Source organism: Rhizobium sp. 05N49 (assembly GCF_056396805.1).
Map to the genome: position 1 here is coordinate 1 of NZ_JBFTME010000011.1, position 222,981 is coordinate 222,981.

223 protein-coding genes, 1 tRNA gene and 4 pseudogenes are annotated in these 222,981 nt (G+C 59.8%); 104 read left to right on the plus strand and 124 right to left on the minus strand.

Features of this window, described 5'->3' with window-relative positions; all coding sequences use genetic code 11:
• Positions 1–80 precede the first annotated feature (80 nt).
• The 5 genes from tnpC to AC1DF8_RS21525 form a co-directional block, all read right to left on the minus strand.
• Positions 81–1,667 (minus strand): IS66 family transposase, encoded by a 1,587-nt coding sequence (gene tnpC / locus AC1DF8_RS21505; protein ID WP_478154886.1) that lies wholly within the window; start codon positions 1,665–1,667, stop codon positions 81–83.
• Positions 1,668–1,718: 51 nt separating this feature from the next.
• Positions 1,719–2,072: an IS66 family insertion sequence element accessory protein TnpB gene (tnpB, locus tag AC1DF8_RS21510; protein ID WP_076846215.1), complete on the minus strand. Its 354-nt coding sequence runs from the start codon at positions 2,070–2,072 to the stop codon at positions 1,719–1,721.
• Positions 2,053–2,466 (minus strand): IS66-like element accessory protein TnpA, encoded by a 414-nt coding sequence (gene tnpA, locus AC1DF8_RS21515; protein WP_478154888.1) that lies wholly within the window; start codon positions 2,464–2,466, stop codon positions 2,053–2,055. The genes tnpB and tnpA overlap by 20 nt, the downstream gene beginning before the upstream one ends.
• A 215-nt stretch (positions 2,467–2,681) precedes the next feature.
• Positions 2,682–3,287, minus strand: a complete 606-nt coding sequence (locus AC1DF8_RS21520) for a L,D-transpeptidase (protein WP_113207939.1) — start codon at positions 3,285–3,287, stop codon at positions 2,682–2,684.
• 235 nt (positions 3,288–3,522) lie between these two features.
• Positions 3,523–4,266, minus strand: coding sequence for a glycerophosphodiester phosphodiesterase family protein (locus AC1DF8_RS21525; RefSeq protein WP_113207940.1), 744 nt, complete (start codon positions 4,264–4,266; stop codon positions 3,523–3,525).
• A gap of 620 nt (positions 4,267–4,886) precedes the next feature.
• Here AC1DF8_RS21525 and AC1DF8_RS21530 point away from each other — a divergent pair.
• Together AC1DF8_RS21530 and AC1DF8_RS21535 are read left to right on the plus strand one after the other, a co-directional pair.
• Positions 4,887–5,462, plus strand: a complete 576-nt coding sequence (locus AC1DF8_RS21530; protein ID WP_162735844.1) for a hypothetical protein — start codon at positions 4,887–4,889, stop codon at positions 5,460–5,462.
• A gap of 263 nt (positions 5,463–5,725) precedes the next feature.
• Positions 5,726–6,040 carry a DUF982 domain-containing protein gene (locus tag AC1DF8_RS21535; RefSeq protein ID WP_113207942.1) on the plus strand — a complete coding sequence of 105 codons (315 nt, stop codon included), beginning with the start codon at positions 5,726–5,728 and terminating at the stop codon, positions 6,038–6,040.
• Between the two features lie 71 nt (positions 6,041–6,111).
• On the opposite strand, the gene AC1DF8_RS21540 is transcribed toward AC1DF8_RS21535, so the two are convergent.
• A complete protein-coding gene (locus AC1DF8_RS21540) occupies positions 6,112–6,264 on the minus strand; it encodes a hypothetical protein (RefSeq protein ID WP_162735845.1) in 153 nt (50 codons plus the stop codon).
• Between the two features lie 187 nt (positions 6,265–6,451).
• Here AC1DF8_RS21540 and AC1DF8_RS21545 point away from each other — a divergent pair, with 187 nt between their 5' ends.
• A complete protein-coding gene (locus tag AC1DF8_RS21545) occupies positions 6,452–6,775 on the plus strand; it encodes a hypothetical protein (protein ID WP_113207944.1) in 324 nt (107 codons plus the stop codon).
• Positions 6,776–7,005: 230 nt separating this feature from the next.
• On the opposite strand, the gene AC1DF8_RS21550 is transcribed toward AC1DF8_RS21545, so the two are convergent.
• Entirely contained in the window at positions 7,006–7,242 is a 237-nt protein-coding gene (locus AC1DF8_RS21550; protein WP_478154892.1) for a hypothetical protein, read from the minus strand.
• Between the two features lie 631 nt (positions 7,243–7,873).
• Here AC1DF8_RS21550 and AC1DF8_RS21555 point away from each other — a divergent pair.
• Both AC1DF8_RS21555 and AC1DF8_RS21560 read left to right on the plus strand, forming a co-directional pair.
• Positions 7,874–8,347: an Hsp20 family protein gene (locus tag AC1DF8_RS21555; protein ID WP_113207947.1), complete on the plus strand. Its 474-nt coding sequence runs from the start codon at positions 7,874–7,876 to the stop codon at positions 8,345–8,347.
• A 263-nt stretch (positions 8,348–8,610) separates the two neighbouring features.
• Entirely contained in the window at positions 8,611–8,844 is a 234-nt protein-coding gene (locus AC1DF8_RS21560) for a hypothetical protein (RefSeq protein WP_162735846.1), read from the plus strand.
• An 814-nt stretch (positions 8,845–9,658) separates the two neighbouring features.
• Here AC1DF8_RS21560 and AC1DF8_RS21565 read toward each other — a convergent pair.
• Complete coding sequence (locus tag AC1DF8_RS21565) at positions 9,659–10,045, minus strand: YidH family protein (RefSeq protein ID WP_478154894.1); 387 nt, start codon at positions 10,043–10,045, stop codon at positions 9,659–9,661.
• A gap of 16 nt (positions 10,046–10,061) precedes the next feature.
• On the minus strand, positions 10,062–10,256 hold the full coding sequence (locus AC1DF8_RS21570; protein ID WP_113116091.1) for a hypothetical protein: 195 nt from the start codon (positions 10,254–10,256) through the stop codon (positions 10,062–10,064).
• A 166-nt stretch (positions 10,257–10,422) separates the two neighbouring features.
• Here AC1DF8_RS21570 and AC1DF8_RS21575 point away from each other — a divergent pair, with 166 nt between their 5' ends.
• Positions 10,423–12,708 carry a cation:proton antiporter domain-containing protein gene (locus AC1DF8_RS21575; RefSeq protein ID WP_113207950.1) on the plus strand — a complete coding sequence of 762 codons (2,286 nt, stop codon included), beginning with the start codon at positions 10,423–10,425 and terminating at the stop codon, positions 12,706–12,708.
• Positions 12,709–13,226: 518 nt separating this feature from the next.
• On the opposite strand, the gene AC1DF8_RS21580 is transcribed toward AC1DF8_RS21575, so the two are convergent.
• Positions 13,227–13,508: a hypothetical protein gene (locus AC1DF8_RS21580; protein WP_478154897.1), complete on the minus strand. Its 282-nt coding sequence runs from the start codon at positions 13,506–13,508 to the stop codon at positions 13,227–13,229.
• Between the two features lie 413 nt (positions 13,509–13,921).
• Here AC1DF8_RS21580 and AC1DF8_RS21585 point away from each other — a divergent pair, with 413 nt between their 5' ends.
• The gene (locus AC1DF8_RS21585; protein WP_113207951.1) at positions 13,922–14,362 is read left to right on the plus strand and encodes a hypothetical protein; all 441 of its coding nucleotides are present in this window, start codon (positions 13,922–13,924) and stop codon (positions 14,360–14,362) included.
• Between the two features lie 671 nt (positions 14,363–15,033).
• Here the strand turns inward: AC1DF8_RS21585 and AC1DF8_RS21590 are convergent.
• Positions 15,034–15,447, minus strand: a complete 414-nt coding sequence (locus tag AC1DF8_RS21590; protein WP_478154899.1) for a DUF983 domain-containing protein — start codon at positions 15,445–15,447, stop codon at positions 15,034–15,036.
• Between the two features lie 392 nt (positions 15,448–15,839).
• On the opposite strand from AC1DF8_RS21590, the gene AC1DF8_RS21595 reads away from it, so the two are divergent.
• Positions 15,840–16,736, plus strand: a complete 897-nt coding sequence (locus AC1DF8_RS21595; RefSeq protein ID WP_478154901.1) for an SDR family oxidoreductase — start codon at positions 15,840–15,842, stop codon at positions 16,734–16,736.
• The gene (locus AC1DF8_RS21600) at positions 16,643–18,520 is read left to right on the plus strand and encodes a glycoside hydrolase family 15 protein (protein ID WP_478154903.1); all 1,878 of its coding nucleotides are present in this window, start codon (positions 16,643–16,645) and stop codon (positions 18,518–18,520) included. The genes AC1DF8_RS21595 and AC1DF8_RS21600 overlap by 94 nt, the downstream gene beginning before the upstream one ends.
• A gap of 747 nt (positions 18,521–19,267) precedes the next feature.
• Here AC1DF8_RS21600 and AC1DF8_RS21605 read toward each other — a convergent pair.
• Genes AC1DF8_RS21605 through AC1DF8_RS21615 form a run of 3 tightly spaced genes read right to left on the minus strand, consistent with a single transcriptional unit; the run spans position 19,268 to position 20,678 of the window.
• The gene (locus tag AC1DF8_RS21605; protein WP_112543238.1) at positions 19,268–19,711 is read right to left on the minus strand and encodes a hypothetical protein; all 444 of its coding nucleotides are present in this window, start codon (positions 19,709–19,711) and stop codon (positions 19,268–19,270) included.
• 9 nt (positions 19,712–19,720) lie between these two features.
• Positions 19,721–20,068: a hypothetical protein gene (locus tag AC1DF8_RS21610; protein ID WP_112543361.1), complete on the minus strand. Its 348-nt coding sequence runs from the start codon at positions 20,066–20,068 to the stop codon at positions 19,721–19,723.
• Positions 20,069–20,123: 55 nt separating this feature from the next.
• A complete protein-coding gene (locus tag AC1DF8_RS21615) occupies positions 20,124–20,678 on the minus strand; it encodes a hypothetical protein (protein WP_112543239.1) in 555 nt (184 codons plus the stop codon).
• 1,100 nt (positions 20,679–21,778) lie between these two features.
• Between AC1DF8_RS21615 and AC1DF8_RS21620 the strand changes: the two are divergent.
• Positions 21,779–22,344 (plus strand): annotated as a pseudogene (locus tag AC1DF8_RS21620) (acyloxyacyl hydrolase).
• 58 nt (positions 22,345–22,402) lie between these two features.
• On the opposite strand, the gene AC1DF8_RS21625 reads toward AC1DF8_RS21620, so the two are convergent.
• Together AC1DF8_RS21625 and AC1DF8_RS21630 are read right to left on the minus strand one after the other, a co-directional pair.
• Positions 22,403–22,750, minus strand: coding sequence for an RT0821/Lpp0805 family surface protein (locus AC1DF8_RS21625; protein WP_112543243.1), 348 nt, complete (start codon positions 22,748–22,750; stop codon positions 22,403–22,405).
• A gap of 250 nt (positions 22,751–23,000) precedes the next feature.
• Entirely contained in the window at positions 23,001–23,630 is a 630-nt protein-coding gene (locus AC1DF8_RS21630) for a CGNR zinc finger domain-containing protein (protein ID WP_478154906.1), read from the minus strand.
• 81 nt (positions 23,631–23,711) lie between these two features.
• On the opposite strand from AC1DF8_RS21630, the gene AC1DF8_RS21635 reads away from it, so the two are divergent.
• A complete protein-coding gene (locus AC1DF8_RS21635) occupies positions 23,712–24,662 on the plus strand; it encodes a DMT family transporter (RefSeq protein ID WP_183849393.1) in 951 nt (316 codons plus the stop codon).
• Positions 24,663–25,352: 690 nt separating this feature from the next.
• Here the strand turns inward: AC1DF8_RS21635 and AC1DF8_RS21640 are convergent.
• Positions 25,353–26,147, minus strand: coding sequence for a DUF1206 domain-containing protein (locus AC1DF8_RS21640; protein ID WP_018114265.1), 795 nt, complete (start codon positions 26,145–26,147; stop codon positions 25,353–25,355).
• Positions 26,148–27,002: 855 nt separating this feature from the next.
• Here AC1DF8_RS21640 and AC1DF8_RS21645 point away from each other — a divergent pair.
• Together AC1DF8_RS21645 and htpG are read left to right on the plus strand one after the other, a co-directional pair.
• Positions 27,003–28,148: an MFS transporter gene (locus tag AC1DF8_RS21645; protein WP_112543363.1), complete on the plus strand. Its 1,146-nt coding sequence runs from the start codon at positions 27,003–27,005 to the stop codon at positions 28,146–28,148.
• Positions 28,149–28,257: 109 nt separating this feature from the next.
• Positions 28,258–30,147: a molecular chaperone HtpG gene (gene htpG, locus AC1DF8_RS21650; RefSeq protein ID WP_478155086.1), complete on the plus strand. Its 1,890-nt coding sequence runs from the start codon at positions 28,258–28,260 to the stop codon at positions 30,145–30,147.
• Between the two features lie 144 nt (positions 30,148–30,291).
• Here htpG and AC1DF8_RS21655 read toward each other — a convergent pair whose 3' ends face one another.
• The 3 genes from AC1DF8_RS21655 to AC1DF8_RS21665 all read right to left on the minus strand — a co-directional run bounded on the left by AC1DF8_RS21655 (position 30,292) and on the right by AC1DF8_RS21665 (position 31,411).
• Positions 30,292–30,516 (minus strand): hypothetical protein, encoded by a 225-nt coding sequence (locus AC1DF8_RS21655; protein ID WP_478154909.1) that lies wholly within the window; start codon positions 30,514–30,516, stop codon positions 30,292–30,294.
• Between the two features lie 46 nt (positions 30,517–30,562).
• Complete coding sequence (locus tag AC1DF8_RS21660) at positions 30,563–30,805, minus strand: hypothetical protein (RefSeq protein ID WP_478154911.1); 243 nt, start codon at positions 30,803–30,805, stop codon at positions 30,563–30,565.
• Positions 30,806–31,051: 246 nt separating this feature from the next.
• Positions 31,052–31,411, minus strand: coding sequence for a hypothetical protein (locus AC1DF8_RS21665; protein ID WP_478154913.1), 360 nt, complete (start codon positions 31,409–31,411; stop codon positions 31,052–31,054).
• Between the two features lie 153 nt (positions 31,412–31,564).
• Here AC1DF8_RS21665 and AC1DF8_RS21670 point away from each other — a divergent pair, with 153 nt between their 5' ends.
• Together AC1DF8_RS21670 and AC1DF8_RS21675 are read left to right on the plus strand one after the other, a co-directional pair.
• Positions 31,565–31,750, plus strand: a complete 186-nt coding sequence (locus AC1DF8_RS21670) for a hypothetical protein (RefSeq protein ID WP_183848977.1) — start codon at positions 31,565–31,567, stop codon at positions 31,748–31,750.
• 570 nt (positions 31,751–32,320) lie between these two features.
• Positions 32,321–33,457, plus strand: coding sequence for a DNA topoisomerase IB (locus tag AC1DF8_RS21675; RefSeq protein WP_478154915.1), 1,137 nt, complete (start codon positions 32,321–32,323; stop codon positions 33,455–33,457).
• A gap of 791 nt (positions 33,458–34,248) precedes the next feature.
• On the opposite strand, the gene AC1DF8_RS21680 is transcribed toward AC1DF8_RS21675, so the two are convergent.
• A complete protein-coding gene (locus AC1DF8_RS21680; RefSeq protein ID WP_478154917.1) occupies positions 34,249–35,073 on the minus strand; it encodes a manganese catalase family protein in 825 nt (274 codons plus the stop codon).
• Positions 35,074–35,545: 472 nt separating this feature from the next.
• Here AC1DF8_RS21680 and AC1DF8_RS21685 point away from each other — a divergent pair, with 472 nt between their 5' ends.
• Positions 35,546–36,163 carry an alpha/beta hydrolase gene (locus AC1DF8_RS21685; protein WP_478154918.1) on the plus strand — a complete coding sequence of 206 codons (618 nt, stop codon included), beginning with the start codon at positions 35,546–35,548 and terminating at the stop codon, positions 36,161–36,163.
• 139 nt (positions 36,164–36,302) lie between these two features.
• Here AC1DF8_RS21685 and AC1DF8_RS21690 read toward each other — a convergent pair whose 3' ends face one another.
• Positions 36,303–36,491, minus strand: a complete 189-nt coding sequence (locus AC1DF8_RS21690) for a hypothetical protein (protein WP_112543252.1) — start codon at positions 36,489–36,491, stop codon at positions 36,303–36,305.
• Between the two features lie 557 nt (positions 36,492–37,048).
• The gene (locus tag AC1DF8_RS21695; protein ID WP_478154919.1) at positions 37,049–37,321 is read right to left on the minus strand and encodes a hypothetical protein; all 273 of its coding nucleotides are present in this window, start codon (positions 37,319–37,321) and stop codon (positions 37,049–37,051) included.
• A gap of 460 nt (positions 37,322–37,781) precedes the next feature.
• Between AC1DF8_RS21695 and malQ the strand changes: the two genes are divergently transcribed.
• Positions 37,782–39,611, plus strand: a complete 1,830-nt coding sequence (gene malQ, locus AC1DF8_RS21700; RefSeq protein WP_478154921.1) for a 4-alpha-glucanotransferase — start codon at positions 37,782–37,784, stop codon at positions 39,609–39,611.
• Between the two features lie 338 nt (positions 39,612–39,949).
• Here malQ and AC1DF8_RS21705 read toward each other — a convergent pair whose 3' ends face one another.
• The 6 genes from AC1DF8_RS21705 to treY form a co-directional block, all read right to left on the minus strand.
• Positions 39,950–40,966, minus strand: coding sequence for an alpha/beta hydrolase (locus AC1DF8_RS21705; RefSeq protein WP_478154922.1), 1,017 nt, complete (start codon positions 40,964–40,966; stop codon positions 39,950–39,952).
• A complete protein-coding gene (locus AC1DF8_RS21710) occupies positions 40,939–42,114 on the minus strand; it encodes a zinc-dependent alcohol dehydrogenase (RefSeq protein ID WP_478154924.1) in 1,176 nt (391 codons plus the stop codon). Before AC1DF8_RS21710 ends, AC1DF8_RS21705 begins: the two co-directional genes overlap by 28 nt.
• 32 nt (positions 42,115–42,146) lie before the next feature.
• Positions 42,147–42,503, minus strand: a complete 357-nt coding sequence (locus AC1DF8_RS21715; RefSeq protein ID WP_478154926.1) for an SPW repeat domain-containing protein — start codon at positions 42,501–42,503, stop codon at positions 42,147–42,149.
• 276 nt (positions 42,504–42,779) lie between these two features.
• A complete protein-coding gene (locus AC1DF8_RS21720) occupies positions 42,780–42,995 on the minus strand; it encodes a succinate dehydrogenase, hydrophobic membrane anchor protein (RefSeq protein WP_246715729.1) in 216 nt (71 codons plus the stop codon).
• A gap of 473 nt (positions 42,996–43,468) precedes the next feature.
• On the minus strand, positions 43,469–44,278 hold the full coding sequence (locus tag AC1DF8_RS21725; protein WP_478155088.1) for a mechanosensitive ion channel family protein: 810 nt from the start codon (positions 44,276–44,278) through the stop codon (positions 43,469–43,471).
• 264 nt (positions 44,279–44,542) lie between these two features.
• A complete protein-coding gene (gene treY, locus AC1DF8_RS21730) occupies positions 44,543–47,080 on the minus strand; it encodes a malto-oligosyltrehalose synthase (RefSeq protein WP_478154928.1) in 2,538 nt (845 codons plus the stop codon).
• Between the two features lie 334 nt (positions 47,081–47,414).
• Between treY and AC1DF8_RS21735 the strand changes: the two genes are divergently transcribed.
• From AC1DF8_RS21735 to AC1DF8_RS21745, 3 genes are read left to right on the plus strand one after another with little or no spacing between them, the layout of a single operon-like run.
• Positions 47,415–47,618: a hypothetical protein gene (locus AC1DF8_RS21735; protein ID WP_183890757.1), complete on the plus strand. Its 204-nt coding sequence runs from the start codon at positions 47,415–47,417 to the stop codon at positions 47,616–47,618.
• A complete protein-coding gene (locus AC1DF8_RS21740) occupies positions 47,615–48,097 on the plus strand; it encodes a DUF2243 domain-containing protein (protein ID WP_478154930.1) in 483 nt (160 codons plus the stop codon). Before AC1DF8_RS21735 ends, AC1DF8_RS21740 begins: the two co-directional genes overlap by 4 nt.
• A complete protein-coding gene (locus AC1DF8_RS21745) occupies positions 48,090–48,257 on the plus strand; it encodes a hypothetical protein (RefSeq protein ID WP_018114041.1) in 168 nt (55 codons plus the stop codon). Before AC1DF8_RS21740 ends, AC1DF8_RS21745 begins: the two co-directional genes overlap by 8 nt.
• A gap of 90 nt (positions 48,258–48,347) precedes the next feature.
• Here the strand turns inward: AC1DF8_RS21745 and AC1DF8_RS21750 are convergent, their stop codons facing one another.
• The gene (locus AC1DF8_RS21750; RefSeq protein WP_112543261.1) at positions 48,348–48,911 is read right to left on the minus strand and encodes a NuoB/complex I 20 kDa subunit family protein; all 564 of its coding nucleotides are present in this window, start codon (positions 48,909–48,911) and stop codon (positions 48,348–48,350) included.
• 134 nt (positions 48,912–49,045) lie between these two features.
• On the opposite strand from AC1DF8_RS21750, the gene AC1DF8_RS21755 reads away from it, so the two are divergent.
• Entirely contained in the window at positions 49,046–49,441 is a 396-nt protein-coding gene (locus AC1DF8_RS21755; RefSeq protein WP_478154933.1) for a hypothetical protein, read from the plus strand.
• A 16-nt stretch (positions 49,442–49,457) separates the two neighbouring features.
• Here AC1DF8_RS21755 and AC1DF8_RS21760 read toward each other — a convergent pair whose 3' ends face one another.
• From AC1DF8_RS21760 to AC1DF8_RS21775, 4 genes are read right to left on the minus strand one after another with little or no spacing between them, the layout of a single operon-like run.
• Positions 49,458–49,751 (minus strand): hypothetical protein, encoded by a 294-nt coding sequence (locus tag AC1DF8_RS21760; protein ID WP_478155101.1) that lies wholly within the window; start codon positions 49,749–49,751, stop codon positions 49,458–49,460.
• Entirely contained in the window at positions 49,672–49,860 is a 189-nt protein-coding gene (locus AC1DF8_RS21765; RefSeq protein ID WP_183890749.1) for a hypothetical protein, read from the minus strand. Before AC1DF8_RS21765 ends, AC1DF8_RS21760 begins: the two co-directional genes overlap by 80 nt.
• Positions 49,861–49,871: 11 nt before the next feature.
• A complete protein-coding gene (locus AC1DF8_RS21770) occupies positions 49,872–50,051 on the minus strand; it encodes a hypothetical protein (protein WP_478154935.1) in 180 nt (59 codons plus the stop codon).
• A 9-nt stretch (positions 50,052–50,060) separates the two neighbouring features.
• Positions 50,061–50,276, minus strand: coding sequence for a hypothetical protein (locus AC1DF8_RS21775; RefSeq protein WP_478154937.1), 216 nt, complete (start codon positions 50,274–50,276; stop codon positions 50,061–50,063).
• A 294-nt stretch (positions 50,277–50,570) separates the two neighbouring features.
• On the opposite strand from AC1DF8_RS21775, the gene AC1DF8_RS21780 reads away from it, so the two are divergent.
• From AC1DF8_RS21780 to AC1DF8_RS21790, 3 genes are all read left to right on the plus strand, one after another.
• Complete coding sequence (locus AC1DF8_RS21780) at positions 50,571–50,771, plus strand: hypothetical protein (RefSeq protein ID WP_112543264.1); 201 nt, start codon at positions 50,571–50,573, stop codon at positions 50,769–50,771.
• A 1-nt stretch (position 50,772) separates the two neighbouring features.
• Complete coding sequence (locus AC1DF8_RS21785; RefSeq protein WP_478154939.1) at positions 50,773–51,012, plus strand: hypothetical protein; 240 nt, start codon at positions 50,773–50,775, stop codon at positions 51,010–51,012.
• Positions 51,013–51,129: 117 nt separating this feature from the next.
• Entirely contained in the window at positions 51,130–51,279 is a 150-nt protein-coding gene (locus tag AC1DF8_RS21790) for a hypothetical protein (protein WP_478154941.1), read from the plus strand.
• 224 nt (positions 51,280–51,503) lie between these two features.
• Here the strand turns inward: AC1DF8_RS21790 and AC1DF8_RS21795 are convergent, their stop codons facing one another.
• The 8 genes from AC1DF8_RS21795 to cyoA form a co-directional block, all read right to left on the minus strand.
• Positions 51,504–52,016, minus strand: coding sequence for a ferritin-like domain-containing protein (locus AC1DF8_RS21795; protein WP_112543265.1), 513 nt, complete (start codon positions 52,014–52,016; stop codon positions 51,504–51,506).
• A gap of 358 nt (positions 52,017–52,374) precedes the next feature.
• Positions 52,375–52,770 carry an oxidoreductase gene (locus tag AC1DF8_RS21800; protein WP_478154943.1) on the minus strand — a complete coding sequence of 132 codons (396 nt, stop codon included), beginning with the start codon at positions 52,768–52,770 and terminating at the stop codon, positions 52,375–52,377.
• A gap of 259 nt (positions 52,771–53,029) precedes the next feature.
• The gene (locus AC1DF8_RS21805; protein WP_113207994.1) at positions 53,030–53,305 is read right to left on the minus strand and encodes a hypothetical protein; all 276 of its coding nucleotides are present in this window, start codon (positions 53,303–53,305) and stop codon (positions 53,030–53,032) included.
• Positions 53,306–53,553: 248 nt separating this feature from the next.
• Complete coding sequence (locus AC1DF8_RS21810; RefSeq protein WP_162710045.1) at positions 53,554–54,420, minus strand: SDR family oxidoreductase; 867 nt, start codon at positions 54,418–54,420, stop codon at positions 53,554–53,556.
• A 376-nt stretch (positions 54,421–54,796) separates the two neighbouring features.
• Positions 54,797–55,210, minus strand: coding sequence for a cytochrome o ubiquinol oxidase subunit IV (gene cyoD / locus AC1DF8_RS21815; protein WP_478154946.1), 414 nt, complete (start codon positions 55,208–55,210; stop codon positions 54,797–54,799).
• Complete coding sequence (locus tag AC1DF8_RS21820; protein WP_478154948.1) at positions 55,207–55,902, minus strand: cytochrome c oxidase subunit 3; 696 nt, start codon at positions 55,900–55,902, stop codon at positions 55,207–55,209. The genes cyoD and AC1DF8_RS21820 overlap by 4 nt, the downstream gene beginning before the upstream one ends.
• On the minus strand, positions 55,899–57,911 hold the full coding sequence (locus AC1DF8_RS21825; protein ID WP_113207997.1) for a cbb3-type cytochrome c oxidase subunit I: 2,013 nt from the start codon (positions 57,909–57,911) through the stop codon (positions 55,899–55,901). The genes AC1DF8_RS21820 and AC1DF8_RS21825 overlap by 4 nt, the downstream gene beginning before the upstream one ends.
• A 1-nt stretch (position 57,912) precedes the next feature.
• Positions 57,913–58,842 (minus strand): ubiquinol oxidase subunit II, encoded by a 930-nt coding sequence (gene cyoA / locus AC1DF8_RS21830; protein WP_113207998.1) that lies wholly within the window; start codon positions 58,840–58,842, stop codon positions 57,913–57,915.
• A gap of 397 nt (positions 58,843–59,239) precedes the next feature.
• Here cyoA and AC1DF8_RS21835 point away from each other — a divergent pair, with 397 nt between their 5' ends.
• Positions 59,240–60,130, plus strand: coding sequence for a c-type cytochrome (locus AC1DF8_RS21835; RefSeq protein WP_478155090.1), 891 nt, complete (start codon positions 59,240–59,242; stop codon positions 60,128–60,130).
• 10 nt (positions 60,131–60,140) lie between these two features.
• On the opposite strand, the gene AC1DF8_RS21840 is transcribed toward AC1DF8_RS21835, so the two are convergent.
• The 9 genes from AC1DF8_RS21840 to AC1DF8_RS21880 all read right to left on the minus strand — a co-directional run bounded on the left by AC1DF8_RS21840 (position 60,141) and on the right by AC1DF8_RS21880 (position 70,714).
• Positions 60,141–60,482: a c-type cytochrome gene (locus AC1DF8_RS21840; RefSeq protein ID WP_113208057.1), complete on the minus strand. Its 342-nt coding sequence runs from the start codon at positions 60,480–60,482 to the stop codon at positions 60,141–60,143.
• Positions 60,483–60,537: 55 nt separating this feature from the next.
• Positions 60,538–61,428, minus strand: coding sequence for a cytochrome c oxidase assembly protein (locus AC1DF8_RS21845; RefSeq protein WP_113208058.1), 891 nt, complete (start codon positions 61,426–61,428; stop codon positions 60,538–60,540).
• 14 nt (positions 61,429–61,442) lie between these two features.
• Positions 61,443–62,045 carry a cytochrome c oxidase subunit 3 gene (locus AC1DF8_RS21850; protein ID WP_113208001.1) on the minus strand — a complete coding sequence of 201 codons (603 nt, stop codon included), beginning with the start codon at positions 62,043–62,045 and terminating at the stop codon, positions 61,443–61,445.
• Positions 62,042–63,952 carry a cytochrome c oxidase subunit I gene (ctaD, locus tag AC1DF8_RS21855; protein WP_113208002.1) on the minus strand — a complete coding sequence of 637 codons (1,911 nt, stop codon included), beginning with the start codon at positions 63,950–63,952 and terminating at the stop codon, positions 62,042–62,044. The genes AC1DF8_RS21850 and ctaD overlap by 4 nt, the downstream gene beginning before the upstream one ends.
• A complete protein-coding gene (coxB, locus tag AC1DF8_RS21860) occupies positions 63,949–64,944 on the minus strand; it encodes a cytochrome c oxidase subunit II (RefSeq protein WP_113208003.1) in 996 nt (331 codons plus the stop codon). The genes ctaD and coxB overlap by 4 nt, the downstream gene beginning before the upstream one ends.
• Positions 64,941–65,525 (minus strand): c-type cytochrome, encoded by a 585-nt coding sequence (locus AC1DF8_RS21865; RefSeq protein WP_478155093.1) that lies wholly within the window; start codon positions 65,523–65,525, stop codon positions 64,941–64,943. The genes coxB and AC1DF8_RS21865 overlap by 4 nt, the downstream gene beginning before the upstream one ends.
• A 150-nt stretch (positions 65,526–65,675) precedes the next feature.
• Positions 65,676–68,081 carry an FdhF/YdeP family oxidoreductase gene (locus AC1DF8_RS21870; protein ID WP_113208004.1) on the minus strand — a complete coding sequence of 802 codons (2,406 nt, stop codon included), beginning with the start codon at positions 68,079–68,081 and terminating at the stop codon, positions 65,676–65,678.
• A 621-nt stretch (positions 68,082–68,702) separates the two neighbouring features.
• On the minus strand, positions 68,703–69,731 hold the full coding sequence (locus AC1DF8_RS21875) for a Gfo/Idh/MocA family protein (protein ID WP_113208006.1): 1,029 nt from the start codon (positions 69,729–69,731) through the stop codon (positions 68,703–68,705).
• A complete protein-coding gene (locus AC1DF8_RS21880) occupies positions 69,728–70,714 on the minus strand; it encodes an MDR/zinc-dependent alcohol dehydrogenase-like family protein (RefSeq protein ID WP_478154953.1) in 987 nt (328 codons plus the stop codon). The genes AC1DF8_RS21875 and AC1DF8_RS21880 overlap by 4 nt, the downstream gene beginning before the upstream one ends.
• 452 nt (positions 70,715–71,166) lie before the next feature.
• Between AC1DF8_RS21880 and AC1DF8_RS21885 the strand changes: the two genes are divergently transcribed.
• From AC1DF8_RS21885 to AC1DF8_RS21925, 9 genes and pseudogenes are all read left to right on the plus strand, one after another.
• Complete coding sequence (locus AC1DF8_RS21885; protein ID WP_113208008.1) at positions 71,167–72,273, plus strand: NAD-dependent epimerase/dehydratase family protein; 1,107 nt, start codon at positions 71,167–71,169, stop codon at positions 72,271–72,273.
• Positions 72,270–74,306: an NAD-dependent epimerase/dehydratase family protein gene (locus AC1DF8_RS21890; protein ID WP_113208009.1), complete on the plus strand. Its 2,037-nt coding sequence runs from the start codon at positions 72,270–72,272 to the stop codon at positions 74,304–74,306. Before AC1DF8_RS21885 ends, AC1DF8_RS21890 begins: the two co-directional genes overlap by 4 nt.
• Positions 74,307–74,320: 14 nt before the next feature.
• Positions 74,321–75,418, plus strand: coding sequence for a glycosyltransferase family 4 protein (locus AC1DF8_RS21895; protein WP_478154955.1), 1,098 nt, complete (start codon positions 74,321–74,323; stop codon positions 75,416–75,418).
• 3 nt (positions 75,419–75,421) lie between these two features.
• A complete protein-coding gene (locus AC1DF8_RS21900; RefSeq protein WP_478154957.1) occupies positions 75,422–76,552 on the plus strand; it encodes a CgeB family protein in 1,131 nt (376 codons plus the stop codon).
• The gene (locus tag AC1DF8_RS21905; RefSeq protein ID WP_113208012.1) at positions 76,549–77,640 is read left to right on the plus strand and encodes a CgeB family protein; all 1,092 of its coding nucleotides are present in this window, start codon (positions 76,549–76,551) and stop codon (positions 77,638–77,640) included. Before AC1DF8_RS21900 ends, AC1DF8_RS21905 begins: the two co-directional genes overlap by 4 nt.
• Positions 77,637–78,764: a glycosyltransferase family protein gene (locus tag AC1DF8_RS21910; RefSeq protein WP_113208013.1), complete on the plus strand. Its 1,128-nt coding sequence runs from the start codon at positions 77,637–77,639 to the stop codon at positions 78,762–78,764. Before AC1DF8_RS21905 ends, AC1DF8_RS21910 begins: the two co-directional genes overlap by 4 nt.
• Positions 78,764–79,807, plus strand: coding sequence for a UDP-glucuronic acid decarboxylase family protein (locus AC1DF8_RS21915; RefSeq protein WP_113208014.1), 1,044 nt, complete (start codon positions 78,764–78,766; stop codon positions 79,805–79,807). Before AC1DF8_RS21910 ends, AC1DF8_RS21915 begins: the two co-directional genes overlap by 1 nt.
• Before the next feature lie 3 nt (positions 79,808–79,810).
• Positions 79,811–80,554 (plus strand): annotated as a pseudogene (locus AC1DF8_RS21920) (TIGR04290 family methyltransferase); the annotation flags it as partial.
• Positions 80,555–80,694: 140 nt separating this feature from the next.
• Entirely contained in the window at positions 80,695–80,868 is a 174-nt protein-coding gene (locus AC1DF8_RS21925) for a hypothetical protein (RefSeq protein WP_183849029.1), read from the plus strand.
• 258 nt (positions 80,869–81,126) lie between these two features.
• Here AC1DF8_RS21925 and AC1DF8_RS21930 read toward each other — a convergent pair whose 3' ends face one another.
• The 3 genes from AC1DF8_RS21930 to AC1DF8_RS21940 are packed head-to-tail and all read right to left on the minus strand — an operon-like array spanning position 81,127 to position 83,895.
• Positions 81,127–82,011, minus strand: a complete 885-nt coding sequence (locus AC1DF8_RS21930; RefSeq protein ID WP_478154960.1) for an MBL fold metallo-hydrolase — start codon at positions 82,009–82,011, stop codon at positions 81,127–81,129.
• A 56-nt stretch (positions 82,012–82,067) separates the two neighbouring features.
• The gene (locus tag AC1DF8_RS21935) at positions 82,068–83,258 is read right to left on the minus strand and encodes an NADH-quinone oxidoreductase subunit D (RefSeq protein WP_113208016.1); all 1,191 of its coding nucleotides are present in this window, start codon (positions 83,256–83,258) and stop codon (positions 82,068–82,070) included.
• Between the two features lie 22 nt (positions 83,259–83,280).
• Positions 83,281–83,895 (minus strand): NADH-quinone oxidoreductase subunit C, encoded by a 615-nt coding sequence (locus tag AC1DF8_RS21940; RefSeq protein WP_478154962.1) that lies wholly within the window; start codon positions 83,893–83,895, stop codon positions 83,281–83,283.
• Positions 83,896–84,552: 657 nt separating this feature from the next.
• Here AC1DF8_RS21940 and AC1DF8_RS21945 point away from each other — a divergent pair.
• From AC1DF8_RS21945 to AC1DF8_RS21955, 3 genes are read left to right on the plus strand one after another with little or no spacing between them, the layout of a single operon-like run.
• Entirely contained in the window at positions 84,553–85,212 is a 660-nt protein-coding gene (locus AC1DF8_RS21945; RefSeq protein WP_112543280.1) for an ABC transporter ATP-binding protein, read from the plus strand.
• Positions 85,209–87,611: an ABC transporter permease gene (locus tag AC1DF8_RS21950; RefSeq protein ID WP_478154964.1), complete on the plus strand. Its 2,403-nt coding sequence runs from the start codon at positions 85,209–85,211 to the stop codon at positions 87,609–87,611. Before AC1DF8_RS21945 ends, AC1DF8_RS21950 begins: the two co-directional genes overlap by 4 nt.
• Positions 87,601–88,674: a lipocalin-like domain-containing protein gene (locus tag AC1DF8_RS21955; protein ID WP_478154966.1), complete on the plus strand. Its 1,074-nt coding sequence runs from the start codon at positions 87,601–87,603 to the stop codon at positions 88,672–88,674. Before AC1DF8_RS21950 ends, AC1DF8_RS21955 begins: the two co-directional genes overlap by 11 nt.
• A 163-nt stretch (positions 88,675–88,837) precedes the next feature.
• On the opposite strand, the gene AC1DF8_RS21960 is transcribed toward AC1DF8_RS21955, so the two are convergent.
• Positions 88,838–89,197, minus strand: a complete 360-nt coding sequence (locus tag AC1DF8_RS21960) for a response regulator (RefSeq protein WP_183890716.1) — start codon at positions 89,195–89,197, stop codon at positions 88,838–88,840.
• Positions 89,198–89,445: 248 nt separating this feature from the next.
• Here AC1DF8_RS21960 and AC1DF8_RS21965 point away from each other — a divergent pair, with 248 nt between their 5' ends.
• A complete protein-coding gene (locus AC1DF8_RS21965; protein ID WP_113116131.1) occupies positions 89,446–89,637 on the plus strand; it encodes a CsbD family protein in 192 nt (63 codons plus the stop codon).
• Positions 89,638–89,731: 94 nt separating this feature from the next.
• Positions 89,732–89,974 (plus strand): hypothetical protein, encoded by a 243-nt coding sequence (locus AC1DF8_RS21970; RefSeq protein WP_478154968.1) that lies wholly within the window; start codon positions 89,732–89,734, stop codon positions 89,972–89,974.
• 308 nt (positions 89,975–90,282) lie between these two features.
• Here the strand turns inward: AC1DF8_RS21970 and AC1DF8_RS21975 are convergent, their stop codons facing one another.
• Complete coding sequence (locus AC1DF8_RS21975) at positions 90,283–90,555, minus strand: hypothetical protein (protein ID WP_478154970.1); 273 nt, start codon at positions 90,553–90,555, stop codon at positions 90,283–90,285.
• Between the two features lie 199 nt (positions 90,556–90,754).
• Complete coding sequence (locus AC1DF8_RS21980) at positions 90,755–90,985, minus strand: hypothetical protein (protein ID WP_183890710.1); 231 nt, start codon at positions 90,983–90,985, stop codon at positions 90,755–90,757.
• A gap of 184 nt (positions 90,986–91,169) precedes the next feature.
• Here AC1DF8_RS21980 and lov point away from each other — a divergent pair, with 184 nt between their 5' ends.
• Positions 91,170–92,219 carry a blue-light-activated histidine kinase gene (gene lov, locus AC1DF8_RS21985; RefSeq protein WP_478154972.1) on the plus strand — a complete coding sequence of 350 codons (1,050 nt, stop codon included), beginning with the start codon at positions 91,170–91,172 and terminating at the stop codon, positions 92,217–92,219.
• Positions 92,220–93,809: 1,590 nt separating this feature from the next.
• Here lov and AC1DF8_RS21990 read toward each other — a convergent pair.
• The 3 genes from AC1DF8_RS21990 to AC1DF8_RS22000 form a co-directional block, all read right to left on the minus strand.
• Positions 93,810–94,058, minus strand: a complete 249-nt coding sequence (locus AC1DF8_RS21990; RefSeq protein WP_478154974.1) for a hypothetical protein — start codon at positions 94,056–94,058, stop codon at positions 93,810–93,812.
• A 242-nt stretch (positions 94,059–94,300) separates the two neighbouring features.
• Complete coding sequence (locus AC1DF8_RS21995) at positions 94,301–94,501, minus strand: hypothetical protein (protein WP_162710046.1); 201 nt, start codon at positions 94,499–94,501, stop codon at positions 94,301–94,303.
• A 1,538-nt stretch (positions 94,502–96,039) separates the two neighbouring features.
• Positions 96,040–96,198 (minus strand): hypothetical protein, encoded by a 159-nt coding sequence (locus AC1DF8_RS22000; protein ID WP_162738481.1) that lies wholly within the window; start codon positions 96,196–96,198, stop codon positions 96,040–96,042.
• Between the two features lie 276 nt (positions 96,199–96,474).
• Here AC1DF8_RS22000 and AC1DF8_RS22005 point away from each other — a divergent pair, with 276 nt between their 5' ends.
• Positions 96,475–96,747 (plus strand): hypothetical protein, encoded by a 273-nt coding sequence (locus AC1DF8_RS22005; protein ID WP_478154976.1) that lies wholly within the window; start codon positions 96,475–96,477, stop codon positions 96,745–96,747.
• 207 nt (positions 96,748–96,954) lie between these two features.
• Here AC1DF8_RS22005 and AC1DF8_RS22010 read toward each other — a convergent pair whose 3' ends face one another.
• The 3 genes from AC1DF8_RS22010 to AC1DF8_RS22020 form a co-directional block, all read right to left on the minus strand.
• Complete coding sequence (locus AC1DF8_RS22010; protein WP_478154978.1) at positions 96,955–97,164, minus strand: hypothetical protein; 210 nt, start codon at positions 97,162–97,164, stop codon at positions 96,955–96,957.
• Positions 97,165–98,221: 1,057 nt separating this feature from the next.
• Positions 98,222–98,290, minus strand: a tRNA-Gly gene (locus AC1DF8_RS22015).
• 132 nt (positions 98,291–98,422) lie between these two features.
• Positions 98,423–98,920: a DUF4142 domain-containing protein gene (locus AC1DF8_RS22020; protein WP_478154980.1), complete on the minus strand. Its 498-nt coding sequence runs from the start codon at positions 98,918–98,920 to the stop codon at positions 98,423–98,425.
• Positions 98,921–99,065: 145 nt separating this feature from the next.
• Here AC1DF8_RS22020 and AC1DF8_RS22025 point away from each other — a divergent pair, with 145 nt between their 5' ends.
• On the plus strand, positions 99,066–99,428 hold the full coding sequence (locus tag AC1DF8_RS22025; protein WP_478154982.1) for a hypothetical protein: 363 nt from the start codon (positions 99,066–99,068) through the stop codon (positions 99,426–99,428).
• Between the two features lie 405 nt (positions 99,429–99,833).
• Here the strand turns inward: AC1DF8_RS22025 and AC1DF8_RS22030 are convergent, their stop codons facing one another.
• On the minus strand, positions 99,834–100,043 hold the full coding sequence (locus AC1DF8_RS22030; RefSeq protein WP_478154983.1) for a hypothetical protein: 210 nt from the start codon (positions 100,041–100,043) through the stop codon (positions 99,834–99,836).
• Between the two features lie 368 nt (positions 100,044–100,411).
• Between AC1DF8_RS22030 and AC1DF8_RS22035 the strand changes: the two genes are divergently transcribed.
• Genes AC1DF8_RS22035 through AC1DF8_RS22045 form a run of 3 tightly spaced genes read left to right on the plus strand, consistent with a single transcriptional unit; the run spans position 100,412 to position 102,346 of the window.
• A complete protein-coding gene (locus AC1DF8_RS22035) occupies positions 100,412–100,945 on the plus strand; it encodes a nutrient deprivation-induced protein (protein ID WP_478154984.1) in 534 nt (177 codons plus the stop codon).
• On the plus strand, positions 100,938–101,354 hold the full coding sequence (locus AC1DF8_RS22040; RefSeq protein ID WP_478154986.1) for a phage holin family protein: 417 nt from the start codon (positions 100,938–100,940) through the stop codon (positions 101,352–101,354). The genes AC1DF8_RS22035 and AC1DF8_RS22040 overlap by 8 nt, the downstream gene beginning before the upstream one ends.
• Positions 101,354–102,346 carry a DUF3618 domain-containing protein gene (locus AC1DF8_RS22045; protein WP_478154988.1) on the plus strand — a complete coding sequence of 331 codons (993 nt, stop codon included), beginning with the start codon at positions 101,354–101,356 and terminating at the stop codon, positions 102,344–102,346. The genes AC1DF8_RS22040 and AC1DF8_RS22045 overlap by 1 nt, the downstream gene beginning before the upstream one ends.
• Positions 102,347–102,611: 265 nt before the next feature.
• On the opposite strand, the gene AC1DF8_RS22050 is transcribed toward AC1DF8_RS22045, so the two are convergent.
• A complete protein-coding gene (locus AC1DF8_RS22050; RefSeq protein ID WP_478154990.1) occupies positions 102,612–103,772 on the minus strand; it encodes a helix-turn-helix domain-containing protein in 1,161 nt (386 codons plus the stop codon).
• Between the two features lie 774 nt (positions 103,773–104,546).
• Between AC1DF8_RS22050 and AC1DF8_RS22055 the strand changes: the two genes are divergently transcribed.
• Complete coding sequence (locus AC1DF8_RS22055; RefSeq protein WP_478154992.1) at positions 104,547–104,882, plus strand: hypothetical protein; 336 nt, start codon at positions 104,547–104,549, stop codon at positions 104,880–104,882.
• A gap of 220 nt (positions 104,883–105,102) precedes the next feature.
• Here the strand turns inward: AC1DF8_RS22055 and AC1DF8_RS22060 are convergent, their stop codons facing one another.
• On the minus strand, positions 105,103–105,336 hold the full coding sequence (locus AC1DF8_RS22060) for a DUF6894 family protein (RefSeq protein WP_112543299.1): 234 nt from the start codon (positions 105,334–105,336) through the stop codon (positions 105,103–105,105).
• A gap of 491 nt (positions 105,337–105,827) precedes the next feature.
• Here AC1DF8_RS22060 and AC1DF8_RS22065 point away from each other — a divergent pair, with 491 nt between their 5' ends.
• The 4 genes from AC1DF8_RS22065 to AC1DF8_RS22080 all read left to right on the plus strand — a co-directional run bounded on the left by AC1DF8_RS22065 (position 105,828) and on the right by AC1DF8_RS22080 (position 111,443).
• Positions 105,828–106,196, plus strand: coding sequence for a response regulator (locus tag AC1DF8_RS22065; RefSeq protein WP_478154994.1), 369 nt, complete (start codon positions 105,828–105,830; stop codon positions 106,194–106,196).
• 122 nt (positions 106,197–106,318) lie between these two features.
• Positions 106,319–107,368: a FecR family protein gene (locus AC1DF8_RS22070; protein ID WP_478154996.1), complete on the plus strand. Its 1,050-nt coding sequence runs from the start codon at positions 106,319–106,321 to the stop codon at positions 107,366–107,368.
• Between the two features lie 32 nt (positions 107,369–107,400).
• Entirely contained in the window at positions 107,401–110,115 is a 2,715-nt protein-coding gene (locus AC1DF8_RS22075) for an EAL domain-containing protein (RefSeq protein ID WP_478154997.1), read from the plus strand.
• An 860-nt stretch (positions 110,116–110,975) separates the two neighbouring features.
• A complete protein-coding gene (locus tag AC1DF8_RS22080; RefSeq protein WP_113210932.1) occupies positions 110,976–111,443 on the plus strand; it encodes a ProQ/FINO family protein in 468 nt (155 codons plus the stop codon).
• Between the two features lie 186 nt (positions 111,444–111,629).
• Here the strand turns inward: AC1DF8_RS22080 and AC1DF8_RS22085 are convergent, their stop codons facing one another.
• The 3 genes from AC1DF8_RS22085 to AC1DF8_RS22095 form a co-directional block, all read right to left on the minus strand.
• Entirely contained in the window at positions 111,630–111,857 is a 228-nt protein-coding gene (locus AC1DF8_RS22085; RefSeq protein WP_112543303.1) for a hypothetical protein, read from the minus strand.
• Between the two features lie 362 nt (positions 111,858–112,219).
• A complete protein-coding gene (locus AC1DF8_RS22090; RefSeq protein WP_112543304.1) occupies positions 112,220–112,432 on the minus strand; it encodes a hypothetical protein in 213 nt (70 codons plus the stop codon).
• Positions 112,433–112,715: 283 nt separating this feature from the next.
• Entirely contained in the window at positions 112,716–113,009 is a 294-nt protein-coding gene (locus tag AC1DF8_RS22095) for a hypothetical protein (RefSeq protein WP_183882323.1), read from the minus strand.
• 231 nt (positions 113,010–113,240) lie between these two features.
• On the opposite strand from AC1DF8_RS22095, the gene AC1DF8_RS22100 reads away from it, so the two are divergent.
• The 4 genes from AC1DF8_RS22100 (at position 113,241) to AC1DF8_RS22115 (ending at position 116,460) form a co-directional block, all read left to right on the plus strand.
• Positions 113,241–113,486, plus strand: a complete 246-nt coding sequence (locus AC1DF8_RS22100; RefSeq protein ID WP_478154999.1) for a hypothetical protein — start codon at positions 113,241–113,243, stop codon at positions 113,484–113,486.
• A 374-nt stretch (positions 113,487–113,860) separates the two neighbouring features.
• A complete protein-coding gene (locus AC1DF8_RS22105) occupies positions 113,861–114,529 on the plus strand; it encodes a sigma-70 family RNA polymerase sigma factor (RefSeq protein WP_478155001.1) in 669 nt (222 codons plus the stop codon).
• A complete protein-coding gene (locus tag AC1DF8_RS22110) occupies positions 114,526–115,179 on the plus strand; it encodes a ChrR family anti-sigma-E factor (protein ID WP_112543307.1) in 654 nt (217 codons plus the stop codon). The genes AC1DF8_RS22105 and AC1DF8_RS22110 overlap by 4 nt, the downstream gene beginning before the upstream one ends.
• Before the next feature lie 1,026 nt (positions 115,180–116,205).
• The gene (locus tag AC1DF8_RS22115) at positions 116,206–116,460 is read left to right on the plus strand and encodes a hypothetical protein (RefSeq protein WP_478155003.1); all 255 of its coding nucleotides are present in this window, start codon (positions 116,206–116,208) and stop codon (positions 116,458–116,460) included.
• A 927-nt stretch (positions 116,461–117,387) separates the two neighbouring features.
• Here the strand turns inward: AC1DF8_RS22115 and AC1DF8_RS22120 are convergent.
• Complete coding sequence (locus AC1DF8_RS22120) at positions 117,388–117,651, minus strand: WGR domain-containing protein (RefSeq protein ID WP_478155005.1); 264 nt, start codon at positions 117,649–117,651, stop codon at positions 117,388–117,390.
• 172 nt (positions 117,652–117,823) lie between these two features.
• Between AC1DF8_RS22120 and AC1DF8_RS22125 the strand changes: the two genes are divergently transcribed.
• The 7 genes from AC1DF8_RS22125 to AC1DF8_RS22155 all read left to right on the plus strand — a co-directional run bounded on the left by AC1DF8_RS22125 (position 117,824) and on the right by AC1DF8_RS22155 (position 122,085).
• Positions 117,824–118,276, plus strand: a complete 453-nt coding sequence (locus AC1DF8_RS22125) for a MarR family winged helix-turn-helix transcriptional regulator (RefSeq protein ID WP_478155006.1) — start codon at positions 117,824–117,826, stop codon at positions 118,274–118,276.
• A 41-nt stretch (positions 118,277–118,317) separates the two neighbouring features.
• A complete protein-coding gene (locus tag AC1DF8_RS22130) occupies positions 118,318–118,719 on the plus strand; it encodes a DUF1398 domain-containing protein (RefSeq protein ID WP_478155007.1) in 402 nt (133 codons plus the stop codon).
• Positions 118,720–119,067: 348 nt separating this feature from the next.
• Entirely contained in the window at positions 119,068–119,319 is a 252-nt protein-coding gene (locus AC1DF8_RS22135) for an AbrB/MazE/SpoVT family DNA-binding domain-containing protein (protein WP_478155008.1), read from the plus strand.
• On the plus strand, positions 119,316–119,714 hold the full coding sequence (locus tag AC1DF8_RS22140; RefSeq protein ID WP_183881744.1) for a type II toxin-antitoxin system VapC family toxin: 399 nt from the start codon (positions 119,316–119,318) through the stop codon (positions 119,712–119,714). Before AC1DF8_RS22135 ends, AC1DF8_RS22140 begins: the two co-directional genes overlap by 4 nt.
• Before the next feature lie 773 nt (positions 119,715–120,487).
• Positions 120,488–120,799, plus strand: coding sequence for a DUF982 domain-containing protein (locus tag AC1DF8_RS22145; RefSeq protein ID WP_112971320.1), 312 nt, complete (start codon positions 120,488–120,490; stop codon positions 120,797–120,799).
• A 164-nt stretch (positions 120,800–120,963) separates the two neighbouring features.
• Positions 120,964–121,410 carry a transposase gene (locus tag AC1DF8_RS22150; RefSeq protein ID WP_478155010.1) on the plus strand — a complete coding sequence of 149 codons (447 nt, stop codon included), beginning with the start codon at positions 120,964–120,966 and terminating at the stop codon, positions 121,408–121,410.
• 81 nt (positions 121,411–121,491) lie between these two features.
• Positions 121,492–122,085 carry a hypothetical protein gene (locus tag AC1DF8_RS22155; RefSeq protein ID WP_478155012.1) on the plus strand — a complete coding sequence of 198 codons (594 nt, stop codon included), beginning with the start codon at positions 121,492–121,494 and terminating at the stop codon, positions 122,083–122,085.
• A 537-nt stretch (positions 122,086–122,622) separates the two neighbouring features.
• On the opposite strand, the gene AC1DF8_RS22160 is transcribed toward AC1DF8_RS22155, so the two are convergent.
• The 3 genes from AC1DF8_RS22160 to AC1DF8_RS22170 form a co-directional block, all read right to left on the minus strand.
• Complete coding sequence (locus AC1DF8_RS22160; RefSeq protein WP_478155014.1) at positions 122,623–122,994, minus strand: DUF2147 domain-containing protein; 372 nt, start codon at positions 122,992–122,994, stop codon at positions 122,623–122,625.
• Positions 122,995–123,018: 24 nt separating this feature from the next.
• The gene (locus tag AC1DF8_RS22165; RefSeq protein ID WP_478155016.1) at positions 123,019–124,248 is read right to left on the minus strand and encodes a class I SAM-dependent methyltransferase; all 1,230 of its coding nucleotides are present in this window, start codon (positions 124,246–124,248) and stop codon (positions 123,019–123,021) included.
• 237 nt (positions 124,249–124,485) lie between these two features.
• Positions 124,486–125,871 carry an NAD(P)/FAD-dependent oxidoreductase gene (locus AC1DF8_RS22170; protein ID WP_478155018.1) on the minus strand — a complete coding sequence of 462 codons (1,386 nt, stop codon included), beginning with the start codon at positions 125,869–125,871 and terminating at the stop codon, positions 124,486–124,488.
• 172 nt (positions 125,872–126,043) lie between these two features.
• On the opposite strand from AC1DF8_RS22170, the gene AC1DF8_RS22175 reads away from it, so the two are divergent.
• The 5 genes from AC1DF8_RS22175 (at position 126,044) to AC1DF8_RS22195 (ending at position 129,980) form a co-directional block, all read left to right on the plus strand.
• A complete protein-coding gene (locus AC1DF8_RS22175) occupies positions 126,044–126,829 on the plus strand; it encodes a DUF1295 domain-containing protein (RefSeq protein WP_478155020.1) in 786 nt (261 codons plus the stop codon).
• A complete protein-coding gene (locus AC1DF8_RS22180) occupies positions 126,826–127,869 on the plus strand; it encodes an SAM-dependent methyltransferase (protein ID WP_478155022.1) in 1,044 nt (347 codons plus the stop codon). The genes AC1DF8_RS22175 and AC1DF8_RS22180 overlap by 4 nt, the downstream gene beginning before the upstream one ends.
• Positions 127,866–128,408 (plus strand): hypothetical protein, encoded by a 543-nt coding sequence (locus tag AC1DF8_RS22185; RefSeq protein ID WP_478155024.1) that lies wholly within the window; start codon positions 127,866–127,868, stop codon positions 128,406–128,408. Before AC1DF8_RS22180 ends, AC1DF8_RS22185 begins: the two co-directional genes overlap by 4 nt.
• A 29-nt stretch (positions 128,409–128,437) precedes the next feature.
• Positions 128,438–128,968, plus strand: a complete 531-nt coding sequence (locus AC1DF8_RS22190) for a lipocalin family protein (RefSeq protein ID WP_478155026.1) — start codon at positions 128,438–128,440, stop codon at positions 128,966–128,968.
• A gap of 403 nt (positions 128,969–129,371) precedes the next feature.
• Positions 129,372–129,980 carry a J domain-containing protein gene (locus AC1DF8_RS22195; protein ID WP_478155028.1) on the plus strand — a complete coding sequence of 203 codons (609 nt, stop codon included), beginning with the start codon at positions 129,372–129,374 and terminating at the stop codon, positions 129,978–129,980.
• Positions 129,981–130,015: 35 nt separating this feature from the next.
• Here the strand turns inward: AC1DF8_RS22195 and AC1DF8_RS22200 are convergent, their stop codons facing one another.
• Positions 130,016–130,462, minus strand: coding sequence for a hypothetical protein (locus AC1DF8_RS22200; RefSeq protein ID WP_112971330.1), 447 nt, complete (start codon positions 130,460–130,462; stop codon positions 130,016–130,018).
• Positions 130,463–130,999: 537 nt separating this feature from the next.
• Here AC1DF8_RS22200 and repA (AC1DF8_RS22205) point away from each other — a divergent pair.
• From repA (AC1DF8_RS22205) to repC, 3 genes are all read left to right on the plus strand, one after another.
• Entirely contained in the window at positions 131,000–132,235 is a 1,236-nt protein-coding gene (repA, locus tag AC1DF8_RS22205; RefSeq protein WP_113212611.1) for a plasmid partitioning protein RepA, read from the plus strand.
• Positions 132,232–133,209, plus strand: coding sequence for a plasmid partitioning protein RepB (gene repB / locus AC1DF8_RS22210; protein WP_113212610.1), 978 nt, complete (start codon positions 132,232–132,234; stop codon positions 133,207–133,209). Before repA (AC1DF8_RS22205) ends, repB (AC1DF8_RS22210) begins: the two co-directional genes overlap by 4 nt.
• 155 nt (positions 133,210–133,364) lie before the next feature.
• Positions 133,365–134,582 carry a plasmid replication protein RepC gene (gene repC / locus AC1DF8_RS22215; RefSeq protein WP_478155030.1) on the plus strand — a complete coding sequence of 406 codons (1,218 nt, stop codon included), beginning with the start codon at positions 133,365–133,367 and terminating at the stop codon, positions 134,580–134,582.
• A 657-nt stretch (positions 134,583–135,239) separates the two neighbouring features.
• Here the strand turns inward: repC and AC1DF8_RS22220 are convergent.
• The 3 genes from AC1DF8_RS22220 to AC1DF8_RS22230 all read right to left on the minus strand — a co-directional run bounded on the left by AC1DF8_RS22220 (position 135,240) and on the right by AC1DF8_RS22230 (position 138,224).
• The gene (locus AC1DF8_RS22220) at positions 135,240–135,653 is read right to left on the minus strand and encodes a BLUF domain-containing protein (protein WP_113212608.1); all 414 of its coding nucleotides are present in this window, start codon (positions 135,651–135,653) and stop codon (positions 135,240–135,242) included.
• Positions 135,654–135,656: 3 nt separating this feature from the next.
• Entirely contained in the window at positions 135,657–137,285 is a 1,629-nt protein-coding gene (locus AC1DF8_RS22225; RefSeq protein ID WP_478155032.1) for a putative bifunctional diguanylate cyclase/phosphodiesterase, read from the minus strand.
• A gap of 414 nt (positions 137,286–137,699) precedes the next feature.
• On the minus strand, positions 137,700–138,224 hold the full coding sequence (locus AC1DF8_RS22230; protein WP_162710063.1) for an RNA polymerase sigma factor: 525 nt from the start codon (positions 138,222–138,224) through the stop codon (positions 137,700–137,702).
• Between the two features lie 962 nt (positions 138,225–139,186).
• Between AC1DF8_RS22230 and AC1DF8_RS22235 the strand changes: the two genes are divergently transcribed.
• Positions 139,187–140,845: a glycoside hydrolase family 13 protein gene (locus tag AC1DF8_RS22235; RefSeq protein WP_113212605.1), complete on the plus strand. Its 1,659-nt coding sequence runs from the start codon at positions 139,187–139,189 to the stop codon at positions 140,843–140,845.
• 54 nt (positions 140,846–140,899) lie between these two features.
• The gene (treZ, locus tag AC1DF8_RS22240) at positions 140,900–142,870 is read left to right on the plus strand and encodes a malto-oligosyltrehalose trehalohydrolase (RefSeq protein ID WP_478155034.1); all 1,971 of its coding nucleotides are present in this window, start codon (positions 140,900–140,902) and stop codon (positions 142,868–142,870) included.
• A gap of 695 nt (positions 142,871–143,565) precedes the next feature.
• Here the strand turns inward: treZ (AC1DF8_RS22240) and AC1DF8_RS22245 are convergent.
• Entirely contained in the window at positions 143,566–144,459 is an 894-nt protein-coding gene (locus AC1DF8_RS22245) for a LysR family transcriptional regulator (RefSeq protein ID WP_478155036.1), read from the minus strand.
• 105 nt (positions 144,460–144,564) lie between these two features.
• On the opposite strand from AC1DF8_RS22245, the gene AC1DF8_RS22250 reads away from it, so the two are divergent.
• Both AC1DF8_RS22250 and AC1DF8_RS22255 read left to right on the plus strand, forming a co-directional pair.
• On the plus strand, positions 144,565–145,434 hold the full coding sequence (locus tag AC1DF8_RS22250) for an NmrA family NAD(P)-binding protein (RefSeq protein WP_112543771.1): 870 nt from the start codon (positions 144,565–144,567) through the stop codon (positions 145,432–145,434).
• 434 nt (positions 145,435–145,868) lie between these two features.
• Positions 145,869–146,174, plus strand: coding sequence for a hypothetical protein (locus tag AC1DF8_RS22255; protein ID WP_478155038.1), 306 nt, complete (start codon positions 145,869–145,871; stop codon positions 146,172–146,174).
• A gap of 179 nt (positions 146,175–146,353) precedes the next feature.
• Here the strand turns inward: AC1DF8_RS22255 and AC1DF8_RS22260 are convergent, their stop codons facing one another.
• Positions 146,354–146,479 carry a hypothetical protein gene (locus AC1DF8_RS22260; protein WP_478155040.1) on the minus strand — a complete coding sequence of 42 codons (126 nt, stop codon included), beginning with the start codon at positions 146,477–146,479 and terminating at the stop codon, positions 146,354–146,356.
• 72 nt (positions 146,480–146,551) lie between these two features.
• On the opposite strand from AC1DF8_RS22260, the gene AC1DF8_RS22265 reads away from it, so the two are divergent.
• Complete coding sequence (locus AC1DF8_RS22265) at positions 146,552–147,046, plus strand: Crp/Fnr family transcriptional regulator (RefSeq protein WP_478155042.1); 495 nt, start codon at positions 146,552–146,554, stop codon at positions 147,044–147,046.
• Between the two features lie 60 nt (positions 147,047–147,106).
• Here AC1DF8_RS22265 and AC1DF8_RS22270 read toward each other — a convergent pair.
• A pseudogene (locus AC1DF8_RS22270) lies at positions 147,107–147,822 on the minus strand (Crp/Fnr family transcriptional regulator).
• A gap of 37 nt (positions 147,823–147,859) precedes the next feature.
• The gene (locus AC1DF8_RS22275; RefSeq protein WP_162738569.1) at positions 147,860–148,033 is read right to left on the minus strand and encodes a hypothetical protein; all 174 of its coding nucleotides are present in this window, start codon (positions 148,031–148,033) and stop codon (positions 147,860–147,862) included.
• A gap of 153 nt (positions 148,034–148,186) precedes the next feature.
• Between AC1DF8_RS22275 and glgX the strand changes: the two genes are divergently transcribed.
• On the plus strand, positions 148,187–150,280 hold the full coding sequence (gene glgX / locus AC1DF8_RS22280) for a glycogen debranching protein GlgX (protein WP_113212599.1): 2,094 nt from the start codon (positions 148,187–148,189) through the stop codon (positions 150,278–150,280).
• Complete coding sequence (gene treZ, locus AC1DF8_RS22285) at positions 150,273–152,075, plus strand: malto-oligosyltrehalose trehalohydrolase (protein ID WP_478155044.1); 1,803 nt, start codon at positions 150,273–150,275, stop codon at positions 152,073–152,075. Before glgX ends, treZ (AC1DF8_RS22285) begins: the two co-directional genes overlap by 8 nt.
• A 78-nt stretch (positions 152,076–152,153) precedes the next feature.
• Here the strand turns inward: treZ (AC1DF8_RS22285) and AC1DF8_RS22290 are convergent, their stop codons facing one another.
• Positions 152,154–154,340, minus strand: coding sequence for a putative bifunctional diguanylate cyclase/phosphodiesterase (locus AC1DF8_RS22290; protein ID WP_478155046.1), 2,187 nt, complete (start codon positions 154,338–154,340; stop codon positions 152,154–152,156).
• A gap of 211 nt (positions 154,341–154,551) precedes the next feature.
• On the opposite strand from AC1DF8_RS22290, the gene AC1DF8_RS22295 reads away from it, so the two are divergent.
• The 3 genes from AC1DF8_RS22295 (at position 154,552) to AC1DF8_RS22305 (ending at position 156,039) form a co-directional block, all read left to right on the plus strand.
• Positions 154,552–154,707, plus strand: a complete 156-nt coding sequence (locus AC1DF8_RS22295) for a hypothetical protein (protein WP_183881721.1) — start codon at positions 154,552–154,554, stop codon at positions 154,705–154,707.
• Between the two features lie 382 nt (positions 154,708–155,089).
• Positions 155,090–155,401 carry a PepSY domain-containing protein gene (locus AC1DF8_RS22300; RefSeq protein ID WP_112543763.1) on the plus strand — a complete coding sequence of 104 codons (312 nt, stop codon included), beginning with the start codon at positions 155,090–155,092 and terminating at the stop codon, positions 155,399–155,401.
• Positions 155,402–155,430: 29 nt separating this feature from the next.
• Positions 155,431–156,039 carry a general stress protein gene (locus AC1DF8_RS22305; protein WP_112543833.1) on the plus strand — a complete coding sequence of 203 codons (609 nt, stop codon included), beginning with the start codon at positions 155,431–155,433 and terminating at the stop codon, positions 156,037–156,039.
• 529 nt (positions 156,040–156,568) lie between these two features.
• Here the strand turns inward: AC1DF8_RS22305 and AC1DF8_RS22310 are convergent.
• A complete protein-coding gene (locus AC1DF8_RS22310; protein WP_112543762.1) occupies positions 156,569–156,928 on the minus strand; it encodes a response regulator in 360 nt (119 codons plus the stop codon).
• A 486-nt stretch (positions 156,929–157,414) separates the two neighbouring features.
• Here AC1DF8_RS22310 and AC1DF8_RS22315 point away from each other — a divergent pair, with 486 nt between their 5' ends.
• Entirely contained in the window at positions 157,415–157,798 is a 384-nt protein-coding gene (locus tag AC1DF8_RS22315; protein WP_112543761.1) for a response regulator, read from the plus strand.
• A 925-nt stretch (positions 157,799–158,723) separates the two neighbouring features.
• Here AC1DF8_RS22315 and AC1DF8_RS22320 read toward each other — a convergent pair.
• Together AC1DF8_RS22320 and AC1DF8_RS22325 are read right to left on the minus strand one after the other, a co-directional pair.
• Positions 158,724–159,044 (minus strand): hypothetical protein, encoded by a 321-nt coding sequence (locus tag AC1DF8_RS22320; RefSeq protein WP_112543760.1) that lies wholly within the window; start codon positions 159,042–159,044, stop codon positions 158,724–158,726.
• Between the two features lie 444 nt (positions 159,045–159,488).
• On the minus strand, positions 159,489–160,022 hold the full coding sequence (locus AC1DF8_RS22325; RefSeq protein ID WP_112543832.1) for a response regulator: 534 nt from the start codon (positions 160,020–160,022) through the stop codon (positions 159,489–159,491).
• Between the two features lie 282 nt (positions 160,023–160,304).
• Here AC1DF8_RS22325 and AC1DF8_RS22330 point away from each other — a divergent pair, with 282 nt between their 5' ends.
• Complete coding sequence (locus AC1DF8_RS22330) at positions 160,305–160,520, plus strand: hypothetical protein (RefSeq protein WP_113207880.1); 216 nt, start codon at positions 160,305–160,307, stop codon at positions 160,518–160,520.
• Positions 160,521–160,541: 21 nt separating this feature from the next.
• Here AC1DF8_RS22330 and AC1DF8_RS22335 read toward each other — a convergent pair whose 3' ends face one another.
• The 8 genes from AC1DF8_RS22335 to AC1DF8_RS22370 all read right to left on the minus strand — a co-directional run bounded on the left by AC1DF8_RS22335 (position 160,542) and on the right by AC1DF8_RS22370 (position 167,812).
• A complete protein-coding gene (locus AC1DF8_RS22335; protein ID WP_113207879.1) occupies positions 160,542–161,624 on the minus strand; it encodes a sialidase family protein in 1,083 nt (360 codons plus the stop codon).
• Positions 161,625–161,640: 16 nt separating this feature from the next.
• Positions 161,641–161,910: a SemiSWEET transporter gene (locus AC1DF8_RS22340; RefSeq protein ID WP_113207878.1), complete on the minus strand. Its 270-nt coding sequence runs from the start codon at positions 161,908–161,910 to the stop codon at positions 161,641–161,643.
• Positions 161,911–161,914: 4 nt separating this feature from the next.
• Positions 161,915–165,250 carry a TRCF domain-containing protein gene (locus AC1DF8_RS22345; RefSeq protein WP_478155051.1) on the minus strand — a complete coding sequence of 1,112 codons (3,336 nt, stop codon included), beginning with the start codon at positions 165,248–165,250 and terminating at the stop codon, positions 161,915–161,917.
• Positions 165,251–165,479: 229 nt separating this feature from the next.
• Positions 165,480–165,668: a hypothetical protein gene (locus AC1DF8_RS22350; RefSeq protein WP_113207877.1), complete on the minus strand. Its 189-nt coding sequence runs from the start codon at positions 165,666–165,668 to the stop codon at positions 165,480–165,482.
• A gap of 306 nt (positions 165,669–165,974) precedes the next feature.
• Positions 165,975–166,346, minus strand: a complete 372-nt coding sequence (locus tag AC1DF8_RS22355) for a hypothetical protein (protein ID WP_162735840.1) — start codon at positions 166,344–166,346, stop codon at positions 165,975–165,977.
• A 63-nt stretch (positions 166,347–166,409) separates the two neighbouring features.
• Positions 166,410–167,237, minus strand: coding sequence for an ammonia-dependent NAD(+) synthetase (gene nadE, locus AC1DF8_RS22360; protein ID WP_478155095.1), 828 nt, complete (start codon positions 167,235–167,237; stop codon positions 166,410–166,412).
• 27 nt (positions 167,238–167,264) lie between these two features.
• Complete coding sequence (locus AC1DF8_RS22365) at positions 167,265–167,528, minus strand: hypothetical protein (RefSeq protein WP_112543754.1); 264 nt, start codon at positions 167,526–167,528, stop codon at positions 167,265–167,267.
• Between the two features lie 38 nt (positions 167,529–167,566).
• Positions 167,567–167,812, minus strand: coding sequence for a hypothetical protein (locus AC1DF8_RS22370; protein WP_112543753.1), 246 nt, complete (start codon positions 167,810–167,812; stop codon positions 167,567–167,569).
• A gap of 113 nt (positions 167,813–167,925) precedes the next feature.
• Between AC1DF8_RS22370 and AC1DF8_RS22375 the strand changes: the two genes are divergently transcribed.
• Positions 167,926–168,456, plus strand: coding sequence for a DUF4142 domain-containing protein (locus AC1DF8_RS22375; RefSeq protein WP_112543752.1), 531 nt, complete (start codon positions 167,926–167,928; stop codon positions 168,454–168,456).
• Positions 168,457–168,519: 63 nt separating this feature from the next.
• Here the strand turns inward: AC1DF8_RS22375 and AC1DF8_RS22380 are convergent, their stop codons facing one another.
• The gene (locus tag AC1DF8_RS22380; RefSeq protein ID WP_478155056.1) at positions 168,520–169,113 is read right to left on the minus strand and encodes a cysteine hydrolase family protein; all 594 of its coding nucleotides are present in this window, start codon (positions 169,111–169,113) and stop codon (positions 168,520–168,522) included.
• 214 nt (positions 169,114–169,327) lie between these two features.
• On the opposite strand from AC1DF8_RS22380, the gene AC1DF8_RS22385 reads away from it, so the two are divergent.
• The 4 genes from AC1DF8_RS22385 to AC1DF8_RS22400 all read left to right on the plus strand — a co-directional run bounded on the left by AC1DF8_RS22385 (position 169,328) and on the right by AC1DF8_RS22400 (position 171,960).
• Positions 169,328–169,723, plus strand: a complete 396-nt coding sequence (locus AC1DF8_RS22385) for a CBS domain-containing protein (RefSeq protein WP_478155057.1) — start codon at positions 169,328–169,330, stop codon at positions 169,721–169,723.
• 764 nt (positions 169,724–170,487) lie between these two features.
• Complete coding sequence (locus AC1DF8_RS22390) at positions 170,488–170,823, plus strand: hypothetical protein (protein WP_113207873.1); 336 nt, start codon at positions 170,488–170,490, stop codon at positions 170,821–170,823.
• A 154-nt stretch (positions 170,824–170,977) separates the two neighbouring features.
• Positions 170,978–171,250, plus strand: coding sequence for a hypothetical protein (locus tag AC1DF8_RS22395; RefSeq protein ID WP_113207872.1), 273 nt, complete (start codon positions 170,978–170,980; stop codon positions 171,248–171,250).
• Between the two features lie 209 nt (positions 171,251–171,459).
• The gene (locus tag AC1DF8_RS22400; protein WP_112543747.1) at positions 171,460–171,960 is read left to right on the plus strand and encodes a YciE/YciF ferroxidase family protein; all 501 of its coding nucleotides are present in this window, start codon (positions 171,460–171,462) and stop codon (positions 171,958–171,960) included.
• Between the two features lie 358 nt (positions 171,961–172,318).
• Here AC1DF8_RS22400 and AC1DF8_RS22405 read toward each other — a convergent pair.
• Positions 172,319–172,800, minus strand: a pseudogene (locus AC1DF8_RS22405) (pyridoxamine 5'-phosphate oxidase family protein).
• 185 nt (positions 172,801–172,985) lie between these two features.
• Between AC1DF8_RS22405 and AC1DF8_RS22410 the strand changes: the two are divergent.
• The 5 genes from AC1DF8_RS22410 to AC1DF8_RS22430 all read left to right on the plus strand — a co-directional run bounded on the left by AC1DF8_RS22410 (position 172,986) and on the right by AC1DF8_RS22430 (position 178,293).
• Positions 172,986–173,438, plus strand: coding sequence for a hypothetical protein (locus AC1DF8_RS22410; protein WP_113207870.1), 453 nt, complete (start codon positions 172,986–172,988; stop codon positions 173,436–173,438).
• Positions 173,439–173,470: 32 nt separating this feature from the next.
• Positions 173,471–173,737: a hypothetical protein gene (locus tag AC1DF8_RS22415; RefSeq protein ID WP_113207869.1), complete on the plus strand. Its 267-nt coding sequence runs from the start codon at positions 173,471–173,473 to the stop codon at positions 173,735–173,737.
• 41 nt (positions 173,738–173,778) lie between these two features.
• Complete coding sequence (locus tag AC1DF8_RS22420) at positions 173,779–174,045, plus strand: hypothetical protein (protein ID WP_478155059.1); 267 nt, start codon at positions 173,779–173,781, stop codon at positions 174,043–174,045.
• Between the two features lie 86 nt (positions 174,046–174,131).
• Positions 174,132–175,916 (plus strand): thiamine pyrophosphate-requiring protein, encoded by a 1,785-nt coding sequence (locus AC1DF8_RS22425; RefSeq protein ID WP_113207867.1) that lies wholly within the window; start codon positions 174,132–174,134, stop codon positions 175,914–175,916.
• A 940-nt stretch (positions 175,917–176,856) separates the two neighbouring features.
• The gene (locus AC1DF8_RS22430) at positions 176,857–178,293 is read left to right on the plus strand and encodes a phospholipase D-like domain-containing protein (protein WP_112543741.1); all 1,437 of its coding nucleotides are present in this window, start codon (positions 176,857–176,859) and stop codon (positions 178,291–178,293) included.
• Here the strand turns inward: AC1DF8_RS22430 and AC1DF8_RS22435 are convergent, their stop codons facing one another.
• Positions 178,294–179,256 (minus strand): lysylphosphatidylglycerol synthase domain-containing protein, encoded by a 963-nt coding sequence (locus AC1DF8_RS22435; protein WP_113207865.1) that lies wholly within the window; start codon positions 179,254–179,256, stop codon positions 178,294–178,296.
• Between the two features lie 84 nt (positions 179,257–179,340).
• Here AC1DF8_RS22435 and AC1DF8_RS22440 point away from each other — a divergent pair, with 84 nt between their 5' ends.
• On the plus strand, positions 179,341–180,066 hold the full coding sequence (locus tag AC1DF8_RS22440; protein WP_478155097.1) for an endonuclease/exonuclease/phosphatase family protein: 726 nt from the start codon (positions 179,341–179,343) through the stop codon (positions 180,064–180,066).
• 34 nt (positions 180,067–180,100) lie between these two features.
• On the opposite strand, the gene AC1DF8_RS22445 is transcribed toward AC1DF8_RS22440, so the two are convergent.
• The 5 genes from AC1DF8_RS22445 to AC1DF8_RS22465 form a co-directional block, all read right to left on the minus strand.
• Positions 180,101–180,901 carry an SDR family NAD(P)-dependent oxidoreductase gene (locus tag AC1DF8_RS22445; RefSeq protein WP_113207863.1) on the minus strand — a complete coding sequence of 267 codons (801 nt, stop codon included), beginning with the start codon at positions 180,899–180,901 and terminating at the stop codon, positions 180,101–180,103.
• A gap of 338 nt (positions 180,902–181,239) precedes the next feature.
• Positions 181,240–182,721 (minus strand): HWE histidine kinase domain-containing protein, encoded by a 1,482-nt coding sequence (locus AC1DF8_RS22450; protein ID WP_113207862.1) that lies wholly within the window; start codon positions 182,719–182,721, stop codon positions 181,240–181,242.
• A complete protein-coding gene (locus AC1DF8_RS22455) occupies positions 182,718–183,014 on the minus strand; it encodes a circadian clock KaiB family protein (protein WP_113207929.1) in 297 nt (98 codons plus the stop codon). Before AC1DF8_RS22455 ends, AC1DF8_RS22450 begins: the two co-directional genes overlap by 4 nt.
• Positions 183,015–183,025: 11 nt before the next feature.
• Positions 183,026–184,711, minus strand: coding sequence for a circadian clock protein KaiC (kaiC, locus tag AC1DF8_RS22460; protein WP_113207861.1), 1,686 nt, complete (start codon positions 184,709–184,711; stop codon positions 183,026–183,028).
• A 124-nt stretch (positions 184,712–184,835) separates the two neighbouring features.
• Positions 184,836–185,903, minus strand: coding sequence for a YihY/virulence factor BrkB family protein (locus tag AC1DF8_RS22465; RefSeq protein WP_478155099.1), 1,068 nt, complete (start codon positions 185,901–185,903; stop codon positions 184,836–184,838).
• A gap of 243 nt (positions 185,904–186,146) precedes the next feature.
• Between AC1DF8_RS22465 and AC1DF8_RS22470 the strand changes: the two genes are divergently transcribed.
• From AC1DF8_RS22470 to AC1DF8_RS22480, 3 genes are read left to right on the plus strand one after another with little or no spacing between them, the layout of a single operon-like run.
• Complete coding sequence (locus AC1DF8_RS22470; protein ID WP_478155064.1) at positions 186,147–188,351, plus strand: ATP-binding protein; 2,205 nt, start codon at positions 186,147–186,149, stop codon at positions 188,349–188,351.
• Complete coding sequence (locus AC1DF8_RS22475; RefSeq protein WP_112543826.1) at positions 188,344–188,802, plus strand: response regulator; 459 nt, start codon at positions 188,344–188,346, stop codon at positions 188,800–188,802. Before AC1DF8_RS22470 ends, AC1DF8_RS22475 begins: the two co-directional genes overlap by 8 nt.
• The gene (locus AC1DF8_RS22480) at positions 188,789–189,796 is read left to right on the plus strand and encodes an HWE histidine kinase domain-containing protein (RefSeq protein ID WP_113207859.1); all 1,008 of its coding nucleotides are present in this window, start codon (positions 188,789–188,791) and stop codon (positions 189,794–189,796) included. The genes AC1DF8_RS22475 and AC1DF8_RS22480 overlap by 14 nt, the downstream gene beginning before the upstream one ends.
• On the opposite strand, the gene AC1DF8_RS22485 is transcribed toward AC1DF8_RS22480, so the two are convergent.
• Both AC1DF8_RS22485 and AC1DF8_RS22490 read right to left on the minus strand, forming a co-directional pair.
• Positions 189,793–190,182: a response regulator gene (locus AC1DF8_RS22485; protein ID WP_113207858.1), complete on the minus strand. Its 390-nt coding sequence runs from the start codon at positions 190,180–190,182 to the stop codon at positions 189,793–189,795. The genes AC1DF8_RS22480 and AC1DF8_RS22485 overlap by 4 nt on opposite strands.
• 125 nt (positions 190,183–190,307) lie before the next feature.
• Complete coding sequence (locus AC1DF8_RS22490) at positions 190,308–191,969, minus strand: alpha-amylase family protein (protein ID WP_113207857.1); 1,662 nt, start codon at positions 191,967–191,969, stop codon at positions 190,308–190,310.
• A 227-nt stretch (positions 191,970–192,196) separates the two neighbouring features.
• Between AC1DF8_RS22490 and AC1DF8_RS22495 the strand changes: the two genes are divergently transcribed.
• Positions 192,197–193,738: a histidine kinase dimerization/phosphoacceptor domain -containing protein gene (locus AC1DF8_RS22495; protein WP_113207856.1), complete on the plus strand. Its 1,542-nt coding sequence runs from the start codon at positions 192,197–192,199 to the stop codon at positions 193,736–193,738.
• A gap of 85 nt (positions 193,739–193,823) precedes the next feature.
• On the opposite strand, the gene AC1DF8_RS22500 is transcribed toward AC1DF8_RS22495, so the two are convergent.
• The 9 genes from AC1DF8_RS22500 to AC1DF8_RS22540 form a co-directional block, all read right to left on the minus strand.
• The gene (locus tag AC1DF8_RS22500) at positions 193,824–194,219 is read right to left on the minus strand and encodes a hypothetical protein (protein WP_113207855.1); all 396 of its coding nucleotides are present in this window, start codon (positions 194,217–194,219) and stop codon (positions 193,824–193,826) included.
• Between the two features lie 8 nt (positions 194,220–194,227).
• A complete protein-coding gene (locus AC1DF8_RS22505) occupies positions 194,228–195,097 on the minus strand; it encodes a TIGR02587 family membrane protein (RefSeq protein WP_113207927.1) in 870 nt (289 codons plus the stop codon).
• Positions 195,098–195,208: 111 nt separating this feature from the next.
• Entirely contained in the window at positions 195,209–195,439 is a 231-nt protein-coding gene (locus AC1DF8_RS22510) for a DUF6894 family protein (protein WP_113207854.1), read from the minus strand.
• 53 nt (positions 195,440–195,492) lie between these two features.
• Positions 195,493–196,203, minus strand: coding sequence for a Crp/Fnr family transcriptional regulator (locus tag AC1DF8_RS22515; RefSeq protein WP_113207853.1), 711 nt, complete (start codon positions 196,201–196,203; stop codon positions 195,493–195,495).
• Between the two features lie 184 nt (positions 196,204–196,387).
• Entirely contained in the window at positions 196,388–198,622 is a 2,235-nt protein-coding gene (gene glgB, locus AC1DF8_RS22520) for a 1,4-alpha-glucan branching protein GlgB (protein ID WP_113207852.1), read from the minus strand.
• The gene (treS, locus tag AC1DF8_RS22525) at positions 198,619–201,912 is read right to left on the minus strand and encodes a maltose alpha-D-glucosyltransferase (RefSeq protein WP_478155067.1); all 3,294 of its coding nucleotides are present in this window, start codon (positions 201,910–201,912) and stop codon (positions 198,619–198,621) included. The genes glgB and treS overlap by 4 nt, the downstream gene beginning before the upstream one ends.
• 1 nt (position 201,913) lies before the next feature.
• The gene (locus AC1DF8_RS22530) at positions 201,914–205,120 is read right to left on the minus strand and encodes a maltotransferase domain-containing protein (protein WP_113207850.1); all 3,207 of its coding nucleotides are present in this window, start codon (positions 205,118–205,120) and stop codon (positions 201,914–201,916) included.
• Positions 205,121–205,281: 161 nt separating this feature from the next.
• Positions 205,282–205,689: a response regulator gene (locus tag AC1DF8_RS22535; protein ID WP_113207849.1), complete on the minus strand. Its 408-nt coding sequence runs from the start codon at positions 205,687–205,689 to the stop codon at positions 205,282–205,284.
• A gap of 122 nt (positions 205,690–205,811) precedes the next feature.
• Positions 205,812–206,306: a hypothetical protein gene (locus AC1DF8_RS22540; protein ID WP_113207848.1), complete on the minus strand. Its 495-nt coding sequence runs from the start codon at positions 206,304–206,306 to the stop codon at positions 205,812–205,814.
• Here AC1DF8_RS22540 and AC1DF8_RS22545 point away from each other — a divergent pair.
• On the plus strand, positions 206,305–206,586 hold the full coding sequence (locus tag AC1DF8_RS22545; protein WP_478155070.1) for a hypothetical protein: 282 nt from the start codon (positions 206,305–206,307) through the stop codon (positions 206,584–206,586). The genes AC1DF8_RS22540 and AC1DF8_RS22545 overlap by 2 nt on opposite strands.
• A gap of 17 nt (positions 206,587–206,603) precedes the next feature.
• Here AC1DF8_RS22545 and AC1DF8_RS22550 read toward each other — a convergent pair whose 3' ends face one another.
• The gene (locus tag AC1DF8_RS22550; protein ID WP_113207846.1) at positions 206,604–206,981 is read right to left on the minus strand and encodes a response regulator; all 378 of its coding nucleotides are present in this window, start codon (positions 206,979–206,981) and stop codon (positions 206,604–206,606) included.
• Positions 206,982–207,167: 186 nt separating this feature from the next.
• Here AC1DF8_RS22550 and AC1DF8_RS22555 point away from each other — a divergent pair, with 186 nt between their 5' ends.
• Entirely contained in the window at positions 207,168–207,356 is a 189-nt protein-coding gene (locus tag AC1DF8_RS22555; RefSeq protein ID WP_113207845.1) for a hypothetical protein, read from the plus strand.
• 31 nt (positions 207,357–207,387) lie between these two features.
• On the opposite strand, the gene AC1DF8_RS22560 is transcribed toward AC1DF8_RS22555, so the two are convergent.
• The 7 genes from AC1DF8_RS22560 to AC1DF8_RS22590 form a co-directional block, all read right to left on the minus strand.
• Complete coding sequence (locus AC1DF8_RS22560) at positions 207,388–208,248, minus strand: alpha/beta fold hydrolase (RefSeq protein ID WP_113207844.1); 861 nt, start codon at positions 208,246–208,248, stop codon at positions 207,388–207,390.
• Complete coding sequence (locus AC1DF8_RS22565) at positions 208,248–208,529, minus strand: hypothetical protein (RefSeq protein WP_113207843.1); 282 nt, start codon at positions 208,527–208,529, stop codon at positions 208,248–208,250. The genes AC1DF8_RS22560 and AC1DF8_RS22565 overlap by 1 nt, the downstream gene beginning before the upstream one ends.
• Before the next feature lie 75 nt (positions 208,530–208,604).
• Complete coding sequence (locus tag AC1DF8_RS22570; RefSeq protein WP_112543823.1) at positions 208,605–208,868, minus strand: DUF6894 family protein; 264 nt, start codon at positions 208,866–208,868, stop codon at positions 208,605–208,607.
• A 105-nt stretch (positions 208,869–208,973) separates the two neighbouring features.
• Complete coding sequence (locus AC1DF8_RS22575; protein WP_112543719.1) at positions 208,974–209,339, minus strand: VOC family protein; 366 nt, start codon at positions 209,337–209,339, stop codon at positions 208,974–208,976.
• A gap of 116 nt (positions 209,340–209,455) precedes the next feature.
• On the minus strand, positions 209,456–212,722 hold the full coding sequence (locus AC1DF8_RS22580) for an error-prone DNA polymerase (RefSeq protein WP_478155073.1): 3,267 nt from the start codon (positions 212,720–212,722) through the stop codon (positions 209,456–209,458).
• Positions 212,719–214,233 carry a DUF6504 family protein gene (locus AC1DF8_RS22585; protein WP_478155075.1) on the minus strand — a complete coding sequence of 505 codons (1,515 nt, stop codon included), beginning with the start codon at positions 214,231–214,233 and terminating at the stop codon, positions 212,719–212,721. The genes AC1DF8_RS22580 and AC1DF8_RS22585 overlap by 4 nt, the downstream gene beginning before the upstream one ends.
• Positions 214,154–214,909: an ImuA family protein gene (locus AC1DF8_RS22590; RefSeq protein ID WP_478155077.1), complete on the minus strand. Its 756-nt coding sequence runs from the start codon at positions 214,907–214,909 to the stop codon at positions 214,154–214,156. The genes AC1DF8_RS22585 and AC1DF8_RS22590 overlap by 80 nt, the downstream gene beginning before the upstream one ends.
• 173 nt (positions 214,910–215,082) lie before the next feature.
• Between AC1DF8_RS22590 and AC1DF8_RS22595 the strand changes: the two genes are divergently transcribed.
• The 3 genes from AC1DF8_RS22595 to repB (AC1DF8_RS22605) all read left to right on the plus strand — a co-directional run bounded on the left by AC1DF8_RS22595 (position 215,083) and on the right by repB (AC1DF8_RS22605) (position 217,949).
• Complete coding sequence (locus AC1DF8_RS22595) at positions 215,083–215,358, plus strand: hypothetical protein (protein WP_113207839.1); 276 nt, start codon at positions 215,083–215,085, stop codon at positions 215,356–215,358.
• A gap of 385 nt (positions 215,359–215,743) precedes the next feature.
• Positions 215,744–216,937: a plasmid partitioning protein RepA gene (gene repA, locus AC1DF8_RS22600; protein ID WP_112543714.1), complete on the plus strand. Its 1,194-nt coding sequence runs from the start codon at positions 215,744–215,746 to the stop codon at positions 216,935–216,937.
• A 4-nt stretch (positions 216,938–216,941) separates the two neighbouring features.
• The gene (repB, locus tag AC1DF8_RS22605; protein WP_113207838.1) at positions 216,942–217,949 is read left to right on the plus strand and encodes a plasmid partitioning protein RepB; all 1,008 of its coding nucleotides are present in this window, start codon (positions 216,942–216,944) and stop codon (positions 217,947–217,949) included.
• A 309-nt stretch (positions 217,950–218,258) separates the two neighbouring features.
• Here repB (AC1DF8_RS22605) and AC1DF8_RS22610 read toward each other — a convergent pair whose 3' ends face one another.
• A complete protein-coding gene (locus AC1DF8_RS22610) occupies positions 218,259–218,390 on the minus strand; it encodes a hypothetical protein (protein WP_478155080.1) in 132 nt (43 codons plus the stop codon).
• Between the two features lie 237 nt (positions 218,391–218,627).
• On the opposite strand from AC1DF8_RS22610, the gene AC1DF8_RS22615 reads away from it, so the two are divergent.
• Positions 218,628–218,921: a DUF2934 domain-containing protein gene (locus AC1DF8_RS22615; protein WP_113207836.1), complete on the plus strand. Its 294-nt coding sequence runs from the start codon at positions 218,628–218,630 to the stop codon at positions 218,919–218,921.
• 94 nt (positions 218,922–219,015) lie between these two features.
• On the opposite strand, the gene AC1DF8_RS22620 is transcribed toward AC1DF8_RS22615, so the two are convergent.
• Positions 219,016–219,219 (minus strand): cold-shock protein, encoded by a 204-nt coding sequence (locus AC1DF8_RS22620; protein ID WP_112543710.1) that lies wholly within the window; start codon positions 219,217–219,219, stop codon positions 219,016–219,018.
• A 478-nt stretch (positions 219,220–219,697) separates the two neighbouring features.
• On the opposite strand from AC1DF8_RS22620, the gene AC1DF8_RS22625 reads away from it, so the two are divergent.
• Positions 219,698–220,096, plus strand: coding sequence for a DUF1236 domain-containing protein (locus AC1DF8_RS22625; protein WP_112543709.1), 399 nt, complete (start codon positions 219,698–219,700; stop codon positions 220,094–220,096).
• Between the two features lie 63 nt (positions 220,097–220,159).
• Positions 220,160–220,786 carry a BA14K family protein gene (locus AC1DF8_RS22630; protein WP_113207835.1) on the plus strand — a complete coding sequence of 209 codons (627 nt, stop codon included), beginning with the start codon at positions 220,160–220,162 and terminating at the stop codon, positions 220,784–220,786.
• A gap of 207 nt (positions 220,787–220,993) precedes the next feature.
• On the opposite strand, the gene AC1DF8_RS22635 is transcribed toward AC1DF8_RS22630, so the two are convergent.
• Positions 220,994–221,395: a four-helix bundle copper-binding protein gene (locus tag AC1DF8_RS22635; RefSeq protein ID WP_478155083.1), complete on the minus strand. Its 402-nt coding sequence runs from the start codon at positions 221,393–221,395 to the stop codon at positions 220,994–220,996.
• Between the two features lie 145 nt (positions 221,396–221,540).
• Entirely contained in the window at positions 221,541–222,455 is a 915-nt protein-coding gene (locus AC1DF8_RS22640; protein WP_478155084.1) for a recombinase family protein, read from the minus strand.
• Between the last annotated feature and the right edge of the window lie 526 nt (positions 222,456–222,981).

Below are 222,981 nucleotides of genomic sequence, written 5' to 3' on the forward strand. Positions count from 1 at the left end.
GTAAGCGTAAGCGCGATTTTCGATGCGCCTTGACGGCTTCTTCAGGGGTAATCGCGCACGGATGCTAGCGGTACCCAGCTTTATTGGGCATTTGTCTTGGAGTAGTTGAACGGCAAAAGGTCGCCGATTTCGGCCGCTTCTTTGCGCTGCGGCAACTCAGTGAGCACGTGGCGTAGCCAGGCGAGCGGGTCGACGCCACAGGCACGGCAAGTCAGCATGAGACTGTAGATCACGGCGCTGGCCTTGGCTCCGTCGACGGTATCGCTGAACAGCCACGATTTCCTGCCGGTGGCAAAAACTCTGATCTCGCGTTCCAGAATGTTGTTATCGATCGGCATCCTGCCGTCGTTGGTGTAACGCGTCAGGTAATCCCATTGGTTCAGGGTGTAGGACACGGCATCGCCGAGCTTGGTATCCGGCACGATCTTCGGCGCGATGTTGTCGAGCCACGCCTTTAGGGCATTCAGGACAGGCAAGCTATGCTGTTGGCGGAAACGGCGAATGCAGTCGACCTTCGTTTCCCCAGCATCTGGGGTTTTGTCTCTTGCCTGCTTTTCGATCCGGTAGAGCTGCTCGAAGAACCGGAGTGCCTGTTCCGGCGGGCCGCCTCCATTCTTCCTGGTTTTGAGGGCTTCGACGAAGCGCCGCCTGGAATGGGCCATGCATCCCACATGGGTTGCACCATTCAAGGTGCGCCAGGCGGTGTAGCCATCGCTCATCAAGATGCCGCGGTAGTCGCCAAGGAAGGCCTGCGGGTGGATCTGGCCGCGGCCGGGCTGATAATCGAGAAGCACGATCGGCTGGTCACTGTCCTCGCCGCTCCGATAAGCCCACATGTACGATGTGCTGGTCGCTTCCTTGTCCTTTTCCTTCAGGACCTGAACCGTGGTCTCATCACCATGAATGAGAGGCTGCGACTGAAGCTGCAGTTTCAGCGCATCATAGATGCGGTGCAGATGCTTCTCGCTTGAGCCGATCACCCAGTGAGCGAGAGCGCCGCGGCTGATCGGAACACCAGCACGCTCGAATGTCTGAGCCACGCGGTAGAGCGGTGTGCCGTCGACGTATTTGTGGACGAGCGCGAAGGCTAACGTCGAGGCGGTAGCGATGCTGCCCGGCAGGGGCTGCGTCGGCATCGGTGCGATCACCACGGGCGTGTTGATCCCGGTGCGGTCGCAATGGCGGCAAGCGTACTTGAACCGCACATTCTGCAGGACCTTTGCCTTTACCTCGATATGGAGCTGTTCGGTAACAGCCTCGCCCATGCGATGCATCTCACCCTGGCAGCAGGGACAAGACTTCTGATCGTCGGGGAGGTCATATTCGACGCGCTCGCGTGGCAGGTCTTCCGGCAGAGGTCTGCGTCCACGCTTCTTTCCCGTTTGACCTTCTACCGCTGGAAGGCCGGTATCCGGAAGCTCGACAACATCGCCTTCCTCGCTGTCATCCTCGACCGCAGCCTCTTCGGCCTCGTTGAAGAGACGATCAATGTGCTTTTCACTGCGGGGGGCAAAGCGATGGAGCTTTGCCAGTGCCAGCTCTTCTTCCAGCTTGACGACCCGCTGCGAGAGCGCTTCCTTCTCGGCTTTGAGCGCAGCGATTTCGGCAGCATTGGCCGCCAACTGCGCCATCAGTTCTGCAATGCTCGGTTCGCCGGTGCGAGTCATCAGATTCTTGAATCTGAACCGCCCCTGCGCGTCAATCGCAATTCGCCATCCTCAGCCAGCAATCTGATACTGCCGCACGGGATGGCGGATCATCGCGTCAATATCGATGCCGTCGAGGATCCAGTGCAGTTGCTCTGTCGTCAGCGTCACCACCGCAGTCTCTCGGCGGGGCCACCTGAACCTATCTTCCGTCAATTTCTTCAGAACCATCACAAACCCGGACCGATCAAAGAACAAAAGCTTCACCCGGTCACGCCGGCGATTGCAGAAGGCAAACACCGATGGAGCAAACGGGTCCAGCTCCATCACCTCTTGAACCAAGACGGCGAGGCTGTTGATGCCCGCACGGAAGTCGATGGGCTCCCGATGGAGGTAGACCTTGAGATCAGCGCCCAGTCTGAACATGACCCAACGCTCCTATGATTGCGATCAGTCCATTCTCATCGCACTCAACGGTCAGGYTGATCCCATTCGGCAGGAGTGCACTCACCTTGGACGTATGACAAGGCTTGCCCAATGGCACGCTCTTCCTCAGTAAATCGCCGCCAGCAGAGTTCATTTCCGGAGCAATCTGAACCGGAACGAACGCCGAAGCCAAAGGCAAAGGACGCTCCTCTTTGGCCTTCTTTATCCACTTGCGAACAAGATTGGCATTCACGTCGTGTTCCCGCGCAAGTCGAGAGACCGAAACGCCGGGCTCTAAACACGCCGCGACGAGCTGATCTCGCGAAGCAGGGTCATATCGACGGCGGCCGTCGCGGCCAACAAGCCGCACCTGCAGTTTAGGAGTATCGTCCATGATTTGGTGTCCACCTATTTTTGGTGGACACTTCATGCATCAGAGCACTGCGCTTCAGAAGGCGCACAGAAATTCGCGCTTACGCGCCTGCTTGCGAGCTTCGGCGAATTGGGCGGCTTGACGCAGGATTGACCGAATGCGCCCAACGATCACCGCAGCATTGTCGCGCGACGGCTGACACAAAGAGTTTTGGCAACGGTGTGCGTTGGGTAAGGTCAACGATGAACGATAACCTGTGTCCCCGGCTGCACCATGTCGTAGAGTTCCTCTACGTCCTGGCGATACATTCGAAAGCAACCGCTCGACGCGTTGGTCCCAATGGACGAGGGGTCGTTGGTCCCGTGGATGCGTAGCAGCCCGTCGGCAAGATATATTGCCCGCGTGCCAAGAGGATTGTTCGGGCCAGGTTTGACGACGGCAGGCAGCTTTGGATTCTTCTGACGCATGCTCGCAGTCGGTCGCCACTCCGGATGTTCCTTCTTTGAGACGACCCGGGTCGTTCCGTACCATTGTTTGCCTTCACGACCGACGGCGATCGGATAGACGTACTGCTCTCCCCACGGCGTGGTGTAGTAGAGAGCGTGTTCGCCTGTAACGATCACGATCGATCCTGCCGATCTGGTAATGGGCGCCCGGTTTGGCGGCGGGTTTCGGTAGCCGGGACGTGGCTCGTATATCGGCGGCGGTGGGTACGGGCTGTACGGCTCGTCATAACTGTAGCCGCCATAGTCATCATATCCGTCGTAAGGCGCATACACCTGAGCGTCAGACTGAACGGCGCTCAGCAAGAGAGTGGCGACCAGAATAGCAAGGAGCCTCATAATCCTCATCCGCTTGTTAAACAAGCGTTATTAGGACGAGCTCTGTGGCGGGACTATGTCAACGCCTTGCCGCCTCCTGCGCTGTTGCCGGGCGAAAGGATTGACTTGAATCGGTCAGCACGCGAGCATGCCTATGGCGGTCTCAGCGAAAACGGCTGGATGTTTGACCGACGCTTTGTCAACGCTCACCGCCCTGGTCGGCCAGAGTGGCGCTGACGTTCACGGATGTCTGTGCTCATGGTCGGGTGAGGAGATGAGGGTCGTCGAGCATGATCGCGTCCGGGTCTGCGATGGCGATTTGTTTCAGTCCCTCCGCATCGACCAGGCCGGCTGGGTAGCGCGGATATTCCGGCAAGGGCAGATCACGCGGCTGCCCCACCATGACCGCAAGCCGCATGCCAACGCCTCTGATCGAAGCCGCACGTCCCCGAGACAGCTCGCCCTGCCACAGACGAAACCAATTGGCGCCCGCCTGCGCGGCGCTTTGGTGCAGTTCCGGATCGCTTGCAAGCGCGAGTATCGCAATGTCGGCTGCGATGTCTCGGGCTGCTTTGACAAGAGCGATGTCACGAAGTCCAAGGAGAGTGCGCCCAGTCGCTTCGGCGCGAGCGATTTCCGCGAGGATTGAAGGCAGATACGTCCTGTCCATCAGCTTCACATCCAGCAGCAATCCAAGTGGCGCGGAAGAAGCTATCGCCTCCGCCAATGTCATAATCGCCGGAACGAGGGATTTTAGCGTGCGGAAATCGAGCTCGGCCACGCTTCGTCGATCGCCACAGAGCCGTTGCAGGTCAGCGTCGTGAAAGTTCACGAGGATTCCGTCTCGGGTGATGCGGACATCGGTTTCGATCGCATCGGCTTTTGCCTTCTCGGCGGCGCGAAAAGCTGCCCTGCTGTTTTCCTGCGCCAGCAGGGCGCCGCCCCGATGCGCAATCACAAGCGGCTTCTTGGAGACGCCGAGCCAACGATTGACTGCCATTGCAAAACTACCCTTGTCAAAATCTCGTGGCCTCTGTCACGTCGCGCGAACCACGCGTGGCAGTTATTGCCGATAAAGATAGCGGTGTTAAGACAATGGGGTGCGTCTGTTGACATGCCCCAACACGCCCGCCGTGAACTCGATATTCGGCGCAGATGTTTTCTTCAATCTCGTGAATGGTCGGCCGCGCAGATGAGGGAAAGGGAAAGCCGGGTATCTACGATGCGTAAGCACGCCGGCGTCGGCAGGTTAGTCTTTCAGACAGCTGGTCTGGAGAGGAGTTGCCTTTTATTTCACGGCCTCGAGGTCATTCGTCCGCTTTCGTACTGCCCGGATCCCAAGGCTTGTGGTATGAGATCAGACCTTCCATCTAGGGCTTGCCACCCCACATCACGCAAACCTCCGCAGCGGCATCCGCCGGCCTCTGCGTTGACGGTCTGCGCGGGGTGAGAGGGCCGCTCCCTTCCTCGAGGTCGAGCGCCCTCGGAAAATTTCGAGACGCTCGAGGTCCGGCAACGATGGTGGTGTCTTTTAGTGAAGCCATCCTATGCCGCGCAGGTGCGAGGAGGTGAACTCCTTTCTTCCCTTTCCTTCGGGATATCGCTCTAGAGGCGGTCTATATGCGTCGCTCTGAGGACGATCTCCTGTTGGCGAAAGCGAAGTTCCAGATCCTTGCGGTAAGAATGCCAAAAAGCGTGATCGATGTCGCTGGTCATGACCTCAACGACAACGATATGGTCGCGTTCAAGGTAGCCATCATTCTCCCAGATGCCTTCAGCCGGGGCGTTAACATGGAGCGTCGCTCCACCAAACCTCTCGGTAAGTTCGTCGCGCACCGTCTGAAGATTTGTGCGGCTTCGACGCGAGCGTATGATGGGCAGCAGGATCTCGATCAAATAAGGCATTATTCCCCAACCACGACGCAAGCCCGTGGTTCCCGGCCGCTGGCACCTGAAACCTCAAGGACGAAGCCAACGCTGGCGCGGGCAAATGTCGTCTGGGCAGGCGAGGGAAAGAGGGTTTCGTTTTTTGGTCTTGGCGCTGAACGCTTGAGCAGGCGGTGGGCAACTGACAGTTATCCCGTCGGCAACATGTCCCCGATGGACTTGATGTTACGGCGAGGATCAACGGATTTGCTGAAGAACCGGCTTTCCGCGGTGATCTCGCCCAGCCCTACGCCTCGATCAGGAGACTAGGTAATGCTCAGCGGTGGCCAACTGCAACGACGGGGCCCCGTCTCCTCTTGGCTTCGGATCAGGGGCCGACGCAGATCAGGTTCGGAACAGCCGCGACGTCGGTTGACCGGCATCGGGACATCCAGAACTTGATCGCAAGGTGGCGTCAGACGCTCCAACGGGTTTCCTGTATCTCTCTCGGCAAATTAACGTTGTTTTAACTATGTGACATACGCGGCTCGTATCCTCGTGTATAAAGTTACTTTCAATACATGGGTGAAGGCATGGCAGCGAATAAATATTCGGCCTTTGCGCCGGTCGGACTGAAGTTCCGCGACGAGCGACCCTTCGTTGTCCTTCGCACACTGGCCGATGTGGCGCGTATTCTCATGCAGGACTGGCCCTTGGACGACGGCGAGGACTATGTTGTCGCCATCAAAGCCTGCGCCGACGCTCTTATCGGCGCAACGAGCCCGGAGGAACTGAGACAGGCGCTGCTTCTAGCGGCCAAGGAAGCCGATATCTCCGCGTTCGCTCTGGTCCACGACAGAAATCTGGAAGAAGCCTTTTCGGGCGACCGTCTAAGCCTGCAAGGCTGATAGCCCTTTCGGCTATCGCCCCTTTATAGAGTTGTTGACACTTGCCTGGACGTAGAACAAATAGGAAACATTCAAGATAACAGAAGGAGGGCGCGATCCTCGACAAGATCCAACAGCGGGCCAAAAGAAAGACGGCGTTCGACGCATGGTGGGAGCTTCAACCGCTCAAGCTTCGCCAGAATAATCATGTCGATTTCGCGCGGCGCTGCTTTCGCGCCGGACATCAGGTTGGCACCCGCCCGCCAAAAACGAAATACACGTTCAAGACCGGCAAATTTCTGGTGTCAGTCTGGGCGCCGACCATGAGGGAAGCGCGCAAGGCTGCTCAGATCGAACTGAATTTTCGGGTCGCCGCGGGCGGAGGAATACCGCCAAGGGCTGGCTGGAAGCTCACCGCGGTGAAGGCCGGCGATGCCTGAGATTCATCCGCTCAAAAGGCTACGGTCTTGGACGGTAAGAGCTGCGGCCGCCCAGGGACAAGTCATTGTCGTCACCTGCGACTTCTGCCGGGTCACTCACAATTACCTACCAGGTGATCTTGAGACGCTGTGTGGAAACCTGTCCCTCGACCGGCTGCTCGGCAGGTTCAAATGCGAAGGCTGCGGCAAGAAGATCTATCTGCGAATGACCCTTCACATCCCGCATGGCAGCGAATTCGGCTCCATGAAGATCCGGCGCCTGACGCGCGTGCGCACGCTCATTGTCCCGGTATGGTCGGAAGACGTCCTGCGTTAGCGCCTGCCTTTGGAATTCAAGTCGGCGCAAGCTGCTAGATCCGGTCAGTTTGGCGCGATCGCGCTCAAACGGTCGTCGCCTGCCGCGCTCCCCGAGCCGAGAAATGTCCGAGTTTCCGCACCGGATCGAACCCACTAATCCACGACTCGCGAAGAGCTTGGGAGGCCAGGAACATTGACTGCCATCACACACGCAAACTGTCTGCCAGCAGCCGCGTCGCCTCAGCACTCTCAGTGAAAAAGACCTTGGCGAGCAGACTTCTCCACCAGCGCCTCGGCGGTCCCGATCAAACGACCAGCCCTCCCTAAATCAAGCGCGCCCTGATCGCCGATCGCGATATCTTGCGATATCGCTTCGATGGTGCGCGCCACCTCGCCAAGCTTCTCCGCCAGCTCTGGCAGCTCGGCGCGTTGAGCCTGGCGTGCGAGGCGGTGAAGACATTCGGAATATCTGGAGGCCACCATCATACGTGCGCCTATCTGGCAGGCGCCTTCGGGACTGGCTGTGAGCCTACCTTTCTGCCGTAGGATCATTACGGCCTCCATCGATGTTTGCGGCTGGCATCCGCGCCGTCCTGGCCGTACATACGGTCGTCTAAAACCATCAGCGCGTCGAGGATATCCTGGCAGCGGATAGGCTCTCTGACGCCCGGGGGCAGCCGAAGGTCGGGCCGCGAATTCACCGCGAAGAGATCTGACGCCCAGGACGCCAGAATGGCTCGCTTCTCGTTCTTATCAAGAGCTGTGGCGAGCACGTCACGCGGGTGGTCGTAGCGCTGCTGCGTGTTGAGACAGCATGCAGATACCGCGTCGCATGTTGATGCTTTTCGAGATCTGTTCCTTTCGATTGGCATATTTTTGCCTCCTAAAAACCTTCAGCAAGGGAGTGAAAATCTCCAGGTGCAAATGAGATTGTTGCACCAATTTCTCCGTTCAAGAGGGTCACGCCAGCTAGCAGAAATTTTTTCGGCCAGGCGTCTTGAATCAAAAAATCGGGCAAACCAGATCAATTTGCGTCGGCCGCCTGATGAGGGGTCGACAGAGCGGAGCCGACGGAATCGGCTCCTTTGTTCCAACTCGCTTTACGGAGGTTTTGGTCATGAGAAACGAATTCGACTTCGCACCCTTGTTCCGGTCCAGCATCGGCTTCGACCGGGTCTTCAATCTTTTGGCAAACTCCCAGCGTTTGCAGTCCATCGAAACCTGGCCGCCTTACGATATCGTCAAGAGCGGTGAGGACAGCTATCGCATTCAGATGGCGGTCGCGGGCTTCGGAACGGAAGATCTTGATATCATGCAGGAGCGTAATGTCTTGGTCGTGAAAGCCCAGAAGGCGGAGGAAGCAAGTCAAGGCGAATATCTTCACCGCGGCATCGCAGGACGTGCCTTCGATCGTCGCTTCGAGCTTGCCGATCATGTGCGCGTGGAAAGCGCTGGCCTCAAGAACGGCCTGCTTACCATCGAGCTGAAGCGGGAGGTTCCAGAAGCTATGAAGCCGCGAAAGATCGCGATCGGAGGCGGCGAAAATACGCAGGCGCCCCTCCAGATCGAGGGTGAAAAGAATGCCGCATGATATGGGAAGGGGCGCCAAGGCGCCCCTTCTTCCTAAGGCTACTTAACGTGTGCGCGTAAAGCGTAGTTCCCATGCGTTGCAGTTTGCGGTGAACGGGCGGGATTTCGGCCCTGACGCGCGGGGCTAAAGCGAAATGGTGCGATGGATGGATCGACATCTTCAACCTTGGGCTCGGCTGGATCATGCTCGTGAAGGATGTTGACATTCCCCGGGGGAGGGAGGTCCCTTGCGTCAACGTTCCCGCATTTTATGAAGTGCCCGCCATGGACGACAGCGGCAACGTGTTGGCGCCGTCGGGCACAGGGGCGGAGATCGTCCGAGGTGCGGCGCATTTTGGCATGAACCCCACCCGCGATCGGGGGATTTCGATCAAGGCGGAGCCGAGAAGAGAAGCGTCACCGTTGATTTTCTGGCGACAGGCGATCAAGACTGCGCATACTCCTAAACTCAGATCGAAAAAAAGGCCTGCCGGGGTGGTGGCAGGCCAGGTTCTCTGATTGTGGGAACGGATCCCGCAGGTGTTTGATCATGATTCTAGGCAGGCGTTGCGCTTCGTCCGCTATCGTACCGGCCTAGAGGGGCTCGGAATGGTCGTTTGAAGTGCTGGGGGCACGCCCCACATAGCGAGCTTGGTCGCTGCATGACAGGTGGAACGTAGTGACCTTGGAAATCCGCCGGTCACCCGCACGATCGGAATTCGTGCCGTAAACCGGCGTATCGGGCCGCATCACGACGGCGTTACTCCTGGTCCCGTCGTCTCAGCTCGTCCATCTGGAGGTTCCCAATCTCCGGGTTCATGGGAACCGGGTACTCCGCAGTGTTCTGTTCTGTCGTCGAGATTCTTACTGCGGCGCGTCGTCCTCTTGATCCGACTCATTAGTGTCGGCTTGGTTTACCTCAGATAGCAGGTGCTGGCGCCGCCGGGCGCACACTACTCAAGAAGATCGTGCAAGCCGTTCGACCCGTTTTCGGGGAGGGCCCTCCGTTGCTCAAAGGGCGAAAGCCCAGTCTGTCGGTACGCGATAACTTGAAATCGACATAGTCCGCGAACTCGTCGCGAAGAATGCAGATCTTTCAAAGTCCACTATACCTGCTTGTGGCTCGAGGGACGGATCGAGGCAACTTCCGGCCGCGAGAGCCTACGAAATCTGATCCAGATGATAATCGCGATTTCTGGAACAGGCCCTCGCAGCGCCCCGGAAGATATTCTAGTTCGTCAGTATAGGACGGGCATAATTCGTCCCCCTCCAAACAGGCTCAGCCAATCTTTGTTTCCCGGGATCCGGCGGCAACAGTCGTCGAGCCGGCTTGCTAATGGCTGATCGCCCCGGATCGTCCGAACCAGACGCCCACCAATGCGGCAAGCGATACGATGACCAGAAAGCCACTGACGACCAGAAGCACTGCGCTCGGGATCTTCCTGACATCTGGTTCTGGCGGTGGCGGGCCGGGGCGGAACTCCCTGATCACAGCGACGGTGAAGCAGAAGGCGCTGAACAGGACGAGAATGGTGCCCGTCGTCACTATAAGAAATTCCGGTACGACCTCGGCGAGAAGGGCTTTTGCGCCAATTCCAATGGCGAGCGCCGTCAGTCCCGTTCTCATCCAGGCTGCATATGTTCGCTCCGCAGCGTAGACCGTACGATCTGCCGCGAGCACGGTACGCCTGTCTGGAGCCTGGGTGTCTTCTTCGCTCACGGCTTCCGCAGAGACTCTATCCAAGAGCTACTTGCGACGCGGTTCGCCTTACGTCCCCCGGTCGGTGGCGGTCTGTTCGCGACGCGGCAGCCAGGAAATGATCGAGATCGACGCGATCGGCACCGAAGCGGGCGATGTAACGGACAGCCTGCTCCCGGCTTATCTGATACTTCTCGGCAAGCTCCTCCGTCGTGTATTCACTTTCATTCATAGCGCTTCTCCTTCGTTGAGAAACTTCCTCCCAGTTGAATGGGTTCCCTGGAACAGCGCCTTCCCGGCATGTGTCGCGATCAACCTGTGGGCAGAGCCTCCCGTAGAGGGAACACAAACGCGCCCCGCTTGTTTCGAAGCGACAGCCACCATCGGAATTCTCACGCATGACAATCAACGCAAAGTCCGCGCAGTTCCCGTCCTGGAAGCTGCCGGTAATGACGGTCTGGCTTCTCATCGGTTGCTCCCTTCCGGCCTGTGCAGCCGAAGGCCAGTCTTCAGGTCCCTCAGACGCTCTCTTTCTTGTCCAGATCATCGTCCTGGTCGTCGTCGGTAGATTGTTCGGCGAGGCGATGGTGCGCATCGGTCAGCCTTCGATCATGGGCCAGATCATCGGTGGCATCCTACTCGGCCCCTCGGTATTCGGCTTTCTGCTCCCGAGCGCGCAGTCGGCAATCTTTCCTGACATCGACACGCAAAAAGCCATGACCGATGCGGTGGCACAGCTCGGCATTCTGTTTCTCCTCCTGCTCGCCGGCATGGAGACCGACCTTTCGCTGGCGCTCCGGCTGCGCCGTGCTGCAGCTGGCGTTTCGGTGACAGGCATCGTCGTGCCGTTCACGCTTGGCTTCGGCCTCGGCGAACTCCTGCCTGCAAGTTTGTTGCCCGACCCGGACGCAAGACTTGTCACATCGCTTTTCCTCGGTACGGCGCTATCGATCTCCTCGGTCAAGATCGTCGCGACCGTCGTTCGAGAGATGGACTTCATGCGCCGCAATGTCGGTCAGCTGATTGTCGCCTCCGCCATCATTGACGACACAATCGGATGGGTGATCATAGCCGTGACCTTCAGCCTGGCGAAAGAAGGTGCCGTCGATCTCACCACGTTGGCCAAGGGCGTCATCGGCACGGTCCTCTTCATGGCCTTCTCCTTCACCATTGGCCGACGTCTGGTCTTCGAGATTATCCGCTGGACCAATGACAGGTTCAAAAGTGATCTTCCTGTCTTGAGCGCCATTATCGCAATCATGGGGGCAATGGCGATCGTCACCGACGCCATTGGGGTCCACACGGTGCTCGGCGCTTTCGTCGCGGGCATTTTGGTCGGCCAGTCGCCCATTCTGACCCGTCAGATCGAGGGGCAGCTCAGGGCACTGACGACGGCTCTCTTCATGCCGGTCTTTTTTGGCCTCACGGGCCTCCACACCGATCTGGGTGTTCTTACCGATCCATCGATAATGGTTCTGGCGGTCGGGCTGATTGTAATCGCGAGCCTCGGAAAATTTGGAGGCGCCTTTGCCGGGGCCAAATTCGGAGGCTTTTCCAATGCCGAGGCTGTCGCGCTGGGGTGCGGCATGAATGCTCGGGGGTCCACCGAAGTTATCGTCGCGTCGATCGGACTTTCCGTCGGTGTGCTCGACGAGCGGCTCTTTTCCGTGATCGTCGCGATGGCAGTCGTGACGACGATGGCCATGCCCCCGACGTTGCGCTGGGCGCTCGCGCGCCTTCCGATGCGCAAGGAAGAAAAGGAGCGTCTCGAACTTGAAGCGTTCGAAGAGCGGAGCTTCGTATCGCAGTTCGAGCGGATCCTACTTGCAACCGACCACTCCGCAAGCAGCGATCTGGCGGCACGCATATCCGGGCATTTCGCGGCCCTGCGCAAAATGCCGGTGACGGTTCTCGATATCGGGGAGGAGGAGGAGACTGCGGCCGATTTACAGGAACGGCGGACAACAGACACTCCGCGCGCGCAGCAGATCAGCGAGCGCGTGAAGGAAACCGCCGAGATGGCTGTCGAGACGCAGGACAAGGGTGCAGAACTGGGTCAGGACGACCCAATCCATGTCTCTGTCCGCGACAGGGACGGCAAGCTGGCAGACGTTCTCGCCGAAAGTGCCGACAAGGGACATGACATCATGTTTGTCGGCATCCAGCCAACGAGCGGCGAAAGCGCCCAATATAGTGAAAAACTGTCGGCGATGATCAATGCCTTCAGCGGCACGACGGCAATCGTCACGTCGCGCGGCATGATCGCAAGAGAGGATCGAAACTTGCGCATACTCGTGCCGATCAGCGGCACCGAACGCTCCCTAAGGGCTGCGGAATTCGCGCTCGTCATCGCAAAAGCCACGGGCGCCGCGACGACTGCGGTTTATTTCCGCGACCCGAAGGAGGCCACCTCGCCCTCCCGTGTCAGTGACACCGGCAATGCCCACAGAGCCGCTTTCGAGCAACTGGATCGGATTGCGTCCTTCTATGAGGTCGAGGTAGAGAAGGTTGCCCCACAGGCTTCCGTACCGGAACTCGCCATTCTCAGGCACGCCCGCAGYGGACGTTTCGATCTCATCATTCTCGGCGTGAGCCGTCGCGCAGGCAAGGAGCTTTCTTACGGAACTGTTGCTGATACGCTGGCCGGAACCGCAGACCGCTCATTCGTCTTCGTCGAAACATAAGTCCACGGGTTGGGCTAAATCGGTTCTTGAGGCCCTTGGCCTCCGGCAGGAGCATCACCTGCCGACCCAGGAAACCGGGATCGGCCGCAATTCTGGCGTGCGCATCTTTCCCTCGGCCGCGAGATCAAAGGTGCCAGACATCGCGAGATTCGCGGATCGTCGCGGTCGCCTGAACCGGTGCTGAATCCCGGCGGCAGGACTAGGTTCGAGCGACAGCGATGAGATTTTCAGTGAGAAATGTGCCAAAATATCCGTCGCATTCGGGGCGATCTGTGCGAGGAGTGGGGCTTTGGGAGCCGGTCCAGTCGACGCGCAAGCTTCAACCCGCCGCGGCGCGGCAACGGGGGGTAGTGGAGGGTTGATGACGGCATTCCCCTTGCGGCGGGAGGATAGTCTAAGACGTGGAGGCCCGGCGGTCCAACCAACTCGGCGTCTTTTATGTGACGCATCGCGTCATTGCGATCGAGGGCGTCCAACAACCTCCAGGCGCGTCAACGGCCGGCCAGCGACGATCAGTATCACTGTGAGGGGCGTCGCGAAGAACTCGGGCCGTCCGCCAATCGGGAGCCTGATTTGAGTTCATGTCTGCCGCCTTCCGTCACGACGAGAACAGGCGTGCCGGACAGGCTAATTTCCTTCACCATAGTGTCCGCTTCCAGCCGAGCGATGAGCGAGGCCGAGAGGCGCTTGTCGCCGACGATCCAGCCGCTGCCGACGCGCCGCTGTCGGCGATATCGCGCAATCGCCCTAAGGGCGTCAAGTTTTACTCGGGACAATGACTTCGGTGGTTTATTGTGCATGGACCGTCCATTTCTGCTGACAGTAGGTTTGTAAGTTGGTGATCGAGGATCGGTTCCACCAGAGGCGACACGTGACGCCATAAATTTGTCGCGACCGGCAATGGTGATTGGTCTTGGCGCCGCAGAATATTCCGTCTGCCCTTCTCTTCGTCATGATCTTCCGGGATGCGCCCCCCGTCGACCCGACCCAGGCTCGCGAAATGACAGTTTGCCTACATCACGGGAGGTGAGCCTCGGAGCCCCGATTCTGCTCGTCGCGACCGCTGAACGGAGCGTCCAGGTGTGGATCGTTTACGCAACAATGATTGCCCTGGATCATTGAAATCCAGTCGGCGCGGACCATGTTGCTCGTCAATCGCGCGCCATCAGCTCAAACCGCTGGTGACCCACGCGAGCCTCGACCGGATCCTAAAATGTTTTGGATTACAATATTGTCAGCATTCGCGGGCGCCTGGGCCTGCAGAACGCACGTCACCCGGCTATTCACCAGTCCGCGTGGCTGGGCAAAGGCGGACCTGAAGCGGCAGGCCGGGAAAGCCGGCGCCCGCGCCGAAAACCTTCCCGAAGCGGCTTGGGACGAGCTGACCAGTCGGCTTATCGTGATCTCCCGAAGCAGGGCTTGGGAGCCGATGAGCCTTTTTGACTTTGGCTGGCGCGGCACGCTGCCAGAGCTATGCGAGGGCACGGCGAGAGAGCTTGAGGAGGTTCTGCGGACGCAGGAAGGGCGGTCCAGGAACGATCCTGTTTACCAGATACTTCTGCGCCACAATGTGATCAACCGGAAAAGCATGGTTCTCGAACTCGAGCCTTATCGGAGCGGGCTGCAGGGCAAGAGGCGGGCGAACCGCCGGTAGCGTACAAGTGCTTGCTGCTGCCCGAAAGCGCGTTCAACTGCCGTCTCCAGTGTACGCTGAAGTCGCGTGCCCGAAAATGATCCGGTCGGAAAAGGGAGCAGCCGACGATACCGCCGCTCCCTCTTCTCTGGGCGTCGCGCCGCCGATGCGTGGGTGAAGGCCGCCATAAGCTGGGAGGGCGGCGGAACCAATTCAACGAGGGCAGAAAGGAAGACGCGGGAGCTGGGCTTCAAACGTTCTCGTTCGGCCGATGCGAGTTTATTTTCAAGGGATTGAGCTGTGGACAAGCTGGGGAGAACCTGTGCTCTCAGTTGTCTTTGACTAAGGCCGCTCCTTTCTGTTTCAAGGCGCCACCGATCCGGGGCCAAACCCTGTTGCCAATTCGGCTTATGCTTGCTGGTGACGGTCGCTATGGCCTCCGGCTTCCCCAATCGACGCCGACTTCGCCTCCAATTCGACGGCCTCCGATCCGCTCTTGGCGACACAACGGCGACGCCTCCATCCAACAAGGCTTGATCTTCCCCGCGATGCTCGGGCATTGTCGAGGCCGCTGCGTGTCGGCCGGACATCAAAAAATGAGCGCGGCTCATCCGGCGCGAACTCATCTAGATGCCGGCGACGATTTCAGGAGTTTTCGGCTTGGCGCATCGCGGCCAAAGATAGCGCGAGCCTCAAGACTTCGGTCTTTGCCAATCCCGGTCGATCGTGCCCTGCTCCGCCTTGTGAAAATATTGCGAGCACACCAACCATCCTTTGAGCGGACGAAGCAAGAGCACGCAGGCCGCCAGGGTGATCGGCAAGGTCGTGAGGAGGTGGACCCAGACCGCGGGCTCGAATGTCGTCTGAAGCCAAAGCGCAAAACCCAGAGCGGGAATAGCAACCGCGCTCATCGAAAAGAACGCAGGGCCGTCGGCGGGGTCGGCGAACGAATAGTCGAGCTCGCAAACCTCGCAACCCTTTGCCAGGGACAGATAGCCGCGGAACAGATGGCCCCGCTGACAGCGCGGGCACAATCCCCTGACGCCGGTCAGCATAGGGTTGTTGGTGGGGCTCCATTGCGATCCTCGCCGATTGTGCTTGTTCATATTAACCTTCCTTCAATCTCAAGCGCGCCTGCTGAACCTCGCCCGTTCGACCTGCTGCGCGCCATTGCTTCGATTTCGACCTTCAGCTTGCTTTTGCGCCGCCTTGGTCCGCCCCGAGCATCGAGAATGATAGGACCGCTCATGGCGCTCGTCGAATCCGGCGGGCGGTCGTTGAACCCGCATGTGGCGCGCCCTTGTCGTCGGTCCTTCTGTGTGCCGTGATCAACCTCGGGCCGAAGGAGGAGTTCCTGCCTGGGGGTATTTTGCCTGGACGGCGCTGAGGGTGCCGATTGCGACTTCTGCGATCCCTTGCTGGGCGTTTTGAGGTCCGGTGCGGAACAATTGCGGCGCGGCAAGATTTCGAAAGTCCCAAGAGAAAAAAGGACCGAGAAATGGCCAACAACCAATTCGACATGCGAAACCCGCTCGACCAGTATCCACAACCGGAGTTTCCCCAGCAGCCGCAGCCGGTTCCCGGTCTGGCAAGCAAGATGCAGCCTGTTCCCGATCACGGCGAGACGTCCTATAGGGGCAGCGGTCGGCTTTCGGGGCGCAAGGCTCTGGTCACTGGAGGCGACTCCGGCATTGGTCGCGCTGCCGCCATCGCTTTTGCCCGCGAAGGCGCCGACGTCGTCATTAACTACCTGCCGCAAGAGCAGAGCGACGCCGACGAGGTCATCAGTTTGATCGAAGCTGAGGGTCGCAGAGCGATCGGGATGCCGGGCGATCTCAAAAGCGAAGCCTTTTGCCAGGAGCTCGTCAGACAGGCCAGCACCGAACTCGGCGGCCTTGATCTGCTGGCCAATGTCGCCGGCCGCCAGAAGGCGATCGCCGACATTTCCGAACTGACCACCGAGCAATTCGACGAGACGTTCAAGACGAATGTTTATGCATTATTCTGGATATGCAAAGCGGCTATTCCGTTCATGCCCCAGGGGTCATCGATCATCAATACCGCGTCCATCCAGGCCTATCAGCCCTCTCCGACTCTGCTCGATTATGCCCCCACCAAATCGGCAATCGTTGCCTTCAGCAAGGCGCTGTCCAAGCAGGTGCTGCCGAAGGGCATCCGTGTCAATATCGTTGCGCCCGGCCCCTTCTGGACGCCGTTGCAGACATCAGGGGGGCAGACGCAGGACGTCATCAAGGATTTTGGCAGCGAGGTGCCGATGAAACGTCCCGGGCAGCCGGCCGAATGTGCTCCGATCTACGTTTTCCTTGCATCCCAGGAACCCAGTTACATCACGGGCGAAAGCTTCGGGGTGACCGGTGGCAACACGCTGCCCTGATGCTGAGATCCCTTACCCCCGAAAGAACGCAGGGTTTCCTGCCGCTAGAACATTACGCTGCGCTGGGAGACGGCCGGTCCGTCGCACTTGTCGGTGCTGACGGCGCGATCGACTGGTGGTGCGCGCCGAACATGGATTCGCCGCCTCTGTTTAATCGTCTTCATGACCGAAACGGCGGCTATTTCACCGTCGCCCCGCTCGGCGTGTTTCGCATCGAGCGCCAATATCGCAACGACAGCAATGTCCTTGAAACCCTGTTCATCACGAGCACTGGCTCTGCCAAGGTGACAGAATCTCTCAACAGCGGCGTCGCCGGGCGCCTTCCGTGGTGCGAACTTGCCCGGCGCATCGAAGGTGTTTCGGGATCTGTCGATTTCGAAATCACGCTAGCGCCGATTTGTGCTCACGGCAGCTTGCGGCGTGTCAATCATCCGAATGCAGAGGTCCGTTACATTGGTGACCTGACAACGACCTTCTGTCACGACGAGCAAATCAGCATTGTTGTCGATGATGATGAACGAAAAACAGCGCGCTTTTTGGCTCGGGCCGGGACGAAAACCTGCCTTGCTTTTCTCGTGGCAGATCAGGCCCCTTTGCCGACGCCGAAGCTGAACGACATTGATCGTCGGATCGAGCTAAGCGATGAGGAATGGCGACGCTGGGCCAATGAACTGACCTATGACGGACCGTTCAAGGCCGACCTGGTGCGCTGCGCCTTGTCCTTGAAGTTTTTGGTTTATTCAAAGACCGGGACTATCGCCGCGGCCGCCACATCAGGTCTTCCCGAGCGGATCGGCGGCGACAAGAACTACGACTACCGTTACGCCTGGGTCCGTGACGCAGCCTACACGATCAAGGCACTGCTCCGGGCGGGCGCCCTCCAGGAGCCGGTGGGCGCATTTGGCTGGCTCGTGCGAACGATTGTCGCGGACGGCCCAAAACCCAAGGTCGTCTACACTTTGTCCGGTGGCGAGGTGCCGCAGGAGCATATGGTGAACGTTCCCGGCTACAAGGGTTCGAGCCCCGTGCGGATTGGCAACCGTGCCCGTGCGCAGACGCAGCTAAGCTGCTATGGAGACGTGCTCGAAACGGCGGCACTTTTCGCGCGGTCAGGTCACGTTCTCGATCCTCAGGCCGCGCGCCTCCTCGAAAATCTTGCCGAGCAGTGCGTCCGCCGCTGGCGTGAAAAGGATTGCGGCATCTGGGAACTGCAAGACAAGCAGCACTACACCTTCTCTAAGATCGGCTGCTGGCTTGCGCTGACGAATGCGGCTGACCTTGCGAAGGAAGGCCATATCGGCGGCGATGCGAACCGTTGGCTCGCCGAAAGCCGCCGCATTCGCGACTGGATTGACAGCCATTGCTGGTCGCAGGAGAAGCAGGCCTACACATTCTATGCCGGCAGCGACAGGCTCGACGCGGCGCTGCTGCTGACGACCCGGTTCGGCTTTGAACATGATGGTCGGCTGAAACGGACCCGTGATGCCATCGAACGCGAGCTGGCGGTTGGCCCGCTCGTCTACCGCTACAGTGGGGTCGACAAGGAGGAAGGTGCATTTGTTGCCTGCTCCTGCTGGCTCGTCGAAGCTTATGCCTTCCTGGGCGAGGTCGATCGTGCCGAGGCGATGCTGAAGACCCTGCTGGAGCGGCTTGGCAACAATTTCGGTATTCTCAATGAGATGGTTGATCCCGCAACCGGCGCAGGTCTTGGCAATCTACCACAAGGCTTGAGCCACCTCGCCCTCCTGCATGCCATCTATTCGCTGCAGGAAAATCGGTCATGATCGATAGACTCCAATTACCGCCTCGCCATGGAAGTGCTTTGCCGACGGTGCCGTGAAATCGTCTGCGCAGCGTAGATTGATGGCCGGCGAAAGGACGCCCCGCGATCCGGACCTTCGAACCGAGCGGCGCGCGCTTTGGGCCACTCGTCGTCGTCGCCTTTTTTAGAAGCGCCTACTCCCTCTGGGTCGTAATCAGACTCAGTTGAGCGCGTTGAGACGGTCCTCGATCTCCATGCACTGAACGCCTTTTCGGCTTGTCCCCATTGTGTTGGCAGCTGATGGGCGAGCGGTTCGACAGGATCAAAAGGATCTGGCTGGCCGTCCCCGGCCCGCAGAAAAATTTGTTGTTACGGCGGGAACGATCAGGTGGCTTCAGAGTCCGGATGTCGGACCGCGCTCCTGGCTTATGTTGTCCCGTAACGCACCAGGCGCCCAAGGACGTGCGGTCCACCCTTTCCCGTTCCTAAACCGCCGTCGGCAGCTCTGAAAGCCCCGCGCTCTACGAGCGGGGCTTTCTTGATTATCCGCTGCTGGGGTCGATGTTTTGCGTTTCAATCAGGAGGACGGGAAGCCTCTACCCTGCCTCCTCGGGCGGCCGACCCGGTCGTTCTGCCGGGTCATTGTCTGCCTCAAGACGCGCTTGAGGAGCTTTCCTTATCGAAAGCCGAAGAAGCTCAGCACTGCCACGATGATGACGATAGCGCCTACAAGCCAGATGAGATTGTTCATCGCTTTTCCTTTCATTGGTCACTGCTGGGGCAGGATGACATTCTGCTCGGTCGTGCTCTTGACGGGCTTCTGGCCGGGCACGTGTGACATGGTCCGCGTCGTGCTCTGCAGCGATTGTCCGTCGGTGCTGGTCTTCGTCCTTGACTTGCTGAACGTTCCCTTGTCGACCGCTTGGGCGTTCGTCTGCGCCTTCAGCTTGTCGTCATTGTCGTTGAGTTGCGTCTTGCTCATCGCCTTGCCGTCGTCTGTTGCGGCACTGCCGCCAGATCCAATGGAGGAGGTCGTCCCATCGTCGGTCTGACACGCCCCGGCGGTTCCAACCGAGCTTGCCGAGGTGCCACCCGCCGACGCACTTCCTGCCGTCCCGATGGTTCCGGCAGCCTTACACTCCTGCGCCGGTGCGGCGGTGGTCAGAGAGAGGAGCGCGAGTGTCATCGCGCTGACCAATGTCGTGGTCTTCATGGTTTTCTCCTACTTCTTGGGCTTGGTCACCGAACAGGTGCCATCGGATCGCTTGGTGACGACAGTTCCGTCTGGCCGGGTCACGCTGGCCGTCGAGAAGCTATCGACGCTTCCCGATCCGTTCGCCGAGCCTGACGCGGATGACGAGGCCGAACTCGATGATCCGCTTCCCATCGTTGTTGATGAGGTCACCTTGCCGTTGCCGGCCGTTACCGTGGTGGACGTTCCCCCGGTATCGGGCTGTTTCTCAACCAGGGTACAGGTCGTTTGATCGTCGAGTTTGATGTCCTCGGCTCGTGCCTGGGTCGCGGCCAAAAGAGCGGCCCCGTAGATGAAAGCTTTCACTGTGTTTGACATTGTCTGGTCTCCGAAGCCAAAATGGCCGGCGTTGAAAAGCGCCGGCCATAACAAGCTAGCAGGATTGGGTGGAGCCGCTCTTCTTGGCTTGGCCGGGAGCGCAGCCCTTCTTTCCGTTGTTTTCGTGAGCGGAGCCTGCCTGGCTTGCGCCTGTACCGACGGAGCTAGCGCTGTTGCCGTCGCCTGCTGACGTTCCGCTTGCCCCGATCGAGGAAGCCGAACCGGCATCACCGGAGCCTGCAGCGGAGCCGCCGGTGCCGACGGAGCTGCCGGAGGTGCCGCCGCCAGCCGATGAACCGCCCGTTCCAAGCGTGGAAGACGAGCCCGAACCGGAGCCGGCCGAAGAACCGCCCGTGCCGACTGTGCTGCTGGAGGTACCGCCGCCAGCTGACGAGCCGCCGGTGCCCACTGTCGACGCGCTGCCCGACGGACAGTTGGTAGCACCCGCGGTGCAATCTCCGCCGGCAGAGCTTCCACCAGTTCCGACTGTGCTGCTGGAGGTTCCGCCGCCAGCCGATGAGCCGCCCGTGCCGAGCGTACTGGACGACTGGGCAAATGCGGTGCTGGCAAGAAGAGCTGCGGCGAAGGCGATGCCGGTTGCCTTGAACATGGGAACATTCCTCCATCGAATATTGAGCTATGGCCCGGTCGACACGACCTCAGGGCTGTCAGACGAACGACGGTTGATGCAGGCTGTTCCTGACCACGGACTTCAGTCGCAGCTATGCCGGACCTTGGTCCGATCCCGGCAGGTTCGAAAAGGAGTGATGCGGGTTTGGCTTCGATTTGTTGATTGGCCCATCGTCGTCGCCATCGTTTGCGGCCCCTATCGTTCCGGCTCCAACTGTCTTTCTGGTGCGAGCAAGAGAGGTCGAGAACACAGCGAACATCCTGCCTCGCTGCTTCCTAGGATTGCTTGTTTGCGTTGATCGAAATCAGAACGAGGCCACCATGCCGATCTATCTCCGGCAGGGCAGGGGGTCTTTATCAACATGATCTTTTTTGGCGGCGTTGCGGCCGCTCCCTTCACAACCGCCTATAGCGCCAGCAAGTTCGGGCTGCGCGGATTTTTGGAGGCATTGGCAGGCGGCTGAGCGCCCCGCTGCCCGCCCTTGATGCGCGCCGCGTTGCCGACGCCATCGTCCATGTGTGGCAAGATCGCCGCGACCAACCACTATGGTCGCATCCGTGACGACGGTGATGAGACTGGCCTATCTCCTTGCACCCAACTTGGCCGCGCGCCTGCTCAAGTCGGCTATGGCGACCAATCTGATGAGGGCGTCGCCGGCGAAGGCAAAAAGCGACGGCAATCTTCATACCCCTCGACAGATGCTGCTCATAGAGAAAGGGGTCAGGTCGCGCCATCAAGCATCGGTTCCGTTCGTTTTGGGACTTGCTGCAGTGTTCGCAATAGCGCTTGCTGCGAAGGCAAGATCATTGCCCGGCCGCGGCCCGGAGGTTGCCGACCAGATGCCGGCGTTCGATGTAATCGTCGGCTGGTGACCTCAGTCGTTGCGCACAGTCTTTCGCGCTGCACCTCGTGCGCCTTGCTTGAGCGTTCTCCAAGAGCTTTTCTTCGTGAACCGCCTGTCGAAAGCGCGGTGCCTGAGTTGCACCTCGCAAGAAAATCTGCCGTTCTCGAAAAGCGGGCTTTCCATTGAAAATAGCTGTGCTACCAGTTCCTGTCGGTTCCCGGAGACGTCGATTCGCATGGATCGGAAATCCTGTATTGATAAATGCTTTTTGCTTATCCTGGCTGTTGCAACGGGGAGCCTGGAAAGTTCTCCCGCACGAGCTCAAGATCAGCTCTTGATGAGTTTCGTTTCGGCGTTTCGACATCGGTTCAAGGCGGCCGGTCGGGAGAAGACGGGGCTTTTCCGGAATTGACGGTGCTTTTTGATCCGTTCGGATACGAAGCTACCGGCAGCTGGAGGGAGCAGCTTCTGCATCCGCGAGTCCATCTTGGAACGTCGATCGGGTTGAGCGGCGAAGCAACGCAATTCTTCACAGGTTTTACCTGGACCGTTGATTTCAGCGACAAGCTCTTCGCCGAAGCGGGCTTTGGCGGTGTCATCCATACGGGCGATCTTGACGGAAACGACGGCGGCCCCAACCTCGGCTGCCGGGTTCTGTTCCACGAATATGTCGGAGGCGGCTATCGCCTCACAGAGCACTGGAACCTTTTAGCGCAGATCGCGCACTCTTCAAACGCCAACCTTTGCAGTCCGAACGACGGGATGACGCGGGCCGGCCTGCAGGTCGGTTACAAGTTCTAGATCTTTCTGCTCGATCTTATCGCCCGGCGCTCGCAAGGTGGCTACGTTTCGGTATTTTTCATGTGCCCGACGAAAGTCTCCAGGCGTTGCCGGAGGGGCAAACGATTCCGTCGAAACGTGTCTCGCCCTCGAGCGACTGCTGGCTGGTGACGAACTTCCGACAGCCGTTTGCAACTCCATTGGCAGGATCGATACGCTCAATCACACCGGCGCTGCCAGTGTCCGGGTTGGCCCATGCAAGAGCGTAAGTCCCGACCTCTCCGGTCCCCACGACAGCGGCGATCACCGCTTGGTCGCTAAAGGGTGCGGCTCGGGGCGCCGACGTCACGCTTCCTACTTCGAGCGGATCCGTATGGGAGCAACTGGTCAGCAAAGCGAGTGAGAGAACGGCCAAAACGCGGTTCATGATTTCACCTGTCTAGGTGCCGTCTTAGCGCTACGCGTTCAAGCTTGGTAGCGATTGTCTCCTGCGGCATGTTGATGATGTATTTTAGATGTTAGGAAAAGGTAAAGGAGCCGCCGCGCTTATGGCTTCTAGGAAGGCCTTCGGCATCGGCTTGTTCGCACGTCGTCGATCGGTCATTGCGCGTCATGGTCCGGCAAATCGCGAGGTGCCGACCCTTGTTCATTGGTGAGGCCCCAAGCATGCCCTCGCGTCAACGTGTGCTCTTTCCTTGGTCCTGGTTTCGCCGTGAACGAAGCCGCTTGGACCTCTCACGCGTGCCGCAACTCGCCTCCGAACACCATATCCGTCTGCCGCCTTTCGACCTGTCGAGAAACAGCCACCCGCAATTGTCGCCCTTGCATTCGCGTACGGGCCGACGCGCGCTGGCATCTATAAGAAGTTCAACGACCTCCAGTGCAAACAGGTCGACAATATCGCGTCTCTCCTCAAGCGGCAGTTTCCACCGCAAGCCTTCAGGCGTCATTTTCAAAACCTCGCGAGCGCGTGCTTTGCGAGCAGCCTGCTCAAGAACCCGCAACTGCGATGTCAATGCGACACCTCCTCGGTCCTCAGCTTCGAAAACGCCATAGGCGGCTTCCCGCAAGTTGACCGCTTCGAGAAGGACGATCCCGGCATCCTGGGTATCTGCTGCCGCCACGCATTTCAGGTGTTCGCCTTCTAGAGGGTCCACAAGACCAAGTCTTTCGGCGAGGACGACAAGATCCCCGAGCGAGCCCAGCAGATCCGGGCCCCAGCGTCCCCGGCGGCTGTCGACCGTGTTGACAAAATCGAGGGCGGCATGGCCGCCACTCAGCGGCATATCAGAGGTCGTGCTGGCCATATTCCAAGGAACAAGTTCGTGTTTCGAAAGTTCGTCACGGTATAAGTACTCTTTACCCGTTGCATTCGCAAGGTTTTGATCATGACGGTATCACGACATCATCTCAAGTTCGTCGTCCTCTGTCTCGTCTGGGGGCTCACCTGGATTGCCGTAAAGACGGGGGTAGAGGCCGTGCCACCGAGCCTTTTTGCAGCAACGCGGTTCATCGCCGCGGGGTTGGTGATGCTCGCATGGGCCGGAAGAGGCAAAAGTCTCGAGTCTTTTTCTCCGGACAACCTCATACGGCTCCTAATCGTCAGCTTATTGATGATCGCCCTGTGCTATGGCCCGCTGTTCTGGGGTATGCAGTTCGTTTCCTCAGGCACGTCGGCAGTTGTCGAGATGTCGCTGACGCCCCTTGCGCTTCTGGCCTTCGGCGTTCTTGCGGGTGAAGAACGCTGGAATGCCGTCGGCGCTGGCGCCATGATGCTCGGGATTGCAGGTCTATGCATCCTCTTTATGCCGGCGCTGAGGCAGGCGGGGTCGGAAGGCCAATCTGTGCTCGGACTTCTGGCGATAGGCTGGGCGGCGATCTCCTCAGCATGGGGCTCAGTTATGGCGCGCCCGCTTGTTTCCCGTTACGGCAGCACGTTTCTATCGGGCTCGACGATGCTCATCGGCGGTTGCTTACTGCTTGCCTGGTCACTGGTATCCGAGCCAGACGCGTTATTGGCGATGACGCGGTTGGGGGCGTGGCATTCCGGCTCGCCAGTCATCGGCGCATGGCTTTTCCTCGTTATCTTCGGCTCTCTTCTCGGATACCGATATTATGTGCAGCTTTTGCGAGATATCGGGCCGGCCAAAGCGGGCAGCTTCGCCTTCGTGTCTCCCGCCATCGCGGTCGTGGTCGGAGCATTTCTGGCAGGAGAACCCGTTAGTCTCCGCAGCCTCCTCGGAATGTCCTTGATGCTAATCGCCGCGGCGACAAGTCTCTTTGCTGATACCATTGCTTCGGGCCTGAGAAAAACGTCGCGGACGCCGCCGACGTCATGACGTGCCTGCTACCGTCGGAACGACCGAAGATCTGAACCTTGAAAGTTGCAGCGCTGTCGACGTAGCAAAAGAAGAAATCTCGATATCTTCGGGTAGGCTTGAGGCGTTGGTCATACTGGACCCGAAAGGGTGCACACGAAAGGATGCGCCGCAACAGAAGGCTCCCGTCGATGCCGGGATCGAAGGTGCTTGTGGAGATCATGCTTAAGCCGAGCCGGTACGCTTGCGCACCAAGTCATTTGACGCAGGAACAACCGCCGTTCAACTTGGTTCGACCCCATCAAACCGCGATCAGGACCAGCTCAATGAGCAAGATTATCAATGTCGACTTCCATCTTATCTGGGAGCCGCCGGTGTTTGTCCGTACCGCCGACGGGCACCGCCAACGCATCGACGGATTGGAGGCAGCATTGCAGGTCCTCAACCGCACATGGTCTTCAGCGGTGCGGTCCCCTCTGCGATGCCGAAAGGCGCAGGTGCGTCGATGCAACCAGTCGGCTGGGCAGCACCGACCTGGCGCGACGGACTTTCGCCGAGGCGGCCCATGCCGCGGAGGTTTATCCATGAACGCCGGCGTCGACGCGATGTCGCTTCCCGTGAATCCGACACTTTTAGAGCGAGAATATTTCCGGAGCCTACACGTGGCGCGAACATGTCTGAAAGAGGCGGGATGGGCGTCGATAGTCGCCTTCACGACCGTGGGATCATCACGGCCTTCTTCACGTCGTTGAGGGAGGGGCCATGCACGACGCGGTAACGCGCCTCGACGAGATTGTAGAGCCCGAATGCGGCTAGGCCTAGAGAAACCAAAATGTAGAGGAGCGCACCGAAGGGGAGCTGTCGCAACCATGTCAGCGCATCCGACATGCTGCCTGCCTGATCGGGGTCTACCGTAATACCCGCGTATGCGAAAAGCAGGCCTGTAAGGGCGAACACAATACCGCGAGCGACAAGGCCATAGATGCAAACGACACGCATGAACCCTTTCGCATCGGGCAAGCGGAGATATTTCTCGAATTTGCGCGTCAGCCCCTTCATCGACGTTATCACCCCGCCGATGATGAAGCCAAGCCCCACCACCATCGCTAAATACGCACCGTAGGGTTGGGACATGATCCAACGTGCAAGACTTTGCTCGCCCGAGGACTGCCCGCCACCGCCCGCCGACAGGGCGTGACTGATGGCAAAACTCGCCAGCCCGATATAGGCCAAGGCGCTACCAAGGAGCGCGGCCCTGATGGCCAGTGCCTTGCTGCCTGATCCATGTCCATCGCTGTCTGCAAGCGACTGCGCAAGTCGCCAGGCCACGAAGCCGAGCAGACCGAGGCCAATGGTGCCAACCCAGACCCGTCCGAGGGGCTGATCAAGAAGTGTCGACAAAGCTGATTTTGTATCTGGCCTGCCGCCGGCCAAACCCGAGAAGAGGGCCATCGCAGCAACGAGCAGGAAGACGACGCCTCTCGCGGCATAGCCGGCTTTTGCCAAAGTTCGAACATTCAGTCTCGTCACCAGACACGCTCCATCGCCAATTTGTCACATCAACGCACAGGACGTGAAAAAGTTGTGCCTTATCCTCGTCTAGCCGGACGAGCACGCGGCCAAGATCGTCGGCCGGGCTTTCTTCAACGCTAGATCTTGGCTGGGTCGTTCCTCAAAAGAATAAACCTGCGGGAGCGGACAAAAGCCGACGTAAAAAAGAGGTGCCACGAAGGGGACATCAGGTCTGATGGACCGGAATGAATGCGCGAAGGAGCAATGATCAAGGTTTGATCAGATATCAGTTGGGTGCGTATCTCTTGTCAGCATTCGACGGGAACCCTTTCGGCAGCCAGAGCATCGGCAGTCGACAGTAACGAACGAGGCCCCTTGGCTGTGAGCTGTTACCAGTCAAACGCTTTGTCCTCCTGTCTTGGGGGTGAAGTTGTTCGATCAGGATCTTCAAGCTGGTGGGAACTTTCTGTCACGCCGCAGGTTTCAAAGGCGTCACTCGATTGCACGCCCCCAACCCACTATCGGGTGAACGTTTCAGAAAGACCGGAAAAGAGCCCCCGCTTATCACGGGGGCTTTTTGCTGCCGCCGAAGAACGTAATTTCGGGCCTCTGCGAGGTTGCGATGCCAATAAGGGGCAAGAGATGGCGTCGTGGCCCTGCTACGAGGACATTCTCCCACCGAGGTGGCAGGCGAGCGTTGTGTCGTCACCACCACCCCGAAGCGAGCAGGCAGGCCAAATCGCTGCTTCCTCTTGCCGGGGATCCGGAACAAGAATGAGGTCCTTTGCGTTTCAATCCTCGTTGAACATCCGCGCTTCGATCGCTCCAACCCGACGCTTTGACCCGCTCATGCAGCCACATCAGCGCATCTTCTTCATCCAGTTCGCGGTCGCCTTCATGCTCGGAGCTTTGTTTTCACGCCTCCCCGACCTCCAGGCCCGATTTGCACTCTCCGAGGGCCAGCTCGGCATTCTGCTAGTGTCGATGTCCTCAGGGGTTCTATTCGGCCTGACCTTCTCCGTTCCGGTGATCGAAAGGTTCGGCGCCCGCACCATGGCTTTCCTGACAGTATTTGGCGCAAGCACCGGATTTGCCCTTGTTCCCTGGATGCCTTCGGCGGTCGCCGCCGCTCCGGTCCTGTTTGTGGCTGGTATCCTGACCGGCGCCTTCGAGATCAACGCGAACATCGAAACCGATCGCCACGAAGCCCGGCTTGGACGAAGGATTATGAGCCGCGCGCATGGCATGTGGAGCACCGGTTTCTTCATTACGGCTCTCGTCGGCGCGATCATGCGTCAAGCGACGATACCAGTCGAGATTCACATGGCGCTAGCGCTTGCGCTGATCCTGATCAGTGGAACGATCATCTTCACGCAGATCCAAACCGCGCCTCGCAGAGACAACACACCCAAAATCGGCAAGCACCTGATCGCGCTGCCGACCCTCGGCCTCCTACCTCTTTGCTTGATCGGCGCTGCACCCTTGCTCGCCGAAGGGGCAAGCGTGGATTGGTCGGCGATTTACATGCGCGACGTGTTCGCGGCATCTCCCTTCGTTGGGGGCCTTGGCGTCACGATATTCTCCCTCATGATTGCCATTGGCAGGCTCGTCATGGACAAGTTCGTTGACCGCTTTGATGCGCTCGCCGTCGCCAGGAGCCTGCTTCTCATCACCGCCGCGGGCCTGGTCATGGTGGCGACGGCCCCGCATGCGGTGGTTGCGCTCGCAGGCTTCGCACTGACCGGCATCGGATGTTCGGCTGTCTATCCACTGGCAATTTCCGCAGCGGCGGGGAGGGGTGATCGCGCACCGTCCGTCAATGTGGCAGCTCTGGGACAAACGACATTTCTGGTTTTTTTCGCGGGGCCGCCGCTGCTCGGCTTCGTCGCCGAGTATTTCGGCGTGCGCTGTTCTTACTGGACAGTCGTGCCGCTCGTAGCCGCCGCGCTGATATCGAGCAGGGCACTCGCGAAAACCCGGGTTCCGGTAGCCTGAGCGCTGAGGGAGAAAGCTTAGGATCTTGCCTGTTGCGCACGGTGAACTAAGTTGTCCGGTCGAATCTGCGTCGGACCGCAGGTGCGACGCAAGAGATGAGGGAAGATCTATGAGAACAGACGAACGTCAGCCTGAACAACATCCATTCGAAGCCGATGTCAGCCGCCTCCTGCACATGATGGTGCACTCGGTCTATTCGGACAAGGACGTTTTCTTACGCGAGTTGATCTCGAATGCTGCCGATGCCTGCGAGAAACTTCGCTACGAGTCGATTTCCCAGCCCAATCTCAGCGCAGACGGCGCGCAGCTGCAAATCCTCGTCAGCCTCGATGAAGACAAGCAGACACTGAGTGTGGAGGACAACGGCATTGGCATGAGCCGAGAGGAGATGATCGATGCGCTGGGCACGATCGCGCGGTCGGGCACCCGCGCCTTCATGGAACGGATCGAGGCCGCGAAAGGCGGGGAAAAGGCCGAGCTGATAGGCCAGTTCGGCGTCGGGTTCTACTCCTCCTTCATGGTTGCCGATCGCGTCGATGTCATTTCCAGGCGGGCCGGCGGTGAGGAGGCATGGAGGTGGTCGTCCGACGGCAAGGGCAGCTACGATATTGTCGGCGTCGATGGTAGTAGTGCTCCGACGAGAGGAACCCGCGTCGTGCTTCACCTGATGGGCGACGCGAAGAAATACACTGCCCGGTGGACGGTGGAGAGCATCATCCGCGAGCAGTCCGGCCATGTCCCCGTGCCCATCCGCCTGGTCGAAAAGGAGGGAAGCGATCCGCAGCAGGTCACGGACGGCCTGGCGCTTTGGACAAAGCCCAAGACTGAAATTTCGAAACAGGAATATGACGATTTTTATCGAGGCGTGTCGGGCCAATACGACGAGCCCCTGCACACCGTGCACTTCCGCGCCGAAGGGCGCCAGGATTATACCGCGCTCGCCTTCATCCCGGGCTCGCAGCCTTTCGATCTTTTCGATCCAGACCGCCACGGTCGGATGAAGCTCTACGTCAAGCGGGTTTTCATCACGGACGAGGCCGAGTTGCTGCCGCGCTATCTGCGGTTTGTGCGGGGCATCGTCGACACGGCGGATATGCCGTTGAACATCTCACGTGAGATGATCCAGGAAAGCCCGATTCTCGCCGCGATCAGAAAGGGTGTGACCGGGCGTGTTCTCGCCGCACTGGAGAAGATGGCCGAGAATGACGCCCAGACCTTCAAGACGTTCTGGGACCTGTTCGGCGCGATCATCAAGGAGGGCATCTACGAGGATTTCGAACGGCGCGTCCAGCTGCTCAAGCTCGCGCGCTTTCGCACCACCTTTTCCGGTCAGGAGACACGCAGCCTGGCGGAGTACCTTGCCGACATGAAAGATCGACAGACCGCGATCTACTATATAAGTGGGTCCTCGATTGATCAGCTGAACGCGTCGCCCCAGCTGGAAGGTTTTCGAGCAAAAAATATTGAAGTGCTGCTTCTGACCGATTCAGTCGATAGCTTCTGGCCGACAAACGCCCCTGACTATGAAGGCAAAACCTTCAAATCGATAACTCAAGGTGCAGCCGATCTGGACGGCCTGGACGATGCGCTAAATAATCGCGACAACAGTTCCCAGTCGTCCGCGGACGTCGCCGCCTTTATCGATTTTGCGCGAGCCACTCTGGCCGAGGCTGTGGCCGATGTCCGTGTTTCCGGCCGCTTAACGCAAAGCGCGGTCTGCCTGGTTGCCCCTGAACATGGCCCCGATCGGCAGCTCGAAAAGATCCTTCAGGGTGCTGGCAGGCTGCAGACCGCTTCAAAGCCGATCCTGGAGATCAATGCTGGAAACGAACTGGTGCGAGAAATCGCGGCGATGAAGGATCAGGTATTCCGGCAGGATGCCGCATGGCTTTTGCTCGATGAGGCCCGCATCCTCGATGGCGACAGGCCAGTTGATCCCCGAGCCTTTGCCGACAGGCAGGCACGGCTGTTTTCGCTAGCGATGGGACGGCGCTCCTAACAAGGATTAGAGCTGGCCCTGGAGGTTCTGCCGCGCTGTTGATCTATACGCTAGCGCTACGTCCTGCGACCAGTCTATCCTCTTGCTGGTTGTCGTCGTGGTCAATGCGAACCGGACGCGCTTGCGAGGCGGATCAACGGAGAACTACAATTGCCTTTCGGCGGCGGAGATCTCGACCTGGGTGCTGACACGTTCGTCGTTCATCAAGCTGCCTTTCAGCATGGCCCGCGTGATCTTTCCGTTCCGATAAGCCTCGATCACTTCCCGGTGGTCCTCTTCTAGCTCAGCGACCGACGCGGGCTCGACAATCCCGAGCTCCGTCATGAAGCTGCGCAACCAACCGGATTTTTCTGCTTCAATCTTCGACATCAATAGCGTCCTTTCATGATCCTGACACTAAAAGAGCTTTTTCTGCTCAAGTGTCATCAATGACATCCGTCGACGGACGATCTTCGCCGCTAACCTCCTGGGTCTGCCACGCGCCGGTTTCATCCTGAAAGGTGATTTCGGTTGATTCCCCGCTGAGGCGCTGCCGGCTCGCCGCTGCGCGCGCCGCCTGCAGAGCCTCTTCGTGAGACACGAAGGTCTCCGACCAGACGTCCTCCATCCGATAGGCAAATCCCTCATCGTGTTCTGCGACATGATAGATCACGACCATTGCATTCTCCCTTTCTCCTAGCGACAACGATCAGAGAGAAAGGGAGTTCCCCTAAAGCCCGGACAGCCCGGCAGGAGCGAGCCAAAACACGGGATCGCGTCAAGGATGACCTTACGACCTGCCCAGCGGCGTGCGGCCACTAGCCCTACGCCCTATCTCGTCCATGACCCCCTGAAATCCGAGCAGGAGCACGCGGCATTGCCGGGCGGTAGAACCCAACCCTGCTGCCGGTAGACCTGGGCGAGCCTAGTGCCTTGTCAGGGTGACCTGTTGCGCTTCGACGTCAGTCATCGCGTTTTGATGCTCCAGCAAGAAGCGTTCGACATCTCCGCCACAAGCTTCCTTGATCTCTGCGACGCTGAAGCCTTCTTCCTTGCCCCTGTCGACCAGATGCTTCGCCTTATCCCGAAAATCCGACTTCTGGTGGTGGAAGCCCGGGGTGCCGATGATTTCCTGAACGCGATCATCCAGCCAGTCGTTTAGAATTGCCATTATCATCTCCCGTCCGATCAATTGCCATTTAGGTCCCGTTGCGCAGGAGGCAAGAAGCCTGTGATAATCCTGTCGAAGCTCGCGCAGACCTGTTCCAGATTCGGGGAAAGTCATATCGACCTCGGGCCGCGGCCGGTCACCATCAGGTAAAACTTGYACCGCGCGCCCTTAGTCCCGTTCAGGACAAAGGCTGGTCTTGGGTCCGCTAGCGTACCGCATCCTCTGCGCCAAAAGCGCGTTCAGCCTTCTCAGGAGAAGGAGGCAACCATGCCAGACACTGAGATCGTGCGGAAGAGAAACACAATGAATGCAGAGCAGAGGATGGATGTCCTGGAGCGGACGAACCAAGCGGCACGGGAGGCACTTGAAGAAGAGCGTCGACAGCGCGACGCCAAGACCGCCAGACTTCGGCTCGCGCGCATGCAGGCTGCGGCGCAAGCCCGCCAGCTCTGAGAGCAAGCGCTCCCTGCGTTTTCGTGCTTTCAGCCAGACATCTCGCAATCAGCTATTGCCCCCGAACTCGCATCGCGCGGCAAAGACCTGTGTCGGTTCGATATTGCGTCTGGTTCAGTCGGCCCTGCCAGGACCACTTGGTGCTGGACGGCTTGGTTTGGTCTTGTCTTGCTCGCGGGCTCGGCGTCCGTTCCAACCGTTTGCTTCGCCTTGCGTGCGGTGCCGCTATCAAAGGTGACGAGCTCTTTTGCGGAGCAAGTCGTGCTGCTTGTTGAGATTTAGTCTCTCATTGAGAAGGGTCGCGATTAGTGCCACTTGCCGGTGCCGGAAAGTTGTGGTCCGAACAAGAGCGCCTAGGTTCGCATCACCGTGGCGGAGGCGGGTCTTTAGACCGCGGTCTGGTAGGCATCGGGGTAATCATCAAGAAACGTGATCTGCCGTCTCACCGCCTCACGAAGACTCAAAAACTTCGTATGCCATCCCACCGTTTAGAAGTGTCAGCCGAAGCGAACCGCACCGGGATGCGTTGTCCCTGAGGGAACCGAATCAATGTCTCCAAGTTACCGGCAAATGAACCACATCGTCACCGGCTTCGCTACCATGGGCGCGGAGGCCAAGCTTGCCTCTGGCCTCGTCTACGTCCCCGGTCTTGAAACGGGCATCACCCGGGACAAACGGGGGGACTTCTTCGACTATTACAGGCCGGACGGCAGGCGCATCACGGAACCGTCGGAGATCGAGCGGCTCAACGCCCTCGCGATTCCGCCCGCCTATGAGAATGTCATCATCTCGACCAACCCGTTTTCCCACCTGCAGGCTGTCGGAACCGATGCCCGCGGAAGGCGTCAGTATCGCTATCATCCCGAATGGCATGCGGAGCGGGGCAAGGCAAAGTTTGATCGCCTCGGCGAGTTTGCCCGCCGGCTTCCCGACCTGCGCGAGAGGGTTGATAGCGATCTTCGTTCACGCGGCTTTACCATGGACAAGGCATTGGCGACGGTCGTCTGGATGCTCGACAATCTTTACATTCGAATTGGCAACGCGGCCTACGCCAAGACGAACAAATCCTATGGACTGACCACGCTTCGAAGTCGTCACGTCGTCGTCGAGGGGGGTAGCGTCAGGTTCCGCTTCAAAGGCAAATCAGGCAAGGAGTGGAACCTTTCGCACAGCGACCGCCGGATCGCCAATGTGGTGCGCAAACTTCAGGAACTACCGGGGCAAAACCTGTTCCAGTATATGTGCGAGGACGGTGCATGCCGCCAGATCACGTCGCATGATGTGAACTGCTATATCAAGGACATTACGGGAGAAGATTTCAGTTCGAGACAATTCCGAACCTGGGGTGCCACATGCTTGGCGGTTGAGGCGCTTGCGTCGATCAAGGCGGCGTCCACCAAACGCGAGCTCTCCCGTCAGCTGAACCAAGCCATAGACGGGGTCGCCGCAACACTCGTCAACACGCGATCCGTCTGCCGCTCGTCCTACATTCATCCCGCGGTTTTCGAGGACTTCGAGGCCGGGTCGTTGAGCGATGTCCTCAAGCTGAGGACGCGGAGTACTCGGCTTCTGGATTGGATGGACTTGGACGAAATCAGAGTGCTGAAATGGCTAGGCAAGCGTTCAGCTGTTCCGTGCCAAACGAGCCTGCTTCCGGACATGTCCATGGTGACGGAGGAGGGTACGAACGATCCAGGATCAAGTTGACGACCACGGACTTGGGGGTTGAGCGGCATCACGGAGCGGATCGATCCGGTGGAAGAGCGCCGGCCAGGCGGATGACGTTGTTCGCAAGTGGTTCCGTGCTGCCTGTTCCCAGCGCAGGGGCGCGACCTCGAACGATGCGGAGATGCGAAGGCGCAAGCACGGCGAACGGATCGTTGAGAGTAATTCCCTCAGGTTCATTATAGCACATGATCTGGTCGGGTCCGCGAGCGACCTTAACTGGCGTCGACATGAGGGCGGCCATCGCTCCGAATCCAGGACGGGGTAGTTCCGTCCCGAACCACCCCGCCTCTTGGGCGTCGCCCCCCGGCGCTGCCCCTCCCTCACTGGAACACGAAGGTTGATCAATTCTCGCCTGAAATCAACAGGCAGAGGTAGGCTGGTACGCAAGCGAACCGAAACTGCCACCCCGCGGCCGGACTGGTGGCGCAGGCAACGAGCAAACGCCGCGGACTGGCAGCCGGTTTACCAGAAAACCTCAAAGGCCATATGCGACACTTGTTTGGAACAACCGGCGGCGATTCCGTCGAACACAAATTGTCCACGAGACGTGGAAGCTGACAATACGTAAGGAAGCGAGCACCTAGATTTGCCGCCCCTCCTCAGCAGCGACGCTGGTGCTCCTTCACCCCAGTTGCTGGGCGGGCCTGGTCCCCTCTGTCTTGATGCCGACGGGCTATGGCTGGAGGCCGTGATTGAATGGTAGACGGAAAAGACAAAGGCGACCACCCGCCCTGTAGCTAGGTATGGCGGGCTGAAGCCCGCCATTAACGTTACATCTGTTCGCTTTGGGCGCCGCTATTGGGGAGGGCTGGGCCGAACGCCGGTTCAGGACCAAGCGGCTTCATCAGGGCGCTCACGAACTCGCCCTTGCCATCGACGGAAGGTCCCTGCGACCACCGGCCTGCAGCGGGTGCGCTGCCGTCTTGATGGAATCCGAGATAAGCGTAGCTGAATTCCTGGTTTTCCTGCTCCTGGGGGAAGCTGTTGGGGATTGGAAAGACGCCCGTGGATCCGCCGAGCTCCTCGAGGGCTGCCAGCCACTGGTTCTGGTGCATCGTGTCGCGGGCGATCAGGTAGGACAGCATCTCCTTCATGCCGCGGTCGTTAGTCAGGTTGTAAAGTCGCGTTGCCAGTACGCGGCCGGTCGACTCCGCAGCGACATTGGCGGTCATGTCTGCGGCGATGTTGCCGCTCGCGTAAATGTGGGACATGTTGAACGGAACACCGTCAGAGTCCACCGGCATTGCCGACAGACCGGCAGACAGCAGGTTCTTCAAATTGATGCCACCGAGGACCGCGCTTGCGACTGGATCGGCAGCCACTTCGTCCTTGACCGAAACCGGAGCACCTTCAAGGTTGAGAGCAACCGCCGTCGCAAGCATCTCGATATGGCCCAGCTCTTCTGTGGCGGTGTTCATGAGAAGATCGCGAAACTTCGGATTGCCGCGCGCGCCACAGGCCTGGAAGAAATATTGCATGGCGACCCGGATTTCGCCCTCGACGCCGCCGATTGCCTGCTGCAACGCGCGGGCAAACTGCGGGTCAGGCGTTTCAACACGCACGGGAAATTGAAGCTTGTTGTCTGTATAGAACATTGACTTCTCCTTGGGTTGGCAAGGCCTGCTAACCATCCCATCACGCGATTGTTCCCGCCAGGATTGGAGCTTTCGCCGGCAATTCGGTGGCCCTTTCGCGATGGAGGCGATCTCAATAGCGAGGCACCGCCAGCGCTCCTGCCGCATGTGGAGATCTGCCCGAAGTGAAGGAACGCCAGCGAAGGACGCTCCCGGCGCAATTTGATCCGGCGTCGACCGCGCTTGCAGCGATGATCTGCCTGGGCCGACGCTTTACTGGAGAGCGACGCTAAAAGCGGCCGGGACGGAGGGGCTCTGTCGCCCAGCGTACGCAGCAACACCGGATGCTTGCGACCAACGCGGTAGAGACACATTTACGGGCGTGCCCGAAAAAAAGCAGTTGGCATGGCCGCTGCAAGGTGGCGGTCTCACTCGGCTTCGTCTGTTGCGCCACGGCCGCCCCACCTTCCAATCGCAATATCTCAAGGATCCCATGACTTCGCGCGATAGTCTCGTCATTTTCTTCCATGGTATTGGTGCGTCAGGCGCTCAGATGATGCCGCTTGCCTCATCCTGGCGCTCGTCGCTTCCAAACGCGCGTTTCGTTGCTCTCGACGCGCCCTTTCCCCACCCGCGTGGCCATCAATGGTTCAACGTCGACGCTTATCAGCTCCAGCCCGAACGGATCGAGGCTGTGCGGGCCGCCTTTGATACAGTCGTTGGCGAGATCATCGACAGAGAAGGATTTCGCAACGCTCACTTTCGCGTCGCATTCGTTGGCGTGTCGCAAGGCGCGATCGTCGCCCTCGACGCGGTTGCCAGTGGCCGCTGGACGATTGGCGCGCTCGTTTCGTTCTCGGGTCTTCTGCCGCCCACGCCCGTCTCTTCCAAGAGCAACGAGACGCCGATTCTCCTGATTCACGGAGAGGCCGACCAGACGATACCGGCTTTTGCCTCGACGATGGCTGCAGCCCGTCTCGGAGCCGCCGGATTTAAGGTCGAGCTCGAGGTAGAGGAGGGTGTCGGACATACGATTTCCACGCGGGGAGCTGCAAAAGCGTTAGGCTTTCTTCACAAGTTACTCCTCCCTGTGGGAGCTGAAAAGCGTTAGCCTCTTCCCGAGCTTTGTGAATGCCCACACGCGCAGCAATTTTTCGTCCGTGCCAAAGGCGCCTATGGCATGGGCACCTTCTCGCTCTACCCTCGGCCCGCGCCTAATCAGCGGGCGAGATTACGCAGCCGACATGCTCTCAACGCGTAGTGCGCGGTATGACGCAGTTGGTGAGCAGCTCATGACGGGTCGCGAAGGCGCCAAACAGGCGGAGGAGGTCACGTGTTTGTTTGTCGTCGAGCTTGTGGTCGCTTGCAAAACGCTTGACGTCCAACACCTCGTTGGCCCGACCTGCGACAATGGTCCTGGGATGGAAATGGGTACTCATTTTGATATGCTCTCCGCATTGCGGCATGAAAACGCGGAAGGCGACAAATCGTTCCGGCCGGAATGCCGCCAATCTTCCTAGATCCGTGCCGGACGTCAAAGGTGAGGGTCCCTCCGGGCCCGAGATGGGCGGACGTGACAGCGCGCTTGCCGCGATTGCATTGGCCAAACGGAGCAGCACTTGCCGGCCTGGCGCGCCGAAGCCTCCGCTGCGCTTCCTTAGCCCACGACGCCAGTCGCTTCCACTATCCTGCCGACATCATTGTCCATTGATAGCTTGCCACCGGTTTGGTCGCATTACCGCGAAGCCGATTGTAGAGAAGACCATATGCCCAATCGAAGTCATTGCTTTCGCGCCGAAACGACACGGCGGTACATCGAACGCGTTTTCGGGCGGCTGCGCAAAAACAATGCGGCAGATGGGCGGTAGTCGCGCTTCTTGCGAGCGCTGCGCGCCCGGCCCGTCCGTCCCGCGGATTGCGAGCTCCCGGAGACAGCCACTCTGAGGGGGCTGTCGCAAGATCGGGCGATCGCAGCCGCGCGACGCCGAGACGAATACTATTGGGTGTTTTGGTGCCCCGGTAGCGCTCCGGGCTGTGCGGGCGCAGCAGGAAGTGCCTTGTCCGTGCCTTCACGATCAGGCGGTACGATAGGCGCGGTCGGCGCCCTGGAGACATAGAGCCCGCCAATCACGGCCAGAATCGCAATCAGAAAGGCCCCGATCATCGCGCCGACCGATCGTCGTGGATCCTGCCTGATCATGCCGAAGGCCAAGGCAAGCCCGAGCAAGGCTGCGCCTCCTGCCACGACGAAAAGCCAGATATAGTTCATGTCCACCCTCCAGTTGCTACCGGCTCAAAACCTGGTTGAGGCGGGCTTGTTCCAGGGCGTGCGTTAATCAGGATCGAAAGCTGCGTCCCAACCGACTGAGAAGCGGAGAACTCAGCGGCAGTAACACCCGATCGACACGGAACGAATTTGATCGCCCGAAGTTGAGCTGCGAGCCAATAACGGAGTGCCACGATGGTTGAACATCAGCTGCCGAGCCGCCAAGCGCCGGAACGACCCGAAGGACCTCAGACGCAATATGCCGAAGGAGGCGATCCCGACTATCAAGCGGTCACCGATGTCGCAATTGCGCAAGATCGCAGACAATCGTCACTGCCTGACTACACGCTTTTGATGAAACAAGCCCTCGACGGGCGCGCTTAGGCGTACCGCGCATCGCCGGCCGTTCCTGCTTATGAAATTCGGCCTTAACGATAGGCGCATGTACTGACGGAGGTCCAGCATGAGAGAGGCCGCCACCTCGATCCAACGTCTGGCTAGGCAAAAAGGCATCGAGCTCGTTCGCCCCTCGCCCGAGGGGCATGCAGTGCGGGTCTCTGACGACAATCTGCGCACTATGCTTGTTGCGCTCGGCGAGACTGCCGACGGCGTCCCTTCTGGGGAAGATAGCCGGTGTCATGCGCCTGCTGATCTTGTCGAACAACCGGCTTGGGGGCTCAGTCTGCAGCTTTACGAGCTGCGCTCCGGCCGCAATTGGGGCATTGGTGACTTCAAGGATCTTTGGACTGTCTGTGGCATGGCCGGCAGGCTCGGCGCCGATTTTGTTGGCCTCAATCCCCTGCATGCCGGTTTCCTTTACGATGCCGCGCGGTGCAGCCCTTATGAGCCCTCCAATCGCAGGTTTCTCAACCCCCTTTATATCGCCGTGGACGAGGTAGGCGGTTTCGTCAACGACCCTGCCATCGAGGCGCAGCTTTCAGAACTACGCGCAAGATCGCTCGTCGATTATGAAGCCGTGGCACGCCTGAAGCTCGGCGTCCTTCGCACGATTTTTGAAGCGGGTCGAAAAAGCCCTAATGTCGCATTCGAGGAGTTCGTCAGCAAGGGCGGTGAAAGCCTGCGCCTTCACGCCCTGTTCGAGACTTTGTCATCCGCTCAGTCCGCGAGAGGTTCAGGCGCCGGCTGGGGCTCTTGGCCATCGGAATATCGATCGCCCCACACCGGTGCCGTCGATGCTTTCGAAAAGGAGCATCATGCTGATATCGCGTTCCATCAATGGCTGCAGTGGCTCGCCCATGTGCAGCTATGCGAGGCCCAGGAATGCTGCCGCAAGGCCAATATGCGGATCGGCCTTTATCTTGATATCGCAGTTGGCGAAGCACTCGACGGATCGGCCACCTGGAGCGAGGAACCCTCCTATGTGGCCGGGGCAGCTGTTGGCAACCCGCCCGAGCCCTTCGCGACGCAGGGGCAGGACTGGAAACTGGCGGCTCTGCACCCCGATAGGATCACGGCCGGTGAACCCTCCCCCTTTACCCGCCTGATGAGGGCTTCGATGCGGTATGCTGGCGCCATCAGGATCGATCATGCGGCCGCCTTCGCTAGACTGTATCTCGTTCCCACCAATGCCACCCCGGCAGACGGCGCCTATGTCCGTTATCCCGTTGATGACATGCTGGAACAACTGGCGAACATGTCGCGCCATTACAAATGCTTGGTCATCGGCGAAGACCTCGGCGAGATTGCAAGTGGGCTTCGCGAGGACCTCGCCGTGGCCGGCGTCCTTTCCTATCGCATCCTGTCCTACGAGCAGACAGAGGAAGGCTTCGTTCTTCCGGAACACTACCCGCAGCTCGCGCTTGCCTGCGTCTCCACGCACGATCATCAGACCTTCGCCGGATGGTGGAAGGGCGCCGACATCGCTCTTCGACTGGAACATGAGCTTGTGTCGGAAGAAACAACCGTTCAACATCAAGACAACCGCGTTAAAGAGCGCAAGCGGGTGCTGAAGGCTTTTTCAGCTTTGGGTCTCCTTGCCTCAGACGCTGGTGCACCGGCCAGCGAGCCGGAAGAGCTCGCCATGGCCGCGCATGAATTCATCGCCATGACGCCCTCGATGCTGGCCTCCGTTCGTCTGGCGGATCTGACGGATGAACCCGCACCGACCAATATTCCTGGCACCGACAGGACTTATCCGAACTGGAGGCCGAAGCTCTCGGTTGATCTCGAGATTCTTGAAAAACATCCGCGCGTTCGACGTGTCGCCGCAATCATGAACCGGTATCGTCCACGCCATGCCAGGAGATCCAAGGGCGAGCCTACACCGATTTGACGGCCTCGTATCGTCTCGCGCTCGCCAGTGGAGGAGGGTGGATTGTTGGTCGGATTTGCGCACGCGATACCATCACCTGGCGTGATCGGCCAGCGAGATACCTGAAGGGAATATCGAAGCTTTGCTTCTGGTACCCTGCCGGCGCCGTAGCGACCGGACCTTGAAGGCCTCTGTTGTCGTAGGGGGCTCATCAAATGCACGCCACTGCCTTTTCTCCCGCCTCATGACCCTCGCGTTCGGTCCCGCGGGACCCTATTTCCTCGTGCGCTGGAGGCTGTCTCAGGGGGTCTGCGTTGCGATGTTGAGCCGTCCGCCGCCTCAGGCGTGGGATGTCCCGATCAAGGCGGCTCCTCCGCGACCGGCGCAATAATCGTCCGCATCCATTGGCGGGCGAACCTGTTGGTCTTGGCGGCGAGAGCCGTCGGCATTCTATTAAAGCCGTGCACCGCTTCAGGAACCAGGATGCAGCGAACATCTCCTCCGGCGCGTCTCCAGCGTCGGAAGACCTCGATACTGTCATCGGCGATGGGATCGAGGCGGCCTGCGATCAGGAGGGCCTGGGGAAGTCCCTCGAAATTGCCCTCGGCCGGTCCGCCTCGCTTTTCCTCGGGCAGTGATGGCGTCAAGCGGCGCAGATTTTCAAGGGCTGAAGGTCCATCGATGAGCAGGCTTTCGGGGATGCTTTGTCGAAGGCTGGGCGAACCCTTTAGATCAAACGCCCCGCATATGGCATAAAATCCCTTCACGACATGCCCGCAACCGACGGCACGGAGATGGAACAGGGCTTCCATTGCGAGATGAGCACCCGATGATTCACCCGAAAGCACGATATGTGGAACGCCGAAACGAGCAATGTCCGTCGCCAGCCACTGAGTGGCGGCCAGGGCGTCCTCAAGCGTTCTCGCAAGATTATCATCCGTCGCATTGCGGAAATCGATGACGGCAACGGCGGCACCACAGTCGGTGGCGATCTGGCTCGCCAACCGATCTTCCAGCCGCGCATCACCCATCACCCAGGCGCCACCATGGAAATGGACAACAAGCGCGCGCGCCCGACCAGAAGGATGGGTAACACGGATGGACAGCGGGCGGTCCGGCATTGTGAGAACCGACACCTGCGAGCGCAGGCGCCTGACGTCAGAGGTCAGTGCATGCCAGGTTCTCGTCGCAATCTGAACGAGGCGCGCATTCCAGCGGCGGCCGGTTTTGAACCGGGGCATCCACGACAGAAGCCGGTTGAAGCGGCGCGCCTGTCGCAGATCCTCTTGCGATAGGTCGAAGGGGCAGGCCGCTCTACTCGTGGCCACCTCATCAGCGACGGCCGAGCCTATGGCGTCATCACGACCTTTATGCATTTGTCCTTCTTGTCTCGGAACGTCTCATAGAGCGCCGGCCCCTCTTCAAGGGTCGCGCGATGAGTGATGATGAAACTCGGATCGATTTCGCCCTCTTCGATCCGGCGAAGCAGGTCAAGGGCGTAGCGATTGACGTGGGTCTGGCCCGTCCGGATCGTCAGTCCCTTGTTCATCGCGGCACCAAACGGGATCTTGTCAAGCAGGCCGCCGTATACGCCCGGCACCGAGACAATACCACCGGGCCGGCATGCCATGATGGCGGTTCGCAGCACATGAGGGCGGTCGGTCCCAAGTAAGGTGGCAGCCTTGACCTTGTCGATGACGGCATCGAACGACGCCGTGGCATGCGATTCTGCGCCCACTGCATCGATGCATTTGTCGGCGCCGTGGCCAGCTGTCATTTCCTTGAGAAGTTCGGGTATGGTATTGTCGATTTCGTCGAAATTGATCGTCTCGGCGCCCGCCTGCCGAGCAAGGGCGAGCCGCTCCGGCACATTGTCGATTGCGATGACCCTCGCGGCGCCCTGCATCAAAGCGCTTTTGATGCAGAACTGACCGACCGGGCCGCATCCCCAGATGGCCACGATATCGGTCGGCTCGATCTCGCAGTTGGCTGCGGCCATCCAGCCCGTGGGGAATATATCGCCAAGGAACAATGCCTGTTCATCGCTCATTCCATTGGGGATGACGATCGGAGAAACGTCAGCGTAGGGAACGCGCACGTATTCGGCTTGTCCACCCGCGTAGGCGCCGGTTAGGTGGGAGTATCCGAACAGGCCTGCCGTGGGATAACCAAAGGCTTTCGTGGCATTTTCGGCATTGCGATTGGTCCGCTCACAGACCGACCAGTTGCCCTTTAGACACTGCTGGCATTCGCCGCAGCATATGGTGAAGGGCACGACGACGCGGTCGCCGACCTTCAGCTTCTTGTTGTCGGCGCCAACCGCCACGACCTCGCCCATGAATTCATGCCCGAGAACGTCACCTTTCTCCATGAAGGGAATATAGCCATCCATTAGATGAAGGTCGGATCCGCAGATGGCGCATGCTGTCATCTTGATGATCGCATCTCGTCCATCCTCTATCACCGGATCCGGCACCTCGTCGCAGCGGATGTCGCCCTTGCCGTGCCAGCACAATGCTTTCATGGTCTTGTTTCCCTATATTGAGCGTGAGTGCTCTACTCCCCCGCCGTGCCTTGAGCGTGGGTGCGGGTTGTTGCGCTCAAAAACAGCGCCAAGGCGCCGATGACATAGTAGGGCCACCGGGACGGACCGGGCAGATCGGCGGCCACCGCCAGAAGTAACAGAATTGCCCCTGAAAGCGCGTCCAGAAACAAATGCAATCGAATGCGCAGAAAGCGGATCACGCCAAGCTCGTAGTCGGTTGCCAGACTGTAAAGAAGAACGAAGAGGCCAAGAGACATCGTCAGCGCCCGAGCAGGGCCATCGATAGTGACCAGCAAGGGCAAACCAATCAAGAGTAGTCCGACGATGTAGTCGACGGATGCATGAATGACTGTCAGGATGAATCGCATGCGGCCTCCTGCAGCTTGGCGTCACGCTCTCGGAACCTGGGGGTGTTACGATTGTTCCTGATGCGGTGGCAAAAACCTCATACGTACGATTGCCTGGTCGTGCCGACCAACGAGAGCGGGATCAAGAAAATCGCGAAGGCTGGCTCGACGGTTGGCGCGCAAAGGTCTAGGCCTGGTGCACGCCGTCGGCTCCGCACTGGCGTGATCGAAGGCTGGTCGACATTATCATCGCCGCTGATCGGGTGTCACAGATGACGGCAGGAGGCCATGATATCCTCAAGCCTGGACGCTCTGGAACATCATTCGAAGGATCGCGATCACGCAGACCATGCATACCGACCACGTAAAGAAGGAGTTGAGGAAGAGTAGCGCGAGCTTGCGCATGGGACCATGGATATAATCCTCGATGATTGCGCGCATGCCGATATCCATATGGATCGCGCTGAGGACGATGAAGCCTGTGAGGGCAGGCGCGATCCAAAAAGTGCCCATGGATGCGACCACGAACGCTCGGTCACGCCCGAAAAGGTAAAATCCCAACGCCGATCATATAATGGCGTCAGAAGGCCGAGGGCGAGCCCAGACGCCTGTTTGAACACATAGGATCGCGTCCAGCCTTTCGCAGAGCCCAGACCCCTAACCCGTCCGAGGGGTGTTGTCATCGCGTCCTTCCCTTGTGTCCCGCGCCATCTGGGACGCGGGCATGACAAACACCTTCACCTGAAGCGTCAAGCCTTCTTCATGACCTCGCCCCTTTCGTACGGTGACCGACAAGCGAGAAATCTCTGGAGCATTCTGCCAGGCGGGCCGGCGATCAAACGTCGCGCCTTCGGTCCGCGTCCTGATCCCGCAGCAATGCTCAGGAAGGCGACTGACGCCCTCGTGCAGGGATAAAATATGTCCGGACGTTGCAGAGCCGGCAGCGAGTGCCTTGGCTTGAGCACATTGAACTAGCGGTCCGTCGTCTATTTGATTGCGATCTCCCTATCCTTCAGGCCTGACTTGAGCCTGTCGATCAGGTCATGGCGCGTCTCCGTCCATTCCCCGGTTGCCGCCCAATATTCAACCTTGAGGGTCGTCTTTTCGGGTGACAGGTCATCGGAATAGACGCGTGGCAACGGCTCGCGGCGAACACGAGTGTCGGAGGCGATGATGTCGAGCAGCGTTCGTTTCGCGAGATCGACATCGGCATCGTTGCTGACGGCGATAGACAGTTCCTGCCTCCTTTCCGGCTCCCGGCTGTGGTTGACGATCGGCGTGTTCCACAAGGTCGAATTGGGAGCGAGCAGATATAGACCGTCGGCTGTGCGCAGCTCGGTGGCAAACAGCCCCACTTCAATGATCTTGCCCTTGATGCTCGAAGTTTCAATATATTCCCCGACCCGAAAAGGACGTAGGACGAGAAGCATGATCCCGGCTGCGATATTCTGCAGCGTGCCCTGAAGAGCAAGACCAATGGCAAGGCCGGCAGCGCCGAGAGCGGCGACGATAGAGGCGGTCTGAACGCCGAACTGTCCCAGGACCATCACGAAAACGAGGATCAGGAGGCCGTAATGCAGGACATTTTCAAAGAAGCGGGCCAAGGTCTCATCAATGCCGTGAATGCGTGAGAGGCCCTTATAGGCCCACCGGCTCACGAACCCCGAAAGTATCCATCCCCCCACGAGGAGCACCAGGGCACCCGCAAGTGATAGACCATAGTGAATGGCAAGCGTGCCCAACTGGGCGAGCGCCGTCGGCGTGGCGGCAATTGATTCCGCTGTTGTTTCCATAATCTGCCTTTCCATCGGCGCGACGCAGTCCTCGCGTGGCGGCCGGCGCCGCTAATCTGAATAGGGCCGCGCGCCCTGGTGATAAACTTCATGAAAGGGCGCGGATGCCTCGCCAGAAACTTGAAGGCCCGCGGAAAAGTTCCGACCCCGAAACCCGAGCGCCTGCGTATGCAGGTCGTCGAGCGCCAATGCCGCCGCCGCCCACCAGATGGGTTCGACGGCTTCCAGATCCCCGTCGCAATGCCGGTGGCGCGTCCTAAGCAGGAGCTAGTCTGCCCAGAGAACCATAAAGGGCTCATCCTCCCGCAGATCGACCGTAAGGGTCTTCGCGAGTTGAACGCTGGCGCTGCTCCACAGGTTGCGATAGGTGCGGTTCGCAAGGACCGGTGGCAGAGCAATCTCCGGCTGGGCCAGACGCAGCACCTGCGACGTTGCGGGTGCATGCAGGACGTTGAAGACAAGCCGGGGTGCGACGACGATCAGGGCATGATCTGAAACGGACCGCGCGAAGGCCACTATCCTTTGCGCGCCATCCCCAGTGGCAGCCAAGGGCAGGTAGTCACCTTTCCTAAAAAGACCGGGCGCCTGATGTCGAAGGCCAAGCAGGGCCGAGACGAGTTGCTGCTTGAAACCGGCTGTCTGCCAATCGGTGTTGCCGCCGTCTGATCCGAAAAATTGAGACGGGAGCTGCTCTTCTAACGCCGCGAATTCCGGCTCCCGGCGGTTATCTGGGTCGACGAGGCTGAAATCGTGGCCCTCGCTTCCCTGGTAGATGTCGGCGACGCCCGGTGCCGCCAGTTTGATCAGCGTCTGGGTGAGGCTGTTTGCGAGCCCCGCGCGAATAAAGGGTTGCAGCGTTTCCACGAAATCGGTCTTGAACCCCCTGTTGTCAGGCGACAGGAGTGCGCGGGCGTAGTCGAGGACGGCTGCCTCGTAGGCGTCGTTCACCTCACCCCAATTCGTGCGCAGTTTGGCCTCCCGCAACGCCTTTTCGAGATAGGGCAGGAAGCGTTCTTGAAGAGCCTGAATGCCTTCGTCGTCATCCGCGACAAGGCCGACAGGCCAGGCTCCCGCGAGCGCCTGGTAGATCATCCATTCGACTGCGGGCTCCGGTGCCGGGCCGTCGGGTAGATGCTGGACGTTGGCCCGGCTCATGCCGCGCCAGCGGTTAACCGCCTCCACCCAGATGCCGGGAGCCTCGGTGAGGCTGTAAAGGCGCGCGCGGGCGTCTTCGCCGCGCTTGGTGTCGTGCGTCGACGTCGCGGACAGGCCATCGGGTTGGGTGGCGAGACGTTCCGACATCTCAGCATGGAAGCGTTCAACTGAGAAGCTGCGCGGCATCGGCTCCGCACCCACCTCGTTGAGCGCCAACACTGCATTGTGCCGGTAAAACAGTGTGTCTTCCAGCGATTTCGCCATCAACGGTCCGGTCAGCTGCTGGAACCGCGTGCGAAACTCCGGGGCTGCAGCCGATGCAAATCGGGCGTCATCTTCCTTCAGGATGCGTGCGATGAAGGCGACCGTCTCGAGATCGGCATCGCCGGGCTCGCGTCGAACCGCGCCCAGCACCTGGTCGAGCATGGAGCGACTTTCCGGCGGCAATCCACGGAAACTGCCATAAGTACGATAAACGGGAAAAGCGACCAGCAGCTCACGCAGCCCCCTCCGTAGCGCGCTGTCGGCAAGAGACGGATGGGGCGGCTCCTTCGAGCTGATTTCCAGCGCGAGAGCAAGGAGGGCGGAGAACTCGCCGGCGAAATTCTTGTCCACCATCAGCAGTTTTGCCTCGCGCAGCTCCTGCTTGACGTCAACCGACGCGCCCGTCGATCGGGCATAGGCGTCGCGCAGCTCGCCAAGGCCGGTGGCGTCGACCAGCGCCTGGCCGACGGACGAAATGAATTCATAACCGGTGGTGCCGGCGACCGGCCAGTCTCGCGGAAGGCGCTCGCCATGGCCGAGGATCTTTTCGACGGTAATATAGCAGGCCGGGCCCGTCTTCGATCGAAATCGGTGCAGATAGGAGGCTGGATCCGCCAGTCCGTCGATGTGATCGACGCGCAAGCCGTCCACCATTCCGTCACGAACCAGCTCCAGGACGAGGCGATGGGCATCGTCAAAGACCATGTCGTCTTCAACCCGGAGCCCGACAAGCCCGGTGATCTCGAAAAAGCGGCGATAGGACAGGTCGCTGGCCGCATCCCGCCAGGACATCAGCCGATAGGGTTGCTGATCGTGGAGACGCGCAATGCCCGCCTTGTCCGATATCTGCAGGACGGCACTTTCGCGCCCGGCATAGCTGTCCGGCGTCATCGGATAGAAATTGTCGAAATAGGCGAGCGCCGGCTTGCCGCTTCGAGGATCGGCTTTTACCGACACATCACCGGCCGCAAGGACCCTTTCGAAACTGTCGCCGAGAAATGGCAAGGTCAGGCGGCGCGACCAGTCAATGTCGAAGTAGCGGGCAAACCGGCTCTGTTCGCCAAACTCGATGACGTCGCGCCACCACGTGTTCTCCAATGACGCTGCCATATGGTTCGGCACGATGTCGAGAATGAGCCCGAGCCCCTCTGCCCTGAGCGCCCCGATCATGCGGTCAAATCCGTCGCGGCCGCCGATCGCCGGGTCGATTTCATTGGCATCGGTCACGTCGTAACCATGCGTGGAGCCGGGCGCGGCCTTGAAGATCGGCGAGGCGTAAAGATGGCTGATGCCAAGCCGTCTGAGATAGGGCGCAAGCGCACCCACGCGATCAAACGTCATGCCGTTGCGAAACTGAACTCGATAGGTAGCGGTCGGAATGGTCATGAAGAGCCTTCGGATGAGAATGAAGAAGGGTTGAAACCTGTCGCAGGAAACCCTCGGCGCGTGCTCTTGTTCCCGATCCTGGTGCTTCCAGGCGAAAGCCGAAACGTCGACGTGCAGCGGTGGGTCGCAGGTCGCCATCCGGCTATCGGCATGACGGGCATTGGCACCTTCAAGAAGAGGCTTCTGGCGTGGTCCGTCGCACGGCCGAAGCTTCCTTGCGCTCGCCATGGCCTCGCCAGCCGAGTGACGCTGCGTACGCTAGCGAACGATTGCCAGCCTCCGGGAACCAGTCACGGGCACTCAGGTTCGGTGATCAGATGACAGGAGAACGAGGATGCATGCGGCAGACTGGATGACGATCTTTTCAGCTATCACGCTGGCGAGCTGGATAGCTGCCGGGGCGACGGCGATCTTCGGCGTTCACAAGGAGGTTAGGCATCCGGCCGCAACCCATGCGGCTGAATGGCTGATGGCGGGTTTCATGCTCATTGGCGCCACCTCCGTCACGATGATCATTCTGCTCTCGGCGCTGTCGTGACAAGTGTCAGCCCCCGTATCCCGCCGGTCTTTCCCTTCTCCGCAGGATTCTGTCTTGGTGTCGGTCTCGGCGGATATCTCGATGGCGTCGTGTTTCATCAACTCCTGCAATGGCACCATCTCTTCAGTTCCTGGTATCCGATCACATCGGTCGAGAACCTGCAGTTCAACACATTCTGGGACGGCGTGTTCCACTCGATCGCCTACCTGTTCATCCTGGCCGGCCTTTTTCGCCTGTGGCGCGCGGCGCGTCTTGTTCACTTCAGGTGGTCGACCCGGTGTCTGACGGCCTCCGTTTTGGCCGGATTTGGCACCTTCAATCTCATCGAAGGCCTTGTCGACCACCAGATGTTGGGTATCCACCACGTCAATGAGACCGTTCTCCGTACGAACTGGCTGTATTGGGATATCGCCTTCCTGGCCTGGGGCGGAGCCATGATGCTGATAGGCCTGTTGTCGTGGAGGCACATCCATGCGTGAGATCGGAGCCGTCCTTTTGAAAGAGGCGCTGACAGCGTCGATCTGGTCATCCTTCGGCCTTGGCGTCCTTGCCGCCACGCGGCCGGTCTGGTCCCATTTTCTGTTCGCAGAAACCGTCTCGCTGGCCGACCAGCTTTCCCTTCGCTGTCTCGGCTTTTAAGTCGTGAATGCAGCCATTGCCCGCATCGCGAGCGTCAGCCCAGCCGCCTGGGCCATCCGACATGAGGCAGGCGGCGCCGCCGGCCGTTTGTTATCGCTCGATCGTGCCGTTTCTCCGTATCTTTCTTTGTAGAAGGAGTATGCCGTAAAGCAGCGCTTCGGCCGTGGGAGGACAGCCCGGCACGTAGATGTCGACGGGCACGACGCGGTCGCAGCCGCGCACCACAGAATAGGAATAGTGGTAATAGCCGCCGCCATTGGCACAGGATCCCATGGAGATGACGTAGCGCGGCTCAGGCATCTGGTCGTAGACCTTGCGCAGCGCCGGCGCCATCTTGTTGCAGAGCGTGCCGGCGACGATCATCAGATCCGACTGGCGCGGACTGCCGCGCGGGGCGATGCCGAACCGCTCGACATCGTAGCGCGGCATCGACATCTGCATCATCTCGATGGCGCAGCAGGCAAGACCGAATGTCATCCACATGAGCGAACCGGTACGCGCCCAGGTGATGAGCTCGTCGGTACTGGTAACGAGAAAACCCTTATCGGCGAGCTCGGCGTTGATGATGCCCATCGTCGGATCGTCGCGCCGGCCTTCGCCCGGAAACTGGAATTTTGCGGGCGCCGGACCGGAACGATCGGGTTCATTTGACATGGTGGATCTCCTGCGTTGTCTACCAGACAAGCGTCGGTGTCGGAAGTTCCCGGATGAGGTGCCAAAGATCGGCTCGGCGCGGTGGGAACACGCGCGAGCGTTTTCAGTTGGAAGCCGTCAGATGCGAGGTGCTCATGCGGCTTGTTCCTTCACTCGTGCACGGTGTTGCCGACTATATTTCCGGCGCTGCGATATTAGCGGTACCTGTAATCGTTCAAGAGCCGGAGCCCGCGCGACACGTGATGATGATTATCGGCACCCTGGTTCTTCTCAATGCTGTCCTGACCAATTACGAACTTGGCATCCTGCCCGTGATTTTGCTTCGCCTTCATCTGCGCATCGAAGCTGTCTTCAGCGTCCTGATGATTGTCCTGCCGTTCATTGTCACGCTCAGCTTGTCGATGGCCGTCATGACGCGCGTATTCGGCGTGACGTTTCTGGTGCTGGCGGCATCGACAGTGCTTTCAGGCAAATCTCTCGTCGGCCATGATCGTGCCGGGCCGCGCACGCGGCGATCAAGACAGGAATGAAGAACACGATCGTCGATCAATGCCGCTGGTCGTGACCGGACGCAGGCGAGGCGATCTCGCTCAGCGCCTTCGCGATCGCCAGGGCGAGGCTGGCGGCCGCTTGCGCGCGAGCCTCCGCGGTGGTCGAATTGGCAAGGCCATAGGCGTGTCTGCGGACGATGGCGATGGCGCGCTCAAGCGCCCAGGATGGAGGAGCCGGGGCATGACCTAGCTCCGCGTCGCGTCCCGGATCACTTGCGCGCGTCATCATGGCTATGGTGGCGATCTCGTTCGCCGCCCCCGCCCGACACGCCGCTGCGTGTCCTGTCATTGGATTCGGCGGGAGGTTTTTTCACCTGAAGCGGCGCCTTGGCGTTTTCATGTGACGCGCCCGGCCCGCCTTGGCGAATGGTTGATGGGCTTTTCGATGATGTCGACATGGCTCCTCGCTCTACCGGTCCTGCTGATAGCCCTGATGGGTGGTGTTGACCTTGCTGTTACCCTGTTGTCCGATCTTGTCAGGGTTTTCCGCTGGCTTTTGCCCCACTGACGCATTGTTCTCCCGGGGCGCCCGGCCGGAACCCTTGTCGGACCTGTTGGCAGCCGGGACGGGGGGAAGTTTGCTGTTCATGATATGCTCCTAGTCCGGATCTCGGTTGGCGGCATGTTCCTGGTATTGTTCGCTCTGGACCGCCTTTCCATCGAGGCCGCGCTCGCGAGAGTGGCGCGCCTTGTCCCTGTTGGATAGGACCATGTTCTCGGGCAACACGTCCGGCTCCAGATCCGTCATTGCGCCCGATCCGTCTCTCTTGCCTTTGGCGCCGGCGCCGATGTGCTTGTGATCTGCGTTTGGCATAAAATCCTCCTATTGGGTGTTGGCTCACCTGCTCCCAACAACCAGCCCGTATTGAAGTTCCGCGACCGGATGGCTGCATCAGGGTCAAATTGACAAAAGGCTGATGCGACGCCCAGGCGGAACGAGGACGAGGAATATTGAAGATCCGATTTGCCGGCCTCGGTCGTGACCTCATCGCCTTGTTCTACGTTAGGAGCGAGCCCCCCTGAAATATTGGCAGGATCAGATGCTGCGGTTTGGCGGGGAACATCACCTGTCGTTAAATGTTATGACTCAGATGAAAGGAGATCGATCATGGGAATGAACAAGCCAAAGGATGGTGCCCCCGGCACGACGGATCAGTCGCCGCGCTGGGAAGGTCCGCAGGAAAACACCCCGAGAGGCTATCTCCCGGCCAAGGACAATCCGGACCTGGCTGAAGATGCCAATGGCGAAACCAATGCAGATCCCGAGGTGAAGAAGATCTCGGATGGATACAAGCAAAAGGGCGAATGATATGTCCGATGTCAGGAAAGATGCCCAGGGCCAGTTCGCACCGTCGCAGGCCGACCGCAAAGCAACAGGCGTTGCCAGTGCCAAGCCGACTGTGATCACCGGCTCCGAGGACGCGACCGCCCACAAGACCCCGCCGGGCGATAAGCCGGTGAAGGAGTGGGATGTCAATCACGATCCGTCGAGTTCGAATGAAGGCGACACGCGCCAGGTCGGACATCCGTTTCCGGCTCCGCGGGCCTGAGCCGCTCCGGGATCGATAGCCTCCCCGTGCACCAAGGCTGGACCGATTTGCCACCCGCCCTGGGCTATCCCATTTTACTTTTGAAACCAGGCCCGGCAGAATTTTCAGGAGCATTTCATGTCAGACGGCAATCAGGGACCCGAATGGTGGTTCGCCTGGGTTGGAACGACCAACACCAACCTTGGAATGGCACGGTTTTTGGCTCTTCCTCTTGTCTTCATCGCGATATTTGGAACGGTCATGTGGCTGGCTTTGCCCTCCACATGATCCACTGCTGCACGGAAGCGGTCGTTTCAGCGTCGATCCAATGGACCGCAGCTTTGTCACGGCGACCACACGTCGACGACGCCGATCGGCCGACCCCCTCAAAATGGGAAGCGCTGTCAGGCACCGCAAATTCCATATGCGTGGGCGCGCCTGCTCACATCTGCCGGGGCATGGTGCTGCACGCCCGATTGCAAAATGCTTTGCGACCGCACCATGGCAGGCGATCAAATCTTTGCGTTCTTTCCAGACATGCGTAAGGACAGAAATTTCTCTGTTAGCTGTGTGACATGGGCGTCGAGCCACTCGGCCATGGCTTTTTCCTCGCCAAGATTGGCTTTCAATCCAGCGACCGCGGACATGAATCCGCCCGCTTCCGCTACTGCCAGCAGAGATTTGTATGCGGCGATCTCGAAATTTTCAAAGGCGAAGTTGGCGAATGAGTCTTTCAGGATTTCATCACCCGCGACCGTATGGCCAAGTGCAGCCATCGATCCCGTGAAAGACAGAGCCATGTCCTTCAGTGTCGAATGGTCTTCATCAAGCCCCGCCAGGATTTCCTCGATGCGGCGGATCTGTCCTTGCGTCTCGGTGATGTGCTGGTCGAGCTTCCTGGCCACTTCCGGATAGTTTTCAATGCGGCCAAGCTGCGGCTTCATGATGCTGAGCGCCTGGTTTTCCATTGCATGGGCGTTGCGCAGGCCGACGATAAAAACGCTGCGGGTCTCGTTGTCTGCCATTGAATGTCCTCATAAGTTTCAGCCGTCAAGGCGGGTTCCCAGCTCGAACTTGATCATGGCGCCCGTGTTCCCATGCCTGGAACAGACGACCGCGTGCGTCCGGTACCGTACCAATGGCGTCGCGGGCGCGGCGTTCTGGGGTCGAGCGGACCGGAGAGCGGGATGATGATCACGCCGAACCCCGCGCTGGAAGGCTTGGAGGAGGAGGACCAGGAACCCTCATCGACATCGAGAAAGATGCACTCTCCACCTTGGTTTCGCGACCGCTGGAAAACTCTTCGCAGAACTTGCCGAGATGGTCGGCCCGCCACACCGGTGACGGGCCAGAGGAGAGCGAGATGCCACCGCCGCCGCGCAATCAGCAGGCGTTGGCGGCTCCAGATTGAGTGGAGCTGGTGGGAGCAGGGTTGCCGGTGCCGCTGTCTGTCGTGCGCTGGCAGTCGTTTGGATCGCCACCCGAAGCACCGGACGTGCTGGTATTGTCGGAGGGGTTACCCGCATCCGCGCCGGAACCCGTTGAGTTGGCGCCGGTGGAGTTGCCGTTCATGTTTGCACCGCCCGTCGTGGCATTGCCCGAGCCGCTTCCGTTATTGCTGAAGCCGCCGCTGTTGGTGCCGGATGCATTGCTACCCGAGGAGGAGTTGCTCCCGGACGTGGCGCCGCCTGCTCCTCCCGAGCTTCCAGAGGACTGGGCCATTGCCGAGGCGGCAAGACTGAGTGAGAGCGCGGATGTTGCAAGTATTTTCAAGATCATGAGTATCACCTCTGGTTGTTCATCATTGCAGCGATTGATGGATGATCGTTGCATGGCGCTAACCACAAGTCGGGGGCAGGGTTCCTTCGGTACAGGCGCCATCCGCCTGTATGTGCGCCAACGTACGAAACTCCTGTCGGTCGGCTCGAGATCGCCGGACAGGTAGGACCCGTGACGCCCAAGCCACGAGCGCACGTGATGCGCCACATCTCTCCGGCCTTTTTCGTCGCTCTGACGATATGCGCACCACTCCAGGTCCCTAGTCGTTTCTGAAAACGTCGGGCAGGTAATGACGGTCGATGATGGCGAGGGTCCTGTCGGGGCGAATGACATAGGTCTCCTCGACCCGCCGTCCCCATTCGTCCGTAAAGTCGTGGGGAAAAGTGGACCCGACCGGCGAAAGGGTCAATCCGCCGTTCGGCTGACCCCTGTAGGTGATGCTGCCGACAATAGGAGAGAGCCCCTCGCCGTTTAGGTTCGAGGTGCAGCCCGTCAGCCAACCAATGCACAGGATGGTGGTCGCGATGATTTTCATGATGACTTCCGGTGTGAATATGACTGGCGGCGAGACGTAAGGGCACGCGTGCATCGCGGAAAGGGCAACCACCCGGTTTCGGTTCGCAGTTGGCGTTAGGACCGATGTTTTTACCCCAGACACGGCGTCTTTCGGGCCTCGACCTCTTTGACGACAAGCGCCCCGGCCTGAGGTAAAACAGAGCCTCAAAGCCGCGGACCTTCAGATGCAGGAAGGGCCGCAGATTATCCTACCTGCGGCCTTTGTTGCTAGATCATCACTTCGCCACCCGTAACCGGGATGACGGCGCCCGTCATGTAGCTGCCGAGGTCGCTTGCCAGAAGCACGTAGGCACCTGCCAGTTCGGCGGGCTGGCCGGCGCGGCCGATCAGCGTTTGCTCACCGAACTTGGCCGCCTTTTCCGCCGGCATTGTCGAGGGGATGAGTGGCGTCCAGATTGGACCGGGCGCCACGGCATTAACCCGGATCCCTTTGTCGGCGACCATTTCAGCCAGGCCGGCGGTGAAATTAAGCACCGCGCCTTTCGTGGATGCATAAGCGAGGAGTTGCGGCGAGGGCTGGCGCGACTGGATCGAGGTCGTGTTGATGATGGCGCTTCCCGGCTGCATGTGCGGAACCGCTGCCTTCGACAGGAAGAAAGGGGCATAGATGTTGGTGCGGAAGGTTTCGTCCCATTCGGCGGCAGAAATATCGCCGATGTCCGCGTAGGTGCGCTGGAAAGCAGCGTTGTTGACAAGGATGTCAATCCTTCCCAATCCGGCGACCGCCTGTTCGATCAACGCCTTGCAATGGTCTTCCGACTTGATGTCTCCGGGCGCGAGAACCGACCTGCGTCCCGCTTGCTCGACCCACCTGGCCGTGTCACGGGCGTCCTCCTCCTCGTCGAGGTAGGAAATGACAATATCTGCTCCCTCGCGCGCGAACGCGATCGCCACGGCTTTTCCGATACCGGAATCGGCGCCGGTGATCAGCGCGACCTTGCCCTCAAGCTTGCCGTTGCCTTTGTAGGACTGTTCACCGTGATCGGGCACAGGCTGCATCTTTGCCGTGCTGCCCGGCGGCTGTTGCTGTTGTTCCGGATAAGGGGGCTTCGGGCGCCGGATTTCTTCTGACATGTCGATCTCCTCATAGGTTGCACAGGTCAAACAAACGGGCTCTTCCAATGTTCCTTTCGCGCAAGAGCTCGCTCGACATTGACCGGCGGCTCTTGCCAGTAACGGTGTCCTTTTCGATGTGTCCCCAAACGTCCCGGGGGAGCGGCCCTATCGATCGTCTTGGGACCGACATCAAGTGCCGCGCAAACCGTGTTGGCGCCCGTCGTTTTGTTCCTTGGCTAAAACGGGACCTGCGTGATCAGGAGCAGGGCGTTGATGGCCAGCGCCGCGGCAAGCAGCATTGCAAAAAGGCGCGGGTACTCTTCCATCCTGTCCGCCGATCTCTGTTGCGCGGCCGTGTCGTGATCAGGGAATGCAAATCTTTCGGGCCAGCCTTCTATGGTTGCATCTCTATCATCTTTTCCATCGGCATCATGTTCTGCGTCAGATGATCCATGATCCAGATCGAGCCGAGGACAATCAGAAAGACCACCATAACCCCGAAAACCAGGGCCAGGACATTATTGGTATTGTCCGGCCCCGTCGTGATGTGGAGGAAGAACACCAGATGGACGCCCATCTGGGCGATCGCCAGTACAATGAGAGCAACCGGCACGGCGGGCGGGTAGATGATGTCGGATCCTGCCAGGGCAAAGGCTGCCACCGTCAGCAGTACGGAAAACCCAAGCCCGAGGTTGGCGTTGCGGATCCAATGGCCGGCATCCTCGGCTGGTTCATCGCCCGGCGAATGATCATGCTCACCGTGTGACCACGAACCCTCCGGGGACTGATCGCGCTCCAGGTCGCTCATGCTACCGCTCCCATCAGATAGACGATCGTGAAGATGCCGATCCAGACAATGTCGAGTGCGTGCCAAAAAAGATTGAAGCAGATCAGCCGATGATTGATTTCGGGCCCGAAGCCCTTGACCTGAATCTGCGCCATCATGGTGGCAAGCCAAAGCCCGCCCGCCGTCACATGCACTCCGTGCAGGCCGACTAGGCCGAAGAAGGACGTCAACATCGCGCTGCGTTGCGGGGTGATGCCGCGGCTGGCGAGATCGACGAACTCCTGCAGTTCGAGCAGCACGAAGACGAGCCCGAGCAGGCCGGTCAGGAGAAGAAGGATTTGGGTCCACAAAAGATTGCGAGCATTGCTGGCCGCAAAAGACAGCATGCAGGTGTAGCTCGACAGGAGGAGCACTGCTGTCTCCCATCCGACACGGGGAATATCGACCATATCGCCGACAGTTGGTCCCCCGGCCGTAGCATGGCGTTGCACCGCAAAGGCTGCGAAAAAACAGGAAAAGATCACGATATCGCTCAAAAGGTAGATCCAGAAGCCATAGCCGACCAGGATCCTCTTTGCAGCCGGGCCGGTGGCACCCTGACCCGTTCCGGGGCGCGGGTCTCTGGCGCCATGAGCCCTGTGGCCAAGCCGATGCGGGTCCTGCTGGACCCGGCGTAGCGCCTCCACGCTGGCCGGCAATCCTGCATCGCTCATGACCCGACCTCCTGGCTGCTCAACCGCTCAAGAAGCGCTTCACGTGATGCGCGCCGCGCCCTCTCGACGCGGGCCACCTCCTCGGCCGGAACCTCGAATTCGTGCACGTCACGCCAGGCAAAGACGACGAAGCCCGCAAAGGCGGCGACAAGCGCTGCAATCGCCAGCCACCAGATGTACCAGATCATTGCAAAGCCGAAGACGGTCGAGAAGAACGCCGTATAGATGCCGACCGGACTGTTGATGGGCATCTCGATCGGGTGGTATTGCGGCTCGGGCGACAGCTGCTGTGTCTCGATAGCTTTCTGCTTGATGCCCCAGTAGGCCTCCTCTCCCTCGACATTTGGCATCACGGCGAAATTGAAGAAGGGCGGGGGCGAGGGCGTCGCCCATTCAAGGGACCGGCCATCCCATGGATCGCCCGTCGTGTCGCGGAGCTTGTCGCGGTTGCGGATACTGACCACCAGCTGCGCGACCTGGCATATCACTCCGATGACGAGAATGACGATGCCAGCCACCGACACGTAGAGCCACGGTCGCCATTCCTCAAAATTGACGTGCTGCAAGCGGCGCGTCATGCCGTCGAGGCCAAGGACGTAAAGTGGTGTGAAGGTGACCCAGAAGCCAATGAACGCGCACCAGAACGCAGCCTTGCCCCAGCCGGCATGAAGACGGAAGCCGAAGGCCTTTGGAAACCAGTATTCCATCCCGGCAAAGATGCCGAAGACGACGCCGCCGATGATCACATTGTGAAAATGGGCGACCAGGAACATGGAGTTATGCGTCATGAAATCGGCGGGTGGCACTGCAAGCAGAACACCCGTCAGCCCGCCGATGATGAAGGTGAAGATGAAGCCCATCGACCATAACATCGGCACTTCGAAGCGGACGCGTCCGCCATACATCGTGAAGATCCAGTTGTAGATCTTCACGCCGGTGCCGACGGCAATGATGCTCGACGAGATGCCGAAAAAAGTATTGACGGCGGCACCCGCGCCCATCGTGAAGAAGTGATGCAGCCAGACAAGCATCGAGACGACGCAGATGAACAGCGTCGCGGCGACCATCGAGCGGTAGCCGAACAGCGGTTTTCCCGAAAAGGTCGAGAAGATTTCGGAGAAGATTCCGAAGGCAGGGAGCACCAGGATGTAGACCTCCGGATGGCCCCATGCCCAGATCAGATTGACGAACATCATCGGATTGCCGCCGGCGGTGCTGGTGAAATAGTGCCAGCCGACATAGCGGTCGAGGGTGAGCATGGCGAGCGTCGCGGTCAGGATCGGGAAGGCGGCGACGATGAGCAGGCAGGAGGCAAGTGCGGTCCAGCAGAAGACCGGCATGCGCAGGTAATCCATCCCGCGGCAGCGCATTTTCAGGACGGTCGTGACGATGTTGATGCCGGTAATCAGCGTGCCGATGCCTGATATTTGAACGGCCCAGAGATAATAATCCACTCCAACGCCGGGACTATAGGTGGTCTGGCTGAGCGGCGGGTAGGGCAGCCAGCCGGTGCGGGCAAATTCGCCGATGAACAGAGACAGGTTGACGAGCAGGGCGCCGCTAGCTGTGAGCCAGAAGCCGACCTGGTTGAAGGTCGGGAATGCAACGTCGCGCACGCCGAGTTGCAGGGGCACGAGGAAATTCATGAAGCCGAGCACGAGCGGCATGGCGCCGAACAGGATCATGATCGTGCCATGCGCCGAAAAAATCTGATTATAGTGTTCGGGTGGCAGGTAGCCGGGCGCGTTGACGGCGATCGCCTGTTGCGTGCGCATCATGATCGCGTCCGCAAATCCGCGGATCAGCATCAAGACGCCAAGCAGACAGTACATGATGCCGATGCGCTTGTGATCGACGCTGGTGATCCATTCGCTCCAGAGATAAGGCCACCATCCCCTGACCGTCACCAGGGCAAGGATGCCGATCGCAATCAGAATGACGATCGCCGATGTGATCAGCGGGATAGGCTGGGACAGAGGAATTGCAGACAGGTCGAGCTTTCCGAACATGTCAATCCTTTCCGCCTGTCGAAACTTCGCGCCCGGCATGATCCGGCGCTTCGGGTTGCGGACCGGGGCCGGGCGGGATCATCTGACGGACAATGTCGTCAAACAGTCCTGGATCCTCAATCCGGTAGGTCGCTTGCTCGACACGCTGGCTCTGGTGCGTCAATGCGGTGTAGCTGTCGCGGTCGAGATTTTGTCCGCCCGACCTGATGCGATCGATCCAGGCGCCGAAATCGGCCGTTGCAAGACTGGAGACGTCGAACTGCATGTCGGAAAAGCCGTCTCCGGAAAATTGCGCGGATATGCCCCACATGGTTTCGGGATGGTCGGCCTGCAGATGTAGCTGGGACACCATGCCTGGCATCGCATAGATCATCGATCCGAGCCGCGGGACGAAAAACGCGTTGAAGACGCTGGCAGAGGTGATGGAGAAGTGAACAGGCCGGCCGGACGGCACGACAAGCCGGTTGACGCTTGCAACGCCTTGCTCCGGGTAGATGAACAGCCACTTCCAGTCCAGGGAGACAACCTGGACTTCGAGCGGGGGGGCATTCGAGGGAAGAGGCCGGAACGGGTCCAGCCGATGCGAACCGATCCAGATAAGCCCGCCGATGAACATGATCGTGAGGATCGGGATCGACCAGACGACCGCTTCGATACGACCTGAATAGGACCAGTAGGGCAGATACTCCGCGCTTGTGTTGGAGGCCCGATAGCGCCACGCCATCCAGAAAGCCAGGATAAGGGTCGGCACCACGATCGCCAGCATGACGACAGTCGCGTCGATGAGGATCGCGGCGTTCCCGCGACCGACCGGGCCTGCTGGATTTAGGATATTCAGTGAGCAGGAAGACAGCAATGATGAAATCACGCAAGGGGCGCAGCGTCGCGCCGCACCGCTGCCCCAAGGCCCGGGTAAAGTGAAACCGCTCATGCGCTCTCCCTCGGTTGAGGCCGGCCGAACCGGCCGAACGCGAAAAAGTTCCAGCAACCCGCGATTTTCGCTGCCGGTGCGCTTACGGCGCGCAAGASCCGCTGGAGCCGGAGCGGCTGTCGCGAAGCGGCGCAAATGCGCAGTCGCTCAAGCCAGCAGCATCGACGCGGCTTTTTGTGTGGCTTGCACTTCTCCTGATGATGATCGCGGCTCCTGTCCGCATTGGCGTCTGTCGCGCCTGCGGTTTTTCAAAGGGATCGGTCCGGAACATTTTCCATCTGCGCCGGTTTGAGAAGCAGCAGGAGGAGGGCGCGCGGCTGTGGCCTATGTCGGATCGCAGGAAGGTAGCCGTCGAGACCGGCCAAGGCGCTTGGCAAGGCTGCGGTTCCGGCTTCTTTTGATCTGCACGCTTGTCGCAGTCGCCGCAGGCGCCGCAACCTGGCAGCTGACGGCGCCACGTCCGGCCTTTGAGCGTCCACCGCCAGATCTCGTCCCAGGCAATGTCGAGCGCGGCAGGACTGTTTTTTTTGCCGGCGGCTGCGCCTCCTGCCACGCTTCCCCCGGTCAACCGGACCGGTTGCGCCTGGGTGGCGGCCTCGCTTTGGCCTCGCCCTACGGCCCCTTTCGGGTTCCCAATATCTCCCCTGACCGGCAAGCCGGGATCGGCGCCTGGTCGGTGACGGATCTCGCCAATGCGCTTCTGTCGGGCGTCTCGCCAGACAATGCCCATTATTATCCTGCCTTCCCCTATTCAAGTTATACCGGCATGACGCTCGAGGACGTCAGGGATCTTTATGCCTTCCTGCAAAGTCTGGAGCCGGTGTCGGAGCGCTCGAAACCGCATGAGCTGGCGCTGCCTTTTCGCATCAGGCGCTTCGTCGGTTTCTGGAAACTGTTGTTTTTCAGGCCGCGCCATGTCGAAGACGCTCGCGCTGGCCAACCGGTCAGCGATCGTGGCAGATATCTGGTGGAGGTCCTTGGCCATTGCGCCGAATGCCATTCCACCCATAACGCCTTCGGAGCCGTCAAGCCGTCGACGCGCTTTGCCGGCGGAGCGAATGTCGACGGTGTCGGTTTCGTCCCCAACATCACGCCGCAGCGGCTGGCATCCTGGTCTGTCGAAGACATTGCCGAAATGCTCAAGAGCGGAAAGACGCCCGATCATGGCCAAATCGGATGGTCGATGGCGGACGTGGTCGAAAATACCGCCGAGTTGTCGCAGGACGATCGTCTCGCCATTGCGAGCTACCTGAAGTCGCTCCCGCCCAAGGATACGCCGAAGCCGTGAAAGGCAGCCTTCAGTGGGCGTAGAGATAGGCGGCAATATCACGGGCCTCGGCCGGCGTAATTCCCGTGACAGGCATGGCTGTTCTCGGGGAGTAAGCCGGCGGCGTGACAATCCAGCCAACGAGGTTGTCCGGTGTGTTGTTGAGAACGCCGGCTATATAGACCCGTTCGGATAGTCCGCCCAATGACCCGCCGACCTTGCCATCCGCGCCGGCAACGCCCGTGATCGTATGGCATCCGCTGCAGCCATATTGACGCAAGAGGGCCGGGGCCCGCCGCGGATCTCCACCTGTCATTGCGATCGCCGACGCCACCTGTTGCGAGCGTTTCTGGAAGCTGTTGACGCCGACCATGGCGCCAAGGAAAACAAGGATGAGGGCGGCCGGCACGAATACGCCCAGCCGCAGGTCAATGGTGGGCTGCTTGGGTTCCATCGGGGCCTCCTTTGGCGGAATTGTGGATCCAGAGGGCCATCAGCGCCAGGGCTGCGCCAGCATAGACGATGCCAGCTGGCACCCACATGATCAGGCCGGCGATCTGCTGGTCCTCGAGCGGGGTCATGCCCCATGCCGACGCGTCGCGCGTCGCAAACTGATAGCGCACATCCGGCGCCAGCGTGATCAGCGCTCCAAGCAGGCTCATGTGCATCATGGTGACAAAGAGATGCCACACGGCCATCCCCCTGTTGGCGCTCCAGAGAACCGCCCACCAGAATATCAAGGCGCTCAGAAAGAAGCTCAGATGCTGCAGCCGGTGAAGACCTATGTTTGTGACCGCTGCGTCGAAAAGCGGTGGCGCGTGCCAGGCCCATATTGCCATGCCGTGCAGAAAGGTGGCGAGCGTACCGCCTGTCAGCCGTGACCAGGTTGAACGCAACGGCGTCGATCCGACAACCTTTGCGCATAATGCTCGGGCGGTTTGCGGCAGTCCCCAGAGGATGAGGGCGAGTGGACGCGATAGCACCATCAAGGGAGCGGCGAGAGCCATGATGAGCTCGTGTTCGATCATGTGCATGCTGAAAAGCTTCTCGCCAAGCTCGTGCAGCGGCGACACGAGCGCGAATGTGAGCACGCTCCAGCCCGACCAGAAGCTCAACGAGCTGCGAGCAAGCCTGCGCTGGCCGCGGCGGCTGCGGTGGCCGAGTTTGCGCTGCCCCTGACCATAGAGCAGTGCGATGATCACGAGCGGAGTGACGATCCACGGATCGAGCGTCAAGGACAGGGCCGGATGGGGATGACCGTCATGGGCAAACGCCGTTGCCGGGATCAGCATGATGGACGGGACCGTCAAGGCCAAGATGACCGGACACCGTTTCATAGCCTTGGGATCCAGTAGATGCAGCCGTAGAGCGGCAGCCAGGTCGCCACCACGAAGTTCCAGTAGAGGGCGTTATCCTCCACGTCCCCGTAGCGGCGCAGGTTGTCGCCGTGGCGCGAAAACATCAGGCAGGTCAGAACCAGCGTATCGGCGAGATCGGTCAGGATATGGGTCGTATGCAGGCCGAGCATGACCCACAGGATCGACCCATAGGCATTGTCGTCCCAGCGTATGTTAAGGGCTGGGAACTCGAAGATGCGCGGCACGAGAGGCACGATGCCGAAGATCGACATGATCACGAGCCCGATCCTGACCTTGCGAAGGTCGCGCTGTCCGGCCCAGCGCGTGACAAGCAGGTTCGGAACAAGGCTTGCCAGAAGCAGAATCGTGAGAATGGTCCCAGGCAACAGGTCCGGCGGCGGCGCGTTCAACGGCCAGGACGGCGCGTTGGCCATGAGGTAGAGATAGACGGCGATCGCCAGGGCAAAACCGCTGCCCTCGATCAGCATGAAGGCGCTCGTACCCCAAAAGGTCAAGCTGGCCGTGCCGGTCGCATGCAGGGGAAGATGCGACAGATCGAGAACGACTTTCTCCTTCATGATTCATCCTCCGGCGTTCGCTTCGGCCAAAACCAGCAGGTCAGGGCGATTGCGATCGGAACAGCGCCCCAGACCACCGCCCAGGCGCTGAACATCGAACCGATCAGCATGACGGTCGTTGCGAGCGCCGCCACGAGCGGCCAGATCGAATCTGCAGGTGAGGATTCGCGCGCTTCAGGTTCGGCTGCAACGACGCTGCTGACGACGAGTTCGCGCCGGTCGACCCGCAGACCGGTGGCGACCGGCAGCTCCGATGATGCCTGCCAGAGGGGGTCGCGCGACTGCACGACCGGAATGCGTGCGAAGTTATAGGGCGGCGGCGGTGAGGCAGTTGCCCATTCGAGCGAAGCGCAATTCCAGGGATTGGGGCCGGCGACCTTTCCGCTGCGCAGACTGCGGATGGCATCGATGAAGAACAGGCCGAAACCAGCAGCCAGAACGAATGCGCTGACGCTGACAAAGAGGTTCATGCCGGACCAGGGAAGTTCCGGCGGATAGGTATAGACCCTGCGTGGCATGCCCGCGAGGCCAAGAATATGCATCGGAAAGAAAGTCAGGTGAAAGCCCGCGAAAATCAGCCCAAAGACGATGCGCCCAAGCTTTTCGCTCATCATCCGGCCTGTCATCTTGGGAAACCAGTAATAAATGGCACCCACCAGCGGAAACACAGCGCCCCCAACGAGGACGTAATGAAAATGCGCTACGACGAAGTAGGTGTCGTGGACCTGCGTGTCGAGCGGCACGGATGCGACCATCACCCCGGTCATCCCGCCCATCACGAAGGTGATGAGAAAGCCGATGACGAACAGCATCGGCGTCTTGAAAATCGGTCTGCCGCTCCACAAGGTCGCGAGGAAGCAGAAGATCTGGGTGCCGGCCGGGATGGCGATCGCCATGCTCGAAGCGGTAAAGAAGCTGCTTCCCGAGGGCGGCAGCCCGGCCACGAACATGTGATGCACCCAAAGGCCGAAAGACAGAAGGCCTGTAGCGATCAGTGCCATGACAAGTGCCAGATATCCAAAGACAGGCCGCTGCGAAAACGGCGAGATCATCGCCGAGACCATGCCTACGGCCGGCAGGAAGATGATGTAGACTTCCGGGTGGCCGAAAAACCAGAAGAGGTGCTGCCACAAAAGCACGTCCCCCCCCTCGGCCGGATTGTAGAAATGCGTGCCGACCAGCCGGTCGAGGATAAGCGAGGAACTGGCGAACATGATCGCCGGCATCGCGATGATCACCAGGAAGGATGTTACCAGCATCGACCAGACAAAGACCGGAATGCGATCGAGGGACATGCCTGGCGCCCGCTGCTTGAACACGGTCACGACGATCTCGACGGCAACGGCAAGGGCCGACAGTTCGGTGAAGGTGATCATCTGAGCCCAGATGTCGGCGCGTTTTCCGGCACCATATTCAGGACCCGATAGGGGCACGTAAGCGAACCAGCCGACATCGGGGGCCGCGTCGAGCGCCACGGCGACCCAGAGAACGAGACCGCCGGCGAGGAAGATCCAGTAGGAGAAGGCGTTGAGGCGGGGAAAGGCGATGTTGCGCGTGCCCACCATGAGTGGCACCAGATAGACACCCATCGCTTCCATGACAGGCACCGCAAACAGGAACATCATGTTCGAGCCGTGCGTCGTGAAAATCTGATTATAGCGGTCGGCGCTGAGAAAGCGTGCTTCCGGAAAGGCGAGCTGCACGCGCATGACCAGGGCCAGGACGCCGCCAAGCGCCAGAAAAACGAACGCGGTGACGATGTAACGTCTCGCGATGATCTTGTGATCGACGGTTGTCAGCGCCCCCCAGATGCCTTTTCCTGACTGCCATGTCCGGCGAAGGCGCGGTTCCAGATCTTCCCGCTCGACCTCGACATCCAGAACCTGCGCGGTGGATGAGCTGTTCATCGCAATGTCTCCAGGAAAGCCGTCACCTGTCGAAGTTCCTCGCTCGTCATGGGGACCAGCGGCATGTTGTTGCCGGGCTTGATCGTCTGCGGGTCGGCAATCCAGGCGGCAAGCGAGCCGGCGCTATTTTGCAACACGCCGGCCGCAAGCAGGCGCCTGGAGGCGACATGGGTCAGATCGGGACCCGATGTGCCCTTTGCCTCGGTACCACGGATCGTATGGCAGGCAGCGCACGGCTTGCGCATGAAGACGTCGCGCCCGGCAATGACGGCGGCGTCCTGCGACACGACAGCGCTCCGGCGCTGGCTCTCCAGCCATTGACGATAAGCCTCCGGTTCCTGCGCGACAACTTCGAGTGCCATGTGGGCGTGCTGGAGGCCGCAGAATTCGGCGCATTGGCCCCGGTAGATGCCGGGTCTTTCAGCATGGAGCGTGATCGTATTGTCGCGGCCGGGCACAAGGTCCTGCTTGCCGGCAAGCGAGGGAACCCAGAAGGAGTGGATGACGTCGGTGGCCTGCAAGCGCAGGCGCACATCCTGGCCGACGGGAATGTGCAGCTCGTTTGCCGTCTGAAATCCCGTCGACCTATCGTCGCCGTCATAGTCGAAACGCCACCACCATTGCTCGCCACGCACGAGGATGGCAGCGGAGGATGCCTCTTTATATTCCGGGAACCGGTCGGACGTGAAGCTTACGACGGTCAGCAGGACGATGATTGCCGCGGTCGAAACAATGGCCACCGTCACGACCACCGAGATCTGCCGCTCCTGTGCGCCCTCGCTGTCTTTCCGGCTTGGCTTGCGCAGAAGCGACCAGACCAGTGCCCCCATGACGAGGAGAAAGACGCTCGTGCAGACAAAGACGAAGAAGAGGATGATGTGGAGAAGGTCGGCGGCCGCCGGCCCCCTCGGATCGAGCGCCGACTGCACCCCCGTGCATCCTGCCATGAAGCCCGCAAGAAGGAGACACGATACGATCGCCACCTGTTTCATTGTTGACGATCCAGTCGCCGCATGCCGACCGGCCCCTCCTGGAACAAACCCGCCGCAGGGGCCCTGTTTTCGGCCGGCCTGCTGTTCTTCTCGTCGTTGCGGGCCGGCGCGGTATATTTTGCCTGATAGGCTCCGACCGTTCTGAGATAACCGGCAAGCTGCCAGATCTCGTCGATGGTCATGCGATCTGCGAACGCCGGCATGCCATGCGGGCGGCCGTCGCGTATGGACGCCACCAATGTTTCCATCTCTGGTCCGTAGGACCACCATCCGTCGAGAAAGGACGGTCCGCTCAGCCCCCGGCCGTCGCCGTGGCAGGCCGGGCAGCCAAACCAGGTATAAAGCCGCTTGCCCTGGCTGAGATCATAGGCAGTGTTCTCATAGGGCGTTCCGATTGCAAAATAGACCTCGGGGGGCGTGCCGCCAATACCATTTGCCATCAGCCGGACGTCATTCAAGGATGCAGAGACAGGGGGCGGCGCCCGATACTGACGTGGTTGCCGCATCCAGCCGAGCATCGCGCCGACACAAGCCGCGCCGAGAAGGCAGGATGCCACCAGCAGCCAGCGCCGAGCGACCATCAGCCGGACGTCATTCAAGGAAGTAGAGACAGGGGGTGGCGCCCGATATTGACGTGCTTGCCGCGTCCAGCCGAGCATCGCGCCGGCACAAGCCGCGCCGAGAAGGCAGATTGTCACCAGCAGCCAGCGCCGAGCAACCATTGGCATGGCTCATCTCGTCTGGCGTTGTCCCGCCGAAGCGGTCATCCGAACTGGCAACAGCTTATAGGACGGGGTCTTGGCCTTGGGATCGTGATGGTCCAGCGGAAACAGCGGATTGGCTTCCGGATAATAGGCAGCGCAGGAACCGGACGGGATCTGATAGGGAACCAGGGAAAAGCCCTCGACGCGGCGTAGCCGCTTTCCATCGACGGCAGTCGTCAGGTCGACGAGGTCGCCGGCGGCAAAGCCGAGACGCAGCATGTCGGCTTCGTTGACGAAGACCACACGCCGCGTGCCCTTGATGCCCCTGTAGCGGTCGGTAAAGCCGTAAATCGTCGTGTTGAACTGGTCGTTCGATCGCAATGTCAGTAGATTGAACGTCTCCTCGCTACCTGGCGTCACCTCAAGCTCCGGAAAAAGCCGCTGCGGTGTGATGAAGTTTGCCTTGCCGTTCGGCGTCGTCCATTTGCGTTCGCGCGCCGGAACCGATCGTGTGATGCCGCCCGGCTGGAACATCTTCAGATTGAAGTCCTTGAAGGTTTCCGGATAGGTCTGCTCGATTGCATCGCGAATGCGCGCGTAGTCGCCGACCCAGCCATCCCAGTCGACGCTGCCCCTGCGCAGGCTTGCCTTGGCGATGCCCGCAATGATTGCCGGCTCGGACAGGAGGTCGGGGCTTGCCGGCCTGGCACGACCGCGTGAGCCGTGAAAGTGGGCCGTGGAGCTTTCCATCGATACGGCTTGCGGCCCGGACTCCTGTTCATCCACCTCGGTTCGCCCAAGACAGGGCAGGAGATAGGCGACCTCGCCGTGGATCACGTGGCTGCGATTGAGCTTGGTGGCGATCTGGACGGTCAGGCGAAGCTTTCTCCAGCCCGTTTCGACGGCTTCAGTATCGGGGACGGCGCGCAGGAAGTTGCCGCCGAGGCCGATAAAGGCACGTGCCTTGCCCTCGATGATCGCCTTGCAGGTGTCGATCGTCGATCGCCCCTCCGAACGTGGCGGCTCGAACTGATAGAGCTGTGACAGCTTGTCGAGCGGCACGAGCCCTGGCTTTTCGGTGATCCCCACAGTACGTTGGCCCTGAACGTTCGAATGGCCGCGCACAGCACAGATATTGGCGCCGGGCTTGCCGATATTGCCGCGAAGAAGCGCAAGATTGGCGACCATCTGCACATTCTCGACCCCCATGACCTGCTGGGTCAGACCCATGCCGTAGATGATGAGGACGGCCTTGGCATTGGCATAGATCTCTGCAGCCTGCCGCATCTGGGCCTGGCTGAGGCCGGACACATGTTCGAGCGCGCTCCAGTCGTGACGTCGACAGGCTTGGGCGAATTCCTCAAACCCCGCCGTGTGATCGTCGATGAAAACGTGATCGAGAACATGTTTCTTGTCAGCGGCGGCCATCGAGGCGGCGAAGGCGACGTCGGCGGCATTGTCCGGATCCTTGGGAATAGCGTCTGTGCCGCTGATCCGGCTTGTCTTCGATTGCTTCAATGCGTCATCGGCCTCGACGAGAGCCTTGCAGACGCCGAAAAGCGCGGCGACGTCCCCGCCATTGCGCAGCTGATAGTAGTGAGAGGAAATCGGAGTCTTGTGCCCGGTCAACATCTGCGCCGGGTCCTGCGGGTTGATGAAATTTTCCAGCCCCGGTTCTGGCAGCGGGTTGAAGGTGACGATCTTCACGCCCCTTTCGACCGCCTCCTGCAGGTCATGCAGCATTCTTGGCGACGATGTGGCGACGTTCTGGGCAATATAGAAGATACAGTCGCAATTCTGGAAATCGGTGAGATCCGCGGTCCCGACGGTTGCTCCGATGCTCGTCGGCAGGCCGACGGACGTGCTTTCGTGGCACATGTTGGACGAATCGGGCAGGTTGTTGGTGCCGTAAAGCCTTGCCAGCAGCTGGTACATGTAGGCCGTTTCCAGCGAGGCTCGCCCGGACGTATAGAAGTCCACTTCGTCAGGGGAAAGCGCCTGGAGCTCGGCACCGATTTCGGCGAAGGCCGCCTCCCAGGCAACCGGCTCATAGCGATCGGTCTCGGCGTTCCAGCGCATCGGCTGCGTCAGCCGGCCGCGCTCTTCCAGATCATAGTCGCTCCAGGCCTCGAGCTCCCGAAGAGTGGTCGAGGCGAAGAATTTTTGATCGGCGCGCCTGCTCGTCGCCTCCCAGGCGGTGGCCTTGGCGCCGCTTTCGCAAAATTCCAATGCGCGCGGCTTGGCGGGCTTTGCCCAGGCACAGCTTGCGCACATGTAGCCGTCAGGCTTGTTGTGGTGCGACAGCAGCGACATGCCGGAGGTTACGACATGTTCGCGCACAAGAATTTCAGTCAGCGCGCGTGCCGAGCCCCATCCTCCGGCCGTTCGGTCGTGCGGCCCCAAAAGCGGTTCATCGTCCTGGCGTACCGACATGACTTTCTCTCCCTCTGTTGCCGTTCCGGCGCATTCTGTCTCATGCCCGCAGGTGGCGTTTGTGCCACCGCGGGCTGCTTTCTCGTTCACGGGCAAACGGGGCCCGTGGCAGATCGCCGCCGTCATCGCCACCTTCCGCCCGTTTTCAAGGGGGCGGTCTCATGCCGCGTGACCGATGGCGCGATGCCGCACATCTCGCATCTCGACCTGTCCTAACCGGCCAGCCATCGAACTGTTCCGCGCAGCCAAAAAAATATCGGCGCACGATATAAAAGCGGCTCATGTTTTCGCTTCCGGCTGGTCGGGCCGCTCCTGCGGCGCCGCGCTGGCAAGCGCATCCATCTCCATTCGGATCAGAGATAGCGCTCGCTTGCCAATGCCGGGTATCGCCAGGACCTCCCTGTCATCTAGTCTGGCGAGCGTGCTGAAGCGCCTGATCCCGCTTGTCCGCAACGCGCTGACGACCCAGCGGGGCAGGCTGCTTCTTGCGACGCGATCGCTTGGGGCGGCTCTTTTTGTTCCTTTCGAATGAAACTGTTCGGGCATGGGGACCTGGCGTTCTTCAATATTTAACGAAGGGCGGCGCAAGCAGGCCTGTTGGACACTGCGCCGATCTCATCCTCAAGATCCCGCCCCATAGATGCGATCAATGGTTTCGGCGACGCTGACGATGGTCTCGCAATCCTCGTCGAAGCCCTTGTCCGCCGTCAGCTTTCTTGCCCAGGCAAGCGCTGCCCTGCCGCCCCAGTCGTCCGGCGGCGAAACGAGCGTGTGCATGTGCGTGCCGCAATAACGCTCCGCCGTCAGGTCGTAGAAGGACCCGTCGATGTTTCTAAGCCCGCACCCGCCGTTCGTTCCGAAGAATCTTGCTTCGATCACCGCATCACGGCCGGCCTGCAGTCGCCATGAACAGGCAAGCCGCACCGTTGTGCCGTCATCGAGATCGAACGTCGCCGAGGCGAAATCCTCGACCTCCTCCGCCGCCGGCGTCAGCATCTTGCCGTCACGCAGCAGCCGGCTCGAAACATTGGAAACGGCCGGGTCACCAAGGCACCACAGGACAAGATCGATCAAATGGACGCCGAGATCGATAAGGCATCCGCCTCCGGACAGGCGTCTGTCGTAGAACCAGGATTTGTCCGGCCCGTAGGCGTTGTGGAACGTCAGATCGACGGAGAAGATCTTCCCGAGTTCGCCGCTCTCGATGAGCGCACGGATGGCCTGCATGGCGCTTGTGTGGCGATAGGACAAGTCGACGCCGAGCAGCCGGTCGGCCTCTCTTGCGGCCGTCACGACAGCTTGCGCCTCGCCGGCGGTGCGGCCAAGCGGTTTCTGGCAGAAGACCGCCTTCCCGGCTTTAAGGGCACGGATGGATTGGCCGGCGTGGTCGGCACTTGGCGTGGCGATGACAACGCCGTCCAGTTCGTCGGCAAGAAGATCGTCGAGCCCTTCGGCATGGCGTGCCTTGGGACTGAGCGCCATCGCCTCCTCGATCATGCGCGGCGATGGATCGACAATCGTGGTGGCCTCGGCAAGTCCGCTCTGGATCAGAGCCTGCATGCGATTGCGGCCGATCCAGCCCACTCCGACAAAACCGAGCCGCAGCGGCCTGACACGCGTGTCAGCTTGGTGCGAGAGCATCCTGTTCATCGGTAGATCACCAGCGCTTTGAGGAATTCACCTGGCCGGTCTCTCGTATCGTCGAGCGCCTTGTCGAGATTTGCGAGCTGATAAGAATGGGTATAGAGCGGGCGCGGATCGAGCTGGCCTGCCGCAATCGCCTCGATGGCTCGGCGCATGCCCTCCACATAGATTTGGGGATCGCGCTCATGAGCATTGATGACGTCGAGGCCGCGCCAGTTCCACATCTGCATGTTGACTTGGCGCGGGCCGTCCTGGTGATAGCCGGCAACGACGAGGCGCCCGCGCTCCATTGTCAGTTCCCCCGCAAGGTCGAGAGGCCATTGCTTGCCGACCGCTTCGATGACCCGGTCGCAGAAGCGCCCGCTTGTCAGCGAACGAACCTCCTCGATGATGCGCCAATGATCGTCCATGACAATCCCGTGGGTCGCCCCCATGCGCTCGGCGACGTCGAGCGATGCCTGACGTCGCGAAATGGCAATCACCCGCGCTCCGGCATTGACTGCAAGCTGGGTCAAGAGCGCACCCAGGAAGCCGATGCCGACGATGGCAACTGTCTGGCCGGCTCTGATGTCGGCGCGATTGAAAATATTCATCGCGCAGCCAAGCGGTTCTCCGGGAAACGGTTGGCCATCAAGCGAGGCAGGGAGCCGGACGACCATGTCTTCGTCGGCAAGGTCGTGGCTGGCATAGGCGTGGTAGCTGAGCGCAGCTACCCGGTCTCCGACACGGATGTCGCAGACCTCCGGCCCGATCGCGTCGACAAGGCCCCAGCCCTCGTGTCCGAGCCCGCCTGGCTCCGTCGGAAACTGCATCCAGTCGGGTCCAGACCAGGGCGTCAAGTTGGAAGCGCACACGCCACAGCCCTCCAGCCGAATGCGGACCTGGCGCGCCGTCGGCCGGGGCAAGTCGCCTTCGACCAGCTCGATGCGGCCGGGGGCCGTCACGATCGCTGCCGTTAGTACGGATGGTTTTGCTGCGCTCACGTCCATTCGTCTCTCCTGGTTTCAGTCCGGCCGTGCCGGCCGCACGAGCCGGCCGCACGAGCCGAGGTCATCGTCATGCCGAGGCAGCTCGCACTGGCGTAGACCTTTGAAGGGCTGCGGCGTGCTCGTCCCCGATGCTCACGCCCCGAACCGAGAAGTGGTCAAACTGTTCCGGAAGAAGTTGAAGTTCATGAAATAGAAGATGCTCGAGCCCAAGGGGCGGTCCGCGCACGAGTTTCTTATTGCCGCCACGCCTCATGGGCGGACGAACTGTGCGGAGGCAAAAAATCGTCGATTTTGCTCAGCCGGGCCGGTGCCGCCGGTGGTTCGCGGAGCGTTTCCGGCACGCAGGAAGGATTGATGAAGTTATAGATGACAAAGATGTCATTGATGAGGAACATTCGCAGCCAAGCGTTGTTGGGCGCCCTGTCACAGATGAGAAATGTGCAGAGGAAGCCATGACAAGAATACTCGTTACCGGCGGCTGCGGCTTTATCGGCCGGCATGTCACCGAAGAGCTTTTGAAGGCAAACTACGAGGTTCGTATCCTGGATGCCCTGATCGATCAGGTGCATGGGGATGTTGAAACTGACATGCCGCAGGCCGCCGAAATCCTGCGCGGCAATGTCTGCGACCGCGTCGCGGTCGTCGAAGCTCTTGACGATGTCGACGGCGTCATCCACCTGGCCGCGGAAGTCGGCGTTGGTCAGTCCATGTACGAGATCGCCCGATATGTGGGCGGAAACGACCTTGGCACGGCAGTTCTTCTTGAGGCCATGATCGGCAAGCCGATCAGACGGATCGTTGTCGCCTCCTCCATGAGCGTCTATGGCGAAGGCCGGTACCTGACGTCGACGGGCGAGCAGGTCGGCCTGGCCCGTCGCAGGAGCGAGCGTATCAAGGCCGGCTCGTGGAACCTGCGCGGTCCAGACGGCGAGGATCTCGTCCCCGTGGCGACCGACGAGGAAAAGCCCGTCGATCTTGCCTCGATCTATGCATTGACGAAATATGGCCAGGAGCGGCAGGTCCTGATTTTCGGGGAAGCCTATGGCGTCGACGCCGTGGCGCTGCGCCTCTTCAACGTTTTCGGAGCTGGCCAAGCGCTGTCCAATCCCTATACGGGGGTGCTGGCCAACTTTGCCTCCAGGCTCGCCAATCACCAGTCGCCGATGATTTTCGAAGATGGCGAGCAGCGACGCGATTTCGTCCATGTCCGTGACGTGGCTCGTGCTTTTCGGCTCGCCTTCGAGCAGAAGGCCGCTGCCGGCCATGTCATCAATATCGGCAGTGGCAACGCCTATACGATCACCGAGGTGGCGACGCTTCTCGCGGAGGCCATGGGTGTGCCGGAAATTGCCCCCGATATCATGAACAAGGCGCGCTCGGGGGACATCCGCAACTGTTTTGCCGACATCTCCAAGGCGCGCGATCTCCTCGGATTCGAGCCGGAATTTCGCCTTGAACAGGCGCTCGGCCCATTCGTCGAATGGGTCAAGCTCACCGGCGCCATCGACCGTGGCGCGGAGATGAAGCGGCAGCTGGAAGCAAGGGGGCTCGTGTCATGACCGCGCAATCAACCCTTGCGGGGATCCAGCCGAGGCGCTTCGGCTTCGTAGAATGGTTCCGGCCCGGCGAATTTGCACGCACGGAGGAAATCCTGCCCGACATCCTGTCGAGTGGCGCAAGCTTTCTGCGCACGCATCTGTCCTGGGCCGAATACCTGGCGCCCGGGGGCCAGGACTGGTTTGACTGGCTGATCCCGAAGCTTGGCAGGTGCATCGATCTGCTGCCTTGCCTCCATTACACGCCGCCATCCCTGTCGCGCACCGGACGATCCTCCGGCGCACCGATCGACCTGAAGTCATACGCTGACTTCGTCGATCATGTTCTCGATCGGTATGGGCAGCACTTCACCCATGTGGAATTGTGGAACGAGCCCAACAACCTCCTCGACTGGGACTGGCGCGAAGACGGCGATTTCATGCTGTTTTGCCAGATGGTCGGTGGGGCAGCCTACTGGGCCAGGAAACGTGGCTTCAAGCCGGTGTTGGGCGGCCCCTGTCCCTTTGATCCCTACTGGCTGAACCTGATGGGCGAGCGAGGCGTGCTCAACGTCGTCGACGCGGTGGGCTTCCACGGCTTCCCTGGCACATGGGACAGCGAGGAGGGCGCCTGGGGCGGCTGGGACATGCATCTCGGCGAGATGCGAAAGATCGTCGGCCGCTTCAATCCGGCCGCCGAGATCTGGATTACCGAAACCGGCTATTCGACCTGGCGCAACGACGAGATGGAACAGGCGCGCCGATTCATCAAGGCGTTGAGCGTACCCGCCGACCGGATGTACTGGTATTCCTGGCGTGACGTGCCGGCGGACGTGCCGGTTCAGGAAGGGTTATGGTTCGATCCTCGTCACTACCACCTCGGCGCCGTGACCGACGACAACCAGCCAAAGCTCCTGGCCCGCCTTCTGATGGAAGGGGGCGTGGCGCGCCTCGACGAAGTTAGCCGCCTTGCCAGCCCGAACCTTGCAACGGGCGCGGCGCCGATCGTCATTACTGGAGGCAGCGGCTTCATCGGATCGAACCTCGCCGATAGTTTCCTCAAGGACGGCAAGGACGTCGTCATCCTCGATAATCTTTCGAGGCCGGGCGTCGACCAGAACCTTGCCTGGCTGACGGCGCGGCATGGGCGGCGTGTCCATCCGCTGCTCGCCGACATCCGCGATCTGCGCAGCATCGAGGCGGGTTTCACCGATGCCGAAGCGGTCTTCCACTTCGCCGCCCAGACCGCCGTCACCACCAGCATCGAGCGACCGCTCGACGATTTCGAAACCAATGCGCGTGGCACGATCAACGTGCTGGAGGCGGTCCGCAAGGCCGGCCGCCAAGCGCCCGTCATCTTCGCCAGCACCAACAAGGTCTATGGAGCGCTCGATGATCTGAAAATGCTGGAGCGAGACCGTTGCTACGCCCCCGCCGTCGACGCGATAAGGCTGCGCGGCATTGGCGAGGATCGGCCTCTCGACTTCTGCACCCCGTACGGCTGCTCCAAAGGCGTCGCCGATCAATATATGCTCGATTATCTCAAATCCTTCACCATCCCGACGGCCGTGCTGCGGATGAGCTGCATCTATGGACCGCGCCAGTTCGGCACGGAAGACCAGGGCTGGGTCGCCCATTTCCTCATCCGCGCGCTCAGCGGCGCGCCAATCTCGATCTATGGGGACGGCAGACAGGTCCGTGACATCCTCTTCGTCGACGACGCCGTCGCGGCCTATCGCGCCGTTCTCGACAATATCGACCGCGTCAGCGGGCAGGCCTTCAACCTGGGAGGCGGCCCCGGCAATGCCGTCAGTCTCCTGGACGTGCTGCAGGCAATTGAAACGCTGACCGGGCAGCGGCTCGAAACCTCCTTCGGCGATTGGCGTGCCGGTGACCAGCTTTATTTCGTTGCCGACACCAGGAAGCTCGAAACCAATGTCGGCTGGCGAGCCCGCATGGGCTGGAAAGACGGATTGCGAGCCCTCGGCAATTGGCTTGTCGACAACCGTTTCGAAGGTCAGGCTCTGATGGGTGAACGGCGCAAGGTGTCGGCATGAGGCAGGCCCTAGACATGGCTGCCCCGCCTCGCATCATGATGACCGTCGACGCGGTCGGAGGCGTCTGGCGCTACGCCATGGATCTCGCCGCGGGATTGCGCAGCGAAGGAATCGCCACCTGTTTCGTTGGACTTGGCCCGCCTCCCTCCCGACAGGAGAAAGCCGAGGCAATGGCAATCGGCGAAATAGACTGGCTCGACGAACCGCTCGACTGGATGGTTCAGGACGAGGGCGCCCTTAGGAAGGTACCACATGCGATCGCAGCGCTCGCCAAACGAAGGCAGGTTGACCTCCTGCATCTTAACCTGCCCTCGCAGGCGGCAGAGCTTGACATCGACATGCCGGTTGTCGCCGTCTCCCATTCCTGTGTCGTTACCTGGTTTGCGGCTGTGCGCCAAGCTGCGGTCCCCGACGGCTGGCGCTGGCAGCAGTCGCTGAACGCCCGCGGATTCGAACGGGCCGCGGCCGTGGTGGCGCCAAGCCATAGCCATGCCGCGATGCTGCGCGCGGCCTATGGCCCGATCCCGCATCTGACGGTGACCTACAATGCAAGTGGTGTCAGAGCCGCCGCCGAACCCAAGGAAGACTTTGCTTTTGCGGCCGGACGCTGGTGGGACGAGGGCAAGAATGCTGCCGTCCTTGACGCCGCCGCCGCGCAGATGACCTGGCCGCTCCTGACCGTCGGAGCCGATCATGGACCGGACGGGCAGGGCATGACGATGTCCAAGACACGCCACCTCGGCATCCTTCCGCACGCCGAAGCGATGACGCTGATGCGTCGCGCGGCCATCTTCGTCTCGCCGTCGCTCTACGAGCCTTTCGGGCTTGCCGCCCTGGAGGCGGCGCGCTCCGGCGCTGGCCTCGTCCTCGCCGACATCGCGACCTATCGGGAACTCTGGGACGGCGCGGCGGTTTTTGCCAATCCGCATCGTCCAGTGGCCTTCGCCGACGCGGTCAATCATCTGGCAAGCGATGTCGTCTCGCGCCAGGCGCTTGCGGACAAGGCGCGGCTTCGCTCCAAACGCTTTTCGCTACAGGCGCAGGCAGCCTCCATGGCACGCGTCTATGCCAGCCTTCTCGAACATGGGCGCAAGATCAAGTTAGCGGAGTAGATCATGAAATTCGTCTTTTATACGCAGTCGCTCCTGTCCGATTGGAACCACGGCAACGCGCATTTCCTGCGTGGCCTCATGCGCGACCTCGTTCGCCGCGGCCACGACGCGCTGGCGCTCGAGCCGGAAGACTCATGGAGCCGGCGAAATCTCGTCGCCGACCAGGGCAAAGCTGCGATCGCGGGTTTTGCCGAAGCCTTTCCGGGCCTGCGCGCGCAGATCTACATGGATAGTTTCGACCATGAGGCAGCACTCGGAGATGCCGATGTGGTTATCGTCCACGAGTGGACGGATCCCGCGCTCGTAGCATGGCTCGGCAGGGCACGCGCCAATGGTGCCCGTTTCACGCTGCTCTTTCACGACACCCATCATCGCGCCGTATCGGCGCAAACCGATATTTCCGGCCTCTCGCTCGATGGCTATGACGGCGTTCTCGCCTTCGGCGAGACGCTGCGGCAGCGTTACCTCAAAGCCGGCTGGGCCAAGTCAGTGTTCACTTTCCACGAGGCGGCTGACGACGCCTTGTTCCGGCCGATGCCGAAGGTCGAAAAAACCGGCGATCTCATCTGGATCGGCAATTGGGGCGACGATGAGCGCTCCGAGGAAATCCTCGAGTATCTCGTGCGCCCTGCCAAAAGCCTTGGCCTTCGCACAAGCGTGCGTGGAGTTCGCTATCCTGCCGAGGCGCTGTCTGCGCTCAAAGATGCGGGCATTGCCTATGGCGGCTGGATCGCCAATGCTGACGCGCCGCTTGCTTTCGCCCGCAACCGGGTCACCGTTCATATTCCGCGCAGGCCCTATGTCAGCCACCTGCCGGGCATCCCGACCATCCGCGTCTTCGAGGCGCTTGCCTGCGGCATCCCCTTGATCTCGGCACCGTGGGATGATGCCGAAGGCTTGTTCAGGCCCGGCAGGGACTACCTCCTGGCCGAGGATGGATCGGCCATGCGCCGTCATCTTGGGGAGGTGCTTTCAAATCCTGAGCTTTCGGCCGAGCTCGCCGAGAGCGGGCTTCAGACGATCCAGGCGCGTCACACATGCCGTCACCGCATCGATGAACTCTTGGCCATCCTGGCCACCGTCGGCAGCCGCTCCGTCCTCGACCAGCTCGCATCGAAGGAGGCCGCACAATGAAGATCGCTTTTTACGGGTCAAGCCTCCTATCGGCCTATTGGAATGGCGCGGCTACCTATTACCGCGGTCTGCTGCGGGCGCTTGCCGAGCGCGGCTACGATATCACCTTCTATGAGCCCGACGTCTACGAGCGCCAGAAGAACAGGGATATCGATCCCCCACGCTGGTGCAAGGTGGTCGTCTACGAGGCAACGGCCGATGACCTGCGGGCGGTCGCGGTCAAGGCGGGCGAAGCCGAGATCGTTGTCAAGGCAAGCGGCGTCGGTTTCGAGGACGATCGCCTGATGGAGGAGGTGCTTCGTCATGCGCGGCCCGAGGCCCTGAAAATCTTCTGGGATGTCGATGCACCGGCAACGCTGTCGGAGTTGCGCAACATCCCCGGCCATGCCGTGCGCCTTGCGCTCCAGAAGCTCGACCTTGTCCTGACCTATGGTGGTGGCGACCCTGTGGTTCAGGCCTATCGTGAGTTCGGCGCACGCGCGTGCATCCCGATCTATAACGCTCTCGATCCCGACACCCATCATCCGGTGGCACCGGATGAGCATTTCAGCGCCGATCTCGGCTTCCTCGGCAACCGGCTTCCCGACCGTGAGGCGCGCGTCGAGCATTTTTTCCTCGAGCCCGCCGCACGCCTTCCGCAGGCCCGCTTCCTCCTTGGTGGCTCCGGATGGCAGGACAAGCCCATGACCGGCAATGTCAGGCGGGTGGGACACGTTGCCACCCGCGACCACAACGCCTTCAACGTCACGCCCAAGGCCGTTCTTAATATCTCTCGGGAAAGCATGGCCCGGAACGGCTTTTCACCGGCCACCCGCGTCTTTGAGGCGGCCGGCGCGGGGGCCTGTCTCGTCACCGACCACTGGGAAGGTATCGAACTCTTTCTCAAGCCGAACGAGGAGGTTCTTGTCGCGCGTGATGCACAGGACGTCATCGATCTCATGGCGGATCTGACGCCGCAACGGGCGGCGGCGATCGGTAAAAGAGCCATGGCGCGCGTCCTTGCCGACCACACCTACGCGCAGCGCGCCGAAATCGTCGATGCGCTCTTCCGTCAAAAGCTGCGGCGCCACGGGGAGGCAGCAGCATGAGGGACCCTCTCAATCTCGTGGTCTTCGGCCTGTCACTGTCCTCGTCCTGGGGCAATGGCCACGCCACGACCTTCCGGGCACTTGTGCGGGGGCTGGCCGCATCGGGCCATAATGTCCTTTTTCTGGAAAGAGACGTGCCATGGTACGCGGGCCATCGCGATCTGCCCTCACCGGACTTCTGCACGCTTGCCTACTATGACACGATCGATGCCGTCCTTGCGACCCACGGCGCCCGCTTGAAGGAGGCCGATGCGGTAATCGTCGGTTCCTACGTCCCGGATGGGTGCGAGCTGATCGATCGGCTGGCGCATCTTGCACCCAGGCATCTGTGTTTCTACGACATCGACACGCCGGTGACGCTTGCCGCTCTCGAACGCGGCGAGGAACCCTATCTCGCCAGGCGGCAGATCCCGCTCTTCGACATTTATTTCTCGTTTTCGGGCGGTGCGGTTCTCGACATCTTGGAGCATCGCTTCCAGGCCAGGAAGGCGGCGGCGCTCTACTGCTCCGTCGATGCCGAGCGATACGTCAATACGCGCGAGCCCTTGCGGTGGGATCTTGGCTATCTTGGAACCTATAGTGCCGACCGCCAGCCGACGCTTGAAAGACTGTTGCTCGAACCGGCACGACGCCTGCCCGACCTGCGCTTCGTCGTCGCCGGGCCCCAATATCCCGGCGAAATCGAATGGCCCGAAAACGTCGAGCGGATCGACCATTTGCCGCCGCGCGAACACGCCAGCTTCTATAGCCGGCAGCGTTTCACGCTGAATGTGACGCGTGCCGACATGATCGCGGCAGGCTGGTCGCCAAGCGTGCGTCTCTTCGAGGCAGCCGCCTGCTCGGCGCCGATCATCAGCGACGAGTGGCGCGGTCTTGACGAACTCCTGCCGGACGGGCAGGCGCTGGTCATTGCCCGCACGAGCGAGGATGTCGTTGCCGTGCTGACCCGCATGGACGACGCGACGCGCCGGATGATCGCAGAGGCGGCGCGAAGCGAAGTGCTCGCCAGCCACACCGGCCTCGCGCGCGCCCGACAAATGGCAGAGGCACTTGCCGCACTCGAGCAGACGCCATCCGCAACAATGACCCTTGATCCGCAGATTGACAGCGTAAGGAGATCGTAATGCTGCAGAAGAGCCGAAACGGCAAAGGAAGAAGCGTTCTTGTTGCCGGCGGTGCCGGCTTTGTCGGCTCGCATCTTTGCGATGCCTTGCTTTCGCGTGGGGACCGTGTGCTCTGCGTCGACAGTTTCATCACCGGATCCGTCACCAACGTTCAACCGCTCGCCAATCACCCCCAGTTCCGTCTCATCGAGGCGGATATCTGCGATCTACGCAGCATCGACGAGCCGCTCGACCAGATCTACAACCTGGCTTGCGCGGCCTCGCCTCCGCAATATCAAGCCGACCCGGTCCACACCATGATGACCTGCGTGGCCGGAACGGGAAACCTTCTGGCACTTGCCGAATATCATAACGCATCGTTTCTTCAGGCATCCACGAGCGAGGTCTATGGTGATCCCGCCGAACATCCGCAGCGCGAGGATTACCGTGGCAATGTCAGCTGCACCGGGCCACGCGCATGCTACGACGAAGGAAAGCGCGCCGCCGAGGCACTATGCTTCGATCTTGTCCGCGCCGGACGCGTCGATGCACGCGTCGCCCGCATCTTCAATACCTATGGACCGCGCATGCAGCCTCATGACGGCCGCATCATCTCCAATCTGCTGGTGCAGGCGATCACCGGCAAACCTCTGACGATCTACGGCAGTGGTCAGCAAACCCGCTCCTTTTGCTTCGTCAGCGATCTCGTGGCAGGTCTCATGGCCTTGATGAATGTCACTCCCAACCCGCAAGGGCCCGTCAATCTCGGCAATCCGGGAGAATTCACCATCAACCAGCTCGCCGAAATGGTTCACGCAATGGTCCCCACCGCGGCCAGGATCGCCTATCACCCCTTGCCGCAGGACGATCCGCAGCGCCGTCGGCCGGACATCTCCAAGGCGAAGGATCTCCTTGGCTGGGAGCCGCGGGTCCCTCTTGCCGAGGGCCTGCGCCAGACCGCCGCCTGGTTCATCGCAACGCTTGGCACGCAACCCGTCTCCGGCAAGAGGCGAGCGCCGCCGTCGGCACGAGCACGGCGCTCGAACGTCTCGATCGGGGTCTAGGACATGGATGATCGCCGGCTGACTGATCAGACGGACTTGAAGGCGAAGATCGCCGAGTTGGGTCCTTGGTTCCACAATCTTGACATCAACGGCGTCAGGACCGCGCCCGAGCATTTCCTCGGCGATTACCCGACCTTCAAGTGGCGGCGATTTTGCGATGTCATTCCTGAGGATCTTCAGGGTCGAAGCGTCCTCGATGTTGGCTGCAATGCCGGCTTTTACAGTCTCGAAATGAAACGGCGAAATGCCGGCCGGGTGCTCGGCATTGATGCGGATGCGCGCTATCTGAGACAGGCGCGCTTCGCCGCAGAGCAGGCATGCCTGGACGTCGACTTCCGGCAGATGTCGGTCTATGAGGTCGGCAAGCTCGCCGAGCGCTTCGACCTCGTCATCTTCATGGGCGTGCTCTACCACCTGCGCCATCCGCTCCTGGCCCTTGACCTGCTCTACGAACACGCAGTCGGGGACAGCTTGCTCTTTCAATGCCTGCAGCGCGGCGATGAACGCCTGCCGATGCTACAGGAGGACTATCCGTTTGAGGAATGGGCAATCTTCGACCGTCCCGACTATCCCAAGCTCTTCTTCGTGGAGGAGCGCTATGCATCGGATCCGACCAACTGGTTCATTCCTAACAAGGCGGCGGTCGAGGCGATGTTGCGCAGCGCCGGTTTCGTCATCGAAGAAAACCCCGAACGAGAGGTCTACCTCTGCCGCCGAGGCGAACGTCATTACGCAGTCGAGCCTCCCATATGGGCTGAAGCGACATCCAGCGTCGCGGCCAGCAGAGGCAGCGACGAGGCAATGAAAAGCAACGAAAGCGAAGCCGGTGCCTGGCGCGCGGATGACATCCGCCAATCCGCGGTTACACCCTCTAAGGAGGCTTAACCATGCCCGACCCCTCAGACAAGGATCCTGTGCAGGCACCGGCGACCTCCGCGTCGGGCAAGCGCCGTCGTCTCAATGCCGGGCGTGTCGGGCTGACGATTATCATCACCGTCGCCGTGATTGCCTTTTGCGTTTATGCCTTCATTGCAATCTATGGACTGACCAAGGCAGGATAGTGTTGTCTCGCGCGCCGGCGACTTTGCCGTCACGCCGCGCGCCCGACTGCACCCGCACGATCGAGTTTTCACGAGTTGTTCGAAACAACGAGGCACGTAAACCTTCGCGCTCGTTCCCGGGCTCGGGCAGCATGCGATCTTGAGACCACGCAGTGCTGTTTCTATGTCCACTTTGACGCCTGACCTGGTCGACGTTCCGAGCCATGGCAGATCGCCGTTCAGCATCGTTGCCCGACGCAGCCTTGAGGGCCCTCAGCATCAGCGATAGGTGTCATTGCCGCGCTTGCCCGGTTTCGCCGGATCTAGTGCATAGGGTCGGCCCTCGGGGACTGCGATCTCTTTAAAATTATCCGCCAGCTGCTGCAGGCGCGCGCGCATGTTGGCACCGCGCACGGGCTGGCCGTGGCCCGTTATGATGAGCTCTGGTTTGAGCTCGGCGAGTTGGACGACGGAGCGCTGCGCCTCGTCCCAGTCGGGCGTCAGGTAGCGCGGTGGCCCGTGCATTTCGGGGCGCTGCGTCATCACCTCATAGACAGATTCCTGCCCGGTGGTGACGATTGCATCGCCGGCGATCAAGCACCTATCCGCCGCGCGCCATAAGGATACATGACCCGGCGCGTGACCGGGTGTATGCAGCCAGGTCCAACCCGGCATGAAAGGGACGCTCCGGTCCTGGGGCAGGGGCTGCAGCCGTTGCTCGACATTGACCGGCGAGCGCGGATAGAGCGGTGACAATAGCGCCATTGCGCCGCCTCCCACCAAGGGATCGGCGGGTGGATAGGATGCCTGGCCGTTCAGGTATGGGAATTCCAGCCAATGAGCGTAGACCGGCACATTCCAGTGTTGCGCAAGCGTTTCCAGCGAGCCGACGTGATCGAAATGGCCGTGGGTCAGGAGGATCGCCGATGGTGGCCTCATGACTCCGAACCTGTGTTCGGCGGCCTCGATGATAGCCTGTCGGGAGGTCGGAAGCCCGGTATCGATCAACACCCAGTCCGCGTCGGTTGCGGGGTCCCCATAAAATATGACGTTGACGATCGACATGCGACGAAAGGCAAGGTCTGGCAGGATTGCGGATATGCCCGATCCGGTCTCAGTGGTCGGGGCAAGATCGCTGTCTTCGAGCGGAAGCTGGACGGTCAAGATCAATTCCTCGTTGCTGTGGCGCCCGTGTCCCTTGTCGGTTCAAGCGCGTGTTGCTAGCGGTCGACTTCCCCGAATACGATGTCGAGCGAACCTAAAACCGCCGATATGTCTGCGAGCTGATGGCCTCTGCACAGGAAGTCCATCGCCTGGAGATGGGTGAAACCGGGCGCGCGGATCTTGCATCGATAGGGCGCGTTGGTTCCATCGGCGATCAGGTAGACGCCGAACTCCCCCTTCGGCGCCTCGACGGCCGCGTACACCTCGCCGGCAGGCACCCTGAAACCCTCTGTATAGAGCTTGAAATGATGAATGAGCGCCTCCATCGAGCGCTTCATTTCCCCGCGCTTTGGCGGCACGATCTTTCCGTCCCTTGATGAGACGGGACCGGTCGCCTGTTGCGACAACAATCGCTCCACGCATTGCGCCATGATGCGCACAGATTCCCGCATCTCCTGCATGCGGATCAGGTACCGGTCGTAACAGTCACCATTCTTGCCGATCGGAATATCGAACTCGAGGTCCGAATAACATTCGTAGGGCTGAGCGCGACGTAGGTCCCAGGCCGCGCCCGAGCCTCTTATCAGGACGCCCGTGAAGCCCCAGGCCCAAGCGTCCTGGAGACTGATGACGCCGATATCGACGTTGCGCTGCTTGAAGATGCGGTTGCCGGTCAGCAAATCGTCAATATCGTCAAGCGTAGCCGGAAAGGTCTCGCACCAGCGGCCGATATCTTCAATAAGGTCGACTGGCAGATCCTGATGAACGCCCCCTGGCCTGAAATAGGCCGCGTGCATGCGTGAGCCCGAGGCGCGCTCGTAAAAGACCATCAGCTTTTCACGTTCTTCAAATCCCCAGAGCGGCGGCGTGAGCGCTCCGACATCCATCGCCTGAGTGGTAACATTCAAGAGATGAGACAGAATTCGGCTGATCTCGGCATAAAGTACCCGGATCAGCTGCCCTCTGATCGGCACATCCAGTTCGAGGAGCCTCTCGACCGCCAGGCAATAGGCATGTTCCTGGATCATGGGCGCGACATAATCGAGCCGATCGAAATAGGGCAGGGCCTGAAGATATGTCTTCTTCTCGATCAATTTTTCCGTGCCGCGATGCAGCAGGCCGATATGCGGATCGACCCGCTCGACGATTTCGCCGTCAAGCTCGAGCACGAGCCGCAGCACACCATGGGCAGCAGGATGTTGCGGCCCGAAGTTGATGTTGAAGTTGCGAATGCTGTGTTCCCTCACCACGATCTCCGTCTGTTCGCCTTCATGCGCTGGTCTTTTCGTCGCCCGGCAACACGTAATCTGTTCCCTCCCAGGGCGAGAGGAAGTCGAAATCCCGGTATTCCTGCTTCAGCTCGACCGGTTCATAGATCACGCGTTTCGCTGCGTCGTCGTAACGGACCTCGACGAAACCGGTAAGCGGGAAATCCTTGCGAAGCGGGTGGCCTTCGAAACCGTAGTCGGTAAGGATCCGGCGCAGGTCGGGATGATCTTTAAACATGATGCCGTACAGGTCCCAGGCCTCGCGTTCGTACCAGTCCGCGCACGCAAAGACCGCGCAAGCCGATGGGACCGGCGTGTCCTCGTCGGTTGCAAGCTTGACGCGAAGCCTGAGATTGAGACTGGGTGATAGGAGATGGTAGACGACGTCGAAGCGGGCGGCCCTGGCCGGCCAGTCGACGCCGCAAATGTCGAGGAGGCAGATGAAGCGGCACTGCGGATCGTCCCGCAAGGATCCAAGCAACTCGACGACATGATCGGCATCTGTGATCAGGGTCAACTCGTTCAACCGAAACTGTGTTGCGAGGACCGCTTCAGCCCGATTGGCAGAAAGGTGATCAAGCAGGGATGTAAACTGCACTTGCATTGTTTCTTGCATTGGAGCCTCCGGTTGCCGTCCAACAAGCGATGGCAGCACATGTTCCCGGCGGATCACGATTTCGATGTGGCGATGCGAACCACGCCGATGAGGCGGAGGCGACTTCCAACCAGGCAACACTGGCGGGCTGGGGTTGATCGGAATGAAATTGACGTGTGCCGGTGAGGGTTGACGGCTTTGAGCGTCACTGTGAACGTTGAGGCATTCGCCAAAACACGATACCCGCCCGCTCCCTCTCCTTGTCGTACGAGCACGGTAACGGCGATATGGCATTGCTGTTTTCGTGCTTGCAGCGACGAGGAGGCGGTCACCTCACTGGGTGATGTCGATGAGGCGGATGGGATCCAGCCATGCGGACTTGGCAGAGGCGAAAGATGCGCAGTGGAACAAAGAGGCCTTCGCGCGGTTCGAGCGGACAGACGAGGGCAACAATGTCCCGAAGCGGACAACGGGCCAACTGGCGGTCGCATGGCGAGCGACAGCAGGCTATGGCGCCGATCAGCTGAACTGGCTCGCCTCGCCGATATGCGAACGGCCCGACCTCCACCGGGCTGCCGAAATGACAAATGCGCAAGCACTCCCCGAACCGTAGGTGCTTGCGTTTGCACTCAGAGGCGGTAGGACGCTTGCTGTCTGTCCTCCAATGCAGAGACCAGAATGATCCTAACGCTGAAGGGCGTCACAAAGTCCTACCCGACCGCCGAGGGGCGGGTCGATATCCTCAAGGGGGTCGACCTTGACGTTGCAGCCGGAGAGGCGGTCGCGCTGACCGGCGAGTCTGGCAGCGGCAAGAGCACGCTTCTGCACCTTGCCGGCGGACTCGACCGGCCCGATGCCGGTCTTATCACCATGAACGGCGAAGATATCGGCGTCTTCGGCGATGCTGATAGGGCGAACTACCGTCGAACCGGGGTCGGCCTCGTGTTTCAGCAGTTCAACCTCATTCCGTCGCTCAGCGTATCGGCCAATATCTCCTTTCACGCCAGACTTGCCGGCCGACATGATCGTGCCTGGGAGGAGCAACTCATTTCCGCACTTGGGCTCCAAGACTTCCTGGGGCGTTACCCCGAGCAACTGTCTGGAGGCCAGCAGCAGCGCGTCGCCATCGGCCGGACGCTTGCCGCTAGGCCGCCGCTGATCCTGGCCGACGAACCGACCGGCAATCTCGATGAAGAAACCGGCGATCGTGTTCTCGAGCTGATGCTGGCGCTGGCTCGATCCGCCGGCTCGGCGCTGCTCTTCGTCACGCACTCGACGAGGCTGGCCGATCGCCTTGACCGAAAGGTCGTTCTGCGCGGCGGAAGGATCGTATCATGATGCTCTGGGGTATCCTGGCGCTTCTGTCGCATTGGCGACGCAGACCGATCCAGTTTCTAACCCTCGTCTTGGGAATCGCACTGGCGACCGCGCTCTGGTCGGGCGTTCAGGCAATCAACGCCGAAGCCCGCGCAAGCTATGCCCACGCTGCCGCGATGCTGGAGCAGGATGGGCTGTCGCAGCTCGTTTCGACGAGAGGCGAGGGGATTTCCATTGCCACATATGGCCGACTGCGACAGGCAGGGTGGAACGTCTCGCCGGTCATCGAAGGAATGGCGACGCTCGGCAAGGTGCGCCTGCGGCTTATCGGCATCGATCCCCTGACGATGCCGCAGACCGGCCTGGCGTCCTCGATCGTCGGCAAACCCGATCTGTCCGCATTTTTGTCAGGCGAGCGGCTGGTCGTCTCGCCAGCCACCGCCGAGAAGCTGCGGGGCGAGACCGAAATGATGGTCAAGATCGCAGATCAGGTTCCGGAGGGAGCGGCTTTTCTGGATATCTCGGCGGCCGACACATTGCTTGGTGCGCGAGGCGCCATCAGCCGCCTGGTGATCGCGCCCGATCAAAAACCCGATCTGGCGCCGCTTGGCGCACTCGCTCCCGATCTCAGCATTCGCCAGAGCGAACAGACAGATGTGGCGCGGCTGACCGACAGCTTTCATCTGAACCTGACGGCCTTCGGTTTCCTGTCCTTCACCGTCGGGCTATTTATCGTCTATTCGGCAACGGGCCTGGCTTTCGAACAGCGGCGGGGAACATTTCGCACGCTGCGCTCGCTCGGCATTTCGCTCCGCGCGCTGACCGTCATGCTCGTGCTCGAGCTTGCAGCTTTCGCGTTGGTGTCTGGCCTGATCGGTGTCGTCTTCGGCTACTTCATCGCCTCTGCCTTGATGCCGGGCGTGGCCGCGACACTGCGAGGTCTTTACGGCGCCTCGGTCCCTGGCTCGCTTTCGCTGCGCCCGGAATGGTGGCTTGCCGGCATGGCGATCGCGCTGGGAGGCACCGCCATCTCGTCGGCCCAGAGCCTGTGGCGTGTCTGGAGACTTCCCGTCCTGGCTGCCGCCCGGCCGCGAGCCTGGGCGCGCGCTTCCTCCACCGGACAGATGTACCAGGCTGGGGCCGCGGCTATTCTTCTGACCTCGGCGTTCGTTCTTGCATGGACGGGCTCGGGATTGCTAAGCGGATTTGCCGTTCTCGGCTGCCTGCTACTCGCTGCGGCCCTCATCTTTCCCCCGCTTCTGGCCCTTGCGCTAGCTTTCGCGCAGGCACAAGCGCGCGGTGCGCTCAGTGAGTGGTTTTGGGCAGATACGCGCCAGCAACTACCCGGATTGTCGCTTGCCTTGATGGCGCTGCTTCTGGCTCTCTCCGCCAATATCGGCGTCGGCACGATGGTCGCTAGCTTCCGGCTCACCTTCATCGGCTGGCTGGACCAAAGGCTTGCCGCCGAACTCTACGTGACAGCCGGCAACGAGGATGAAGCCAGGCGGCTGCGGGAGTGGCTGGCTTCCCGATCCACCGCCGTGTTGCCCATCTGGAACGTCGACGGAATGGTTGCAGGCGAGGAGATGCAGATTTTCGGCGTCGCGGACGATCCAACTTACCGTGACCACTGGCCGCTCATCGCCGCGGCCAGTGACACTTGGGATAAGGTTGCAGGCGGACAAGGCGCGATCGTCAATGAACAGATGTGGCGCCGCGGCATGGCGGCGATCGGACAGACCCTTGCCTTGCCCGGCGGATGGCACGTCCCCGTCGTCGGGATCTATTCCGACTACGGCAATCCGAAAGGGCAGGTAATCGTCGGTCTGGATGCTCTGGTCGGTCATTATCCGCAGGTGGCGAAACTTCGCTACGGGATCCGCGTTCCACCTGACGGGGCGGTCAATCTGAAGCGCCAGCTCGTCGATGAATTCGGCCTGCCACCAGACGCGATCGTTGACCAGGCAAGCCTCAAGCAGCAGTCGAGAGCAATTTTCGAACAAACGTTCAAGGTGACCGGCGCGCTGAACGTCCTGACGCTTGCCGTGGCGGGCTTTGCGATGTTCTCAAGCCTATTGACGCTCTCCGCCATCCGGCTGCCACAGCTTGCGCCGGTATGGGCGCTCGGCTTGCGCCGGCGCGATCTCGCCCGCTATGAAATTCTCAGAACGCTGGCGCTTTGGCTGGCGACCTTCGTCGCTGCCATTCCGGTCGGTCTCGCGCTGGCGTGGGTTTTGCTTGCAATCGTTAACGTCCAAGCCTTTGGCTGGCGGCTTCCCATGTCGGTCTTTCCGCTCGACTGGGCCTGGCTCGGCGCCACTGCGCTGCTTGCTGCGCTGGTCTCAGTCCTGGCGCCGGTGCGTCGGCTGGCCGTGACCGATCCGGCCGACCTGTTGAGGATATTTACCAATGAGCGCTAGAAGCTACGCCATCCTTCTTTTCGTATTGGGGGCGGGATGGCCGGCGCCGGCTGCGTGGCCGCAGGGATTTGCAGGTCTTGGATCCGACGCTCGCGGCTTTTCGGTCCCTCAGCGTGGTCATGAGCTAAGCTTTCCAGCCGACCATGGCCCGCATCCGGACTACCGCATAGAGTGGTGGTACGTGACAGCCAATCTGCAGGGCGAGGATGGGAAACAGTACGGCGCGCAATGGACCCTGTTTCGCTCGGCGCTCGCCCCCGTCGAGCGGGAAGGTTTTGCTGACCCGCAAGTCTGGATTGGCCATGCCGCGGTAACCTCGAACACGGGCCAATTCGTTGCCGAAAAAATTGCCCGTGGTGGTGTCGGACAGGCGGGTGTGACGCTCGCACCATTTCGAGCATGGATCGACGATTGGCAGATGAAAGGCACCAAGTCAGCGCTCGACGCCGATTTGCTGAGCACACTTTCGCTGAGCGCGGCCGGAAACGGCTTCAGCTTCAGCTTAGGCCTTAAGACGGATAAGGAGCCGATCCTCCAGGGCGACCACGGATATTCTGTCAAATCTGGCGAAGGTCAGGCAAGCTACTATTACTCACAGCCTTTCTTCGATGTCGATGGCGCCATTATGATTGCGGGCTCCAAGATCAACGTGACGGGCAAAGCCTGGCTGGACAGGGAATGGTCATCGCAGCCGCTTTCCGCCAGCCAGACAGGCTGGGACTGGTTTTCACTGCATCTCGACAGCGGCGAGAAGGTCATGGCCTTCCGTTTGCGCGACGGGAGAGCAGGCTTCATGTCCGCGACATGGATTTCGCCCGACGGCCGACCTGAACCACTCCCGCCAAGCGCGATCAGATTGGATCCGATACGCCAGGCCTTTGTCCAAGGGCGGCAGGTACCGGTTGCCTGGCGCGTTCGTGTCGCCGAAAAAGGCCTCGATGTCCTGACTGAGCCACTTAACGACCAGGCGTGGATGGCGACGTCCACTCCCTATTGGGAAGGTCCGATCACGGTGAAGGGCTCACGATCGGGCAGAGGGTACCTGGAAATGACAGGCTATTGAGACAAACGAGTAGAACATCCCCGGTCTTGGGTGCAGCCCGGGGATGCCGATATGTAGTGGACGCGGCGACCGCTGGAGAGCGGTCAAACCCTAGCTGGAGAGCATGGCTGCCGCGCCAGCAAGAAAACACGCTGAAGGAAGGATTGTTCCGGACGGTGCAGGTTCAATGAGCGGGATCGGCTTGACGCGCAGCCATCGCAAGGCCCGCAAGGATGCTTTCGTCCGTGAAGGGCTTGGCAATGACCGCCACCGATCCGGCCAATCCGTTGCCGACTTCGGTTGGACTTGCGGTTACGAAAACGACCTTCATATGAAATCGATCGATCAAACGGCGAGCAAGCGCGGCGCCGCTCGATCCGTCCGCAAGTCCAAGATCGACCAGCGCCACATCCGCTCTCGGCGCATGTGCAAGCGCCTGTTCGACCGTGGCGACCGGGCCGACCGGACGGTATCCGGCATCGGCCACGATGCGTTCGAGCTCCAGCGCAATGATGGACTCGTCTTCAACTATCAGAACCCGCATGCAACTCCTCCAAGTGAACCCGATGAGATAGAAGGCGCGAGCCGGATGTCGAGGCGCATCACGCTTGCTTGATCGCAACCGAGGTCTGGCAAAAGGGCAAACAATGGGCCGATGGTTCAACCATACCTGCTCCTGGCATGCTTGGGCTTCAGTCCAGCGCATCGGTTTACCGTGGCGCGATCGCTCAGGAACGATTTGCTGGATTGGCCGTTTCGATCGTGTTGCAGGTTATCAATGGAGATTTCGACATGGGCAGCACAGCTGACAAGGTAGGCGGCAAGGCAAACGAACTGGCCGGCAAGGTCCGCCAGGGCGTGGGCGACGCCATAAACGACAAGGATATGCAGGCCAAAGGCCTGGCGCAGGAAGCAAAAGGCGATGCCCAGCAGGCCAAGGGCAAAGCCAAGGACGCTGTCAAAAACGTCGTTGACCGGGCCTGATCTGGCCGAGCTCGTCGACCAAAAGAACCCGCCGTGTCATCGGCGGGTTTATCGTTTTGGAAATCCACCGATCTCATGCCGACATGAGGATGTAATGGAAAGTGAATCGAAAGCGCTTGCCGATGAATATCGGCGTCTTGGCGGCCGCCGCATCGCGGTCATGGACGACAATCTCGCCTCGACACGAGACTGGGATGGCGACCCTTCACAAGCCGCGACTTTCTGGTGCGAGCGTATTGCGTCGCTGCCCGAACGTGACAGACGAGATGTGATCTCGTTCCTTCCTTCACTCAATGACGAAAGTGGCGAGCCGGGGCCGATCTTAGGGAAGAGTTGAAACGAGTACTTGAAGGAGTGGTTGCGCCAAGCGGCCTGTGCCAAGCGACGCGAGGCTCGCGCCCCATCAACCTACACGTAGTGGAAGGCTACACATAGTGGAAGGCGGGTTTCACGTTCTCTTGTACGGAGGGATAGGATCTGGGGGAGGGCATATTCGATTGTCGACATTGCCATAGCGGGCCCATGGTCATCGGCATGGCGCGCAATTTGGCGTTGCCTCAGGCTGATGTCGTTGAAGGCGGCGAGAATCTTCCCCGGTTTTGTCAGCTACGGCCCCGCGCAAAAGGCCGCGCCCCTTTTCATCCCTCAGTCGAAACCGTCCGTCTTGCCAGTGCGGTAGATGATGACAGGATCTCCTTCCTGACCGAGGGCTGGAATACCGTCGCGGCGCGCGACAAGGACCCCGGCATAGGCGCGGGCAATTGACTTGGCCTCTTTGATGGCATCAATCTCCGAGCCGTCGCTGACTGTTTCCCAGGCCTGAACGGGTTGACCATGCTCATTCAAAACGAAGGCGAAGATACTGATTGATCTTAATGTTTCAGGCATGGCAGGCTTATGTCCGCAATCTGCTTTCACAGACGATTAATCAGGCGACTATCACGATCCCTAGTCCGATACGGCCGGCCGCGGCGGAGCGCGAAACCCGGGGCTGCTGCGGTTGGAACGGTGAGCTTCGGCTTGGCCAACGCGCTTGCCGTCGGCGGGACGAGGTGAGATAGTATCGTCCGCTTGCAATTCTGCGGGCTCGGCAAAACGATCCTTGTCGTCCATGGCGTCACTTCCGGTTCGAGAACTGCGGCGCAGGCATGCGACCCTTGGCGTTGGTGCGGCCCGTTTGCGGATCGGCTTGCGTGACGCCCCCATTGCTCTGCCGGCTGTTGCCCATGTTTACGGGTGGCGCGCGCTGATCATCGACATTGGTTTCGGGCAGTTCATCGTCTTGACTGTCCTCGTTCAGGGACTTGGGCGGCAACTTGGCTGAAGCGGGGATGGGGTTGTTCGACATCGCAGTTCTCCTTTGCAATTAACAACTCGGCTGGCCCGCCTCGGTTCCACTCTCGCCCCCGATGAGAGGCAATCCGGCTTCTCGGATTCGAGGGCGTCGCCCGATGCCGATGCCAACCTGCCCCGCCTACCGAAACCATTTTCGAGACGACACGTTTGCTGTTGAAGAAAATCTAGAGGTGAGCGTGTCCGATCCGCATTCGTCCCACATCAGCGGCGACCATTCCGCCGCCCCATCCCATGAGGGCTTCACGGATAGGTCGGAGCTGTCGGCATTCGCCTTCCAGCGTACCCGCTTGCCTATGGTGGTGGCAGACGCCAGACAGGACGATTTACCGCTCATTCTCGTCAATGATGCATTCCTGGAGCTTACGGGCTATGGTTCGGAGGAGGTTCTGGGACGAAATTGTCGGTTCCTCCAGGGGGAGGGAACTGCGCGTGCGGCAGTTGCCGAAATTCGCGATGCGATCATGACCGAGAGGGAAGCCGTCGTCGAAATCCTCAACTACAAGAAGGATGGGACACCCTTCTGGAATGAGCTCCACCTGAGCCCGCTTCACGACGAGCAAGGGAAACTGACCTATGTCTTCGCCTCCCAGGTTGACGTCACAAATTATCGGCGCGTGCAGGCTTTTGAGGAAGCCGAACGCCGCCTCCTGCTGGAGATCGATCACCGCACGAAAAACGTTCTGGCCATTGTCGACAGCATCGTCCGGCTATCGAAGGCCGACGATGTAAAGGTCTATTCCACGGCCGTGCAGCGACGGATACAAGCGCTTTCGCGCATCCACATGCTTCTCGCCGACAATGGTTGGAAAAGGGTATCGCTCGCCGATATCGTGCACACACAGACCGAAGCCTTCGGCGCGGAAAAGATCGAAGTCCTTGGCCCCGATGTGATGGTGGCAGCAGCATCCGTCCAGCCGCTTGGGCTTGCCATTCACGAATTGGCGGTCAATGCAGCCGTTCATGGATCGCTGGCACGCGAGAGGGGCGCGCTCCGGGTCAGTTGGAACTGCGTGGGCGAGGGCATTTCGCTGGAGTGGAGGGAAGAAGGACCACCCGTCCCGTCAAAGAGATCGGGTCGAGGGTTTGGCAATATTTTACTTGCCGCCGTCGTCGAAAACCAGCTCGGGGGCAAGATTCGACGGCAGTGGTGTCCAGAGGGTCTGCGCCTGACGATTGAACTCCCGTCCTTGGAAAGGATCGCCGGCAGTCTCAGGCGTCTTCCCTGAGCAGCCAGATGACGCCCTGCCTTCGACCGCCACCTTCGTACCGATCACTATCCGGCGGACCTGGCGGTGACAAAACAGCTAAACCCTCGGGACTTTGTGCTAATCCCAACGGTTCACTGCCACCCCGTGCATCCGCAACGTGAACCGGCAAATGGCCCTGCGATCGCAATATCAGGGTGATCGACTTTTCGAATAAATTACGAGGTTTCCTCCCAAGCTGACGAGGAACCGTCATCTTGTTTCCTCAGTGACGATGTCTATCGCCATCGCCTCATCATCGCGAGCTGGCGCTACGAACCGTCGATCGCGGGAGGGCAACGGCGTTCTCTACAATCTGATGGTTGGCCTGGAGCTGCCGGATCCCGAGTTGCACGACCTTGATCATATCGGTCATACGTTGGCCGAAAGCGTCCTAATATTCGTCTAACGTTGGTGTCTCCTGTGCAACGTGAATGAGTGCAGAAATCCGGTTCTCTTTGATTGCTTTGGCGCCGACCGCCCAAACACGGTTGAATAACGCTCTGTCATAATCATTAATTGACATATTGATCCATTGATTTGGCGCCCTCTACGAGAAAAGCCCCGCGAGGCGGGGCAAGTCGAGTGCGTATGGAAAAGCGAGAAACAGCGCATTGTTTCCCGCGTCGTTAACGCCAACCCACCGTTAAAAGTTCCTTAAGACTTGCTCGATTGTCGGTCCCCCTCGACCTATCACCATCTCTGTAGAACCGTCTTGTTACAACCGCCGCATAACTCCTTCTCGCGACGGAAAGTAAGGAGCCCACCTCGTTGCGCTTCCGATAGAGCAATTCCATCGCTCTGTTCTTTTGAGAGAAAAGCACCCTGCCATATCGTCCAACCACGAACAGTGGGCGAAAAGGTGCCCGCCGAAGCGGGCTAGTTTTTGGGGGAACAACAGGGAGCGGATCGCGCGACGCTGCTGGGACGCAGAGCCTGGGTGACTTGCCGCACGATCCAAGCTTTTAACCGGGGAGCAACAAAAATGTTCCAGACGTCTTTCAGGGAGTGGCTGCATCTCTCGCGAGATTCATCAACGAATTCCTCAAGCAAAAACATGATGTCATTTGCCGATGATCGTTACGGGATCCCGCGCTAACGCTTGAGAAGCAAATCGAGCAGGTTGAGCTGCATCTCAGGCAGCCTGTACGGGCCGGAGTTGCGAAGATCGGGGCGCCATATATTCGGAAGATCGCAAGTCCACCGACAGCCTGGCAGCTGGCGGCATAGCGAAAAAAGAAAACCCGCCGGGGTTTGCGGCGGGTTTTCAGAAGAGCAGCGTATCAGGGTCAGGCGAACGGCTGCTCTCCAGCTGATGGCTCTTCAGCAGAATGAGATTTATGGAACGAGCAGAGCTTTTCCAGCGCCCTCGGATGAAAAGTTTTGGCTAGGTTAACGCCATGCGCACCGCCTGATGATCGAGGCTCCGGCCTCGCGCACCAGCGACGGTTGGGTGTGGCGTCGACTGGTCCTAAGTTAGAGCCGGCGCCAGACTATCGTTAGCGCGAACCGCGTCGGACAAGTCGCCACCGGGCGTAACCTTTCTGCCCCAGGTACTGGAAAAGCAATGAATCACGAGCGGTTTTTTGCCGGGCGCGAGGCGCGCCAGGTCGCAAGCTCCGAACGCTTCTTCTCTTGTGCGAGGTAACTGATGAATTCCTCGATGGAAAGCATGATGTCAACGCCTATGATCAACGCGGGGTTTTCCGAAATAAGCTCAGAAGCAACACGGGCAAGCTGAGCTGCATTCTCCTCGTCTTGGCAGTAGACCTTTGCGATGCCGGCCAGATCTGCGGAAGCGGGAGGCGGAGAGAGATTCATGGATGAGTTATTCGATCAGGAAAAAGGATCGCGCTGTCGGCACGGACCTTTTTCATCGACTTCTGCAAAGTTGCGATGTTTGAGAAATGAGAAATACGCGGACTGCGGTGAAGGGATGGTGAAGCTGTCACCCTCTGGCAACAGACCATCGGCGCGTGCGCTAGCGCGTCGATGCGGCTGATACTCGAAGTCTCCATCCGCCCTATCATCAACGACGCGCGTGCGTCCTGTGACAGGCGAAATCATTCACGTTGCTGAGCAATTCGTTGAACAAGAGCAAACAAAACTTTCTCGAAATCCGGATCATCCAGAAGGGTCGGATCGCTTGCAACTGTTTGTAGCGCACGCTCTGCAAGACGAGCAGCATCAGCCTCTGTCTTCGCGTAGCGCCTCGCATGCCGATGCAATGTCTGGAATGCAGAGGGTAGATGTTCAGTAAGCACGAGACACCCTTCCTGTCCGGTCAGCGGGTGCACGTATGAACACTCAGTCATCAGCGCCAACGATAAGTTTGCTGATGATAACCACATCTTATGACCGAGCGCGGCTTATGGAAAGGTCGCTGGAGGTTTGGTATGCTGGCGTACGGTTCACGGCCAGTAGTCAGCATCTTGATCAGCGCATTTCTCGGGACCTAACTCTTGTCCCATCTCGCGCCAATAAACAGGAGCAACCATCTCCCCGTACCTTTCGGGCTCCTTCCCGAACGGGTTGCGACCGGCTCGGCAATGCAGCTTCAAGCGTTCAATGAACCGCTCGCAAAATTCCTCTTCGCTCATGGTGGAGAAGCTACTACACACACGAATTCCGTCAATAAACCGTGCGATATCGTACAGAATCCGGTCGTCAAGGAAGGGCACTGGCTGTGCTAACTTTGTTCTTGTTCCTCGTCCGAACTCTATTCCCGCAGATCCTTTCGGATGTTTTACACTTGCTGAAGTTGCTCGATAGGTCTCAGCTCCTGAACCGACGGGCCTATGATTCTCAGCACCGAACTCTCTACGCGAGTTACAGAAAAATTAACTTTATACGCGTGCAGTGCCGGAACATTTGATATTGCTAATAAGTTGAATTCCCGATTGGCCTTGGCAGTACCCACCCTAGGGTAATGAAAAAACGCCAGTCCTGGAGTGCGCGCCCTCCTCATTTTTGTCATCGAGGTTTTTCGGTCAAAGGCAGGAGAATTCCATGCAGAGTTACAAAAGGGCCATGGTTGCCATGGCGCTGGGTTGCGTAGGCGCAATTGCGTCAGCGCCAGCGATGGCGTTAGATATCGGCGGACGGAATGGCGTCAGTGTCGGACGCAATGGAAGTGGTGGTCTGGGCGTTTCGCTCGGCGGAAGTAGCGGCGTAAACGCTAGCGTGGGAGGCCGTTCCACAGGCGGACTCGGTGTCGACGCTTCGGTTGGCGCGGCAAGGGGAGTCAACAGCAACACGACGGTCGGCGGGGGTCGCGGGCTCGGCGTGGGGACCAGAGCCAGCGTCGGTGGCGCCAGCGGGGTCAATGCGAACGTCGGTGCCAGGGTCGGCGGTTCGAACCTTGCTACCGCAAACGCTAATGCCACGGTGGGCGGTGTTGATGGGGTTGCCGCTGACGTGGATGTCAAGGCAGGAGGATCCAGACTTGGAACTGCACGGGCCAGCATTGGCGCCGGCGGGACCACACTGGCCGACATCCTCTTAGGAGGCGGTTCGGACACTGACGCGGACGGTGCAGGCCGTGTCGGTCAAGCCCCGAATGCCGTCGGTCGATCCATCGGCTCGGTAAATCCGAGCGCGGCACGCGCCTTCAACGACATGTCACCGGGTGAACGAGCCAAGGCGAAACTTCGTTGTAGGGATGTCCTGGGTTCGGGCGGCTACGATGCAAGCTTGACTAAGCTCTGCAAGATGGTCGTTTCTATGTGATAGCCATACATTAAGAGGAGAATGCTCAGGAGCATTCTCCTCTTTAACAACTATTCATCCGCTGAAAACTATTTCATCCCTGTTTCTTGTCCGGGTCCTCTTCCCGCAGATCCTTTCGGATCTTTTGCATTTCTTGGTCAGCATCTTTCTTGAGTTTCTCGCGGTTCGCATCGGCGACCTTTGGGTCACTTCGCTCGGAATCACTTGAAGCGTCTCTATTCTTGTCCGTCATAGACCTATTCGCTCAATAGAGGGATGGTGGGCCGCGGGGCGCGTCATGTTGTGCAAGATTGATCCGAGAGGAATCCGCGCCCCACGATCCGATCTTCGAACCAAGCTAGGCAAAGATTGTTCCCATCCGCTCTCTTTGTGCACCTTTTGTAAGCGCTGGCCGGTCGAAACGGCATTGGAAGGGCTGGGCAAAGCAGAGGATGTCAGACGACATGAGCAACAAAAATGACGCCCATAGGGTCTATCACCGCCCAGCTTGGTGAGCGGGTCACGAATCTTGGCCGCCGGCAAAACCGATCTCAAGACAGAGGGGCGATCCGGCTTCTGCGAGCGAAACGCAAGCCTCGATCGCGGCGACGAACCTTGCCGAGCGCAACAAGCCGTAATGGCGGGCGCTGCGGTGGCATTAATGTTCACTCCTATGCTCGGCGGCCTGGCGCACCTGCCGATCCGCGAGGAAACCGCCGACCTGAGGCCTCCTCAATATCCTGGTGACAAGATGGTTACCCATGATCGGCGGAGGATCGGGCCCGAGCCGATCCAAATGTGAAAACCTTTGCGATGCAGAGGTACCGCGGAAGGAGCTCGATCGCGTGTTTGACACGTACGATCAACGGTTCACCGATCACCAGCGCCATATGGACGAGCTGAAACGCGCCTAACTAAGCGCAGCCCGCGGACGTGATATTGAACTATGGCGAGCGACTGGAACGGCTTGAGCGTCTGCGCTCGAATGATGGAGGTTGAACCAGCCTTGCTAGCGACTGCTCAATCTATCTTGGGCAATTCTGTGAACGATCACGGCCAATGATTTTCTTATGTCGCCGCCGTCGATGCACCAGGGATCTGAGGAAATTAATTGCAGGGCCTGTTCGGCTACCCGCTTCGCGTCGGCGTTGCTTTTGAAATAGCGTCGTCCGATTTTCATCAGTTCGTCGTTGATTGGGAACGGGCGTTCCTGAAGCATGGTCGCCCTCCTTTTTTAGCAGGCGAGAGCGGGTAAGCAACTCTCAGCCGTCAGCGCCTGCAGCTAGATCGCTGTCGGTACTATAAAACTAGGCTCCATTAGTAGTTGCGTCTATACCAAGCCGCCAGCAAAGTCCGTTGCGTACGGTGGCGCACCAAAGGGCGAAAAGAAGACGGCGCAGGGGACGATTTGTCAGCTCGGTATCTCCTGTCGGATGTTGGAGGCCGGATCACCTTCGATGCATTCAGGCTTGAGCCTTCGAGGCGTGCATGCTGAAACCACAGGGTTTCTTTAAAGGGAAGGGAGGCGAGCCAGCCCCGCGCGGTCCCAGAGCATATACCTCAGAAGCTTCGCTTCCCCGCCGCTTACAGAACAAAAAGCCTGCCGGCGCGGGCTAGTTTAGGCCGCATGTGGTGGGATCGCGCAAGCCGATAGTAACGGGTGCCGAGAGGGGCGCGAACACCCGCAGCACGATCCCGGTGCCCTTACTCAGCACCCGGGTATTTGTTCCCGCCACTTGAAAAGATGCCCGCTTTCGGCGGGCAAGTTTTCAAGGAGTATTGGTGGGACCGCACAGAACGAAGGCAGGTGACAAAGGTGGAGAGAAACCACCTGCTGCACGATCCCAATGGCTATACTAAATCACCTTGGCGGTTGTTCCCGAGGCGGTTAAAAAAGCGTAGGCTCCGTCAACCGTCGATGTTTTCGATCTGCGTTCTGCACCAAATCTAGTGCGGAAAACCACCGCCTCTTTCCGCGACGTTTGGTAGGCTGTAGTGGTGCTGGTGCGACACCGTTCGGCCTCGGGTAGTGACCGGCAACCGCAGCCAAAGCAGCGATGATAAGCGCCTCTCCAATGTTCAATGATGGAATCTCGCTTAAATTAAACCATGAGATGCCTCCAACTCGCAGAAAAGTCGCCAGAGGGAGGACGAGTCGGAACGACTTGGGCGCTGCCGTTGGGCGGTGAATGGAAACTGTGGGTAGCTACTCACCCGCCACTTCCTATATGACCATCCAGGCGAATAAGGAAAGTACCTTAACTGTGTGAAAAGACTGGTGCACACGACAGGGTTCGACCTGTGACCTTTGGAGTGGGAAACCAACTTCTATCGCTGAAATTCGCTTTGCAGACATCCTGACTCTACCGCTCTGCATATGGGCTCGACCGGCGCGGACCCGAAGCCCGATCATCCGCTTTTTAGCCCGCCTCCGGCGATACGAAGGCTTCTCGATCCCTCGTCCGGGACGCGTTGACCTATTTCGAGGCAATAGCCTCAACGCGCGTCAGATGCATGTGAAGGTCTGGCAAGATCTTGCTCGCTGTTTTCTTGAGCTCGCCATCCGGACCGTCTTTTGAGAAGCGATCGAAGAGTTCGACCGCCTGCTGGTGGGCCGTGACCTGTGTCGACAGATAGGCCTGATCCAGGTTCTCCGGATCGGCACTTTGCAGAGCTTCGATTTTCTGGCGATGTTCGCTATCGAGTTCCGAAGGTAGCGCAATGCCGTCTTTTCTAGCTGCCTCGGCTAACAATGGCCCGGCTTTGCCATGATCCACCAGCATGTCCTGAGCGAACTGTCTGGCGTCGGTGGCCTTGCCTTTGGCGATCTCGATCTTGGCAGCTTCGAGCTCGAACTGGTTCGAAAGCGCAGCCTTCGTGGCGAAATCGGCGGCCTGCTTGGTCGCTGCGTCGTCGGCAGCCATTACCGGGATAGCCGAGATGATGATTAGTGTCGAAGCGAATAAGATCTTCATGGTGCTCTCAATCAATGGGACCTGTCGCTAACATGGGCGCGGGCCAGAAGTTCCCGACCTGTCGCATGAAGGTCGATGCGGTTGAGTGGGGAACATGCGGGAGCGACGGGGGTTGAAGGAGGTCATCAAGCAAGGAGACCACGTGATGGATTTGGGCGAACGACAGAAAGACGCAGAACAGATCACCGAAAGTGCAACGCAGGCAAGACAGGGTCATCGAGGCCGTCCGGTTCTCGTCGTGCTCGTGAGCGCGCTTGCCCTTGCGGCTGTAGCTTGGAGCGTCTCGGAATTCTGGGGCGAAAGCATCGATAAGGATCCACAGGCGACCGCCTCGACAAAACCTGATCCTATCAATTCCCAGCCGAGTGGCCCCAGCGCCTTTGACGACAACCCAGCAGTCGGCGCAGGCAGGCCACCGCAGGCCAGCGACCGCGATCCCACCCCCACGGGAAATGGCGGCGGCCCGACAATGGTGACGACACCGAGCGGTACCTATAAGGTCCGTTGACGCGGGCTTCCTTGATAAACTTATCGCGGGACAGCAGGTGCTCCAAGGTGGCGAATTCGGAACGTGGCAGCTTGCGCTCCGATGTTTGAAGGTCGCCGGCCGCCGCAGCTGACCGCTATTTCCAGTGGCCCCGGAGAACGAGGTTCCGCGCGGGCGTTTGCATGGTGGCCGGGTCATAAGGGATTGGCCACCTCCGGCCGCGCGCTTCGGAAGACGGCGTTCGGACTGCGCAGATCGCGAAAGCCGTTCTCCGCGTGCAGCGGAGCGGGAAATATTCAGCCTGGTCTAGACGCGAGAGCGGTTCTCTGCGGGATGGCTTTCGCCGTGATGATGGATCGAAGTGCAGCGAATGGCCAAGGCGGGTAGGTGAAGCAGAGCGAGCCTCTGAGCATGGCTCATCGTTGGCTAGAGCCGCTCCTCCCGCAAAAGCTTGGACAGTTCGTCGTCATCGCGAACGCCGAACTCAAACCAGTTAAAGAGTGCCCTCGCTGCTGCCTGTCCACGATCACTCGACGTATCGCAATCATGTTCAGTACACCAATCTTCGAGGATGCGGTCCAGTTGCTGCAGTATCTCGTTCGTCAGCGGCTCTTTCGGCCAGTCAGTCTTACTCATAAGGGGTTCCTCATTGATCTGCTGCTTTGTGGCCGCTCCGTCGCGGCCGAGGCACCGGTGGAGGGTTAAGCGCGGGCGCGCGCAAAAGGTTTCCACACAATGTGGTGTGGCGAACTGTGGCGGGGAGCTGAATGCCTCTCGAGATCGGTTTTTGCAAAATCGCACAGCATGGCGGGTCCCGCAGACAAGGGACCTCGCCACCCAGTCGAGACCTTTGAGGTTCTGGAGCCGCTAGACGGTCTCTTCAGCATTCCCTGTACGGTGGCACAACATTCGTCACCGGCCCCGCGCAAACGGGAAAAGCCGGAACAATCCTGTCCGATCGAGGTTGGTAGACATCCAAACAGCAGACAAAAGGGAGCAAGACCATGCCGGAAGATGTCAAATCTCCGCAGGATCATCCAACAACCCGTAACACCACGGGAGGCCCTGATGCGCCAGGCTCCACACAGCCGGCGCCGACGCTCAACGATCTGAAACAGAAGGTATCTGAAGATCTGAACCAGGCAAGGGACGCCGTCTCGGAAAGCAAGGCGACCGTCATGGGCAAAGTCGAGGAGACGGTCGTCGATCAGAAAAACTTTGCAGCACGGCAGGTCGGGGGCATCGCAAGTGCGCTCGAGAAAGTTGGCGACGAGCTGGAGAGCGGCGATCAACGCGATGTCGGGCGCTTTGCCAAGCGTATCGGTCGCGACATTCAGGCAATCGCCACCGACATGGAAGGAAGGGATCTCGGTGAGATCGCCGGCATGGCGGAAGATTTCGGTCGAAGAGAACCGGTCGCCTTTCTAGGTGCTGCAGCTTTAGTCGGTCTGGTCGCAAGCCGGTTTCTAACCGCCTCGGCAAAACGGTCGAGGACGCCGACTGCATCCGCTCAATCAGGAGGAAGCAACAATGGCTAAGGCAAATGAGAACACGCCGCTATCGGAATTGATTGGCGGTCTTCTCTCCGATGTCACGGGACTGCTGCGAAAGGAAATCGATCTGGCAAAGACGGAGGTTTCCGAAAAGGTCAAGAAGGCCCTCAGTGGCGTCGAGTTCCTGATGATCGGGCTCGTTCTGGCTATTGGTGCCGTCGGCGTGCTTCTCAGCGCGCTGGTAAGCGGGCTGGCGGTCGTGCTCTCGCGATACGGTATCAGTGAAGTGAGCGCCAACGCGCTTGCAGCCGTCATCGTCGGCTTGGTTATCGGTGCAATCGCCTGGCTTCTCATCTCCAGGGGCATCGCCGCCCTGCGAGGCACGGAGCTCACGCTCGACCGCACCACGGCATCTCTTCGTCGCGATGCCGAAATCGTTAAGGAGAAAGTGTAATGGCGCAATCTTCCGACAAATCTTCGGCCGATCTGCAACGCGAGATCGACACCGATCGCCAACGGATCGAAGCCCGTATCGACGCCATCCAGGAACGCATGTCGCCCGGACAGCTCGTTGACGAGGTGATCGCCTATGCAAAGGGCAGTGGCGGCGCCGACTATATCACCAATCTTGGAAAAGCGGTTAAGGCCAATCCCTTGCCTGTCGCCTTAATGGGCGTCAGCCTGGCCTGGCTCGTAGCCAAGCAGGGAACGGCGTCGCAACAGACCCCAGCAGCCGTCGACAGACAGAACCTGCCTCTCTATCCCGCCCGCGGAACGATCAGGCGGGTGGGGCCGCCGGAGGAGATTCGCGGGGTCCGCTACAGCCATTTTACCGACGAGGCCGGAGAGCGGTTCAAGGCATTGAYGGATGAAACGGGCCGGCGCGCCGGCGATTTTCTCGATTCGACCGGAAAGGCTTATCGCGGCTTCTCAGATGCCGCTGGCGAACGCGTGTCGGCCATTCGCGATGAAGCCGGCTCGATACTCGATGCCTCTCTCGGCTGGGCGTCCGATACGTGGAGCACCGTCAAGGACGCCGTTGGCGGCGCCGCGCAGTCGATTGGCGACGCCGCGGGATCGATATCGAGTACCGCAACATCCACGGGAACGGCACTGCGCGAGCAATCGGGCCGATTGAACGATGCCATCCTCTCCCACTTCCGCGATCAGCCTCTCGTCGGTGGCGCTCTGGCATTTGCGGTCGGCGCCGCAATCGGAGCGGCGCTGCCACACTCACAGCAGGAGGACGAGGTTCTCGGCGAGGCGGCAGACGCAATCAAGGCGAAAGCTGCAACCCAGATTGATCAAGCCGTAGACCGAGGCAAAGAGGTTGCTTCGGATATGGTCGACAAAGCTGTATCGCTGACGGCCGACGTTCACGATGCCGCAAAGGACCGCCTTGGCGAGGAGATCAATGCTCTGAAAAACAAGGATGCCGCTCGATAGGGTGCGACAGTGTGCTGAAGCGCGATGTTCCGGCTCGTGCGTCAGCACGCTCATCCCTGGCACGCTCTTTTTCGCGCGGACCTGTGCAATTGCCGCACTGGCACCGGGCAGTCCACGCAGCCAATTGACGAATCGGGTGCGACAGGGTCGCCAGCTGTGGGCGCCGACAAGCGTCTGCGGCCGGGTTCGCTCCAGCTTTCAACAAGCCTCGCGACCGAGACATCGTCGCTGGTAAAGCGATGATGGTCGCGGATAAATTCCCCAGTCAGTTTGTATGAACCCCACCCAATAACTTCGCTGAGATGGAAGGAATGGAAGACGTCTCCGCCGTCTCTTCATGAAGAGGCAGTGCCATCAGCCGCCAATATTCAGCTTCCGGGACACCATAGGCTGGACCCGCAAGAACGGCGAGCTTGTTGCGATCGCGGATGACGATCTGATTTCGAGTTGATCTTATCATGCCGTCACCCTCCAGGATGTGAAGGGCGTCCGTCACAGACGATCTTCTGACGCCGAGCATCGTTGCGAGGTACTCGTGGGTCAGGTTGAAACTGAAGCCGCGAACGCGATCGTGCACCATGAGCAGCCAGCGCGCCAGACGCTGGCGAAGTTCAAACTTGCCGTTCGCAAGTGCAGTATAGCTGACCTGGACAGCCAACGCTCGCGCGAAGCGTGAGGCCAGAAGGCGGAGGCTTGGCATCTGTGCCGCGGCCTGACGAAAATCCTCCGCCGCCATCACCACCGAATAGCCCTCAATCTGCATGAGCAATTCGTAGGGTGTCTGCGGATCACCCACGGCAAGTCCGTAACAGGTCATGCATTCATGACCGATAAGGCCGCTCTCGATCCGCGTTCCGTCCGGCGCAATAACAATAACCGAAGCGATACAATCCAAAGGAAAATAGACACGTGAAACCGCCTGGTTCTGGAGCTCCATCAGTGATCCGCGCGGGACAAACACCTTTTGCATCAGCGGTGCCAGCGTGTTCAGTTGGTCAGCGGACAAGGCGCTAAGAAGGCGATTTTCGCGCGCCTCTTTTTGACTCACCGACTCTCGATAAGTCGCATTCAGCAATGCGGATGCGAGGGCATCATCTTCAAGCGGTTTTCGAAGAAGAATCTTGTCTCCGTGCCTGGCCGGAACAACTTGGGGGTCGTAGCCGGTTGCGAAAATAAACGGCAGCGCGAGCCTCTCTAGCTCGTCTGCCACCGGAAAAACCATCTCGCCGCCAAGATTGATATCGAGTATTGCCCCGGCAAGAAGCTCGGCATTCTGGATTTCCCTCAAGGCACTCCTTACGTCGGCGACCGGCCCGATCACATCGATGCCCATCGTGCCAAGACGCGAAGCAAGATCGGAGGCGATATAATAATCGTCCTCGACAATCAGAACACGTTTGCCGGAAAGGGTCTGTGGCTGTTCCATCTCGCACACGGTTGAGGTTAACGGTGGCGCCTACAACGCTTGCCGAGCGCCAGCCGGCGCAGCTGCTCCCGAACAAACGGTCGCAAAGCCAAGGAAGTTCCGTACTTCTGCACGTATTGATTGGGGCTCTTGGGGCCTTTTACTCACTGCGAGGCCCCGGTTGCTGGTTGCAAAACGTCGTCGTCGCCGATCCGCTTTCCTCCGAGTGGATCACACCGAAGCGCTTTCCGGTACATTGCCGCCCACAAAGATCATAAAGCCACCGTGCTTCTCCAGTCGGCCAGACAAGGGCCGGTCGCAGACAGGACGCGGACCGAGGATGGTAGCAGCGATCTGCATGGTACCAAATATCTGCTTAGGCGGTAAGCCAGATGATCCTGCCGATGACATCGCTTGGTGAGCGCCACGGCGATGCTTCGGGACGCAAAAACCCCCTCGACCACGAGACATGACCACTTAAAACAGCAAGGAACTACATCTTGCGTCCGGTTTTTGTGCTGAAGGCACGGGGGGCGCCGGACTTAGGGTCACCCGTGACGGCCAGGGGAGGTGCCTTCTACCGATAGCTGGAACGGCTCTAGAGGCGCGTTGGCATTGCGCACTGCCAGACATCAAAGGGCGAGTGTTGATCGGAGATGCTGTTTGCCGGAGGCTTTGCTTCCAGCCTTGTTGGAAATCGATCCGCTTTGAGCGGAACCTTGCGGGCAGGGTGCGGTTTGGAAGCGGTCTATCCGGGGGGCATGGTTGGGTGAGTGAGCCCACTGGAGGTGATTAATGCGACGAGTTTTTATTGTAGGCATTCTGACCGGCCTTTCCTGTGCGACATATGCCCATCAAGCGCCGTCCGGCTTCCAATACGCCCCCTACTGCTGCAATGGCGACGGCGAGAGCGGGGATTGCCAGCCGATCCCGTCGGAGGATGTCAAGATCGACGGTGCCGACTATAAAATCGCACTCAAACCAGGAGATCATCGAATGGCGACCCGCCTGCACTTATTTTCCGTTCCGCAATCGAAGGCGATGATGTCTGTGGATGGCTTCTATCACCTCTGCCTCTTTCCCAATGAAGATGTCGTACGTTGCTTTTACGCGCCTCAAATGAACTTCTGAAACCCCCGAGACCCGTGGTCTCATGAAGACAAAGCGAAAGAGGATCGGCCGCTCATCCGTGTCGATGGAGTTGCGCCCGGCCCCATCTTGAACCCGCGGCAAGTCAGCGGAGGGCAACGATGGAGAAGCTCGTGACTTTCGGCTCCGACACGCCGATGGGCCCAGCCGGCCGGAGTGGCTAGCCTCGCCAGGCGGCGTAGGCGCGTCGGGCTAGAGACCATCACGTTAGCCGGATGACGTCCCGGAACCGGATCGTAGCGACGAGCCTACCGGCTTCGTCCGTGATCTCGAAGCGCATTCCGTCAATATGTTCTTCCTGCAGTATCATTTCGGCTACCATTTCTCTGGCCGAGCGACGCGCTTCCGACCGCGCGGCCTCGAGCGAGGGCAGGTCCATGCCATCTTGGTCAACATCCTCGATGTTCTTTGATCGAATATTGAAGAAAAACAGCATTTTCGGCTCCTTGCCTGCAAAACGGCAGACACCTCAACTGGTTCCCCTCCGCTCTTCAGGAACTCACCGCGTGTCGCAAACACCCTCCCATCTTTTGTCTATTGGGCAGCCGAGCAGGCGCCAACGGTGAGGCGCTGATCACGATGCTGATCGGGGACTTTATTGGACGCTGGGCGAGGCGCGTCAACGCGCTACCTCCAACCCGAGTACACCAACGGGATCGACTGGCCTGGTTCGATTCCCTGGTTCGAACAAGAAGCATCAGGTGTCAGGCAACATGCCTTAGCGGTATTTGCAGGAAACGAACCGGCAAACGCCGTCATTGGCATGATCAAGATCTTTGTGCCTGTTTGTAGCAAGGGTGAACCCCCGTTCCATGGAACGGCTCACACGATTTCGTCGATTGACCGGCAATCATGACGATAAGATCAGTCTTCCGCAGAACTCTCGGGTCCGTTCTGCGTTTTCAAGATCAAAGCGGGGTGTCAAGGATGCGCGTGCTGATCATCGAAGATGAGCTGGAAATTGCCGTTGTGATCGAGGACGTTGCCCTTAAGCTCGGGTTCGACGTGGTTGGACTTGCGAAAAATGCAGCCGAGGCGATTCAGATGGCGGGTGATGCGGATATCGCAGTCGTTGACGTCCGCCTCGCCGACGGCTTGTCGGGTCCACAGATTGCGCAGGAGCTAGTCAGCCGCTACGGTGTTGGTGTGGTCTTCCTGACTGGGAATCCGGAACTGGTTCCAACCGACCTTCGCATATCCGTCGTGACGAAATCGCCGGATCCAGGCGCTATCGCGAAAGCCTTGAGCGATGCCGCAGCGTCGCGGCAGCCGCGATCAAATCCAAGATTTAAATAAAGATTTCTTGAGCATGTTGTCTGCTACCGTACAGAACATTCAAACGGCGAAATCCCGCAACACTTAATAATCTTTCGTCAATACTGCCATGGTCTATTTCCCCTGAATTCATGGGGAGCAACATGCTGGCAATCCTTCGTTTCTTGATCCTCGTTTTTTTTGTGCCTGTTGCAGCGATCGCGGCGGACGAGGATTGGCGTGTCGCCAAAACCTCGGGCCAAGTCAGGTACACGCTCGACCGCGCGACCTGGGTTGATCTGCATGCTGGCGACGCCGTTCCCAACGCGGCGTGGATATTGACGGGGCCCCGGGGCCGCGCGCAGCTCGTCCGTGGCGTTGAAAGCATAGGTTTCCAACCCGGCACGATGGCTTCGATCACCACGACCTCGGGCTTCTTCTCCAGGAAGACACAGGTCGTCCAGCAGGTTGGCGCGCTGGATCTGGAGATTGAAAAGCGCAGCCAGCCTCATACCACGGTGCAAACCCCCTTTCTTGCGGCCGTGGTGAAGGGCACAATATTCCATGTCAGCGTTGGCAAGACGAAGGCTTCGGTATCCGTGGATCGAGGGCTTGTGCAGGTCACGTCTTTTGCCAGCGGCCAGCGATCGAACGTCGGGCCTCGCCAGAGTGCCACAGTCGACGGAGCACGCGGTATGACGGTAGCAGGCAAGGCTTCCGCTCCGTCGGTGACTTCGGTTGCACCGTCTGTCGCCCTGGTCCCGGCTGTCGGAGCTGCAAAGCTCTCCGGTAAGGCGGCAAAGGAGGCAAAAAGCGGCGTGTCCAGCGCGGATGCGACGTCCGAGGCACCCGCCGGCAATGGCAAAGGCAAAGGTGATAGTCGTGCCAGCGGAAATGACGGCCGCAGTTCCAGCAGCGGCAATGGAGGCGGCAACAGCAATAGCGGCGGCAATGGCAGCGGTCATGGCGGTGGCAGCGGCAATTCCGGCAATGGCAACGGACATAGCGGCGGCAGCGGCAGTTCCAGCAGCGGCAACGGAAATAGCGGCGGCAGCGGCGGCAATTCCGGCAATGGCAATGGCGGCGGCCAAGCCAACGGCGGCAAGGGAGCGAGCGGCAACAACGGCAGCGGCAACAATGGACATGGCCAGGGCGGCGGCAACAGTGGAAAGGGAAACAACGGCAACGGAAATGGGCAGGGCAAGAACAAGTGAGAGCGATCGCGTGCTTGCGGTGGCTAAACGTCTTGCCTATCTCCGGTACGTCTGTCTTGCGGGCCGCCGTCGTGCTCATGATGCTGGCCCTGCCGCTGGCCGCTCCCAGCATCACGCCGCTTAAACAGATCAATGACAATCTCATTGCCGAGCGTTTTCGCTGGGCACCGCGTCACGCGAGCGGAAGGATCRTCTTCATTGCTATCGATAAGAGCAGCCTGGACGCAGTCGGCATCTGGCCTTGGCCGCGAAGCACCTACGCAAAGCTGCTCGACAACTTGGCCGCTGCTCAGGCCAAAGACATCTTCTTGGACATCGACTTCTCCAGCCCCTCCGTCGGGGAGGAGGATCGGGCCCTCGCATTGGCACTCTCCAATGCGGGCGGGGTCCTATTGCCGGTTTTCCGCCAGCAGCTCGCAGCGGGCTCAGCGCAGACGACATTCTCCAAGCCGATCCCCGATTTCCTTCAGGCCGCGTGGCCCGTACTCGCCAACGTTCACCTTGATGCAGACGGCTCGGTCCGTGAGTTCGACCTTGGTGGGCAGCTGGACGGCAGTCCAACTTCATCAGGCGCTGTCGCTTTGGCGGGTCGCTCGGAAACGTCCGGAACCCTGCCGATCGATTATTCGATCGCACCTGATACCATTCCGAGCTACTCTCTTTCGGACGTGCTGAATGGCAGGGTCGCGGAAGCGCAGCTCAAAGGGCGAGCCGTCATCGTTGGCGCTTCTGCCGCTGAACTCAAGGATTTTTTCTCCGTACCGGTTTACGGGACGCTTCCCGGTCCGCTCATTCATGTTCTCGCTGCCGAAACGCTGCTGCAGAACCGGATCCTGGCCCATCCTGACGCAATGCCTTTGGAGCTTCTGCTCGCTGCGGTTTTGATCGTCGTTATCTTGGCGACGCGCTTTGTGTCCATGATCGTCATCACAGGCCTCGCCGGTGTCGTGCTCGTTTCAACAGAAGTCGTCGCATTCCGCCTCCAGGCCGATGCCGGCTTGCTCGTGGGGACGGCAGAGTGCTGGGTACTTGTCGGGCTGGCTTGGGTGCTGGCCCTCAACGAGCGGGTCGACCTCAGCCGGATGCTTGCCCTGCTGACAAGCAGCGAAAGCAGGAATGCCCGATGGCTGATGCGGTCCATCATTGCCGGCAGTTCGGACGGCGTTATCGCCTTCGACAGCGCGCTTAGGGTTGTGGAAATCAACCAATCTGCGAAGTCAAGCCTCGGCATAGAAAAACACGCGTTTCTTCCCGACAGCCTCGATCCGGTCACGGCCGCCGCGCTTGGAGATTTGCTTCTGCGGCGCGACAAGGAGCCAGACAAGGTCCAATCCGCGGGCGTCGAATTCCGCCGACAAACGGGCGATGGAGATGCGTTTTTCGAGGCTTCGATAACCGTTTCTCCCATCGACGTGTCTCCTACGAAGCCAGCATCGTCCTTTGCCGGATGCGCAATCATTCGCGACATCACCGCCAGGACGCGCTACGAAGATAATCTGAAGAGGCTCGCTGAGCGCGACGAGCTGACGGGCCTCTTGAACCGTCGCGAATTTCTGGCGCGCCTGACAGGTGCTGACGGAACTATTGCGGTCATCGACGTCGAACGCTTCTCGACGATCTGCGCAACCCTTGGGCGCAATGTCGGTGATGCCCTTCTGAACGCCGTTGCCTCCAGGCTTGCGTCAACTTTCCGGGAGGCTCCGCTGGCCCGGATCGATGGCGATCTCTTTGCCGTTTTTCTTGCAGGACCGGAGACACCGGCCGCGCAGGTCGAATGCGTTCTCGGCCTGTTCGAAGAAGCGATCGTACTTGACGCCCTGTCCCTGACGGTTGCGGTCAGGCTCGGGCTGGCCCGATCGATCGCCGACGATCCGGTGGCGGCATTGCATGCAGCAGAATCCGCGCTGCACGCAACGAAGCAAGCAGCCGGTCGTTGGTCCGAATTTGACCCGGCAACCGCCTTGCGACAGCTGCGTTCACGTCGGCTGGAGATCGAGATGCGCGATGCGCTGAGGAAACGAGAATTTTTCCTGCTCTTCCAGTCGCAGGTCGACCTGGCAAGCGGAGACTTCGTCGGCGCAGAAGCGCTGCTTCGGTGGCAGCATCCAGAACTTGGAGCGATCTCGCCCGCGGAATTCATTCCCATTGCCGAATCCTCTGGTCTGATCTGCGAGATCGGCCGCTGGGTTCTGATGGAAGCTTGTGCAGAGGCGGCGAGATGGCCGGCCGGAATTATTTCGGTCAACGCCTCATCGATCCAATTCGAGCGTTCAGACATGGCCGCGGAGATCGAGGCGGCACTGACGTCGAGCGGTCTACCGGCATCGCGCCTCTGTGTGGAACTGACGGAGTCAGCCTTTATTGGCGATGGCGGGCGCTCCAGGACGAAGATGGCCGCCGTCCGGCAGACCGGTGTGCGGATCGCGCTTGACGATTTCGGAACCGGCTATTCCTCCATGCGCTATCTCGCCGACCTGCCGCTCGACAAGCTGAAGATCGATCAGTCCTTTGTTCGAAGAATGACCGGGGAGGCTGGGGTCCTGGAAATCGTCAAGGCGATCATGTCGATGGCGCATGGCTTGGGTCTGGATATCATCGCCGAAGGAATTGAAGGGAAGAACGAGCTGGATGTGCTTCGTCAGCTCGGATGTAGAACAGGGCAAGGCTATTTCTTCGCAAAACCGCAATTTTCAGATCAAATGCTGAGGCAATACGGTCTATCTCTTGCGTCACAGGTTTCAGCCTGAAGCTTCTCAGGTGGTGCCAACCACGCTTCGAAAACCGCGAACTGATGAACGTGCACGTTAACTTTGGCTGCGCGTGGCCAGTTGGCAGCACCGCCTGTCCCTATCTCACGCCAACCGTCAGGAACGCTGATCATAAGGCCAATTTCGTCAACTGATCTAGCCGCCTAAGAGCACGCTTTTTGCGAAGTCTCGGCTGCGAGCTTGAAGGATCAGCTCAAGGCACGCGGCTACCGTTGAGCCGGTGGCAATGACAGAAGCCGAAGGCCTGGTGGATCGATCTTGCAGAAGAGAGGCTCGAAGAGCATCTGCATATCTTCGCTCCGAGATCTATTGCTGGGGCGAGGCCGATCCGCTGTCGAGGAGGCTTACCGCGTTCGATCCTTTCAAGGCCTGGCCGCTTTCGTAGTGGACCGGGACATTGTGGCCTGACATTCCTCTATGCGCGCAAGGATCGAAAATTCCTCGGGCATCTTGTGTTGGTTTGATCCGACCAATGCAAGCGTCCAATATTCGCGATCCTCGCCAAAGACGGTCGAAACCTGAACGACAACTGGTTGCGCCTCCGGTTGTCTGGCGACAGCCCAGTAATAGGCGCCGGGTTCCAACCCAATCATTTTATCGGTCCTCATTTATTGATCGGCCAAAAGCGATCCGTTGTGTGAGAGAGGCCAAGATGATGATTCGACCTCTGTCGAGAGGAGACCACGATTCGGGTCGCAAGCCAGCATTTGTCCGCTGGCGTACGGTGGGCGCTCCGATTGAAGAAAAAAAGCTGCCTCCAGAATACGAGCGTGCCAATTTTCATCGGTTCGTTAAATTCCTGTGACAAGCGAGCGAGGACCTAAATGACGGGGGAACCAATGACAAGGCGCTGGACCGAAAGCTGTAGCCCGATTGCCGCCACGCAGCGTGATGTCGATAAAGCGGGGGCGATCAACGCGCTTCTCGTTCGACCGATCAACGTCTTGCCGCAGAAGGCTGGTGATCCCATCCGGCCCTTTGCGCGGGGTATCTTCGAGGACATCCGGCCTCTACTGAAGCCAGAGGTCGGCGTGACGAAGCTGAGACGGGCGACCGCAGTCTATGTCCGGCTGAAGCGCTACTATTTTGCGAGCGCCCAGCCCGACGCGATGCGACATGATCTGGAAGGCGCCGTCGTTGAAGCAGTGTCCGAGGCTGATCGCCTAGAAGCGCAACGCCGCTTTCTCGAAATGAAACAGGGCGGGCTTGCGGTCGAGAAAACGCCAGACTCCGAGCCCCCACAACCCACCAAGAACGAGCTCATCAGGGCCGCCCTTCTTAAGCGCCGTTCTTCGCCCTCGAAATAGACGGCTGCCAAGACGGGTCGAACCTTGAGGAACAAGCGAAAGGATGCAGATCGATCCTTCACTTCGGTGGGATGACGACCTGATCCATCGGCCATGGCGGTGCGCCTTGATCGGTCGCCAACGGGCGGCTCCTCCATTAGTAAGCTCGGCCACGGCGCTGCCATCTTGTCGGCAGCCGGACGAAGGTTATTCAAAACCGATGAAGCGCACCGTGCATTCTCCATAGGAATGAATGATGCGAAAGAGGCCGCTCGCCGCATTGGTATTGATGTGCTTTTGCGGCGTGTGCACGACGATGCGAAGATGTGCTTTCCTCGGCCGGTCCGTTACATAGGACATCTGCCCTTCTTCACTGACCAGCACGTCGAAGATTTCGGGCGCATCTGCCCCTTGCCTGAAAATCTCGATCAGCATAGCGCCTCGCCCCTACTGTCTCACGGAGGGGAGGTTAGCCGACTTTCGGTCAGGTTGAATCACCCTAATCCCTACCCTTTTGGGGGGCCGGGACCTACGCCCGCAGGCTGTGAATAAGACCTACCATCACTCACCGCCGGTTCTCGTTCGCCGAAGTCGACATGGCAAGATAGCTCCTTTCGCCCCTCACGGCTCCTGTTCCGGTTGGCAGCGTCACCGTTCCGCGTAGGCAAGCGCAATCAAGGTCATGACAAGTGGCCTTCGCTCCTGCACCGAAAAAAGCGCTGCCCTGGCGCCGAACTCCCTCCAAATGATATTGCACTATGCGGCAACAGCATCCAGCGCGTTTTCAACGCCGCAACTCAGAAGCGGAGGTCTTCCGTTATCGCATGGATGGAAGGCGTGCGTTTCTTCGCCGCCATCAAAAGGTCGAGCTCGATCGACGACGGGCCGAAACGCTCAAAAATGGCCTTGGCGCTCTCTCGGTCGAGAGCATATTTTTGTTCAAATTCTTCGAGGGAATAGGGCTGGCCGCGCACAGGGCGCTTGCGCTCGGATGTCGTCGCCACGGTCATTCAAAACTCCACAGTTTATTGGGGGCGTAATGGAACAGCTTCTTGATTGTTCCGCCCCCGCGACGTGATCGGTCGCACGGAGAATCCCAGGTTTGCGCGGTCAGGGAGGAAGCTGCAAGAGAAGGCCACGATGATCGACGGCGCGTCTTCCAAGTCGGCAGAATAACGAGCCTTCGTGTTCTTAAACCAACCCTAAGCCGGCCGGCCGCGCGGGAACGTACCCCGCGCGGTTTGATCGAAGTCTAGCCGTGCGCTCCGCTGACCAGAGAACGCTGGAACTTGCTTATCGGCATTCCTCCTCCAACGTGCCATCGGCCTTCCGTTCACGCCACTCTCGCGTTCCCTGCTGCGGGCATTCTGCCTTTGGGGGGCGCACGACAGTGACGCTACCTGTTTCGACTGGGTCGATCGGGATTGATATCCCACCCTGATCATAATCCTGCCGGTACCGGTCGGTGCCTGGCGGCATGCCACCGAAGCGGCCACTGGAGTCCATGTCGCCGAACGTCTGGGCGAGCGCGGGAACGGCCCCGGAGGCGGTGAGAATGATCGAGATAGCTGCGATGAACCTGCGCATAACGGTCTTCCTTTTTTGCTTGCTCGACTAGAGAAATCGCCGTCGGCCGTGCTTGTTCCAGGCCCGTGCTCTGCTGCTGCACATATTGGACCTGATAGACATACCTGGTGCCCGCGCGGGTCTTCGTCACTGTCGCCGCTTTGTCCCACGTCCGGCATCTCAAATCGCCTTCCGCAGCGGTCTTGAACGAAAGCCTATGGGTTGCTGGGGTTAGAAAAAGAGGCCGTAAGTTTGTTCAAGGTGATTGAGGGCAGACTTTATGGCGCGGCGGCACTTTATGCCGGGGCCGACCAAGTTTCAAAGCTTCGTGTGGAAGGGCAAAGGCGTTTGCAACAAACCGATCTCGAAGGCTTCGAAGCTCGCGAACGTGTGACGGGCATTGCTATCCCCTCATCCGTGGGGTTCTTCAAACTTCAGATCGGTTTTGCAATCCATTTCTCTGTCGCAGTTGTCGCCACTACCGGCCCGATTATATAACCGACCACTATTGGCCGTCGTGCGTCAACAGGTCTGCCATCGCCTGAAAAGCCCCTTGGTATCAGGCGCTTTTAGCGTTGCCGCTGGCTCGGCGGCCGTCTCGACGAGCGCGTGAGTTTCTTGTCTGTTGCTTCCTCTTCGTCAAGTTGGCTTTGCGCAGCGGAACGGCGCCCTTCAGACCGACCTGTTTGCCCAGGCATTCAGCGTGCCGTGACAGGCGATCTCGTCATGCTTGACCGAATGGGCGGAGCAGATCAGCCCTGTGGCGGAAATCAGGGGCACTAAATCACCGCCGGCAGCCAAACGTGTCGGCGACCATGACAAAGTGCCACTCTTTTTTGTGATCTGGTTTTCCTGGGCTGCGTAACATTCGCATGAACACATATCTGCGGATTGGATCCCGTCGAGCTGACTGCGCCAAGGCAATCGCGCGGCCAAAGCTGGGCAGGGAGCGAAAGGCCAGAGCTTTGGAGGATGAGAGGCTTGCTCTCGGCGCGGACCAGATGATTGGTTTGATGTCGGCGATAGCGAACTCGCGTGATGTTGGCGCATTCGAAATCCTATACGGGCATTTCTATCCGCGAGTGCGTTCTTACATGATGCGGATGACGAAGGGTGATCGCGTTCTGGCCGAAGAATTGGCTCAGGAGACTATGATGCGCGTTTGGCACAAGGCTGCGCTCTTCGATGCCGCCAAGGCGCAGGCGTCGACGTGGATCTACACGATTGCAAGAAACCAGATGATTGACTCTGCTCGTAGAGGCACGCGACCGGCGTTCGACGAGAACGATCCAGCTCTCGTGCCGGATGAGCTTGAAACGGCAGACGCGAAGATCGAGCGAGAGCAGGACGCGGCAGCATTGAACCGCGCAATGATTGCCCTGAGCGGTAAGCACATGGAGGTTTTGCGGATGTCGTTCTTCGACGGTCTCACGCATTCGATGATAGCTGACAGACTAAACCTCCCTATTGGAACAGTGAAATCGAGGATCCGACTTGCATGCGAGAAACTACGCCTAGCGCTTCAGGAACAAGCCAAATGATCGCACATCATCTCGATGGTGACATGCTGATGCAATACTGCGCGGGCACCCTTGCCGAGGGATGGAGTGTTGCCGTCGCTACCCATCTCGCCTTATGCCCCGCATGCCGATCAGAAATGCGGACGCTCGAAAGCGTGGGGGGGTACTTTCTTGAACGCGAAAATGCGGAAAGAGACGATGTCACTGAAAGCTGGCGTCGTGTTAAGGACAAGATCGAGGCAGGACACATGGAAAAAGCCGTTCGAATGAAAAAGCGTTCCTCGTCCGATCTTACCTACCCGGAACCGCTCAGAACCTATATCGACGCTGCAGGTGGCTTAAGGTGGCGCTCACTCGGCCGGGGTGCCGCGCAAATGATAATTCCGATCGGGGACAAGACGACGTCAGTTAGATTGCTTAAGATCCCCGCCGGTCAGCCGGTCCCGGAGCATTCGCACGGCGGGCTGGAACTCACGCTTGTCCTCGATGGGAGCTTTAGCGACGAAATCTCGACTTTTGGAAGAGGGGACATAGAGATCGCTGACGGCAATCTAACGCATCAGCCGAGAGCCAACCCTGGGAGAGACTGCATTTGTCTCGCCGTCACCGATGCCCCGCTCCGATTCAAGAGCAGATTGTTGCGGCTCATACAGCCATTGCTGGGGATCTGACTTCTGACCAGGAGAGACGCTCGTCGCTCCTGCTGATCCAAAACCGCTAGGTTGAAATGTCTCGGCATAAATCGCGAATACCTGACCAAGTATAAATTACATCTGATCGAGACTTATAACCGGCCCTTCCTCAGTTGAGCCGTCGACCTCGCCGCCCAAAAAAATGGCGCCCACGCCCGCGATCTGGAAAGCGTCGACGGTCGCTCCTATCTCATGCTCCATAGGAACTAAGGGACGTCATCATGCCAGAACCCATCGATCGTCTGGAAGAAAGTCCTCTTGCCGAGATCCTGCCCCCGGCGAGACTCTCGAACCGCGGAACCGTCCTCTGCGATTGCTGCCGTCAAAGAAAGAGCATGTGCGACTTCGACGAGGATGGTTTCGGCATCTGTTCAGAATGTTTCTGCTCCGACGTAGCCCCGATGGATCTCATGGCTCGGTTCCGAGACGACTAGCTGATTCTTCCGAGCGCGTACCTACGCTGAGATAAGACGTGTTCTTCATCGCAGCTGGTCATCGCTCCTGATTGAGCAATCAAGGGCTCGGTGCGCCAGCGTACTAGAATGCGTGCGACCTTCCTAAAAGCTGCCCTATCGCGTAGAAATGTCGTCATCATCAGCATACGGAGATCGTTGGCGCTGAAGGCTAAGTGTTTGTGGGTGCACCCCTCGACCCGAAAATGAACGGGTATATCGTGCTTCACTTCCGAAATCGTTCTGCTCGAGCAAAACTCCAAGAATTGGCCCGACGTTATGTGACAGCAGACCAGGGGACGGAGCGGCTTGCCGAACGCGCGCTCCAGGTCCTCTCCGATAATCCTTCGCTCGTCGATGAGCGCGACGTTAACAGGGCAATGATTGCGCTGGTTCACAAGCTTGCTCAGGAACAGCTCCAAATAACTGGCATCCTGTCAAGATGCGCGAACGGGGACGCCACTTAAGAGCCCTGAACGAACCCTCATCTACCGTGCGGGTGCAGCGGTCCAAGTGCGCGTTGGCAAGATATGAGCAAAAAAAGAGGGACGCCATGGGTGTTGCGACGACAAATTTCGAAGACACCATGTATGGCATCGAAGCGAATCTGTTGGTTCTGCGAGCTGCCTCGGCTTTGACGGCTGCAGGTATTCCGATAACGCGCCAAAGTATTGAAGAATATATGGGCCGATATTTTTCGAGGGATCTGGTAGACAAGCACCGGGTCGAGATCAATTTCATTATTGTTGACATCCTGGCAAGTGTTAAAGACCTCGACAAAGGATTCGCCTGGAATATGGATGGCTGACGCTATGAATGGTCGCTGCCCGCGTCATTCGGCGTCTCGCCTATTTTGGTCAGCACATGTGACGATGCCTATATCCGCTCGACAATCGAAGTGTCGCCGGTCTCCTCATGATAACGAGGCATCGGAGACGAGCAGCTTTGCGCGCGATCATTCCTAAGCGTGCCGCTGATCCTGGGGCTGCATGCTATTTTGCGGCCTGAGCTGACTTGTATCCGGTGCGGGTGTCCTGGATGCTTTCAGTCTTTCTCTCAGCAACAATAGCAATATCCCGGATGCAATGAAGCCCTGTAGGGACAAGTAGGCGCAGAAGATCCACCAGAACATGTTTCACCCATTTTTCAAACTCGGCGGATGTGACATAGGACAGCGGATATCGAGGAAAACAGGGACCAAAGTCTGATGCTGTCGCCCCAAACGGTCGCCGATCGCGGCGCGTGTTCAGGATGGCGATGCTTCAGGAGCGAACCCTGCTTGCGCGCAGTAACGATAGGCAGCGAAGAGCAAGTGTAAAACGGCAATGGCATTGGCTCCTGAAACTCACCGCACCATGACCCGCAAACGGTTCGGCCGGACGTTCCTGCGAGCGCCAGGAGGTGGTGCGAGGGCCATCCAACACGCTGACGAAACCGCTCGCCCGATCGGAGGCTCCTCGCCGAAGGCCGGTTGCGAGGTCCCGCGCAACGGATATCGACCGGCTAGAAATTCGCGCGGAGGATTTAGGCGCCATGCCAAGCCGTTCATTGTCAAAACAAAGCAGTGCAGGAGATTGGAGGGCGCCGCTCGCGAACAGTCGATCTGGTGCGATCCAGTTCTCTAGCAGGGTCAGGATAATGCGCCCGTTTCCGTTTCAGAAGCGCACGCGGCTGACAAAGGTTCTACGGACTGACTTTCGGCCAGAGCTGGCTTACCCCTAATACCCTCACGGTCTCAGCTACGCTCCCGAAGCGCCCCGACGGGGACATATCCCCTCCTGCGCTTCCTGCGGGCAATATCGAGGAAATGTGATATCGCCTGCTCTTCGCTGGAAAAGAGTTCACTCTTCTCACCGCCGGCCTTGCCGATCCGGCCCCAACTGCGCATGACCGCGATCTCTCCGAACAGCGTTGGCTGGATCGACAAGGTATAGTAGCGCGCCATGTTTTGCGTCTCGTCGATACGCTGGCAGTAGAGCTGGTAGAATTGGGTTGTCATACCTGCAGGATCGCCAGCTTTACTTTGCGCGTCCAACGACAAGTTTGAATCGATCCGGCCGAACCGATTCATTAAGATGATGGATGGGAGGCTGGCCAGACCCCGCCCATGGAGGCATAGTTGACTAGGAAACTATATTGTGATTGTTTCCAAGTCAGCGGGGAGGTGACTGATGAAGGCGGTTTCCGAATTGACCGATCATACCGGGTTCTGGATGCGTATGGTGTCCAACGCCGTATCGCAGGCATTCGCCCGCAAGGTCGAGACTGAAGGCGTCACCGTGGCGGAATGGTCGTTCATGCGGGCGCTATACGACAAGGATCCTACGCCACCATCGATCCTGGCGAACAGGATGGGCATGACCAAGGGCGCCATCAGCAAGCTTGCGGAGAGGCTGCTGGCAAAAGGCCTGATCGATCGGACGGAAAGCGCCAGTGACAAGCGTGTTCACAGCCTCTGTCTGACGAAAGAGGGAAAAGCCAAGGTTCCGGTTCTAGCCTCGTTTGCCGACGCAAATGACATCGAGTTCTTCGGTGTGTTGACAAAGGAAGAGCACAAAAAGCTCGACCGCATCCTGAGGGATCTCGCCGAGCGGCGCGGGCTTAAAACGACCCCGGTGGACTGACCGCGGGGCACAGTTGAACATCGCTATGAAAGGAACCCGCCATGGACGCGGAGCGCATTTCTATTGCCGAAACCTGCCTGCATGCTGCCCATAGTGGCAGACTGAGCTTTCCGGAGATCGTTGGCAAGCTGACCAACGCAGGCTTTGAATGCTACATGGTCGACTATCGTCGGAACAGTCAGACCTACTACCTGCCGGACGGCGACAACGTGACGATGGATATGGAGCCCTCCGCAGGGAGCGTCACCGAAGCCTTCGACCCCACCGAAATCGAGCGCCTGGTGCGGTGGGCGCAGGCGAATCCCGCAGACTACAGCTACGTCGCCTTCAGCGAAAAAGTGAAGGACGCCGGCTGCGCGGGGTACCTCGTCTCGTTCCTGGGCCGCCGCGTCGTCTATTTCGGGCGCACCGCAGAGACACATGTCGAACGCTTCCCGAAGTAATGGGATAGGTTCGTGAAGCTCTGCGGATTTCTGACCGGCACGCTAGCTCAAACGATCTGTGCTGAACTCGGATGGACGAAGATACTTTTGCACCAACAACGCGCAAAAACGCGGCTCCGCCGCCTTCCGCCTTTCAGTATCTCGCTGCAGATAAATTCGCTCGGCAGGCACCAAGCTTGACTCACCGCTCGAGCGGAACCCATCCGGAGCGACGAAGGTGGCCATTCCCTGGTTGAAGCCGGCATGTGTCGCCATCCTCAGCTTTACCGGAGCGGACATTTCCATTCATCGCTTGAAAGTAAGAAAAATTTACATTACTTTGTCGCAAATGCAGTGCGGAGAACTTTCATGCCTTCAGTTGCTCTCTCCATGAAAGGCCAGGTTACCCTTAAGCGCGACCTCCTTGCCCATCTTGGTGTGAAACCCGGAGAACGGATCGAATTCGAAAAGCTGCCTGGCGGCGAGTTACGAATCCGCGCTGTCCGGGCGACCGGCACGATCGGCAGTTTTATCGGACGGCACGCCGGCAAGTCCAGAAAGGCGCTGACCATCGAGGAAATGAACGAGATAGCTGCTGAGGGCTGGAGCGACGACGCGTGAAAATCGCGGCCGATACAAATGTCCTGGCGCGGGCGGTTCTGCAGGACGATCCGCAGCAAGGCAAGGCAGCTGCAAAGCTTCTTGAGGAAGCCACACTAATCTCTGTTTCATTGCCAAGTCTTTGCGAGCTGGTCTGGATCTTGCGGCGCGGCGCGAAGCTGTCCAAAGACGATATCGCTCAGACAATTCGCGATCTTCTGGTCACGGCGAAGGTGTCGATGGACAGGCCTGCCGTCGAAGCGGGTCTGGCTGTCCTTGAAGCCGGCGGCGATTTCGCCGATGGCGTCATCGCTCATGAAGGAGCGTGGCTTGGCGGGGAGACCTTCGTGTCATTCGACCGAAAAGCGACTGATCTGCTTAAGCTTCAGGGTCGGCAAACGCTTCTGCTGAGCTAAATAAAATTCGCCACGCGGACGAGAAGTCTTGGAAACCACAACTATAAGTGGTTGATCGCATAATATGTATTATGGAACCAGCCACTTCTGAGTTCCGGAGCTATCACAGGACGAAGTTACAGGAACTAAAAAAGCACCTGCGGCCCGGTAAGATCTACCGTCGGAAGGATCTCGCCCAATGGTCGTCGTCCGTCGATCGGCATTTACAGCAGCCGGTGGCTGAAGATCACCTGACGACGCTATCAACCTGATCGAGACCTTCGTGAAGGACGACCGTTATCTCGTCACCTCGCGTAATGCCATAACAGCTTTAGTCGAAATACTTGTCATGACGTACTGCGATAGATTCCTGAAAGCAACGGGATCGTCATGATGCCTCTCAGGGCGTTCCGCCCGCATGGATTATGGTTCACAAACAATTAACAAGCCAGGCGAGGTAAAAGAGTAGAAATACCGAGCGCGTCGAGCGCGCTCAATTTGATCCGCCACAATACCTTTTCGGATAGCGGTGATATGCACAGTCGCGCGATACCAGGTTGAACGCTTCCGGTTGCATTCAACTACGAATCCACGCATCTCGTTATCGCTGCCTTCGTCCACGCCGCAACAACGGTTGATCGCAGCTTAAGGGCGCTCCGACGCATGGTCGTTGAGCGCCCTTGCTTTTGTAACGCACAGCTTCAACGAAGGTTGGTTCTGCAGAAATATTCAATTTTAAATTAAATAATTCGCGCGTATGTTGCACGGAATTTAATGCCTTGGGGTTGAGGGCCATGTCCTGGGATACGTCATCGACATTTACGCCGATCGGCATTGTTCGGCACGGTACAGCAACGCGAAGGGTTGTGCGGACGCTGGGGGATGCAGCCCATCTCCTCATGAAAGATTGGCCGTCTGATGACGGCGAGGAGTATGTCGCTGCCGTGAAAGCCTGCGTCGACGCGATTACCGGAGAAATTTCCCCAGATCAATTTCGTGAAATCTTCTTGCTTGCTGCCAATGAGGCCGGAATTACCGCTCTAACGGTCGTGCATCATGAACTGGAGCGACCTCAACCTGGCCGGTCTTCCCAACAGTGCAATTGACGTCCAATTTCGAAGCTCCGATCGACCACAAGAAATTCAGGCCGCTGGCAATCTGTCTGCCGCACTCCTTCGGTGGAGGCGGGCTCATCGGGGTTTTCGATGCCGCGACGTTGACTCCAGCCCCGACCTGGTCGAAAACGCGTGGAACAACATGAGGATCATCGATGGCCGACGAAGAACTCCTTGCACCGTCTGATAACATCACAACAAAGACTGAAGCGGAGTCCGCTCGCGGCAAGCGGTCGAGGTCTAAGAAACCAACGGCGGCAAAGGCTGACTCGACCATTCAAAAGACGGCAAAGCCCAAGGCGCGCGGATTGAGTGATGACGAGAAGCGCGGGAAAATCAATCAAGTTGAAGCTGCCATTGCCGGTGGCGAAACATTGAAGGATGCCGTAAAGGCCGTGGCGATATCCGACCAGACCTACTACACGTGGAAGAAAGCCCTTGCTGTGGCGCCTCCCGGAGCGTCCGCGAACACTGCCACGTTGGACGGCGAACTCGCTGAATTTGCCCAGCTCGAGGAAGAAAATCGCAGGCTGCGGAAGTTGCTCGCCGAAAAACTTCGCGACGAAAATACCTCGCTGCGCAAGCGGCTAGGTATGAACTAGGCAAGGCTTCATGTTTGAGATGACTTCACCAACGAGGCAGTAGGCACTGCGCTCGATCAATTGATGTGAAGCTGGGGAACGATGAGAACAACACAGCGCAACTTCGTCGTCGAATACAAGAATCGGCGGCAGGCCCAAGTTCGATCTCCATCCATTTGGGGCAGCCTCGATCTGCGGGCCGTTGCGCTGCAGATCGAAACTGATGGCGTCTTGCCTGACGTCGATGGGGCGGACGCGGAACCTGCCAATGCTGTGGTTCCCGGCTTAGCGAGTACGTCCTCGATGGAGCCTTGTGTTCCGACCGGAACGATCCTGACCGAGCGTAATTTAGCCCTGCAAGGGCTGGACCATGAGCTTCCGGCCATCGATACGACCGCGGCGCATGACAATCCGCCAATAGCAATTAAGCCTGTTCGTTCTTCCAAGCCTGACAATCGCGCCTCTTTCCCGGAGCGCGTAGTCGGGGGACGCCTCGAAGTCTTTGCCCACGATAACGGCGAGGACGATCTTAACGCACTCGAGGAGGAGAACCGCCGGTTGAAGAGGCTGATGATCGTCAAGTTTCGTCAGGAAAATGCCGAGCTGAGATCGATGCTGAAGCGGTTCGGTGCCGAACATGTGGAGCGTTCTCTCCGGACGGCGGCCCGTTGGCCCAACAAGTCGTTCGCGACCTAGCTGGCAGCCGGCGGGATGGCCACCTTCATAGGGGAACTTGAGCTCTTAGACAGGCTGCGCTTCAAAGCGCTCGCGGCAAGAACAGGCCGCGCGGCCGATAGCATTTGCGAGATGCGCCAGGGACCACTTCTCGCGTGAAACTGGGCGAGAAACTTTGGGAGCATCAGGCTATGCATTGCATGTCCTGGACACGGTTCCCGTACTAGCCTGGATCATCATACGAGGGTGGACCGTACAGCCGACTTTAGTGGGGTCAGGGCTTCAGTCCCCCGGCTGCACGGCCCGCGTATGAAGCCCGGCGGCGAGGTAAAGTTCCCGCATCAAATGCGCCTCGATGAATCAACGTTTCTACGTGGTTAATGTCCGCAAAGAGACGCCTGGCCTGCCTTAGGCAGTAGGTAGGAACAATTATGCGTTTCTGAAGTTGTCGGAGCGGGATCGCGCGGCGGGTGTTTGCCAACCTTCGACACCCTAACCTCAAACTGTGCGATCCCGCCCTGCCCGACCGGGCTTCGAAGCGAGCATGAGCGTCAATCCTCACTTAATCCGCGCCCATTCCACGCCCTTGCACAGGAGGCCGGCAATGATGCATCCCTTCGTGACCATCTTGTCTCCATCTACCGTTACCGTCAGGCTGTAGGTTAGGTTACGCTGTGGATCAAAAGCTGTGCCGGAATAGACCCCGCTCGTGCCCCTCTTGATGGTCATGACCAGCTTGTCGCCCTGTTTTTCCTTGGGAGTCCCTGGCTTTATCCACGTGTTGATTGCGCAGAGATCGGGGCCACACGGCGCGATCCTTACGCTGGCATTCCCGTCGCCTCGCGCCCACCGACCTTCGATATCGGTGGCATTTGCCATGCCGTACAAACAAAGGTTGATAGCCATGGCCGCCGGGATCATTGGTGTCATCTTTGCTCTCCTTGGTTGCGCGACCTATGAATGCTTGATGGTATAGAGCCCAACATTGATACTGCCCTCTTCAAAACCTGCCTCGCAGTAACAGAGGTAATAGTGCCACAACCGCTTGAAGCGCTCGTCGAAGCCAAGGGTTGCGATGGCGGGCCATCGGGCATGAAACCGCTTGCGCCACTCCCGCAGCGTTCTCGCATACGATTTCCCGAAGTGGTCTACCTCTTGTAGCTTGAGCCCGGACGAGGTGATCGCAGCGACGAGCGCTGGCTCGGACGGCAGGAATCCCCCTGGGAATATGTATTTCTGGATAAAGTCGATGCTGCTGCGATAGCTTCTGAATAGCTTGTCCTCGATGGAAATGATCTGCAGAACCGCACGGCCCTGCGGCGCAAGGCATCGACGAAGGGTCTCGAAGTAGCTCGGCCAATATGCTTCCCCGACTGCCTCGAACATTTCAATCGACACGATGCGATCGAACTGTCCGTCCGTGTCGCGGTAGTCCTGCAGCCGCAGATCGATTTGCTGGCCCCTGCCGCTCGCCACGGCTACCTCTTGTGCCCACCGAAGTTGCGCGGGCGACAGCGTCAAACCGACCACCTGCGCGTTAGAATGCGTGGCGAGATCAGCGGCAAGGGCGCCCCACCCGCAGCCGATCTCGAGAACGCGTTCGCCACCTCGAAGAGCAAGTTTCTCGCGGATGCGCGAAAGCCGCATCTGCTGGGCGGCTTCCAGTGTGGGCGTCGTGTCGTCGAAAATCGCCGAGGAATAAAGCATCATGCTGTCGAGCCACTCCCGATAGAAGTCGTTGCCGAGATCATAATGCGCTTCGATATTGCGGCGACTTCCCCTGCGCGTGTTGGCATTGAACCGATGGCCGATCCGATTGAATAGCCGCATCAGGATGTTGCCGTCGATCGCGCGCGAAAGCGCGTCCCTATTCCTCGCCGCCAGGCGGATCAACGCGGTCAGGTCCGGCGTCGTCCAGTCCTCGTCAAGATAACCCGCCGCAAAGCCGATATCGCCGGCCGTGAGCAGATCAGACAACATCCGCCATCGCCGCATGACGAGCATCGCATCCGGCCCCGGTTCAGGTCCGACTTTTTCGATGACAGTGCCATTCGGAAGCACGATCCGCAGCCGGCCAAAACTCATCTCCGAAATAAGCCGCGCTACGAGACGGCCGCCAGGGCCAAGCTTCTGTGTGCCGGAAGGAGCGAGTGGAACGCCAAGGGAATCGTCAGGCTGGCTCATGGCTTGCCGTCCTCCCGCTCAAGCATGATTTGTTGGGCGTTGGGCGCAGGAACGAGCGACGCGTGATCGGCAGGCGGCGGCGGCCGGACAGGCTGCGGACGCGCGCCACCCGGATCGCCGACGTCCCCACACTGATGTCGCTATTCAGCGCGCATAATATGTTAACGAGCCGCCGCGTCTTTGACGTCCGCTGCAATATCAACATCTGGCCGAGGACGGCCAACCAAGCTTTTGTCCTCATGCCAGCACCTCCAGCTCGACCGGGCGCTCTGCCGGTCGGGTCAGGGGCTTGCGCACGATGCGCGCGCTTTCCTGCGCCACCTGCCAGGGTCGCCGCAATCCGCCGAGCTCTTCCGCCACGGCCAGCCCCGCTTGAAGGCCGTCCTCGTGGAAGCCCGCGCCGAAATGGGCTCCGCAGAACCACGTGTTGCGCTTTCCCTGCAGCGACCATAATTCCTGTTGCGCCTGCTCGGTTTCAAGGTTGAAGACGGGATGGTCGCAGACTTCGCGACGAAGGATGCTATCCGGACGTGGCTCGCGTTGCGGGTTCAAGGTGACGAATGTCGGTGGCGCGGTGCCGAGGGGCTGCAGCTTGTTCATCCAATAGGTAATCGAGGGCTTTTGCGCCTCGTCGCACCCGTCCGTTCGACGGTCGACGACATAGTTCCAGCTCGACCAGGCGGCGCGCCGTTTCGGCATCAGCCCAGTATCGCCATGAAGCACAGCCTCGTTGCGCGAATAACGGAAAGCGCCGAGGAYGCGCCGCTCTTCATTGCTGGCATCGGCAAGCATGCGAAGCGCCTGATCGGCATGCGTAGCCACGACCACATCATCAAATGCCTGCTGCTGACCGGAACCATCATGAACTATAACCCGCCCCTCCTCGCGACGAATGACCGTAACCGGTGTCGAGATCCGGATCTTGTCGGAGAAGCGTTGGCTCATGCGACTGACATATTCACGGCTTCCCCCTTCCACCGTGCGCCAGGTCGGGCGGTTCCACAATCTGAGCAGGCCGTGGTTACAGCTGAATTTCACGAAACCGGCGGCGGGATAGGCCGCGACATCCATGGTCGGCGTCGACCAGATGGCGGACGCCATCGGGTAAAGGTGATCAAAGCGGAATGCGCGGCCATAGCCGTGTAAGTCGAGATACTGCTCGAGCGAGATGCCGTCCATGGTCGCCAGATCGCGCGGCGCGTTGCGGTAAAAGCGTAGAAGATCGCGCATCATTGACCAGAAGCGCAGGCTAATCGCGTTGATCGGTTGCGCAAGCAGCCCGAAGCCGGTCCCCCCGGAATATTCGAACGCGCCGTTGTCCATCGAGACCGCAAAAGACATGTTGGACGCGGTCGTGGGCACCTGCAGCATATGGAAGAGTGCCGTCAGGTTGGGATATGTCAGTTCGTTGTAGACAATGAAGCCTGTATCAACCACGACAGGCCCGCTCGCGCTTTCGTATTCCACCGTAGTGCTGTGCCCGCCGATCCGATCGGCCGCCTCATACACAGTGACCTCGTGGCGGTGCGATAGTAGCCATGCGGCGGAAAGCCCGGAAATCCCGCTGCCCACGACTGCGATGTTCAGGCGCCGTTCGCCCGGGATCCGCTGATAAAATGTCATCAATTCCTCTCGTCGACGCTCTCTGCTCCGGAAGGCAGGTACGAAAGCTCGCTCGGCTCGGTTCGTAATCGGCGGAAATTTTTTTCCTGTTCTTTTGAGAGATGGCGAAAACCGCTGACCCGCGCAGACCGTAGATGACGACTGCGAAGTGAACGATAGTGGAAGGACGGACATGGAGGTTTTCCTCACCATCGCAGTCTGCCTATCGCTTGCCATGGCCGGCGCCTGGGGCGTGCAGCGCGTCACGGGCCTGAGCGGATGGATCGACACGGTCTGGTCACTTGCGGTCGGATCTGGCGGCATTGCTGCCGTGCTCGTAGCCGACGGAGATGTTTGGCGGCGCATGACGGTGCTGGCATTGATAGGCGCCTGGGCGGCAAGGCTTGCCTGTCATATCGGCGCGCGGACCCGTAGTGGCCAAGAAGATCCGCGTTACGCCAGGTTAATCCAGGAATGGGGTGAGACCGCCGCCTGGAGGCTGTTTTTGTTTCTACAAATCCAGGCGCTCGCCGCCTTCATTCTTGTCTTGGCCGTCTATATGGCTGCAACCAATGACGCGCCCTTCGCGCGCGCGGTGGATGTCGTGGCAATCCTTATCGCCGTCGTTGCGTTGGTCGGAGAGACAATCGCCGATCGCCAGCTCGCCCAATTTCGTCGGACCCCTGCGGCCAAGACCGAGACTTGCGAAATCGGGTTGTGGCGCTACTCGCGCCATCCCAACTATTTCTTCGAATGGCTCTTCTGGTGCGCCTGGCCACTTCTATCCTTGAGCTCGTCCGTATCGACCTTTATCTCGCTGCTGGCGCCGGCGCTGATGTACTGGCTCCTGGTGCATGTTTCGGGCATCCCGCCGCTCGAAGACCACATGCTGCGATCGCGCGGAGACAAGTTCCGCATCCTTCAGAGGCGCGTCAACGCGTTCTTTCCCGGACCCCGTCGAAACGGAGAACTGCCATGAACATGTTGGCTTTTGCCATAAATACCGCTGAGCGAACGCCCTTGAGCGATGGCATGACGCTTGCCGGCATCGATTTCCTCTGCGGCCGCACCAAGCGAAAGCTCGCTGCCAGCCCGGCTTTGGATGAACAGGCTTTCGTCGACACGATGATGCATTTTCCCGTCGCGGCTCATCCCCACGAAGCCAACCGCCAGCATTATGAAGTGCCGCCGGAGTTCTTCGCCTTGGTGCTCGGTCCCCAGCGCAAATATTCCTGCTGTCTCTATCCAATGTCCACCACGACGCTTGAGGAAGCAGAGACTTGTGCCCTCTCCGAAACGGTGGGGCACGCCGCGATCGGGGACGGCATGAACATTCTTGAACTTGGTTGTGGCTGGGGTTCGCTTTCGCTTCACCTTGCCCGGAAATTCCCCAACTCCCGGATCACGTCGGTGTCCAACTCCGCGTCACAGCGCGCCTATATCCTGAATTTGGCGGCTAAATACGGTTTCACCAATCTCACAGTCATCACCGCCGATATGAACGATTTCGCCACGGATGAGCGTTTCGATCGCGTCATCTCGGTAGAAATGTTCGAGCACATGTCCAACTGGAGCGTGCTTTTGGAGCGCGTACGAGCCTGGCTAAAATCGGACGGGAAGCTTTTTCTGCACGTCTTTACGCACAAGGACCGCTCATATCGCTTCGACCATGGCGATCCGGCCGACTGGATTGCACTTCATTTTTTTACTGGCGGCATTATGCCGGCGCATGACCTGCCCCACAAGTTCGCCAGTCTCTTCAAGGTGGAGAAGGAGTGGCGCTGGTCGGGTTTGCATTACCGCCGCACGGCGCTCGACTGGCTCAACGCCTTTGATGAAAGAATCGATCGCATCCAGCCGATCTTGCGCGAGGTCTATGGCAAGGACGCTTCGCTCTGGCAGCGCCGCTGGCGACTGTTTTTCCTCGCGACCGCGGGCCTATTCGGTCACGAGAACGGAAATGTCTGGGGGGTCGGCCACTATCTCCTGTCCCCGGCTTCGACCGAGTATTTTGCATGACGGCCGAAAACGAGCGGCGCCATCTCGACCCCCAGACACAGGCGACCGTGGCGATCGTGTGGGTTATCTTGATAAACAAACCCTTCTATCCGCTCTACGTCTGGTATCTGGTCGGCAATGGCACGACGGCAGCGCTGGCCACCCTGCTTGCCGCCCCGCTGTTCGTCATCATTGCCTTCATGGCCCACCTTGCACCTCTGGCCGCCCGCATCGCCCTGCCGCTGGTCGCCACGCTTGATACGCTCTTTGAGACAAAGCTTTTTGGTACCGGCTCCGGCACGCAGCTTTTTCTGGCCCCTTGCATCATGCTGGCAGCTCTCTCATTTCGCGCCGAGGAAATATGGTGGCAACGCAGCATGGCCGTCTTCGTGTTCCTGGCCTTCGTTTTATCTCGCTATGGCCTCGGTCAGCCGCTGCATGTGTGGAGCAATCCGGATCTGACCATTCTTCTCAAGCTCAACAGCTTTGCGGTCGCCAGCCTCATGGCGTTGATCGCAGTTCGCTACGCAGGGATCATGACCCAGCCCAATCACCATTAACGCATATGTTGCATCGGAAGGACGCCATCATGTCATCACCTTGGAGTTTTTCGGCCGTTTTTGCCGCCACGCTCGCCTTGACCATCGGCTTTGCAACGCAGGCTGCTACCGCGCCGGCCGTCGTCAAGGTTGGACCGGACCACTATTCCGGAACTTGGCTCGAGATCGGACGGACACCGATGTCGCTGACCGATGGCTGCGTTGCCGGTTATTCGACCTACCGGAAGGGCAAGGTGCCGGACGAGGTTCTCGTTGAGGACGGATGTCACGTTCATACTCCACAGGGGCGCCTGAAGACCATTCACGGAACCGGCAAGATCGAGGATTTTGGAACAACGAATGCGAAGATGCGTGTCCGCTACCCGTTCTTCATCACATTCAGATATTGGGTTCTCTACAAGTCGCCTGACAAGGCCTGGTTCATCAGCGCCAACCCGTCAATGACCGATCTCTGGATCTACTCGCGCACTATCCCCTCAAAGACGAACCTTCGTCGCATGGTGCGCAAAGCCGCCGACCTCGGCTATGATGTTCGCAAGCTCGAATTCCCTGCTCAGTGATCGACGATGCTCGAGGCGCGCGCGCTCATCGCATAGTTCTGGCTTTCACGTCTGGAACGATCGGTCCTGGTTCGCGCCGGTGCCGATGTCGGCTTCAGTGAGGAAGCGGTCGTGGACCAGCGGGTTGTCCTTGATTGATGACGCGAGCGGCGGGCATCGGATTGAAGCGGGGCTTCAGGCGATCGCTGAAAGAGCGTGCGCGTCCGGATGAAGTCTTTCCGTCGTACAATGCGTGGTTTTGCCCGAACAAAGCGTTGTTGACGACCACTTCGAATTGGTTTCGAGGCCCATGCGTTCGACGTTCCCTCGCCCGTTCCATGATCGCATCACGCCGGGCTTGAGCAGATCTTGCCCGCGATTTACCTGTCTTGCCATTGACGCTCGTTGGGCCATAAATGCCGAGATGAGCCATGTACCGAAGATTTTCGTCAGTTTGAAACCGACGCGCAAGAAAGTGGGCCAGCAGCGTGAGAGCGTTGGTCCGAAATGCCAATGGGACGGCTGCGACAAGGATGGGCCGCATCGCGCGCCAGTGGGAGCGGATGCAGAGGGTCTCTATCTTCTGTTCTGCTCCACCCATTTGAGCGCCTATACCAAGGGATACAACTACATTACGAAACTTTCCGACCCGGTGACTGCTCGCTATCAGCGCGAAGCGGCGAGCGGCACGCTGCCCACCTGGGGAACCCGTGCCACCGCTGCATTGGAGGTTCCTCTCCCCTCGTCCGTCCGTTCCGGAACGGCCAAAGCGATCAATTTGCGCAAAAAGGCCGCGACATCGCAGGAGAAGAAAGCGGATCTTCGCCTGCGAAAACTCAAGGTACTTGAAGCCAAGGCATTCGAAACGCTCGGCCTTGCTGACGACGCGGAACCTGCAGAAATTAGAAAAAAATACAAGGAACAGGTCAAAATACATCATCCCGATGCCAATCAGGGAGATCGGGCGTCGGAGGATCGTCTGAGGGCGATTATCGAGGCCCATAAGATTCTCAAGATCAACGGCTTCTGCTAGGGTCCGTGGTCGGCCCGCGCGGCCTTCACTTTTGATCAGCCTGCGTGGGCCGCGCCGCGGTATCCGATTTCCTCCTCAAATGCCTGAATTTCGGCCTGAGCTCGCTCGGCTGGCAATCGTCCGGAACTGATCATTCTTTCCGAGCACCATTTGAATAGCTGTAGGTACGCCTTGGCTTTGTCGCCAGGAGTCCGTTGATCGGACTGGGTCCGCTCGCTGAGGAGCGCAGCTGAAACATGCTCGGCAATCATCATATGCGCCGCGTCGCTGACAGACCATCCTCGCTTGAGGATCAAGTCCGTGGCAAAGGAGCCCTCAGTAGACAACTGCCTGGAAAGCTCTTGAGAAACGGAATCCATGGCTTTTTCGATCGAGGTCCCCCTGCTTCGAAACCGAACCCGAAGCTTTTCTACCTCAGACCAAAGTAACTGGACCTCGGGAGAGAAAGAACTGTGTTTCTTTCGTTTGAAGAAGCCGAACATTTTACCGCTCTCCCTTTGAAAACACTGATTCCATTGAAAAAAGTCTAAGCCAAATCCCTTGCCCGGTCCACTCGCCCGCGGGCGCGAAATGCTGGCGGAAAAAGCACATTTAATGTAGTCGACGCTGCTCCTCTATTGCCTGTTTTAGGGGGCTAAGCTCCTGCAGAGGGCGTCGAGCTAGTGACCTGAAGCGGCAGCGTGCCTGCCGCCCATCTGCTCACTGAGTCGCACCTCATTGTCTCGCGCAAGGGGGCAAAACGATCAGCGGGAGGGTGCAACGGGCTGGATGCCTCGATTTCGGGCTGTTATCGACTCATTTTTCCAGGCCTCGGTCGAGCGCGCATGCGCCCCTGAAGCCATTAATTTTGCTTAAGTTTTGGCAATTTTTCCGTTTGACAGGCTGCTCGCTTACCGTTCGTGTAACCCATTGTTAACCCAATGGTCTTGCCCTGTGAGGGGAATCGGGTCTTATTCCTTATCTGCGGTGTCAGCTCGTTGGTTGGCTTTTTTCCGCATGTGAGGCCCGCAGGCGATAATATGATGAACACCGCAAAGGCAAAGGAAAGCCGAAACTCTTCTCTCCGCTTCACGATTGCGGAGCACGCCTCGTCGCTTTCGACCAAGCTGCAGGAACATCAAACAAATATCTTTCCGCCCCATGCTCGTAAAGGGATCCGGGCCTTCACGCCGTCTGAGGCTGCCAAGCTGCTGGGTGTCGCTGAAGGATATCTGCGAACCGTGGCCGTCGACCTCGAAAAGAAGGCTTCCGAAGGAGGGGGCATCGAATTCAGGCCCGCCGTTGCCGGCGGTCGGCGCATGTACAGCGTCCAGGAAATCTCAGCAATTCGCGCCTATCTCGACCGCCCAGGTCGAACAAGCGGTCGCTATCTGCCTCATCGACGTGACGGAGAGGAACTGCAGATCATTTCTGTCATGAACTTCAAGGGAGGTTCGGGCAAGACAACGACCTCGGCGCACCTTGCACAATATCTCGCGCTGAGGGGATATCGGGTTCTGGCGATCGACCTCGATCCTCAAGCTAGCCTGTCGGCCTTGTTCGGAAACCAGCCGGAAGTCGACGTTGGTCCGAACGAGACGATCTATGGTGCCATCCGGTACGACGAAGAGCGCCGTCCGATTCAGGAAATTGTCCGCGGGACGTACATCCCTGATCTCCATATCATCCCGGGAAACCTCGAGCTGATGGAGTTCGAACACGATACGCCAAAGGCGCTCCTTCAACGCAAGCCGGACGACATTCTCTTCTTTGCCCGGTTACAGGCCTCCATCCGGGAAGTCGAGGACGCCTACGACGTCGTCGTGATCGATTGCCCTCCGCAGCTGGGATTTCTTACGCTATCGGCCCTCACAGCGGCGACATCGGCTCTGATCACGATTCATCCTCAGATGCTGGATGTCATGTCGATGAACCAGTTCCTTTCGATGATGAGCGCGCTGCTTGAGGAAATTGCCGAAGCTGGAGCCGAAGACCGTAACAATTGGATGCGCTACCTCATTACGCGCTTTGAGCCCACCGACGGCCCACAGAACCAGATGGTCGCGTTTCTTCGCTCGATGTTCGGCGAGGATGTGCTCGTCAACCCGATGGTGAAAAGCACGGCGGTCTCGGATGCCGGAATAACCAAGCAGACCCTGTTTGAAGTCGAGCGAACGCAGTTCACGCGCTCGACTTATGATCGCGCCATGGAATCGATGAACAACGTCAACGGCGAGATCGAGTCCCTTATCAAGGCGACGTGGGGGAGATCATGAGCCGGAAGAACCTCCTCTCCTCCCTGCACGGTGACAGCACGACGCCGCCGCCACATTCCAGACCGTTCATGGATGCCGGCAAGTCGAAGCCCATGACGGCCGTTAGCAAATCGCTTGGCGACCTCAATGACCGCAGTCGACGCGCCAATGAGATCGAACGGCGGCTGGCGGAAGGTCAAACCGTCATCGACCTCGAGCCGCAACTGATCGAGCCCTCCTTCGTGCAGGACCGCATGGGAGGAGATATTTCCGGGCTTGTCTCATCGATCAAGGAGCAGGGCCAGCACGTCCCGATCCTGGTGCGTCCTCATCCGGAAAAGCCTGGCCGATATCAGGTTGCATTTGGTCATCGGCGTCTTCGCGCAGCTTTCGAAGCTGGCCTTCCAGTCAAGGCAGTTGTCCGCGATCTGACGGATGAACAACTGGTCATCGCCCAGGGCCAGGAAAACAACGAACGCCAAGATCTTTCCTTCATCGAGAAGGCGCGGTTCGCCGCCCGTCTTAAGGAAGACTTTTCGCGGGAAGTCATCATGTCCTCTATGTCGCTGGACAAGAGTACGCTCTCGATCATGCTTCAAATAGTCGATCTGCTGCCAGCCGAACTAGTCGAAGCCATTGGCCCTGCTCCCGGCGTTGGGCGGCCAAATTGGCAGCAACTCGCAGCCCTCATGGACAAGGTTGAGGAGCCTTCTGAGGTCTGCACCTATGCGGAGGGTTTGGGCCACCTGGCTTCGGAGGAACGTTTCAGGCAGACCCTGGCACATCTGAAACCGATCAATGTGGAAGTGGGCAGTTACAATATGCTGTCCACACCCGACGGGAGCCGGCTTGCGCAGATCAAGAACAGCCGGTCGAAACTCGAAATCACAATCGACAAGAAGTCGGCGCCGGATTTCGCTGCCTTCTTGATAGAGCAACTGCCTGCGCTCTTTGAGGCGCATCAGACGACCAAGCGCAACAAGAAGGACGTGTAACCCGCAAAAGAAAAGAGCCCCAAAACGTCGCCGTCTCGGAAGCCCTGATCTGTTTCTAGCACATCCAGATTCGCATTTCCGAGAATCATCGTCAAGAGTCTTTGGCATCGTTTTTGATGAGCGCTTTCCTTTTGCCTGCTGACAGGTGAGAAACGATGGAAACCGGAAATGTGACGACGCCTTTCGGGCGGCGACCGATGTCGCTCGCGCTCGTGAGGCGGCAACAAGCCCTTGCCGAGATCAAGGCAGATAAAACCGTCGAAAAGTGGAAAGTGTTYCGAGACGCTTCTGCGGCCAAGGACCTGCTCGGCATTCAGTCGAACAGCCTTGCCGTCCTCGACGCACTCTTGAGTTTTTACCCTGACAATGAGCTGCGTCACGATGGGCAACTGATCGTCTTTCCTTCGAACATTCAGCTGTCTTTGCGGGCGCACGCCATGCCAGGCTCCACGCTTCGCCGTCACCTTGCAGCGCTGGTCGACGTTGGCCTTATCGTTCGCAAAGACAGCGCGAACGGCAAGCGCTATGCCCGCAAGGACGCCGCCGGTGACATCGAAAATGCCTTTGGCTTCGACCTGTCCCCTCTCCTCGCTCGCGCCGAAGAGCTTGCAATGCTGGCACAGCAGGTCATAGCTGAACGCATTGCGCTCAGGAAGGTCAAGGAGAACCTGACGATTTGCCGGCGTGATATCCGCAAGCTGATCTCGGCTGCGGTGGAAGAAGGGGCAAAAGGCGACTGGCAGTCGGTGGAAAGCATGTATGTTGCGCTAGTCAGACGAATTCCGCGCGTCCCGACACTTGCCGTTGTGGCGGACATCCTCGATGAGATGAGGATGTTGAAGGACGAGGTCCTCAATCGCTTGGAAACGCAGGCTCTCGCAGATAATATGAGCGGCAATGATGCTCAGAACGAGCGGCACTTACAGAATTCAAAAACCGAACCATCCACTGAACTTGAACCTAGCTCTGAAAAAGAGCAGGGCGAAAAGGCAGAGAAAGATCGGGGGCCTCGGAGGGAGCCGCTAAAGGCATTCCCTCTCGGTGTCGTTCTAAGGGCCTGCCCGCAGATCGGTCAGTACGGACAAGGTGGCGCGGGAATAGCAACTTGGCGTGATCTGATGTCGGCGGCGGTCGTGGTGCGATCGATGCTCGGGGTGAGCCCGTCTGCGTATCAGGATGCCTGCGAGATTATGGGTCCCGAAAACGCGGCCGTGGCTGTGGCCTGCATTCTGGAACGCGCGAACATGATTAACTCCGCCGGGGCCTATCTTCGAGACTTAACCAAGCGCACCGAGCGCGGCGAATTCTCCTTGGGGCCGATGTTGATGGCGTTGTTGAGATCTCAGGGACATGGGGATCTGCGGGCAAGCTGAGGTTGTTTGCAGCTGCAAACAGCTCATAGGGCTGCGATGGTCGGCGCGTCGCCAGTGCGTTGTACAACTATGATCTGCCGCATGGCCGAGTGACCTCAGAACGATGTGCGGTCATCCTTGCTTCTCATTGAGCGGTCTGCACCAGCAAACCCACAAGCCTTCAGGGATCTAGTCTGCGTGAGGACAGGTGGAGCCTCCAGAATACCCGGGCTCACTTCACTCAACCAACGCCCCCGGTCCTTATGGACCGAGAGCGTCGTGCAGGGAGACGCGACATCTCTCGTGACACTTCAAGAGGCTTGGCGTCGCGTCTAAAAACAAAACTTCGCTGCCATCGGGATGTTCCCGTGCCTTGTCAGCAACCAGATCGACAGCGATCGCGTCTGCTGCTGGGCGAGCCAAGGGCGCTGCATTTTCGTTAATGCCCTGCGTCGCGGTAGAGTCAGCACTGCAAGGAGCACGATTGTGCCCCGAAGCCGCAACGGAGTCTCTAATCCTGGTGAGGAATAAGACTTCTCGGCAGTTTTGCGAACCGCTAGCGGACGACGCGTGTGTTTTGTCACGATTAGCGGCAATCGACGGCGAGGCCGGAGCTGGGATGCTCCTCATTTGCCGGCGTTATCAGCCAGGCAAAAGCAGGCAGGAGAGGCCGGCCGATTACGCTCCGACACCATCCAGGACTAGTGAACGCAGCATCGAGACCAGCGCATCGCCGGTTAGTAGCTCGGGATCCAGAACGAGATCCGACTGGAAGCTGATCGAAGGACTGCCGACATAGGCCATGGACCAGTCGCCAAACGTGCGACCAATGATCGGAACACAATCCAGCAGCGCCACGTTGCCATGACGCTGATCTTGCTGAATTCTCTCGAAAGTTGCCTCTACCGCAGTTTGCGGTCCCTCCAGAACCTGTCCGAAAAAGCCTGAGCTGAAAAGGAGGGCACCGGTGACGTCGACGGCTGGATTGTTTCGTCGGCTAGCCGCAAGTATTCGATCAATCTCGTTGCGAAACAACGCCGGTTCGCGTTCAAGTCGATTGGAGCTGAGATAAGCCAACCTGTAGAGAGACATTTCCTAGCCTTTCGTTGCTTTGGCCAGAGACATGGCGTCGCTTGCCGACAACGGTCGTCCGGTCAGGTAGCCTTGTGCCTGGGTGCACCCATCGCGCGCGACCAACCGAAGCTGATCTTCAGTCTCGACCCCTTCGGCGATGGTCACCATGCCAAGGCTTGCGCCGAGCGCAGTCACGGCCCGCACAATTGCCGCACTGTCGGTGTTCGTTTCCAGCGTGGTGATGAACGACCGGTCGATCTTGATCTTGTCGAACGGAAACTTTTGCAAGTAGCTCAGCGACGAGTAACCTGTACCGAAGTCGTCGATCGAAATCCTGACGCCCATCGCTTTTAGCTCTCGCAGAATCGAGAGGGTTAGATCCGCGTCCTCTATGAGCGCGCCCTCCGTGATTTCCAGATCCAGTCGCGAAGGAGGAAGGCCTGAAAAAGCCAATGCGGAAGCCACGGCGGAAATCAGGCCGCTGTTTCTGAACTGAACGGGCGAGAGGTTGACGGCGACGGTGAGCTCGTCCGGCCAGCCGGCCGCTTCGGTACAGGCGGTGCGCAACACCCATTCTCCGAGCTGATCGATTATGCCGACCTGTTCGGCCACGGGTATGAACTCGACTGGCGATATGGGACCGCGATCGGACGTGGTCCAGCGGACCAGGCTTTCGAAACCGACCAGGACCTTGCCTTCAATCCTGTATTGGGGCTGGTAGACGACCGAAAACTCTTTCAGCACGAGAGCCCGCCGGAGCGCCACCTCGAGCTCCCGGCGTCTCTGCGCCTCATCGTCGAGTGCGGCGGAAAAGAAATGATAGGTTCCCTTGCCGTCCGACTTTGCCTTGAACAATGCAAGATCGGCCTTGCGGATCACCTCGTCTGGGGCATCGTCGTTCAAAGAGATACCGACGCTGGCTCCGATTTGGACCGAATGGCCCCCGATGAGGTAGGTGCGGCTGACGATTTCGATAATTCTAGCCGCAAGCGACTGGGCCGCCTCTGGTTGGGTGCCCGAGCCCTGCACAAGCGCAAATTCATCGCCGCCGACGCGAGCCAGAAGATCGCCTGGCCCGATCATCTTGGCGATGCGGTCGCCGACACGCTTCAAAAGCAGGTCACCAACCGCATGACCGAGCGTGTCATTGACCGCCTTGAACCTGTCGAGATCGACATAGAGCACGGCCGATCCTTGACGGGAGCTGGCGCCGTCACCGAGTTCAGAAAGCTTGCGCAGCAGGGCCGCGCGGCTGGCGAGACCTGTCAGGTGGTCTCGCTGCTGGCTGACGGTCATTTCGACCACATAGGAGACATCCACGAACCGCAGGCTACGGCCCGCATGACTTTCGCCGAATTCTATCAGGATGGTCCTGCCGTCCCCCATTTCGAAGAGGTGGCGATCGTCACCGCCTGCGACCGCAGCCATGATCGATCCTGTGGAGCCGGCCTTGGTCAGACCGCTTTTCTCACAGCCTGCCAGGACGTCATTCAGCATTGCGCCGACTTGAAGTCGCCCGGCGAAAAACGGGACAGCCGGACCGCTGAAGGCCACGATGCTGCCATCCGATCGGAGCCTCAATCCGGGCGCTTCGAAGGTTCCAGAGAAGTCGGCGTCGTGCCAGCATCTCTTGTCAGCAATAGCAGTCATCGGGAACACCTATGTGTAACGGCCAAAAGCCATTAGTCACCAAAGACCTTAATAAAGGCCAACGGTGGATATCACGGCAGGTCGGCATAGGTGCGAACACGAAGATGGGCTCCCCAGGTGCAGGTCGCAGTCGGCAGCAACTCTGCCTGCTGCACACGGGCAGGCTGCGATTTACGGCGCCCGGCCAGGGTCTGAAACTGCTGCTGCAGGTTGTGAAATCCGGTTACGCGGGCGGAGTGACGCCAACAGGTTTCGCATATTTTTAGCGATGAAGCGGGTAGATTGCCCGTGCCGGCGCTTTAATTGCCTGGTGGAGACCCGTTTTAGATCTCTAGGCAGCTGTCAGCTTGCCGATTCCGGGTAAGAAGGTTGCGGATGAGGCGAATTTCGCCGGTCACGCCTCGCGAGGATCTCCTATGCCATTGGAATTGTCGCCGCAGCCGTAGGATTTATCTCACCCAGTATCGCTGCCAGCGCGGATCTTGCGCGCGCGATTCGGCTCTTTGCCGTGCCCATTTCACACTCGAATGCAGCCGCGATCTGTTCGTAGGTGAGGCCGTCGAGGACCATCAGCAGCGCGTTCTTCTGGTGAAGCGGCAGGGTGGAGAGCGCCGACCAGACTTGCGTTGCGTAAAGTCCGGCCTCCTGGTTACACCATCCGGTTGTTGTCGAGCTGTCGTCGACCTCGGCAACCAGCACATGACGTTTGCGGCGGTTGACGTTATTGAGGAACGTATTTCTCATAATGGTAAAACACCAGCTTTTGAGACTTGTCCCGACCGTATATTGATCGAGATGGCCCAATGCTTTCGACAACGTTTCCTGGGCTAGATCTTCGGCATCTGCGGGATCCCTCTCGAAGCGATATGCAAATCGCCGTATTGCAGGAACCAATGTCAAGACTTCCGCCTGCAGGGATTCATTGACTGCTGTGTTCATTGCGGGATCTCCTCCGACCGACCCATCGACAATGACCATGAGCAAAGGGAGTTCCGCCCCTGTCCTATAGCGTACCGAGTTATCCGATCGGTAGCTCGCACTGCGTGCAGTATATCCGGCGTCCTTCTTGCGAGCGGTTCGACCAGGGTGGGGAAGGAGGAAAATCACCAACGCAGAGATCGTACCGCACCCTTGGTCTCTTTGGGGAAACGTCGTTTCCGCAACGTTCGCTAAGAATGGTTCCAAGTCGATGGTTGCGCGCAGGTTGCTCCGATAGACCTGGCGTAGCCTCGCACTGACCGGCATGCCAAACGTCTCTTTTGACGATGAAGCTGTCGGTCCACGGCGTGCGGCCTCATAGCAATGTGAGATTGGCCAGGTTGCCGTCGTCTAATCATCGCGCTCGCGTCCTCTTCTGCCTGTGGCCGATCGCGTGTCGATTTCGTATGTGTCGGTCAGTTCCCTCGCTGACTTGCGTTCGCTCACGCCCTGCCCTCGGCCCGCAGGCGGCGGACGGCTCGGATCTGTTCATCTGCGCTGGTGTTGACCGAACCTTGCATCCGAACCTAGTTCCAAGATTCCCGGAAGTACTATCGCGGCCACCAGATCACGATCGTCGACGTCATATACACAAAAGCCATCAACGTTGCGAGAAGTGCCCAGGCAGCGAGGCTCCGCACCCGAGGAAAGCGGCTGCTCATCGTTCGATCATGACGGTTCATTTTCATTCTCCTTGCGCCTCGCGCGGGAAACGTCTTGAAGCGAGTATTGTTTCAAACGCCTGGCGCGTTGTCCTGCTCGGCCAATGAAGCCGGAAATGGAAGTTGGGGGCGACAGAAGCGGCCATTGCATTCGCCAGCCGCGACAGCGTGCTTGGGAACGGGGAGTGGCAAACGCGCGTTCACACCAACAGCGCGACAACGCGCGTGGCGCCCTAAGGTTGTTTGAACAAGGACGTTCGCATGGTACCTTCAACGAGCCGCAACGCGTGGTGGCACACGGCGACCGTCTATCAGGTCTATCCCCGCAGCTTCGCCGATAGCAACGGAGACGGCGTAGGCGACCTGCCCGGTATCACGTCCAAGCTTGAATATCTCAAGGCACTCGGCATAGAGCTGATCTGGCTATCGCCCGTCTACGCGTCGCCGATGGACGACAACGGCTATGACATTTCCGATTACCAGGCTATCGCGCCGGAATTCGGAACGTTGGCCGATTTTGACGACCTCGTCGCGCAGGCCCGTTCGCGAGGCATCGGCGTTGTCCTCGACCTCGTGGTCAACCACACCTCCGATGCCCATGCCTGGTTCGTCCAATCGCGCGCATCAAGACGGAGCGCCTATCGCGACTATTACATATGGCGCAAGCCCGCCGCGGGCGGTGGTCCACCAAACCAACTGACGTCGTCCTTTGGGGGACCGGCCTGGACGCTCGACGAGCGGACCGGCGAATATTACCTGCATCTTTTCTCGCGCCGTCAACCGGACCTCAACTGGGCCAATCCAAACGTCCGCCACGAGATCTACCAGATGATGAACTGGTGGCTCGAACGAGGAATCGCCGGCTTCCGCATGGATGTCATCGATTATATCGGCAAGCAGGTGGATCAGAACATCGTGACTGACGGGCCGCATCTGCATGACTATCTCCAGGAGATGAACCGGGCGACCTTCGGTAACCGGGACGTCATAACTGTCGGAGAGACCTGGAGCGCCACGCCTGGCTCCGCGCTGCTTTATTCCGGGCGCGCTCGCCAAGAACTTGCCATGGTCTTCCAGTTCGAGCACGTGACGCAGCAATGGGACGAGATCTACGGGAAATGGCGCTCCCGACCCTTCGACCTCGTCAAGCTCAAATCGATCCTCGGCAAGTGGCAGTATGCGCTGGCCGAGGATGGCTGGAACTCCTTGTTCTGGGGCAACCACGATCTTCCCCGCGCCGTTTCCAAATACGGTGACATAAAGGGTTATCCGGTGGAGTCTGCCAAGATGCTGGCCACGGTCCTGCATCTTCTAAAAGGCACGCCTTTCGTTTATCAGGGCGAGGAGATCGGCATGACCAATGCTCCCTTCACCAAGATCGAACAATATCGCGATATCGAAACGCTTAACATGCACCGGCTTCATCTTGAGGCCGGCCTCTCGCCTGAAGATTTCATCAGGGGCGCAAATGAAAACGGTCGCGATAATGCAAGGACGCCGATGCAATGGAGCGCCGGCGCCAATGCCGGCTTCACCACCGGCATTCCCTGGATTGACGTCAATGAAAATTACATAGCGATCAATGCCGAGGTCGCGATGTCCGACCAACACTCGATCTGGAACCACTACCGAAGGCTGATCCTGCTCAGAAAATCCCATCCGATCATCGTCTACGGTCGTTTCCAATCCTATCTCGATCAGCATCCAGACATTTTTGCCTACACCCGTACGCTGGACGAGCAGCGGCTGACCGTACTGGCAAACTTTTCCGCTCGTACCATCACCCTTGATCTGCCGAACGAACTGCAGGGTTCGGGCCGCTGCCTCATCAGCAATTATGATCCGGTCCATAAGGTGGATGCGACAATGGAGTTTCGTCCATACGAAGCCTTTGGGATTCTGGCGCAGAGCAGGTCCTGACGGAACAAAAGCCTGAGACCGAGGTTCTCACGCCACCGGGCCGGAAGGACAGCCATGTCAGGATCATCACGCGAGACAGGCGATTTTCATAAGCGACGGGAACGGCGTTATGGCGCTGGTAGCGAATGCCTGGCCGATGCCGTTTCCTTTCGGGTATGGGCACCTGCACACTCGCAGGTCCGGCTTGTACTTGATCAGGCAGGCGACTATGCGATGCAGCCCGAGGACGGCGGCTATTTTCGGCTCGATCTTGACGGGGTGCGCCCCGGGCAGCTCTATGGCTTCCGGCTTGGCAAGGCCGAGGATCTGCTGGCCGATCCTGCCTCCCGGTTCCAGCCTCATGGCCCGGATAGCTGGTCCATGGTTGTCGACGCCGCGGGCTATTCCTGGCAGGACGGCGCCTGGGCGGGAGTCGAACCGGGCAGACAGGTCCTATATGAGATGCATATCGGCACCTTCACGCCCGAAGGCACGTACGGGGCTGCTGCCAGCAAGCTGCCGCTTTTGACGGAGCTCGGCATTACGTGTGTGGAGTTGATGCCGGTCAACGAGTTCTTCGGCGAATTCGGATGGGGCTATGACGGCGTTCTGCCATATGCGCCGACGAGGACCTACGGCACGCCAGACGAGCTCAAGGCTTTTGTGGACGAGGCCCACCGACAAGGTATCGCCGTCATTCTCGACGTCGTCTACAACCACTTTGGCGCCGGCGAGCGCTTCGAGCGGTTCACACCCCATTATTTTACCGACCGCTATACGAACGAATGGGGCAAATCGCTCAATTTCGACGGCGAGGAATGTGCAGGCGTTCGCGACTTCATTGCCGAAAATGCGGCCTTCTGGATCGACGAATATCATTTTGACGGCTTGAGGATCGACGCCACCCAGGCCCTCTTTGACAGCAGCGACGAGCATATCGTGGCGCATATTGCGCGAAAGGCGCGGGCAGCGGCCGAGCTGAGACCGATCTATCTCATTGCGGAAAACGAGCCTCAGGACACCCGGTTGGTCAGGGCACATGCCAGCGGCGGGTGCGGGCTGGATGGGGTGTGGAACGACGACTTTCATCATTCCGCAACTGTCGCCCTCACGGGCCGAAGCGATGCCTATTATCATGACCATAGCGGAAGCGCGCAGGAGTTCGTGTCGGCGGCCAAATATGGATATTTGTTCCAGGGTCAACGCTACGATTGGCAGGACGCTAGCCGGGGCCGCCCAGGCCTGGATTTGCCGGCCCGCCACTTTATTCATTTCCTGCAGAATCACGACCAGATCGCGAATTCGGGAACGGGCCAACGCGCCGGTTGGCTCGCGTCGGCCGCGCGCATGCGGACGATGACGGCGCTCCTGCTCCTCAGCCCCCAAATTCCGATGCTGTTCCAGGGACAGGAATTTGGCGCATCAACGCCGTTCTTTTTCTTTGCGGACCACCCTGACGAGTTGGGATCGCTTGTACGCAAGGGGCGGCTTGACTTCCTGCGGCAGTTTCCGAACCTCCAGGACGAGGCCTTCGGCACCACCATGCCAGACCCAGCCGAGCCGTCCACGTTTCAAGCTTGCAAGCTTGACTGGAGCGAACGCGAACGGAACCATGCTCAGCTTGCGCTTCACAGCGATCTGCTTGCTCTACGGCGACGCACACCTGCCATCGCCGCAGCATCGCGATCCTGCCCCCGCACACAAGTCGATGGAAGTGTGCTTGGCACTTCGGCCTTCCTTCTGCGCTATTTCACGCAAGACCCGGAGGAGGAGCGCCTGCTCCTTTTCAATCTCGGCAAAAGCCTACCGGTCCAAAGCGTTGCAGACCCGCTTTTTGCGCCGCCCCTCGATTGCCAGTGGTTCGTGGAATGGTCGAGCGAAGACTTTGCATATGGTGGAAGCGGCATACGACCGGCAGACCTCCAACGACGATGGGTGCTTGACGCCGATAGCGCGATAGTCTTCGCACCACGAAAATGCGAAAGGAAGTCTGCGCCCGACGGGAAGTCGTTGCGGCATTGGCAAAAATCCGTGTCTTGTCTCTAACCGCGCCTCGAAGCGGCAAGGCGGCAGAAATAGAACGTGCGGCAAGACGTCAGCGTCAGCGCAGCCGGCATTCTTTCAGTTCGACCGGCCGCCACGACACGATTTTGCCCGATCAGTTCGGCGAGCTGATGAAGACCGATCGACTTTATAAGCCAGTCCCGCACTCACGGGAGGCGTCCAGACCGGTTCGACGGCCGGACTTTTTCAGAGTGGCCATCGGGATCCATTGGTCTGTCCCGGGCAAACGAACCTGCCAGTAAGCCCATCCGTTCAGGTTCGGTGATCGTCCCATCCGGTTGACTGCCAATGCACTTGCCGCCTGCGAAAGCGTCGTAAAGTGTCGACCATTGACCACGAGTTTTCCGTTGAGGAAGCAGCCCACGAACCTCTGCCTCCCCGCCATATAAGACATCCGGGCTTCCGACCCATGCGGGACGCTGACGCCTTCCGACTGCCAGTCCATTTCCGCCTCAACTGCCCGATCGGCCGCTGCTGCCTCAGTTTTGATCACGTCTCTCACCATTCCCATTAAAGCAAGTAATGTCTCCTCGTGCAGCAAGTGGACGCATTCCGGCCGCAGGATCCGTGTGCCTATCTATGTCGCGACGGTCAACTTCCAAGATCTGCGGGTGGAGCTTTGTTCGGGCCGTGGTGGGGTCTGGCCGGCCTTGTCCTGTCGGGCCTGCCAACCTGCGTCATCTTTCCATATAACCGGCAAGCTCTTCGGGCGATCCTTCGGGAAAGGCGGCCTTCAGGTGCTCCAGAAATGCCGACACGCGTGGATTGAGGAGCCGCCGCGTCGGATAGAGTGCCCAGAGACTGGTTCGATGTCCCTGCACCTCGCCCCACGCGACAAGGGTACCGGCCGCGATCTCGGAACTGACGAACGAGAGCGGCAGAGGCGCGGCGCCGACCCCTGCGCGAACAGCGTCGCGCACCATGAAGAATGAGGAAAGGCTGAGGATCGGCCTTGCTGCGATTTGCGACAGTCCATCCGGGGTTATGACGTCCCACGTTTCGGCGCCAGCCATCGGTCCACGAACGATAGCGGGAACAGCATCGCCTGTGCGCGGCCGAGCAAGGGCCGGATTGGCGACGACGACGAGGCGATCGTGCAGGAAGATGCGCCCGACGAGGCTTTCGTCCGGCTTCGGATTGACGCGGATGACCAGGTCGTAAGCCTCTTCGACCATGTCCACCTCCCTGTCTTCCGTCGTGACCTGAAGGTGAACGGCGGGATTTTTTGCGATGAACCCGGCTGCAAGCTTTCCCATTGCGGTCTGCGAAAACAAAAGCGGCGCACTGATGCGCAAGTTCCCGCGCGGTGTCTGCGCGCCTGATGCGATCTCCTTCGCCGTTTCGTCGAGCTCAGTCAGCAGAGCGCTGGTGCGCGCAAACAATGCCCGTCCCTCCTCCGTCAGCGTCAGTAGGCGCGCGCCACGCTCGAACAAGCGCACACCAAGCTGCGCCTCGAGATCAGTGATGCGTCGTGACAGCGTGGCCTTCGGTCGGCCGGTGGCGCGGGCAGCGCGTCCGACCCCTCCGTGCCGGGCAACCAGGTTGAAATCGGAGAGTGCGACAAGGTCCATGTGCGTTCCACCTGCGAGACGGTTTGTCCAGAATTGGCGTCTATCGGTGCGAATGTGGATCGTTACGCTGATCTCTGTCAACGGAAACCAAACTGGAGTCAAACTATGACCATACTTGTTACCGGTGCTACGGGTCGGGTGGGCCGCCGCGTCGTCGACCAACTCCTCGTCCGCAACGCAACCGTCCGCGTCCTCACCCGCGACCCCTTGAACGCCCGCTTGCCGGCCAGCGTGGAGATCGCCCACGGAGACCTGCTTGATATTGACGCCATGCGCAGGTCCTTGAATGGCATTGACACGCTCTTCCTGCTGAATGCCGTCACCGGCGATGAATTCGCCCAGGCGATCATCTCGCTCAACATCGCCCGCCAAGCGGGTGTGCGTCGGGTCGTCTATCTGTCGGTGTTCGACGCCGATCGCGCGGTCAACGTGCCGCATTTTGCGGTCAAGTGGGGTGCCGAGCGCATGCTCCACGATATGAACTTCAGCGCCACGATCCTGCGCCCGACCTATTTTATCGATAACGAGGTCATGATCAGGGATGTTATCCTCGAGCACGGTATCTACCCGATGCCGATCGGCAGCAAGGGTATTGCCATGGTGGATACCCGAGATATCGGCGAGGTAGCGGCGATGGAACTGATCCGACGGGAGCAAGGCCCCGAGACATTGCCGGTTGAAACGATCAACCTGGTGGGGCCTCACACGCTTACTGGCGCGAACGTGGCGTCGATCTGGTCCGACCTGCTTGGGCGCCATATCGTCTATGCAGGCGATGACCCGGGTCCATTCGAGCAGAGACTTTCTGCCGGCATGCCGAGCTGGACAGCCTACGAGATGCGCCTCATGGCCGAGCGCTACGTCAGCGACGGCATGATACCAAAAGAGGGTGATGTCGAGCGACTGACGCGCATGCTAGGTCGCCCGTTACATTCCTACCGCGACTTCGCAGGTGAGATCATTGCCGCAGCCTGAGACGCTGCAGGCACGATGCTGGACGATACTCTCGGCGCTGGCGGCAGACGCCAGCGTTCCGCAGGGCTCGCAGCCCCCTTTGCTGCCGTCGCTTGGGCATGATCCCGATCCTGGCTGAGATCCAGATCGCCCCAGATCGATGCTTTGTGCGTCAGCGACTTTGATTTCCTGCTCTGCCTGATCTCGACGATGAACGGTCTGGTCTGGCGCATCTATCCTCCGCGGGGCAAACCTTCGGCAACGACAGCCGTGGTATCGGCCATGGGAACGGCGCCTGCGCACAAATGTTCCATGGCGCAGCAGGGAACGGTACGGTGAATCCGCGGTGCCGGATCTGGCCGAATGATCAAGGCGGCCAGGCGAGGACTGATGTGGCGACCTTGACGCCGAGGCGTCGAATAGCCATTTCACCGCCGCCGACCCAGAGGACAACCATGCGCGACTTTGTCAATGCCACATTCGGATCGTTGGAACTTGCGGTGATCGCCGAGGCACTGGAGGAGTGGCGGGTTAAAACAGGGGTCAGTCGTCAAGCTCCTGAATACGAGATCGCCGCCGCCGCTATCATGACCCTGTTTCGTCAGGGTCACAGAACGCTCCCCGGCTTGCGGGCCGCCATGAGCGTCCATAAATGGCTTTCCGAGGATATGCGATTTCTTTCCAGGTCGCATTGTAGAGCTGATTCTGGTGACGTGAGGGGCTCTTTACCTGCCATATCCGCCAAATCCGCAGGGACATAGGTAAACCTGCTCTCCTCAACGATCTGCAGGAATGCGCCGAAGCGTATGCCAGCGTACAGAAAAACATCTGCAAAATCATAATGCTATAGAATCGGCAGCCGTCGGGGAAAGCATAGGGCTGGGCGGTCGCAGCATTCGCTTGCGCCCGTAGTCGAGGCCATGCACATTTCTGAGAACGCTTACAATGGCAATCGCCTTCTCGCGCGCTTGCCCGACCATGAATTCAAAATATAGCGCCAGCGCTTCACCCGGTTGATCTGCCACGCGGCACCGTCATTGTCGGCGTCGAGCGCGTCATCGATCACGTTTACTTCCTCTGTCGCGGCATCGGATCGGTCGTCGCGGTTTCAGCGGACGGGCTGAGAGGAGAAGCGGGCATGTTCGGTCGCGAAGGCTTCTCGCCGACATCAGCCGGCGTGGGCGGCACGATCAGCATTCACGAGGTCCTGATCCAGGTCTCCGGATCCGGTTTTCGAATGTCGCTTGCAGCTATGCATTCCTTGATTAATCAAAACCCGGTCTTTGCCAATCTCCTGGCGCGATTCATTCAAAGTCTCGTCTCGCAGATCTCCTTTACAGCTTTTTGCAATGCCAATTACCAGGTCGGGGAACGTTTGGCCCGCTGGTTGCTAATGTGTCACGATCGCATGGATGGAGATGAAATCACGCTCACGCATGATTTCATCTCGCTCGTTCTGTCGGTTCGAAGGCCGAGCGTAACGAACGCGATCCATGTCCTGGAGGGCAGGAAGCTTGTCCTTGCAGAGCGCGGTCGCATCACGATCCGGGATCGAAAGGGGCTCGAAGAATTTGCCGGCGGCGCCTATGGAAAGCCGGAGCAGGAATACCGACGGCTCATTGGCGAAATCTAGGCCCCAGCACCCACCGCGTCGGTCGTCCCCTTTGCTCCAGACGGCTAGAAGGCACGCTTGTTAGAAGACACCCGTCATCAGGCGACGGTAGGCTTCCTCGGGTCTGCCGTAGGCATCCTTGGCGAATTCTTCCAGCCCGGACCTGTTTCGAATGGTGATCATGGCGCGATCGGCTCGAATAAGACGTTACCCTCCAGCATGTGAAGGGACGTCGTCACGCTCGGGCGGCGAACCGCCAGCATGAGAGCGATAAACTCATGGGTAAGGGCCAGCTCGTGTCCGGAAACCCTGTCATGGCACATGAGCAGCCAGCGGGCGAGCCTTTGGTTGACATCGTGAATCGCATTGGAAATGGCTGTATAGGCCACCTGGACGGAAAAAGCCTCGGTCGATCGAGCGAGCAGCCTGGCGAAGTTTCGGTTCTGCTCCATCCATTGGCAAAATCGGGCGGAATCGATCCGATAGCCCTCACCTTGAACTTGGACAGAAACGTCATGCGCGCTTAACGCCACGCCAGCAGCAGCGCTCGTCGGCACGAAGCCGTCAAAGCCAAAGAGGCCAGCCTCTGCCCGATGTCCGTCCGGCGTTGTGACGACGACCGAAGCGATACCAGAGGCCGGGAAATAGACGTGATCGATAAAGCCGCCAGCGCTCGTCAGCTTCAGCCCGCGAGGCAGATCGACGTGCTCGAATTCAGCCGCAAGCTGCGCATAATCTGGCTCCGGCAACAAGGCCAGAAGCTTATTTCGCATCAGGGACTGCTTAGGAAGGCCCACGGTTTCTCCTTCGGCAGTATCTGCGCCGATCGCAGCATCATTGTGACTGGTTGATCGCGTGAGGAGCCGGTTGTCCTTGCTGCTTTTCCGGCGTGAACACGAAGAAGTAGAGGCCCGCGATCGCCAGGGCGGCGATAAACAGAACCACAATGAATGACAGCATGCCGTGTGAAGCGCGGCGATCGGTGTTTTGACGAGTGGTTTTTTTCATGGCGCTCCAACCGCGCCCCACCGCGAAAGTTCCGGGCTTTGCGGCAAAAATCGCAGAACCGGCCTCTACCAGTCCCTGGTACGAAACAGGACAGGCCGGGAACTATCGAGCCCCGTGCGGATTTAGAGGCTCGCAACACCACGAGGCGGAAACATGACACAATCAAAGCTGGAAATCTTGCCGGGCGAGCATACGCGTCTTGGCGCCAATTGCGACGACGAGGGCGTCAATTTCGCTGTGTTCAGCGCTCATGCGCAGCGCGTTGAACTCTGCATCTTTTCGGACGACGGAAAGTCGGAGGTCGAGCGCCTTGTTCTGCCGGAGTTTACCAATGAGATCTGGCACGGTTACGTCCCCGGACTGAAACCAGGTACGCTTTACGGTTTGCGCGTGCATGGGCCTTACGAGCCCCAGAACGGTCATCGCTTCAACGCCAACAAGCTGTTGATCGATCCCTATGCAAAGGAATTGGTCGGGGACATCCGCTGGGGGCAAGCCCAGTTCGGTTACCAGATGGACAACGACGACAAGGATCTTTCCTTTGACGAAAGCGACAGCGCCGCATTCATGCCGAAATGTAAGGTAGTGGATCCCTCCGCTTATGACTGGGGAAATGACACCGGGCCAGCGATCCCCTGGGCCAGGACGATCTTTTACGAGACACATGTCAAGGGATTTACGCAACTGCACCCGGCGGTGCCAGACAAGCTTCGCGGCACGTTCGAAGGGCTCGGGCAGCGGGCAATCGTTGACTACGTAAAGAGCCTCGGCGTCACATCGATCGAACTGCTGCCGGTCCACTGGTTTGCCGATGATGCCCATCTTCTCGACAAGGGTTTGAGAAACTACTGGGGCTATAATAGCCTCGGTTTCTTCGCGCCGGCCTCCCGCTATTTCGGCCCRCAAGGCATTGCCGGTTTTCGTGACATGATCCGCGCCTTTCATGACGCCGGCATCGAAGTCATCCTCGACGTCGTCTACAACCATACTGCCGAAGGCAATGAGTTGGGTCCTACCCTGTGCTTCAAGGGCATCGACAACTTTTCCTATTATCGCACCATGCCGGACGAGCCGCGCTACTACATCAACGACACGGGAACCGGCAACACAGTCAACACCTCACATCCCCGCGTGCTGCAGATGGTCACCGATTCATTGCGCTATTGGGCGCAGGACATGCATGTCGACGGTTTTCGCTTTGATCTCGGCACCATCCTTGGTCGCGAGCCCGAAGGTTTCGACCAGCGCGGAGGGTTTTTCGACGCCGTCGGCCAGGACCCGGTCCTGGCGAAGGTCAAATTGATCGGCGAGCCTTGGGACATTGGCCCTGGCGGCTACCAGGTTGGGGGATTCCCGCCGGGATGGGCGGAGTGGAACGACAAATATCGCGACACCGTCCGTGACTATTGGAAGGATCAGGATGGAACCACGCAGGACTTTGCCGCGCGCGTTCTCGGCTCCGGTGATGTCTACGACCTGCGCGGACGACGACCATGGGCCGGCGTCAATTTCATCACCGCCCATGACGGCTTCACGCTGAACGATCTCGTTTCCTATAACGACAAGCATAATGAGGCCAATCAGGAGGACAATCAGGACGGTCACAGCGACAATCGCAGCTTCAATTACGGCGTGGAAGGACCGACCGAGGACGAGGGTATCAACCTCGCCCGAGAGCGACAGAAACGCAACCTGCTCGCCACGCTCTTCCTGTCGCACGGAACGCCCATGCTGCTGGCCGGCGACGAATTCGGCCGCAGTCAGATGGGGAACAACAATGGTTACTGCCAGGACAGCGATCTCAGCTGGGTGCACTGGGACGGCCTGCCTGCAAGCGCCGAAGCGCTGCGCGAATTTACAAAAAAACTGATTGCATTGCGCCATGCACAGCCGATCCTGCGACGCGAGAACTGGCGCGATGGCATGGTCGTCTCGTGGCTCAATCCCGGTGGCGGGGAGCAGACCGACGAACAGTGGGCTGATGCGGGCAGCACGACCATCGGCCTCAGGCTGGAGCGACGCCAGACAGAACGAGACAGCGGACTGTGGGAGGACGTGTTGATCCTGTTCAACCCACATGATGGCGATGTTTCCTTCTTGCTTCCGCAAATCGACAGCGGTTGGACGGTCGTGCTTGAGACGGCCGATCCGGACGGCCACGCCCGAGCGGTCGACGGCTCGAACTACGTTCTCACCTCACGCAGCCTCGTGGTCCTGAAGGCAGGCATCGGTGGCGATCATGACTGAATACGACTTTGGCCCCCGTATCGCCGGGGAGGCCGTGCATTTTCGCCTTTGGGCGCCACTCCAGGCCGAGGTCTTTCTGGCGATTGAAGGTGGCGAAACAGTTCCGATGATGCGCTTTGACGATGGCTGGCACCGCTGCGAGATCGAAGGCGCGACGCCCGGGACCGCCTATTCTTTCATCCTGCAGGACGGTGTGTTCGTTCCCGATCCGGCTTCGCGATACCAGCCGCGCGATGTACATGGTCCGAGCGAGGTCGTCGATCCTAACGGCTTCCAATGGAAAACCGGGAACTGGAGTGGTCGCAGCTTGGAGGATCTCGTCCTCTATGAGCTGCACGTCGGCGCATTTACCCCCGAAGGAACCTTCGCCGCTGCCATCGATCGCCTCGACCATCTAAAATCGCTCGGCGTGACGGGCATACAGATCATGCCGATTGCCGATTTTCCCGGTCGTCGCGGATGGGGCTACGATGGGGTGTTGCCCTACGCGCCCGACAGCAGCTACGGCCGTCCTGAAGAGTTGAAACGGCTCGTCGACGAAGCCCATGCGCGCGACATCTGTGTTTTCCTGGACGTGGTCTATAACCATTTCGGCCCGGATGGAAATTACCTGCCGCTCATGGCGCCGCTTTTTACGGACCATCATAAGACGCCCTGGGGCAACGCCGTCAATTATGATGGGGAAGGCTCCCGGCTGATCCGGGAGTTCGTCGTTCAAAACGCCATCTACTGGATCAGCGAGTTCAGGTTCGACGGTCTGCGCCTCGATGCGGTTCACGCGATCAAGGATGGCTCCAAGGAGCACCTGCTCCACGAGTTGGCGCGGCGCGTGCGCTCGGCAGCCGGTGAACGAAAGATCCATCTCGTCGTCGAGAATGAAGACAATGATGCTTCGCTTCTCGTTCGCGACGACGAGGGTCGGCCACGGTTCTATTCGGCGCAGTGGAACGACGATGTCCATCATGTCCTGCACGTTGCCGCGACCGGAGAAACTTTCGGCTACTATGCCGATTATGCGGATGAACCGGAAAAGATCGGGCGAGGTTTGGCGGAAGGTTTCGTGTTCCAGGGGGAGCATATGCCCTATCGCGGAGACGAACGGGGAACGATCAGCAAACATCTGCCGCCCTCCGCATTCATCTCGTTCATTCAGAACCATGATCAGATCGGCAACCGGGCTCTTGGCGACCGCATGGTCGCCAGCCGGCCCGTCGCCGTGCTTCAGGCAATTGCTTGCGTCTACCTTTTGTGTCCGCAAGTGCCGATGATTTTCATGGGAGAAGAATGGGGTGCTGAAGAACCCTTTCCCTATTTCTGTGACTTCAACGACGATCTCAACGAGAAGGTCAGGTCCGGCCGCCGCCAGGAACTCTCCCGCCTGCCCGGTTTCGACGCCGACGACTTGCCGGATCCGACAGCGGAGGCGACCTTCGCCTCGGCGAAGCTCGACTGGACGAAACGCGAAACGGACAGAGGCAGACAGTGGCTGGAGTTTTATCGTGGCCTGATTGCGTTGCGCCGGAAGCATATCGCGCCGATGGCGACAGGGGCAACCGTTAGCGGGCGATATCGCGCGTCGAACGGGGGCGGCCTGAAAGTCGAGTGGCAACTCTTTGATGGGCGAAAGCTGCAGCTTCGTGCCAACCTCAGCGAACACGCTGACAAGACCGATGAAGCGGCAGCCGACGAGCAGATCTTCTTCCAGTTCGGCTCGTTCGTATTGGGTCGGCTGGCTCCATGGTCGGTCGTCTGGTCCTTGGTCTCGTCGCCCCAGGTCCCGAATATGCAGGAATGAGCGATGGCAGCCTGGATAGCGCATGCGTCGCCGCGGCCTGTCTTTGCTTGGACGACAGTCACAAGATCCACCGTTGGATCAGGCAAGGCCCGTTAAACGCGCCATATCGGATCCCTCGAGTGCCGGCGTCTTCACCATCGCGTCGATCCCGGCGGATTCAACGGGCCTCGACAGGAAGTACCCCTGGATCTCGTCGCAGCCAAGCTCGGCCAGTCGTCTGCTCTGGCACGCCGTCTCTATTCCCTCGGCCGTGGTCTTCAGGCCTCGGGCATGGGCCAGGTCGACGATCGCGTGGACGATTGCTTCGTTGCTGCCGGCATCACCCATCTGATCGATAAAGCACTTGTCAATTTCGATCCGGTCGACGTCGAGCGCCTGAAGCCGACCGAACGAGGAGAAGCCGGTGCCGAAGTCATCGAGCGCGAAGCGCACGCCGAGCCGCCTTAAGGCCTCGATATTGCGTCGGCATGTTCCGTCATCGTCGATCACGGCGCTCTCGGTAATTTCAATTTCAAGCCTGCGGGGATCGAAGGCGTGCCTGTTCAGCGCAGCGGTGACACGCAGCGCATAATTGTCATGGCGAAGCTCGATTGGGGATGCATTGACGGCTAAACCGAGGTCCGGCCAGCGCTTGGCCGCATGGAGTGCCGTTTGAAGCACGAGGTCGCCCAGCCGGTCGATAAGCCCCGCCTCTTCAGCAATCGGAATGAAGACGTCTGGGCAAATCATCCCCTTGGCGGGATGTCGCCAGCGGGCAAGGGCTTCCACCGAGATCATCCTGTTGTCGCCGGCCAGGTAGACGGGTTGGTAATGGACCTCGATCTGACGGCCCTCTGAAAGGGCCGCGCGCAGGTCTTGCTCCAATGCGCGTCTGGCGCTGATAAGGCCCTCCATGTGCTGCCCAAAGATCGCGTAGCGGTTTCGTCCTGCCGCCTTGGCGTGATAGAGTGCGATGTCGGCTTGGCGAACGATCGCCTGTGCGTCGCTGGCCGCGGGCTCTGCGAAGGCAATACCGATCGTAAGCCCGATCAGGATCGGCTGCCCATCTATTTCGAAGGGCTGGCGAATCGCGCCGATCAGCTTCTCCGCAAGCGCCTCGACGGCGTCTCGTTGTTCGGCCGGCGCCACGGCCGTGAATTCGTCGCCCCCGATGCGCGCCAAGAAGACATCAACCCCTGCAACCGCGCTCAGGCGCTTCGCCACATCTGCAATGAGCTTGTCGCCGGTCGGGTGTCCAAGCGTGTCGTTGACCTGTTTGAAACGGTCGAGATCGAGGAACAGCACTGCAGCCTGCCCCGCCGCCAGGCGCCGTGATACTTCCGCGGTAAACGAGGCGCGGTTTGGCAAACCCGTCAGGCTGTCAAAATGGGCAAGGTGAAATAGCCTGCTCTGGCTGTCCATGAGACGCTCGGAACGTTTGTGCAGCACCAGCGCAAAGCCTGACACCACGGCAAGCAGGAGCAGCGCACCTGCGACAAAGACGGGTTCCGTTTGCCTGAGCGCACGCGTTCCCGGCCGGAACGGCGTCCAGCTGAAAAAGCCGAGGGGATCGCCGGCGGTCGATTTGATGGGATAATAGAGCCGCTCGGCGTGACTACCCTTGGCTCGCTCATAACGCATATCCGCAAAGAGATATTCTGCGCCCATCGTCTGAGCGAAATCACCATCGAGATAGCGCAGCGCTATATGGATTGCTTCGGTGCCTTGGACCTGCGCCAGATCTCCGGTGTCGGATATGACAGGTTTTGCGCTCAGGATGGCCGGCCTTCCGGAGATGGCGACGATTTCAGACTCTCCGATACTCAACGTCTGTTCTGTCTTGCCCTGCTCATCTCCCCGAGCCAATCTCTGCCGGAGCTTTTCGGCCAAGGGGACGACATAGGTATCGACCTTCGAGAACGCCTCGGCCGCGCCAGGTGCGTCGGAAAGATAGGAAAAGATCGGTGATCCGCTCGCATCGAGGACGAAGGCACCATCATGGCCGAAATAGGTCTGCATCCACCGACCAAGGTTGGCATTGATCCATTCCTGGTCGCGCGCGGCAACCTTGCGCACGGCGTCGTCCCAGACCGTGGCGCTTTCCTGGTCGTGAGCGATCGCCGCTTGCTGTTTTCCGACAGTCACATCGACAAGCCGCTCCTGGCGGGCAATCGACATCTGGTCAGATTGTCTGGTGGCCCACAGCATCGTGGCATAGATTGAGCCCAGGATCGCGCCCGCAAGCAAGCTCGGCAGGACGATCCGCATCGGCAGACGGGTCTTCATGAATTGCATTGCTGTCGCTCGCATCCCAGTGACGAGAGCAGTAACCGCGATCGGTTAAAAATATGGGAAAATACTAATGTACGAAAGCGTACGCAAGGATCGACAAGCCGCAGGGCGAGATGACAACTGAGGCGAGCTCGGCCTTTGCCGGGTGGACTCGGCGTTTTTCCTTGCCGGCGCAACCTTTCGTTTGATCAATAGTTACGCTGGCATGAGCAATACCGAGGTAAAGACCAGCCGGAGCATGATCAAGTTCGTGCTCACCATCTTCATCATCGCGATCCTAGTCGCACTCACCTATCTCCTGTTTTTCACGCCCGGGGAACCGACCCCTGTCGCGCAGAGCGTGAATGAAGTTGCCCGCTGATCCTCAGGAACGAGCGGCACCGGAATGCCTGAGTGCCCTGCCAAAGGCTGTCCAGCTCGTGCGAGGACAGGATCGGCGGCCTCAAACCGAATGACTTTCCCGCATGCCTTACTGCCGAACCCGATATCTCGGCAAGTCCATTGCACGCAGCAGCGATTGTCTGGTCGACCCGTGGCCGTGGCACCGGAAACCGCCACTTTTTCGATGCCACGAGCGTAGCCCAGATCATTCCGAAGGCCTTCGTTCCCTTACCGTCGCTGCCGCCCGGTCAATGCTTCCGCCTTTGCCGCGCTACCCTGCAAAGCGCTGTGCAATCAATCGCCTAAGATCTGGAACCTTTTGCTTTTCTTGAAGTTTGTGTTGAGCAAACGAGGAGACCATCATGCATAAGATCGCGCTAGTTTCGCTTGGCCTGCTGCTTTCGCCAATCGCCGCCTTCGCCCAGAGCGAAACCCCGGCGACGTCGCAGACCACGCCGGCCGTCAACACTGAACACAATCCTGGCGCGCCCGTCGCTGGCAAGAACAGTTTCACCGAAGACCAGGCCAAGTCCAGGATCGAAGCGGCTGGCTATACCGATGTTTCAGGCCTCAAGCTCGATGACCAGGGCGTATGGCGGGCAAGTGCCAAAAAGGACGGCAAGGAGTCCGGCGTCTCTCTGGACTTCCAGGGCAACGTGACAATGGCCAAGTGACACTGAAGAACCAGATCGAGGATACAAACATGCAGACGATTACGGGACTCTATGACAGCTACGACGATGCCAGGGCGGCCGTTCGGGCGCTGGAGGATGCTGGCATATCTTCGGATGATATCAGCATTGTGACGAATAAGGCCAATGGTGCCGAGGTGGAGGGACAGGGAAGCTATGCTGCCGAAGGCGCGGGCACAGGCGCAGGCGTCGGTGCCGTGGCCGGTGGCGCGGGTGGTCTACTTACAGGCCTGGGCCTGATGGCGATACCGGGGGTTGGACCAGTGGTGGCTGCGGGCTGGCTTGTGGCCACCGCCGCTGGTGCAGCTGCAGGCGCAATTGCCGGCGGCGCGGTCGGCGGGATGGTCGGGGCAATGATCAAAGAGGGTGTTCCCGAAGAAGAAGCGAACTTCTACGCCGAAGGCGTCCGCCGCGGCGGCTCGGTCGTTACCGCAAGAGTGGACGAAACTCGGCTTGCTGAAGCCAGGACGATCCTTCATCAGTCTCGGCCGGTTGACTATAACGCACGCCGAGCCAGCTATCAGGCGCAGGGCTGGAGCCGCTTTGACGAGACCGCGCAGCCCTACACGCGCGAGCAGATCGATGCGGAGCGTCAGCGTTACGGCTCGAACCGCGTATAAGCGATAACGCATTTTCCAGATCTGGCGGCTGTTGCGGCCGCCAGATCATTTCGGGTAAGATCACGGTGCCGAACGTGCCTGGAATCCAGATCACGGGAAACGCCTTCGCCCTCTGTTTAAGCCGACGCTTCTTTTCAGGCGCCGCGAAATAGGTTTCAGCTACAACTCCCCCCGCCCCTTCCGCCTCTATGGCATAACCGCGTGCCTCGATCCTTTGCCGCGGGCATGACGTCGCCGATGCCGGCTTTCGTCTCGAGCACGATCTCAGGCATGCCGGTTCCATATGACGGCGTCCCATGTCTCGATAGGCGCGCCTCTTTTCAAGAACCGCGGACCATCAGCCGGCTGAACGTCAATGAGTGCCTTGGACGGGAGAGCGGCCCGTCCGCGTGTCTTTGGCAGGGCCGAAGATGACATGTCCGAGGCTAGCCGGCATGTCCAGATCATTGCCCGGTCTTGGACAAACATGATCCGCATCCTGCCTTTCTCGACATTCAGCTTCTTCGGCGGGGACCGGTCTTGTCTATGCCTATTCGATCGCGGAGCGCTGCGCAAACGCTCTCGCCAGGCTTCGGCGGACAGCGCTGTCGGAGAAGGGCTTTACGATGACGTCGAGCGACCCTTCGCGGCCAGAGCCGACGGCCCCTGGCGCGCCAGTGACGAAGATTACCTTGATCTGGAAACGGTCGATCAGTCGGCGCGCCAATGCAGCACCGCTTGGTCCGTCCGAAAGACTAAGATCGACAAGTGCGGCATCCGTACGCGGAGCATGGGCAAGAGCCTGCTCCAGCGTCGTAACGAGCCCAACGACCTGGTGCCCCTCCTCCAACACGATCCGTTCAAGGTCCGCGGCAATGATCGGCTCGTCTTCGACGATAAGAACGCGCACTATTTCCTCCCTGACTTCACGCCGCCCGTCCCGTCATTTCCCGTCACGGCATCCGTAACGATGGACCTCCCCAAGCGGGGCTCGAGCTTATAGCGGCGCACCCTCTCACGGCAGTCGGCGAGCGACGGATCCATAACCTGCACAGCCATTGACTGTTCCCATTCCTCGAGCGTTCAAAGAGATAATTTTGAGGGGCGAACGTGGATCGGCATGTCGCAAAATGTTGGATGGCGGCTTGATGAAAGCTGTTTTATTGGGCGCCAGAGCTGTCGGAGCGCCGCGCTTGCTGTATGTCAGGAGCTTGATCGGATTTTGCCGACTGTCGCGGCTCGCGCGCTCATCGCACTCACAGGCCCGCGAGGAACTTCTTACCCTTTTCCGGATTAGGCGCTTATCGGCCTTGTGGCTGCGATATAAAGGACAGAAGGTGAGATTCGGTACGAGTTTTAGAATTCGAGCACTGAAGCGAGACGAGGTTAAAAGCCAATGGGCGCCGAAATCGATCGCCTTCTGAACGGCAAGCGCGTCCTGATCGTCGAGGATGATTATTTCATTGCCGACGAGACGCGACGCGCTTTGGAAAGCGCCGGGGCAATCGTCATCGGCCCGGCCTCGTCAGTCGAAAGCGCACTCGCCCTGATCGACAGCACTACGCCTGATGGCGCCATTCTCGACATCAGACTGGACGGAGAACTGGTGTTCCCAATCGCCGAGCGGCTCCAGGAGACTGGGATACCGTTCGTCTTCGCAACTGCCCATCTTGGAATCAACATCCCGGAGCGATACGGGGGTTATTACCTCTCTGCCAAACCGGGCGCACTGGATCAGATTGCGATTGCGCTGTTTAAACCTCGCTCTGCCGATCATTGAGCAACACTACTGCCGAGGCCGCACGACATCCAGGTATTCGATCGCCGTGTATTCGATCGCCGTCGCCTCTTCGCTGTGATAGGCCTGGGGCGAGGTTTCAGCTTCTCTGCCCGGATACGCCAAATAGGTCCAATCTTGATGACGTCTTCCGACAAGGTCCCTCATCATCCTGCTGTCGATATGCGTGCATGCCGTGAGGCGGATTGACGAGCGGGTCTGAGATTGGCCGCGAGAACCCTGAATGCGTGCGGCGGGGAACTGATCGCTCGGCAACAGTCGTGTAAGGCTCGCACTGCTGTCGGGGCAAATCCGGCGAAATTGTCCTGGCTACCATCCCGCTTCGTGGGAACAAGTCATCCTGGTCGAGGTTGCGTTCGCGTGAGACGATGGTCCCCCCTTCCCGACCTCCGGTCCGATACCGGCGTCGCCTCCACCTAGATGCCCTCTGGCATTCCTCCCGGCCAGGGGGCATCGCAAGTCGCAGATCAATGAAGTGCAGCTACAGATAAGCGCTGGTGGTGTAACGCGCGCCGACCGGAGTCGTCCTGTGATCCCTTCATCGTTCACGCGTTTGACTGTCAATGGCGGTTTGTGGCTCCCGACTGCCCTTGATCGTCTTTCAGGGTATATGCGCCCCGGCCGAGGCTCCTTTTGAACGGTGCCTCGCCAGCAATGGTATAGCTTGTCGCTCGGGCTCGGGCAGGAACGTGCGTTGGTGTGGATCCTCCTTGCACTCGAGCGTCGGAGACCCGTTCGGCTTTATTATCAACGATGAAGGACGTGGGGTGACGGCTGGAGGTGCCCCTGATCGAACCGGCAGCCTTCATGACATCGAAACGAGGATCTGAAGACCTGGGCGTGGCCGATGGCCTTGAGAGAAGGCAAATCAGCTGGAGGAGCAGGCTGCTCCTCCAGCTGGATCAGGTTAATTGTTGTGCGCCGAGCAGGCCTCGTCCATCGGCGTTGCGTTGCTGCTGCCGCCCTGCGTCTGCAGGTTGCCGGTGCCAGTGCTGCTGGCAGCTTCGTTGCCGTTGCAGTTTGCGTTGGCTGAACCATTGGAGCTCGTGCTGCCGGTTGTGGTGTTATCGGTAGACATGGGCTTCTTGACGTCGCTGGACGCGCCGCCGCCGGCATCGTTCGTGTTGCGGTCGATGGTGGCTCCTGTCGGCGCCGGATTGGACTGGGCCAGGGCCGGACCAGCAAGGCCGAGAGCGAAGAGAGACGCGATAATGATTTTCGTACGCATGTGATTCTCCAGGGGTTTTGCGTTGGTTGCAAGGTGTCAACCTCGATTCGGGCTCATTGTTCCGCCTTAAGACCAAAACGAATGCGGGGCAGCCAATCTCACGGTTTAGTCAGACGCAGGCGGCGCCTCGGAACCAAGTTCAGCTCTGTCGCTGCGTTCGAACGAGGACGGGTTCTGATGTTATCCAGGATCAATCGGTTGCTCCTTGCAACCGCGCTGATGACAAGCTTGGCCCATGCATCAGGCTCGGGCGTTCAGCACCGGGACTGCGCCATAGCCCTTGACGACAGCGGCTCCTGCGTCCCGGTTCTCGGGACATGAAGGTTTTTCGCCGGAAGAAAAGACGGGATGCTCGGCATCTGTCGCTGAGCCGGTTGATCTTGAGAGCACCGAAACCACAGATCTCGATGCTCGCAAGCAGCAGTCATGGCTGACGCCGTTTTGCTAGGCCATCAGCTTTAGAAGTTCCAACCCTGCCGTCGGCTTCGCGACAAAGGTGACGCCGGCGGCGACATCCTTATGCGAGAGCTTTACCAGCCCTGACGTCACGATTACCCGCGTCGACGGCCAGGATATGCGCACCTTGGCAACGAGCCCAAGGCCATCCATGCTTCCAGGCATGTCGATATCCGTATAGAGCGTGTCTATGACGTTGTTCTTCAGAAGGACAAGCGCCTCATCGGCATTGGCAGCCTCCAGCGTCCGGAAGCCGGCTTGATCGAGAAAGTCGACAATATTGTAGCGAAGCTGATGCTCGTCCTCGACAACGAGGACACTGCGCGGCTCGTTTTGCGATAGCGCCAGCCTCGGACGCTCTATCACCTCCCTGCCGTCGGCGGACGCCTGCGTTTTTTCCAGGAGGTCGCGCTCAAGTACGGCTTGGCGCCAATGGATCTCATCCTGGCCAAAGGGTTTGCCAGCCTCCTCCCAAAGAGAATAGGCACGCTCGGCGATCCATTCGTTGCGATTGTTGCTCATCGGTACCATCCCTGTTTTGACCCGGCTATCAAACGTTTTCTGACCGCTCGAGTTCCCAGGCTACGGCTTGGAATGAGCGTCTGTACGATGGCAGACATTGCAGTGCTGTCTCCCGGAAAATAGCGACGTCACGGCCCCGCTGGGGACGCGACCTTTGGCTCGTTCGTCCGTCGATGTAAGCCTCGATGCTCGGTGCTAAGCATCACGACCATCAGAACGACGCGAGGCCTGGAACTTGCGTGTGGTTTGGGTGTTCTTGCAGCGAAGGGAGTGGCGACGGCAATGGAAGCACCGATCATCATCGACCAATATATCGAAATCTACAGGCAGGGCGGGCTTACCGCTTTGAATGCGACCCTTGGTGCCATGGGAGCGGACCATCGGGCGGACATTCTGGCTGCGTTGGAACGGATAGGCTTTCAGATCGAGTGGCACGTGGAAGCCACAGGAACTCGATCCGGCATCGTCTGGGCAGGTCCCGATCCGCGTTCTGGCTGAGCCTGTTGCGGCGCCGGCATCTCATATAAGCTCGCTCGTATCGATAATGGAGGCGGCGATATAACGCTCGTCGCCATCGTTGAAGTAGTAGACGCAGACGAGGCTTCCGTCGATGCGCAGGATCGAACGTACATAGCCAAGATCGGGCAGGCGCCCGTCGTTGCGGATGATGTGTTCCAAAGACCAGGTCCTGCCGCCATCCGAGCTTGTTTTCAGGCGCAGGCCGAAAGGCCGATCTCTGACACCATAGACCAAGAACAGGCGCCCCTCCGCCGACACAGCCAGACTGGGAGGGTTTCCGCCCCTGCCCGTGCTGTCGACGACCCTACCCAGGCGATGCCATGTACAGCCGCCATCCCAAGATCGATAGGCGTCAAGCCAGCCGCGACTGTCGACGCCGTGCCCGCATCGCAGGATCGACAGGATGCTTCCGTCGGGAAGGCTGGCGCTTGACGGCATGATCGCGTAGCCTTCGGGGTTTTGGACATGAGTTCCGATCAGGCGGAAGCTTCTTGCACCGTCACACGTCTCCGCACAAAAGGTCTCCCCCTCCGTTCCGTCCGCCTTGGCGCGCGTCAACATGAACAGGGCTTTATTTTCCGAAAGAGCGACGATGTCGGTGCGTGCAGCAAGACCGTCCTTCATCAATCCGTTGAAGGCATAGGGGCCATCCCAGTGTTTGCCGCGATCACGGCTGACGTAAAACCAGCTGAGTGCACTCCCGCCAAGCCCCGTGCGGGCGGCCATGACGATCGTTTCCCGATCGAGAAAATTTACCGGGGTCCGAGGAGGCCCCAACACGGCGCCATCGAAATGCACTCCCGCCTTTAGCCGCGAAGAAAGATGCTCGTCAGCCGACAAGCTTTCGCCGCCGGGAATGATGGCGTTGAAGGGCTCGATCGCCCATGTACGACCGCCATCGAGACTGCGGGCCTGCAGCGGTGGAAAGGGGCTGTTCTTGTCTCGAGCATGCAATCTTCCCTGGGTTCCTTTCCATCCTGCGGCAAACACTGCAAGCACTTCCGCGTCCCAGGCCCAAGCTCCGTAGTTGGCCGGCCAGGCTGCAAATCGGCCCTTTCGGCGATAGATCTCGTAGTGTTCCATCCTCACGATGCGGCTTTCACTGCCGGCGCTTTGCGCGCGCGTGCATTTTGACGCCAAGTATAAAGGTCGAGAGACAGAAGCAGGCTGCGTTTGCCAGGATGATCGGCAGCTCGTTGCGGAGCAGACCAAACAGTGTCCACAAGGCAAAGCCTGTGACGGTCAGAAGGTACATTCTTGTCGAAATCGCCGCCGTCTCCTGGCTGCGCGCGATCTTGAGCGCTTGCGGCACGAAGCTTGCTACCGAACATAAAGAGGCCGCATAGCCGATCATCGTTACCATCTCCATGTCATTACCTCCGACGATGAGAATCTGCCTTGTCGAACGGTGGCGACATCATCAAAGGCGCAAACAGATCCTCAAAAAAGCCAATTCGCTCATTGCCCGAGTTCGTCGGGGTCGCAAACACGATGCGATCCGGATGCAACGCAGCGTCCCTTCCGCGCGACAGGACTTTCAGAAGGCTGGGTTTGGGCCTGGTGCGAAAGCCGACCGCCAGTCCTGTCGGGCCGGCCTCCAGCCTTTCGATACCGCAATTTCGGGCAACGGTCTTGAGTTTGGCGAGCCGCAAGAGGGTCACGATCTGCGGGGGCAGCTCGCCGAATCGATCCTCGAACTCCTCTGCAAGTTCATCGATCTGGCCGACAGACGACGCTTTTTCGAGACGAGCGTAAAGGTTCAGGCGCAATGTTGGATCGGGAATATAATCGGCGGGTATCGACGCGCTCTCGCCGAGCGCCGTCGAAACCGGCCCATTTGACGAAGACGACCTCTTCGATGCTGCGGCGATCGCGTCTTCGAGAAGCTTCTGATAGAGGCTGATGCCGATCGCCTTCATATGGCCGGCCTGGTCCTCACCGGTTAGATCGCCTCCGCCCCTGATATCAAGATCCTGCAGGCTGATCGACAGCCCCGCTCCCAGCCGATCGTGTTCGACGAGGGCCGACAACCGAAGGCGCGATTCCTCCGCAATCTGATGCTGCGCTTCTGTCAGGAAATAGGCCACGGCTTGCGCCTGGCCGCGACCGACCCGACCCCGCAACTGATGCAATTGAGACAGACCGAAGCGATCGGCATTCCAGATGAGGATCGTGTTGGCCCGCGGTACGTCAAGGCCGTTCTCGATGATGTTGGTCGACAGAAGAACGTTGCCGTCGCCATTTGCGAAATCGACCACGACCCGGTCAAGGGCTGTTGCACGCAACTTTCCGTGCGCGATCCTGACCGTTAATTCGGGAACGATCTCCTTGAGCATCCCGGCAAGATGATCGATATCCTCAATGCGTGGAACGATGACGAAACTTTGCCCGCCTCGCCGGTGCTCACGCAGGAGCGCCGTGCGCATGGCGACTGGGTCGGCCTCGACGAGATGGCTCCTCACGGGCCTGCGGCGCGCCGGGGGTATGTTCAGCAGGCTGACATCCTGTATGCCAACCATCGCAGCCTGGAGGGTGCGTGGGATGGGCGTTGCCGACATGGTGAGCCGGTGAAGCCCGGGCGAAAGAGTATTCATTTTCTGCTTGGCGCGTGTTCCCAGGCGTTGCTCCTCGTCGATGACCAGCAGTGCGAGATCGGCAAATCTGATATCTCGCGCCAGAATCGCATGGGTCGCCACCAAGATGTCGATTTCACCGTCTGCCAGTCCGGCCTTGATCCTTGCCGCTTCTTTCCTGGACACAAGCCTGGACAACATGGCGATCCTGAGCCCGGTCCGCGCGAAACGACGTTCAAATGTCTCGAAGTGCTGGCGCGCCAGAACGGTTGTCGGCGCCACGATGGCGACCTGTGCGCCGCAAAGCGCCACAACGGCTGCAGCCCGCAGCGCAATCTCTGTCTTGCCGAAACCGACATCGCCACACACGAGCCTGCTCATCTGCCTCCCCGAGGCGAGATCCGTCAGAACGGCATCGATGGCTTCAGACTGATCGCGCGTCAAAATGTAGGGAAAATGAGAGACGAACTGCTCGTAGTCGCGAAGAGGAGCCACGAAGGAACGCGCTTTTGCCTCCTGTCTCTGCTTTTGGAGACGGCGCAGGTGACGGGCCGTAAGGGCGATATCGCGAGCGATCGTCTGCCGGCGCTTGGCCCATGCTTCCGTGTGAAGGCGGTCCAGCGGCACGGCCTCCGGCTGGCCGCCATATCGCCAGATCTTGCCGAAATCCTTCATCGGAACGAGGATCGATGCGCCGTCGCGATACTCGAGCCGGGCTGTGTCCTGGATCAGCCCATCAATCTGCAAGCTCTCCAGGTCAGCCAGAATACCAATCCCGTGATCCTCGTGAACCACCGCATCGCCCAGTTGCAGTTCGGGCTCGGAAAGCGCCTGTGCGCCTGCGGGCGATCGCAATCCAAGGACATCGCCAAGTCCGATAACGACGAGATTATCGGCGGCAGAGGCGAAGCCCTGCTCCAGGTCGCCGGCAAGTGTGAGCAAAGATCCAGGCGGGGCGTTTTCAACATCGGACCACTGCAGAACGGGCCTGGCGCGGAGATTTCCGATCCGTTCGGCGCGCCTGCGCAGGGTGTCGAAGACATCCCCACGCCCTGCCAGCACCAGCTTTTGCTCATGGCCGAGCGCAGTTTCGATGAAGTCGGCAACTGCCCGACGGGGACGTGGCGTCTCGAAGAATTTCGGGACAGGCTCGCCGCCCCGAAGATCCAATTCCTGTAACGCGACCTTCCTCCTCGCCGCCTGCCATTCTTTTTCGTCGAGATAGAGGGATTGTGCTTCTGCCAGCGTCCCTGCGCGCAAGACACGCTCGGCCTGCCTGGCGTCGTCGATGATGGCGAGGTAACGTTCGGCGCGCGTCTCGGAACCAGCTGCAAAGATCATTGGCACCTCGCCGAGCGCATCGAACGCAGTTTGAAGGTTGCCATAAAGACCAAACAGGTGCCGTGCGATGTCGGACTGCGATGGAGACGGCGCACTCTCGGTACCTTCGGGCTGCCCGTCGCGATGTATCGCTTCGGAGGCCGGTCCCAACGAGATCGTGTTGAGGCTCCCTTGCGTCCGTTGCGTCAGCGCATCATAGCTGCGCAACTCCCGGATCCTATCCCCGTGCGTGAGCAGGGCCCGCACAGGATGCTCCCCTCCGGCGGGGAAGATGTCGATCAATTCGCCACGAATGCCGTATTCGCCGTGATCGTCAACGACACTGTCTTCTATATAGCCCGTTCGCTGCAGGAAACGCTCAAAGGCGAGGCGGTCAAATGGCTCACCCACGCTGAGTTCGTATCGGCTTGCCTCGATCACCGCTTGAGGCGGCACGCGTTGGAGGAGCGCATCGAGCGACGTTACCAGCAATCTTGATCCGTCACCGTGCGCCCATTGCCATAGCGCCTCCATTCTGAGTCCCATCGACTGCCGCGAGGGCGGTACCCGGTCGAATGGCAGACAGTCCCAGGGAGGAAAGAAGACAGGCTTCAGGTCTGGCGCAAGGCAGGCTACCGCATCAAAGATCGCGCGTGCGCTGCCCTCGCCCGATGCAACATAGATCAGTCCTTTTTCGGATTGCTCTGCCGCGACCAAAAGGCGAGCGGCGATAAATGCAGTTGGCGGACGCGAGGTCTTTTCCAAGGCCGGGTCACGTGTAAGCGGGGCACCCCCGGTCTGATCGGTCGTTCGCAACAAAAATCATCCTTTGCAAGGCGATACTCGGATCGCCGCTCTAAGATTGAGGCCACCGTTTACCTCCGACAGCGCATGCCCCGCCCGCGTCGGTGGGCATCGTATCGCTTCCTGGTAGGTGTGGTTCAGCCAGGCGCCTTAAAAACGGCGACGGCAGAATGGCAATGGCAAGGCTTTTCCTGAAGGTGGCATCTTTTCGTGTCCGCCGAGCCTTCCGCGCTGCCTGCCGTCATGGGTCCCAACCCTGCTGTTGGGCCTGCTGCCTTGCCGCTTTCAATTTCGCGCTCTTCTCGCTGCGGCGCCGGCTTTCCTCCTCCACTGCGCTGCGCGCCACACGATCTGTTTCCTCGAAGGCTTCCCGTCTTTGTTTGGCCGATGTGGACAGGCGTGGTCGCGGCGCGGCAGTATCGTCAGCCATCTGAGCTCTCCCAAGAAGTCATGATCACCTTCAAACGCTTCAAACGCGCGATTGATGCATGCCTGTACGCTAGCGGACCAAACGCCAACCTCTCGTGGTTGTTCGCATTCTCGGCGCTTGTCGATCGAGACGCGCGCGGCTGGATACCTTTTGAACCCAGAGCAGGAGAAAATGAAAGATACTGTCGATGTTGGGGTCGCCGGGAGGCGACGAGGATCGAGCCGGCAGATCTTGATGAGCGCGCGCGATCCGACATCATCAATGAAGGCGCCTGTCTGAGCGGACCCGTCGACGCCCACCGCGGCGTTAGTGCAGGGTCGTCACCGCGCGCTGTTTTGCGATGCTCTGAAGCGCTGCCACCAGGTTTTCGCATTCTTCCAGGAGTAGCCGAAGGTGGTCATCGTTCATGCCGGCGATTTCGCTGGTTGCGGTTGACATGGCGGCGATAAGCCGGTCGATCGAAACGCAGTCGGCTGCGGGCGAATGCCCGAGCACGCCTTCGCGATGGCGCACCAGTTCACTGACGATCCGCAGGACGAGGGACCGGCGTTCTATCTCATTCAGAGAGGACAGAAAGCTTATTGCATGCCTTAAATCGGCGAGCAGCGGTGTTCTCATTCGATCTCCCACCATGAGATCGAGACATATCACCGCCCCCCTCCTTGCAATACGGACCATGGTCCGATCTTAGGCTCTCCGTCATCCAGCGTACGATCAGTGGAACACCAGGTCGGGCCAGCCTTAGCCCGGCGACAATGGCGGCTGGCGCTTGTGCTCGCTTGCCTGATAGGCAGCGAGGATCTTTTGCGCAGCCGCCTGCGCTACGTCCCTGCCCTCCAGGAAGTCGTCAATCTCATCATAGGTCACGCCATAGACATCCTCGTCCGGCCGCAAAGGCGCATCGGATTCAAGGTCGGCGGTCGGGATCTTGAAGACCAGATCATCCGGTGCACCGAGATGCGCTGCTAGCGCTCGCACGCGCCGTTTCGTGAGGCCCGCGAGCGGCAGGATATCGGCGGCGCCGTCGCCGAATTTGGTATAGAAGCCCATGACCGCCTCGGCCGCATGATCCGTGCCGATGACAAGGCCGCGCGTCGTTCCGGCGAGCGCATATTGAGCCACCATGCGCTGGCGGGCCTTGATGTTTCCAAGATGAAAATCAAGTCGCTTCTGTTCGAGGAGATCACTCGCCTCGCGCCTGACGCCATCGAGCGTGGCGTCGGCGGCAGGTTTGATATCGATGGTCACGATCCGATCCGGTGAAATGACCTCCAGTGCCTTTTGCGCATCATCCTCGTCTGCCTGTTTGCCATAGGGAAGGCGAACTGCGATGAACTGGAGGCTGTATCCAACGTCGCGAAGAGAGGCGGCGGCGTGTTGCGCAAGCAGACCTGCGGCGAGGGAATCGACGCCCCCACTGATGCCGAGCACAAGGGAGCGGCAGGATGCGGCGCGCGCATAGTCGGCGAGAAACCGTATGCGACGTTGCGCCTCTGTGGCTTGATCGAACCGATTTGCTACCCCAAGCCGCTCGGCAATCTCTCTCTGCTGGTCGAAATTCATCGTCACCGTTCCGATCAAGGCCAGACGCCAAGTCTAATTTCGCTCAACGAATTTGGCAAACCGGCTCGTTTTGCCATCCTTCGTCTCCTCCTGATAAAGAAATTCCAGCTTGTTTTCGTCAAAGATCTGAAAGAATTCGTCCCAGCCGATCTCCTCAAACGCCTCTTCCTTTTCGCCGAAATCGATGCGAAGCAGGCCTCCTTTACCTTTGGTGCGGATGACAGAGGGACGGCCTTTTCTCTCCTCGACCCAGTCACGGATCGTCTGGTGATCGGTGGTCCTGTCAGAACTGCTCATGTTAGCCTCCTCTGGCTACAGAAGATGCGCGAGGGCATCTACAAGAGTGGATGGGTTTTCTTCCAGTTTCGATAAGGGGCAAGTAGCTGTCCTGGAAACCGGGCTTCGATTTCCTCCTCCACCAGCGCGATGCGCGAGAGTATCTGCTCGCGCCCGGCGACGTCGACGGCCTCGCTGGCGGTCTCCAGCTGCCGCATCGCCAGGAAAACCTCTTCGATGCTCATGGCCGAAAGCTGCGATGCAATCTCTTCAACCGGTCGCGTGGAAATGTCGATGGCGGGCATTCGCGGCTCCTTTCTGATTGGCAAGCAACTTCGCTTGCGTCGCATTGTTCCTCGCGCCCGGGAACAACTAGCACCGATCCTTGTTTTGCATCCCGGTCCAAAAGGAGGTCCTCATGAAGAACATTCTAACCGCTTCGATCATTTTCGCCGCCGCCACTACCTCGGTCTTTGCACAATCGGCAGCCGAGAAAACCGGCGTGAACTCGGTCATGGGAATGGCGCCGAAAACAGAAGACTTCGTACTCGAAGCAGCCAGCAGTGACATGTTCGAAATCGAATCCAGCAAGCTTGCGCTCGAACGCGCCGATGACAAGACGAAGACATTCGCCCAGCAGATGGTGGCGGATCACCAAAAGACCTCCGAGGAACTGAAGGCGATGATTGCCGGCGGTAAGGTCAAGGCAGCTGTCCCGGCCTCCATGACATCGTCACACAAAAGCATGCTCGATGATCTCAGCAAGCTCCAGGGCGACGACTTCACCAAACTCTATCATTCCGACCAGGAAGACGTGCACGAGGAGGCCGTCGATCTGTTCAAGCGCTATGGCGAGGAGGGGGACAATCCCGAGCTCAAGGCCTGGGCCGCAAAAACCCGTCCTGCGTTGGAACACCATCTTCAGATGGCAAAGGATCTGAACAAGTAATCTCGATTGACCCTGTGGAGACGATCTCCGCGGGGTCGCCCCGCTGCATCCAAGGCGTGCGCCTCATCGCAACTGGACCCTTGATGCGTCCCTCAGAAAACTCTCGGTTTCCAGGAGCTCGAGTTGCACCGAGAAACGGTCTCCGAGCAAGGCAAGCGAGGCATCGTGCGTGTCGTCAGCGCCACTGCAGACCGCATCGGTCAGCAGGCGCACGCGATATCCAAGATCGATCGCGCCCAGTACCGCCGCTAGCACGCACACATCCGTTTCACCGCCCGTGACCACGAGTGTATCGACGGATTCTGCCTGCAGCGCTGCATGCAGCTTGCCGCTTATCCATGGCGAGTAGGTCATTTTGTCAAAGATTCGGGCAGGCGGTACGAAACGGCGAAGCTCCGGGACGAGATCGAGCATATCCTCGCCAATGCGCTCACGCGTCATATCCTTCCACTTGCGGTAATAAGCCTGCCACGCACCTGGCATCTGATCGGCGCGCGCAGGCGGGATGAAACGCGTGAAGAGAGTTCTTTCGGGGTGACGTGCGACAAGTTCTGCGACGGCAGGAGAGACTTTTGCCATCCAGGCAACATGCCAGGGCGTCTCTTCGGCAAACATCCGCTGCATGTCGATGCACAAATGGATCCAGTTTGCGTTCAAAATCGTCGTCTTTCGCTTTGGCCCTTTGAAGAATTGAACTTCGCTCCGGGGCCCAGGTTCCCGCTGCGCTGGAGACGTGCCGCGGCAGTGCCGGTCATGCACAGCCGACCGGTCTCCATGAAGCGAACAGGCGCTTGAGTGGAACCACAAAGCTGGCCCGGGTGTTTTGATTCGGGGGCCAAGCCAGGAGATCAGCATGCAAGTAAGAGACGTAATGACGAGACAGGTAGTGACTGTGGCGCCCCATGTCAGCATCCGCGATGTTGCGCGGCTTATGTCGGAAATTGATTCCGGTGTCATCCCTGTCATTGGGAATGAGGTCTTCGGGATTGTCACCGACAGGGACATCGTCGTGCGCGCCGTCGCCGAAAACGCCGATATCGCCGGGCCAATCTCGAAAATAATGACGAGCGGGATCGAAAGCTGCCTGGAAAGCACCGAGCTTCGCGAGGCGGCCCACCGTATGTCCGAGCTTCAGATGCGCCGCCTTTTGGTTTTTGATGATGGTGGAAAAATCACCGGCATCCTGTCGCTCGGCGACATAGCAAAACTGAACGAGGAACTTGCCGGCGTCACATTGGAAGATATTTCCGACGACGAGAGCCACTAGCGCCGACGGTCAGCATTCGTTTGGAGCTACAAGCGCTTGCCAAGCCTGCCATCGCCATCTCCTTACGCCGAGCCGCGGCCAGGCAATCGCCGATTAAAGAAGCCTCAGCAGGTTTCATCGAGATCGCCATGATCGCTCGGCTGGCAGTCACTCGCTTTTCGAGCGCGCGCCGGAACCGCAACGATACCTCTACGTTCGAGCGGGGAGAGGAGTTGCCGGCATGAACAAATTCAAGAGATCTGCCCTGCTAAGACATCCGGATGACGCTGGACTGACACTTGCTGGCGCGTTGACGCCAGGGATCCTCCCGATCTGGCTAATCAGAAAACGGATTGTATCGCCGCAAATCGGCCAGGCTGGGGTGGCGGGGCCTGCGCCCCGATCGGGCACAGGACCTCCGCTTTGGAAGGGACGATCCGAGGAAGCGAGCACCTGGCCTGGATTGCCGCCGGAGGGCAGCTGAGTGAGGATGCACATTCCGTGCGATCGCCATGATCGGTTATCGGTATGGGGCCCACTCAATAAAAAGCCATCGCGGCACGCGCGGCTTGGCAAATGCGGCAATGATCGTGATCTCGCCACCAAACAAGTATCCGAAGCGATTTGCTCAGCGTCGAAATTCGCTGAAGAAAAAACGCGCCCTGCGGAAATGAGCCCGCACCGCAGGATTGCCGCAGCGACCATTGGCAAGGGGAGCGCCACCCGGATGCGATGGAACCAAAATTAATGTTGCAAGTTCGGATATCAGCGCCATGGAGGTAAATATGAATATCGGTTTCAAAGCAGTGCTTTTATCGTCGGTGATTGCCAGTTTCGCCGCACCATCGATCGCCGATGCGCAGGTCGAGCTGCGTCTCGGTCCTGGCGGTGTCGAGGTCCAGAACCACGATCGGGACCGTTACGATGATCGCTATTATGAGCGCGGCCCGCGCCGCCGCTGCGATCCCCGCGATGCGCTGGACAACGCCCGCGATGCGGGACTTCGCCGGGCGCAGATCATCCGCGAGACCCCGCGCAGCATTACGGTTCAGGGATTTACCCGAAGCGGCAGGCCAGACCGCATGAGCTTTGCCAATGTCAGGGGATGCCCCGAGATCTGAGCGCGCGTCCTCCAAAGCCAGACCATGCACATACCGTCGGCAAATGCCGAGCTGCGAAATCGGTTGGGTATGAACGGGCGTTGCATGCTATGTATTTGGGCGGCTGGTCGCCTTAGATCAGCAAGCATGCCTCGCAAAAGCCGGTGCCGAACGCATGGATGATCTCGACAGCGAAATGATAAGCCCAGCAATCCTTTGCGACGTCATCCTGACGGAATGGATGGGGCAAGGACGAACTGGCTTTGAAATCCGGGCCCTGCGGCAGGAAATGGAACTCTATTATTTAAACGCGGGACTGACCGTGCCAACTGAGATCGGCGATCCTCGCAGGCTGGTGCCTGTGAGGCGGCTCCTCGAAGCCCGCCCGGATCGGGTCAGCTCGGTAGATCCGGCTGCCATTCACTGGCGCTTCACAACTGCGTCCTGATGGCAAACTTTGATCACTGGGATAAAAGCTTTCCCCGATCGAATAGGGCGTAGCGCCCGGCCATGCCAACCAACTAAAACGTGTGTGACAGGTTTGTGTTCCGGTACGGCGGCGTACGGGAACATCAAGGCGGGGCGCGCATTGATCAAGGCTCGTACGGCGGCGAATGTCGGCAAGGAGCGATAACCCATTTGACAGGAGGAGCCACTATGGCAACCGCTAAGACATTGGATGATCTGTTTCTAGACACTCTGAAGGACATTTACTTTGCCGAAAAGCAGATCCTGAAGGCTCTGCCGAAGATGGCGCGCGCAGCCCAGTCCGAAGAAGGCAGGGCCGGCTTCATCCAGCATCGAGACGAGACCCAAGGACAGATCGAGCGCCTGGAGCAGGTGTTCGAGCTTCTCGGAAAACCGGCGCGGGGAAAGACCTGCGAGGCGATCCAGGGTATCATCGCGGAAGGTGAGGAAATCATGGAGGAGTTCAAGGGCTCGCCTGCGCTCGATGCAGGGCTGATCTCCTCGGCGCAGGCCGTTGAACACTACGAGATCGCGCGCTACGGCACCTTGATCGCCTGGGCCAACCAGCTTGGACTGAAAGATGCCGTTCCTCTTCTCAAGGCAAATCTTTCCGAAGAGGAAGCGACCGACAAGAAGCTGACGCAGCTTGCGCAGGCGCAGGCCAACCCCAAGGGCCAAAAGGTCGCCTAAGGCAAGCACATCAAAAGGTCGCCCGGCGGGCGGCCTTTTTCGTTGTGCCCGCCGCTCTGGGCGACGGACAGCACCTCTGCCAGATGAAGCGGATTGTTCCCGACAGGTGCCGGCGACGCCTTATGCTTTGTTTAGTCCCGCCGGCGTCTGAACGCTTCGCGCAATTGCCGTTTTTTCCGGGCCTGTTCCAGGAAGTAATCGGCGTAGCCGAGACAGGCGTAGAGGAGTGGTCTGCCAGCAACGGCAAGGATCAACAACAGAGCGATCTGTAACATGGGTGGGCTGTCCGATTTCGTCTCTGTCAGGAACATGCAGCAAGGCGCGATGTTCCCGAATTGATCGCTTCCCCGCCATGCGATCAGAGATCAACCTCGACGTGATCTCCCATATCCGGTCGCGCTTTGCTGACCGCCGCGGCGGCCATCTTGATGTAACTGACCAGCGTGCCGGGACTGTCCCAATATTCGGCGAAAGATGGTGTCACCTTGAGAATGCGGATGGACGGATCATCCGCATCGTCCCACCAGGCCTTGGCGGGCGTTGCCCAGAACTCGCGGATCTTCTCGCGGTCGTTCTGGATGACAGCTGTGCCAGGATGGAGACATATTTCTGGTGGCCAGGATCGGCAAAGGCCAGATTGACGTGCGGGTATCGAGCAATTTCCTCATCCTTGTGGCTTGCAACATCGGTAAGGAAGTAGATGGCGTTTTCCAGCCTTTCGACATAGGCCGACATTGGACGCGCTTTCAGGTCCAGGCCATCATGGGTCGTCAGCATGCAAAAGCCGATTTTTTCGATGAGATCCCAGAGCTTTTGTTGTTCGTCAACTTGATCGGGCATTTTACCTCCAATTTGGCAATGTGGGCTGACCGCGGGGAAACCTGGTCGACGCGGAAAGCGCCGGGATAGCGCGCGCAGCGCTGCGCATCCAAAACAGGCAGAACGCGGCGGATGTTCACGCTGGCTCGATTACCGGGAACCAACTCCGCCGATGCTGGTTGTGTTCCCGAACGAGGAGAATAAGCATGTCGAATGTCTTGCGTGGCGGTGATGATGCCGTCAACAATGCCACGAGTACCACCCATTTCGGTCGCTCCGTGGAAAGCCGTGCACAGATGCTTGACGCGCAAGCGGAGGCGGCTGCCGGCGATCAGAACGAAGCCTTGAACCTCTATAGGCTGGAGCCGATCGCCGCTCCGGATGATCCGCGATGGGACAATAGCCTAAATCACGGGATTGTCCTGGTGGCAGCGCGCACGCCCGGTGATGCCCGTATCGTAGCCTCGGGCCGCGAACTGGATTTCATGGAAGTGGATTCGGCGCCCGCCGAAGACGTCACCACGATCAATGCAAGCGCTTTTCGCGACGACAAACTCTATACGGTCGTCGAGGTCGAGCGCAATCGTAGCGACCTCATACGCGGCGTGGTCGAGGGCGAGATCTCCGTTGCCACGATCAAGCCGGTGCAGCTGGATTAAGGCCAGCCATCTTCGGAAAGGCGCAGGACATCATGCAGATCATCAACTTCCGATCGCAGCCTGCCGCTGCAGACCGGCCGGACCACGATTACGTGTCGATCGACCAGAACGGGCAGGAAATCTACAAGTTCGCGTTGCAGTACCACTGGAACGATAAGACCTGGGCTGCCGAAATTTGGGCCTATTCCCTGGATGACGCCGAGAGGCGCGTCCAGGCCATGCGGCAGTCTTTGATCGTCTCGGGACAGCTCTACAGCGATATCGGTTGCGAAGCGCTGCCCTTCATACCCACGGGCTGACAGGTCGACACATGCCATCCGAGATTTGACAGGAGATCGCCGTGACACCCTATCATCGTTATAGCCAGGGACAGGAAAAAGAGGGTGACCTCGTCATCAAGTTTTACCGATCCGGTGAAGAGATCCGCGGCTATGTCCGCAAGGTTGTCGCTTCGAAAGACGACGATGCTGTCTTCCCGGGCGAGGAGATGCGCCCGGCCGCCGCGTTCGAAATCGCGCGCAGCCATGTGCGGGACGATCACCTTATTCTCATCGAACTTGCCGAGGGGGTCGAATGGGATCGCGCTTGGGGCGACCTGGTTGTCTGACAGCCTAAGCTCCAGCCGCAATCGACTTACCGACGGCGGTTGGCAACAGCGGCGCGATCAGGCGCCGTCCGGAATGGAGAGATTCGATGACAAAGACTGTCGGCGATTTCGTCGTCTCGCGCCTGAAGGACTGGGGCGTACGGCGCCTGTTCGGCTACCCGGGCGATGGCATCAACGGCGTCTTCGGCGCCCTCCAACGCGCGTCCGGAAAAATAGAATTCATCCAGGCACGTCACGAGGAGATGGCAGCGTTCATGGCGAGTGCCCACGCGAAGTTTTCCGGCGAGCTCGGTGTCTGCATCGCAACATCGGGACCAGGCGCCACGCATCTGATCACCGGTCTTTACGATGCCAAGATGGATCACCAGCCAGTGCTCGCAATCGTGGGCCAGCAGGCGCGACATGCGCTAGGCGGCCACTATCAGCAGGAACTTGATCTTGCCTCCCTTTTCAAGGACGTCGCCGGTGATTTCGTCCAGCAGGCCTCGACCCCGGCGCAGGTCCGCCATCTGATCGACCGGGCTTGTCGCATCGCGCTCGCCAACCGGACGGTGACGACCGTCATCCTGCCGAACGACCTTCAGGAGATGCCCTATGAGGAGCCGCCGCGCAAACATGGGACAGTGCATTCAGGACCGGGCTACAGCCGTCCACGCATCTTCCCGCATGGTGACGATCTTCAGGCCGCCGCTGACATCCTGAACGCCGGTAAAAAGGTGGCGATTCTGGTCGGCGCCGGCGCACTGAACGCAACCGACGCGGTGATCGCCGTTGCCGACCGCCTGCAGGCAGGTGCGGCAAAAGCCCTTCTTGGAAAGGCTGCCCTTCCAGACGACCTGCCTTGGGTCACCGGCTCGATCGGCCTTCTCGGAACCAAGCCATCCTGGGATCTGATGCAGGATTGCGACACACTGCTCATGGTCGGATCCGGATTTCCCTATTCGGAATTTCTGCCCGCGGAAGGCCAGGCGCGCGGCGTGCAGATCGACATCGATCCGGACATGCTGTCACTGCGCTACCCGATGGAGCTCAACCTCACCGGCGATGCGGGCGAGACGTTGCTTGCGCTGCTGCCGCTCCTGACACAGAAGGCTGACAACAGTTGGCGCAAGACGGTTGCGAACAGCGTCGCGGACTGGTGGAAGACACTGGACGAGCGCGCAAGGGTGGACGCAAATCCTGTCAATCCGCAGCGTGTCGTCACCGAGTTGTCGCCGCGACTGCCGGACAACGCGATCATTACCAGTGACTCCGGATCCTGCGCCAACTGGTATGCGCGCGATCTGAAGATCCGCCGCGGCATGAAGGCGTCCTTGTCGGGCGGCCTCGCCTCGATGGGAGCTGCCGTTCCCTATGCTATTGCGGCGAAGTTCGCAGAGCCTGATCGGCCGGTGGTCGGGCTCGTCGGCGACGGCGCAATGCAGATGAACAACATGGCGGAGATGATTACCGTTGCCAAATACTGGAAGACCTGGGCCAACCCGACCTTCGTCATCTGTGTCTTCAACAATGAGGACCTGAACCAGGTAACTTGGGAACAGCGGGTGATGGAAGGTGATCCGAAGTTCGCCGCATCCCAGACGATCCCCGACATGCCCTATCATAAATTCGCCGAGCTGATCGGCCTTCGCGGCATCTTCGTCAATCGCCCTGACGACCTCGGCACTGCCTGGAAGTCGGCACTCGAGGCCGGTTGCCCCGTAATCCTCGAGGTAAAGACCGATCCGGAGGTGCCGCCGCTTCCGCCCCACATCACCTTCGAGCAGATGCGCAACGTCACGTCTGCTCTCATGACAGGCGATCCCCACGAGACCGGCATGATGGCCGGCATGCTCCGCCAGCTCTTCTCGGGCATTCTGTCGCGCCCTTAGCGATCGGGCCTCGCCGGGGACATTGGCGGGTGCCTGCTTAGGACTTACTTGCCTTCTCGTGAGGAGGTAGCCTGCGCCAGATTTGCCGGTTTAGGCGCCCTTGAGCGACGAACCGATGATTTTGGCAAATGCTGCAGGTCCGCCTCTGCCAAGCTCTTCGTGCCGATGCCTTTCTTGGCTCTCGAGGATCTGACGCCCTGACGATAGACACCCTGCTGGCGGGGCCCAGCCCGCGGCGAAACGGGCGGCTGCATATGTCTCGGCTGTTCCTCAATGTCCTGGCAGCACATGCGATATTCTATCAATAGAGAAGTATCAGTCACATCACATGCTTGGCCGCAGTCGCATCAGACAAGCCTCTTCATGGGCCTCGCAAAGCTCTTGCAACAAGCCGTGGCTGTCGAAGAGACGCCGTAGATCCTGACGCAGATCGGGAAGCCTCAACATAAGCCGCGTCTTGCCGACATGTGCAAGGTTTTCCGTCATCCGTTCTGCCTCCCTGCGAACGGCAGCCTGAACAGGGCTCACCCGGTTTTGGTCCCACGGTGATCACGCGCGATCCGGATCGGCCGGCGCCCAGGATCTCGGTCTTAGGGTTCAGCCTCTTCCAGCTCTTGCCGACCGGTGCGACCTGCCTTGGCGGTGCGGCACGGACGCGGTCCGATCACTCTGCTCGATCATTTCGGTCTCGGGGCCAGCTCTCGCACGTCGTCGCCTTGCGCCTGGAGCACGCTGGCGGTCACATCGCTTGAACGACGCCGGCTCGAAGTCCTGGCGCGGGCTCCTTCGGTTGCATTGCGGATTTGCCCAGGGCAAAGATCGGCCGTTGCGGAAGCGGAGCCTTGACGCTTCATTCCAATTCGACCGAACAGCAGGTCTGTGGAACCTGCGCGGCCACGCTCGCGTTTGTGGATCAAATTGATCAGGACGCTTGTTGACCATGGATACCAGCTTTCCGACCGCATTGGCCTCGCATGAGACTTCGCCCAAAGATCTGTCACATGGCCATCCTCAAACATCCTTCGCCTTTCAGGGCCAGGCGGACGCCGTCGCGTTTCTCGTCAACGGTCAGGATTATTTCGCCGCTCTTGCCAAAACCCTGCGTCAGGCGCGCAATTCGATCCTCGTCGTCGGGTGGGACTTCAATCCCGACATCCTGCTGCAGCCCGGTCTGTCCAGTGAAAGCCTCGGTGACCTGCTGCAGGCCGCGGTCAGATCCAATCCCGACCTGGAGGTCAGGATCCTGGTCTGGGCGATGGGACCGATCTATTCGCAAAAGTCGCTGAGGCTATTTTTTCGGCGCGATTTTCCGGCCCATCCGCGTATCCGCATGCTGTTTGCCCGCCATGATGCATGGCATGCCTCGCATCATCAAAAGCTGGTCTGCATCGATGACGCTGTCGGCTTCATTGGCGGTATTGACCTGACGTCGCGACGGTTTGACGATCGACGTCATGCACCTTCAGACAGCCGTCGGCGCGATACGAGCGGTCGCTCCTATGATCCTCTCCACGATGTCCAGACGATGGTCACCGGCGAGGCTGCCCGACAGATCGGACAAATCATTCGGCGGCGATGGATCGAATGGGGCGGCGATAGCAATCTTGTCCCCGCGCCCGCCCCCGGCCGAGCGCCGGGCCAGCGTTTGCTTCACAGTCCGGTTGCGGCACGTCGCATGCCGGCAGCTTTCGCGCTGACCCAGCGGGAAGACTTGGCCCGTGGCGGTGTCAGCGAGGGCCTTCAAATGACGCTCGACATCATCAGATCGGCCAGCCGGCATCTTTATATCGAGACGCAATATCTGGCCTCGCAGACCATCGCAAAGGCCCTGGCCGCCCGCCTCCTCGAAGATGAAGGGCCGGAGATCGTGATCATCTGTACGCGCAGCTCGCATGGCTTCATCGAGCAGCTCGTCATGGGGCGCAATCGCCGCAGGGTGATCCGCCGGCTGAAACAGGCTGATCGCCATGATCGATTGCGGGTCTTTTATCCGGTGGTCCCCGATGACACCAGCGAGATCGAGGTCCTCGTTCATTCCAAACTCTTGATCGCCGATGACCAAAGTCTGCGGATCGGCTCGTCCAACCTCAACCACCGGTCCGAGGGTCTGGATACGGAATGCGACATGCGTCTGGATGCGACGACGCCGGACCATTTCGCGGCGATCGCGAAGCTGCGCTGCCAGCTCCTTGCCGAGCACCTGGGTACCTCGACGGAAATCGTCGCCGCAAAGGTGGATGAAGCGGGCTCGCTCATTCGGGCAATCGATGCGCTGAATGAAGGGCTCGGACGGTTGAAGGCTCTCGATGCCGATGTTGGTCCCGGGCCGCTTTGCCCTGTTATCGGAACCGCGCTGTTCGATCCGAAGACAGCCTGATCAGGCTGAGCTCGCCTGCGCAGGCTTTCCTGCTTGCGGTTCTTTCCCGGGGCGGGAACGGCCCGGGATAAATTCGCAGATAAAAAGAAGGCCCGTTCCCAGGATAAGAGGAAGGACGAAATAGATCGCCCGGAAGGCGATCAACGCGCCGATCGAGGCGGCATCGGGAACAACATGCTGGACGGTCGTCTCCAGCACCCCGAGTCCGCCAGGGACATGAGTTGCCAAAACGGCAGAATTGGCCAGTACGAAGGCCGTTACAGACTGAAGGAAGGCGACATTGCCGAAGGCTGCGAGAAGCGCGTGCAGACAGGCCGATACGAAGGCAAAATTTAACGTTCCGACGGCAACCTGCAGGATGGCAATGCCAGGCGACGGCAGCTGAAGCGACCAGCGCCAGAGATGGAGGCGCGCCCTGACCAGCGCGGCGACCACCACATAAGCCATCGGCACCAACAGCAGGCCCAGGCCTGCAACCCTGGCACTTGCCTCTGACAGGCCCAACAGCGCCGCAGCGTCGGCGGGGTTGACGATCAGCGCCATACCGCCGAGGCCAACCAGTCCCATGCCCACCGTCACGCCACAAAAGAGGATGATCTTCGCGACGTCCTCGGTCGACAATCCCCATCGCGAATAAAAGCGATATCGAAAGGCGCCACTACTCAGGCCGGCAAAGCCGATATTGTGTCCAAGGGACAGGCTCACGAAGGATGCAAGGGCAATGCGCCTATAGGCGATCTTCTTGCCGATGGAGCGGATCGCCAGGAAATCGAAGCCTGTGAGGCAGAGGTAGGAGCCCGCTGCAGCGAGTGCGGCCAGAAGGAGGTTGTAAGCAGGGATACGTGCAAAGGACTCGAGGATCTGGTTCGCGCTATATTGATGGAAAATCCGGTAGAGAAGGAAGCCGGCGAGGCCGAGCGCAGCCACGAACATCGCCTTCCAAAGCAATGATTTCATGCTCATTTGATTTCACCTGAATGCGAATGAGAACATTGAGGTGGAACGAATGAAGGCTTGTTGTGTTCCTTGCTGGTCAGAGGCCATGAAATGCCGTCACGTCAAACGATCACCCTCCTCACCTACAATGTCCACAGCTGTATTGGTACGGATCGAAAACTTGATCCGGCGCGCATCGCCGCGGTTATCGCGATGGCGAGGCCCGATATTGTGGCGCTTCAGGAAGTCGACGTTTTTCGATCCCGAACTGGCGGCGTCGACCAAGCAAAAGCCATTGCTTCACTTCTGAAAATGCAGGCCCATTTCCATCCGAGCATGACCGTCGCCGAGGAGCGATACGGCGATGCGATCATCACGGCGCTTCCGACCGGCACGATTAAGGCCGACGCCCTTCCCTCGATCGGCGAGCCGAGAGGCGCGATCGCGCTCGAGATCCAAGTCGCTGGTCATGAATTGCTGGTGATCAATACCCATCTCGGGCTGCGGGGGCGCGAGCGCATCCAGCAGGTGAATACACTGCTGGGAGCGGGCTGGCTTGGCGAGCGGAAAAGCAGCGCGGTTCTGTGCGGTGACTTCAACGCAGTTCCGAGCTCGGCAGCCTATCGAGCGGCGACGCGAACGCTTGGCGATGCGCAGCGCGCAAATCCCGCCGGCTATCGCCCGACCTTTCCATCGCGGTTTCCGATCCTGCGGCTCGACCATATTTTCGTCACCCCGGACATCGAGGTGTCGAAAACTTTTGTTCTCGACGATCCTCTTGCCAGAGTGGCCTCTGACCATCTTCCCTTGGTCTCGGTCCTTTCCTTGCCCGGATGAGCGAGCTGCAGTCGGCCCGCCAGGCGGCAAGCGCCTATTTCGCGCCCGAGCCAGGCTCGGCCATCTTGGCATGCTGGTGAGCGAGCATGCTGGCGGGAGTGACATTGGCGACGGCTGCCTGCAACTTGTTTTTCCAGCCGCTGACGACATCGCCCTCGCCGTCGAGCATCGCGTCGTAGCCGATGCGGGCCACCTCGGCCGGATCGTCCTTCTTGGCCTGACCGACCGATGTGTCCATGAGGTCCGCGCGCTTGAAGAACTCGGTTTCGGTCGGACCGGGCATTAGGCAGCTGACGGAAATGCCGCTGTCCTTCAGCTCCTCCCGCAGCGCGAAGGAGAAACTATTGATGAAGGCTTTCGTGCCATTATAGACAGCCTGATAGGAGCCCGGCATGAAGCCGGCAATCGAGCCGGTCAGAAGAATGCGACCTTTTCCCCGCGCCCGCATGTGATTGCCGATGTGGTGAACAAGATAAATGGTGCCGGTGACGTTTGTGTCGACCACCTTGCGCGCTTCGGCGAAATCCTGATCAAGAAATCCCTTGCCGAGGCCGCGACCCGCATTCGCCATCAAAAGGTCGACCGAACGGCCGTCGGCCTCGATGCGTTCCATCAGCCTGTCGACGCCTTCGACGGTCGACAGATCAGCCTCGACCGCCTCGACGGCTCCGCCGACTTGGCGCAGATCGTCGGCTGCTTGCGCAATGCGGCTCTCATCTGCGGCGATGACAAGATCGTAGCCATCCTGTGCGGCGCATCTGGCGAGTTCATAGCCAATGCCCGTTGATGCTCCGGTGATAACGGCGAGGCCCTTTGCGGGTGCGTTGTCAGACATGTGCTTCTCCTGGCTTGAATGAAGAGGGCTAACGCTGGCAAACCTCGCTATTGCCCCGTTGTTCCCAACGTCTTTGCCGATAGCGCACAGGCGCCGGTAAAGCGCGCGGTCGGGCTGGAGCGATCAAACGAGATAGGGCCGAATTGTCAAAGGCTGGGGCTCGTCCGTGATGCCGCTCAGGGGCATGGCCGGGCCGTCAGTTGCTCGGGTCGATCCACACGGTTTGCCCGTGCGGATGGTGCGAGCATCGAGCCCGGTAAATGCTCAAATCTGGATAGCGCTGGCGCACCTGGGCCGGGGCGACCGCGGCCCAGTTTAATGGGTCCTACCGGACCGGGTCAGACAGTCGCAACATCCTCTACCGGCACGCGGATGGCGCAACGCAGGCCCTCAGGATGAAATTCGAGCTTGGCCCCGCCATTCGGAGAATATTGCAGGCTGCGGTTGATGACCGTGTCCCCGAACCCTTTCCGTGTCGGCGGCGTGACCGGCGGACCGCCGATCTCGGTCCAGCAGACCTCGATGGAGGCTGCCTCGCGCCTGACGGCGATCTCTATCCGGCCGTGATCGTTGGAAAGCGCGCCGTATTTGACGGCATTGGTCGCCAGTTCATGAATGACAAGACCGAAGGCGATGGCTGCGCGGGGCAGGATCTCGACATCCTCGCCGCTGATCTTCAGCTTGGCGCCGAGGTCGCTGACATAGGGTGCTAGCTCTGCAGCGAGGATCTCCGTCAGCAGAATGGAGGACCAGGATCGGTCGGCAAGCACGTTGTGGGTGGCCGCCAGCGCATGAATGCGACCCGAGAAGGCCTTGCGAAAACCCTCGATCGTATCCTCGGTGGAGGCGGTGCGATTGGAGATCGACACGACCAGGGCCAAGGTGTTCTTGACGCGATGATCGAGTTCGCCCATCAGCAGAAGCTGTTGCTTTTCCGCTGCCTTGCGGCGCGAAAGGTCGACGAGGGTCACAACCGTGCCCGTCACTTTACCGTCGCCGACGATGAGCGGCGAGGCGCTGACGAGCACGTCCTTGCCCCCGCGGCTCTTTGGCGCGATTGCCTCTATTCCCTGGATGGACTGCCCTTCAACGACCACGGCCAGGAAATCTTCGCCCTGCATCAGCCCGGTCGCACCGCGCACGTCAAGTGCGAAGGCCTTGTCGAAGGGCGATCCGATCGGGTCGCCGTTGGCAAGGCCGAAGGCGGCCGTATTGGCATGCGTGACGATCCCGGCGAGATCGCAAACGACGACCGCTTCTGCCGCAGACGACAGGATGGCAAGTACGGTCCGCTCGGCTTCCTTGCGCTCTTCGGCGCGGATGCGGGCGGTGATGTCGGTAAAGCTCATGGCGATGCCCGGATTCGTCCCGAGCATCATCCGGCCTGCCGAAATCTGTAAATAACGCGCCGCCTCGCCCTGTCCGAGCTTGATCTGCACCCCGGCCGCTCCTGACGTCGGCTTTTCGATCAAAGCGGCAATGACGGCGGAAGCCTCCGCACCGATTGCCTCAAAGAGCAGCTTTGCGTCCAGCGCGTCACGGGAAACGGCAAAGAGATCGCAAAGCGCCTGATTGGCATAAAGCAGGTTGGCGTGGCCATCGAAGGCAGCAGCGCCGAGATCCATCGCCTCCATGAAGGAGCGATAGGATTCGACGCCTCCCTCGAGCGTGAAGATCTCCTCCTCCCGCTTCTGGTTGCGAACGACCAGCGCATCGATCTCGCCCTCGCGGATCGCCCGGATGACCTCTTCGGCCTCCTCGAGCCGCCGGCGCAGATCCGCGTTCAGGGCCTCTGCTCGCGAAACTGCCTCGAGGCTCATTCACCCTCTCCAACCTGCAGATTGACGAGAACTTTCTCGGTATTCGACAGGTCGCCTATGATCTTGCGGATGGGCGTCGGCAATTCCCGAACCAGCGTCGGAATGGCGACGATCCCGTGTTCGCGCGCCAGCTGCGGCGATTTTCGAAGGTCGATCACCTCGATGACATATTTGCCCGGCAGGCTTTCGGCGCAGATGCGCTCGAGGTTCTGGATGGCAGCCAGTGATTTCGGTGTCTGACCGGCGACATAAAGGACCAACTTCTTGGGTGCGCCCGCTGTTTCGTTTTCCATTTCACCCATCGTCATTGCGCCGAACGGCGGCTTTTCTCCATGGCCGCCCGATCAGAGGCCGCCTGATTCAAATAGGCCGCTTCCGCGTCCTGGACAGTGGTCAGCTCGGCCTCGTCCGACTCCAGTTCGGCCTGCAGCGCTTCGATCTGCGCCATGACCTTCCTGCGCTTCTGCTTGAGCAGTTCGGCCCGCCGTGCCACCTCGGCCTTCCGCTCGACCTCCGAGCGTCGGGCTTTGGCCTCCTCCGACTGTCTGAGAGTGCCGGTCAAGGCCCGCCCATCGCCGATATATGGCGCGAGCAATCGAATTCCATCTTTGGACATGACGAATTCGCGCACCTGGTTGGAATGGGCGGTGCCGCGGGCCTTCAGGAGGTAGAGTTCCCGATTGAACTCACCGCCAATCTCCCGATTGAGAAGCAGGATCCAGGCATCCATCAGCGAAGAAAGGCCTGCGTCGGTCTCCGTCGTTCCATCCTGCGAATGCATCAGATGGGTAAAGACGGCAGTCGTTCCGCGCGATTTCAGAAAATCCACCATGCGCAACAGCATGGACTGGACCTCGAGAACGTCACCGCTGCCCATGAAGGCCGAGATCGGATCGAGAACGACGAGGGAAGGATTGAAGCGGGCTATCTCGCGAAGCATCACCGCCAGATGCATTTCCAGACTGTAGAAGGTCGGGCGGACCGCGACATAATGCAACGATTTCGCATCGACCCATTTCCTGAGATCAGTGCCGATCGAACGCATGTTGCGCACGGTCTGGTCGAGCGATTCCTCGAAGGAGAAATAGAGCGCGCGTTCGCCGGCGCCGCAGGCCGCAGCGCAGAAGCTTGCGGAAACCGAGCTCTTGCCGGACCCGGCCACACCGCTGATCAGGATGCTCGTGCCGCGATGAAATCCGCCCCCGGACAACATTTCGTCGAGGGTCGCGATCCCGGAGGAAATGCGCTCCTCGGAGACCTTATGGGAAAGGCCGAGCGTGCTGACCGGCAGGACGGAAAATCCATCCTGGTCGATCAGGAAGGGAACTTCGTTCGTGCCGTGGGCCGTGCCGCGATATTTGACGATCCGCAGCCGGCGCGTCGAGATCTGGTTGTGGACGCGATGGTCGAGCAGGATGACGCAGTCGGAAACATATTCCTCCAGGCCCTGACGCGTCAGGGACCCATCGCCGCGCTCGCCGGTGATGATCGTCGTCAGTCCCTTGTCCTTCAGCCAGTCGAACAGGCGGCGGATTTCGGCGCGAAGAATGGCAGGATTGGTGAAGGCCGAAAACAGGCTTTCGATCGTGTCGAGCACAATCCGCTTGGCTCCGACCTGGTCGATGGCAAGTTCCAGCCGCAGGAAGAGGCCCTCAAGGTCGTAGTCGCCGATTTCCTCCAGTTCGGAGGGATCGATGGCGATGTGCTCGATATAAAGCTTTCCCTCGTCGATCAGCCCCTGCACGTCGAAACCGAGTGAGGCGACATTGTTGACGATATCGATGGGGCGCTCCTCGAAGGTGACGAAGACCCCGGGCTCGTCGTGATCGCGTGCGCCGTTCAAAAGGAACGTGGAGGCAAAGAGAGTCTTGCCGCAACCGGCGGTGCCGCAGACGAGCGTGGGGCGCCCGCTTGGCAGCCCGCCAAGCGTCAAATCGTCGAAACCAACGATCCCGGTCAATGATTTGGAGATGCCTTTCGGCTCGGACATGGCGTAGTTGATCCCGTTCCTGGCCATCATAGGCCTTAAAGGGATCGAATATCGCAATGAGGCACGAATGGCAAATGACCGGCTTTGTACTTCAGCGTACCAAAGCGTTGGGATGTCGGTCGTTTCAGTCGACCGCGCGCCCGAGTGTGTCGGCGACATAGGCACCGCGTGCACCCATCGGCTCGGGCGCACCGGTCGTTGTATCCTTCCTTGTTTGATGCTCGAGCTCGGCATTGAGCTCGGCGCCGACGATCAGGATCGTCACGGACAGCCAGATCCAGACCAACAGGCCGATCAACGCGCCAAGCGCGCCGTATGTGGCATTATAATTGGCGAAATGCTCGAGATAGAAGCCAAAACCGAGCGACATGGCCGAGCAGGCGATCGTCGTCAGCGCCGCCCCCCAGGTGAGCCAGCGCAGCTTTACCGGCTCCCGGCTCGGGGCAAAGCGATAGATCGTCATCACTGCGCCGGCGACGATGATGAGCAGCAGTGGCCAGCGGCCGATCAAAGCCAGGTTTTCCTTATAGGCGTCGAGCCAGACGGACGACAGGATAACCGGTATGGCTGCGACGAGACCTAAAACCGCGATCGCGCCGACGACAGCGCAAAGAGTAAAGACGAGGCCGATCAGGTTGAGGCGGATGAAACCGCGGCGTTCCTTTTCCTCATAGGCGACATTCATTGCATCAAAAAGGGCAAGTGTGCCGCTATGGGTGCTCCAGAGTGCGAAGGCCAGACCGACGAAGAAGGTGATGCCAAGGCTCTCCTCCCGACGCCCGGCGAGCGCGCGGATCTGCTCGGCAACGATATCGAAGGCGCCTGGCGGCAGCAGGATGGAGAGCTTTGCCAGGTGGTCGGCAATGGTCATCGGATCGGCGATGAGCCCATAAAGGGAGACGAGCGCGGCGAGAGCCGGGAACAGGGCGAGCAACAGATAGAAGGTCACGCCCGCCGCAATCAACATCACCCTGTCATCACTGACTTCCTCGACAAGGCGCCAGAACACGTCGCGCAGGCCGCGCACCGGGATCTCTTCCGGGACCTGCGCGCTCCGGCCCCGTTCGTCATCGGATGGCGGCGTCGCGTTCGGCGGCGACTTTCCTTTCGATCCTGCAAGCGCCAGCGCAAGGCCGGCAATCGCCATCAGACTGATCACGGCTCTGGAAGAGGTCGGCCGCTGGATTTCCATGATCGTTTCTCCATCTTCCGCGATCGGCCTGCCGGCAATCGGCAGGTTCCGGCAATGGTCGGAGGCTGCGGTTTCCGGCCTGCGCACAACGTGCATTGCACTGTTGAGGCGCAATCGTGCGAAAGCGCGATTTGTTCCAATCGCCTCATGTCGAAAGAACGTCGGTTTTTGCAGTTTACAGGCCCGCGCCCGCGCCTATCTTTACGCAGCGGCAGATAGCGCTACGCGAAAGGACTTGAACAGATGCATGTCTTGACGGCTTCCGCTGCGGACCTCGACAGCTGCGCGAGCGAGCCGATCCATATTCCGGGGGCAATTCAGCCGCACGGCGCCCTGCTCGTCCTCGACATGCACACTCGTGCCGTCCTTCAGGCGAGCCAGAATCTGCTGTCCTTTACCGGCCTGGACCTGGCGGCAGACGGGGTCCTTGCCGCTAGCCTGCCAGATCTCGACAGCGCGCTCGCCGCCTGGAGCCCGGAGCGCAGCCCGTCACTGCAGGTCAGGCTGGAAGAGCAGGCACTCGTCGCCATTGCCCACCGATCCGACGCCGTTTTCATCGTCGAGTTCGAAAGGATCGAGAGGAGCGGAGCCGACAGTCTCGTTTCCCGTCTCGGCTCCTTTGCGCAATTGCTTTCGGGCGAGACCGACATTGCCGGCAGCTTGCGAGCCTGCGCGACCTTCGTGGCCGAGCTGACCGGCTTCGATCGTGTCCTTGTCTACCGCTTCGACGCCGAGTGGAACGGACATGTCGTTGCCGAGGCCAACAATGGCGGGCTTCCCTCCTATCTCGATCTGCGCTTTCCCAGTGGCGACATCCCCGCACAGGCGCGCCACCTCTACACGATCAACCGAGTGCGCATGATCCCGGATGCATCCTATCAGCCGGTTCCGATTGTTCGCGCCGACGCACAGCAGCCACGTGCCCACCTCGACCTGTCGCTGTCGCAATTGCGCAGCGTCTCGCCCGTCCACCTCGAATATATGCGCAATATGGGAACGGCCGCCTCGATGTCGGTCTCGGTGATCGTCGACGGCGCGCTTTGGGGCCTCGTCTCCTGTCACAGCGCTGCGCCACATGGCGTTTCAATTTCCGTCCGCGATGCCTGCGACTTCGTCGTACAGTCACTTGCGATGCGCATAAGCGCCCTGGAACGGGCCGAAGCAGCAGCCGAAAGTGTCGAGCTCGCAGAGGTCCACTCACGCCTGCTGACCCGAATGAGCCAGGCACAAAGCTGGCACGTCGACTTGCTGGCTGCGCAGGACGATCTCCTGCAGCTGGTGGGCGCCGAGGGCGCTGCCATCCTCACGGACGATCAGATCGTCACGACAGGCCGCGTGCCGGAGCGTGCTCACATTGCCGAAATCACCGACTGGCTGAAGTCGCGCGGCGAGGAGTTTTTTCATTCGAGCTGCCTTGCCGCCGATCTTCCGCAAGATCTGTCCTCTCCGATCGCGGCCGCCGGCATGCTGGCAATCAGTCTGTCGGGTCTTCATTCGAACTGGCTGGTCTGGTTCCGCCCGGAAATCGTCAGGACCGTAAAATGGGGTGGTGATCCTCACAAGCTGGTGCGCGAGGCAGGGCGCATCCATCCCCGCAAGTCCTTCGATACATGGCGCGAGCAGGTCCGCGACCAGTCAGCGCCATGGACGCAAAGCCAGATCGGCGCTGCCCGCAACCTGCGCGGCGCCATCGTCGGCATCGTGCTTCGCAAGGCTGAGGAACTTGCGCAGTTGACGGGCGAATTGCAGCGCTCCAACAAGGAGCTCGAGGCCTTTTCCTATTCGGTCTCACATGATCTGAGGGCACCGTTTCGCCATATCGTCGGTTTTGCCGAACTCTTGCGCAGCCGCGAAACGACGCTTGACGAAAAGTCGCTGCATTACCTGCAGACCATCTCGGACGCGGCCGTTGCGGCGGGCAAGCTCGTCGACGATCTCCTGAATTTTTCCCAGCTTGGGCGAACCGCCCTCTCCAAGAAACCCGTCGACATGAACAAGCTGGTCCTTGAAGTTCTTCGCAGCCTGAAGGCCGAACAGGAAGGACGTGACATCGACATCCAGGTGGCCGACCTGCCGCCAGGCTTCGGCGATGCGACGCTTCTGCGCCAGGTCTGGTATAACCTGCTCGAAAATGCCGTCAAATACACGCGCCCGCGCAAACGCGCTGAAATTGTCGTGGGCGGCCAATCTTTTTCCGACCAGACGGTCTACAGCGTCTCTGACAATGGAGTTGGCTTCGACATGCAATATGTCGGCAAGGTGTTCGGTGTTTTTCAGCGACTGCAGCGCGCAGAAGATTTCGAGGGCACCGGGATAGGACTGGCGCTTGTCAGACGGATCATCGAACGTCATGACGGCACGGTGTCGGCATCCGGCGAGGTTGACAAAGGTGCCAGCTTCTCATTTGCTCTGCCGCTCGAAAAACAAAAGGATGACATCCTTGCCTGAATTGCGTCCGATCCTCCTGGTCGAAGACAGCCCCCGCGATCTCGAACTGACCCTGGCCGCCCTTGAAAAATGCCAGCTCGCCAACGAGATCATCGTGGCAAGAGATGGCGCTGAAGCCGTCGACTACCTGTTTGCCACCGGGCCGCATGCCGGACGCGAAAGCGGCGATCCGGCCGTCGTCCTGCTCGACCTCAAGCTGCCGAAGATAGACGGCCTGGAAGTGCTTGCCAAAGTCAAGCGCGCCGAAGGCCTGCGCCACGTCCCGATCGTCATGCTGACATCTTCTCGCGAGGAACAGGATCTCGTGAGGAGCTATGAGCTCGGGGTCAATGCCTTTGTCGTCAAGCCCGTGGAATTCAACGAGTTCTTCAAGGCGATTCAGGATCTTGGCGTCTTCTGGGCGTTGCTGAACGAACCACCTCCTGGACATCGTGGAAATGGCTACAGCTGAATTGATATCCCCTACGCCCACAGTTCTTCTTCTGGAAGACAGCCCGCTTGACGCCGAGCTTGTCGCTGAGCAGCTGCGCACCATGCAGCCCGAGCCGCAGATCATACGCGCCGCACGCCGGGCAGATTTCGTCGCCGCGGTGTCGCAAGGTGGTTTCGATATTATTCTGGCAGACTTTTCCCTACCCGATTTTGACGGCATGTCGGCCCTCGATATCGCCAGCAAGGCCCGTCCCGACGTGCCATTCATCTTCGTGTCGGGGGTTTTGGGCGAGGAGGCCGCAATCGAATCCTTCCGGCGGGGAGCGACCGATTATGTCCTCAAGCAGCGCCTGATCCGCCTGCCCGCCGCCGTCTCCAGGGCCCTTGCAGAAGCGCGCGAGCGGCGCGACCGGCGCCATGCCGAGGAGCAGCGCGAGATCCTTGTACGCGAACTTAGCCATCGGGTGAAGAACACGATGGCGATGGTCATGTCGATCGTGCGGCGAACGGCCCGCGGGCGCCTCTCCGTCGATGATTATGCCGACAGCTTGTTGCAACGGCTTGATGCCATGGCCCAGGCGCACGCACTTCTTTTCCAGTCGAATTGGGAAGAGGCACGCCTTGCCGATATTGTCGAGCGCATCGTTGCTGCTCATGACCGCAACGCTCGTTTCGACCTCGGCGGCAGCCAGGACGTCACGCTGGGCCCGAAGAGCGCCCTTGCCGTCAGCATGGTGCTGAACGAGCTCGTGACGAATGCCAGCAAGCATGGGGCGCTATCGAACGATGCCGGTCAAGTGCGCCTGAAATGGCGCCAGCATACCGATCACGCCGGGGTCGATATGGTCGACATCGAGTGGCGGGAAAGCAACGGTCCGATCGTGGTCCCGCCTGAGGCAGCCGGTTTTGGAACGGCGCTGATCGAACGCTCCGTACAATATGAGCTGGAAGGGGCAGTCGATCTGCACTATCTGGCCGACGGGCTCACCTGCTCCATCAGCTTTCCGCTCTAGCCTCTTTCGGTCATGCGCGTGTTCAGCGCCTCGTCGATGCGTCTGGTCAGCGCCTGTGGCGACCATGGTTTTGCGATGAGGGGCAGGTCGGCGAGTTTGGAGCGGATCTCCGGCAGTTCGGCATAACCGCTGCAGACGATGACGGGTGTTTCCCGGCGCCTGAGGGTGTCGATGAGCGGAAAGGATAGCTCGCCCGCAAGGTTGAGATCGACGATCGCAAGATCGACAGGCTGTCCTGAGAGCGCCTGGAGGGCCTGCGCCAGTCGGCCAAACGGACCGACGACCTGATAGCCCTGATCGACAAGGAAATCTTCCATGTCCATTGCCAGAAGAAGATCATCCTCGACGAGCAGCACGCGTGTTTCGGAATTTGCTCTTAACGTCATACGTACCTCAATAATGCCGTGCGGGCTTTAAGTGTTTTCCTGAGAATGAAAGTCAAGCGTCGGATAATTGCGGCGCCGCAAAGTGTCCACGGACGTGAACCTGTGAGACCGGCCCTGCCATTCCTCTAGACCTCCGTGCGCTTGAGCAGGTAATCGAGCCCGCCGACGCGAAACCATTTGTAGGCGTATCCATCAAGATAGAGGCAGTGGCGACCGGCCGCGTCTGCCCGGCTGTCGGTGCCATCGGCAATGTCGATCAAGAGGTCACCCCCGTCCTTAAGGCCGGGATCGATCGTGACCTCGACCGGGTTTTCGTTGAGGTTATGGACGATGAGGACTGCGTTGTTGCGCCAGTCGTAGCGGATGGCAAGGATGCCGCTCTCTTCAACGTCAAGGACGCTATAGTCTCCCCACCCGACTTCTGGTGCTTCCTTGCGCATCCTGATCAGGCGCTCCATCCAGTTCAGCATGGATTGCGGGCTCCTGCGCTGGTCGGCGACATTGATATGCTCATACCCGTAGGGGCCGCCCGATATGACCGGCAGGATCGGCTTTTCGCTCTTGGTGAAGCCGGCCTGCGGTTCCGTCGACCATTGCATCGGTGTGCGGGCGCAATTGCGTTCGGGCAGGGACAGATCGTCGCCCATGCCGATCTCGTCGCCGTAGCGCAGCACCGGCGTGCCCGGCAGCGAAAACATCAGCGAGTAGGCCATGCGCAGACGGTCTCGGTTGCCGTCGAGCATCGGCGCGAACCGCCGTCTGATGCCGCGATCGTAAAGCTGCATGGTCTTTTCGGGTCCGAAGGCGGCAAAGACGAGGTTGCGCTGGGTCTCGCTCAAGCGGCCGAGATCGAGCTCGTCATGGTTCCTCAAGAACTGGCCCCATTGTGCCGATTGCGGGCGCATGCGGGTCGCCTCGAGCGCCTTTGCAAGTGGCGCGCAGTCGCTGCTTGCAAGCGCGTAAAACAATGTCTGATTGACCTGGAAGTTGAACATCATGTGCATCCGGTCGCCGTCCTCGCCGAAATAGTCGAGATCCGTCTTCGGCAGCACGTTGGCCTCTGCAAGGATGATGGCGTCGCCCTGGCGCCATTGCAGGAATTCGCGGAAGGTGCGCAGCATGTTGAACTGTTCGCGCGGCTTCTTCAGGCCGGCGCCCTTTTCGGCGATCACGAAAGGAACGGCGTCCATCCGGAAGCCGGAGACACCGAGCTGGATCCAGAAGCCCATGATCTTTAGGATCTCGGCCTGCACATGGGGGTTTGAGGTATTGAGGTCCGGCTGGAAATCGTAGAAGCGGTGGAAGTAATATTGACCGGCGACCGTGTCGCGGGTCCAGGTGGTTTTCTGAACGCCTGGAAAGACCATTCCCTGATCGGCGTTGTCGGGCTTTTCTTTCGACCAGACATACCAGTCGCGGTAGATCGACTGCTCGTCCTTTCGCGCCTCCTGAAACCAGGGGTGTTGGTCGGAGGTGTGGTTGACGACAAGATCGATCAGAACGCGGATGCCGCGCTGCTTGGCCCCATGGGTGAATTCGACGAAGTCGCCGAGCGTGCCGTAGCGGGAATCGACATTGTAATAATCCGAAACGTCATAACCGTCGTCCCTGCCAGGAGACGTCTGGAACGGCATCAGCCAGATCGCGGTGATACCGAGGCCGGCGAGATAGTCGAGTCGCCTGGCAAGTCCCTGGAAGTCACCGACGCCGTCGCCGTTTCCATCCATGAATGTCTCGACTGACAGGCAATAGACGACCGCGTTCTTGTACCAGAGATCGTTGATCATCCGTTTCTCCCTTGTGCTGGAGACGCAAATGGTTCGTGCGGTCGATTTGTTCCGCAAGCCACAGCGCCCTGCCCGCAAGCGCCGACTGTCGGGACGCGGTGGGGAGCTTGCCCTGCCTTTGCAGCGCCCTGAGCGCCGAGCGTGCCTGAAGGACTCCTACCGTACTGATCCTTGACACCGATAGCCTGCTATCCGACAGTCCGATTGTGTCGGATCATGAGGGTCGCATGGGCCTGACCAGAGGCTTTACGATTGTCGGCAGGGCTGCCATCGCCGCAATCGTGTGCCTGTTTGCCGCCTTTTGCGTCGTTTTGGCTGTTTGGCTGCATTCGAGCTATTCCTCCGCGGTCCGGCGCGGCGAGGAACAGGTCGTTGCGACTGCAAAGATCGTCGCGGCAAACGCAGTCTGGATCAACTCTTTGGCGCGTCAGACCCTCGATCGCATGGACAATGCCTTCGGCTCGGCGATCGACCCCGACGATCGCGACCTGTCGAGGCGGCTGAACCAGGCGACTGCAGCCCTTCCGACGAACGCGACCGCCTATGTGATTGCCGCCGACGGGACGCTCATCTATTCGACCGACCGAGAGGGGTCGCCTGCCGATATCCTCGATCAGGCCTATTTCCGCCGGCTCGCCAACGGGGCGGACGCCTATACGTCGGCAATGACGCAGATGGGCAATACCGGACGACGCATATTTCTTTCGGCCGCCCGCATCGAGCGTGATCACAGGTTCCTGGGCGTGGCGGTGCTTGCCTTCGACATCGGCATGCTGCGTTCCATCTGGGACGCCTCGCCGCTTGGACCCGGCTCGACCGTCAGTTTCTTCCGGCGTGACGGCAAGCTGATCGCGCGTCACCCCGAGCCGCCGGACATGGTCGATCTCGGCAACTATGTGCTGTTTACAAACTACATGCGAAAGGCGACGTCGGGCACCTATCTATCGACTTCGCCGGTCGACCAGGTCAAGCGCCTGGTGGCCTATCGCATCGTCGAGCGTACGCCCTTCGTCGCGATCGCTTCGGCTGATATCGGCCTGATCCTGAAACCGTTCTGGAACGATGTCGCGATCGCGCTCCTCGTTACGGCGCTCGTATCGGCCGCCACTGTTGCTGCGGGACTGAAAATCCTGACGCTCGCGCGCACGGATGCCCGCCATACGGCCGAGCTTGCCGAAGCGCTGCGAACGAACCAGGTCCTGATGCGCGAGATCCACCACCGCGTGAAGAACAATCTGCAGACCGTGATGGGGCTCGTACGACTGCAGGGGCTGAAGCCTGAAACGGTCCAGAGGTTGAACGACAGGATCCTCGCCATGGCGGCTGTGCACGAGCAGATGTACGGCTTCGATCAGTTCGACAGCGTCAACGCCCGCCAGCTCGTGCCGACCCTTTCGCGCACGCTGGTCGGGCTGCACGAGCAGGCTGTCGATCTCGTCTTCGAACTTGACGATATCAAGATCGATGCCGAAAAGGCGACGCCCTTTACGCTTCTGCTGAACGAGTTGCTGACAAACAGCATGAAATACGCTTTCGCCGGCAGGAAGCAGGCACTGATCCGGATCCGCCTCCTGCGGCAGCCAGACGACACCGTGCTTTTTGAACTTTCCGATGACGGGATCGGCTACGATCCGGCGGCTGCAAGATCGGGCATGGGCAGCCGGCTGATCAAGGCCCTGGTTGCTGAAATGGGTGGATCTTTTACCATTGCGCGTGTCGACGGTACGGTGTTCACGGCGCAGCTGGCGCTGGCGCGAGCGCTGGCCTGAAGAAGCGCGACCGGTGAACCCGCCGGTTCCTCCGGATTGCGGATCTTGGACGTGGGACCCTTTCTGCTGCCATTGTGGCGTCTTCTTAGGGATCCATGTAGCCGGCCGGCCGGATCGTCACGTCGGCATCGGTGACGTCGGTCGAAAAGATCAGGGCGCCTGTGGTGCGCGAGCGGCCTGGCACATAGTCGAAGGTGGTCTCGGCAACTTCGGCGCTACCGTCGGGCTTCCTCGCCTCGCCATGGACGAGGACCGAGGCGGCTGTCCTGTCGGCATGGTTCCTGATCTCGAAGCGCACCTGGTGGTCTGCCGTGGGAGCATCGATCCTTTTGACGGTCAGGCGGGGCGGCAGGCTTGAATAGCTGGCTGCCTGATAGGCCACAGACGCAATCAGGGCGGCGACGAGCACCGTGCTCGTCAACCCGACAACCCATTCGACGGGATGGGATCTGTTTCTGGCCTTGTTCGGTTTATCGCTCACACGCACCCTCACAATATCAGCCGCGCGGCAGCCGCGCCAATGGAACAGGGCAGGCCGAGGACGATGACGGTCGCAAGCACCGGCCAGGGGGAAGAATCGCCGAACTGCTCGAAGGTCCACAGCGCGTAGGCGCTGACGAGAAGGGCGATGACATATCCGGGCAACGTGAAACGGATGACCATATGCCAGGCGGCGACATCCTCGCCGATCTCGTGCCCGCCCTTGAACGAGACGGCATAGACGAAGCCATGCATCACGATCAGAGACATGACCAGGACTGCAAGGACATGCGATGGCGTCATCTTGTAGGAGAGCAGGATCATCTCCTCTGTCGGGGCGACATTCAGCCCGAGAAACAGCGCCCCGATCGCCATCAGGAACATCTCGCGCGCGTAGTCGCGCGGACCATTTTGCACCGGATCCTCGTCGTCCTCGTCATCTTCGTCGCTGTCGCCGTTCAGCTGGCTGCGGGCAAGCAGCGCGCCGATGCTGGCCGGGACGGCCTGCACGGCGATCTTTCCGACGATCTCGATGAAGGGTTGATCAAATTGCAGGACGCCGACTGCAGCAAGGATAGTTGCAGAAGAGACAATGCCGATCGCGTAGGCGATTGCCGCATCGCGCAAAGCGTCGCCCCATGTGTAGGTGGCTTCGAAGCCTACCTCGTTCGACAGGAGGACCAGAAGCGGGATGTTGACGATCAGCAAGAGCAGCAGCCGGCCTCGATCCATGGAAAAGCCAAGCTCCCACATTTCCATCGTCATGAACATCGGCAAGGCAAAGATCAATGCCCCGGCAAAGCCGCGGCCAAGGCCGGCGGCAAATCGCCAACCGTCGAAGTCAAAATTCCTGGTCTGCTGCGCGCGCTGGTCCATCATCGGCCTGAAATTAGGAGGTCGCTGTTGCATTGCCAGTGCGCGAAGGATTGCAACCAGGCCGGGATGATCCAATTTGGCTTGGGTCGGCTGCGGGTGCGGCAGCATAGCAGCTCATGACGGCAGGGCATCCTTGAAACGAACGACGGCAGCCAGCGCGCCGGCGACATCGACGATCTCGAAAGCCTGCCCGTCGAGCTCCTTGCCGGACCTCAGGCGTTCCGCCATGAGCTCTCGCGCATGGGCCTTGGCCTCCTCGATGGCGATCGCCAGAGTGGCGCAATCACTCCCGTCGGGATCCAGGATCAGGTCCTTGCCGTCACGAATGTTGAAATAATATCGCATGCGTCACCATCAAATACTGTCTGTTGCTTCCTGCGCGCTCATGACGTCGTGCTTCAGCGGCCTCCGATGAGCCGTTCGAATTCCTCCTCCGGAACCCCGTAGGAGCCGGCTGCGAATTTTTCGAGGCCGGCGCGGTTGAGGACGACGATCGATCCGCGCACCGAACGGATCAGACGATGTCCTTCCAGAACGTGAAGAGAGGTGGTGACGCCGGGTCTGCGGGCTCCGAGCATCAAGGCAATATAGTCATGGGTGATCGCCATCTCGTCGCTGCGAAGGCGATCGTGACACATCAGGATCCAGCGCGCGAGGCGCTGATCGAGCAGATAGCGGATATTGGCGAGTGCGGTATAGGCAACCTGCGTGGCAAAGACATGCATGTATTTGATGAGCGGCACCTGGAAAGAGGTACTCTGCATGGTCGCCTGACGCATCGCCTCGATCGGCACCCGGTACCCGGAGCCGGCGACGTTGATCTCGACCCTGTAGGGAACTTCGTCGTCACCGACGATGGTGGCCGTCGGTACGAAGCCCTCCCAGCCGAACATTCCTGCTTCGGCGGTCTGGCCGTTGGTGGAGACCGTCATCACCGCACCGATACCCGTTTCGAGAAAATAGACGTGATCGAGCTTCTTGCGCGGCTCGGCGATGCAGAATTGCGCCGGCAGATCGACCCGCTCCAGGTGCGGGGCCAGGAGCGCGAAGTCCTGCGGCTCGAGCGCGGTCAACATGCGGTTCGAAATCTGTGTCTGACTTGGCGCCATATGCCTCTCCCACACTGCCTGACGAGCTTCGGCAATTGTACCCATTGAACTATCGTTGCAGCTTCTGGTTCCGCATGCCGAAGAGATCCAGCATCGGCTTTCCCATCAAGGCTGAAGCGTCAACGCTGGAAAACCCGATGCCTCAGGCGGCCCGCAGCCGCAACGACGGTGTTCCCGGGCCTGTTCAACCAGGCGCCTGGCCCCCGGGGGTCTCCTCATGCAGAAAGATCATCGTCGACAGTCCCGGTAGATCAAGGCGGACCGACTGGTTGCGCCCGTGTGCGCCGATCTCTTCGCTGTGGCGGTCGCCGCTGCCCGTGCCGGTGCCCGCATAGATCGATGCATCCGTATCGAGGATCTTTCGCCAATGGCCGGCAAAGGGGACGCCGAGCCGGTAATCCATGCGGGCAACCGGCGTGAAGTTCGACACGACGAGGGCTGTCTGGCGGCGCTCGCGGTCATAGCGCAGCATGGCAAGAACCGAATTATGGGCGTCGTCGGCGACGGCCCATTCGAAACCGGAGGGCTCGCTGTCGCCATAGTGCAGGCAGGCGAAATGGCCGTAGATGCGGTTGAGGTCGCGCACCAGCCGTTGCAGGCCGGCATGGATCGGGTCATCGATCAGATCCCATTCTACCGACGCGTCGTGGCTCCATTCCGATATCTGGCCGAGCTCACATCCCATGAAGATGAGCTTCTTGCCGGGATGGCCCCACATGAAACCGAAGAGCGCGCGCAGATTGGCCATTTTCTGCCAGGCGTCGCCCGGCATCTTGGCGAGCAGCGATCCTTTGCCGTGAACGACCTCGTCGTGGGAAAATGGAAGGATGAAATGCTCGCTATAGGCATAGATCATCCCGAATGTCATCGAGCCATGGTGATATTGGCGATAGACGGGATCGTCAGACATGTAATGAAGCGTGTCATGCATCCAGCCCATGTTCCATTTCATGTCGAAGCCGAGCCCGCCTTCGCCCGGCGACCGGGTAATGTTGGGGAAGGCCGTCGATTCCTCCGCTATCATCAGCGCATGGGGAAATCGTTCGTGCACGATGCTGTTGAGATGCTTGAAGAACTCGATCGCCTCGAGGTTTTCGCGCCCGCCGTAACGATTGGGAATCCATTGACCCTCGGCCCGGCTATAGTCGCGGTAGAGCATGGAGGCGACCGCATCCACGCGCAGTCCGTCGATGTGATAGTGCTCGAGCCACTCCAGGGCGCTCGCGATCAGGAAGCCTTTGACCTCGTTGCGGCCGAGATTGTAGATCAGCGTGTTCCAGTCCTGGTGGAAACCTTCGCGCGGATCTTCATGCTCGTAAAGGGCGGTTCCGTCGAACCGTGCCAGTCCCCAAGCGTCGGTCGGAAAATGGGCCGGGACCCAGTCGAGAATGACGCCGATCCCGGCGCCATGGCAGCGGTCGACAAAATAGGCAAAATCTTCCGGGGTGCCGTGGCGGCCGGTCGGCGCAAACAGGCCAAGTGGTTGATAGCCCCAGGACCCGCCGAAGGGGTGCTCCATGATCGGCAGGAGCTCAATATGGGTGAAGCCCATGTCGCGCACATAGGGAACGAGCCGCTGCGACAGCTCGACCCAGTTCAGCATGCGCGCGCCATCGCCCATGTCACGCAGCCAAGAGCCGGCATGCACCTCGTAGACGCTGATCGCCTCGGCTTGTTTGTCGACGGCGCGCCGTCCCTCCATCCAGGCCGCGTCGGACCAGTCGAAGGGATCGGTGGAGGCGACCACGGAGGCCGTCGATGGTGCCGGCTCGGCCGCCCTTGCCACCGGATCGGCCTTCTGAGGCAGAAGATTGCCGTGCTGATCGAGGATTTCGAACTTGTAGCGCTCGCCGACGGTCAAATGCGGGATGAAGATTTCCCAGACCCCGGCCTGGGGCCGCAATCGCATCGGATTGCGCCGACCATCCCAGCTGTTGAAGTCGCCGACCACGGAGACGCGCTTGGCATTCGGCGCCCATACGGCAAAACGCACGCCTGCAATATCGTCGATCGTCATCGGATTGGCGCCGAGCGCGCGTGTCAGGTTGTAATGCGTGCCTTCGCCGACGAGGTGGAGATCGAGGTCGCCGAGCAAGGGGCCGAACCTGTAGGGGTCGTCGGTCAGCTGGAGCGCGTCGGGCCAGCGCACCCGCAGACCGTAGGAAGAAGGCTCCGGGACGATTGCGCCAAACAGGCCGGCCGGATGGACGAGCTCGGCAGACGCCAGATGCAGACCGGTCTCGCGCGCAACGAGCTCGACGGAGGACGCGCCGGGCAGGAACAGCCGGACACTATAGCGGCCGTCCGCGCACCGATGCGGGCCAAGGATGGAAAACGGATCGCCATGGCGTCCCTCGATGAGGGCCTGGACCGCATCCGGCTCCACACCGAAGAAGATGTCGGCGAAGTCTGTCGTCATGAGCGGCTCTCCGAGAGGCGGGTCAGGATATTGGCAAAACCGTTCAGCGGGATCGGTAGCCATTTGGGACGATTGCGCGCTTCGTAGGCGATCTCGTAGGCCGCCTTCTCAAGCAGGAAAATGTCGAGGACCTTCCTGATGTCGCCGGCCGAGCTGGGCAGGTCCGCAGACAGCGACAGTGCCTCGCTATAGGCCTTGAGAAAGACCTCTTCGGCTGTCGCGCCGAAGCGGGTGATGACTTCGCGCCGGCGGGTGTCGTGATGATCGGAGATCGCGTCATTTTCGAGCATGGCGGTCGCCGTCAGGTAATCGAGCGAACGCAAGAGCCCGGCCGCATCGCGCAGCGGACTGGTCTTGGCCCGCCGTTCGGCAAGATTGCGGGCAGGTTCTCCTTCGAAATCGATGATGACGGCGTCGCCTTCCGTCACCAGTATCTGGCCGAGATGGAAATCGCCGTGCGCGCGGGTGAGCAAGGTTCCCCTCGCTCCCTCGGCAAGCGTGCCTGCCTGCGCAACGATTGCCTCCTGTTGTTCAAGAAGCGATGCGACCCTTGCCGCCATGCCCTCGTCCACCTCCGCGCCAAGATCGGCAAGCTTGGAGAAGGCATAGGCGATTTCGCCGGTAACGGATTTGCGAATGGTTTCGACATCTGCCGCACCTGCCCGGCGCGGTGAAAAGGCCTCGTCTTTTGATGGCTGGGCAAGCAGGACATGCAGTTCGCCCAGACGCTCCCCGACCATGGAAACGAAATTGAGCAGCGGTCGCAGCTCCTCGTCAGCGGCCTCGACGGGGGCTTCCGTCATGACGATCTCATCGGCGACACGCCTGAGATTGGAAAGCATCCAGTTCCAGGCGTCCCCCTGGTTGCGGATGGCGCCCTGGACGATGATCAGGGTCGAACGCCGGCCCTCGCCATCGGTGCGTACCACCTCGCCCAGCAATGGCGCGGTATGCTGATAGCCGTGCTGCGTCAGATAGCGGGTCATTTCGACTTCGGGATGAATGCCGATGAATATGTGCCGGATAAGCTTGATCATCGCCGCGTCGCCGACGATCAGCGAGCTGTTGGATTGCTCTGCCGAGAGCCAGTGGATCGGCATGTCGTCGGATAGAGCCAGGCCGTCGAGCTGGTCGGTGCCGATGAACTCGATCTGGCCCGTGCGGCCGCTGACGACCGAGCGGTCGCGCAGGCCGCGCAGGATGCCGCGCGCCATTGTCTCGACGGCAAAACCATCGGTGAGGAAGCCGACGCGGCGCCCCTGCCTGATGCGCGCAAGCGACAGCTGCTGGCCGAGCACGTTCGGCGGCGTGTCGTCCCATTCGGCGGCAAGCGGCAGCTGGTAGCTTTCGACATGGTCGGGAAGGACCGCCTCGAGCTCGCCAAGAACGACCCCTTCGGCAAAGGGTATGGGTGTCGCAGATATCAGGCGGGCTTCCTGAAGCGGCTGATCCTTGGCGCCGAACCAGCGCCGCTTCGACAGGTAGGCCGGCAGGATGTCGCGGCTGAGCATGGAAGCATGCTGGGGCTGTTCGACGAGTTCGCTCAGGCTGCGCCGCACGACGACCGTCACGAAGTCGGCCAGCTGCTCGGGCGGGGCCGTGCGCCAGGCCGGACCGTCGGCCTCCTTGTTGAGTTGGAACCAGAAGAAGCCATAGGGCGGCAGGGTCAGGAGATAAGTGAGCTGGCCGATCGGCGGAAAGGGCGACATGCCGGTGAGTTCGATCGGAATGCGGCCTTCGAAGGCCGACAGATCGAGTTCGACGGCCTGGGGAAGGCGCGACAGGTTGGCAACGCACAGTATGACTTCGTCGCCGTGCTCGCGCAGGTAAGCAAGGATGCGGCGGTTGCTTGGCGCCAGGAAACGCAGCGAACCGCGCCCGAAGGCGCTGTGCCGGCCGCGAAGCGCCAGCATGCGCCGTGTCCAGTTCAACAGCGAATGGGCATCGGCGACCTGGGCCTCGACATTGAGCGCTTCGAAACCGTAGAGCGGATCTGCGACCGGCGGCAGGACGAGGCGGGCCGGGTCTGCCCGCGAAAAGCCGCCGTTGCGGTCGGGCGACCATTGCATCGGCGTGCGCACCCCGTCCCGATCGCCAAGATAGATGTTGTCGCCCATGCCGATCTCGTCGCCGTAATAGACGACAGGCGTGCCGGGCATCGACAGGAGCAGGCCGTTCATCAGTTCGATGCGCCGCCGGTCGCGCTCCATCAGTGGCGCCAGGCGTCGGCGGATGCCGAGATTGATCCGCGCCCGCTTGTCGGAGGCGTAGGTCTCCCAGAGATAGTCACGCTCGGCGTCAGTCACCATTTCGAGCGTCAGCTCGTCATGGTTTCTCAGGAAGATCGCCCATTGGCAGGTGTCGGGAATGTCTGGCGTCTGACGCATGATGTCGGTGATCGGGAAACGGTCCTCCTTGGCGATGGCCATGTACATGCGCGGCATCAGCGGGAAGTGGAAGGCCATGTGGCATTCGTCGCCGTCACCGAAATATTCGCGCGTATCCTCCGGCCATTGATTGGCCTCGGCAAGCAGCATGACGCCCGGATGGGTGGCATCGAGGGCAGCACGGATCTGCTTGAGGATCGCGTGGGTCTCCGGCAGGTTCTCGTTGTTGGTGCCCTCACGTTCGACGAGATAGGGAATCGCATCGAGCCTGAAGCCGTCAATGCCGGTTTCCAGCCAGAATCGCATGATGTCGATGAGCTCGTCCATCACCTTCGGATTGTCGAAGTTGAGATCGGGCTGGTGGGAATAGAAGCGGTGCCAGTAATAGGCGCCGGCGACGGCATCGAAGGTCCAGTTCGACTTTTCGGTATCAAGGAAGATGATACGGGTCTCCGGGAACTTCTGGTCATTGTCGGACCAGACGTAGAAATCGCGCTCGGGGCTACCGGCAGGGGCCTGGCGGGCGCGCTGGAACCAGGGATGCTGGTCGGACGTGTGATTGATGACGAGCTCGATGATCACCTTGATATTGCGCTCGTGGGCGGCTGCGACGAACCTGCGGAAATCCTCGATGGTGCCGTAGTCCGGGCTGACGCTGCGGTAGTCGGCAATGTCGTAGCCGTCGTCGCGGCGCGGCGATGGAAAGAAGGGCAGAAGCCAGATGGCGGTGACGCCGAGCGCGGCAATATGGTCGAGCTTCTGGTAGAGGCCTTCGAAATCGCCGATGCCGTCGCCATTGGCGTCATAGAAGGACTTGATGTGCAGTTGATAGATAATCGCGTCCTTGTACCAGAGCAGGTCGTCGGCGATCGTCTTCTTGTCTTCGATGAAGGCTGTGTCCATTTCAGGTCTCTCCTGCCCTGACCCGCCATATGGCGAATGGCAAAGAGGCCGGGTCCAGCCTGATCGTCTGCCACTTTCCGCTGCGCTTGAAATTCTGGCCGCTGACGAGGTCTTCGAAGGCGAGCGTCGCGCCGTCGCCGAGGCCGAACCGCCAGAGCGGAAACTCGACGTTGCTTTCCTCGATACCGTGCGGATTGAGATTGACGGCGATCAGCAAGACGTTGTGACGCCCGCTGTCGGCTTTTTCGAAGAACATGACGTTCCTGTTCGACGAGGGCAGAAGCGTCAGCCCGAGATGCGAATGCAAGGCGGCGTTGTCCCTGCGGATGCGGTTGAGCATGGCGATTTCCGCTTTGATATTGCCCGGGCGATCGTAGTCCCAGGCGCGGATCTCGTATTTTTCGCTGTCGGCATATTCCTTGCGCTTGGCGTCAGGCCGTCCCTCGCAAAGCTCGAAACCGTTATAGACGCCCCAGAGGCCCGACAGGGTGGCTGCGAGCGCGGCGCGGATGAGATAGGCCGGGCGCGGCGCGTTCTGCAGAAAATCCGGGTTTATGTCATGGGTGTTGACGAAGAAATGCGGCCGGAAGAATTCGCGCGCCTCGCTCGTGGTTAGTTCGCTCATATACTGTTCGAGTTCCCAGCGCTCGTTGCGCCAGGTAAAATACGTGTAGGATTGCGAAAAGCCGATCTTGGCAAGCCGGTACATGACCTTGGGCCGCGTGAAGGCCTCCGACAGGAAAACGACGTCGGGATGGCGCGCGCGAATGTCGCCGATCAGCCACTCCCAGAATGGAAAAGGTTTGGTGTGAGGATTGTCGACACGAAACAGCCGCACGCCCTCTTCGACCCACATCTCGACGATATCGCGCAGTTCGACCCATAGGTCCGGTATCGCATCCTTGGCGTAGAAGTCGACATTGACGATGTCTTCGTATTTCTTCGGCGGGTTTTCGGCATAGCGGATGGTGCCGTCCGGCCGCCAGTCGAACCAGCCGGGATGTTCTTTCAACCAGGGATGATCGGGAGAGGCCTGGATTGCCAGATCGAGCGCGATCTCCAGACCTGCCTTTCGCGCCTCCTCGACCAGATGCTCGAAATCGTCGAACTCACCGAGCTCGGGATGAATGGCGTCATGGCCGCCGGCTTCCGAACCGATGGCGTAGGGACTGCCTGGATCGCTCGGTGCGGCGCTCAGCGAATTATTGCGGCCCTTGCGGTTGGTGCGGCCGATCGGATGGATGGGCGGGAAATAGAGGACGTCGAACCCCATGTCGCGAATGGCCGGCAGACGTGCGATCACATCCTCGAACGTGCCGTGACGATTGGGGTCTCCGCTCTGTGAACGCGGGAAGATCTGGTACCAGCTCGCAAATCCTGCCTCGCGCCGCTCCGATTCGACGCCATAGGTGCCGCTGCGCGTGGCAAACGGGCGCCGGTCGGCGCGAGCCATGAGTTCGGCGGTGCGCGGCGCCAGCAGGATGTCGAGCTTGGACATGCCTTCCCGGCGCTCCAGTTCGGCAATAAGCGCGTCGAGCTCCGCCCGCTCCTCAGCAATCATCGCGGCGGCCGGATCGGCTGCGCCAGCGCGGATCAGTGCCTCGCCTTCGATCAATTCCAGACGCAGGTCGAGCCTGGCTTCATGTTTCTTGACCAGTTCGTAGCGAAATATCGCGAAAGGATTTTTCCACGCCTCGACGCAGAACTCGAAGCGGCCGACCCGATCGAGCACGAAGCTTGCCTGCCATCGATCGTTTTCGGCAAGCGTCATGCGTTCCTGGCGCCATTCGACCTCGCCACGCGGACGGTGGAGAAGGGCTGCCGCCAGAAGGTCATGCCCATCGGCAAAGATGTCGGCTTCGACGACCATCGTATCGCCGACGATGCGCTTGACAGGGAAGCGACCCTCGTCGACCTGCGGGGCAATCTTTTCGATGGCGATGCGCGCTGACCTCGTCGCTTCCGCAAGCGGCAGATCTCCCTGCTCTGCCGTGACGGAGGCGCGCGCCCGCGTTGGTATCAGGCGCACCTCGCCCGGCTCCAGGCGCTGGCCGGAGGCGCCAGGGTCCACCGGCACGAATGGAGAGACGGCGCGATTGAGGATCGTTTCGGGAAGCAATGCCGATCGACGAAGGTCCCTGTTGACGGCGATCAGTCTCACCGTGGCGGCGGTGCGAAGATCAGCCGCATCGGCCTGCGACAGGATGCTCACCTGGCTCGTGGTATCGCAATTGACGAGCTGCATCGCCTGGCTGCTACGGACCGCCATCAGTTCACGCAGTGCGCTCGTCAGGTCGAAGGCGCCTTCGGCTCTTAGCCTGCGCAGCCCCTCGCCGTGCCCATGCGTTGGATCGAGCGGCAGCCCGGCACCGAATTCGAATCCCATCGGCACGAGAAGACCATCGCCGATTTCCGCCGCCAGTCGCAGCGCCCGGCGCGAGCGACGCTCGCGGATCTCCCTGCTCTCGGTGCCATGCGCAAGCCGTCTGGCAAAGGGGGCCTCGGGAAAGGCGATCTGCGGTGCGAGCCCATGCTGCAGCCGGTACTCCTCGATAAACCAGCTTTCGCGCAAGTCCCACCAGGCAAGCGAGGTGAAGGTGGCGTCGAACCCGCACTCCCGCAAGCCATTTCGCAGCCCAAAGTCGGTCCCGGGCGTATAGGCAAGAAAACGCGTTGCCGCATTTGCGGCCCTTGCTCCTGCGATCAGCTGCTGCCATTGACCGGCCGCGAGCCTGTCGAGGCCGATAACCCGGTAGCCGCTGATTCCAGCAGCAGCCAGACGTAAAAGCCGCGCCTGCCATGCCTCGACATCGCCGGATGGGGGCGACCCAACGAGCGGCATAAGAGGCGATCGTCTCGGATCAAGGGATAGCAGGCGGGCATCGTCGTTTGCGACGCCTGCGCCGATCGCAAGGTCGAGCATGAAGCTGATCCCGCGGCTTTCAGCCTCTGTGGCCAACCCGGCAAGCGCCTCTTCAGCTCCCCCCTCAAGGGCGAGCGCCGGGTCGAGGGCGTCATAATCAACGGTTGAGAACAGGCTCTCTGCCATCCTTCGAAAAGGAGGGGCCGTCAGGACGGTGTCGAAGCCGAGGAAGGCCGCGTGATCGAAGACCTCCAGCCAGCGATCCCGGCCAGACAATAAAAGCGGGTTGACATAGTAGATCCGCGAAACGTGAAGGGAAGCGGTCGAAGGGGATGCTGTCGTCATCACTCGGTCTGTCTCCGCGCGTCCGGTCCATGAACGATGTTTGAARGTTGCGGAGATGAACCTTCAAGCGCTTTACTTGTTCCCTGGCGCCGCCTCAGATGATGCGCGTGGGGACCAAGCACCGGGACCGGAATGAAAGGCCGCGCCCACGCGCTGGCGCGTCAAAGGGCGCGGTAGCGCGCCGCCGGAAGAGCAGGCCGCAAGCCTGTCTTTTGCCCGCCTTGTTCAAGACGTTCGCTTAGCCTTCGAGCAAGCGCTGCAAAATCATAAGGCTTTGCAAGAAAGGCGGCGCCTTCGAGGGCGGAGAGGTCGATCACGCGTCCAGAGGTCACGATGAGCGGGACCGAAGGCCTGGTCTTTCTGACGAGGGCGGCAAGATCGAGGCCGCTCAGGCCCCCCGGCATGTCGACATCGGTCACGACCGCGGCGATATCGTCATGCCTGGCGAGTGCTGCCACGGCCTCGAGCACATTCCCACAGTCGACCACCACATGACCCGCGTCGATCAACGCGTCGGCAAGTGAAAAACGGATCAGTGTTTCATCTTCGACGATCAGGACCTTTGCCATTCCCGCACCTTTCTGTTCAGTCAGGAAGGGAACGCCTGTTGTCCCAAATCGATACAGCCGCCCGCTGTTCCTCTCCTTTTATGGTGAAGAGAGGGTTAACAGCCGGAGGCAGCGCTTGGACTTCAGCGCGTGGCGCCGAGGATCCATGCCACCGCGGCAGTCATGGCGACAGCTGCGATTGGGTTCTTCTTGATGAAGCCGCGCGCGCCCTCGACAAAGGTTTCGCGCTCGGCCGCGTCGCTTTTTTGCGGCGCGCCGGCCACCGACGTAATCGAGTGCGATACCGGATCGGAGGCTGGAAACGTATCTTCCAGCGCCTGGTCGAGCTCGCCCGTGGCTTCGCGGTGCTGCCTGTTGGCCTTGTCGAGTTCATAAGCTTGAACGGCGGGTGATTTGGATTGGCTCATGTCTTTCTCCATCTGTTGGCCGCTTAACGCCGGCAATCCGTCGAAGTTCCGGACGTCATGGACAGCCTTCGTCGGCCGGCGGCTCGGTGGATACAGGCGACAAGGCCACTGGCACGGCGATGCCTGCTTTGCCGGCGCCTTGAGGAGAATTCGTGGAACGGTGCGCGCCAAGCCGCGTTCATCGATCAACTGATCAGGAGGATTGACCATGACATTCACGACCTATGTTGCATCGCCGACCTTTTGCCCCGACGCAGCTTCGCGCAGGACAAACCTGAAGCAATGTCTTGATGTTGCCCGCCGGCGTCTCGACGAGACCAGCGGGGCGGGCGAGACCGAAAAGAACGCCGCGCTTGTCGCCTCTGCCGTTTCTGCCGGGTGGGAGGAAAACGAAGTCAGGGATCTCCTGCAGGGGTCGTCTTTGGGTTTTGCGCCAGAGCTTGGTCAGCAGCCAAGGCCGATCGGTTTGGTCCCCTCCTCTTCGCTATGAGGAGGGTAGAGCCTTCGTCAATCAGAGTAGCCATAGACGAGCGTCCGGATCAGAGCGACAAGCTGGCGGATCTCATAAGGCTTTGCGATGTAACGAACGGCCCCTGGCAAATCGGCAGGCCGTAAGGGGCGGTCTCCCGACATCAGCACGACTTTCTTGTCTGGCCACGTCCGGACAACTGCTCTGGAAAGAGCAAAACCGTCGATCGCTCCCGGCATCCTGATGTCGGAGACCACGACATCGATATCTTTGTCTTCGTTCAGGTGCTTGAGTGCATCTGCGCCATTCATCGCCTCGATCGTCGTAAAACCTGCGTCCTGAAGCTCCGTCGACAATGCCATGCGCACCATGATCTCGTCATCGACGATCAGGACGACAACGCGTTGCTCGTGCATACCGCCTCCCTGCAGTTGAACAGGACATGGCGCCGAAGTCACGACTTTCCATGGCGCTTGTCTGCATGGCTGCCCTGACCTTGATGCGCGGCTGTCGATCCGTCACCCGACGTGCCGATTGCCGGAACCATTCGGGCTGGAGGAAGGTTATGCAGGTCCAAAGATCGACGCAAACGGAGACAGGCGATGGGTCAAGACAGGCAAGCGCGCGAGGCGGTGGAACAGGCTCGGTCGGACCTCGACAAGCCATCTGAAGGCGTGCTGCCTGCTGCCGGGCCGCATGCGAAGAAGGCTCTGACAGACGAGGCGAAGACGCCGGGAAGTGGAGCACTGCCCGAAAATGACGACAAATCCGTCATGCCGGGATCCGGTTGAGACCGGCGACCTGGGTCGCGTCGCGGCGATCTCAGGCGATGAAATCGGCAATCGCGCGTGCCAAAGCTGCCGGATTTTCCTCGGCGACATGATGGCCGCTGTCGATTCCAAACCCATGCACGTGGCGTGCCCAACGGCGCCAGATGGCAACCGGATTTCCGTAGATCTGTTCAAGGTCGTCCCTGAGCGACCACAGACATAGGGTCGGTGCTTCCACCAGACGGTTACTGTCGCGGTCCTGGCGCTCATGCACGTGGTCGATGCGAAGACCGGCTCGATAATCCTCGATCATGCCATGGACGACCGCCGGGTCGCAGAGGGCAGCGACCAGGTCTTGGTATGCGGCGGGTCCCATGCGATCGGGAACGACCTGATCGTACCATGCAAGTGGATCAGCGTTGATGGCGCGTTCCGGCTTGTCGGGCTGCGCAAAGAAGAACCAGTGATACCAATCCCTGGCAAAGCACCAGTCGGCACGCTCCAGATGTTCGAGCACCGGCAGCCCGTCGATGATGATGAGCTTGCTGACGGCGTCTTGATGATCGAGTGCCATCCGGAAGGCCGTCAGGCTGCCGCGGTCATGGCCGGCGACCACGAAGCGTTCGTGGCCAAGCCTGTTCATCATGTCGACAAGCGCTTCGGCCTTGGCTTTCTTTGAGGAGAAACGGCTGTCAGGTGCATCGGCAGGCAGGTAGGAGCGCCCAAAACCCGGCAGGTCCGGGCAGACGAGCCTGACGGAGGGAGCAAGCAGGTCCGCCACGCCGCCCCATGTCATGTGGGTGCGCGGATGACCATGCAGCAGCAACAGCACCGTATCACCCGATCCCCCGTGCCTGACGCGGATCGACCCGTATTGCGTTTGCACGAAATCCAGCGTGAAGCCGTCAAACATCACGTCAGCCTGCCGATCTGTGCTGCATAGTCGGCAAAGGTGAAGCGTTCCCCCCGTTCGTGCGCCTGGTTGGCAAGACGCAGAAGGTGGATCGGAAACAGGATCGCGTTCTGGTTGGCCTCCGACAGACGGTGACTGTCATCGCCTTCGACAGCGTCTTTTGCCTGCGCCAGGGCCGCGTCTATTGCCTCGTGGCTGAGCAGTTGCTTTTCGGCAAGCGCCTGGCACAGCGCTGCAACAGCCATCACCATGCCTTCCAGTTGAAGATTTGCTGTATTCACGGGAACTCCTGTCCGACAACGGGTCCTGGCGGGGCGGCTTGTCCGTCACAATGGGGGGCGAATGGCACTGCCAGATCAAGGCCCGTCAGCCGATCTCGCCTGCGCCATCTTGGGAATTTCCTCGAGCAGCAGCCGGAATTCCGCGATCGGAACCCTGTCTTCGTCGAAAAGCTCGACCGAGATCATGTTGAGCGGAGCTTCCGGCAGGCCCTCGCACGCCATTTCGGCAAGCGCCAGCCGTGCCTCCTTCTTGGCTTCTTCGAGGCTTGGAAACTCATGGGCAAGTTCGGTCGGTTCCGGGCTCGTACGGTCGATGACCTGAAAGAAGAATTTCGGCATTTGCACCTCCTTGCCCGAAAACATCAAGCCGGTCTCTTTGTTCCCGCAAAGGGCGGTCGAGGAGATTTGGCTTCAGAGAACGAGAGGCCCGGTGCCGGAAAGGATCTAGCGCCGATGGAAGACGGCTTCGATATTATTGCCGTCCGGGTCGAGCACGAAGGCTGCATAATAGCCGGGATGGTAGTCGCGATAGCCGGGCGCGCCATGGTCTGTTCCACCCGCATCGAGGGCTGCTGCGTAAAAGCGGTCCACCTCCTGCTGGTCGGCGGCCCGAAACGCAAAATGGACCCTGGAGACCTGTCCGTCGGCGGTGTCCACCCACAATGGATCGCAGGCAAAATGCCTGTCGCTGTGCGAGGTGAACGTCCGGCCGAGGGCAGCAAGCGCCGCACGATAGAAACGACGACTGGCCTCAAGGTCGGCCACGCGCAGATGAAGGTGGTCGATCAGTTCGCTATGCGGATCAGTCATGTTTGTAGCTCCGTTGGGACGAGATTGTGGACATGTCCCGGATCGTGACGGCGTCAATAGCGTGGGGCCGGCGCATGTTCCTGCCCTTGCGGGCAACCGGGCGACAAATCCCGACCTCAGTGGAAGTTTCGGCTTTTGACCTTCAGGCTGTCGATATGCAGATCCGGGATGAAGATGTCGCGTGCCTTGATTGCAGTTGCCGGCGGTTCGCGCGTATCGGGTCGTCCGGGCGAACCATGCGCAAATTCGTCTCCCCTGCCCGTTGCCGGTCGGAATTCGAGATCCCGATCGGCAAGGCCGTTCAAACCGGCAGAGAGGTCAAAAAGCTGCTGGGCGACGAGATGGACGACGTCGCCCTCCCGCTGGATACGTCCGTTGATCGCCATCATCGAGGCGCCGAGCGCAATCGGTCGCGTCCGCTCGAAGAGCGTCGGCCAGATGACAACATTGGCAACGCCCGTCTCATCCTCGATCGTCAGGAAGATGACGCCCTTTGCCGATCCGGGCCGCTGGCGCACCAGCACCAGTCCCGCCGCCATCAGCCAGCGGCCGTCCCGCCCCGACATTGCCTCTGCGCAGGTGACGATGCAACGCTTCGCAAGGTCCTGGCGAAGGAATGTGACGGGATGAGCGCGAAGCGTCAGTCCGGTATGCCCGTAGTCCAGGACCACATTATGGCCCTGCGTCATCTGCCGCAGTTCGACATCCGGCTCCTGTTGCTCGGCAACGGTCCTCGTCTCGCGAATTCCTGCAGCGGCAAACAGCGGCAGCGGTTCGTCTCTCAGCGCCTTGATCGCCCAGAGCGCGTCACGGCGCTCCAGTCCGAGCGACGGCCCGAAGGCGTCCGCCTCGGCGAGCTCGACCAGCGAGGCAGCCGGGATGCCGGCGCGCCGCCACATGTCGTCGACGTTCTCGAAGGGCTGATCGGCGCGCGCGGCCACGATCCGGGCCGCATCCGCCGTCGCCAGGCCGCGGACCATGCGCATGCCGAGCCGAACCGCAAACCGATCGTTTCGCCCATCAATCGGTTCCAGCGTGCAATCCCATCGCGAGCGGTTGACGCAGACGGGCATCACGGTAATGCCGTGCTGGCGCGCATCGCGCACGATCTGCGCCGGCGCGTAAAAGCCCATCGGCTGGCTGTTCAGCAGTGCGGCGCAGAAAATATCGGGATGATGGCATTTCATCCAGTTCGAGGCATATGCGATCAATGCAAAACTGGCGGCATGGCTTTCAGGAAAGCCATAGGAACCGAAGCCTTCGAGCTGGCCAAAGGTCTTTTCGGCAAATTCGGGGCTATAGCCGTTGCCGATCATGCCGGATATCAGCTTGTCCTTGAAGCGGCTGACGCCGCCGGTGAACTTGAAGGTCGCCATGCTTTTTCTGAGCTGGTCGGCCTCACCGCCGGTAAAGCCGGCGCAGACCATGGCGACCTTCATGGCGCTTTCCTGGAAGAGCGGCACGCCAAGCGTCTTGCGCAGGACCGTTTCGAGTTCCGGTGTCGGGTAATCCGGTTTTTCCTTGCCCTCCCGCCGTCTCAGATAGGGATGGACCATGTCGCCCTGGATCGGGCCGGGGCGGACGATCGCCACCTGGATGACGAGATCGTAGAAGGTTTCCGGCTTCAGGCGCGGCAGCATCGACATCTGCGCCCGGCTCTCGATCTGGAAGGTTCCAAGCGTGTCCGCCTTCTGGATCATGGCATAGGTCGCCGGATCTTCCTGAGGGATATCGGCAAGGTCAAGGTCGATGTTCTTTGCCTCGCGCAGGAAGGCGAAGCTCTTGGCCATGCAGGTCAGCATGCCGAGTGCCAGAACATCGACCTTCATGAATTTCAACGCCTCGACATCGTCCTTGTCCCATTCGATTACCTGCCGGTCGACCATCGAGGCCGGTTCGATCGGGACGAGATCGTCGAGCCGGTCATGGGTGAGCACGAAGCCACCGGGATGCTGGCCGAGATGGCGTGGCGCGCCCATCAGCTGCTGTGCAAGCTGGAGGGTCAAGGCAAGGCGGCGATCCTCCGGATTGAGGTTGAGCTCCCTGACCTGCTTTTCGCCGACCACCTCGCTCCAGGCCCAGACGCCCGACGACAGCGCCTTGATCAGGTCTTCAGGCAGACCGAGCGCCTTGCCGACGTCGCGGATGGCGCCCTTCGTGCGGTAGCGCGTGACCGTAGCGCAGAGTGCCGCCTTGTGATGCCCGTAGGTCTTATAGATCCACTGGATGACCTCCTCGCGCCGCTCGTGCTCGAAGTCGACGTCTATGTCGGGCGGCTCGTCACGCTCCTTGCTGACAAAGCGCTCGAACAACAGATCGTTTGTATCGGGATCGATGCTGGTGATGCCGAGGATGTAGCAGATGGCGCTGTTGGCGGCCGACCCCCTCCCCTGGCAGAGGATATTCTGGCTGCGGGCGTAGCGCACGATCGAAAAGACCGTCAGGAAATACGGCGCGTAGCGCATCTCCCTGATGAGATCGAGCTCGTGGCGGATCGACCGCAGCACCTTTTGCGGCAATCCTTCGGGATAGCGTGTCGGAATATATTGCCGGACATAATGCTCCAGCGATTGCTGGGCATCCATACCGGCAACGATTGCCTCCTGCGGGTATTGATAGGTCAGTTCCTCCATCGAGAAGGTGCAGCGCGCGACGATCTCCGCGGTGCGGGCAAGTGCTTGAGGGTAACGCCCGAATAGTCGCTGCATTTCCTCCGGCGGCTTCAGGTAACGGTCGGCATGGCGCTCGCGCTCGAAGCCGACATCGTCGATCGTCGTGCGATTGCGGATGCAGGTTACCACGTCCTGCAGCTGACGGCGGGACGGTTCATGGAACAGCACGTCATTGGTGACGACGGTGCGGACCTTGTAGCGGGCCGCCATGGCGGAAATCTCGTGCAGGCGCAACTGGTCGTTCGGCCGGCGGCGGAGACTGAGAGACACATAGGCCCGGTCCTGGAATATCTCGGCCATTTTTCTCAGCCGGACGGCGCAGGTCTCGTCGGCAAGATCCGGCACCAGAATGCCGATCAGCCCTTCTGCGTAGAGGGAGACGTCGTCGAGGCTCAGGATGCACTTGGCTTTCCCGCCCCTGCTCTTTCCCAGCGTCAGCAATCGCGTCAGCCGCTGATAGGCAGCGCGGTTGGTCGGATAGGCCAGGATCGACATGCCCTCGCTCAGATCGAGACGGCAGCCGACGACGAGGCGAAGTCCTGTGGCGCGCGATGCCTCCAGCGCCCGAACGATCCCTGCCAGCGAATTCCGGTCGGTTATGCCAAGCGCCGCCATGCCCATCGCCTTGGCCCGCGCAAACAGTTCGTCGGGCGAGGAGGCGCCTCGCAGGAAGGAAAAATGCGTCGTGACCTGCAGCTCGCAATAGGTCATGAGAAGGTTCCGTGCAGGAACCAGCGATGCGATCCGGTCTCGGGATCGACACCGTCGCCGGCGCGATAGATCCAGTAGCGTTCGCCATTTTCGTCGGCGACCGTGAAATAGTCGCGCACGGCGAGCCATTCGGACGATCGCTGCCACCATTCTCCGAAGATGCGCTCAGGCCCGTCGGCCTGTTTGACACGGTAGCGCTTGCCACGCCAGGTAAACCAGACGGGAGGATGATCCGGCATGAGGGCCATGACCTCGATCATTTCCGGGCGATCGAGCAACCGGACCGGACGCGGCCAGATCAGCGGCCAGTTCTGCCCCTGCTCTTCTGCGACCGCCGAGATGGCTTTCAGCGATCGTTCGGCAACATCGCTTGCTACCGGTGCCAGCCGGTAGATCCGAAATTTTCCGCGATTGCCGAGAATATCGACGAAGGCGGCGATGTCGACCTTGTCATCATCGATCAGGTTGGAGGCGATCTGCCGGTCTTCCAGCGGCTCGACGAGCGTCGCGGCAAGCGAGAGCTTTTCGATGCCGAAGCCCGGCTCGATGCGCTCGATCCGGTCGTGAAGAAGCTTCGTCAGCCAGGCAACGTCGCGCACTGGCTTGGCGGTACCGGCTCGCAGCGCCTGGACGCTGTTGTCGACCCGGTGGACGATGAGATCGGCGCGGCGTACGCCAAGACCCTTTTCCTGAAGACCATGACAGAGCCTGCGCACCAGAACGGCGATATATTTGGCGATCGTCTCCGGCGCACCGATCGGTTCTGCGAAGGACCTGGACACTTCGACCCATTCGGGCGCGCGAAGCGGGTCGATAGGTTCTGCCAGCCCGCCAAACATCTGGTCGAGCCTGCGGACGATTTCCGGCCCGAAGCGCTGCGTCAACGGTGCCCTTGGCGTTGCGGCAAGCTCGCCGACGGTGCCAAACCCAAGCACGCGCAGGCCGGTGATGATCTCCCTGTCGAGACGAAGCGATGAGATCGGCAGATCGATGACGGCCTCGGCCGTCTTGCCTTTGGCAACCACCCGTGTCTCTTGCGCGATCGTGCGCGCCAATGCGTGGGCCGCTCCCCAGCTGTCGGCAACGACGGCGCGCGCGGGCAGGCCCTTGGCGCGGAAGCTGTTGACGAGGCGTGACAGCATCGGCCCTTCCCCGCCCTGCAGGTGGTCGGCCCCTTCGGTATCCATGACGATGCCGTCAGGCGGGTCGACCGCAACGATTGGCGAATATTGAGAGAGCGCCCAACGGGTGATGCGCTCCAGAGCAGCTCGATCAGCGCAAGGATCGGCATCGACCATGACGAGACCCTGCACCAGCGCCTGGGCCTTGGCCGCCGGCATGCCGCTTCGCAGGCCGAGCCTTTTGGCGTTGGCATCGACGGCCGACAGCCACCGCTTCGAACCGCTGCGGGCGACGACGACGAGCGGCGCCTCAGCGGGAATGGACGGATCGGCGCGTCTGACGCGATCCGTCGGCAGCGTCGGAAGAAATACGGAGACGACCCTGACCATCACATGCCTCGAGGATGAATTCTGCACTTTCGCCGGCCTTGATCCGGATCAGCTCGACATGCCAGCGCGTCCTGCCGATGCCGGGAACCGGAAGCGGCTCCGACGGCAGGACGCATATGCGCCAGCGCGAGACGGCAGCCGTCGGGCGCCCGAACTCGCCGGCCTCGGCCGGACGGCGCCAGCGCCGGATGATGAGGCCGAGCGCACCGGAGGCTTCGGCCGCCAGCTGAAGGCGCCGCGACGCGACCATAGGCAGGCGCGCCGTCTCGGCGACGACGGCGCCAAGCCCGCCGAAGCGCAGGGCCTCCTCGCAGGCTTCAAGCACATAGTCTTCGCGGATTGCCTCGACATAGATGACCCGGTCCGGATGCAGACCGGTCTGCGCCAGCGCAGGAGCAAAAAGGTCCGCTCGCGCCAGACACCAGACGACGATGCCGCGCGTGCGGGCAGCGATGCCGGCGGCAAAAAGCGCGGCTGCAGCCCCATTGACGGCGCCGGCCCCACCGCCGGCAATTTCATGGATTGCACCATAGGCAAGTCCGCCACCTGGTAGCGTTTCGTCGATCTCGCTGACGCCGAAGGGAAGGACGTTCTTGGGACGGRCAGCCATTCCATCAAGGTGCTGAATGCGCGCCCGAAGCTCAGAAATCACAGGGTTTGCATTTGGGCGAGCCATGTCCGGTCTTCATCAAGGTTTGCAGAGTGCAGAAAAGCAGATATGTTCTTTATTTGTTCCTAATTGGAATGTGAGTCAACGCGCATGGTCTCGAACGGGATTTCGACAGGATGCGCTGTCCACATTGCCGGTAGGATAAAAAATCAACGAACGCAGCCAACTACGGACAATGGATGGACCGAAAAAAAATATCGACATATGCCACCGATGAGCTGACGCTGCGCCTCGTCCGGCAGCCTTCCATCACGGTCGCCTGTCTCATCTGCAATCGTCACGGCGCTTTCGACCGACAGGCGCTGATCAGGCGGCATGGTGCGGGCCTGACCTTTCACGCATTGCGCCGGCGGGTGGCGATGGGATGTGCAAGGATGCACGAACCGGACGGCGTCGACCGTTGCGGAACCCATTTTCCCGGCTTCACCTCCGCCGGATCGGATCGGAAGTCTTAGTCGATCCTCTCCGCTGCTCTGATCCTGGCTGGAAAATGACGCTCGCAACGTTGTCCGCGGACAACATTGTACCGCGCTGATCGAAGATTTCCGCCGCCCCTTGTTGGTGAGGATGATCGCCCATGCGCATCCACATGCCGTCGATCCAGCGCGGACAACGCGTCCGACACTGTTCGAATCCGGCATGGGCTGGAAGATGCCCGCCGCTATGCGCTGCAGCTGCGGGGTCAATGCAGCGGCAATCGCCAGGTAAGGTGCCTGTCACAGGTCCCTGTGGATAGGCGCGTGGTTAAGGGTTTGTGAAACTGTAACGAATCGGGCGATAATATAACTGCGCAGTTGGCCTCTCATTATCGAAAATTGCGCAGTTCGATTGGAAACCACGATGCTAGCGAATCCAGTTCTGAAAGACGATCAAGAGCACCTTCCGTCGCTTTTGGCAGCGGATGCTCAGGAGCTCGCCTATCAGCTCCAGCAGCACCAGGCGAAAATTTTCCCGCCGCTGTCTCGAAAGACGATGCGGCTGTTTTCCCCCACGGAAGCCGCCGGCTTCATCGGCATCGGCGAGGGTTATCTCCGCCAGATCGCCAAGGAGGGCCACGGACCGGACCCCCTTGCCAACGGCCGGCGGCAGTATGGCGCCGAAGACATGAACCGCATCCGTCAGGCACTCGACGAACGCAACGGTACGCCGAAATATGTACCGGTGCGACGTGGCGCTGAAAAACTGCAGGTCGTCTCCGTCATGAATTTCAAGGGCGGATCCGGCAAGACGACGACCTCAGCGCATCTCGCCCAATATCTGGCACTGCGCGGCTACCGCGTGCTTGCCATCGATCTCGACCCGCAGGCGTCGCTATCGGCGCTCTTCGGCCACCAGCCGGAACTCGACGTCGGCGAGGGAGAAACGATTTACGGCGCCATCCGCTACGAGAGCCCGGTATCGATCTCGGAAGTGGTGCGCTCGACCTATACGCCGAACCTTCACATCATTCCCGGCAATCTCGAACTCATGGAGTTCGAACATGAGACACCGAAGGCCATGGCGGGTGGTACTGCCGAATCCCTGTTCTTTGCCCGGATCGGTCAGGCGCTGACCGATATCGAAAGTCTTTACGATATTGTCGTCATCGATTGCCCGCCGCAGCTCGGCTTTCTCACGATGTCGGCGCTCTGTGCTGCGACCTCCGTGCTGATCACCGTGCACCCGCAGATGCTTGACGTCATGTCGATGTCGCAGTTCCTGACGATGACAAGCGAACTGATGTCGGTCGTCGAGCGGGCGGGCGGGCGCACGAGCTATGACTGGATGCGTTACCTCGTGACCCGCTTTGAACCCAATGACGGACCGCAGAGCCAGATGACCGGTTTCATGCGGGCGATCTTCGGCAACCGCATGCTGCAGAACGCGATGTTGAAATCCACCGCAATCTCGGACGCCGGCGTCACCAAGCAAACGCTTTATGAGGTCGATCGGGCACAGTTTATTCGAGGAACCTACGACCGCGCCCTGGAATCGATGAACCTCGTCAACGGCGAGGTCGAGGCGCATATCCGTTCTACCTGGGGCAGGAGATAGCTCAATGGCGCGCAAAAATCTCATCGAAATCTCGAACGCGAACGAAGCCCGGCCCGATCCGTCAGTGTCGCCAGCGCGCGACAGCCGGCCGATCGCCGGCTTCATCCCGCAGACAAGGAGTGCGGGCCTCGTCGGGGGGATTACCAAGACGCTTGGCAGCATCACCGAAAAGGTCGAGCGGGCCAACGATCTGGAGCGCCAGCTCGCCGAGGGTCGCACAATCGTCGAAATCGATACGGCCTTGATTGATGCCTCCTTTGTCGCCGACCGCCTCGATATCGACGCGGCGGAGCTTGCGCAGCTGACGGAGCAGATCCGGGAACACGGACAGCAGGTTCCGATCCTGGTGCGGCCGCACCCGCAGGCCAAGGGCCGCTATCAGGTCGCCTTCGGTCACCGGCGCCTGGCAGCGGCCAAGGCGCTCAAGATCAAGATCAAGGCAGTCGTGCGCGCCTTGACCGACGAGCAGCTCGTCGTCAGCCAGGGCCAGGAGAACAATGCGCGCGCCGATCTGTCCTATATCGAGCGCGCTCTTTTCGCCCATCGGCTGGAGGAGAAGAGCTTCGGCGGGGCCGTGATCACCGCAGCTCTCAATATAGACAGGGCGGCGCTGGCCAAAATGCGCGCTGTCACACGCCAGGTCCCGATTGCTCTGATCACCGCAATCGGCTCTGCGCCGGCGATCGGTCGCCGCCGATGGATGCAGTTTGGTGAGCATCTGGAAAAGGTCGACATCGATGCGCTTATCGAGATGTTGTCCGCGGACAACATTGGCCAATTGTCGAGCGATGACCGGTTTCAGCGAGCATTTGCCTTCGCAACGGCAAAGCAAGCTGCCCTGAAGGCGAGTTCGGCCGCACAGATCGCTGATCTTCCAGTGAAGTTCAAACGCACGCCGACAACCGCCACCTTTGTCTTCGACAACAAGGTGGCGCCCGGTTTCGACGAATTCGTGCAGGAGAGACTGGAGAGCCTCTATGCACAATACCGGCAGGAACGGGACGCGGGTTAGGCCCGAGGCAGGCTCTCCTACCTTTCAGGCGTGCGAGCTTTTTGCGCGATAAGATCGGCAATCGCATTCTATGAACGCACTTGCATCTCACGCCAGCGCCTGATGAGCGCGGTTGTTGCCCCGCGTAAGGCCGGATGCAGCGCTTCAACTCAATGACTGGCAGATCATGAAGCCGCAGGCGAGGCGGACGACGCTTTTACGCACAAACGGCGGGCAAGCGGCAACTGGGCCGAGGACAATAGACGACATGCCCGCCAGGGCCTGGGTTGGCGCGGGCGCCGGCTTTGGCCGGTTCTTGGGAAAGTCGTTTCAGAATTTGATCTGCCACCAGACGAGAGCAAAGGAGGCGAAGGCGAAGGTCGTTGCCAGAAGTGTCTCGTGATCCATAAAATATCCCCGTGAAGTTGGCTGATAATGCGGACCGGGGGCTTCGGGTTCCAAGCTGCGCCTTCCTCTCGAGAAGACGCGTTCCCCCAAGAACACATGACGTTCGCGCTCCTCCTTAGGTGAAGGAAACAGGCCGTTGGCGGCGGGCCAGAGAGAAAGGCGGATCTGCCATTGCGAAGCTGCATTGGGCTTCGAAGTCGCGCCATCACCAAAAACACGACCATACCGTTGTCGTCATGTCTGATCGCGCCATTTACGTCGTTCGAAAAGAGTTTACCGAGGAGAAGACGCATGGCAGCGAATGAAGATCGTATCAGACAACGGGCCTATGAAATCTGGGAGCAGGAGGGTCGGCCGCACGGGGAGGACATGAAACATTGGCTGCAGGCGTTTGAGGAAATTGCCGCAGGCGCTGCGACGAGCGGTCAGGCGGTCAGGAAGAAAGCGACGAAGAAGGCAGCGGTTCCGAACGTATCCGGCAAGGCCAAACAGGCGGGAACGTCAAAAGCAGGCGCCCAGAGCGCAACGATGACAAAGCCGCCGGAAAAAACAACGCGAACGACGACCGGCGCGACCAAGCATTGACAAGCCGCTCTTGAGCGGCTGGCCGATTGGCGGCGATTGTGTGGGCGGAGCGCGCCAACGACAGGGCGCTCCGAAAACGTCCTTGAGGGATGCGTTACAGCAATCTGACGTTTTCGGCCTTGGACTTGCCGGTCCTGCGATCCTGCCCAACCTCATAGGAGACATTCTGGCCTTCCTTGAGGAGGTTTCCCGATAGCAAGGCGGTCACATGGACGAAGATATCCGGTCCGCCCGTTTCCGGGGTAATGAAGCCAAACCCCTTGTCGGCATTGAAAAACTTTACTGTGCCAGTCGGCATGACGGTACCCTTGGCTGCTCGTTGCTTGAGGCAGCCTAGCAACCAAACACGCCCTGTTCAACCGGACCTGTCGCAGGTTGGGCCCGTCTGCAAGCCATAACCAGCGGAGGGGGGATGGCGCAGGCGGGTCGTTGCCATGGCTCAACGCTTCATGGGACGCAGAGGGGTTGCGCAGCGTTTACTCAGGTGCCCGCTTGCAGCGCCGTCTTGTCTGGTCGTCAGAAATAGACCTTTCCCTGACCAAGCCTCTGGCTTGTCAATCTTTTCTCGGTATGCCGCTTTGCGTGCGGCCGCAAAGCCGGCGAAGAAGCGGGCCGTCAGTGCAAGTGACTGCAAGAGCAGGCAAGGCAGATATTTGGGTTGATAGGCAAAGCAGCGATTTTCACCCCGGACTAAAGTCCGATACGTGGAACAGGGTGAGCATTGGCCCGTTCTTTGACCACGGTCGCCAGACCGGTATCAGTCAAAGGAGGATAAGATGTTTCATAAGATCATGATCGGTGCGGCCGTGTCGGCTGCCCTCATGTCGGGCGCAGCCTTCGCCCAGTCGTCTACCGTCAATGGGGCAGCAGGCGGTGCGGTCACCGGCGCGATCGTCGGCGGTCCGGTCGGCGCAGCCGTCGGCGGCGTGGCCGGTGCAATCGTCGGTACCGCGATCGACCCGCCGCCGCAGAAGGTCGTCACCTATGTCCAGGAAGCGCCGGCCCCGTCCACGCGAGTCGTCGTCAAGGAGAAGGTTGTTGTCGGCCAGGCGCTGCCCGAAACGGTGGTCGTGACGCCAGTGCCCGAAAACCCGAAATACGCCTATGCGATCGTGAACGACGAACGCGTCATCGTCGAACCGTCTTCCCGCAAGGTCATTCAGGTCATCAACTGATCTGGCGCCAGGACGCGGCTTGCGCCGCGTCCATCTCCTTCCAAACAAGCAGGATATTGGATCATGAAGGCCATCGCTTCCGCCGCGTTCGGCATTGCGAGCTCTATCGGCATATGCATTGCAGCCGGCTCGCTCGCCTCCGTTGTGCTGGCCAATTCCGAGACTCACACGTTCGAAAGCCTCTCGCAACCCGATCTCTGGACAACCAAACCGGTTCGTGTCGACATTGCCCACCAGAATTACGAGCGCATCCCCGCCGTCTATTCCAGCTATGTCACCGACGCGCCGAAGGTCGCGGTGGCGTCTCGCGCGAAGGCGACGCTCCCCCAGGAACCCGAGGCAACGGCGCCGACGCTTTCGGCGGAGCATCTCAACTGGTGCGCCGGCCATTACCGCTCTTTTGATGCCGCCACCAACAGTTACCGGGCCTATAGCGGACAGATGAAGACCTGTATGTCGCCCTTTGCCGCTTCTTCAGGCACGGTTGTCGCGACCGGGGCGGTATCGAATGGTGCAGATAGCGCCGCGGCGGCATGGTGTGCCGCCCGCTACCAGTCCTATCGCGCCGAGGACAACAGCTACCAGCCCTATGACGGGCCGCGTAGAGCCTGTGTGCCGCCGACGCGGCAGGTCGTGGCCTCGACGGCAGGTTCAAACGGGAATGAGGCAAGCACATTGGCGTCGAACTGAGACCGAGCGCCGGGCTGACAGGGCAAAGATCCTGCAGGCTTGAGGACGGCGGCGCTTCCCGAAGGCAGGCGACGCGCGGGGCCTCTCAATGATCGGCTCAAACGGCATGCAAATCCGATAAGCTCGATCCGGCCTGCCTGCGCCCAAGATCGGACGCGCAGCTGAACGCTTATAATTTTCCGTTTTCAATTGCAGCTGGACCGAAACTCAATGCGCAAGCGGCAGGGCGGATAAGCAGGCTTCGTAGCAGTGCCTGCATGCCTGTGCGCAGATCCGGCAGTGTCGATGCATTTCGCCATGTTCGTTGCATTCGCTCTCGCAGGCGTGACATGCCTCGGCGCAGGTATCGATGAGCTTGTGGACGACCTCCATATTGGAGCCGGTCATCCGAGATGCGATCATGCCGGTCGTCGCGCAGATATCGCCGCAATCGAGGTTGAGGCGTATGCATTGGGCAAGTCCGGCCGGGGATGGTTCTGCAAGGCAGGCATCCGCGCAGCTCGTGCAAGCCTGAGCGCAGGCGTAGCATTCTTGGATGCACCTGAGCAGAGCGTCTGCCGATCGGCCGTGGACATTAGGGTGGTTTTCGATCATTTCGCGAACATGCATCGACGATCCTCCTGCGAGACAGGGGTTTCTAACTGCCAGGCATGCTTCAGGTTCCAAGCCTGCGGGACATGAGAAACAACACGAGCCCGCCCTTGCGCTCGTTCCCTGAGAAGCGAGTGCAACAGGTCGATCGATGAGGCTGCCTTCAGCGCGGCATGAGGCCGAACCGATGGGCTTCGTCGAGCAAATGGCGAACCGAGGACGGCTGCCATTTCTGGCCACCGCGAGCTGGGCGCTCCCCCATCTGATCGAGCTGCGCTGCGATCTTTCGAAGCGAGAGATCCGGGTCAGCGATCGCAATCGCCGCGACCAACTTCATCAGACGGTCCTCTGCAGGCCGGCGGGGAGCGCGCGCCAGGAGTTCCTGTTCTGCCAGTTTTTCGCCAACCATGCGATGCACGGCGCGACGCAGGCGTTCCACACTCCAGTCCTGGCCGCGGCGACTGAGTACCTGTACGACATTGTCCCAGCTGTGCTGGGGCCGAAGTTGCCGCACGACTGGCAGCCATGTTTGCGCGGATGCCGTCAGTTCGTCGAGGTAAAGTTTTTGTCTCGCCTGCGAGACGGCCCTGATCGCTTCCGGGCGCCGCTCTCGCAGGCCGGGGTTCCCAGGACGCTTGCCCCGCGACTTTGCCGCCTTTATGCCGGCTTTGGTCCGTTCGGAGACCAGCGCGCGTTCGAGCTGCGCCACCGCGGCGAGCACCTGGAGGGAAAACCTGCCCTGAGGCGCTGCGGTATCGATCGGATCGCCGATCGACCGGAAATAGACGCCGCGGCTCTCTAGATCCTCGAGCACTGTCATCAGATGGCCTATCGAGCGCGCCAGGCGATCAAGACGAACAATTACGAGCACGTCCCCGGCGGTGAGTTCGCCAAGCAGCCTTGTCAGCACCGGTCGCGCCTGCGATGCGCCGGAGCCATGTTCCTCGTAGATCCGATGACAGCCTGCGGCGCGCAGTTCCTCCATCTGTGCGTCGTGGACCTGATCCTCGCTCGAGACGCGGGCGTAGCCGATGAGCCGGCTTGGGGGCGGCCGTACGCCGTCGAATGTTTTTACCATGTTGGACGGTCCGTTCGCAGTCGCTTGTACAAACAAGAACTGCAGGAGAAAATGATAATTTGCAAGCGTGTTTTATTATCACAATCCGAGGCCGCCGGAGGCGAAGTTCGGCTAGCGGCGAGCAACAGCCTTCGAGTTACTCCACGCCTGTCAGCGGGCTTCTGTGGCGGAAATAGCCGAACATGGCATTATGTAGGGACTATCGCCGAGAAGGGTCCGGGAAGGGCTCATCAAGCCCTTTTGGCAGACGCGCGTTATCCTGCTAGTGTATGAACGAAGCACTTTGCGGACATACCATCCGAGGATGCCGGGACGACGGCTTCCACTGCGTGAGAGAAGTAAACCGTAAGATAACTTCCGTGTGCGGAAATACCTGTTGCAAACCCGGCACTTGTTTCCAGAAGGAAATGCGTCGGAACTGTCAAGCGAAGCGAAGAATTGACCCCCTTGGCGAATTGAAGAACTGACCCCCTCATTGGTTTGCGGTTTCGTTAGTTTCGAGCGCCGTTCCGGCCTTCTGCAGAAG

Excerpts from the sequence above, each read along its gene's own strand:
- AC1DF8_RS21715 (WP_478154926.1), bottom strand. The coding sequence starts at position 42,503 with ATGCGATTCATCCTGACAGTCATTCATGCATCCGTCGACTACATCGTC.
- htpG (WP_478155086.1), top strand. The coding sequence starts at position 28,258 with ATGAGAACAGACGAACGTCAGCCTGAACAACATCCATTCGAAGCCGAT.
- AC1DF8_RS22415 (WP_113207869.1), top strand. The coding sequence starts at position 173,471 with ATGCAGATCATCAACTTCCGATCGCAGCCTGCCGCTGCAGACCGGCCG.
- AC1DF8_RS21965 (WP_113116131.1), top strand. The coding sequence starts at position 89,446 with ATGGGCAGCACAGCTGACAAGGTAGGCGGCAAGGCAAACGAACTGGCC.
- AC1DF8_RS22130 (WP_478155007.1), top strand. The coding sequence starts at position 118,318 with ATGGACGCGGAGCGCATTTCTATTGCCGAAACCTGCCTGCATGCTGCC.
- AC1DF8_RS21555 (WP_113207947.1), top strand. The coding sequence starts at position 7,874 with ATGAGAAACGAATTCGACTTCGCACCCTTGTTCCGGTCCAGCATCGGC.
- AC1DF8_RS22495 (WP_113207856.1), top strand. The coding sequence starts at position 192,197 with ATGGGCCTGACCAGAGGCTTTACGATTGTCGGCAGGGCTGCCATCGCC.
- AC1DF8_RS21850 (WP_113208001.1), bottom strand. The coding sequence starts at position 62,045 with ATGAAGGAGAAAGTCGTTCTCGATCTGTCGCATCTTCCCCTGCATGCG.
- repA (WP_113212611.1), top strand. The coding sequence starts at position 131,000 with ATGATGAACACCGCAAAGGCAAAGGAAAGCCGAAACTCTTCTCTCCGC.
- AC1DF8_RS21885 (WP_113208008.1), top strand. The coding sequence starts at position 71,167 with ATGACAAGAATACTCGTTACCGGCGGCTGCGGCTTTATCGGCCGGCAT.
- AC1DF8_RS21780 (WP_112543264.1), top strand. The coding sequence starts at position 50,571 with ATGGGAATGAACAAGCCAAAGGATGGTGCCCCCGGCACGACGGATCAG.
- AC1DF8_RS22220 (WP_113212608.1), bottom strand. The coding sequence starts at position 135,653 with ATGTCTCTCTACAGGTTGGCTTATCTCAGCTCCAATCGACTTGAACGC.
- AC1DF8_RS22155 (WP_478155012.1), top strand. The coding sequence starts at position 121,492 with ATGAGAACAACACAGCGCAACTTCGTCGTCGAATACAAGAATCGGCGG.
- cyoA (WP_113207998.1), bottom strand. The coding sequence starts at position 58,842 with ATGAGCGGTTTCACTTTACCCGGGCCTTGGGGCAGCGGTGCGGCGCGA.
- AC1DF8_RS22195 (WP_478155028.1), top strand. The coding sequence starts at position 129,372 with ATGAGCCATGTACCGAAGATTTTCGTCAGTTTGAAACCGACGCGCAAG.
- AC1DF8_RS21940 (WP_478154962.1), bottom strand. The coding sequence starts at position 83,895 with ATGCAAGAAACAATGCAAGTGCAGTTTACATCCCTGCTTGATCACCTT.
- AC1DF8_RS21525 (WP_113207940.1), bottom strand. The coding sequence starts at position 4,266 with ATGGCAGTCAATCGTTGGCTCGGCGTCTCCAAGAAGCCGCTTGTGATT.
- AC1DF8_RS22630 (WP_113207835.1), top strand. The coding sequence starts at position 220,160 with ATGAAGGCCATCGCTTCCGCCGCGTTCGGCATTGCGAGCTCTATCGGC.
- AC1DF8_RS22030 (WP_478154983.1), bottom strand. The coding sequence starts at position 100,043 with ATGAGTAAGACTGACTGGCCGAAAGAGCCGCTGACGAACGAGATACTG.
- AC1DF8_RS21655 (WP_478154909.1), bottom strand. The coding sequence starts at position 30,516 with ATGTCGAAGATTGAAGCAGAAAAATCCGGTTGGTTGCGCAGCTTCATG.
- AC1DF8_RS21840 (WP_113208057.1), bottom strand. The coding sequence starts at position 60,482 with ATGGTCGGCGTCAACAGCTTCCAGAAACGCTCGCAACAGGTGGCGTCG.
- AC1DF8_RS22480 (WP_113207859.1), top strand. The coding sequence starts at position 188,789 with ATGGCTACAGCTGAATTGATATCCCCTACGCCCACAGTTCTTCTTCTG.
- AC1DF8_RS21825 (WP_113207997.1), bottom strand. The coding sequence starts at position 57,911 with ATGTTCGGAAAGCTCGACCTGTCTGCAATTCCTCTGTCCCAGCCTATC.
- AC1DF8_RS22370 (WP_112543753.1), bottom strand. The coding sequence starts at position 167,812 with ATGCCCGCCATCGACATTTCCACGCGACCGGTTGAAGAGATTGCATCG.
- AC1DF8_RS22510 (WP_113207854.1), bottom strand. The coding sequence starts at position 195,439 with ATGCGATATTATTTCAACATTCGTGACGGCAAGGACCTGATCCTGGAT.
- tnpB (WP_076846215.1), bottom strand. The coding sequence starts at position 2,072 with ATGTTCAGACTGGGCGCTGATCTCAAGGTCTACCTCCATCGGGAGCCC.
- AC1DF8_RS22160 (WP_478155014.1), bottom strand. The coding sequence starts at position 122,994 with ATGACACCAATGATCCCGGCGGCCATGGCTATCAACCTTTGTTTGTAC.
- AC1DF8_RS21775 (WP_478154937.1), bottom strand. The coding sequence starts at position 50,276 with ATGCCAAACGCAGATCACAAGCACATCGGCGCCGGCGCCAAAGGCAAG.
- AC1DF8_RS21945 (WP_112543280.1), top strand. The coding sequence starts at position 84,553 with ATGATCCTAACGCTGAAGGGCGTCACAAAGTCCTACCCGACCGCCGAG.
- AC1DF8_RS22065 (WP_478154994.1), top strand. The coding sequence starts at position 105,828 with ATGCGCGTGCTGATCATCGAAGATGAGCTGGAAATTGCCGTTGTGATC.
- AC1DF8_RS21905 (WP_113208012.1), top strand. The coding sequence starts at position 76,549 with ATGAAGATCGCTTTTTACGGGTCAAGCCTCCTATCGGCCTATTGGAAT.
- AC1DF8_RS21530 (WP_162735844.1), top strand. The coding sequence starts at position 4,887 with ATGCGTCGCTCTGAGGACGATCTCCTGTTGGCGAAAGCGAAGTTCCAG.
- AC1DF8_RS22470 (WP_478155064.1), top strand. The coding sequence starts at position 186,147 with ATGCATGTCTTGACGGCTTCCGCTGCGGACCTCGACAGCTGCGCGAGC.
- kaiC (WP_113207861.1), bottom strand. The coding sequence starts at position 184,711 with ATGTCCGAGCCGAAAGGCATCTCCAAATCATTGACCGGGATCGTTGGT.
- AC1DF8_RS22515 (WP_113207853.1), bottom strand. The coding sequence starts at position 196,203 with ATGGCGCCAAGTCAGACACAGATTTCGAACCGCATGTTGACCGCGCTC.
- AC1DF8_RS22485 (WP_113207858.1), bottom strand. The coding sequence starts at position 190,182 with ATGACGTTAAGAGCAAATTCCGAAACACGCGTGCTGCTCGTCGAGGAT.
- AC1DF8_RS21670 (WP_183848977.1), top strand. The coding sequence starts at position 31,565 with ATGCCAGACACTGAGATCGTGCGGAAGAGAAACACAATGAATGCAGAG.
- AC1DF8_RS22135 (WP_478155008.1), top strand. The coding sequence starts at position 119,068 with ATGCCTTCAGTTGCTCTCTCCATGAAAGGCCAGGTTACCCTTAAGCGC.
- AC1DF8_RS22545 (WP_478155070.1), top strand. The coding sequence starts at position 206,305 with ATGACATTCACGACCTATGTTGCATCGCCGACCTTTTGCCCCGACGCA.
- repB (WP_113212610.1), top strand. The coding sequence starts at position 132,232 with ATGAGCCGGAAGAACCTCCTCTCCTCCCTGCACGGTGACAGCACGACG.
- AC1DF8_RS21720 (WP_246715729.1), bottom strand. The coding sequence starts at position 42,995 with ATGGGCACTTTTTGGATCGCGCCTGCCCTCACAGGCTTCATCGTCCTC.
- AC1DF8_RS22300 (WP_112543763.1), top strand. The coding sequence starts at position 155,090 with ATGCATAAGATCGCGCTAGTTTCGCTTGGCCTGCTGCTTTCGCCAATC.
- AC1DF8_RS22125 (WP_478155006.1), top strand. The coding sequence starts at position 117,824 with ATGAAGGCGGTTTCCGAATTGACCGATCATACCGGGTTCTGGATGCGT.
- AC1DF8_RS22250 (WP_112543771.1), top strand. The coding sequence starts at position 144,565 with ATGACCATACTTGTTACCGGTGCTACGGGTCGGGTGGGCCGCCGCGTC.
- coxB (WP_113208003.1), bottom strand. The coding sequence starts at position 64,944 with ATGAAACAGGTGGCGATCGTATCGTGTCTCCTTCTTGCGGGCTTCATG.
- AC1DF8_RS21800 (WP_478154943.1), bottom strand. The coding sequence starts at position 52,770 with ATGATCTTGAAAATACTTGCAACATCCGCGCTCTCACTCAGTCTTGCC.
- AC1DF8_RS21925 (WP_183849029.1), top strand. The coding sequence starts at position 80,695 with ATGCCCGACCCCTCAGACAAGGATCCTGTGCAGGCACCGGCGACCTCC.
- AC1DF8_RS22550 (WP_113207846.1), bottom strand. The coding sequence starts at position 206,981 with ATGCACGAGCAACGCGTTGTCGTCCTGATCGTCGATGACGAGATCATG.
- AC1DF8_RS21660 (WP_478154911.1), bottom strand. The coding sequence starts at position 30,805 with ATGGTCGTGATCTATCATGTCGCAGAACACGATGAGGGATTTGCCTAT.
- AC1DF8_RS21615 (WP_112543239.1), bottom strand. The coding sequence starts at position 20,678 with ATGTTCAAGGCAACCGGCATCGCCTTCGCCGCAGCTCTTCTTGCCAGC.
- AC1DF8_RS21590 (WP_478154899.1), bottom strand. The coding sequence starts at position 15,447 with ATGAACAAGCACAATCGGCGAGGATCGCAATGGAGCCCCACCAACAAC.
- AC1DF8_RS22595 (WP_113207839.1), top strand. The coding sequence starts at position 215,083 with ATGGACCGAAAAAAAATATCGACATATGCCACCGATGAGCTGACGCTG.
- AC1DF8_RS21520 (WP_113207939.1), bottom strand. The coding sequence starts at position 3,287 with ATGAGGCTCCTTGCTATTCTGGTCGCCACTCTCTTGCTGAGCGCCGTT.
- AC1DF8_RS21710 (WP_478154924.1), bottom strand. The coding sequence starts at position 42,114 with ATGAAAGCATTGTGCTGGCACGGCAAGGGCGACATCCGCTGCGACGAG.
- AC1DF8_RS21865 (WP_478155093.1), bottom strand. The coding sequence starts at position 65,525 with ATGGTCGCTCGGCGCTGGCTGCTGGTGGCATCCTGCCTTCTCGGCGCG.
- AC1DF8_RS21535 (WP_113207942.1), top strand. The coding sequence starts at position 5,726 with ATGGCAGCGAATAAATATTCGGCCTTTGCGCCGGTCGGACTGAAGTTC.
- treS (WP_478155067.1), bottom strand. The coding sequence starts at position 201,912 with ATGGACACAGCCTTCATCGAAGACAAGAAGACGATCGCCGACGACCTG.
- AC1DF8_RS21745 (WP_018114041.1), top strand. The coding sequence starts at position 48,090 with ATGCGTGAGATCGGAGCCGTCCTTTTGAAAGAGGCGCTGACAGCGTCG.
- AC1DF8_RS22120 (WP_478155005.1), bottom strand. The coding sequence starts at position 117,651 with ATGACAACCCAATTCTACCAGCTCTACTGCCAGCGTATCGACGAGACG.
- AC1DF8_RS22575 (WP_112543719.1), bottom strand. The coding sequence starts at position 209,339 with ATGACTGATCCGCATAGCGAACTGATCGACCACCTTCATCTGCGCGTG.
- AC1DF8_RS21820 (WP_478154948.1), bottom strand. The coding sequence starts at position 55,902 with ATGAGCGATGCAGGATTGCCGGCCAGCGTGGAGGCGCTACGCCGGGTC.
- AC1DF8_RS22325 (WP_112543832.1), bottom strand. The coding sequence starts at position 160,022 with ATGAGCAACAATCGCAACGAATGGATCGCCGAGCGTGCCTATTCTCTT.
- AC1DF8_RS22150 (WP_478155010.1), top strand. The coding sequence starts at position 120,964 with ATGGCCGACGAAGAACTCCTTGCACCGTCTGATAACATCACAACAAAG.
- ctaD (WP_113208002.1), bottom strand. The coding sequence starts at position 63,952 with ATGAACAGCTCATCCACCGCGCAGGTTCTGGATGTCGAGGTCGAGCGG.
- AC1DF8_RS21690 (WP_112543252.1), bottom strand. The coding sequence starts at position 36,491 with ATGAGTACCCATTTCCATCCCAGGACCATTGTCGCAGGTCGGGCCAAC.
- AC1DF8_RS22020 (WP_478154980.1), bottom strand. The coding sequence starts at position 98,920 with ATGAAGATCTTATTCGCTTCGACACTAATCATCATCTCGGCTATCCCG.
- AC1DF8_RS22025 (WP_478154982.1), top strand. The coding sequence starts at position 99,066 with ATGGATTTGGGCGAACGACAGAAAGACGCAGAACAGATCACCGAAAGT.
- AC1DF8_RS22375 (WP_112543752.1), top strand. The coding sequence starts at position 167,926 with ATGAAGAACATTCTAACCGCTTCGATCATTTTCGCCGCCGCCACTACC.
- AC1DF8_RS22585 (WP_478155075.1), bottom strand. The coding sequence starts at position 214,233 with ATGGTCAGGGTCGTCTCCGTATTTCTTCCGACGCTGCCGACGGATCGC.
- AC1DF8_RS21915 (WP_113208014.1), top strand. The coding sequence starts at position 78,764 with ATGCTGCAGAAGAGCCGAAACGGCAAAGGAAGAAGCGTTCTTGTTGCC.
- AC1DF8_RS22530 (WP_113207850.1), bottom strand. The coding sequence starts at position 205,120 with ATGACGACAGCATCCCCTTCGACCGCTTCCCTTCACGTTTCGCGGATC.
- AC1DF8_RS22580 (WP_478155073.1), bottom strand. The coding sequence starts at position 212,722 with ATGACCTATTGCGAGCTGCAGGTCACGACGCATTTTTCCTTCCTGCGA.
- AC1DF8_RS22290 (WP_478155046.1), bottom strand. The coding sequence starts at position 154,340 with ATGAAGACCCGTCTGCCGATGCGGATCGTCCTGCCGAGCTTGCTTGCG.
- AC1DF8_RS22365 (WP_112543754.1), bottom strand. The coding sequence starts at position 167,528 with ATGAGCAGTTCTGACAGGACCACCGATCACCAGACGATCCGTGACTGG.
- AC1DF8_RS21645 (WP_112543363.1), top strand. The coding sequence starts at position 27,003 with ATGCAGCCACATCAGCGCATCTTCTTCATCCAGTTCGCGGTCGCCTTC.
- cyoD (WP_478154946.1), bottom strand. The coding sequence starts at position 55,210 with ATGAGCGACCTGGAGCGCGATCAGTCCCCGGAGGGTTCGTGGTCACAC.
- AC1DF8_RS22095 (WP_183882323.1), bottom strand. The coding sequence starts at position 113,009 with ATGCGCAGGTTCATCGCAGCTATCTCGATCATTCTCACCGCCTCCGGG.
- AC1DF8_RS21625 (WP_112543243.1), bottom strand. The coding sequence starts at position 22,750 with ATGAACCGCGTTTTGGCCGTTCTCTCACTCGCTTTGCTGACCAGTTGC.
- AC1DF8_RS21540 (WP_162735845.1), bottom strand. The coding sequence starts at position 6,264 with ATGTCCGGCGCGAAAGCAGCGCCGCGCGAAATCGACATGATTATTCTG.
- AC1DF8_RS22430 (WP_112543741.1), top strand. The coding sequence starts at position 176,857 with ATGGATACCAGCTTTCCGACCGCATTGGCCTCGCATGAGACTTCGCCC.
- AC1DF8_RS21610 (WP_112543361.1), bottom strand. The coding sequence starts at position 20,068 with ATGTCAAACACAGTGAAAGCTTTCATCTACGGGGCCGCTCTTTTGGCC.
- AC1DF8_RS21665 (WP_478154913.1), bottom strand. The coding sequence starts at position 31,411 with ATGACTTTCCCCGAATCTGGAACAGGTCTGCGCGAGCTTCGACAGGAT.
- AC1DF8_RS22275 (WP_162738569.1), bottom strand. The coding sequence starts at position 148,033 with ATGAAAAAAACCACTCGTCAAAACACCGATCGCCGCGCTTCACACGGC.
- AC1DF8_RS22490 (WP_113207857.1), bottom strand. The coding sequence starts at position 191,969 with ATGATCAACGATCTCTGGTACAAGAACGCGGTCGTCTATTGCCTGTCA.
- AC1DF8_RS22385 (WP_478155057.1), top strand. The coding sequence starts at position 169,328 with ATGACGAGACAGGTAGTGACTGTGGCGCCCCATGTCAGCATCCGCGAT.
- repB (WP_113207838.1), top strand. The coding sequence starts at position 216,942 with ATGGCGCGCAAAAATCTCATCGAAATCTCGAACGCGAACGAAGCCCGG.
- AC1DF8_RS22555 (WP_113207845.1), top strand. The coding sequence starts at position 207,168 with ATGGGTCAAGACAGGCAAGCGCGCGAGGCGGTGGAACAGGCTCGGTCG.
- AC1DF8_RS21570 (WP_113116091.1), bottom strand. The coding sequence starts at position 10,256 with ATGAATGAAAGTGAATACACGACGGAGGAGCTTGCCGAGAAGTATCAG.
- malQ (WP_478154921.1), top strand. The coding sequence starts at position 37,782 with ATGAGAGAGGCCGCCACCTCGATCCAACGTCTGGCTAGGCAAAAAGGC.
- AC1DF8_RS21890 (WP_113208009.1), top strand. The coding sequence starts at position 72,270 with ATGACCGCGCAATCAACCCTTGCGGGGATCCAGCCGAGGCGCTTCGGC.
- AC1DF8_RS22085 (WP_112543303.1), bottom strand. The coding sequence starts at position 111,857 with ATGCTGATCGAGATTTTCAGGCAAGGGGCAGATGCGCCCGAAATCTTC.
- AC1DF8_RS22615 (WP_113207836.1), top strand. The coding sequence starts at position 218,628 with ATGGCAGCGAATGAAGATCGTATCAGACAACGGGCCTATGAAATCTGG.
- AC1DF8_RS21805 (WP_113207994.1), bottom strand. The coding sequence starts at position 53,305 with ATGAAAATCATCGCGACCACCATCCTGTGCATTGGTTGGCTGACGGGC.
- AC1DF8_RS21990 (WP_478154974.1), bottom strand. The coding sequence starts at position 94,058 with ATGAATCTCTCTCCGCCTCCCGCTTCCGCAGATCTGGCCGGCATCGCA.
- AC1DF8_RS22540 (WP_113207848.1), bottom strand. The coding sequence starts at position 206,306 with ATGGTCAATCCTCCTGATCAGTTGATCGATGAACGCGGCTTGGCGCGC.
- AC1DF8_RS21635 (WP_183849393.1), top strand. The coding sequence starts at position 23,712 with ATGACGGTATCACGACATCATCTCAAGTTCGTCGTCCTCTGTCTCGTC.
- AC1DF8_RS21585 (WP_113207951.1), top strand. The coding sequence starts at position 13,922 with ATGTTTTGGATTACAATATTGTCAGCATTCGCGGGCGCCTGGGCCTGC.
- AC1DF8_RS22390 (WP_113207873.1), top strand. The coding sequence starts at position 170,488 with ATGAATATCGGTTTCAAAGCAGTGCTTTTATCGTCGGTGATTGCCAGT.
- AC1DF8_RS22625 (WP_112543709.1), top strand. The coding sequence starts at position 219,698 with ATGTTTCATAAGATCATGATCGGTGCGGCCGTGTCGGCTGCCCTCATG.
- AC1DF8_RS21630 (WP_478154906.1), bottom strand. The coding sequence starts at position 23,630 with ATGGCCAGCACGACCTCTGATATGCCGCTGAGTGGCGGCCATGCCGCC.
- AC1DF8_RS22635 (WP_478155083.1), bottom strand. The coding sequence starts at position 221,395 with ATGCATGTTCGCGAAATGATCGAAAACCACCCTAATGTCCACGGCCGA.
- AC1DF8_RS21735 (WP_183890757.1), top strand. The coding sequence starts at position 47,415 with ATGCATGCGGCAGACTGGATGACGATCTTTTCAGCTATCACGCTGGCG.
- AC1DF8_RS21770 (WP_478154935.1), bottom strand. The coding sequence starts at position 50,051 with ATGAACAGCAAACTTCCCCCCGTCCCGGCTGCCAACAGGTCCGACAAG.
- AC1DF8_RS21910 (WP_113208013.1), top strand. The coding sequence starts at position 77,637 with ATGAGGGACCCTCTCAATCTCGTGGTCTTCGGCCTGTCACTGTCCTCG.
- AC1DF8_RS22340 (WP_113207878.1), bottom strand. The coding sequence starts at position 161,910 with ATGGAGATGGTAACGATGATCGGCTATGCGGCCTCTTTATGTTCGGTA.
- AC1DF8_RS21545 (WP_113207944.1), top strand. The coding sequence starts at position 6,452 with ATGCCTGAGATTCATCCGCTCAAAAGGCTACGGTCTTGGACGGTAAGA.
- AC1DF8_RS22200 (WP_112971330.1), bottom strand. The coding sequence starts at position 130,462 with ATGTTCGGCTTCTTCAAACGAAAGAAACACAGTTCTTTCTCTCCCGAG.
- AC1DF8_RS22165 (WP_478155016.1), bottom strand. The coding sequence starts at position 124,248 with ATGAGCCAGCCTGACGATTCCCTTGGCGTTCCACTCGCTCCTTCCGGC.
- AC1DF8_RS22175 (WP_478155020.1), top strand. The coding sequence starts at position 126,044 with ATGGAGGTTTTCCTCACCATCGCAGTCTGCCTATCGCTTGCCATGGCC.
- AC1DF8_RS21560 (WP_162735846.1), top strand. The coding sequence starts at position 8,611 with ATGGACGACAGCGGCAACGTGTTGGCGCCGTCGGGCACAGGGGCGGAG.
- AC1DF8_RS22350 (WP_113207877.1), bottom strand. The coding sequence starts at position 165,668 with ATGGCTGACGATACTGCCGCGCCGCGACCACGCCTGTCCACATCGGCC.
- AC1DF8_RS21895 (WP_478154955.1), top strand. The coding sequence starts at position 74,321 with ATGGCTGCCCCGCCTCGCATCATGATGACCGTCGACGCGGTCGGAGGC.
- AC1DF8_RS21810 (WP_162710045.1), bottom strand. The coding sequence starts at position 54,420 with ATGTCAGAAGAAATCCGGCGCCCGAAGCCCCCTTATCCGGAACAACAG.
- AC1DF8_RS22000 (WP_162738481.1), bottom strand. The coding sequence starts at position 96,198 with ATGACGGACAAGAATAGAGACGCTTCAAGTGATTCCGAGCGAAGTGAC.
- AC1DF8_RS22455 (WP_113207929.1), bottom strand. The coding sequence starts at position 183,014 with ATGGAAAACGAAACAGCGGGCGCACCCAAGAAGTTGGTCCTTTATGTC.
- AC1DF8_RS21950 (WP_478154964.1), top strand. The coding sequence starts at position 85,209 with ATGATGCTCTGGGGTATCCTGGCGCTTCTGTCGCATTGGCGACGCAGA.
- AC1DF8_RS22305 (WP_112543833.1), top strand. The coding sequence starts at position 155,431 with ATGCAGACGATTACGGGACTCTATGACAGCTACGACGATGCCAGGGCG.
- AC1DF8_RS22185 (WP_478155024.1), top strand. The coding sequence starts at position 127,866 with ATGACGGCCGAAAACGAGCGGCGCCATCTCGACCCCCAGACACAGGCG.
- AC1DF8_RS22435 (WP_113207865.1), bottom strand. The coding sequence starts at position 179,256 with ATGAGCATGAAATCATTGCTTTGGAAGGCGATGTTCGTGGCTGCGCTC.
- AC1DF8_RS21605 (WP_112543238.1), bottom strand. The coding sequence starts at position 19,711 with ATGAAGACCACGACATTGGTCAGCGCGATGACACTCGCGCTCCTCTCT.
- AC1DF8_RS21875 (WP_113208006.1), bottom strand. The coding sequence starts at position 69,731 with ATGAACAGGATGCTCTCGCACCAAGCTGACACGCGTGTCAGGCCGCTG.
- AC1DF8_RS22070 (WP_478154996.1), top strand. The coding sequence starts at position 106,319 with ATGCTGGCAATCCTTCGTTTCTTGATCCTCGTTTTTTTTGTGCCTGTT.
- AC1DF8_RS22265 (WP_478155042.1), top strand. The coding sequence starts at position 146,552 with ATGTTCGGTCGCGAAGGCTTCTCGCCGACATCAGCCGGCGTGGGCGGC.
- AC1DF8_RS21675 (WP_478154915.1), top strand. The coding sequence starts at position 32,321 with ATGAACCACATCGTCACCGGCTTCGCTACCATGGGCGCGGAGGCCAAG.
- AC1DF8_RS22255 (WP_478155038.1), top strand. The coding sequence starts at position 145,869 with ATGCGCGACTTTGTCAATGCCACATTCGGATCGTTGGAACTTGCGGTG.
- AC1DF8_RS22450 (WP_113207862.1), bottom strand. The coding sequence starts at position 182,721 with ATGAGCCTCGAGGCAGTTTCGCGAGCAGAGGCCCTGAACGCGGATCTG.
- AC1DF8_RS22225 (WP_478155032.1), bottom strand. The coding sequence starts at position 137,285 with ATGACTGCTATTGCTGACAAGAGATGCTGGCACGACGCCGACTTCTCT.
- AC1DF8_RS22110 (WP_112543307.1), top strand. The coding sequence starts at position 114,526 with ATGATCGCACATCATCTCGATGGTGACATGCTGATGCAATACTGCGCG.
- AC1DF8_RS21880 (WP_478154953.1), bottom strand. The coding sequence starts at position 70,714 with ATGGACGTGAGCGCAGCAAAACCATCCGTACTAACGGCAGCGATCGTG.
- AC1DF8_RS22640 (WP_478155084.1), bottom strand. The coding sequence starts at position 222,455 with ATGGTAAAAACATTCGACGGCGTACGGCCGCCCCCAAGCCGGCTCATC.
- AC1DF8_RS22330 (WP_113207880.1), top strand. The coding sequence starts at position 160,305 with ATGGAAGCACCGATCATCATCGACCAATATATCGAAATCTACAGGCAG.
- AC1DF8_RS22440 (WP_478155097.1), top strand. The coding sequence starts at position 179,341 with ATGCCGTCACGTCAAACGATCACCCTCCTCACCTACAATGTCCACAGC.
- AC1DF8_RS22535 (WP_113207849.1), bottom strand. The coding sequence starts at position 205,689 with ATGGCAAAGGTCCTGATCGTCGAAGATGAAACACTGATCCGTTTTTCA.
- AC1DF8_RS22335 (WP_113207879.1), bottom strand. The coding sequence starts at position 161,624 with ATGGAACACTACGAGATCTATCGCCGAAAGGGCCGATTTGCAGCCTGG.
- AC1DF8_RS22295 (WP_183881721.1), top strand. The coding sequence starts at position 154,552 with ATGAGCAATACCGAGGTAAAGACCAGCCGGAGCATGATCAAGTTCGTG.
- AC1DF8_RS22040 (WP_478154986.1), top strand. The coding sequence starts at position 100,938 with ATGGCTAAGGCAAATGAGAACACGCCGCTATCGGAATTGATTGGCGGT.
- AC1DF8_RS22080 (WP_113210932.1), top strand. The coding sequence starts at position 110,976 with ATGACAAGGCGCTGGACCGAAAGCTGTAGCCCGATTGCCGCCACGCAG.
- treZ (WP_478155044.1), top strand. The coding sequence starts at position 150,273 with ATGACTGAATACGACTTTGGCCCCCGTATCGCCGGGGAGGCCGTGCAT.
- AC1DF8_RS22115 (WP_478155003.1), top strand. The coding sequence starts at position 116,206 with ATGGGTGTTGCGACGACAAATTTCGAAGACACCATGTATGGCATCGAA.
- AC1DF8_RS22620 (WP_112543710.1), bottom strand. The coding sequence starts at position 219,219 with ATGCCGACTGGCACAGTAAAGTTTTTCAATGCCGACAAGGGGTTTGGC.
- AC1DF8_RS21970 (WP_478154968.1), top strand. The coding sequence starts at position 89,732 with ATGGAAAGTGAATCGAAAGCGCTTGCCGATGAATATCGGCGTCTTGGC.
- AC1DF8_RS21595 (WP_478154901.1), top strand. The coding sequence starts at position 15,840 with ATGGCCAACAACCAATTCGACATGCGAAACCCGCTCGACCAGTATCCA.
- AC1DF8_RS21580 (WP_478154897.1), bottom strand. The coding sequence starts at position 13,508 with ATGCACAATAAACCACCGAAGTCATTGTCCCGAGTAAAACTTGACGCC.
- AC1DF8_RS21960 (WP_183890716.1), bottom strand. The coding sequence starts at position 89,197 with ATGCGGGTTCTGATAGTTGAAGACGAGTCCATCATTGCGCTGGAGCTC.
- AC1DF8_RS22425 (WP_113207867.1), top strand. The coding sequence starts at position 174,132 with ATGACAAAGACTGTCGGCGATTTCGTCGTCTCGCGCCTGAAGGACTGG.
- AC1DF8_RS22570 (WP_112543823.1), bottom strand. The coding sequence starts at position 208,868 with ATGCCGAAATTCTTCTTTCAGGTCATCGACCGTACGAGCCCGGAACCG.
- AC1DF8_RS22055 (WP_478154992.1), top strand. The coding sequence starts at position 104,547 with ATGCGACGAGTTTTTATTGTAGGCATTCTGACCGGCCTTTCCTGTGCG.
- AC1DF8_RS22465 (WP_478155099.1), bottom strand. The coding sequence starts at position 185,903 with ATGGAAATCCAGCGGCCGACCTCTTCCAGAGCCGTGATCAGTCTGATG.
- AC1DF8_RS21790 (WP_478154941.1), top strand. The coding sequence starts at position 51,130 with ATGTCAGACGGCAATCAGGGACCCGAATGGTGGTTCGCCTGGGTTGGA.
- AC1DF8_RS21870 (WP_113208004.1), bottom strand. The coding sequence starts at position 68,081 with ATGTCGGTACGCCAGGACGATGAACCGCTTTTGGGGCCGCACGACCGA.
- glgB (WP_113207852.1), bottom strand. The coding sequence starts at position 198,622 with ATGACGACAGACTTCGCCGACATCTTCTTCGGTGTGGAGCCGGATGCG.
- AC1DF8_RS22315 (WP_112543761.1), top strand. The coding sequence starts at position 157,415 with ATGGGCGCCGAAATCGATCGCCTTCTGAACGGCAAGCGCGTCCTGATC.
- AC1DF8_RS22505 (WP_113207927.1), bottom strand. The coding sequence starts at position 195,097 with ATGATGGACCAGCGCGCGCAGCAGACCAGGAATTTTGACTTCGACGGT.
- AC1DF8_RS22035 (WP_478154984.1), top strand. The coding sequence starts at position 100,412 with ATGCCGGAAGATGTCAAATCTCCGCAGGATCATCCAACAACCCGTAAC.
- AC1DF8_RS21695 (WP_478154919.1), bottom strand. The coding sequence starts at position 37,321 with ATGAACTATATCTGGCTTTTCGTCGTGGCAGGAGGCGCAGCCTTGCTC.
- AC1DF8_RS21760 (WP_478155101.1), bottom strand. The coding sequence starts at position 49,751 with ATGACAGGACACGCAGCGGCGTGTCGGGCGGGGGCGGCGAACGAGATC.
- AC1DF8_RS22400 (WP_112543747.1), top strand. The coding sequence starts at position 171,460 with ATGGCAACCGCTAAGACATTGGATGATCTGTTTCTAGACACTCTGAAG.
- AC1DF8_RS21550 (WP_478154892.1), bottom strand. The coding sequence starts at position 7,242 with ATGATGGTGGCCTCCAGATATTCCGAATGTCTTCACCGCCTCGCACGC.
- AC1DF8_RS22560 (WP_113207844.1), bottom strand. The coding sequence starts at position 208,248 with ATGTTTGACGGCTTCACGCTGGATTTCGTGCAAACGCAATACGGGTCG.
- tnpC (WP_478154886.1), bottom strand. The coding sequence starts at position 1,667 with ATGACTCGCACCGGCGAACCGAGCATTGCAGAACTGATGGCGCAGTTG.
- AC1DF8_RS22410 (WP_113207870.1), top strand. The coding sequence starts at position 172,986 with ATGTCGAATGTCTTGCGTGGCGGTGATGATGCCGTCAACAATGCCACG.
- AC1DF8_RS22010 (WP_478154978.1), bottom strand. The coding sequence starts at position 97,164 with ATGCTTCAGGAACGCCCGTTCCCAATCAACGACGAACTGATGAAAATC.
- AC1DF8_RS21705 (WP_478154922.1), bottom strand. The coding sequence starts at position 40,966 with ATGCATAAAGGTCGTGATGACGCCATAGGCTCGGCCGTCGCTGATGAG.
- AC1DF8_RS22445 (WP_113207863.1), bottom strand. The coding sequence starts at position 180,901 with ATGTCTGACAACGCACCCGCAAAGGGCCTCGCCGTTATCACCGGAGCA.
- AC1DF8_RS21600 (WP_478154903.1), top strand. The coding sequence starts at position 16,643 with ATGTGCTCCGATCTACGTTTTCCTTGCATCCCAGGAACCCAGTTACAT.
- AC1DF8_RS21685 (WP_478154918.1), top strand. The coding sequence starts at position 35,546 with ATGACTTCGCGCGATAGTCTCGTCATTTTCTTCCATGGTATTGGTGCG.
- AC1DF8_RS21955 (WP_478154966.1), top strand. The coding sequence starts at position 87,601 with ATGAGCGCTAGAAGCTACGCCATCCTTCTTTTCGTATTGGGGGCGGGA.
- AC1DF8_RS22355 (WP_162735840.1), bottom strand. The coding sequence starts at position 166,346 with ATGGTCCGTATTGCAAGGAGGGGGGCGGTGATATGTCTCGATCTCATG.
- AC1DF8_RS21785 (WP_478154939.1), top strand. The coding sequence starts at position 50,773 with ATGTCCGATGTCAGGAAAGATGCCCAGGGCCAGTTCGCACCGTCGCAG.
- AC1DF8_RS22395 (WP_113207872.1), top strand. The coding sequence starts at position 170,978 with ATGGATGATCTCGACAGCGAAATGATAAGCCCAGCAATCCTTTGCGAC.
- AC1DF8_RS21750 (WP_112543261.1), bottom strand. The coding sequence starts at position 48,911 with ATGTCAAATGAACCCGATCGTTCCGGTCCGGCGCCCGCAAAATTCCAG.
- AC1DF8_RS22180 (WP_478155022.1), top strand. The coding sequence starts at position 126,826 with ATGAACATGTTGGCTTTTGCCATAAATACCGCTGAGCGAACGCCCTTG.
- AC1DF8_RS22050 (WP_478154990.1), bottom strand. The coding sequence starts at position 103,772 with ATGGAACAGCCACAGACCCTTTCCGGCAAACGTGTTCTGATTGTCGAG.
- repA (WP_112543714.1), top strand. The coding sequence starts at position 215,744 with ATGCTAGCGAATCCAGTTCTGAAAGACGATCAAGAGCACCTTCCGTCG.
- AC1DF8_RS21980 (WP_183890710.1), bottom strand. The coding sequence starts at position 90,985 with ATGTCGAACAACCCCATCCCCGCTTCAGCCAAGTTGCCGCCCAAGTCC.
- AC1DF8_RS22145 (WP_112971320.1), top strand. The coding sequence starts at position 120,488 with ATGTCCTGGGATACGTCATCGACATTTACGCCGATCGGCATTGTTCGG.
- AC1DF8_RS22320 (WP_112543760.1), bottom strand. The coding sequence starts at position 159,044 with ATGCGTACGAAAATCATTATCGCGTCTCTCTTCGCTCTCGGCCTTGCT.
- treZ (WP_478155034.1), top strand. The coding sequence starts at position 140,900 with ATGTCAGGATCATCACGCGAGACAGGCGATTTTCATAAGCGACGGGAA.
- treY (WP_478154928.1), bottom strand. The coding sequence starts at position 47,080 with ATGACCATTCCGACCGCTACCTATCGAGTTCAGTTTCGCAACGGCATG.
- AC1DF8_RS21680 (WP_478154917.1), bottom strand. The coding sequence starts at position 35,073 with ATGTTCTATACAGACAACAAGCTTCAATTTCCCGTGCGTGTTGAAACG.
- AC1DF8_RS21765 (WP_183890749.1), bottom strand. The coding sequence starts at position 49,860 with ATGTCGACATCATCGAAAAGCCCATCAACCATTCGCCAAGGCGGGCCG.
- AC1DF8_RS22105 (WP_478155001.1), top strand. The coding sequence starts at position 113,861 with ATGAACACATATCTGCGGATTGGATCCCGTCGAGCTGACTGCGCCAAG.
- AC1DF8_RS21795 (WP_112543265.1), bottom strand. The coding sequence starts at position 52,016 with ATGGCAGACAACGAGACCCGCAGCGTTTTTATCGTCGGCCTGCGCAAC.
- AC1DF8_RS21755 (WP_478154933.1), top strand. The coding sequence starts at position 49,046 with ATGCGGCTTGTTCCTTCACTCGTGCACGGTGTTGCCGACTATATTTCC.
- AC1DF8_RS22245 (WP_478155036.1), bottom strand. The coding sequence starts at position 144,459 with ATGGACCTTGTCGCACTCTCCGATTTCAACCTGGTTGCCCGGCACGGA.
- AC1DF8_RS22090 (WP_112543304.1), bottom strand. The coding sequence starts at position 112,432 with ATGACCGTGGCGACGACATCCGAGCGCAAGCGCCCTGTGCGCGGCCAG.
- AC1DF8_RS22060 (WP_112543299.1), bottom strand. The coding sequence starts at position 105,336 with ATGCTGTTTTTCTTCAATATTCGATCAAAGAACATCGAGGATGTTGAC.
- AC1DF8_RS22190 (WP_478155026.1), top strand. The coding sequence starts at position 128,438 with ATGTCATCACCTTGGAGTTTTTCGGCCGTTTTTGCCGCCACGCTCGCC.
- AC1DF8_RS22230 (WP_162710063.1), bottom strand. The coding sequence starts at position 138,224 with ATGAACACAGCAGTCAATGAATCCCTGCAGGCGGAAGTCTTGACATTG.
- AC1DF8_RS21900 (WP_478154957.1), top strand. The coding sequence starts at position 75,422 with ATGAAATTCGTCTTTTATACGCAGTCGCTCCTGTCCGATTGGAACCAC.
- AC1DF8_RS22235 (WP_113212605.1), top strand. The coding sequence starts at position 139,187 with ATGGTACCTTCAACGAGCCGCAACGCGTGGTGGCACACGGCGACCGTC.